Source organism: Tabrizicola piscis, assembly GCF_003940805.1.
GTDB lineage: Bacteria > Pseudomonadota > Alphaproteobacteria > Rhodobacterales > Rhodobacteraceae > Tabrizicola > Tabrizicola piscis.
The window spans coordinates 170,101-396,445 of sequence record NZ_CP034328.1 but is presented as its reverse complement, the minus strand read 5'-3'; the positions used below and the strand labels follow the sequence as shown (position 1 = coordinate 396,445).

Here is a 226,345-nt window from a genome sequence, read left to right as displayed (position 1 = left end):
CACCGCCCGCAGCGCCAGCGCATAATCATAGGTGCGCCCGTCGCCCATGACGCCCACCGTCTTCATCGGCAGGATCGCGGCGAAAGCTTGCCAGATTTCATCGTAAAGACCGTGTTTCCTGATCTGGTCGATATAGACCGCATCGGCGCGGCGCAGGATGTCCAGCTTTTCGGTCGTGATCTCACCCGGGCAGCGGATCGCAAGGCCGGGGCCGGGGAACGGGTGACGGCCGATGAAGCTGTCGGGTAGCCCCAATTCGCGGCCCAAGGCGCGGACCTCATCCTTGAAAAGCTCGCGCAGGGGTTCGACAAGCTTGAGGCCCATCTTTTCCGGCAGGCCGCCGACATTGTGGTGGCTCTTGATCGTGACCGAGGGACCGCCACTGAACGAAACGCTTTCGATCACGTCGGGATAAAGCGTGCCTTGCGCCAGAAACTTCGCCCCCCCAACGGCGGTGGCGTGTTTCTGGAACACGTCGATGAACAACCGGCCGATGGTCTTGCGCTTGACCTCGGGGTCGGAAACCCCCTCCAGCGCGCCAAGGAACAGGTCGGATTCGTCGGCGTGGATCAGCGGGATGTTGTAGGTGTCGCGGAACATGCTCAGAACCTGTTCGGCCTCACCCAGCCGCAGCAGGCCGTGATCGACGAAGACGCAAGTCAGCTGGTCCCCGATCGCTTCATGGATCAGCACCGCGGCCACGGACGAATCCACCCCGCCCGACAGGCCGCAGATCACCTTGGCGTCGCCCACCTGCTCGCGGATCTTGCGGATCGCCTCTTCCCGGTAGGCGCCCATCGTCCAGTCGCCCTTGAAGCCGGCCAGACGCACGAAGTTTTCGTAAAGCTGCGCGCCCTTTGGGGTGTGGTGGACCTCAGGGTGGAACTGGACGGCGTAGAAGTGGCGGGTCGGGTCAGCGGTGATGGCAAAGGGCGCGTTGGGCGAGGTACCGTAGACGTTGAACCCCGGCGCGATCTTCGAGACGTGGTCGCCGTGCGACATCCACACCTGTTCCTGCGCCAGCGGTCCGGCCTCGGGCGGGAACCAGCCCGCCAGGAAGGGATGCGTCAGAGCGGTTGGCGTGACGAAAGCCTTGCCGAACTCGGCAGTGCCATGGCCGCCTTCGACATGGCCGCCAAGGCATTGCATCATCACCTGCTGGCCATAGCAGATGCCAAGGATCGGGACGCCCATGTCGAACACGCCCTTGGGCGGCATCGGGGCATTGTCCCAATAGACACTGGCCGGACCACCCGAGAAGATCACCGCCTTGGGGGCAAAGGCCTGAAGGAAGGCGTCATCCACGCGGTTGTAAGGGTGGATTTCGCAATAGACATTCAACTCACGCAGGCGGCGCGCGATCAGCTGCGTCACCTGGCTGCCGAAGTCGATGATGAGAAGACGGTCATGTGCCTGGGTCATGCGCCCGCGTAGCGCGAGGCTTCTTCCCGCGCAAGGGGTGGCAGAGGTCGGAATTGGGGGTTTCACACCCCCAAACCCCCGTGGAGTATTTTCCAAAGAGCAAATGCTGGTCGTTTTCCGGGGTGTCGCGTGTCGCTTTTGGTTCGCAGGCGACGGAAACGGGGCGCGGGGCGCAGCGGTTTGGCGGCATAAGGACGGCAAACCGGATCGGAGGCGGACATGAACGAAGTGGCAGGACGCAGGGCGCGCAGCGGGGGCGGGGCCACTCGCCGGGCCGAACGGACAGCGGTCAGTTTTGAAAGCGCCCGCTTCATCCAGCGCAACATCCCGAACTTCGAGATCCTGAACGAAGAGGCGCTGCAGATCATCGAATGGAACGCGGAAACGGTTCTGGAAGAGATTGGCGTCAACTTCGTCGAGAACCCCGGTGCGCTGGACCTGTGGCGTGCGGCAGGTGCCGATGTGAAGGGCGAGCGGGTGCATATCCCGCGCGGTCTGGCGCGGAAACTCTGCGCGACGGCCCCCTCCAGTTTCACCCAGCATGCCCGCAACCCGGAGCGTAACGTCGAGGTTGGCGGCCGTAATCTGGTGCTTGCCCCGGTCTATGGCCCGCCCTTCGTGCGCGATGCCGAAGGCGGGCGGCGCTATGCGACGCTGGAGGATTTCCAGAACTTCGTGAAGCTGGGCTACATGTCGAAATGGCTGCACCATTCCGGCGGCACGGTCTGCGAGCCGACCGACATCCCGGTGAACAAGCGCCATCTGGACATGCTGCTTGCCCACATGGTCCTGTCGGACAAGCCCTATATGGGGTCGGTCACCGAACCCAGCCGGGCCGAAGATTCGGTGACGATGTCCAAGATCCTGTTCGGCGACGCCTTCGTTGACCAGAACACGGTGATGACCTCCCTCATCAACATCAACTCGCCCCTGACCTTTGACGGCATCATGATGGGCGCGCTTGAGGTTTATGCGAAGGCCAATCAGGCGGCGATCATCAGCCCGTTCATCGTCGGTGGTGCCATGGCGCCTGTCACGGTGGCAGGCACGCTGACGCAGGTTCTGGCCGAGGTGCTGGCGGGCGTGGCCTATTCCCAGCTGGTGCGCCCCGGTGCGCCGGTGATCTTTGGCGCCTTCGTCACCTCGATCGACATGAACTCCGGCGCGCCGACCTTTGGCACACCCGAAGCCGCGCATATCACCTATGGCGCGGGGCAGTTGGCCCGGCGGCTGAACTTGCCCTACCGGTCGGGCGGCAGCTTCTGCGGGTCGAAACTGCCCGACGCGCAGGCGGCTTACGAGACGGCCAACAGCCTGAACATGGCGCTGCTGGCTGGGGTCAACTTCATGCTGCACGCCTGTGGCTGGCTGGAGGGTGGGCTGGTTTCCAGCTATGAGAAGTTCGTGATGGACGCCGACCAGCTTGGCACGCTGCACCATCTGGCGCAGGGCGTGATGATGGACACCAACGGTCAGGCGATGGACGCGCTGCGCGAAGTGGGTCCGGGCGGGCATTTCCTTGGCTGCAGCCACACCCAGTCGAACTTCAAATCGGCGTTCTGGCGGTCGGACCTCTTCGACTACAAGCCCTTCGAGACCTGGGCCGAGGAAGGCGCGCGCGACACGCAGGCACTGGCTGCCGAGCGGGTGAAAAAGCAGCTGGCAGACTACCAGCCGCCCGAGATCGACCCCGGCACCCGCGAGGCGCTTGAGGCTTTCGTTGCCACCCGCAAAGCCGCCGTGCCCGACGCCTTCATCTAAGAACGACTGCAGTCATCACCGGAAAAGGGGCGGGGTTCCGCCCCTTTTGCTTGGCCTAGACAACCCCTTCCCGGCGCAACAGCCTCGCTTCGGCCAGAAGCGCAATCAGCACCTCGATGTGCCGCGCGCAGGAATAGGACATATCGCCCGCGAGCCGCGTCTCCTCCAGCTCTGCTTCCACCGACATCAACGTCGGCACCGTCTCTTCGGGCGACAGGCCGCAGCGGACCAGCCGCCGCAGATCCCGCTCGCGCCGGTAATCGCCAAGGCCAAAGCGGGCTGCCCGCATCAAAAGGCGCGGGCGGCGCAGGTTGGCAAGGACCATGCGAAAATCTGACATTCTGCTCTCCGATTCAGGAGGGCGCATCATGCATCGGGGCAACCCAGCGTTGCGTGATCCGGGATTGCAGCGCGCGGAGGTTACCGAAAAGTTTAGGAATTCCGCGCAATTGTTCAAACCGACCGAGCGTTTAACCAACAGGTAACCAATTCCACCCAAGGTTGTGATTGTCCAAGGCTGGACGAAAACAGACCCGGGGTGGCGACAAGGACGGGACGACTGAATTGCCAGAGCTATCTGCCGCCAGCCTGCCTGACTGGCTTCCAGCTGCCGTGCGCCACTACCTGCATCATATCGACGACGGTACGTCGCTCAGGGCCCTGGCACGGCGCGAGGGGCTCCACCCCTCGACCATCCTGCGTCAGGTGCGCCGGTTCGAAAGTCGTCGCGAAGACCCGCTGATGGATGAAGCGCTGTCGGCCATGTCGCGTCTGTCCCAATCGCGTCTTTCCCAAAGTATCGCCGTCGACCCAGCCCGAAAGGAAGCTCAACCCATGTCCGTACATCCCCGCAGCCCAGCCGCGGCGCCAAAGCTGTGCGATGACCAGTCCCTTGCCAGCGAAGGCCGCCGCGTCTTGCGCCGACTGGCCGAACCCGGCGCCGTGATGGCGATTGCGCCCGAGATGGAAAAGGCCGTCGTCCTGCGCGAGATGCCGGATGGCCGCAACCTGCGCACGGCCGTGCTGGAACGCAGCGTGGCCCAGGCCTTCACGCTCAAGGACTGGATCACCTGCCGCAAGCCGGGACGGGTCTCGACCTACGAAATCACCGCCGCCGGTCGCGCGGCCCTGCGCCGGATGACGGATGAGGAAGACCGCCGCCGTCAGGGCGCGGCCGACGGCGCGGCCTTTGGCGATCAGCACCGGGTCTGGGGCGAACGGGCGGTGATCGACGACGATGGCCCGCGCCGTGTGCGCTACAACATGGCGGAAAGCCCGGTGGGCGTGCTGGGCCGCCGACGCGACCGCGACGGAAAGCCGTTTCTTGAGGCGGACCTTGTGGAAGCGGCGGAACGTCTGCGCGAGGATTTCGAACTGGCACAGATGGGACCCCGCGTCGCCCAGAACTGGGACAGGTTCCTGACCGGGGGCGACCGCGGAAGCTTTCAGCCGGACAGCGGTCTGGGCGAGGGGCCCGGCCGCGCCCGCGCCCGGGTGGCCGCGGCCTTGCGGGACCTTGGGCCGGGACTGGGCGACGTTGCCTTGCGCTGCTGCTGCTTTCTGGAAGGGCTGGAAGTTGCGGAAAAGCGGATGGGCTGGGCGGCGCGGTCGGGAAAGATCGTGCTGCGGATCGCGCTGATGCGGCTTCGGCGCCACTATGATGAGACCTATGGCCGCTCTGGCCCCCTGATCGGCTGATCAGGCCGAAACGCCGCGCAGAACCAGCAGCACCGACATCGCCGCCAGAAACACCGAGCCCAGCCGCCGCAAGACGAACAATGCGCGCGGCTGGCGCAGACCCTGGCCCCGCAAGGCCGCGCCAAGCCCGGCCCAGAGGATCGCCACCGCCACAACCAGTGCGGCGAACAGCGTGACATTTCCGGCCAGCCGATCTGGCGATGGCAAAAGGACCAGCCCGAAGATCAGCGCCTTGGGGTTCAATGCCGTTGTCAGGAACAGCGCCCCCGCGCTGACCGAGGTGTGTGCCGCGACCGCAGGCAATCGCCACAGCCGGACCGCCAGAACCGCGACCCAGACCGCCGCCGCAAGGGCCACAGCCAGCGCCAGACCCGGCCATGCCGCCAGCACGCGCTGCCCGATCAGCGTCAGCGGAACCACTGTCAGCAGATATCCCGCCAGCTCTGCCGGGATCAGCCGCAGGGCCGCTGCCAGCCCACGCTCGGCCCCTGCCAGCAGCATCAGCGAATTGGTCGGCCCCGGCGTCAACAGCAGCGCCAGCACGGCAAGCGTAAGTTCGGTCGTGGTCATCATGGTCCTCTGGATACCTGTCCTCTGCCAGAGGGGCGAGAGGCTGGCCTTGATCCGCGTCAATCTTTCGCAGCCTCCCATGCGCGCTCTGCATGGCCCCAAGGCGGGGGCCCCGGTGGCTGGCGCGTTGCCATTTCGGCAAATCCGGCCTATCTCCTTCAGGTGAACCGGCAAGGGGAATGATCCGTGCGCGACCTCAAGCTTCCTGACGAACGCCACCCTGAAAAGGCGCATCGCCCCGACAATGCGCAGCCGAAAAAGCCGTCCTGGATCCGGGTGAAGGCCCCCACGTCCGAAGGGTACAAGCGCACCCGTGACATCCTGCGCGAGAAAAAGCTGGTGACCGTCTGCGAAGAGGCCGGCTGCCCCAACGTCGGCGAATGCTGGAGCCAGGGCCACGCCACCATGATGATCATGGGCGAGATCTGCACCCGGGGCTGCACCTTCTGCAACGTGGCCACCGGCAAGCCGCAAACCCTGGATGCCTTCGAACCCGGCCGCGTCGCCCATGCCGTGGCCGAACTGGGGTTGAACCATGTCGTCGTCACCTCTGTCGACCGCGATGACCTTGCCGATGGCGGGGCCGACCACTTCGCCCAGACCATCCGCGCCATCCGCCATCGCGCCCCGGGCACGACGATCGAGGTGCTGATCCCCGATTTCCTGCGCTGCGGCCCGGATGCGCTTGAAACCGTGGTTGCCGCCCGGCCCGATGTCTTGAACCACAACCTCGAAACCGTCCCCGGCCTGTACCCCGAGGTGCGCCCCGGCGCGCGCTACTTCCACTCGCTGCGCCTTTTGCAACGGGTGAAGGAACTGGACCCGACGATGTTCACCAAATCCGGGATCATGGTCGGGCTGGGTGAGGACCGTCAGGCGGTGCAGCAGGTCATGGATGACATGCGTGCCGCCGATGTCGATTTCCTGACCATCGGCCAATATCTGCAACCGACACCGAAACACCACCGGGTTGACCGCTTCGTCACGCCCGAAGAATTCCAGGCCTATGAGACGGCTGCCTTCGGGAAAGGGTTCCTGATGGTTTCGGCAACGCCGCTGACACGGTCATCCTACCACGCGGGCGATGACTTCGCCCGGATGCGCGCGGCGCGGCAGGCAGGGCGCGGATAGTCCCAAGTGAGTTTTCGCAGAAAACTCATGCACTGATTTTCTGCGAAAATCAGAACAGCATGCGGACTGGGCCGGTGTTGCAGACGACGATGTACTGGTTTTGCGTGACCAGAAGATGATAGCCGCGACGGCGCACCTCATCGACGAAGCGGTCATGCCCGACCTCATTTCCAACCCAGCCGATGGCCCGGCGCACGACACCTCCATTGGCGGCCTTGGCCGAAAAGACCAGATCGATCCAGGCGTCAGGGTCGGATTGGCGGCGAGTGGGAAAGCAGTTCTGATCCATCGCCGAACTCTGCCCGCACAAGGTTAATCTGCGCTAAACGGGCGAGCTTCGTCCTCACTCCACCCCCGGCACGGCCAGCAGATACTCAGCCACTGCCACACGGTCGGCTTCCGGCAGCCGTGCCATGTTCTCCACCACATGCGCCATGTGGCCGCCCACACTATCAAACTCGGGCGTGAAGCCGGTGGTCAGGTATTGCACGATGTCGGGCACCGTCCAGCCAAGGGCGGTGGGCGTGATGTTGGGGATCCGGCCCTGACCCGACGGGTTGGGCGCGCCCGCCAGCCAGCGCCCGGTATCGAGCCCCCCCAGAAGGTTGCGCGGCGTGTGGCATTCGCCGCAATGCGCCAGCGCCTCGGCGATATAGCGGCCACGGTCGGCGGTCGGTGTCAGATTGCCGGCAAGCGACCAGTCCTCGGACAGAAACAGCAGTTTCCAGACCCCGATGGTTTCCCGGCGCGAGAAGGGAAAGGCCAGTTCATGCGGTTGGCTGGGGGTGGCGTCGGCGGGCAGGGTCTGCAGGAAGGCATGCAGGTCGGCCACATCCTGCAGCCGCATTCGCGCGTAAGACGCATAGGGCAGGGACGGATAGTAATGGGTGCCTTCCGGGCTCACCCCCCGCTGCAGCGCGTTGGCCAGATCAAGCAGCCCCCAGCCGCCAATGCCATGGGTTGGATCCTGGCTGATGTTCGGCGCGACGAAAGTCCCGAAATCCGACGGAAACCGCTGCCCGCCCGCCAGCACCAACTGTGCATCGCCCTTGGCCTCGGCGGCCATGTGGCAGGACGCGCAACCGGCGGCCCAGAACACCATCTCGCCTGCTACGGCGTCCCCGGTCAGGCCCGCCACATCCGCCTCGGACAAGGGCTGCGGTCTTGCCAGCACCCAAAGACCACCCGCCCCGATCAGACCCAATGCCAACAGCCAGCCCAAGAGGCGCATCGCAAAACTCCGCTTTTGTGCATCTGCGGGCCAAGACTAAAGGACCAGGGCAGGCTGTCCAGTCACGGTTTCGCATTCAGGCGGTTCAGCGTCAGTCCCTCAGGCCAGCCAAAGGCCCATTCCAGCCCCACGATCATCAGGCACAGGGCGATGACTGCAAAGACCAGCTTGACATGCCCGGCCGAGGGCGGGTTCTGCGCCCACCGTTTGGCGCGCACCAGCCAGTGCATCACGTTCACGCCGAGGGTCCGGTGAAACGCACCTTCCCGATATAGGGCAGGTTGCGGTTGCGCTGGGCAAAGTCGATGCCATAGCCCACCACGAATTCATCGGGGATTTCAAACCCGGTCCAATCGGCTTTCACGGCGGCTTCCCGCCGCGACGGTTTGTCCAGCAGCGCGCAAACCTTCAGCTGCCGTGGGCCGCGCGCCTTGAGCAGGTGGATCACATGGTGCAGCGTGAACCCGGTATCGACGATATCTTCCACCACCAGCACATCGCGCCCGGCAATCTCGCCCCGCAGGTCTTTCAGGATCCGCACCTCGCGGCTGGAATGCATCGCATCGCCGTAGGAGGAGGCTTCAAGGAAATCCACCTCGACCGGCAGTTCGATCTCACGCACCAGATCGGCGATGAACACGAAGGACCCGCGCAACAGGCCCACGACCACCAGCTTGTCGGTGCCCTTGAAATGCTGGGTGATCTCGCGCGCCAGCGCCTCGACCCGCGCGGCGATGGCCTTGGCGCTGATCATCTGGTCGATGACATAGGAAGGGTCGGCGGGGCGGTCGCTTTGGCTGTCCGTCATGGTGCTTTTCCGGGGTTTGTCGCGCCTTCCTACAGGTCTGCGGTCCCAATGGCGAGGGGAACTCTCTTGTCACACCCGCTTGATCTTGCGGCGCAACCGGGCCACATGTCGGGCAAAACCGCGTGTGCCATGCCCACCCATACCGAAACCAAGCGCCTGCCCTACACCGCCCAGCAGATGTATGATCTGGTGGCCGATGTCGGGTCATATCCGAAATTCCTGCCCTGGAATGCTGCCGCCCGCATCCGCAGCCGCCGTCCGATCCCGAACGGGGGCGAGGTGATGGAGGCGGATCTTGTCATCTCTTTCAAGGTCTTCCGCGAACGGTTCACCAGCCGCGTCACCCTTTGGCCCGAGGCGCGGAAGATCGATACCGAGTATCTGGATGGCCCCTTCCGCCACATGCTTTCCAACTGGGCGTTCCGTGACATCCCGGGCGGCTGCGAGGTTGATTTCCACGTCGACTTCGAATTTCGCAACGCTATCCTGCAGGGGATCATCGGCGTGGTGTTCAACGATGCCATGCTTCGGATCGTCCGCGCCTTCGAACGTCGCGCGGCGGAACTTTACGGCCCGGCACCGCTTTGACGCGACGGAAAAGGGTCACGGGCGCGTGATCAGGCGACCTGCAACTGAAAGGACGAACGATGCGTCTGCTGTCCCTGATCCTGTTCTGGCTGATCTCCAGCCTTCCCCTGGCCGCCGAAACGGTACGTCTGGGCGACCGGTCCTATGAAATTGCCTTGCCCGCCAACCCGCGCGGCGCGCCGATGATCCTTGCACTGCATGGCGGTGGTGGGAACCCCGACCAGTTCGCCTCGGCCTCGGGCCTTGCGCGCGCGGCGGTGGGGCGGGGCTACGCGGTGATCTTTCCCGCCGGCAGCGTGCGCTTTGGTGGCGAGAAGCTGTTGACCTGGAACGGCGGCTATTGCTGCGGCTATGCCGCACGGGCGCGGGTGGACGATCAGGCCTTCCTGAAGGCGGTGATCAAGGACGCGCAAGACCGGTTCGGGCTGGATGGCAGCCGGGTCTACCTGACGGGCATGTCGAACGGGTCGATCATGGTGGAAACCTTCGCCGCCCTGAACCCCGGTCTGGTGCGCGCCGTCGCAGGCGTTGCCGGCACCATGGACACCCGCCGCATCCGCGTGGCGGGGCAGGTCCCGCTTCTGGTCATCCACGGCACCGCCGATGACAACGTGCCCTATGACGGGGGCGTCGGCAACGTCAGCATATCCCGCACCAGTTTCGCCTCGGTGGACTCGGTCGTCGCGGCCTTTCTGGCGCCATGGGGGCGCGGGCTGAAGGTGACCGAACGGCAGATCGACCGGCGGCGGAATGATGGCACCTCGGTCACGGTTACCGACCACATGAAGGGCAGGACGGTTGTCCTGCGGCTGATGACTGTGGTGGGCGGCGGGCATCACTGGCCGGGCGGGCGCAAGGCGCGGATGGACAGCGGCAAGACCGAAGAAATTGACGCCAATACCGAGATCTTGCGGTTCTTCGCGCTGCACCCCTGACGGGTCAGTCCAGCGCCCCGGCCAGCAAGGCCAGCGCATGCGCCGTGGCGGCCTTGCGCACTTTGGCCCGGCCAAGCGCGCCGAAGTCTACCGTTTCGCTCGTGGCAGGCTGCCCGATCCGCGCCAGACCAAAGCAGACCCGCCCCTCAGGCTTGACCCCGGACCCGCCCGGCCCGGCGATCCCGGTGATCGACACGGCCAGCCCTGCCGCTGAGCGTGCCAGCGCGCCCTCGGCCATCTCCAGCGCCACGGGTTCCGACACCGCGCCCTGCGCTGCCAGAGTGGCAGGTGACACCCCCAGCATCTCCTCCTTCGCAGCGTTGGAATAGGTGACAAAGCCCCGGTCGAACACGTCCGACGACCCCGGGATATCGGTCAGTGCCACCGCGACCATGCCCCCGGTGCAGCTTTCCGCCGTGGCAATGCGCAGGCCCCAGTATCGCGCCCGGGCCAGAAGAGTGGCGACATCTGCCCCAACCTTGCCAGTTCCTGCCTTGCCTACCTTAGCCGCTACCTTAGCCATGGCTCCACCACCCCGTGATAAACCCCCGCCAGCGCCATTGACCCGACCCCTGCAAAGAGCCCGGCCCAAAGGTCATCCAGCATGACCCCGGTCGCCCCCCCCATCCGGTCAGCCCGGCCGATGACCCACGGCTTCCAGACATCAAACAGCCGGAACAGCAGGAACGGTGCCACCCAGGCTGGCCAGGCCGCAAAGAGCATATCTTCCACCCCGTGCCGCCAGAGCGGGATGACGGTGAAGGACAGCGCCAGCCATTGCCCGGCAAATTCGTCGATCACCACTTCGGACGGGTCCTGATCCACGCTGGTGCGCAGATAACCCGGCACGGCCCAGAACCCCGCGACTGTTGCCAGAACGAACCCCACCGGCACCAGCCACGCCAGCCCCGCCTGATAGGCCGCCACCGCCAGCCCCACCGCAATGGCCGAGGCCCAGGTGCCACTGGCTGGCCGCAGATGCCCCGCGCCAAGGACTGTGGCGATCGCCCAATTCATGCCCGCACCAGAACGGCCGTGGCCAGCGCGGCAATGCCTTCCTCGCGCCCGGTAAAGCCCAGCCGCTCCGACGTGGTGGCCTTGACCGACACGCGGCCCGCCGCCACCCCCATGATCCGCGCCAGTTCCGCTTGCATGGCAAGGGCATGCGGCCCGATCTTCGGCCGCTCACACACCAGCGTCACGTCGCAATTGCCCAAGTCATAGCCGCGCGACCGGGCCAGCTCGACCGCATGGGCCAGAAAGATATGGCTGGCCGCCCCCTTCCATTGCGGGTCGCTTGGCGGGAAATGGCGGCCAATGTCCCCCTCGGCCAAAGCGCCATAGATCGCATCGGTCAGCGCGTGCATCCCGACATCGGCATCGGAATGGCCCAGCAGCCCGCGCCCATGCGGCACCTTTATCCCGCACAGCCAGACATGATCTCCGTCGCAAAAGGCGTGCACGTCATAGCCGTTGCCCATCCGCACATCCATGGATTGCCCCTTCAGGATCGCCTCGGCCCGGGCGAAATCGCCGGGGTAGGTCAGCTTCAGATTGGTGTCCTCGCCCTCGACGATCGCCACGTCAAGCCCCGCGGCCCGCGCCACTTCCACATCATCCGCCGCCCCGCCGGGATGCGCGCGATGTGCCGCCAGAATGGGCGCAAAGCGAAAGGCCTGCGGCGTCTGCGCCCGGTAAAGCCCCGCGCGGTCCACGGTGCCCGCCACAAGGCCACCCGCACCCCGCCACAGCGCGTCGGTCACCGGCAGGGCAGGGGCCGCCCCGTCATGGGTATCCAGCGCCGCGATCAAGCGGCTGATCAGCGCGCGGGACACCAAGGGCCGCGCGCCGTCATGGATCAACACGCGGCTGACCCCGGCCCCCTCCAGCGCCTGCAGACCTGCCAGAACCGACGCATCGCGTGAGGCGCCCCCGTCAACCAGCCGCCCGCCAAACCCAAGCGCCACAGCCCGCGCCCGGTCCTCTGGGTGGATCACCAGCACCACTGGCAGGTCCGCGAACGCATCAAGCACATGCGCCAGCACCGGCCGCCCGGCCAGCATCTGCCATTGCTTTGGCACCTCGCCGCCCATGCGGCTGCCGCGACCCGCGGCGACGATGACGATGGCTGTATCCATATGCTCCTGCCCTTTGCATCCTGACTAATCCAGCCCGCGCAGCATGACAATCTGGCGCAGAACCGGGCGCAACTGATTAAAAATTGTGCATCGCATGTTTTTCGGTCATTTTCTGGCTTCATCGCCTTGGACCTGCCGTCCCGGGGGCCTACCAGTAACCTGTGCGCACAAGGAATAGGCAGTTGTCCCTCCCTCCCGGCTCTCTTTCACACGGCCTTCTCCCTGGCTCTCTGGCCATCGGCGCCGTCACGATTGGTTCGCCGGTGATCCTTGCCCCGCTTGCCGGGATCACGGACTTGCCGTTTCGCCGGCTGGTCGCCCGGTTCGGCGCGGGGCTGGTGGTCAGCGAAATGGTCGCCAGCGAAGAGGTCGTCCGCGCAAGGCCCGAAGCCCGCGCAAGGGCCGAGCTTGGCTTGGGCGAACAGGCCACCTCGGTTCAGCTGGCCGGACGTGATCCCTACTGGATGGCCGAAGGTGCCCGCTATGTCGAAGGGCAGGGCGCCCGGATCATCGACATCAACATGGGTTGCCCGTCCAAGCGGGTGACGACCGGCCTCTGCGGCTCCGCCCTTTTGCGCGATCTTGACCTTGCGCTGAAGCTGATCGAGGCGGTGGTGGGGGCCGTCAAGGTGCCGGTCACGCTGAAAACCCGGCTGGGCTGGGACGATACCCTGCACAACGCCCCCGACCTTGCCCGGCGTGCCGAAGGCGCGGGCGTACAGATGATCACCATCCACGGCCGCACCCGCTGCCAGTTCTACAAGGGCCACGCCAACTGGGCCGCGATCCGCGCGGTGAAAGAAGCGGTGTCGATCCCCGTCATAGCGAATGGCGACATCACCGACAGCGCCACCGCGCGTGAGGCGTTGCGCCTGTCCGGGGCCGATGGCGTGATGATCGGCAGGGGTGCACAGGGGGCACCCTGGCGGCTGGCCGAGGTGGCGCATGACCTGTGCGGCACACCCGCACCCAAGATCCCGCAGGGCGGGGCGCTGGGGCGGCTGATCCTCGATCACTACGACGACATGCTCACCTTCTACGGGCGCGATCTTGGCCTGCGCATGGCCCGCAAACACCTTGGCTGGTATCTGGAAGAGGCGGGCCTGCCCCACGCCCGCGAAGCGATCCTGACCTCGACCGACCCGGCCGAGGTGATCCAGCTTCTGGAACAGGCCTTTGCCGAACTGGAACTTGCCGCATGACCCCCTACCGGATGCCATACCCGGTGCCGGGCGTCATCTGGGCCTCGCTCCCCTTGCCGGCGCTGCTGATCGACCAGCGCGGCAGCATTCTGGAAGCGAACCCCGCGGCGGAGACCTTTCTCAACACATCCGACAAGGCCCTGCGCGGCCAGCCCGCCTTTGACAGGCTCTCCATCGACGCGCCGATGGAAGAGGCGCTGGCCCGCGCCCGGTCCAACCAGTCGCCCCTGAACATCAACAATGTCGATGTTACCACCGGCGAACGTCCACCCGTCCAATGCACGGTCCACATCGCGCCAATGCATGACAACCCCGATGTCATCATGCTGATCCTCTCCCCGCGTGAGATTGCGGATCGGCTGGGTCGGTCGATGGGCGTCAAATCCGCCGCGCGGTCTGCCATCGGCATGGCCGAAATGCTGGCGCATGAAATCAAGAACCCCCTCGCCGGGATTTCGGGCGCGGCACAGCTTTTGTCGATGAACCTGTCGCCCGAAGATCGGGAAATGACCGACCTCATCGTCGAGGAAACCCGCCGCATCGTGAAACTGCTCGAACAGGTCGAACAGTTCGGCAACATCCGGCCCCCGGACCGCAAGCCCGTGAACATCCACGACGCGCTGGACCGCGCCCGCAAATCGGCGCTGGTGGGCTTCGCCGCCCACATGACCATCGCCGAGGATTACGATCCCTCGCTGCCCCCCACCTTTGCCGACAGTGACCAGTTGATGCAGGTCTTTCTGAACCTGATCAAGAACGCTGCCGAGGCGGGCAGGCCGGGCGGCACGATCCGCCTGCACACCTTCTACGACCTCTCGCTGCGCCTGCGGCGCAAGGACGGGGCCTCGGCCGCGCTGCCACTGCAGATCGAGATCATCGACGATGGCCCCGGCATCAAGCCGGAAATCGCCGCCAGCATCTTCGAGCCCTTCGTCTCGGGCCGCGAAAACGGCACCGGCCTTGGCCTCGCGCTCGTCTCCAAGATCATCTCTGACCACGAAGGCTGGATCTCTGTCGATTCCGTCCCCGGTCGCACCGTATTTCGCGTGTCGCTTCCCATGGCGCCGCGCGACAACAAAAAGGAAGGCAAGTAATGGATGGCACCGTCCTCGTCGCTGATGATGACCGCACGATCCGTACCGTTCTGACGCAGGCTTTGACGCGGGCCGGGTGCAAGGTCCACGCGACCTCCAGCCTGATGACGCTGATGCGCTGGGTGGAAGAAGGGAAGGGCGATCTGGTGATCTCTGACGTCATCATGCCCGATGGCAACGGTCTGGACGCCCTGCCGCGGATCGCCAAGATGCGCCCCGGTCTGCCGGTCATCGTGATTTCCGCCCAGAACACCATCATGACCGCCATTCAGGCGGCTGAAGCCGAAGCCTTCGACTACCTGCCCAAACCCTTTGACCTGCCCGACCTGATGAAGCGGTCCTCCAAGGCGCTTGAACAAAAGCGCCGCACCCCCAAAGTGGTGGTCGCCCCGCGCGATGCGGGCGATGATCTGCCGCTGGTGGGACGCACGCCCGCCATGCAGTCGCTCTACCGGCTGGTGGCGCGGGTGATGAACACCGACCTTCCGGTTCTGATCACAGGCGAATCCGGCACCGGCAAATCGCTGATCGCCCGCGCGATCCATGATTTTTCGGACCGGCGGACCTTGCCCTTTGCGGTGGCCCAGGCCGCTGACCTCCAAGGCGTCGACGGCCCCTCGACCCTGCTTGCCAAGGCGCGCGGCGGGTCCATCGTGTTTGATGAGGTCGCCGATTTCGACGAGGATACCCAAGCCCGCGTCGTCCGCATGCTGGACCTCTTGGGCGACAATGCCCCCCGCATCATGTCCACCAGCCAATCCGACCTCTCCGCCCGCATGGAAGCCGGCCAGTTCCGGCAGGATCTGTACTACCGCCTTGGCGGCGTCAGCCTGCATGTCCCCAGCCTGCGCGAACGGGTGGATGACATCCCGCTGCTGGCCGAACATTTCCTTGCCAAGGGCGAACGTGATCTTGGCGCTGTCCGCCGCCTGTCTGCCGACGCCACCGAACTGGTCCGCGCCTACAGCTGGCCCGGCAACGTGCGCCAGCTGGAAAACACGATCCGCCGCCTGCTTGTCACCGCCTCCGAATCCGAGATTTCGCGGTTGGAGGTTGAACAGGTTCTGGGCAACCAGCCCAGCCCCGAACCCCGCGCGGATGGTGGCGGGGGGGAAAAGCTGTCCGCCTCCGTCGCGCGCCACCTGAAGCGCTACTTCGATCTGCACGGCGGCCAACTGCCCCCCCCGGCGTCTACCAGCGCATCCTGCGCGAGGTGGAACTGCCCCTGATCGAGATTGCGCTGGATGCAACTGCCGGAAATCAGGCGAAATGCGCCGATCTTCTGGGCATCAACCGCAACACGCTGCGCAAGAAGATCACCGACCTCGACATCCGCGTGACCCGTCGCCGTAAATTGATGTAACCCGGCCACGGACCCTGTGTCTTTTGGGTTTCACCCCGGACCACATCAAGATATAGTGGTGCAGGGTGGGAAAACCCCCGGGTTACGGGCAGGATCGGTTGGATCGGGCAGTTCAAAGGGATGTCTGGGCTCGCTTCTCGCGCCTGCGTCGGCAGCGGCGGGTGCAGACGGCGGTTACGCTTGGCCTTGTTTTCCTTGGCCCGCTCTTGGCAGTGGGCACCTTTCTGGCCATGGGGCCGTTCAATCAGGACGCAGCATCGCCCATCCTGCGGCTGATCCTGCTGACCGACCTGATCTACGTCCTTGTCATCGCGGCGCTGGTTCTGGCCCGCGTATCGCGCATGATCGCCGACCGCCGGTCACGATCCGCCGGGTCGCGGCTGCACATGCGGCTGTCGGGCGTCTTCATGCTGATCGCCCTTGTGCCCACCGTCCTTGTGGCCGTCTTCGCCGTCCTGTCCATCAACATCGGGCTTGAGGGCTGGTTTTCCGAACGCGTCCGGTCGGTTGTCGGCTCCTCTCTCGCCGCCGCCCAGGCGTATGAGGCGGTGCAGCGCGACGATCTGGCCGCGGATGTCGCAGCCCTGTCAGGCTTTATCAACACCGCCAAACGGCAGACCGTCTTTCTGCGCGACGACCAACTGCGCCCGGTCCTGTCGCAGGGGCAGGCCGTCATTCAGCGCGGCCTCAAGGAAGCTTACCTTGTCGATGGCGATGGCGAGTTGAAGACGCGCGGCGAACGGTCCTATCTGTTCGGCTTCGAAGCGATCAGCGCCGAACAGCTGCGGTTGGCCCGCGAAGGCAACACCGTCCTGATCCCGGACTGGCCGAACAACGAATTTCGCGCGCTTGTCTACCTTGACGCCTTCCCCGACCGCTATCTTTACGTCACGCGTGAGGTGGACGGCTCGATCCTCTCCCTTCTTGATGAAACGCAGGAAACCGTCCAGCTGTACAACCAGCTGGAAAGCGAACGTGGGCGGCTGCTGTTCAACTTCGGCCTGATCTACCTTGGCTTTGCGCTGATCCTGATCCTTGCTGCCGTCTGGCTTGGCCTGTGGTTCGCTGAACGCCTGTCGCGGCCAGTGGGTCGTCTGGCGGGGGCGGCGGAAAGGGTAGGGGGCGGCGATCTGGATGTGCAGGTCACTGAAGAGGAGGGCGATGACGAAATCGCCTCGCTTGGCCGCCTGTTCAACCAGATGACGCGTCAGTTGAAAGGCCAGCGCGACGCCTTGATGGTCAGCCACAGCCAGACCGAACGCCGCCGCCGCCTGTTCGATTCAGTGCTGTCCAACGTGACGGCGGGTGTCATCGGTCTGGACAGCGACGGCGACATCGACTTTGTGAACCGCGCCGCCGAACGCCTGCTCGACTTTGCCGATGGCCAGTCCGACATCCCGCTTGCCGCTGCCGTGCCAGAGTTTGCCCCCCTGTTCGACCGCGTCCGCGAAGGCGCCGGCACCGCCGTTCAGGAAGAGGTGCGCCTGACCCGCAAAGGCAAGATTGAAAGCCTGCTGGTGCGGATGAGCGTGCGGCGCAGCGAGGACGGCAGTCTTGAGGGCTATGTCGTGGCCTTCGACGACGTGACCGACCTCGTCAGCGCCCAGCGGATGGCCGCATGGGGCGACGTGGCCCGCCGCATTGCGCATGAAATCAAGAACCCCCTCACGCCCATCCAGCTGTCCGCCGAACGGATCAAGCGCAAGTTTTCGTCCCAAGTCCGCGACCACGAAGACTTGGAGCAATACACCGATGTCATCGTCCGCCAGACCAACGACCTGCGCCGGATTGTGGACGAATTTTCCAAATTCGCCCGCATGCCCGAACCCGACCGCCGCGATTGCGACCTTGCCGAACTGCTGCGCGGGGCGGTCCTTTTGCAGGAAAACGGCCAGCCCGACGTGCGCTTTGTCACGTCCATCCTTCCCGGTCCCCTGCCGCTGGAACTTGACGCGACCATGATCGGCCAGGCCTTGACAAACCTGATGAAGAACGCGGGCGAAGCCATTGAAGCCTATCGCGAAAAGTCGGCCCCTGCGGGCTTTGTGCCCGAAATCCGCGTCACGCTGGAAGCCGATGACAGCGAAGCCGTCATCCGCATCATGGACAACGGCACCGGCCTGCCGCCCGATCGCGCCCGCCTGTTCGAACCCTATGTGACCACCCGTGACAAGGGCACCGGCCTTGGCCTGCCCATCGTCAAGAAGATCATCGAGGAACATGGCGGCACGCTCGCCCTTCTCGACGCGCCGGTGTTTGACGGTGCCACCCACCCCGGCGCTTTGGCCGAGATACGCCTGCCGCGTGTCCCCCGCCGCCGACCCAAGAACCAAGCCCCGCAAGCCAAGGCGGGCAAGGAGGTAAAGCATGAGCATTCTGATCGTTGATGATGAACAGGACATCCGTGAACTGGTGGGCGACATCCTGCAGGATGAAGGCTACACCGTCCGGCTTGCCGCGAATTCCGACGACTGCATGGCCGAAATCAACGCGGAACCCCCGTCGCTGATGATCCTCGACATCTGGCTGAAAGACAGTCGGATGGATGGGATCGACATCCTCAAGACGGTCAAGCGCGACAACCCCGATGTGCCGGTCGTCATCATCTCGGGCCATGGCAACATCGAAATCGCCGTCGCCGCGATCAAGCAGGGCGCCTATGACTTCATCGAAAAGCCCTTCAACATCGACCAGTTGATGGTCGTCGTCGCCCGCGCCATGGAAACCTCGCGCCTGCGCCGCGAGAATCAGGAACTCCGCCGCCGTGACGTCGCCTCGGCGGACATGCTGGGCAGCTCAGCCGCCTTCAAGACGTTGAAATCCAACCTCGACAAGGTGACCAAATCCAACGGCCGCGTGATGCTGACGGGCGAACCCGGGTCGGGCAAGGAAATGGCCGCCCGCTACATCCACAGCAACTCCAACCGTGCGTCTGCCCCCTTCATCACCGTCTCCTCCGCCTCGATCGAGCCCGAGCGGATGGAAGAGGTGTTGTTCGGCCGCGAAACCCCTGAACGCGGCGTGGAACCCGGCCTTCTGGAACAGGCCCATGGCGGCGTGGTCTATTTCGACGAAGTCGCCGACATGCCCCTTGGCACCCAAGGCAAAATCCTCCGCGTCCTCACCGAACAGCAATTCACTCGCGCCGGCGGCACCGACAAGGTCCGCGTCGATCTGCGCGTGATCTCCTCAACCTGCCGCGATCTGCGCAGCGAAATCGGTCTTGGCCGGTTCCGTCAGGAACTTTACGACCGCCTCAACGTCGTCCCGATCCCGGTTCCGGCGCTGTCGGAACGCTGCGAAGACATCCCCGACCTTGCCCGCCACTTCATCGGCTGGTTCCACAAGACCCAGGGCCTCCCCGCCCGCAGCTTCACGCCCGAGGCTGAGACGATGCTGCAGACCATGCCCTGGCCCGGCAACATCCGCCAACTCCGCAACATGGTCGAACGCGTGCTGATCCTGGGCGACACGTCCGGCCCGATCGAGGCGCATGAACTGCCCGGCACCGAACCGAAGTCCGAGGCAGAGACCGGCGGTCTGCCCCTCTCCGGTGCCATCGCGGCCCTTCCCCTGCGCGAAGCCCGCGAACTTTTCGAACGGGAATATCTTCTGACCCAGATCAACCGCTTTGGTGGCAATATCAGCCGCACGGCCAGCTTTGTCGGCATGGAACGCTCGGCCCTGCACCGAAAGCTGAAATCCCTTGGTGTGGTCGGCACATCGCGGGGTGGTGCCGGGCGAGGGTTCACCGACTACGACGAATAGCGAAAGCGCCCGGCGTCCGGCCCTCTTGTGGCATGATGCCGGGTAGCCTTGGGGCGGGACCGATTGACCCCCCCCGCCTGATCTGACATGCAGTTCCCCACGGCGGGACGCGGGGAATCTGATGAAGGTCATCATCTGCGGGGCGGGCCAGGTCGGCTGGCAGATCGCGCGCCACCTCTCTGGCGAAAAGAACGATGTCACATTGGTTGACACCAACGCCGACCTTGTGCGCCGGGCGACCGATACGCTGGACGTGCAAGGCGTGGTCGGTTTTGCCAGCCATCCGGACGTGCTGGAAAAGGCCGGCGCGCGCGACGCCGACATGCTGATCGCCGCCACCCATTCGGATGAGGTGAACATGGTCACCTGTCAGGTGGCCCATTCCATCTTCAACATCACCCGCAAGATCGCCCGCATCCGCGCGCAGAACTATCTTGATGCCCTGTATGGGGATCTGACCAACCAGGACCAGCTTGCCATCGACGTGGTGATCTCGCCCGAGCGTGAGGTGGCCGAGGCCGCGCTGCAGCGCCTTGCCGCCCCCGCGACCTTTGACACGGAAAGTTTCATGGGCGGCCACGCGCAGCTTCTGGGCATCCAGCTGTCCGAAGATTGCCCGGTCCTGAACACGCCCCTGCGCCAGCTGAACGAGCTGTTCTCCACCCTCCGCGCCATCGTCGTCGGCATCCGCCGCGAAGGCCGCCTGTTTGCGCCCGAAGCCGGCGACCAGCTGTTTGCCGAGGATCAGATCTACGTCTTCACCCATATCGAGGACGTCAACCGCGCCTTGGAAATCTTTGGCAAGAAGACCAAGAAACAGGAACGCATCGTCATCGTCGGGGGCGGCAACGTCGGGCTTGCCGTGGCCCTTGCGCTGGAAAAGCGGACCGACCGGATCCGCGCCAAGATCATCGAGAAAGACCGCGCCACTGCCGAACATGCCGCCGACTCGCTGGAACGCACGATTGTGCTGAACGGCGATGGCATGGACATCGATCTTCTGATGGAAGCCGCGATCGACCGCGCCGATGCCATCCTTGCCGTGACGGATGACGACAAGACCAACCTGCTGGTGGCGGTCCGGGCCAAGCAGGCGGGCTGTCAGATGACCATCGCCCTGGTGAACGACCCCACGCTTGCGCCCCTGATGGCCCCCCTCGACATCGACGCCTATATCAACCCGCGCGCGACCACCGTGTCGTCGATCCTGCGCCACATCCGCCATGGCCGGGTCCGCGCCGTCTATTCCATCGGCGACGCCGAGGCCGAGATGATCGAGGCGCAGGTCCTGTCCACCTCGCCCCTCTCCGGGCGCCTTGTCCGGGATATCGAGTTTCCCGAAGGCGTCCTTGTCGGCGCGGTGATGAAGGGCGAAAAGGTCCTGAAACCCACGGTGGACCTGCGCATCGAAGCCGGTGACGTCATCGCCCTTTTCGCCATGGCCAGCGACGTGCCCGAGGTTGAACGCCTCTTGCAGGTCTCGATCGACTTTTTCTGATGCTGTCGCGTCTGGCAGAACTGCCGCTTCTGGTCGTGCTCCTTGGGATCACCGGCTGCCTGGCACTTTTGCCCGCGCTGCATGGCGTGGCCACCGACCAGAACGAACTTGCCCGCGCCTTCTTCTACGCCGCGCTTATCCTGCTGATCCTGACCGTGATGCTGGGCATCGCCACCGCCGCCTTCACCCCGCGCGATGCCGCCCGCAGCCACCTTGCCTCGCTCGTCGGGGCCTATCTGCTCTTGCCCGTCGCCATGGTCCTGCCCCTGCGTGAGGCGCTGCCCGACACCAGCCTGATCAACGCCTGGTTCGAGATGACCTCCAGCTTCACCACCACGGGCGCGACCGTGTATCCGGCAGACCGGCTGTCGGATACCGTGCACCTGTGGCGGGCGATCGTCGGCTGGTACGGCGGGTTCTTCGTGCTGCTGGCCGCCTATGCCATCCTTGCCCCCCTGAACCTTGGCGGGTCCGAGGTCGCCTCGGGCCGCGTGCCGGGGCGGGGGGCGCATGGCACGGCCCAGGTCACCCGCACGGCCGAGCCTTCGGAACGCCTGACCCGCTATGCGCTCCGGCTGTTTCCCGTCTTTACCGCCCTGACCCTTCTGCTCTGGCTTGGCCTGCTGCTTGCCGGGGAACCGGCGACGACGGCCCTGATCCATGCCATGGGCACGCTCTCGACCTCGGGCATTTCCGGGCAATCCGGCCTTGCCGGGTCCGGTGCCGGAATCCCGGGCGAGATGCTGATCTTCCTCTTTTTCATCTTCGCGATCACCCGTCGCGCGCTTCCCGGGCCCGGCCCGGCCGCGCAACGCCGCGGCCTGCCCGGCGACCCCGAACTGCGCTTGGCCGCGCTCATTGTCCTCAGCGTGACAGTCATCCTGTTCCTGCGCCACTGGTTCGTCGCCGAGGCGGCCGGACTCGCCGAAGACGCCCCGCGCGCGCTGGCCTCGCTCTGGGGCATCCTGTTCACCGCCGCCTCGTTCCTCACCACCACCGGCTATGTCTCGGCCGAATGGCAAAGTGCTGCGCAATGGTCGGGGATCGGCACGCCCGGTCTGATCCTGCTTGCGCTGGCCATCATCGGTGGCGGCACGGCAACAACCGCAGGCGGGGTCAAGCTGCTCCGGGTCTATGCCCTTCTGCGCCACGGTGAGCGTGAGTTGGAGCGGATCATCCACCCCAACTCCATCGGGCGCGGTGGCGGTGACGCCCGCCGCCTGCGTGAAGAAGGGGCCCAACTGGCCTGGGTCTTCTTCATGCTTTTCGCCTTCACCATCGCCGTCATGACCGCTGTCCTCGCACTGCTTGGCGTTGCTTTCGAACCGGCCCTCGTGCTTGCCATCGCCGCCCTGACCACGACGGGCCAACTGGCTGACTTCGGGGCCAGCCTGCCCATCGCCTATGGCGATCTGACCCCGTCCGTGAAGCTGGCGCTTGGTCTTGCGATGATTGTGGGACGGCTGGAAACACTCGCCCTTCTGGCGCTGATCCTGCCCGCCCGGGGCCGCCGCTGACCCCGGCCGCTGACCCGGACTGCGGCCACTCAACCGCCCGTCGCGTAACAGCCTGATTTTTGCGCTGGAATCTCCCTGAAACCCGCTTCATACTTGGGGCAGGCCGTCTTAGGCGGTGACGACAGGGCTGATAGAAAAACACCGCAGCCGCGACAGTGAAGCTTTAGAAAAACAAGGCAAAAAAGCAATGGCCGCCGACAAGCAAAACCTGCAAGACGCCTTCCTCAATCATGTGCGGAAGGCCAAAGTTCCGGTAACGATCTTCCTGATAAACGGGGTCAAGCTGCAGGGCGTGATCACCTGGTTTGACAACTTCTGCGTGCTGTTGCGCCGTGATGGACAATCGCAGCTGGTCTACAAGCACGCCATTTCAACCATCATGCCGGGCGCACCCATCAGCCTGTACGAAGGGGAAGACTGATCTCCACCGATCCTCAGGACCCGGATGACCTGCTCTCACAAAGGGCAGGGCAACGTCTGCGCGACACCGCCGCGCAGCCGACGCGCACCTATGTCCTGCATCCGGCGCTGAAGTCCGCCAACGCCCGCCGCCTGCCCGAACATGGGCTGGCCGAGGCTGTGGCGCTCGCCGCCGCCTTGCCGGAACTTGACATCCGCGGGGCCGAGGTCGTGCGCCTGTCCCGCACCAGCCCCGCCACGCTGATCGGCTCCGGCAAGGTCGAAGACCTCAAGACCCGCTTCAAGGCGGACGAGATTGAACTGGTGCTGGTCGATGGCACCGTCTCCCCCGTCCAGCAGCGCAATCTGGAAAAGGAGTGGGGCGTCAAACTTCTCGACCGCACCTCGCTGATCCTTGAGATTTTCGCCGACCGCGCCCGCACCCGCGAAGGGGTGTTGCAGGTCGAACTCGCCGCGCTCAGCTATCAGCGCACCCGCCTTGTCCGGGCCTGGACCCACCTTGAACGCCAGCGCGGCGGCTTTGGCTTTGTCGGCGGCCCGGGGGAAACCCAGCTTGAGGCCGACCGCCGCGCCATCGACGATCAGGTCATCCGCCTCAAGCGCCAGCTGGACAAGGTGGTGAAGACCCGCGAACTCCACCGCGCCTCGCGCCGCAAGGTGCCGTTTCCGCTGGTGGCGCTCGTGGGCTATACCAACGCTGGCAAATCCACGCTGTTCAACCGGATGACCGGGGCCGAGGTTCTGGCCAAGGACATGCTTTTCGCCACGCTTGACCCCACGATGCGCGGCATCACCTTGCCCGCGCCGGATGGCGGGGCAGGGCGCAAGATCATCGCCTCCGATACCGTGGGCTTCATTTCCGACCTGCCGACCCAGCTTGTCGCCGCCTTCCGCGCCACGCTGGAAGAGGTGCTTGAGGCGGACCTGATCCTGCATGTCCGCGACATCAGCCACCCCGAAACCGCCGAACAGGCGCAGGACGTGGCCGAAATCCTGACCTCGCTTGGCGTCAAGCCCGCCGTCCCGGTGCTTGAGGTGTGGAACAAGCTGGACCTCGTCGACCCGGCTGCCCGCGCCGCCCTTGCCCTTGGCGCCACGGGGCGTGACCGGGTGTTCCCGGTCTCCGCCCTGACCGGCGAAGGCGTGCCGACCCTGCTGGACGCGATCTCTCTGGTCTTTGACGAAGCCAAGACCGACCAGACCCTGATCCTGCCCTTCGCCGAGGGGCGCAAGCGCGCATGGCTGCATCAGGAAGGTGTCGTTATGGCCGAGGTGGAGGCCGAGGATGGCTATCACCTGACCCTGCGCTGGACCGCCCGCCAGGAAAAACGCTTCCGCGATCTTTGAGCCAGCTTTGAGCCAGCGATTTCTTCAAAGAAATCGCGCCGGAGCCTTCAAAGGCTCCGCTCCGGAATTTTCGAAAATTCCGGTGGCTCACCCCGGTCGTGGCAGCGCCAGATAAACGCTGTCGCACCACTCATCGCGCCATTGCATCGTCCGCGTCGCCCGGCCGGTTTCCACGAACCCCAGCCGCCCCAGCAGCCGAAGCGAGGCCGCATTTCGTGGGTCCGCCTCTGCCGTCAGTTCCGGCACGTCATGCGAGGCGAAAAGATGCGCGATGACCGCCACCATCGCCTCATGCGCCAGACCCTTGCCCCAATGGTCGGGATGCAGCAGGAACCCCACCTCCGGCAGCCGCCAGGCCCCGGCCTTGCCGATCACCCGGCCCTGATGTTCGATCAGGAAATCATCCTCACCCGGCGCCCCCGCAACCATGCCTTCCAGCCATTTCCGGCTTTCGTCCAGCGTCTCATGCTCGGGCGTCGACCAGTAGCGCATCGCCGCTGGCTGCGACAGCATGGCGTGGACATCGTCCAGATCCGTCATCCGGGCACGCCGCAGGGTCAGGCGGGCCGTGGTGATCATTCCGCCGGGCTCAACACCATGACCCCCGCCGCCGCCGCGCGGGCAAGGTCGGGGTCAAGCGACATCGGAATATACTCCCCCCGCCGCCACAACTCGCCCAGATCATCGTAATGGCGGCTCAGCGGATGGCCCGACTGCCCGGTGGCGGAGATGAAGACCGAACTGTCCGGGTCGGCGAAATCATAGACGCCGCGATAGCCGGCCGAATGGACGTTCTGGAACGGCTCGTCGCCCGTGCCGCGCGTCACCCCCCGCATCAGTGTGTCATCGCCGCCGGACGTGGACTGCCGGATGTTCACGAAATGCCGCAGGAACGGCACATCGCCCAGCACCGGATGGTCATGCGTCGCCTCATGCGCGTCGCCCCAGCGCCAGCTTTCGATGTTGTCGCCGTACTTCTCCCGCAACCGCAGCAGCGCCTCGTCCAAGGCGATCCGGGCCACATCGGTGCAGCTCTCCACCGCCGCCGACTGGATCACGTCACACCAGACCCCCGCACCGCCAACGTTGCGATAGACCCTCTCGATGAACACGGGAGAGATATGGGTGAAGCTGTCGGCCATCGCCCCCAGCTCATCGCGGATCAGCCGGTCCATCAGCGCCCGCATCCAGGCCTCGGCGATCAGGGGTTCGGGCAGATGCTCGTTCATCTCGCCGTTCCATTCGGCCAACAGCCCCAGTGCGCGCTGGCGAAAGCGTTCTGGCGTGCCTTCGGCTGCCGCCTCGCCGGTGAACCACAGGTCCGCCCCGATCAACGGCAGCAGGGCCCGCGCCGTCGGGTTCACCGTGTCCAGCTGCGCTTCGATGAAGCTTTCGCGCGTATGCACCTCACGCGCCTGCATCAGCGCCAGCCAGCGCTGGATGCGCTGGGTGTCGCCCCAGTCAAAGCTGACATGTTCCGGGAAGGGCCGGTTCACCGTCTTGTTGTTGGTATTGCCCAACAGGCCCGAGGTCGGATTGACGAAGCGCGGGTTCACCTCATAGGGCAGCACCCCGCGAAAGCCCGCCGCCGGGTCGGCCCCAAGGACGGGCAGCCGCCCTTGCGACGGATGGGCCGGATCCCGCGCCGGCATCGCGCCCACCACCTGCATGGCGATCCCGTCCAGATCCGCCAGCATCAGGTTCTGCGCCGGTGCCACCACCAGCCGCCCCGCCTCCAGTGCCGCAGGAATATCCCCCGCCCGCATCAGCCGCAGTGCCGCCGTCATCGACGTGTCCGCCCCGCTCAAAGCCGTCCAGCTGACCGCCGCGACATGGCCCGGCGGGGTGATCGAGGCCAGTTCGTAATGCGTCCCCGGCAGGATCGGCCCGTTGCGCGACCAGCGCAGGTTCAGCGTGACCGGGGCCGCATCCTTGACCGTGATGATCGACTGACGGCTTTCAAACGCCGCCCAGCCGTCGGGTGTCCGGTATTCCCCCGAATTCTCGGGGTTCAACTCTTCGATCAGCACGTCCTGATCATCGACATAGGCAGTGGTCAGCGCCCAGCCCAGCCGTTCCGACCGCCCGACCAGCACCGCAGGCACCCCCGGGATCGTCCCGCCGATGACGCCACCCGACTGCAACTCCAGCCGCGCAAGATACCAGATCGTCGGCGCCGTCAGGCCCAAATGCGGGTCGTTGGCCAAAAGGCTGCCCCCCGCCGCCGACCGCCCCGGCCGGGCGGCCCAGGAATTCGACGCTCCGGTCAGCCCCAGACCGGCCACCGGCGACAGCGGGCCAAGCGCAAAGTCCAAAGGCTGCGCTGAGGGGCTCACCCCCGGCACAAGGCTTGCATAGTCCGGCAGCGCCGCCACACCTTGCCCGGGATCATCCGGCAGGATGTCGGCCAGCCGCTCGGGCGACAGCAATAGCGACGTGCGCGCCCGCAGGACCTCGGTCTGCAGGGATCCGGTCAACTGGAGCGCCATCAGCTTCAGGATGGCGATCGAATCCGCCGGGGCCCAGGCCGCGATCTCGCTGGAAAACAGGAAGAACTCCGGCGCCCCACGCCCGCGCGCCCCGGCGTTGATCTGGTTGATCCAGGCGTTCACACCCGCCGAGTACGCCTTCAGCGCCGCCAGCGTCTCGGCGTCCTGCACCTCGACCGATTGCAGCGCCAATCCGTACAGGTCCAGCCGGCGCATCAGCTCGTCCACCTTCACCGTGGCCGGGCCAAAAGATTCCGACAGCCGCCCCTGCACCGTCCGGCGCAGCATCGTCATCTGCCACAGCCGGTCCTGCGCATGGGCAAATCCCAGCGCGAAATACACATCCGCATCCGTTGCGCCAAAGATGTGCGGCACATTGTCATTGTTGCGCACAATCTCGACCGGGGCCGAGATTCCCTGCACCGTGAAATCTTCGGAATAGTCGATCAGCGACCGGGTCAGGATGTAATAGGCCAGCAAAAGCACCAGCAGACCCAGCACAAGGGCACCGGTCACAAGACGGATCAGCCAGCGAAAAGCAGTCAGCATCGGGGCCCAGTTCTTGACGTCCGCAAGGTGATGGGTTCCTAGTCGATCAAGCCCGGAAGGGCAATGAGCGGGGAGTCGAAGATGGCAAAAGTCGCGTTTCTGGGTCTGGGCGTCATGGGCTTTCCCATGGCCGGGCATCTTGCTGCCAAAGGGCATGACGTCACGGTTTACAACCGCAGCCCGGCCAAGGCCGCGGCCTGGGTCGCCAAGCACAAGGGCAAGTCGGCGGCCACCCCGCGTGAGGCGGCCAAGGGCGCTGAATTCGTGATGGCCTGCGTCGGCAATGACGACGACCTGCGCGCGGTCTGCACTGGCCCCGATGGCGCCTTCGCCGGAATGACGCCGGGGTCGGTCTTTGTCGATCACACCACGGTGTCGGCAAAGATCACCCGCAAGCTTGCGGCGCAGGCCGCGACCACGGGCGTGGCTTTCGTCGACGCTCCGGTCTCTGGCGGTCAGGCGGGGGCCGAGAATGGCCAACTTTCCATCATGTGCGGCGGCGACCCTGCCGATTATGCGCGGGCGGAAGCCGTGATGGCGTCCTACGCCCGCATCTGCCGCCTGATCGGCGACAGCGGGGCAGGGCAACTGGCCAAGATGATGAACCAGATTTGCATCGCAGGCCTTATGCAGGGCCTGTCCGAGGCGCTGGCTTTCGGCCAGAAGGCCGGCCTTGACGGCGAAAAGGTGGTCGAGGTCATCTCTCAAGGCGCTGCCGGATCGTGGCAGATGGCCAACCGTCACAAGACGATGCTGGCCCACACCTTCGACTTCGGCTTCGCGGTGGACTGGATGCGCAAGGACCTTGGCATCTGCCTTGATACGGCAGACGAAATCGGCGCCAGCCTGCCCGTCACCGCCCTCGTGGACCAGTTCTACAAGGACGTGCAGCTGATGGGCGGGGGCAGGGGCGACACCTCCAGCCTGATCCGGCGGTTGAAGTAAGGCCGACTCCGCTTGATCCATCATCCGGTCCGCCGATGCCCCACTTCGGCCTCATGTCGATGGTCCAAGTTTCCGTGACACACCGCCTAGTCGGAGCACCCCATTGAGCCTGATCGAAGACCTGCACCGCGCCCGAACCGAAGAAGACGTCAAAGACGCCTACATCAAGGCGCTGGGGCTTAAGGCCGTATTCAAGGGTTTGGTCGACATCCAAACCCCCGAAATCTGGTTCGAAGCGAAAGAGACACCCACCCCACCGCTTCTGATGTTCGCGCAGTTGCTGACCTATGTCCGCGCCGCGCGCAAGCGGGGCGAGCCGATCCCCGGCTTTCTCTGCGTGATCGACCGCGAAAAGGCGGCCTTGATGCCGACCGAACACGCCTTGCCGCTGCTGAACGACCCAACCATCGTCTGGCCCAAATCAGGCTCTGCAGCCGACAAGGCGCTTGCAGCCCAGATCGCCCCGATCATCGAGACACATTTCATCCATTATCAGATTGATGGGTATGAGGCGGAATTCATCAAGGCCGTTAAAGACGCCGTGCGCGAAGGCCGCATCATCCGCACCCCCATCACGCCCGACAACCTGCGCCAGGTGTTCGACAAATGGGTGGCGATGGTTGGCGTCGAACTTGGCGTGAAGCGTGAGGCGGATTATGCCGTGCTGTTCTTTGCCGACATCATGCATGACGGGCACACAGCGACGATGGCCAACCTTCCCGCGCGCCTTTTGTTCAACGGCAACGACCCCGTTTTCATTATGGGGGCCGACCAATACGACCTTGCAAGTGCGCGCGGCTACCGCAACTTCTGGAACATCTACCACCGCCCGCCCGAACAGAAGCATCGGCACTATCTTCTGGAACGGCGCGACAGCCTGTTGCCGATGGACGATCAGAAGTTCAAGGGCGCGTTCTATACGCCTTTGCACATCGTCGACAAAGCCTACGACCAGTTGGCAGCGACGCTGGGCGCGGACTGGCAGCAGAGATACATCGTCTGGGATATGTGCGCTGGCGTCGGCAATCTGGAAGCCAAGCACAGCAACCTGCGCAATGTCTTCATGTCCACCTTGGATCGAGAGGACGTGACGATCATGCGCAGCAACCCGGCCTTCGCGGGGGCCGAGATTTTTCAGTATGATTACTTGAATGACGATGTGGATGATTTCGGGCAGATCGACTATGCGCTTTCTGGCAAAGTGCCGCAGTCGCTGCGGCAGGCGATTGCAGATGCGAAAGAGGGCAAGAAGGGCGCGAAGCCGATCTTGGTGCTGATCAACCCGCCGTATGCGGAAAGTGGATCAGGTATCGGCAAGGGAGACGAAAACAAGATCGGTGTCGAGAAAACGCGTATCAATGGATGGATGCGCGAAATGAATTTAGGTTACGCTAGCAAAGAGCTATTTACGCAGTTTCTGGTTCGTATTCGGCATGAGTTGCCAACTTCGACACTTGCCATGTTCAGTACCTTGAAATACATAAATGCTCCTAATTTTGAGGCGTTCCGAAGTTTATGGAGGGCGAAGTATCTGGACGGTTTTGTTGTCGAAAACAAGGCTTTCGATAGTCTCAAAGGTAGTTTTCCGATAGGCTTTTTGATTTGGGATCAGAGATTTCAGCTTTCGATCACCGAAATTCAGACGACGGTCCTTGATCGCAAGGGCTCGCTTGTCGGTGAGAAATCCTACGTGGTGCGACCGAACTCGAAGCTACTTAATGTCTGGATGGCTAAAACGAGCGCAAAGGGTGGCCCAGCGTTACCGTTATCGAACGCTCTGACCGTCGCAAGCAATCCACGGCCAAAAAGACAATACGCCGGGGCAGTGGGATATCTCTACGCTAGCAACAACGATATGCAGCACGCGGGACAAGAGACTTTGATCTCCTCCTCAATCTTCACTGGTGGTAATGGCGGTGGAATTTGGCTGACCGACGCAAACCTCTGGCAGGCAGCGATTGTCTTTGCCGTAAGAATGCTCACGGTGCATACATGGGTAAATCACAACGACCAATTCCTGCAACCCTCTCAGCCACTCTCGGAGGAGTTCAAATCTGATTGCTTGGTCTGGATGCTATTTTCTGGAAAGAACCTCACCGCTGGGGCGGACGGGCTGCGCTGGAATGATCGGGACTGGTCGCTGACCAATCATTTCATCCCCTTTGCCGAAGCCGAAGTTGGCGCAAAGGCGCGGTTCGAAAGCGATTTCATGGTGCGTTACATGGCCGGCATGGCATTCTCACCCGAAGCCCGCGCCGTGCTCGATCAAGGGCGCAAGCTTTTCCAACGCTTTCACGCGACCAGCTTCCCCAACAAGATCCGGCAGGACTACAAGCTCAACCGCGCCGATGCAGGCTGGTATCAGGTGCGCAAGGCGCTGGAAGCCCACAGCGATATCGTCACCGATTTCGCACCCTTCCGTGAGGCTTATGCCAATCTTGGTCAGAAGCTGCGGCCGATGGTATTCGAACTGGGCTTCCTGCCCGAATAGCTGCCGCACCAAACGCTTAACGCCACCCTAACGGAAAACGACAAGCCTTTGATAAACTTGTCGTTTCCGAAATGTCCCTGCCCGGGACACCCCGCCTTTACGGGATGATCCGGGTATACTTGACCCCACCCAGCGTCGCCCCCGCGATCAGCCCCTGCTGGCCAAAGACCAGCGCGATCACCGGGTCAAGCTCTGTCGTCTCCTTGCCGATGCTGGCACCCTGATCCGGGGTCGCATAGCGGATCTCCCCGCTGGCAGCCCAGCCACTGGACCGGCGGAACTCCTCCAACGCCTCGGGGGTCATGAAGAACAGGGCATGGGCATATTGCTGCGCGCCGATCTGGAACCCGATGGTGCCCTTGGTGGCGGAATAATAGTCCACCGTCACCCCTTGGATCCGCAAGGCCCCGCGCCCGTAGGACCCGCCGATCCCGAACCCGGCCTCGGTGATCAGGGGCATGTAAAGCACCCCCGACGCGCGGCTGGCCAGGTCTTGCGTGCCGGGGTAGCGCTGGAACAGGAAGTTCTGCGTCGCCTCGACCCGCGCGTCGATCTGCGCCGCCCCGTTCGACCCGATCCCGTTGTTGCAGGCCCCCAGCGCAAGCGCCGCCGCCCCCAGAACCAGCCCACGCCGTGTCATATCGGTATTGAACATCTCACTGCCCCTTTCATGCCTCGCGGGATCTATGGCCCCTTGCGATTTTTGTACCTTCATATGCCCGCTTTGTCATGTCTTTCCCGCCAGATCGGCGGCGGGACGCTCAGACTTGACGGCCTACCCGGTCAACGTCCGATAAAGCGCAAAGTCCTCGGCCGCGACCTCCTGCAGCAGGGCTTCGGTCGCGGGCGACAGGTCCGTCGCCCCCTTGGGTGACACGTTCAGCAAAGGCAGGATCACCTCGCAATCCAGCCGGTCCTCAAGGAAGGCGACAAAGCGGTCGATCTCCTCATACCGGAACAGCCGGTCCACCCCGACCCCCTGCCTTGGCCGCAAGAACCGGGCCTGGCTGCCCACATCGGCAAAGGGCGGCCGCGGGTCGCTGCACCAGGCGCGCACGAAGTCGTCAAAGCTCATCGCCGCGGTGGACCTGTCCGGATCCGTCTCCTCACGCTGGCGGAAGCGGTACCATGACCCCAGCCAGTCACGCGGTTCGCGCATTAGGGCGACAAGAGTGAAGCTGTCCTTCGAAGCGGCCTCAAGGTAGGGGCCGACAAAGCGCCGGTAGCGATGGACCGTAGTGTGCTTGAGCAGCGGCGGCCGCTGGATCGACACCGCCGCCAACGATTCGAGCGCGGCGGCAATCGCCGTCGATCCTGTCTTGGGCGTGGCCAGGAACGCCAGTCTTTGATCCCAGAACACCAGCATTCCTGCCCCTTTTCCTGCATCGCGCCGGATTGCACCGGCGTCGCGACTTTTCATCCTTGGTCGTAAACTATCCCTTAACCAAATCGCGCAAAAGCTGGGATTGTCAGAATCTGGTTGAAATGTTCCTGCTTTGGTCCCATAAGAACCGGAACACTTGGGGAACATTGGTCAGGATTGCCGCCTGCGGGTGGCTATGAAATAAGGAACGACAATATGGCGGTGGCAAACCTGCTCGACCTCAACGGGAAGCGTGACATGGACAAGGCGAAGGCTCTGGAAAGCGCGCTGGCGCAAATTGAACGTCAGTTCGGCAAGGGCTCGATCATGCGGCTGGGCGCCGACAGCCCGGCGATGGATATTGAGGCGACCTCGACCGGGTCGCTCGGTCTCGACATCGCGCTGGGGATCGGTGGCCTGCCCAAAGGCCGGATCATCGAAATTTACGGGCCGGAATCTTCAGGCAAGACCACGCTGACCCTGCATGTCGTTGCAGAAGAACAAAAAAAGGGCGGCGTCTGCGCCTTTGTTGACGCCGAACATGCGCTTGATCCGCAATATGCCAAGAAGCTGGGCGTGAACCTGGATGAACTTCTGATCTCGCAGCCCGACACCGGCGAACAGGCGTTGGAGATTGTCGATACGCTGGTCCGTTCTGGTGCTGTCAGCCTTGTGGTTGTCGACTCGGTCGCCGCGCTGGTGCCGAAATCGGAAATCGAAGGCGACATGGGCGACATGCAGATGGGCTCGCAGGCCCGGCTGATGAGCCAGGCGATGCGCAAGCTGACCGCCAGCATCGGGCGCAGCAACTGCATGGTGATCTTCATCAACCAGATCCGCATGAAGATCGGCGTGATGTTCGGGTCTCCCGAAACAACGACCGGCGGCAATGCGCTCAAGTTCTACGCCTCGGTGCGCCTCGACATTCGCCGCATCGGCTCGATCAAGGAGCGTGAAGATGTGGTCGGCAACACGACCCGCGTGAAGGTGGTCAAGAACAAGGTGGCCCCGCCCTTCAAGCAGGTGGAATTCGACATCATGTATGGCGAAGGCATTTCCAAGACGGGTGAGCTGGTGGACCTTGGGGTCAAGGCCGGTGTGGTTGAAAAATCCGGCTCCTGGTATTCCTACGGCGATGAGCGGATCGGTCAGGGGCGTGAGAATGCCAAGCAGTTCCTGAAGCAGAACCCCGCCGTCGCGATGGAGATTGAAGACAAGATTCGCGGCGCGAACGGGCTGGACTTCAACGTTGCCGGTGGCGGCGAAGAAGCCGACGTCGTGGATATGTAACCACAGACGCCAACAGCAAAGCCAAGGGCCGGAAGCACAGCTTCCGGCCTTTTTCGTCAGGGGAACACCCGCGTGGTGGACAGCCCCCGCGCGGGGGCTAAACGGTGGCGAAACCGCTGTTTTGCCTTCCGGAAGGGCCCGTCATGGCGTCACTGAACGACATCCGCTCCACCTACCTTGAGTTCTTTCGCCGCAACGGTCACAGGGTGGTCGACAGCTCTCCGCTTGTCCCGCGCAACGACCCGACGCTGATGTTCGCGAATTCGGGCATGGTGCAGTTCAAGAACCTGTTCACCGGGGTCGAAACCCGCGACTACAAGCGCGCGACGACGGCACAGAAATGCGTGCGTGCCGGCGGCAAGCACAACGATCTGGACAATGTCGGCTACACCGCCCGGCATCATACCTTCTTTGAAATGCTGGGGAATTTCAGTTTCGGCGATTACTTCAAGGATCAGGCCATCGCTTTTGCATGGGAGCTTTTGACCAAGGACTTCGGCCTGAACCCCGACAAGCTTCTGGTCACCGTCTACCATACCGATGATGAAGCGGCGGGCATCTGGAAGAAGGTCGCCGGTCTGCCCGACAGCCGGATCATCCGCATCGCGACGGATGACAACTTCTGGCGGATGGGCCCGACCGGCCCCTGCGGCCCCTGCACCGAGATTTTCTACGACCATGGCGACCATATCTGGGGCGGCCCGCCCGGCAGTGCCCAGGAAGACGGCGACCGGTTCATCGAGATCTGGAACAACGTCTTCATGCAGAACGAACAGTTCGCCGACGGGCGGCTTGTGCCGCTGGAGATGCAGTCGATCGACACCGGCATGGGGCTGGAGCGGATTGGCGCGCTGCTGCAGGGCAAGCACGACAACTACGACACTGACCTGATGCGCAGCCTGATTGAGGCTTCGGCCCACGCCACCAGCGCAGATCCCGACGGTCCGGGCAAGATCCACCACCGGGTGATCGCGGACCACCTGCGGTCGACCTCGTTCCTGATCGCCGATGGCGTGATGCCGTCAAACGAAGGCCGGGGCTATGTCCTGCGGCGGATCATGCGCCGGGCGATGCGGCATGCCCATATGCTGGGCGCGCATGACCCGGTGATGCACCGCCTTGTGCCCGCACTGGTACGCGGCATGGGGGCGGCTTACCCCGAGCTTGGTCGGGCGCAATCGCTGATCGAGGAAACCCTGCGGCTGGAGGAAACGCGGTTCAAGCAGACCCTCGACCGGGGGCTGAAACTGCTGGACGACGAACTCGCCCGCCTGCCCGAAGGCGGTGCCTTGCCGGGGGCTGCGGCGTTCAAGCTCTATGACACCTACGGCTTCCCGCTGGACCTGACGCAGGACGCCCTGCGCGAAAAGGGGCGTGAGGTGGACGTGGCGGGCTTCGACCATGCCATGCAGGAGCAAAAGCAGAAGGCCCGCGCCGCCTGGGTCGGCACCGGGGCTGCGGGCGATGCGCGGATCTGGTTTGACCTTGCCGAAGAACATGGCGCGACCGAATTCCTGGGCTATGACACCGAAACGGCCGAGGGTGTGGTTGCGGCCCTGGTTCGGGATGGGGCAGCGGTTGGCGCGGCGGCTACGGGTGAGACTGTGCAGATCGTGGTCAACCAGACCCCGTTCTACGCCGAAAGCGGCGGGCAGGTGGGGGACTCCGGCCTGATCCGCACGGCGACGGGCCTTGCCGAAGTGACGGATGTCAAAAAGGCCGCTGGCGTTTTCATTCACGTTGCCAAGGTGTTGGAGGGTGATCTTCTCAAAGGTCAACCCGCCAAGCTGGAGGTCAGCCACAGCCGCCGGTCGCAGATTCGCGCCAACCATTCGGCCACCCACCTTCTGCATGAGGCGCTGCGGCGGACGCTTGGTGATCATGTAGCACAACGCGGCTCGCTGAACGCCGCTGACCGCTTGCGGTTCGATTTCAGCCATTCGGCGGCAATCTCGGCGCCGGACCTGCAGACGATCGAGGCCGAGGTGAACGCCTTCATCCGCCAGAACGCCCCGGTCGAGACGCGGATCATGACCCCCGACGATGCCCGCGCCATCGGCGCGCAGGCGCTGTTTGGCGAGAAGTATGGCGATGAAGTGCGCGTCGTGTCGATGGGCGTGCTGGACGGGTCGGGCAAGGGCGCGGACGGCAAGACCTACAGCCTGGAGCTTTGCGGCGGCACCCATGTCGCCCGCACCGGTGATATCGGGGCGATGGTTCTTCTGGGCGACTCAGCCTCCAGCGCCGGGGTTCGGCGGATCGAGGCGCTGACGGGTCAGGCCGCGCTCGACCACCTGCGCCAGCAGGACGCGCGGCTGAACGACATCGCGACGATCATCAAGGCCCCGCCATCGGAACTGGCCGACCGCATCCGCGCGCTGTTTGACGAACGGAAAGCGCTCGCGAATGAGGTTGCACAACTGCGCCGCGAGGTTGCGATGGGTGGCAGTGCCGCTGGCCCGGAAGCCAAGGAAATCAATGGCATCCGCTTCATTGCTCAGGTGCTTTCCGGCGTGTCGGGCAAGGACCTGCCGGCGCTGATTGATGAGCTGAAGGCCCGGCTCGGCTCTGGCGCGGTGCTGCTGATTGCCGACACCGGGGCCAAGCCGGCGGTGGCCGCTGGCGTCACTGCTGACCTGACCGCGAAGCTTTCCGCCGTCACCCTTGTCAAGGCTGCGGCTGAGGCGATGGGCGGCAAGGGCGGGGGCGGGCGACCTGACCTTGCCCAAGCGGGTGGCGCGGATATCGCGCTGGCCGATGCAGCGATCAAGGCGGCTGAAGCCGCGATGGGGGGCTGAACCATGCCAACTGCACTCTGGATTGCCCATGTGCATGTGACCGATGCCGAGGCCTATGGCCGCTATGCCAAGGAGGCCGGTCCCGCCATCGCGGCCCATGGTGGCGTATTTCTGGCCCGGGGTGGGCGCTATGTCCAACTGGAAGGCAACGACCGCGCCCGCAATGTGGTGGCGCGCTTTCCCAGCTTGGAAAAGGCGGTGGAGTGCTACAATTCCCCCGCCTATCAGGCTGCCCTTGCCCATGCAAAGGGCGCCAGCCTGCGCGATTTGATGGTGGTTGAGGAAATCGAGTAAGGTTTTCCATAGAATGACCGGAATTTGTCTGCCAAGCGCGCGGTTCTTTGTTACAATAAAAGAAAAAGCAGGTTTGAGCAGATGAAACTTACGACCGATGGGGCACGCTGATGTGCCGCTGGGCCGCCTATACCGGGGCGCCGATCTTCCTTGAGGAGATCATCAGCCGTCCGGGTCACAGCTTGATCCACCAAAGCCATTGCGCGACGCAGTGCCATACGGCGATCAACGCCGATGGTTTCGGCATTGCATGGTATGGCGCGAAGTCGGAACCGGGTCTGTTCCGCGATGTTCTGCCCGCGTGGTCCGACCCGAACCTGCGCAGCCTGACGGCGCAGGTCCAGTCGCACCTGTTCCTTGCCCATGTCCGAGCGTCAACCGGAACTGCCACCAGCCGCAACAACTGCCATCCCTTCACCCATGGCCGGTGGAGCTTTATGCACAACGGTCAGGTCGGCGGCTATGACGCCTTCCGCCGCGACGCTGACATGATGATCCCCGAAACGCTTTATCCCCACCGCAAGGGCGCCACGGATAGTGAGGCACTGTTTCTGGTGGCCTTGGCCGAGGGGCTGGACGATGATCCGCGCGGCGCGTTGGAACGTGCGGCGGCCCGGTTCATCAGTCTTGCGCGCGCCAAGGGGCAGGGGCCGCATCTGCGGCTGACGGCGGCCCTGTCGGATGGCCAGCGGCTATACGCTGTGCGCTATGCGACCGACGATGCCGCGCCATCGCTTTACCACCGGTGGTCCGATACGCGCGGTGGCCGCGCCGTGGTGTCCGAACCGTTGGAGGCTGGGGAAGGCGGTTGGGACGAAGTTCCGCCCTACAGCTTCTGCACGTTCGAGGGGTCTGAGGTGCGGGTCGAGGATTTCTTGCCCTGCAGGCTGGCTGCCGCCGCCTGAACTTTTCGTCAGGCCCTTGTCAGACGCGCCGCCCGCCTCACATCGCCGGGCATGCGGTTCCTGATCCTTTGCCTTGCCATGGTCTTCTCCGACCCCGCCCTTGCGGCCGACCCGCTTGACGCGGCTCGTGCGCCCGGTGCGGTGCTTTTGATGCGCCACGCCACAGCGCCCGGAACCGGGGATCCGTCAGGCATGCGCCTTGGGGATTGCAGCACGCAGCGCAACCTTTCGGATGCGGGGCGTGATGAGGCGCGGGCCATCGGGGCACGGCTGCGGGACGCCGGGATCAGCTTTGGCCAGATCCTTGCCTCGGAATGGTGCCGCACGACGGAAACGGCAAATTTGTTGGGCCTTGGGCCCGTCACGCCGTTTCCACCCGCCAATTCCTTCTTTGGCAATCGGGCCACGGCTGACCAACAGACGGCCCAGGTTCTGGACCATCTTGCCGCTCTGCCGGAAGGGGACCGGGTGCTGATCGTGACCCATCAGGTCAACATAACCGCCCTGACCGGCATCACCCCCCGGTCGGGCGAGATTGTCGTGGCCCGACGCGGCGCATCGGGCCTGGAAGTGCTCGGCCGGCTGCCCCCTTGAAGGGGGTGCCGGTCAGTCTTTCCGCGACTGACGCTTGCGTTCGTTCGGGTCCAGCAGGCGCTTGCGCAGACGGATGATCTTGGGCGTGACCTCGACGAGTTCATCGTCGTCGATATAGGCAATCGCCTCTTCCAGCGACATCTTGATATGCGGGGTCAGGCGGACCGCCTCATCCGTGCCGCTGGCGCGGACGTTGGTCAGCTTCTTGCCCTTCAGCGGGTTGACCTCAAGGTCATTCTCGCGGCTGTGTTCGCCGATCAGCATACCGACATAGACCTGTTCCTGCGGGCCGATGAACATGCGGCCGCGTTCTTCCAGGTTCCAGAGCGCGTAGGCGACGGACACCCCCGCCTCGGTCGAGATCAGCACACCCTGACGGCGGCCCTGGATCGGGCCCTTGTGCGGCACCCAGCCGTGGAAGATGCGGTTGAGGACACCCGTGCCGCGCGTGTCGGTCAGGAACTGGCCCTGATAGCCGATCAGCCCGCGTGAGGGCACATGCGCGATGATCCGGGTCTTGCCGACGCCTGCAGGCTTCATCTCGACCAGCTCGCCCTTGCGCTCGCCGGTCAGCTTGTCGATCACGGCACCGGAATAGTCATCATCGACGTCGATGGTGACTTCTTCGATCGGTTCGTTCCGGACACCGTCGATGTCCTGAAAGATCACCCGGGGGCGCGAGATCGACAGTTCGAACCCTTCGCGGCGCATGTTCTCGATCAACACGCCCATCTGCAGTTCGCCGCGACCGGAAACTTCGAACGCCTCACCGCCGGGGGTGTCGGCGATCTTGATGGCGACGTTGACCTCGGCCTCTTTCATCAGGCGGTCACGGATGACGCGGGACTGGACCTTGCTGCCGTCACGGCCCGCAAGGGGCGAGTCGTTGATGCCGAAAGTCACGGTGATTGTCGGCGGGTCGATGGGCTGCGAGGGGAGGGCGGTGTCCACCTCCATCGCGCAAAGGGTATCGGCGACGGTGGCCTTGGTCATCCCGGCGAGGGTCACGATGTCGCCAGCGGTGGCTTCGTCGATGGTGGTCTGGGTCAGGCCACGGAAGGCAAGGATCTTGGTCACACGGAACTGCTCCAGCCGGTCGCCGGTGCGTGACAGGGACTTCAGCGTGGTGCCGGTGGTGATGCGGCCGGATTCGACGCGGCCGGTCAGGATACGGCCAAGGTAAGGGTCGGCGGACAGGGTGGTGGCCAGCATCGAGAAGGGTTCATCCACCCGGCTCAGCACCTTCGGGGCGGGGACGTGGGCGACGATCAGGTCGAACAGGGCGGACAGGTCCTTGCGCGGGCCGTCCAGTTCCTTGTCGGCCCAACCGGAGCGGCCCGAGGCGTAGACGTGTGGGAAGTCCAGCTGGTCGTCATCGGCACCAAGGTTGGCGAAAAGGTCGAAGACCTCATTCAAGGCGCGGTCGGGTTCGGCGTCGGGCTTGTCCACCTTGTTCAGCACCACGATGGGGCGGAGGCCGAGAGCCAGCGCTTTGGCCAGCACGAATTTCGTCTGCGGCATCGGGCCTTCGGCGGCGTCGACCAGCAGGCAGACGCCGTCGACCATCGACAGGATCCGCTCCACCTCGCCGCCAAAGTCGGCGTGGCCGGGGGTGTCGACGATGTTGATCCGCGCGCCGTGCCATTCGACGGAGGTACACTTGGCAAGGATCGTGATCCCGCGTTCGCGTTCGATGTCGTTGCTGTCCATCGCCCGTTCGGAAACGGCCTCGTTGGCGCGGAAGGCGCCGCTTTGCTTCAGAAGCTCGTCCACGAGGGTGGTTTTGCCGTGGTCGACGTGTGCGATGATCGCGATGTTGCGCAGTTCCATTGGGTCCAGTCCGATAGGGTTGGCGCGGCCTTACAGGGTTTTCGGCCCCATGGCCAGAGGGGAGGGTGTCCCGGGCAGGGACAGTTGAGGGGGCCAAGCAATTTCAACGGCTTGGCCAAGCGCAGTCATGAATTCTTAACGATTGCCCCGGTCTCAGGCGGCGACATAGCGGTCGCGGCGGTGGTTGATGGCCACCACAAGGTTCACCACCAGTGCGCCGAGGAAGCTGATGATGACCAGTCGCGCCTCGATCACCGCGAAGGCCGCGGCAAACAGGACCGCGTCAAATCCAAGCTGCACCCAGCCCGCGCGCCAGCCCAGACGGTCTTGCAGCATGAGCGCCACGATGCCGATGCCCCCAAGGCTTGCCCCATGCCGAAACAGCGCCAGCAGCGCCGAGCCGGACAGAAAGCCGAACAGCACCGCGCCAACCCATGGGTTCAGCGTGGCAAAGCTGACTTGCGTTGGCAGCCAGAGGCTGAGCGCGGACAAGAGCGCCACGGCGACGAAGGTCTTGGCGGTGAAGACCGGCCCCATGCGCAGATAGGCCAAGACATAGAAGGGCAGGTTGATGGCAAAGAACACTGGTCCAAAGCCCCAACCGGTCGCGTAGGACACCAGCACCGCAAGGCCTGCGGTCTGGCCAGTGACAAGGCCCAGATGGGTCAGGATGACGATGCCGAAGGCGGCCATGGTCGCGCCATAGGCGACGCCTTGGGCGTCTTCGATCAGGCTGTGCTTTTCGGGGTTGGTCATGGACTGCAAGCCTGTGCCCTAGACGGCGACATACCGGTCGCGTCGGTGGTTTACGGCAAGGAACAGGGAAAACACGGCAGCCCCAAGGAAGCTGTAAAGGAGTGTTTCCAGCGGGACGATGAAGGCGGCCAGACCGAAGATCACCGCGTCGGACAGAAGCTGCGCGGTCCCGGCGCGAAAGCCGGTTTTGTCCTGCACCTCAATCCAGAGGACGGAGAGGCCGCCGAAGCTGCCGCCATGGCGGATGGCGGCAAGGGCGGCGATGCCGAACAAGAGGCCGAACAGCACGGCGGCAAAGCCGGGTTCGATCCGGCCAAGGTCTACCCAGCGGGGCAAGAGCGCCACCATGATCGACAGCGCCGCCGTGGTGGCCAGCGTCTTCAACGCAAAGCGCGCGCCAAGGCGGCGCCAGGCTAGGCCAAGGAAGGGCAGGGTGACGGCAAAGTAGACGGCGGCGAAGGGCAGGCCGGTGACATGGGCCAGCAGAACGGCGATTCCGGTGGTCTGACCGGTGACAAAGCCCATGTGCGTCAGAAGATGCATGCCGAACGCAGCCATGGTGACACCAAAGGCAATGCCTTGCGCGTCTTCCAGAGGACTGTGGCGGTTTGGGTCGGTCATGCTGGGGCTGTGACAGAGTCGGGGTATTAAGTCAATAGTACTGACCTTTAATCTATGGAATATCTTCCAGCGTGGCCAGAGGTCTGAGGCATCCTTGGGTTGATTGTAAAATCATCCTCAAATTGTTTCGAAATGTAGAACCCTAAAGTTTCCGAAATTAAAGTTCTCCGTTTCCAAATGGGACGCAATAAAATTGCGCAACAATTGAAACTTTCACCCACAGGTTTTCGTAACTCTGCCGTGGGTTGCAGAAAGCTGACCCATGATTGCGGGTTTGGTAACCCCGGCAAACCGCCGGCTGGACCGATGCAAACAGGACCCGCGATGCAACGGAAGGTATGCGCAGGAGATTGCCATGTTTCTTGAGAAAATCGGTCATGACACGCAATCACGGTCCGGGGTCCTGTCCCGGAGCGCACGGGGCGCATCCGGCCTTGGCCTGATGCTGCTTCTGTCCTTGCCGGTCTCGGCAGGGTCTTTGGGGATCGGTGCGGATATTGGCGGGATCAGCGCCGATGTCGGCGTCGGCCGCGGTGGCATCGGTGCCAGCGTCGGGATCGGCGGGTCTGGCGGCAGTGGCGGTTCGCGGGGCGGCATCAGTGCCGATGTCGGGATCGGCGGCGGTGGTATCAGCGCGAGCGTCGGCATTGGTGGAACCGGTGGCGGCACGACACCCGGCGATGTTGATCCGGATGGCGATACCCCCGACGATGTCGGCATGGATGACGATACGTCCGACATCGGCGGTCTGGTGGCGTCAACCTCGGGCACGCTGTCGCCTGCGGTGGGGCCCAAGGGCCGGATGCCCTGCGCCAAGGATGGCAATGTGTCGGCCTTCAACGGCTTTGTCGTCCGCGACCGGAATGGCAGCGCGATTGGCTGGGTGAATGATGCCACGATGTCGAACGATCAGAAGATTGACACGCTGCGCATCCAGTCGACCGGCAAGGCCTGCTATCGGCTGACCGGCGGCAACTTCACCGTGCGCAATGGCGAGCTTTGGGCCAACGTCAACGCCGCGTCCTTCAAGTAAGCCAGACGGATGGGGGAATTGACAGGTTTCGTGGGCCCGGTCTGCCAGACCGGGCCCCGATCACAGGCTTAGCCCTTGAGGGCCTTGTTCAGGTATTCGTCCACTTTTTCCAGATAGCCCATCGTGGTCAGCCACTTCTGATCCGGCCCGACCAGCAGGGCCAAGTCCTTGGTCATCCAGCCGTCTTCAACGGTGTCGACGGTGACCTTTTCCAGCGTGGTGGCAAAGCGCATCAGCGCGTCATTTCCGTCCAGCGTGGCGCGGTGTTTCAGGCCCCCGGTCCAGGCGTAGATCGACGCGACCGAGTTGGTCGAGGTCTGTTCGCCCTTCTGGTGCTGGCGGAAGTGGCGGGTGACGGTGCCATGGGCGGCCTCGGCCTCGACCACCTTGCCATCGGGGGTCATCAGGATCGAGGTCATCAGGCCAAGCGAGCCAAACCCTTGGGCCACCGTGTCGGACTGCACATCGCCGTCATAGTTCTTGCAGGCCCAGACATAGCCACCCGACCATTTCATCGCGGAGGCGACCATGTCGTCGATCAGGCGGTGTTCGTAATGGATGCCAAGGGCCTTGAAGCGGTCTTCGAATTCCTCGGCATAGACCTTGGCGAAGATGTCCTTGAAGCGGCCGTCATAGACCTTGAGGATGGTGTTCTTGGTGGAAAGATAGACCGGCCAGCGCTTCATCAGCCCGTAGTTCAGCGACGAGCGGGCGAAGTCGTAGATGCTGTCGTCAAGGTTATACATGCCCATGTAGACACCGGCGGAGGGGGCGGAGTAGACGTCACGTTCGATCACCGTGCCGTCTTCGCCGACGAATTTCATCGTGAGCTTGCCGGCGGTGGGGAAGTGAAAGTCGGTCGCGCGGTACTGGTCGCCAAAGGCGTGGCGGCCAACGACGATGGGTTTGGTCCAGCCGGGGACAAGGCGGGGGACGTTGCGGCAGATGATCGGCTCGCGGAAGATCACGCCGCCAAGGATGTTGCGGATCGTGCCGTTGGGCGATTTCCACATCTGTTTCAGGCCGAATTCCTCGACCCGCTGCTCATCGGGGGTGATGGTCGCGCATTTGACGCCGACGCCGTGTTTCTGGATGGCATGGGCCGCGTCGATGGTGATCTGGTCGTTGGTACGGTCCCGCTCCTCGATCCCGAGGTCGTAATACTGCAGGTCGATGTCGAGATAGGGCAGGATCAGCTTTTTCTTGATGAAATCCCAGATGATCCGGGTCATCTCATCGCCGTCGAGTTCGACGACGGGGTTGGCTACCTTGATCTTGGACATGGGAGACTCCGCTGAGGGGGGATTCGGCTGCGGCGGCTATAGCGCAAAGGGAGCGGCTTGGGAAGATCGGTATGCGATTGTATACCGTTTGTGCCGCAACCAAGGACGGCTGGCTAGTCTTTCGAGTATTCGATGATATTGAATTCTGGAAGTGTGCCGATCCCGTTGCCGCCTGAGGGCAGAATATAACCCACCACAGTAAGCGGTCCTCCAATCTGTTTTTCGATCTGAACGATTACAACGGTCTCAGTTGTGCCGTCCTCGTTCTTGAGGGTGGCAAGCGCTGGCAAGCCCGGGTTGGTGACGACTTCGGATTGGCCCGCGCCAGTTGCAAACACGGCCACGCAGTCGTTCAAATCGCCCTGTGTGGCTACCCGTTCTTCAATTGCAGGGATTGATCGCCAATTATCGATGTCGAAAGGAATATAGCATGGTTCCACTTCAGCTTTCCTTTCCCTTTAGAAACCAAGGTTTTGCCTTCCCCTGCACCCACTCCCACAACCCTGGCGCGCCCCTCGCGATCTTCGACCCGACGCGGGCCTCCAGCTGTTCGTAGGTGACGTTGTAGGTCGCCCACGTCCCGCCGCCTGACCTCAGGTTGGCCATGACGGGCTGCACCCGGTCAAGCGCCTTGGCGAAGCGGGCGTCGGGGGACTCTGCCGCCTCGAACTCTTCCCAGAGGGCACGGAGAGGGGGGCCGAGGTCGGGGGGCAGGAGGCCGAAGATGCGGTCGGCGGCTTTGGCTTCGGCGGTGGTCGTCTCGACGCTGGCGTGGGCAAGGCCATTTGCGGAGTGGATCGGCACGTCGCCTACGTCGATTTCCACGAGGTCGTGGATCAGGAGCATGCGGATGACCCGGTTGATGTCCACGCCCGGCCCGGCCTGATCGGCCAGCACGAGGGCATAGAGCGCAAGGTGCCAGCTGTGTTCGCCGGAGTTTTCGGGGCGGGAGCCATCCACCAGAGTTGTTGCGCGCAGGACGGATTTCAGGCGATCCGCCTCATTCAGGAAGGCGAACTGGGCTTCAAGACGGTCGTTTGCCGATTGGGCCATCAATGGCCCATGCCACCCATGTCGACCGGGGCCACGGGTTCTTCCTCGATCAGCCCGCGCTTGGCGGCGAGGGCTTTTTCGAGAAACTCACGCCCGCGGCGTTCGGCAAGGCGGACCCGGACCGAGGTGATGAACGCCTCTTGAAAGGTGGGCGAGGCGGCCATCAGGACGCGGCTGACCTTTTCATAGAACCGGTCGTCATCCAGTTCCGTTTCTGCGGCGAGCACGTCCTCGGCCAGTTGGTCGGCAAGTTCCTGAATCACGGACATCTTAGCGCGTAACCTCTGTCATCCTCCGCCGGACATAGTCCGACACGGTCTGGATCATGGGGTTCATGTGGGCCTCTTCATCCTTGAAGAAGTGATCCGCCCCCTCGATCTCGGTATGGGTGATGGTGATGCCCTTTTGTTCGTGCAGCTTGTTCACCAGCGCCTTGGTGTCCTTTGGCGGGGCGACCTTGTCGGCGGTGCCGTTGATGATCAGGCCCGACGAAGGGCAGGGGGCAAGAAAGCTGAAATCGTAAAGGTTCGCGGGCGGAGCGACCGAGATGAAGCCGGTAATCTCGGGCCGGCGCATCAGGAGTTGCATCCCGATCCACGCCCCGAAGGAAAAGCCCGCGACCCAGCAATGCTTGGCGTTCTGGTTCATCGCCTGCAGGTAATCCAGCGCCGAGGCGGCATCGGACAATTCGCCAATGCCCTGATCATATTCACCCTGGCTGCGGCCCACGCCGCGGAAGTTGAAGCGTAGCACGGTGAAGCCAAGGTTGTAGAAGGCGTAGTGCAGATTATACACCACCTTGTTGTTCATCGTGCCGCCATAGGCCGGGTGCGGGTGCAGCACGATGGCGATCGGCGCGTCACGTTCCTTTTGCGGATGGTAGCGGCCTTCAAGGCGTCCATCGGGACCAGCAAAGATAACCTCGGGCATCGGCCTCATCTCTTGTGGGAGCGAGCGGTTTCTTGACGCTTTCGCTCGACTAAAATAGAACCATTCTAAAGACGGCGACTGCCGCCCTTTACCGGGTCGGTCTGAGGTAATGCCCGCAGGGCGCGGCGTCAATCGGATTGCGCCACGCAGCGTGTTGCCTGTCGCGCGGTAAAGCAGGCATCACGGGGGAATGTAGCGATGAAACTTTCGACCAAGGGACGCTACGCGATGGTGGCGCTGGCCGATCTCGCGCTTGCCGAAGCGAAGTCGGGGGCGGAGGAACATGTCTCGCTGGCCGCGATTTCCAAGCGGCAGGACATCAGCCTGCCCTATCTGGAGCAGTTGTTCGTCAAGCTGCGCCGCGCCGGTCTGGTCGAGGCGGTGCGGGGCCCGGGGGGCGGCTACCGGCTTGCGCGGACGCCGGACCAGATCCGCATCAGCGAGGTGATGGAAGCGGTGGACGAGACGGTGGACGCGCTGCACACCGGGGCGGGCGTCAGCGGCGGCGTGTCGGGCAGCCGGGCGCAAAGCCTGACCAACCGGCTGTGGGAAAGCCTGTCGGCGAATGTCTATGTGTTCCTGCATCAGGTGCGGTTGTCGGATGTGGTGAAGAACGACCTGACGCCCTGCCCAGCGGTGCCGCATCTGTTCCGGGTGGTGGATGAAGAATGAGGCGCTTGCGCTTGGGGCTGGCGCCGGGGGGGTTCACACCCCCCCGGACCCCCCGTGGGATATTTGGGCCAATATGAAAGGGCTTTGGAGTGAGCCGGCTTTATCTGGATTGGAACGCGACCACGCCGCTGCGGGCTGAGGCGAAGGCGGCCATGCTTGCGGCGATGGAGGTGGTGGGCAATCCGTCCTCGGTGCATGCCGAGGGGCGGGCGGCCAAGGCGATGATGGAGCGCGCGCGGGCGCAGGTGGCGGCGGCGCTGGGGGCGGAAGGGGCGGATGTCGTCTTCACCAGTGGTGCGACAGAGGCGGCAGCGCTGGCCTGTGCGGGGCGCGGTCTGGACTGTGCGGCGGTGGAGCATGAGGCGGTGAGCGCCTGGTGTTCGGGGGATCTGCGGGTGGATTCCGCGGGTCGGGTCATGGTGCAGGATCCTGCACGGACGGCGCTGCAGCTGGCAAACTCCGAGACCGGTGTGATGCAGGAGCTGCCGGCGGGGCTTGCGGTCAGTGATCTGACGCAGGCCTTTGGCAAGGTGGCGTTCGCGTTCAACTGGTTGGGCTGTGAGATGGGGCTGGTTTCGGCGCACAAGCTGGGCGGACCGAAGGGGATTGGCGCGCTGGTGGTGAAGCAGGGCGTGGAGGTGCCACCCCAGCTGCGCGGTGGGGGGCAGGAGATGGGGCGCCGGGCCGGGACGGAAAACCTGATCGGCATCGCCGGATTTGCCGCAGCGGCCGAGGCTGCTGCGCGGGATCTGGCCAATGGCGTCTGGGATGAAGTGGCTGAAATTAGAAATATTCTAGAATTGGAGTTGTCCGCCGGGGCAAATGAAACTATTTCGGTCGGGAATGGTGTCGCGCGCTTGCCGAACACGCTTTGCCTGATCGCGCCCGGCTGGAAGGGCGAGACGCAGGTGATGGCGATGGACCTTGCCGGGTTCGCGGTTTCGGCGGGGTCGGCCTGCTCCAGCGGCAAGGTGCGCGCCAGTCGCGTGCTGCTGGCGATGGGGCTGGATGAGGCGCTGGCGGGGCAGGCTATCCGGGTGTCGATTGGCCCGGGCGTGACGAAGGATGACGTGGGGCGGTTCGCCAAGGCTTGGACCGCCGCCTATGCAAGGGCCCGCTCTCGGGCCGCGTGATGGAAGGATACGGGCGATGACAGCCATGCTGAAAACTGCCGAGGCCACCGAGGTGCGTGACGGAGTTGACCGCGAGACGGTGGAAACCGTCAATGCGATGGCGGGCAAATACAAGCACGGCTGGGAAACCGAGATCGAGATGGACTATGCCCCCAAGGGCTTGTCCGAAGAGATCGTCCGGCTGATCTCGTCCAAGAACGAAGAACCGGAATGGCTGCTGGAGTGGCGGCTGCAGGCCTATCGTCGCTGGGTGCAGATGGAAGAGCCGACCTGGGCGATGGTCCATTACCCGAAGATCGATTATCAGGACCAGTATTACTACGCCAAACCCAAAAGCATGGCCGTCAAGCCGAAGTCGCTGGACGAGGTGGACCCGAAGCTGCTGGCGACCTATGCCAAGCTGGGAATTCCGCTGAAGGAACAAATGCTTCTGGCCGGTGTTGAAGGTGACGCCGAACCCCGCCGCGTGGCGGTGGATGCGGTGTTTGACAGCGTCTCGGTGGGCACGACCTTCAAGGCGGAACTGGCCAAGGCCGGGGTGATCTTCTGTTCGATCTCGGAAGCGGTGCGGGAATATCCTGACCTTGTGCGCAAGTATCTGGGCAGTGTCGTGCCGCAGTCGGACAACTTCTTTGCCACGCTGAATTCGGCGGTATATTCCGATGGTTCGTTCGTCTATATCCCCAAGGGCGTGCGCTGCCCGATGGAGCTTTCGACCTATTTCCGGATCAATGCCGAGAATACGGGCCAGTTCGAACGCACGCTGATCATCGCCGATGAAGGGTCTTACGTCAGCTATCTGGAGGGCTGCACCGCGCCGAAGCGGGATACGCATCAGCTGCACGCGGCGGTCGTTGAACTGGTGATCCTTAAGGATGCCGAGATCAAGTATTCCACCGTCCAGAACTGGTATCCGGGCGATGAGGAAGGCCGGGGCGGCATTTACAACTTCGTGACCAAGCGCGCCGATTGCCGGGGCGACCGGGCCAAGGTGATGTGGACGCAAGTGGAAACCGGGTCGGCGATCACCTGGAAATATCCGTCCTGCATCCTGCGCGGGGATGATTCACAGGGTGAGTTCTATTCAATCGCCATCGCCAACAACGCCCAGCAGGCCGACACCGGCACCAAGATGATCCACCTTGGCAAGCGCACCAAGTCGCGCATCGTGTCGAAGGGGATTTCGGCGGGCAGGGCGCAGAACACCTACCGCGGCCTCGTCTCCATGCACCCGAAGGCCAAGGACAGCCGCAACTATACCCAGTGCGACAGCTTGCTGATCGGGGACAAGTGCGGCGCGCATACGGTGCCGTATATCGAGGTGCGCAACAACTCGTCCCGCGTGGAACATGAGGCGACGACGTCGAAGGTTGATGATGACCAACTGTTCTACTGCCGGTCGCGCGGGATGGATGAGGAAGAGGCCGTGGCGCTGGTGGTGAACGGCTTCTGCAAGGAAGTGCTGCAAGCCCTGCCAATGGAATTCGCCATGGAGGCGCAAAGCCTGGTCGCGATCAGCCTTGAGGGGTCGGTGGGATGAGTGTCCTGCGTGGAGGGATTCGATGAAGTTCCACCAGTTGTTCCGAAATCAATCAGAACCAAATGGCCGGTCGAGCATTGTGGAGGGGTTTGCGTACAGGCTTGAAGTTATCGGTCTCGGGATTGTCGCGTTAATCGCTTCGTCGTTCCTGTATCGCTTGCTTTCTTGGTTTGGCGTGCCAGATCGGGCCGGTTTTTCGGTGGCGTTGGTCTTCGGAGTAACAACGTTCTGGCTGATTTCGATGTTTTGGATGTGGGCGGCGATGGAAGGCGAAAACCGGCGCAAAGCCGCGAGGGACAGGGATGTGAAAGGTTCGGCGAAATGACTATCTCCACTACTCTAGGTCTCGAAACCCAGCGGATTGTCGGTTTCCAAGCGATTGTGACGGGTGATGGCCTTGCCCCGGGCGGGAATGGGTTCGGCAAAGATGATCTGCAAAGCCCGCCGATGGATTTCGCCATGGAGGCGCAAAGCCTGGTCGCGATCTCGCTGGAAGGAAGCGTGGGGTGAGTGAGCCGGTCTCTGTCCTGCTGGACGGGCTTGGCTTGTCCAGACGGACCCGTATTGTCGATGTCGGGGCCAATCCGCTGAGCGAGGCGCCCTATGCCGGGCTTTTGCGCATGGGCGGTTGCGACGTGGTTGGCTTTGAGCCGCAACCTGCGGCCTTTGCCAAGCTGGCCGAGATCAAGTCGGACCATGAGACCTACCTGCCATTCGCCGTGGGCGACGGGACGCGCAAAGAGCTTAAGGTCTATCGCACCTCGGGTTTCACATCGGTGTATGAACCCCATGTGCCGGGCATGACCTATCTTGGCGGGGCCAATTGGGCCGAGATCACAGAGCGTATCTCGATGGATACCGTGGCGCTGGATGACGCGGAGGGGGTCGGGGAATTCGACCTGCTGAAGATCGACATCCAGGGTGGCGAGGTTGATGTCTTCAAGGGCGCCGAAAGGGCCTTGCAGCAGGCGATGGTGGTGATCGTCGAACTGCGTTACTTCCGCCTTTACGAAGGCGAGCCGATGCTGGGCGGTGTCGATGACGAATTGCGCCGGCAGGGGTTCTATCTGCACAAGTTTCTGTTCAACAAATCGGTCTCACTGACCAATTCGCAAGCAGGTCGACTTCGCAATCGTCGGATGCGGGACCAGTTGATTGATGGCGATGGCGTCTACCTGCGGGACATGGGTTTGCTTGCAAGCTACAGCGATGCGCAGGTGAAGCATCTGTGCGTCACGGCTTCGGCGGTGTTCGGCAGTCACACGCTGGTGCTGCACTGCCTGGATGATCTGGTCCGGCGCGGGGTTGCCGCAGCGGATATGCCGTCGCGCTATGTCGATGCCTTGCCCACAGACTTGCGCTGGTCGTAGGGGGCAGGGGTATGACCGACGCCACGCCAGACATGACTTACGAGCTGACCTTTCCGCCCGAGGTCGCCGCTTTTGTTGCGCGCCACTATGCGACGGCGCGGATGATCGTGGAGTACGGCAGCGGCGGGTCCACAGAGCTGGCGGCAAGGGCGGGCGTCCGGGTGGTCACTGTCGAAAGTGACAAGGCCTGGGCCGACCAGTTGACCACGCATCTGGCTGGTATTTCGGCGCGCGCAACCGTGCACTACGTCGACATTGGGCCGACAAAGGGTTGGGGGCGCCCAAGCACGTGGCAAGGGGCCGGGCGCTATCATCGTTATGCCCTTTCGGTCTGGGACCGGCCTGATCTGGGCGAGCCTGATCTTGTGTTGATCGACGGGCGGTTTCGGGCGGCCTGTCTTGTGGCGGTGATGCTGCGGGCGAAGCGGCCGACCACGGTCCTGTTCGACGACTACACCCCGCGCGCCTATTACCATGCGGTCGAAAGGCTTGCGCAGAGAGAAGAAACCATCGGGCGGATGGCGCGGTTTACCGTGACCCCCGGCCCGATCCCGCCAGACATGCTGACCCAGGTCATCGGTTGGTTCGCCGACCCGCGCTGACCCCGGACAGCCCCCAATTCAGGAAGAAGAACATGCTTGATATCAAGAACCTGCACGTCAAACTTGAAGAAGAGGACAAGGTGATCCTGCGCGGGGTCAACCTGTCCATCGGTCCGGGCGAAGTGCATGCGATCATGGGGCCCAATGGGTCTGGCAAGTCGACGCTGTCCTATGTGCTTGCCGGACGTGAGGGCTACACCGTCACCGAAGGCTCGGCCACGCTGGAGGGCGAGGAGCTGCTGGAGATGGAGCCCGAGGCGCGGGCGGCGGCGGGGCTGTTCCTTGCGTTCCAGTATCCGGTGGAAATCCCCGGCGTGGGCAACATGACCTTCCTGCGCACGGCGGTGAATGCGCAGAAGAAATCGCGCGGCGAGCCGGAGTTGAGCGCGGCAGAGTTCCTCAAGCTGGTGCGCGAAAAGGCCAAGGCGCTGAAGATCGACGCTGACATGCTGAAGCGGCCCGTCAACGTGGGCTTTTCCGGCGGCGAGAAAAAGCGCAACGAGATCCTGCAGATGGCGATGCTGGAACCCAAGATGTGCATCCTGGACGAGACCGACAGCGGTCTGGACGTGGATGCGATGAAGCTGGTGGCCGACGGGGTGAACGCGCTGCGCGATGCCGGGCGGTCCTTCCTTGTCATCACGCATTACCAGCGGCTGTTGGACCATATCAAACCGGACGTCGTGCATATCATGGCTGCAGGCCAGATCATCCGCACTGGCGGCCCGGAACTGGCGCTGGAGGTCGAGGCCAATGGCTATGCCGATATTCTGTCCGAGGTGAACTGATGGCGCTGGCGAAGGTCAAGGAGGACGCGCTGGTTGCCCGTCTGGCAGGGCTTCAGCCCAAAGCCGGCGCGGGGTGGCTGGCTGCTGCCCAAAACGATGCGCTGGCCCGCCTGACGGCGATGGGCCTGCCGCAGCGGCGCGATGAATACTGGCGCTACACCGATCCGGCGAGCCTGAACGCCCCGAACGCGCCCGTGGCCGCCCGGTTCAACCCCGGCGATGAAGCGCCGGTGTTCGAAGCCATCGACCGACTGAAGATCGTCTTTACCGATGGGGTGTTCGACCCCGTCGCCTCGGACGATCTGGCGCTTGCCGGTGTCGAGATCGAGCGGCTGGAGACGGCAGGGCAGGCGCATATCCACTGGGCGCAGGGGCTTTACGGCGTACTGGAAGCGCGGGGTCAAACCCCGGTCGCCCGGCCCTTTGCGGCGCTGGGGTCTGCGCATGCCACGGATGGTGTCCTGATCCGAGTGACGGGCAAGGCCGCCCGCCCCGTTGCGCTGATTTATCACCATGACTCAGAGGCTTCCGATGCAATCCTGCACCATTGCGTGAAGGTTGAACCGGGTGCGAGCCTGACGCTGCTGGAAAGCGGCCCCGGGGCGGCACGCCTGACCAAGGTGCTGGAGGTGGACGTGGGCGAAGGGGCTGCCTTCCACCACATCCGGGTGCAGGGCCGCGACCATGAACGCCGCGCGGCGACGCATGTCTTCGCGCAGGTCCAGGCGCGGGCGTTGTTCAAGTCCTTCACGCTGACCGCGAATGGTCGGCTGACCCGGAACGAGGCGGTGATTGACCTTGTTGGCCCCAATGCCAGCGCGCATCTGGCCGGGGCCGCCGTCGGGGATGGGGATTTCCATCACGACGACACGGTCTTTGTCACCCATACCGCCGCGGATTGCGAAAGCCGGCAGGTGTTCAAGAAAGTGCTGATGAACGGCGCGACTGGCGTCTTTCAGGGCAAGATCCTGGTCAAGCCCGGGGCGCAGAAGACGGATGGCTATCAGATCAGCCAAAGCCTGCTGCTGGACGAGGACAGCCAGTTCCTTGCCAAGCCTGAGCTTGAGATCTACGCCGATGACGTGAAGTGCAGCCACGGCTCCACCTCGGGTGCGATTGATGAAACGGCGCTGTTCTACCTGCAATCGCGTGGCGTGCCGCGCGCGTCGGCGCAGGCGCTGCTGGTTCTCGCCTTCCTTGCCCAGACCATCGAGGAAATCGCCGATGAGGCGATTGCCGAGGATATCCGCACCCGGCTTGAGGGCTGGCTGGCCCGTCACGCGTCCAAGGGGGGCAAATGACCGTCACCACGGATCTGGTGGACACCTGGCGGTCGCCGCGCGCGGCCGTGCGCCGCCATCTGGCGCGCGGCGTGTCGGAGCCGTTTGCCTTCACGCTTCTCCTTGTGTTCCTGATCCTGGCCTTCGTCGGCCAATGGCCCGCCGCCGCGCGTGAGGCGTTTCTGGCCAACGAGCCTTCGGCAGCGCCGCGCATTCTTGGCCGGGGGCTGGCGGTACTGGCGACGATCCCGCTGTGGTATGGTCTGGCCGCCCTGAGCCGCGTTGTTGCGCGCGCCTTTGGTGGCAAAGGCACATGGTACGGCGCGCGGATCGCGCTGTTCTGGGGGCTGGCGACGATCAGCCCCTTGATGCTGCTGCAGGGGTTGGTGCAGGGCATGATCGGCCCCGGCCCGGCGCTTTGGCTGGTCAACACTGTGGTAGGGCTGGGCTTTCTGTGGCTTTGGCTGACCATGCTGCATGAGGTGGAACGCGGATGACCGGTTTGGGCGAACAGATCGTGGCCCTTGCGCGCCTGTCGCTGCAAGACCCGCGCGCCGGGGTGCGCAGCCTGCTGGCGCTTGGCGTGCCCTTGCCCGCCCGGACCATCGGCCTGTTGCTGATGGCGGTGGCCTCGGCATTCCTGATGCATCTGGGCTATCTAGTGCTGCCGCCGACCGACGATCCGCTGGCGCTGTTCATGATGGAAAGCCCGCTGCGCGCGGCGGCGGTGCAATGGCTGGTTCTGGCCGGGTCTGTGCTGCTGATCTTTCGCATCGGCCGCGCGTGGTCGGGCAAGGGCAGCCTGCCCGATACGCTTTTGGTGGTGGTCTGGTTGCAGGTCATCATGCTGGGGGTGCAGGTGGCGCAGCTTGTGGTGTTCCTCATCGCCCCTTTGCTGGCCGGGTTGGTGAGTATTGGCGGTCTGGTCCTGTTCTTCTGGCTGCTGACCAGCTTCATCGCCGAGCTGCATGGCTTTGCGTCCCGCGGGAAGGTGCTGGCGGGTATTCTGGTGGCCAGTTTCGGGGTGGCTATGGTGCTGGTCCTGATGCTGTCCCTGATCTTGGGGCCGGAGGCCCTTGGCAATGTATGATGTCGCGAAAGTGCGCGCCGATTTCCCGATCCTGTCACGGCAGGTGAACGGCAAGCCGCTGGTCTATCTGGACAACGGCGCATCGGCGCAAAAGCCGCAAGTGGTGATTGATGCGGTGACGCAGGCCTATTCGATGGAATATGCCAATGTTCACAGGGGGTTGCACTACCTTTCCAACCTTGCGACCGAAAAGTATGAGGGCGTGCGTGGCACCATCGCCCGCTTTCTGAATGCCGCGTCGGAGGACGAGATCGTCTTCACCTCGGGCACGACCGAGGCGATCAATCTGGTGTCCTATGGCTGGGCCGCCCCGCGCCTGCAGGCGGGCGACGAAATCGTGCTGTCGGTGATGGAGCATCACGCCAACATCGTCCCCTGGCACTTCCTGCGCGAACGGCAGGGCGTGGTGCTGAAATGGGTCGAGGTGGACGCAAACGGCGATCTGGACCCGCAGGCGGTGATCGATGCCATCGGCCCGCGGACGAAGCTTGTGGCCGTGACCCATATGTCGAATGTGCTGGGCACCGTGGTCGATGTGGCCGCGATTGCGCGTGGGGCGCATGACAAGGGCGTGCCGGTGCTGGTGGACGGGTCACAGGCGGCAGTCCACATGCCGGTTGATGTGCAGTCGCTGGGGTGCGATTTCTACGCCATCACCGGGCACAAGCTGTACGGCCCCTCGGGGTCTGGCGGGATCTACATCAAGGCCGAACGGCAAGCCGAGATGCGCCCCTTCCTTGGCGGTGGCGACATGATCCGCGACGTGACGCGCGATACGGTCACTTGGAACGACCCGCCGATGAAGTTCGAGGCGGGGACACCAGGTATCGTCCAGCAGATCGGCCTTGGGGTGGCGCTGGAATACATGATGGGCCTTGGTATGGCCAACATCGCTGCGCATGAGCACAGCTTGCGGGACTATGCCCGCGATCGGCTGACCGGCCTCAACTGGCTGAACCTGCAGGGCAAGTCCGCCACCAAGGGCGCGATCTTTTCCTTCACACTGGACGGCGCGGCCCATGCCCACGATATTTCTACCATCCTCGACAAGCGCGGAATCGCCGTGCGCGCTGGCACCCACTGCGCCATGCCGCTGATGGAGCATCTGGGCGTCACAGCCTCGTGCCGCGCGTCTTTCGGCCTCTACAACACGGTCGAGGAGGTGGACAAACTGGTCTCGGCGCTGGAGCTTGCCCGCGATCTGTTCAACGACGGCTGAGGCTGGATGACGTCGCGCACTGCGCGGGCGACAATCGTGTCCTTTGCCGTTGAAACCCCTCCGGCATTAGGCTAAGGACGCGCTCAGGCACCCGTAGCTCAGCTGGATAGAGCGCTGCCCTCCGAAGGCAGAGGTCACACGTTCGAATCGTGTCGGGTGCGCCAATTCCCATTGGCGAACCAGCATCACACAACGATTTCAGGCTCTTGGCCCCCCTTTGGTCCACATTGGGGTCCACGGGAGGTCAACACGCAGGATGTTGCGCGTTGACTGAAGTCTCTCAAAAGAGCGTCGCTGGGGACGGTGGGAGGAACCGCTGCCGTGCGACAATTCTTCTGCCTTGGGCACTTGTCTACTTGCAAATAGTTCTCATTTACATTCCACTGTCCACAGCACGAGGTTTTCCATGCCCCTGACCCGCCGTCTGCTTTTGCTGTCCACCGTCCTAAGCCTGACCCCCCTGACTGCCTTGGCCGAGGATCGCCTGAAGGTTGTCACGACCTTCACCGTCATCGCCGACATGGCCCGCAATGTCGCGGGCGAGGGGGTCGATGTCGTGTCCATCACCAAACCCGGGGCCGAAATCCATGGCTATGAACCCACCCCGCAGGACATTGTCGCCGCGTCAGATGCCGATCTGATTTTGTGGAACGGTCTTGGGCTGGAGGTCTGGTTCGAACAATTCCTGACCAACATGGGCGATGTGCCTGCGGCCACGCTGACCGACGGGATCACGCCAATCCCGATCAGCAGTGGCGATTATGAGGGCAAGCCGAACCCGCATGCGTGGATGAGCCTGGATAACGCGCTGATCTACACCGACAACATCGCAGCGGCGCTGACTGCGGCCGATCCGGCCAATGCGGCGACCTTTGCCGCGAATGCCGCCACCTACAAGGACCAGCTCAAGGCCGCCATCGGCCCCCTGCGCGACCAGATCGCCGTCCTGCCGGAAGACGGGCGCTGGCTGGTCAGTTGCGAAGGGGCGTTCAGCTATCTTGCCCGCGATCTGGGGCTGAAGGAGCTGTACCTCTGGCCGATCAACGCGGATGCCCAAGGCACTCCGCGCCAGGTGCAGGCGGTGATCGATGGGGTGCGTGAACAAGCCATTCCGGCGGTGTTCTGCGAAAGCACCGTGTCTTCGGACCCGGCTGAGCAGGTGGCGCGCGAAACCGGGGCGATGTTTGGCGGTGTCCTCTACGTTGACAGCCTGAGCGCTGAAGACGGGCCGGTGCCGACCTATCTTGACCTGCTCAGAGTGACGACCGAAACCATTGCCCGGGGCCTTGCCCCCGCGGCGAACTGAAGAGGGCGCGATGCGCGACGCAACGGCGGATGCGGTGGCAGGGGACGGCATACTGGCCGAAGGGGTGACAGTCACCTACCGCACCGGCGTGACGGCGCTGCGTGACGCCAGTTTTGCCATCCCCAAAGGCACGATCACCGCTTTGGTGGGCGTGAACGGGGCGGGAAAATCCACGCTGTTCAAGGCGATCATGGGGTTTTTGCCCTTGGCCCATGGCCGCATCCGCCTGCTGGGCATGCCCGTGCGCGATGCCTTGCGCCAGAACCTTGTGGCCTACGTTCCTCAGGCCGAGGAGGTGGACTGGTCCTTCCCCGTCCTCGTCGAAGATGTGGTGATGATGGGCCGCTTTGGCCACATGGGCTTTCTGCGCCGCCCGTCGGCCAATGACCGCGCCAAGGTCGATCAGGCCCTGGCGCGGCTTGGCCTGACCGACTTGCGCCACCGCCAGATCGGGGAATTGTCGGGCGGTCAGAAAAAACGCGTCTTTCTGGCCCGCGCACTGGCGCAGGAAGGCAAGATCATCCTTTTGGACGAACCTTTCACCGGCGTCGATGTGACGACCGAGGAACAGATCATCACGCTTCTCCGCACCCTGCGGGATGAGGGGCATGTGATGCTGGTGTCGACCCACAACCTCGGCTCGGTGCCCGAGTTCTGTGACCGCACGATACTGGTCAAGGGCACCGTGCTGGCGCATGGCCCGACCGAGACGATCTTCACCCGCGACAATCTGGAGCGGACCTTTGGTGGGGTCTTGCGCCACTTCACCCTTGGCGGCACCGACTTGCACGATGACGAAGACGCGCGCGAAGTGCGGATCATCACCGATGACGAACGGCCCTTCGTCCAATACGGCCGGAAGGGCGACAAGTGATGCGATCCGCACCCGTTTCCGGCGCCCACCACCCCCATCGCCTTTCCACAAGGGGGAGGGGGGGCGCCCTTGACTGTCAGCCGCGTGCCATGCCCTCGATCATTGGGCGCCTCCCTCCCCCATTTGTGGGGCAGGGCTGGGGTAGGGGGGCGCCGAAACGGATGGCCATCCGCCATGCTTGAGCCCTTCGCCTACGGCTACATGACCAACGCCATGTGGGTGTCGGCCCTCGTCGGTGGGGTCTGCGGGTTCCTGTCGGCTTACCTGATGCTGAAAGGCTGGTCGCTGATCGGCGACGCGCTTTCGCATTCGGTCGTGCCGGGGGTGGCGGGGGCCTATATCCTAGGGCTGCCCTTCGCGCTGGGGGCCTTTCTGTCGGGGGGACTTGCGGCGGGGGCGATGTTGTTCCTGTCGTCCCGGTCCGGCCTCAAGACCGATACGGTCATCGGGCTGATCTTCACCGCCTTCTTCGGTCTAGGCCTGTTCCTGATCTCGATCTTTCCGACCTCGGTCAGTCTGCAGTCGATCACCATGGGCAATATCCTTGCCATCTCGCCCGGGGATACGCTGCAACTGCTGCTGATCGGTGGCATCTCGGCTGCAGTTCTCTTGGTCTTGTGGAAGGACCTGATGGTCACCTTCTTCGATGAGGCGCATGCCCGCACCATCGGCCTGCGCCCGGATTTGTTGAAGGCGATCTTCTTCACCCTGCTTTCCGCCTCGACCGTGGCCGCGATGCAGACCGTGGGGGCCTTCCTTGTCGTCGCCATGGTGGTGACCCCCGGTGCCACTGCCTATCTGCTGACCGACCGTTTCCCCCGCCTCCTGGCCCTGTCTGCCGCCATCGGGGCCGGGTCCGGCTTTGTCGGTGCCTATCTCAGCTATTTCCTGGATGGCGCGACCGGGGGGGTCATCGTCCTGCTTCAGTCGCTTGCCTTCACGCTGGCGTTCCTCTTTGCCCCAAAGCACGGCATCTTCGCGACCCGCCGCCGGGGGAGGGAGGTGTGATGGACACGCTTCTCCTCCCCTTTCAGTTTCCCTTCATGCAGAAGGCGTTCTGGATCGTCCTGATCGTCGCGCCGCCCTGTGCGCTTCTGTCCTGCTTTCTGGTGCTGAAAGGCTGGGCGCTGATGGGTGATGCCGTCAGCCATGCGGTCTTGCCCGGCATTGTCATTGCCCATCTGGCGGGCTTGCCGCTTTTGCTGGGGGCATTTGCGGCGGGCCTTGGATCCTCGCTCCTGACCGGGTTTCTGGCCGCCAATAGCCGGGTCAAGCGTGACACGGTGATGGGCGTGGTGTTTTCGGCCATGTTCGCGCTTGGCATCGTCCTGAACACCGCCTTCCCGTCCGAGCTTCACCTTGACCACATCCTTTTTGGCAACATGCTGGGGGTGGGGCAGGGTGACCTGATCACCGCCGCCGCCATCGCCCTTCCCGTCACAGCGGTTCTGGCGCTGAAATGGCGGGACCTGATGCTGCACGCCTTTGACCCGGCGCAGGCGCAGGTGTCGGGTCTGCGGGTGGGGGCGCTGCACTACGGCCTTTTGACGATCCTGTCGCTGACCATTGTCGCGACGCTGACCTCGGTCGGTCTGATCCTTGCCATCGGCCTTCTGATCGCGCCTGGGGCCATCGCGTTCCTGTTGGCCCGCAGCTTCGGGGTCATGCTGATCGTGGCGACCGGCGTCACCTTGGTTGCGATGCTGTCCGGGGTCTGGATCAGCTTCTACCTTGATAGCGCACCGGCCCCGACCATCATTCTGGTGCTGACCGGCATCTTCCTTGCCGCCCTGCTGCGCCGCAATCTGGTGGCCCGGCCGGGGTGATCGGCCTTTACGCCAGCCCCGTGTCCCCCTAACCATGGCAGGGCTTTTCGTCAGGGCCGCTTCGGTGCAGGCACTGTCCCCAACCGCAAGAGACCCCGATGCCAGGCCCAAATGCCGCGATCTGGTTTGTCGCCGACGGCTATGACCCTGCAAAGGGGTTGAACGGCCGCCGCGTCGCCGGGATGAGCTTTCTGCGCGGGTTCTTTGCGCATGCAGAGGTTGATGAATTCGTCAGTCTTGCCCATGCCACCGCCGATCACCGCGCCTTTGCCGACATGGCCAAGGCCAGCGGGGTCAGCCAACCCTTGCGTGCCGTGCGGTTGGACGCGCCTTCGCGCCTGCACCCGGTCGAAGTGGTCTCGTACCCCGCACCGCCGCCGCCGCAAGAATTCTGGCGCCGTGCTCCGCATGGGGCTGCGGCATGGGCCTTGTGCGGGATCACCCACACCACGGCCACCCAAGCGGTGATGCAAACAGTCTTCGACATGCGCAGCGCCCCGCAGATGCCGTGGGACGCAGTCATCTGCACTTCCCGCGCGGTGCAGCAGTCGCTGACGCGGTTGATGGAACTGGCCGAGGATCATTTGGCCACCCGCTTTCCCGGAGCGATCCTTCCCGCCCGGCCCCTGCTGCCGATGATCCCGCTGGGGGTGCAGTGTGACGACTTCCGCCCCGATCCTGCCGCCGGTGCTGCCTTGCGCCTCCGGCTTGTTATGGGGCCAGAGGACATCGCGGTGTCCTGCATTGCCCGGCTGACCCCGGATGAAAAGTTCGATCCCCTGCCGTTGTTTCTGGCGCTTGAGGCTGCCGCCCCCGCCCTTGCCGCCCGGGGCGGACGCTTTCACCTGATCCTTTGCGGCGTGTTCCGGGACCCGTCGTGGAGCCCGGCTTTCGCGACTGCCGCGCAGGCGCTGATGCCTTCGGTGGGCTATCACCTGCTTGACGGCGGGCTGGCCGCCGAACGCAAGGCCGCGCTGTCCGGCAGCGACATTTTCGTCTTTCCGATCGACAATCTGCAGGAAACCTTCGGCCTTGCGCCCATCGAGGCGATGGCAGCGGGCCTGCCCGTGATCGTTTCGGACTGGGATGGGATGAAAGATACCGTCCCGCCCGAAACCGGTATCCGCATCCCCACCGAAATGCCGCGTGAGGGGGAGGCGACCTATATCAGCCTGCGCCACCTTGGCGGCACCGACAGCTATCTGCAGTACCTGTCCCAGATGTCGGCGTTGACCCGGATCGACGTGCCCGCCCTGACCCGCGCGCTGGTGACACTGGCGAGCGATGCGGAACTTCGCGCCCGTATGGGGGCGGCCGGTCAGGCGCGTGTGCGGGCGCTTTATGACTGGTCGGTGGTCATCCCGCAGATGCAGGCGCTTTGGGGGGAACAGGCGGCGATGCTGGCCCATGCCCGCGCCAACGCCAGACCGGCCAAGGCGAACCCCGCCCGCCTGCCCACCGGCCCTGCGCCCGATGTGATGTTCGAAGCCTACCCCAGCCAGCCTGCGCCGGATCGGGCGACCCGTCGCCTGCGCGCGGTCGACACCGGTCCGCGGCCGGACGTGGCGACCACCTTTGCGCTGCGCCGCTATGATGCCTTCAACCGGTTGATCGACGATCCCGCCCGCCTGCAAGCCATCCTTGCCGCCCATGCCGCTGCCGGCCCGGGCGGCGCGACCCTGGCCGAGGTTGCAGCCCAGACCGGCCTTCATCCCCACACCATTGCGCGGGCCACGCTGTGGCTGGCCAAATATCACTTTCTGGAGGACATCCCATGACCCGATCCATCCTGATCACCGGTGCCGGCGCCGGCATCGGCCGCGCCACCGCCCGCGTCTTTCTGAACGCAGGGTGGGAGGTCACCCTGCTGGGTCGCCGTGCCGAGGCGCTAAAGGAAACCGCAGGCGGCCACGCCGCGCGCATCATCGCCTGCGACGTGGGCGATCCTGCCGGGGTCGAAGCGGCTTTTGCCCAGCTTTCCCGCCTGGATGTGCTGTTCAACAACGCCGGCATCTCGGCCCCTGCCGCGCCCATCGACGAAATCCCCGTCGATCAGTGGCTTGAGGTCAGCCGCACCAATATCACCGGCATGTTCCTTTGCGCCCGCGCCGCCTTTGGCCTGATGCGCCGCCAGACCCCGCGCGGCGGGCGCATCATCAACAACGGCTCGATTTCCGCCCATGCGCCGCGCCCGGGTTCGGCGCCTTACACCATGTCGAAGCATGCCGTGACCGGCCTGACCCGCACGCTGGCGCTGGACGGCCGCGCCTTTGACATCGCCTGCGCCCAGATCGACATTGGCAATGCCCTGACCGACATGGCCGCCCGCTTTCAGCAGGGCGTGCCGCAAGCCGATGGCAGCATCCGCGCCGAGCCGGTGATGGACGTCGATCACGTCGCGCAGATGGTGCTGCACATGGCCAACCTGCCGCTGGAGGTCAACACGCCCTTCGTCACCATCATGGCGCGCGACATGCCCTTTCTGGGCCGTGGCTAGATGTCAGATCTCGCAATACATGTCATGCAGCAGCCTGACCAGCCGCAGCACCTTGGGGTCCTGGATCGAATAGAAGATCGCCTTCCCCTCGCGCCGGGTGTGGACCAACCCTTCAAGCCGCAGTCGCGCCAGTTGCTGGCTGACCGCCGCCTGCCGCAGGTCAAGCATGCGTTCCAGTTCCGTCACCGACCGCTCACCCTCGGCCAGATGGCACAGGATCAGCAACCTTCCCTCATGGCTGACCGCCTTGAGAAAGGCCGATGCATCGGCGCTGTGCTGTGACATAAGTCTGGAAAGTGATGCGTGGGAATCTACGATTTCGACGGAACCCAAGCCCAATTGATCAAGCGACATGATCACACCCCATACAACTACAGATTGTATTTACACTAACATGTCTTTTTTGGTCTGGCGAGAGGGGCCTTGCTCAAAACCCGCCAAAAAGGCAAGGATTTGCCTAACAGAATATGTCCTTCCGGGCACCCTTTGCCGCCCGGAATGCAACCCTCTGGACCCCTTTGCAAAAGGACTGCCACCGCAATGACCCGCCCGCTTGCCTTTACCGCCGCCGGCCAATTCTGGCGCGGCAATCTGCACACCCATTCCACCCGATCGGACGGCGTCCTTCCCCCGGAGGAGGTCTGCCGTCGCTATCGTGCCGAAGGCTATGACTTCCTCGCCCTGACCGATCATTTCATCGGGTCCTACGGCTATCCCATCGTTGACACCGTGCCCTTCCGCACCAACAGCTTCACCACCATCCTTGGCGCCGAGCTTCACTCGGGCGCGATGGCGAATGGTGAGCTTTGGCATATCCTTGCCGTCGGTCTTCCGCCGGATTTCACCCCCCCGGACAGCCCCGATTTCCTTCCGAAGCCCGGGCAGGAAACCGGGCCCGAAATTGCCGCCCGCGCCGTGGCCGCCGGGGCCTTTGTGGCCGTGGCGCATCCGCAATGGTCGGGCCTGACGCTCGCCGATGCCCGCAGCATCACCGCCGCCCACGCGGTTGAGGTCTATAACCACGGCTGCGCCACCGGATGCGACCGCCCGGACGGCTTTGCCATCGCCGACCTCTTGCTGACCGAGGGGCGCAAGCTGTCGCTGATCGCCACTGACGATGCGCATTTTTCCGAGCCGGACCATTTCGGCGGCTGGGTCATGGTCAAGGCGCTGGAAAACACCCCCGAAGCCTTGCTTGCGGCGCTGAAGGCGGGGGCGTTCTATTCCTCGCAAGGGCCGCTGCTGCACGATGTGCGGCTGGAGGGCGACCATGTGGTGATCGAAAGCTCGGCCGTCGTTTCCGCCATGGCGATGGGGCATGGCACCGGGGCCAAGGCGGTGCATGGCCACAGCATGACCCGCGCCGAAGTGCCACTGGCACGGCTGAACGGCTCCCCTTGGGTCAGAGTCGCGGTCGTTGACGCTGCGGGCAAGCGGGCCTGGTCGAACCCGATCTGGCGCGACTGAGGGTCGTCCATCGGGCCAAAGCATAGGGGAAGCCGATGATCACAGAGATCGAGGATTTCTTTACCCATGGCTGCGGTCGATGCGACCGCTTTGCCACCCCCGATTGCTCGACCCGCCAATGGGCCTCGGGCCTGGCCGGGCTTCGGCGGATCTGCCTTGCTGCCGAGCTGCAGGAAACCGTGAAATGGGGCCATCCCTGTTACATGCACGCAGGCCGCAATGTCGCGATCATCGGGGCCTTTCGGGGGGATTTCCGGCTGACCTTTTTTGACGCGGCCCTGCTGAAGGACCCCGGGCGCGTTCTGGAAAAGCAGGGCCCGAACACCCGCCACGCCGATTGCCTGCGGTTCACTGACAACGCCGGGCCTGCCCATATGGAAAGCACAATCGCCGCTTATCTGGCCGAGGCGATGGCCAATGCCGCCGCCGGCCTGCGCCCGCCCAAGGCCGACGAAGACCTTGAGCTGCCGGATGAGCTTGTCACCGCCCTTGATGCCGACCCGGACCTGGCCGAGGCGTTCCACGCCCTGACCCCCGGTCGGCAGAAAAGCTATGTGATCCTGCTGTCAGGTGCCAAGACCAGCGCCACCCGCTTTGCCCGCATCGAAAAGGCCCGCCCGCGCATCCTTGCTGGGAAAGGTGCGATGGAACGGTAGCGCGGTCAGTTCCCCAGAATCCCCGGCAGGCGCAGCCCGTGATCCTTGGCGCATTGGATCGCGGTGTCATAGCCTGCATCCGCATGACGCCAGACACCCGAGGCGGGGTCATTCCACAACACCCGCTCCAGCCGCTTTGCCGCTTCGGGTGTGCCATCGGCGACGATCACCACCCCGGCGTGCTGGCTGAAGCCCATGCCGACCCCGCCGCCATGATGCAGTGAAACCCAGGTCGCCCCGCTGGCCGTATTGACCAGCGCATTCAGCAGCGGCCAGTCGGACACGGCGTCGGACCCGTCCTTCATCGCCTCGGTTTCCCGGTTGGGCGAGGCAACGGAGCCGGAGTCAAGGTGGTCGCGCCCGATGACGATGGGGGCCTTCAGCTCTCCCGATGCTACCATGTCATTGAACATCAGCCCCGCCCGGTGCCGGTCGCCCAGCCCGATCCAGCAGATGCGGGCGGGCAGGCCCTGAAACGCGATCCGTTCCCCGGCCATGTCCAGCCAGCGGTGCAAATGGGCATTGTCGGGGAACAGCCGCTTCATCGCGGCGTCGGTCTTGCGGATATCCTCGGGGTCGCCCGACAGGGCCACCCAGCGGAACGGGCCGATGCCCTTGCAGAAGAGGGGGCGAATGTAGGCGGGCACGAAACCGGGGAAGGCGAAGGCGTTTTCCAACCCTTCCTCTTTCGCGACCTGCCGGATGTTGTTGCCATAGTCCAGCGTCGGGACGCCCGCGTTCCAGAAGCCCACCATCGCCTCGACATGCGCGCGCATGGAGTGGCGGGCTTCGGTTTCCACCTCGGCTGGGTTGGTCTCTTGCTTGGCGCGCCAGTCGGCGACGGACCAGCCGAGTGGGCAGTAGCCGTGCAGGGGGTCATGGGCGCTGGTCTGGTCGGTCACGATGTCGGGGCGCGGGCCCCCTGCCTTCATCCGGCGCAGAAGTTCGGGGAACACCTCGGCCGCATTGCCCAGCAGGCCGACCGACTTTGCCTCGCCCTTCGCGGTCCAGTCGGCGATCATGGCAAGGGCTTCGTCCAGCGTCCGGGCCTTGGCGTCGACATAACGGGTGCGCAGGCGGAAATCGATGCGGGTCTCGTCCACCTCCACCGCCAGACAGCAGGCACCGGCCATGACAGCGGCAAGTGGCTGCGCCCCACCCATGCCGCCAAGCCCGCCGGTGAGAATCCACTTGCCGGTCAGCGACCCGCCGTAATGCTGGCGCCCGGCTTCGGCAAAGGTTTCATAGGTGCCCTGCACAATGCCTTGGGTTCCAATGTAAATCCAGGACCCGGCGGTCATCTGGCCGTACATCATCAACCCCTTGCGGTCGAGTTCGTTGAAATGCGCCCAAGTCGCCCAATGCGGCACAAGGTTGGAGTTCGCGATCAGCACGCGCGGGGCATCGGCATGGGTGCGGATGATGGCGATGGGCTTGCCGGACTGGACGACCAGCGTCTCGTCGCCCTCAAGGTCCTGCAGGCCCGCGACGATGCGGTCGAAATCCTCCCACGTCCGGGCGGCGCGACCGATGCCGCCATAAACCACCAGCTCGTGCGGGTTTTCGGCCACGTCGGGGTGCAGGTTGTTCATCAGCATCCGCATGGCGGCTTCAGTCTGCCAGCTTTTGCAGGTCTTTTCGGTGCCGGTCGGCGGATAGACATCGCGCAGGTTGTGGCGGGGGTTCGTCATGGCTGGCTCCATCGCTGGTGGAGACCCCGGGGGCGCTTCGCCCCCCACGAGCCTCATGTTTCTTGAACCTGTGGCGAACCCTTCGGCTCACCCAGAGGATATTTTTCAGACAGAAAATGGGGTTAGATCGGGGAGCGCGATACCCGTAGCACAGGAGAGGGTGCCTTTGGCTACAAGAGTGGCGGCGCGGGCAAGATCGGGGGCGAGGTAGCGGTCATCGGCAAGGGCAGGGACGGCGTCGCGGAAGGCCGCGAGGGCGGCTTGCAGCGGGGCGGAGGTTTTCAGGGGCGCGCGGAATTCAACGCCTTGCGCTGCACACATCGCCTCGACACCAAGGATGACGTTCAGGTTCCGGACCATGGGTTGCAGCCGCCGCGCGCCATGGGCTGCCATGCTGACATGGTCTTCCTGATTGGCGCTGGTGGGGGTGCTGTCGATCACGGTGGGATGGGCGAGGTGCTTGTTTTCGCTCATCAAGGCGGCGGTCGTAACCTCGGCGATCATCAGGCCGGAGTTCAGGCCGGGCTTGGGCGTCAGGAACGCGGGCAGATCGAAGCTGAGCGTCGGGTCCACCATCAACGCCACCCGGCGCTGCGCGATTGCGCCGATCTCGGCCACGGCCATCGCGATCATGTCGGCGGCAAAGCCCACCGGTTCGGCATGGAAGTTGCCGCCCGAAACGATCTGGCCATCCGACAACACCAGCGGGTTGTCGGTCGCGGCATTCGCCTCGATCTCCAGCGTGCGGGCGGCCATGCGCAGGACGTCCATCGCAGCACCGGTGACCTGCGGCTGACAGCGGATGCAATAGGGGTCCTGCACGCGGGTATCGCCCTCGCGGTGGCTGTCGCGGATTTCGCTTCCAGCCAGCAGCGCGCGCATCGCGGCGGCGGCGTCAATCTGGCCGGGATGGCCACGAAGCGCGTGAATTTCCGCCTCCAGCGGCGCGGTCGAGCCCATGATTGCGTCGGTGGAGAGGGAGGAGATGACCAGCGCCTCGCGTGCCGCGGTCCAAGTCTGGAACAGCCCAGCCAGCGCATAGGCCGTGGAAAACTGCGTGCCGTTGATCAGGGCAAGACCTTCCTTCGCACCAAGCGTGATCGGGGAAAGGCCTTTCATCGCAAGCGCTTCCGCGCCGGGCTTTACCTTGCCATCCACCATCGCCTCGCCATGGCCGATCATCACGGCGGTCATATGTGCCAGGGGGGCAAGGTCCCCCGAGGCCCCGACCGAGCCTTGATCCGGGATGACCGGCGTCACCCCCTGTGCCAGCATGCCTTCGATCAGGGCGACCACCTCGGGGCGCACGCCCGAGGCGCCGCGGCCAAGCGACAGGAGTTTCAGGACCATCATCAGGCGCGCCACGTCAACCGGCATCGGCTCACCCACGCCGCAGCAATGGCTAAGGATCAGGTTTTTCTGCAAGGTTTCCGTATCTTCCGGGTCGATCTTCACGCTGGCCAGCTTGCCGAACCCGGTGTTCACCCCATAGACCGCCGCCGAACCCTTTGCCGCCGCCGCGATGTGGCTGGCAGCGCGGGCGATGCCGGGGTGGGCGCTGGCATCCAGCCGGGCGGTCAGGCCCTGTCGGTAGATCCGTTCCAGTTGCGCAAGGGTGACATGGCCGGGCAGCAAGGTTTCAGGCGTCAAGTCGGCCTCCGAAGATGCGTTGGTGAAGCGGCGTTGCGCCGATCCGGTAGCCAAGTTCCGCCGGGTGGTCGGCGTCCCAGATGCACAGGTCGGCGCGCAGCCCTGGCGCGATGCGGCCCCGGTCGGCCAGCCCAAGCGCGCGGGCGGCATGGACGGTGGTGCCCAAAAGCGCCTCTTCCGGCGTCAGGCGGAACAGGGTGCAGGCCATGTTCATCGCAAGGGGAAGCGAGGCCATGGGCGACGACCCGGGGTTCAGGTCGGTTGCCACCGCCATTGGCACGCCCGCCGCGCGCAGGGCAGCGACCGGGGGGGCTTGCGTTTCGCGCAGGGTGTAGAAGGCCCCCGGCAGGATCACGGCAACGGTGCCCGCAGCGGCCATCGCGGCGATGCCTTGGGGCGACAGATACTCCAGATGATCAGCCGAAAGTGCGCCGTGGCTTGCGGCAAAGGCGGCACCTTGCTGATCGGTCAACTGCTCGGCATGCAGCTTGACGGGCAGGCCAAGGGCGCGGGCCTCGGCAAAAAGGGGGCGCAGGTCGTCCACCGAAAAGGCAATCGTTTCGCAGAAGGCATCCACGGCATCAACCAGACCTTCCGCATGGGCGGCGCGCAGCGAGGGCAGGGCGATCTCAGCGATGTAAGCCGTTGCGCGGCCTTTGTAGTCTGGCGGGATGGCATGGGCCGCAAGATGGGTGGTCTGCACAGACACCGGGCGGCAATCGCCGATCCGACGCGCGGCGCGCAGCATCTTCAGCTCGTCCTTTATCGTCAGGCCATAGCCGGACTTCACCTCAACCGTCGTGGCACCCGAGGCGATCATCTGGTCAATGCGGCGCAGGGCGCTTGCCAGCAGGTCATCTTCGGATGCGGAGCGGGTGGCGGTGACGGTCGAAAGGATGCCGCCCCCGGCGCGGGCAACCTCCTCATAGCTGGCACCGTTCAGGCGCAGCTCAAACTCGGCCGCGCGGTGTCCGGCGTGGACGGCATGGCTGTGGCAGTCGATCAGGCCGGGGGTCACCAGACGGCCACCGCAGTGCAGCGCATCTGTGACGGCATAGGCGCGGGGCAGGTCTGCCATCGGTCCGGCCCAGGCAATACGGTCCCCGTCCAGCGCCACGGCGGCATGGGGGATCAGCCCGTATCCGTCGATCATGGTGGCGAGGGTCGCATGGGTCAGCAGCATCCGGACGGCCTTGCGTTATGCTTGATTGATTGGCTAATATGTCTAGACATAATCTCTGTCAAGCGAGTCGCCATGATCCTGCACGCCAAGACCGCGCTTTTGCCTGATGGCTGGGCAAAGGATGTTCGCATCCGGATTGAGGGCGGGCGGATCGCCGCGGTTGAAACGGGTGTCGCTGTCCCGGATGGTGCCTATGGTTGCCTGCTTCCAGCGCCGGTCAACCTGCATTCGCACACCTTTCAGCGGGCGATGGCCGGGATGACCGAAGGCCGGACGGCGGGGCAGGACAGTTTCTGGACCTGGCGCGCGCTGATGTACCGCTTCCTTGAACGCCTCTCGCCCGAGGATATTGAAGCGATCGCCGCGCAGGCCATGGTGGAAATGGCCGAGGCGGGCTTTGCCACGGTCTGCGAGTTTCACTACCTGCACCACCCCGCCGGGGGCGGCACCTATGCCGATCCGGCCGAGATGTCGGCGCGGGTCGCGGCGGCAGCGGCCACGGTGGGGCTGGGCCTGACGCATCTGCCGGTGATCTATGAACAGGGCGGGGTTGATGGCCGGGCGCTGTCTGGGGGGCAGTTGCGCTTTAGCTCATCGCCGGAAACTTATGCGAAAGTGTTGGGCGGGGCGGAACGCGCCTTGGCCGCTATGCCTGATGCCGTGCTGGGCGTGGCCCCCCACAGCTTGCGCGCCGTCAGCCGTGACAGGCTGGCGCAGGTGGCCGGAATGCGGCCGGGCGGGCCGGTCCATATTCACATCGCCGAACAACTGGCCGAAGTCGCCGAAGTGCAGGGCGCATGGGGCGCGCGCCCGGTGGATTGGGCGGTGGCGAACCTGCCGCTTGACCGGCGCTGGTGCATGATCCACGCGACGCAGATGACACCGGGGGAAACGGCAGCGCTGGCGCGTACCGGGGCTGTTGCGGGCCTCTGCCCGATCACCGAGGCCAATCTGGGGGACGGGATTTTCGATGGCCCGGGCTGGCTGGCTGCGGCGGGCAGCTTTGGGGTGGGGACGGACAGCAATATCCGCATCTCATTGCCTGAGGAACTGCGCCTGCTGGAATATTCCCAGCGCCTGCAGCACAAGGGCCGAGCGGTGATTGCCGATGCCGGGCGATCTACCGGGCGGCTCCTGTGGGATGGCGCTGCTGCAGGTGGGGCGCAGGCGGCAGGGCGCGACAGCGGGGCCATCGCGCCGGGCCTGTGGGCGGACCTTCTGGCGCTGGATACGCGCGACCTGCGGCTGGACGGCTTTGCTGGCGACAGCCTGCTGGATGCCTTCCTGTTCGCTGGGTGCGATGGTCTGGTCACTGACCTGTGGTCGGCAGGCCGCCACATCGTCGCGGACGGGCGCCACCCTGCCCGCGATGCGGTGGCGGCGCGGTTCCGCAACACCATGCGCCGCCTGCGTGAGGCGCTGTAGATGCAGGGCTGGGAAGCCATCCGGGCCGAGGTTCTACGCCGCATCCGTGCGCGCGAATGGCCTCCCGGTGGGTTGATCCCGGGAGAGGAGGCCCTGTCGGAAGAATTCGGCGTCGCCCGCGCTACGGTCAATCGGGCGCTGACCGCCTTGGCCGAAGCCGGGGTGATCGAGCGGAAAAAGCGCGCCGGAACCCGGGTGGCGGAACTGCCGGTGCGCCGTGCGCGGCTGGACATTCCGGTGATCCGGCTGGACGTGCTGGCGCGCGGGCTGGCCTACCGGTTTGACCTTCTGGCCGACCGGATGGCCCCGGCCCCGGTGCCGGTGACCGCCCGGCTTGGACTGCCGGAAGGCGCTCCCATGCGCTATCTTGAAACGCTGCATCTGGCGGGGGGGCGGCCTTATGTTCTGGAAAGCCGCTGGCTCAACCCTGCCGTCCTGCCAGAGCCCGCGCCGGATTTCGCGCGGGAAAGCGTCAATGAATGGCTGGTCATGCATGTCAGCCTCGTGTCGGGCGACATTGCCTTCACTGCCGAACCCGCCTCTGCGCGAGAGGCCGAGGTGCTGGGTGTCGCACCGGGCACAGCGCTTCTGGTGGCCGAGCGCACGACACAAGGGACCGACGCGCCGGTCACCTTTGTCCGCCTGGCCCACGCTCCGGGACACAGGGTGCAGATGGCGTTCTAAGGGCAGGCCCGCGCGGTCAGTCCGGGAAATGCCGCCCGACCAGCTGCGTCAGCTTGCGGTGCAGCACTTGTGTCCGGTGCCGGATGTGCAGGGCCGCGTAGACCGGCTGGCGCAGGAGAGGGGCGTCCTCCACCGCCATGAACCTGCCGCCCGCGATCAACTCGGCCGCGGTCTTTTCCAGCACATAGCCCGACCCGCCCATGCCCATCAGCAAGGACACGACCGACCCGGACTGCCCGACCGACACGGCCGCCGTGGCCAAATCAGGCGTCAGCTGGCGGTGCATCTCTTCGAAGGCGGGCGAGAAATGGGCGAAGATGAACCGGTCAGGAGTGACTTCGGCCAGCCGGGCCGTCTCGGTCGAGACCATGCAATAGGTCACGTCACCGACCGAGTTGAAATGCAGGTCGGGGTGGGGCTTCGGGCTGAACATCACCGCGAAGTCAAGAATGCCGGTCAAAAGGTCGGCACACATCTGGTTGGAGTAATCCGGCTCGATATAGAAGGCGGTTTCGGGCAGGGCGGCGCGGAATTCGGCCACCCAGTCGCCCAGATAGACGGCGGCGAGGTCATTCTGGATGCCAAGCCGCAAAAGCTGTGCCGCCCCCTGCGGGATCTGGATTCGCCGCTTGGCCTCGTTCCACTCATGCCGCAGGGCGCGGGCATGGGGTTCGAACCGCTTGCCTTCGGGGGTAAGGTCGGTGCCGGCGCGGGACCGATCAAACAGGCGCGCCCCCACCGCCTGCTCCAGCGCCGAGACGCGGGCCGACACGGTTGACTGGGTGATCCTCAGCCGTTCTGCCGTACGGTGAAAGCTGCGGGTTTCGGCAAGGTCGAGGAACGTGTCGAGAAGGTCGATCTGCATCGTTGTGCCTTTGGCTGGCCGCCGGGGGTTTTCCACCCCCGGACCCTAGGAGGATGTTTTGGCAGAAAGAAAGACGTGATCGGGTTTGTCGATCAATACCCCGCCTCTGGCCGAATTGAAAGCGCGCGCGCGGCAGAGGATAGTGGGGCGGAAATCTGGGGGGCAGTCATGGCGGAATTTGCGTCGGCGCGGGTGGTTATCATCGGTGGCGGAGCGGTCGGCGCCTCGGCCCTTTATCATCTGGCCAAGGCCGGGTGGACGGACTGCCTGCTTTTGGAAAAGAACGAGCTGACGGCGGGGTCAACCTGGCATGCGGCGGGGAACGTCCCGACCTTTTCCGCAAGCTGGTCGATCATGAACATGCAGCGCTATTCGGCGGGCCTGTACCGCGGCTTGGGCGATGCGGTGGGCTATCCGATGAACTACCATGTGACCGGATCCGTCCGGCTGGGCCATTCGAAGGAGCGGCTGCAGGAGTTCAAGCGGGTTGTCGGCATGGGGCGCCATCAGGGTATGACGCTGGACATCCTGACGCCGGACGAGATCACGTCGCGCTATCCCTTCCTCGAAACGCATGACCTGACGGGCGCCCTGTACGACCCCTACGACGGCGACATTGACCCCGCGCAGCTGACCCAGGCGCTTGCCACCGGCGCGCGCAAGTTGGGCGCGCGTGTCGAACGGTTCTGCCCGGTGACGGCGGCTCGCTGGACGGGGACGGAATGGATCCTGTCCACCCCCAAGGGCGAGGTGCGCGCCGAATACGTCGTGAACGCAGGCGGCTACTACGCCGCCGAAGTGGGCCGGATGTTCGGCCGCCGGGTGCCGATGATGGTGATGAGCCATCAATACATGCTGTTCGACACGATCCCGGAACTTGAAGCCTGGACGAAAGAGGTCGGCCACAAGCTGCCCCTCCTCCGCGACGTGGACAGCTCCTACTACCTCCGGCAAGAAAAGATGGGCTTCAACCTTGGCCCGTACGAGAACCCCTGCCGGGCGCATTGGGCGACGCCGGATGACCCGATGCCGGAAGATTTCAGTTTTCAGCTGTTCCCTGACGATCTGGAGCGGCTGGACTTCCAGATCAACGACGCGATGGCGCGGGTGCCCCTGCTGGCGCAGGCCAACCTGACCAAGGTCATCAACGGCCCCATCCCCTATACCCCCGACGGCAACCCTCTGATCGGCCCGATGCCGGGCGTGCCGAACGCGTTCGAGGCCTGCGTCTTCACCTTCGGCATCTGCCAGGCGGGCGGGGCGGGCAAGGTGCTGGCCGAATGGGTGACCGAGGGCGGCACCGAATGGGACATGTGGTCCTGCGACCCGCGCCGCTTCACCGGGTGGGAGGATCACGACTACCTCGTCGCCAAGGGGAAAGAGGTCTACGGCCATGAATACGGGATGCATTTCCCGATGGCGCGCTGGCCCGCAGCCCCTGACCGCAGGCTTTCCCCGGTGCACGACCGGTTGAAGGCCCTGGGCGCGCAGATGGGGGCCTACAACGGCTGGGAGCGGGCCGACTGGTTCGCAGCCCCCGGCGACGATACCAGTTGGGAGTCGACGCAGACCTGGGGCAGGGCGGGACCGTGGGAACCCCGCATCCGCGCCGAATGCGAAGCGGTGCGCGATGGTGTCGGCGTGCTTGACCTGCCGGGCTTCACCCGCCTGCGGCTGGTCGGCCCCGGCGCGCGGGCGCATCTAGCCTCCCTTACGGCATCCAGACTGCCGCAACCGGGGCGGATCGGCCTGATCTACTTCGCGGATGCGCGGGGTCGGATCGTGACCGAGATGACCTGCCTGCCCTACAGCGATGACGATGTGGGGGTTATCACCGCCGCCGTGGCGCAAAGCCACGATGCCGACCTGCTGCGCAAGGGCCTGCCCGAAGGTGTGGTGCTGGAAGACTGGACCGACAAGATCCACTGCTTCATCGTCACCGGCCCCAAGGCGCGCGACCTTCTGGCGGGGATTGCCGAGGCGGACCTGTCGCTGCCATGGCTCTCGGTGCAGTTCTTCGCCAAGGTGGCGGGCAAGGATGTGGCCCTCGTCCGTGTGTCGTTCGCCGGAGAGCTTGGCTGGGAAATCCACTGCGACCGGGCCGATGCTCCGGCGATCTATGAGGCCGTGCTGGCGGCGGGGGCCGTGCCTTTCGGCATGAAGGCGTTGAATGCGCTGCGGATCGAAAAGGGCTACCGCGCCTGGAAGGGCGATCTGTCCACCGACTATTCGCTGCTGGAAGGCGGGCTGGACCGCTTTATCGACTGGAACCACGACTTCCCCGGCAAGGCAGCACTTCTGGCCGAAAAGCAGCGCGGCGTGACGAAGCGGTTCGTCGCGCTGCAGGTCGATGCGGGTGAGGCGGACGCCCCCTACATGTCGAACCTCTGGCACGAGGGCAAGGTTGTGGGCGAGACCACGTCAGGCGCCTGGGGCTACCGGGTCGGGGCGTCGCTGGCGCTGGGGATGCTGCGCGCCGATCTTGCCGTGGCCGGAACCGCAGTCGAGGTCGAGATTTTCGGCGAACGCCACCGGGCAATCGTCTTGCCGGATGGGCTGGCCTGGGATGCCAAGAACGAGCGCATCCGCGCGTGACATCTAGTGGACCGGGGGTTTCACACCCCCGGACCCCCGTGGGATATTTGGTGAAGAGAAAGACCTGAGGAATGACTGAGATTCCAACCAAGGCGCGGGCGGTGGTGATCGGGGGCGGGGTCTCGGGCTGTTCGGTGGCCTATCATCTGGCCAAGGCGGGCTGGACGGATGTTGTCCTGCTGGAGCGGCGCAAGCTGACGAGCGGCACGACATGGCACGCGGCGGGGTTGATCGGGCAGTTGCGGGGCAGTGCCAACATGACCCGGCTGGCGAAGTATTCCGCCGATCTTTACCGCGGGCTGGAGGCGGAAACCGGGGTTGCGACGGGGATGAAGCAGGTCGGCTCCATCTCGGTCGCGCTGACCCGGGAACGGCATGAGGAACTGCTGCGGCAAGCCACCGTCGCGCGGATCTTCGACGTCGAGGTACATGAGATTTCGCCGGGTGAGGCGAAGGCGCGATACCCCCACCTGAACATCGACGGCGTGGTGGGGGCAGTGGCTTTGCCCTTGGACGGTCAATGCGACCCGGCCAACATCGCCATGGCGCTGGCCAAGGGCGCGCGGATGCGGGGCGCGAAGATTTTCGAAGGTGCTACGGTGACCAAGGTCACCACCATGGCAGGGCGCGTCACCGGGGTGGATTATGAGATGGCGGGGGAACCCGGCCATATCGCCGCTGATGTGGTCATCAACTGCGGTGGCATGTGGGGCCGTGACCTTGCCGCGCAGAATGGTGTCAGCCTGCCGCTGCATGCTTGCGAACACTTCTATCTGGTCACCGAACCCGTTGCCGGGATCGACCCGAACTTGCCCGTCCTCCGCGTGCCGGACGAGTGCGCCTATTACAAGCAGGACGCGGGCAAGATGATGCTGGGGGCCTTTGAACCCGTGGCCAAGCCCTGGGGCATGGATGGCATCCGCAAGGATTTCGAATTCGACACCCTGCCCGAGGATTGGGATCACTTCATGCCCATCCTTGAGATGGCGACAAACCGCATGCCGCTGTTTGAAACCGCGGGCATTCACACCTTCTTCAACGGCCCGGAATCCTTCACCCCCGACGACCGCTACTATCTGGGCGAGGCGCCCGAGGTGAAAGGCTACTGGATCGCCGCCGGCTACAACTCGGTCGGGATCGTCAGTTCGGGCGGCGCGGGGCAGGCGCTGGCGCATTGGATCACCGAAGGCGAAGCCCCCTTCGACCTGTGGGAAGTCGACATTCGCCGCGCACAGCCTTTCCAGAAGAACCGCCGCTATCTGAAGGAACGGGTGACCGAAACCCTTGGCCTCCTTTACGCCGACCATTTCCCCTATCGCCAAATGGCCACGGCGCGGGGCGTTCGCCGCTCACCGATCCACGACCACCTGAAGGCGCGTGGCGCGGTCTTTGGCGAGGTTGCTGGCTGGGAACGCGCCAACTGGTTCGCCAACCCCGGGCAGGACGCGGAATATCGCTATTCCTGGAAGCGGCAGAACTGGTTTGACAACCAGCGCGCCGAACATATGGCCGTTCGGGAAGCCGCTGGCCTCTTCGACATGACCAGCTTCGGCAAGATCCGGGTTGAGGGGCGCGATGCCTGTGCCTTCCTCAACCGCATCGCCTCGGCGCAGATGGACGTGCCGGTGGGGCGGATCGTCTATACGATGTTCCTGAATGATCGCGGGGGGATAGAGGCTGATCTTACCATCACCCGCCTGTCGGAAACCGCCTATCTGGCCGTGGTCCCCGGCGCGACCTTCCAGCGCAACCTGGCCTGGATGCGCGCGCATGTCGGCGATGATTTCGCCGTTGTCACCGATGTGACCGCCGCCGAATCCGTGCTGTGCCTGATGGGCCCCGGGTCGCGTGACATCCTTGCAAAGGTTTCGCCGAATGACTTCAGCAATGCCGCCCATCCCTTTGGAACAGCGCGGGAAATCGAGATCGGCATGGGCCTTGCCCGCGCGCACAGGGTGACCTATGTGGGCGAACTCGGTTGGGAGCTTTACGTCAGCGCCGACCAGACCGCCCATGTGTTTGAAGCGCTGATGGAGGCGCAGCCGGACCTGAAGCTCTGCGGCCTGCATACGCTCGATTCCTGCCGGATCGAAAAGGCCTACCGCCACTGGGGCCATGACATCACCGATGAAGATCATGTGCTGGAGGCGGGGCTTGGCTTCACGGTCTCGCGGAAGAAGCCCGGCTTCATCGGCCGCGATGCCGTGCTGCGGAAGGAAGACGCGGGGCTTGACCGCAAGCTGCTGCAGTTCCGCCTGACCGACCCCGAACCGCTGCTGTTTCACAACGAAGCCGTTGTTCAGGATGGCAAGATCGTCGGCCCCGTCACCTCGGGCAATTATGGGCATTTCCTTGGTGGGGCGGTTGGGATGGGCTATGTCCCGGCGAAGGGCCGGTCTGACGCGGACATCCTTGGCGCGACCTATGAAATCGAGGTGGCGGGTCAGCGGCACGCGGCCATCGTCAGCCTTGCCCCGATGTATGATCCGGCTTCTGAACGGGTGCGCGCATGACGCTGGCGAAGCGCCATCAAGCCTTCCATGACCTGCACCAGCAGGGCTGTTTCGTGATCCCCAACCCTTGGGATCGCGGCTCTGCCCGGATGATGGCGGCACTGGGGGCCAAGGCGCTTGCCACCTCCTCGGCGGCCCACGCTTTCACCCTCGGCCGCGCCGACATGGGCGGGATCACGCGGGATGAGGCGCTGGCCCATGCCGCCGACCTGATCTCTGCCACGCCGCTGCCGGTGTCCGGCGATTTCGAGAACGGCTTTGGTGACAGCCCGGAGGACGTGGCCGAAACCGTCCGGCTTGCGGCAGAGGTCGGCCTGTCCGGCATCTCGGTCGAAGACACGCAGATGGTTGCGGGCACCCCCGCCTATCCCTTCGACCTCGCCATCGAACGGATCCGCGCCGGGGCCTCCGCTGCCCGTGCGCTGAACCGCCCCTTCATCTTCTGCGCGCGTGCGGATGGCGTGATGAACGGCGCCTATGATCTGGCCGAAGGCATCCGCCGCCTGCAGGCGTTCGAGGCGGCGGGGGCTGATCTCCTTTACCTTCCCGTACCGCCGGGCCGTGCCGAACTGGCGCGGGTGCTGGCCTCGGTGACGAAGCCGGTCAACGCGCTGGCCGCAGGGCCGCTGAAAACGCTGACCGTCGCCGACCTTGCCGCGATGGGCGTCCGCCGGATTTCGACCGGCAGCCAGATTGCACGCGCGACCCATGCGGTGATCCGCGACAGCGTGACCGCCATGCTGGGGCAGGGCAGCTTTGCCGGGCTGGCCGCCACCGCCCCGGGCGATGAGATTGACGCGCTTCTTGCACAGGGCGCAGACCTGGAAGGATACGACACATGACCGAACCTGCCATCGAGCCAGTCCCGGAGCCGATTCCGCCCCCGATGCCCGAAATCGGCGATCTGTGCGAACCTGCACGCGCGCGCCGCTCGGGTGGGCGTCAGGCGCGGGTTGCCATGCGGGCAGCCCCCCTGTCGGACGACATGCGCCCAGTGCGGCCCGGCTTGCCCGGCGGCCAGTACAAGCCCCTGTCCGACGCAAGCGTGCAGCAGATCCATTCCGCCGCGCTGGACGCGCTGGAACAGATCGGCCTGTCCCAGGCCCCGCCCTCGGGCGTGAAACTGCTGACCGAAGCAGGCGCTATCCTCGGCGATGACGGCCGCATCCGGTTTCCCCGCGCGCTGGTCGAGGATATGCTGAACATCGCCGCGCGCGACATCACCTTGCACGCCCGCGACCCACGCCACGATCTGCATCTGACCGGAACCAACGTCCACTACGGCACGGCGGGCGCGGCGGTGCATATCGTTGACCCGGTGACCAACGAATACCGCGAGTCGACCGCGCAAGACCTGTATGACGCGGCCCGCCTCGTCGATAACCTCGACAACATCCATTTCTACCAGCGCACGATGGTCTGCCGCGACGTGGTGGATAACCGGGAAATGGACCTCAACACCCTGTACGGCTGCCTTGCGGGGACCACGAAACATGTCGGCACCAGCTTTTCCGACCCCTCCCACGTCGCTGACTGCTTTGAAATGCTGCACATGGTGGCGGGGGGCGAGGAACACTGGCTGAAGCGCCCCTTTGTCAGCAATTCCAACTGCTTCGTCGTCCCGCCGATGAAATTCGCGGAAGAATCCTGCATCACGATGGAGGATTGCATCCGCCGTGGCATGCCGATGCTGCTCCTTAGCGCCGGGCAGGCCGGGGCCACCGCGCCCGCGCCCATTGCCCTGACCATCGTGCAGGCCGTGGCGGAATGCCTTGCCGGCGTCGTCTACGTCAACGCGATCAAGCCCGGTGCGCCCGCGATCTTCGGCACCTGGCCCTTCGTGTCCGACCTGCGCACTGGCGCCATGTCCGGCGGGTCAGCCGAACAGGCGCTGCTGACCGCAGGCTGCGCCCAGATGCACCGCTTCTACGGCCTGCCCGGCGGGGCCGCGTCCGGCATCAGCGACAGCAAACTTCCCGACATGCAGGCCGGATGGGAGCAGGGGATCACCAACGCCCTTGCCGGCCTTGCGGGCCTGAACATGTGCTATGAGGCGGTCGGCATGCATGCCTCGCTCCTTGGCTTCTGCCTTGAATCACTGGTGCTGGGCGACGACCTGCTTGGCCAGACCATGCGCCTTGTCCGGGGGATCGACGTCACCCCCGACAGCACCAGTATTCAGGCGATGAAAGAGGTCTGCCTTGGCGGACCGGGCCATTACCTTGGGTCGGACCAGACCCTGAAACTGATGCAGACCGAATATATCTACCCCAACGTCGGCAACCGGATGTCGCCCAAGGAATGGAACGAGGCTGGCAAACCCCTGTTGCTTGACACCGCGATTGCCCGCAAGAATGCAATCCTCGCCAAGGCCGGGTGCCGCGTTGATCCTGAAATCGACGCCGCCATCCGCTCCCGCTTCAACATCTACTTCAAGTGAGGCCGCAATGATCCCCGCCAACATGCTGAAATTCTACATCAATGGCCAATGGGTCGACCCGATTTCAACCAGCCGTATGGGCGTTGAAAATCCGGCGACCGAAGAGATCGTCTGCGAAGTCGCCATGGGCAGCGCGGAAGATGCCGATCGGGCGATTCTTGCGGCCCGCGCTGCCTTTGACGGCTGGACCTATACGCCGGTCAAGGACCGCATCGCCCTGATGAAGCGGGTGCTGGAGGTCTATAACGAGCGTTACGAAGACTTTGCCCAAGCCATGTCCACCGAAATGGGCGCGCCGATCACCTGGGCGCGTGAGGCGCAGGCCTGGGCAGGCCAAGTCCATATGGAGGCCACGATCAAGGCGGCCGAGGAAATGGTCTGGGAATATAACCGTGGCTCCACGCGGATCATCTACGAAGGGATCGGCGTCTGCTCGCTGATCACGCCGTGGAACTGGCCGATGAACCAGATCGCCTGCAAGGTCGCGCCCGCGCTGGTCGCCGGCTGCACGATGGTCCTGAAGCCTTCGGAAATTGCGCCCCTCTCCGGCACCCTCTTCGCGCAGGTCTGCCATGATGCTGGCGTGCCGCCGGGCGTCTTCAACCTTGTCCATGGTGCGGGCCCCGAGGTCGGCGCGCGCATGTCCACCCACCCCGAGGTGGACATGGTGTCCTTCACCGGCTCCACCCGCGCGGGCACCCAGATCGCCGCAGTGGCCGCCGCGACCGCCAAGCGCGTGGCGCAGGAAATGGGCGGCAAGTCCCCCAACATCATCCTGCCCGGCGCCAACATTGCCGAGGCTGTGGCCGCAGGCGTGACGGCTGTCATGTCCAACACCGGCCAGTCCTGCGACGCGCCGACCCGGATGCTCGTCCACCGCTCGCAACAGGCCGAGGCGCTTGCCGTGGCGAAAGAGGCCGCCGAGGCGATCCAGATCGGCGATCCGCGCGATGAGGCCACGGTGATGGGCCCGCTGATCTCCAAGCTGCAGTTCGACAAGGTCCAGCGCCTGATTCAGGCGGGCATTGACGAAGGCGCCACCCTTGTCACTGGCGGCACCGGGCGTCCGGCGGGCCTGAACCGTGGCTGGTTCACCCGCCCGACTGTGTTTGGCGATGTGAACAACAGCATGACCATCTCCAAGGAAGAAATCTTCGGCCCGGTTCTGGCGATCCAGCCCTATGACAGCATCGAAGACGCCATCACCCAGGCCAATGACACGATCTACGGCCTTGCGGCCTACATCGCTGGTCCGGTGGAGGATGCCAAACCCGTCGCCCGCCGTCTGCGCGCCGGGACGGTGAACCTGAACTACCCCGATTGGGACACCTCCGCCCCCTTCGGTGGCTACAAGCAATCCGGCAATGGCCGGGAATATGCCGATTGGGGCATTCACGACTTCTGCGAAGTGAAGGGCATCGTCGGCTACGGCGAAGCCTGACCAAAGCGGGGCGGGCCGCAACCCGCCCCATTCCAATGGGGACATCATGCATTACGGATATATCGGCCTTGGCAACCTTGGGGCCGCCTGTGCTGGCTGCCTGCTGAAAGCGGGGTTCAAGGTCACGGTCTATGACCTGAACGCCGCCCTTGCCGCGCCCTTGGTGGCAGCTGGCGCCACCCTAGCCACCAGCGCCGAAGGGGTCGCCGCTTCGGCCGATCATGTCATCACCTGCCTGCCCTCTCCCGCCGTGTCAGAGAAAGTGCTGCGCCACATCCTGCCGCACATGAAAAAGGGCGCAAGCTGGGTCGAGATGTCCACCCTCGGTCGCGACGAGGTGCTGCGCTTGGCCGCCGTCGCCGCCGAAGGCGGGGTGCGGATGATGGAACTGCCCGTCACCGGCGGGGTGCATCTGGCCCATCAGGGCAAGATCACCATGCTGGCCGGGGGGGATGCCGACCTGTTCGACCTGCACCACGGCGCGATGCAGGCGATGGGTGACAAGATCTTCCACATGGGGCCATTGGGATCATCCTCGATCATCAAGGTCATCACCAACATGCTGGCCTTCATCCACCTGAAAGCCACGTCCGAGGCGCTGATGCTGGCCAAGCGTGGCGGCCTTGACCTTGGGCAGGCTTGGCATGCGATTGCCGCCTCCTCTGGCAACAGCTTCGTGCATGAAACCGAAGGCGCGCTGATCCTGAACGGGTCCTACGACATCGCCTTCAACATCGACCTTGCCCTGAAGGACCTTGGCTTTGCCCTTGGCTTCGGGAAGGAATTCGGCGTCCCGCTTGATCTGGCCAGCATGACCAACCAGACCTACATCGCCGCCAAGGCCGCCTATGGCGGTGAGGCGCAGTCGCCGATGATCGCCAAGCTTCTGGAGGACCTCCTTCACACCGACCTGCGGGCCGAGGGCTTCCCGGCGCGGCTTGAGTGAGTGTCCCGGGCCGGGACACCTTTCCCCGGCCTTGAAAATCAATACCTTGCTGCAGTCGTTTACTTTCTGGAAAGGATTCGCCGCATGGGACCCAGCGACGAGATTGCCCGCCGTGTGGCGCAGCTTTTGCACCACCGCAAACCGGCGCTGCAGCAGGGCGATCCGGTGGTGCCGCCGATCGTCGCCTCGGCCACGCATCACCTGCCGCATGTGCAGGCGGGCGGACAGTTCTACGGTCGCAACGGCAACCCGACCTGGGACGCGGTTGAGGCGCAGCTGTCCTTGCTGGAGGATGCCGAGGCGGTCAGCTTCCCCTCGGGCATGGCGGCCATCGCCGCCGCACTTTTCGCCACGCTGAAAGCGGGCGACCGGCTGGTGATCCCTTCGGACGGCTATTATGTGACGCGGGTGCTGTCGGATGGCTTTCTGAAGCCCCTTGGCATCGAGGTGCTGGCGATTCCGACCGCCGACTATGCCACGCAAGACTTTACCGGTGCTGCGGTGGTCTACCTTGAAACGCCCTCCAACCCGGGCCTTGACGTGGTGGACATCGCCGCCGTCGCGGGCAGGGCGCACAAGGCGGGGGCGAGGGTCATCGCCGACAACACCACGATGACGCCGCTGCTGCAGCGCCCGCTGGACCTTGGCTGCGATCTGGTGGTGGCCGCCGACACCAAGGCCCCGGCCGGCCATTCCGACGTGCTGTTCGGCCATGTCGCGGGACGGGATGCCACCCTGATGGCGCGGGTGCGGGGCTGGCGGCGCATGGCGGGTGCAATCCCCGGCCCGTTCGAGGCCTTTCTGACCCACCGCGGGATCGAGACGCTGGAACTGCGGCTGGAGCGGATGTGTGCCTCGGCTTCCGTGATTGCCGAACGGCTGGCGGCGCATCCGGCGGTCACGGGGCTGCGCTATCCGGGTCTGGCCGGTGATCCTTCGCACTGGGCCGTGGGCGGGCAGATGGCCAACGGGGGCTTCCTGATCGGCTTTCAGTTGGCCGATGCCGGGGTGGCCGAAGGGTTCCTGTCACGCTGCCCGTTGATCGAGCAGTCGACCAGCTTTGGCGGCACCCATAGCGCGGGCGAACGCCGCGCCCGCTGGGGCGATGCGGTGCCCGAAGGCTTTATCCGGCTGTCGGTGGGGGTAGAGCCGGTTGCGGTGCTGTGGGATGCAATCAACGCGGCACTGGCCGGATAGGGCACCAAATCTTTTCGAAAAGATTTGCAAAATCCTTTGAAGGATTTTGGTCCCGACCCCTACAGAAGGCCCAGAATCCGCGCCGCTTCGGTTTGCACATCAGCCAGCTTCGTGCGGTCCTCACCCGGGAAGAAGCGCGCCCGGGTGGCGGTGGGCAGGCCTACGGGCGTGGCGATCACAACCCGGGGACCGTGCTTCGCCGTCTCGGCCTGCCAGCTTTGCGCAAGGGCGGTCTGCGCGGCCTTCGTCGCGCCATAGGCGCCGAAGAAGGGTTTTCCGGCGCGCGGATCGTCCAGGAACAGCGCGGTTCCCTCACCAGCGCGGAGCAGGGGTTCCACCATGGGGATCAGCATGCCAGTCGCGCGGACGTTCGTGGCGATGGATTTTTCCCAATCCTTCTGGTCAAGCGAGCCAGCCGGCGACAGTGGGGCTGCATGCACCGCGGCATGGACCCAAAGTGCCAGACCACCCCAGCGGTCATGGATCGAGCGGCACAGGTGGCGCATCGCGTCGTCATTCGTCACGTCCATCGGCGCAAGGGTCAGCCCGCCTGCGCCCGGCAGGCCCGCGCGCTTGACCCGGTCGTCGAGGTCTTCCAGCCCGCCCACCGTACGGGCCACGGCCACCACATGCCAGCCGCGCAAGGCCAGCTGTTCGGCCATGGCTGCACCAAGGCCGCGCGAGGCGCCGGTGACGAGGGCGATCTTCTGGGTCATGCTTTGGTCCTTGCGGAAGTGTCGAAGCCTCCGGCGGGGATATTTGGGCCAGAATGAAAGGGCAAGGGGTCAGCGCTTGCCGTAGCCTGCGGCAAGTTCGGCCTGACGGGTGGCGATGATCTGGGAAAGGAGCGCATCGGGTAGTGGGCGGTCAGGTGTGAAGAGGACGCCGGACTTTGAGGTCTTGAACGGCGCGCAGTCGATCAGCGGGATGACAGTGCCGGAATGGGGGTAAAGGCCAAGGTGGCGCGCGAAGGCGGCGTAGCCCACAACCATCTTGCCCTTCGGCCCGGGCTGGCGGAAGCCGGGCATGGCGTAGGACATGACTTCATGGTGGTCGGGGAGGAGGATTTGCAACCGCGCGCGCAGGTCGGAAAGGGCGGCGCGCTGGTCGTCGGGCAGGGCGGAAAGGTAGGCGTCGACCTCAGCGGTCATTCCGCCGCCTTCATCTCGAACCCCTCTTCGATCTTGTCGGAGGGGGCGACGGGGTAATCGCCCGAGAAGCACGCGTCGCAGAAGCGGGGGCTGGCGGCATCGCGACCGGCGGCTTCGCCCGCGGCGCGGTAGAGGCCGTCGAGGGAGACGAACTTGAGGCTGTCGACACCGATCCAGTCGCGCATCTCGTCCTCCGACATGGTCGCGGCGAGGAGTTTGGAGCGTTCGGGCGTGTCGACGCCGTAAAAGCAGGGCCAGGCGGTGGGGGGTGAGGCGATGCGGAAGTGCACCTCGGCCGCCCCGGCCTCAAGGATCATGTCCTTGATCTTGCGGCTGGTGGTGCCGCGCACGACCGAGTCGTCGACCAGGATCACCCGCTTGCCCTTGATGAGCGCGCGGTTGACGTTCAGCTTCAGCCGCACGCCCATGTTGCGGATATGGTCGGTGGGTTCGATGAAGGTCCGGCCCATGTACTGGTTGCGGATGATGCCCATGCCGAAGGGGATGCCGGATTCATGGGCATAGCCGATGGCCGCCGGGGTGCCCGAGTCGGGTACGGGGCAGACGAGGTCGGCGTCCACCGGCGCCTCGCGCGCAAGTTCGACGCCGATCTGACGCCGGGTTTCATAGACCGAACGACCGCCGATGATGCTGTCAGGACGGCTGAAATACACGTTCTCGAAGATGCAGAACCGCGACTTGGCCGGGGTGAAGGGGCGGGTCGATTCGACCTTGTTGCCTTCGATCACCACCATCTCGCCCGGTTCGATCTCGCGCACGAAATCGGCACCGATGATGTCCAGCGCGCAGGTTTCCGATGACAGCGCCCAGCCGTGGTCGGAGATGCGACCCAGGACCAGCGGGCGGACCCCCAGCGGGTCGCGCACGCCGATCAGCTTGGTCCGGGTCATGGCGACGACGCTGAAGGCGCCTTCCACCCGGCGCAGCGCATCCTTGATGCGTTCGGCCAGCGACTTCTGGATTGAGCGTGCCATCAGGTGGATGATGCATTCGCTGTCCGAGGAGGACTGGAAGATGCTGCCGCGTTCGATCAGCTCGCGGCGTAGGGCGATGGCGTTGGTGATGTTGCCGTTATGGGCGATGGCACAGCCGCCCATCGAAAACTCGCCAAAGAAGGGCTGCACGTCGCGGATTGCGGTCGCGCCCTTGGACCCGGCGGTGGAGTAGCGGACATGGCCGATGGCAAGCTGCCCCGGCAGGGTGTCCATCACGTCGGCCTTGGTGAAGTTGTCGCGGACATAGCCGAAGCGGCGGGCCGAGTTGAAACCGTGATCGGGGTGGTAGCTGACGATCCCGCCCGCCTCTTGTCCCCGGTGCTGCAGGGCGTGCAGGCCAAGCGCCACGAAGTTCGATGCATCCACAACGCCGGTGACGCCGAAGATGCCACACTCCTCCTTCAGTTTGTCGTCGTCGAAGGGGTGGGAATAGAACGGGGCCATGCGTCAGAATCCTTCACAGCGCGTTGCCGGTGGTTTACGGCAGGCAAGCGGGGCTGTCACGCCCCAAACGCCGAAAGGCTGCGGCAGATCAGCCGTTGGTCGCAGGCGCGGCCGGGGCAGGGTCCGGAGCGGTGGTCGGAGCCGCCTCTGGCACGACCGGGGCACCGCCCGTGGCACAGACATTCGTCAGGTCATTATACCGGTCAACGATCCAGCCGGGCGCGTCGGAAGGGATGTTTTCGTCGATATTGGCCTGGAAATTCGCAAAGACCAGCGCGGTGCGCGAATTGTCGACCATCGGGATCGCCTGGTCGGACAGGACGCGGTCGTAGACGATGAAGGCGATGGCGATCAGCAGGACACCCCGCGCCGCGCCGAAGAGAAAGCCAAGCGCCTGGTCGATCCCGCCAATCGCGGACCGTTGCACGGCGCCAGAAAACAGCGGGGTGAACAGCGCCGCGACAATCAGGCCGACCACGAAGACACCGGCAAAGGCGGCCACGACCGAAAGTTCACAGCTGTCGGACAGGAATTCGCCCACCACCGGCAGTTCCTTGACCAAGGGCTGGACCCCGGGGGCGAAGTAATAGGCCGCGATGGCCGCGCCGACCCAGCCCAGGATCGCCATCAACTCCCGCACGAGTCCGCGAGAGAAGGCAAGGATCGAGGATACAAGGATGATGATCGCCGCACCACCATCAACCGCGGTCAGGTTTTCCATCGCTTACGTCCCCAATCCCATTCTTGCCAAGGCTTATCCCGCCCCGAACATTTCACCCACAAAAGCCGTCAGGTCCGGCATCTGCCGCACTGCCAGCCCTGTCGCCCCTTCGATCTTCGAATGGGACGGCACCGTCGCTTGTGAGAAACCAAGTTTCGACGCTTCTTTCAACCTGTTTTCCGTCTGACCCACCGGACGAAGTGCACCGGAGAGACTGATTTCCCCGAAAAGCACCATGTCTGGCGGAATTGCCACATCTTCGCGCGCCGAAAGAAGCGCCCCGGCCACGGCCAGATCCGATGCCGGCTCGCTGACCCGCAAGCCCCCGGCGACGTTAAGAAAAACGTCAAGACCGGTGAAGGGAATGCCACAGCGCGCCTCTAGCACGGCAAGGATGGTCGAGACCCGGCCACTGTCCAGCCCCACGACCGTACGGCGCGGACTGGCAAGGGTGGAGGGGGCGACAAGCGCCTGAATTTCCGTCAGGACCGGCCTTGTGCCCTCGATTCCGGCAAAGACGGCGGAGCCGGGCGCGGGCTGGTCGCGGTTGGCCAGAAACAGGGCCGAAGGGTTGGGGACCTGCGCCAGACCGCCGCCTGTCATCTCGAACACGCCGATCTCATCCGCCGGGCCGAAGCGGTTCTTGACCGCGCGGAGGATGCGGAACTGGTGGCCACGCTCCCCTTCGAAGTAAAGCACGGTGTCGACCATATGCTCCACCACGCGGGGGCCTGCGATCTGGCCGTCCTTGGTGACATGGCCCACAAGGATCACCGCCACGCCGCGCCGTTTGGCAAAGGTCACCAGCTCATGCGCCGAGGCGCGGACTTGGCTGACCGATCCCGGCGCCGCCTCGATGCTGTCCAGCCACATGGTCTGGATCGAATCGATGATGGCAAGCTGGGGCCGTTCGGCATCAAGCGTGGTCAGGATATCGCGTAGGTTGGTTTCGGCCCCGAGCATCACTGAGGCGTCGGTCAGGTTCAGCCGCTGCGCGCGCATCCGGACTTGGGCTGCAGCCTCTTCGCCCGAGATATAAAGGCATTTCAGACCCTTGCGGGCGAAACTTGCAGCGGCTTGCAGCAAGAGCGTGGACTTGCCGATGCCGGGGTCACCCCCAACAAGGATGGCTGACGCCGGAACAAGACCGCCGCCAAGCACGCGGTCCAGCTCATCAATCCCGGAGGACGCGCGGGGGGGGGGGGGCTCTTCCGTGGCAAGGTCGGACAGCGGGATCGTGCGCCCTTTGGCCCCCAGCGACTTTGGCCCGGTGGACAGCGGCGCCTCTTCGACGATGGTGTTCCAGCCGCCGCAAGCCTCGCATTTACCGGCCCATTTGCGATAGCTTGCCCCGCAGACGGAGCAGGTGAAACTGTTCGACGCTTTGCTCATGCCGCTTTAGTGCCTGCAAAGCGGGCCTTCTTCAAGGCTGGCCAGCGTCCGGCTTGGACCGCCACGAGATCAGGATCGATGCAAGGATACAGCCGGTGAACAGGTAAAGGCCCCAGCCGGTCTCGATCGTGACCATGCCGACGCCTTTTACCAGCACGATGTAGATCGAGATCAGAAAGACATCCGCCATCGCCAGCTTGCCCAGCAGGTTGAGCGCGGGAAGGGTCTTGGGGCTGAGCAGGTTCCAGTGGAGAAGTGCCAAGCCGATGGTCTTGGCATAGGGTGCAAAGATCGCAAGGAAGGTGACCAGCAGCGCCAGTGCCGGGTCCGTATCCCACAGGGACTGAAGCCCGGTGATCACGCTGATTTCGTCCATCCCGAAGATCGGCAGCAGCGCCGCACGCAAGAGCGGCGCGAACCAGGCGATGGGGAACAGGATCAGAAGGGCGAGGTTCAGGTATCGCAACGTCGGTCCCCTGTCTGGCTGCGGGACTGGAGGGTTTCACACCCTCCAGACCTCCCGTGGGATATTTGGCGAAGAGAAAGACAATTTAAGTTAAATGCTAGCGGACGGCTTCGATCGGCCCATGCGCGCGGCCGTGGATGAATTGCTGGACGTAAGGGTCTGGCGTTGCGTCCAATTCCGCCACCGGGCCTGTCCAGCGGATCACCCCGCCGTGCAGCATGGCGACGTTGTCGGCAATCGCGCGGACCGACGTCATGTCATGCGTGATCGTCATTGCGGTGGCGCCCATCTCGACCACGATCTCGCGGATGAGTTCGTTGATGACGCCGGCCATGATCGGGTCCAGCCCGGTGGTGGGTTCGTCGAAGAAGATGATCTCAGGCTCTGCCGCGATGGCGCGGGCCAGGCCCACGCGCTTTTGCATGCCGCCGGAAAGTTCGGCGGGGAAAAGGTCGGCGACCTCGGGCTTCAGGCCCACGCGGCGGAGTTTTTCGATGGCAATCTGGCGCGCCTGGTGCTTTGGCAGGGCATGACCGCCCCGCATCAGGCGGAAGGCGACGTTTTCCCACACGCGCAGCGAATCGAACAGCGCGCCGCCTTGGAACAGCATGCCGAAGCGGGCGAGGAAGGCTTCACGGTCGGCTTTCGTCACATCCTGACCGTCCAGCGTGATGCTGCCGCTGTCGGGGCGCACAAGGCCAAGGACGCATTTGAGGAGCACCGACTTGCCCGTCCCCGACCCGCCGATGATCACCATCGACTTGCCCGAGGCGATGGTCAGGTTCACCCCCTGCAGCACGCGGTTGGCCCCGAAGGCCTTGTGGACGTCTGTCAGGGTGATCATGAGGTGAAGAACACTTCCGTCAGGACATAGTTCGCCGCAAGGATCAGGATCGAGGCGGAGACGACGGCGGATTTCGTCGCCCGGCCCACGCCCTGCGCGCCCCGGGCGGAGTTCATGCCGTGGTAGCAGCCCATCAGCGCCACGATGAAGCCGAAGACCGCGCCCTTGACCAGCCCGGAGCCCACGTCCCAGGGTTCCAGAAAGTCGACCGTGTTCTTGATATAGGCGGCAGAGTTGAAGTCCAGCCGGGTGATGCCCACCAGCCAGCCGCCCATGATGCCGATGGCATCGCCGGTGGCGACCAGCACCGGCATGGCCAGGGTTGCGGCCAGCACTCGGGGAACGGCAAGGTATTTCAGCGGGTTGGTGGACAGGGTCACCAGCGCGTCGATCTGTTCTGTAACTTTCATCGTGCCGATCTCGGCCGCGATGGAGGAGGCCACCCGCGCCGCGACCATCAGCCCGCCCAGCACTGGCCCAAGTTCCCGCGTCATGCCGATGGCGACGATGGAGGGCACCACCGCCTCGGCGTTGAAGCGCGACCCGCCGGCGTAGATCTGCAAGGCCAGCGCGCCGCCAGTGAAGATGGCGGTCAGGCCGACGACGGGAAGCGAGAACCAGCCGATCTGCAGGAGCGACGTGCCAAATTCACGAAAGTAGAACGGCGGGCGCAGGATGTGGCCAAGGATTGCCCCGGCGAACAGGGCCACGCGGCCGACGGCAGCAACGGCTTCCAGCACCGGGCGACCGATGGCGCCAAGGGCAGCGGTCGTCATGCGGGGTTCTCCTGATAGCGGCGGAGGTAGCGGGGGCCAAGTCCGGTCAGGATCTCATAGCCGATGGTGCCACCCGCCTCGGCCAGGGCATCAACGGTCTGGTGCGGGCCGAGGATATCAAGGCTGCGCGGCACCTCGGTCAGGTGGGTGATGTCGACAGTGATCAGGTCCATCGACACCCGGCCGACGAGGGGGCAGGGCGTATCACCGTCCCAAAGCGTGGCGATGTTGGACAGCGTGCGGGGAAGGCCATCGGCATAGCCCGCAGCGACCGTGGCGATCACGGCGGGCGTCTCTGCCTCCCATGTGCAGCCATAGCCGACCGCCTCACCCGGCGCGACCTCGCGCGTCTGGATCACGGGCAGGGACAGGGTGACCACGGGCTGTGCAGCCTCGAACGGCAGGCCGCCGAACAGGCCGACACCGGGACGCGTCAGGTCAAAGTGATAGCGCGGCCCCAGAAGGATGCCGCCCGTCGCCGACAGGCTGCGCGGCAGGCCGGTGCCTTCGGTCATTTCCAGAAAGGCGGCAAGCTGCGCCTCATTCAGCGGATGGTCGGGGTCATCGGCGCAGGCCAGATGGCTCATCAGCAGTTCGGGGCCGGCTTCGACCAGAATTGGCGCCACGGCCTGCCATTCCAGCATCTCGACGCCCAGCCGGTTCATGCCGGTGTCAAGCTGCACGCCGAAGGCATGGCCGGGCAGCGCCTCAAGGTGGCGGGTGATCTGCTCCAGACTATTGAGCATCGGCGTCAGATCAAGGTCATGGATCATCTCGGTATCGCCGGACATATGGCCGGACAGGACCGAGATTTGCGGCCCTTCGCCCAGCGCCTGACGCAAGGCGGCACCTTCCTCGGCATAGGCGACAAAGAACCGCCGCGCCCCGGCCAGCGCCAAGGCGCGGGCCACCCGGGTGATCCCCAGCCCATAGGCATCGGCCTTGACCACGGCGGCGGTCTGCACGTCGGGTCCGGTCAGCCGGTCAAGCCTGCGCCAGTTCGCGGCGATGGCATCAAGGTCGATGGTCAGGGTTGCAGTAGTCATCCGGCTGTTTTGACCGCAGCGCGCCCGTGGTCAAGGGAAAACCTGCCGATGCGCGGGACTTGACACCCAGCCACTTGCCCCCCCAGCCACTTGTCCCCGACGGCACTTGCCCCCGGCGCTGCTTCCCGTCAAGGATGCGCCAGCGCAGGGGGCAAGCGATTTGGCCAGCGATCCCGACGACGATGCCAACCTGTACCTGACCCTGCTGTGCTGGGCAGGTCTTGCCCTTGCCACGCTGGAGGCCTTCGTCCAGCCCTTGCCCGTGGGCCTTGGGGCAGGCGCGATGGCGGTGGCCTATCTGGCCGGTGGGGTGCCAGCCGCGCGAAGTGCCTTGGCCGAGCTATGGCAGGACCGCCGTCTGGACATTGATCTATTGATGGTGATCGCCGCCCTTGCCGCCGCTGCCGTCGGCGCGGCGCTGGAAGGGGCGGTGCTTTTGGCGCTGTTCTCGCTGTCGCAGACGTTGGAGCATCGCGCGATGGGCAAGGCGCGCCGCGCGGTTGAGGCGCTGATGCAGCTGCGCCCCGAAACCGCGCTGCGTGAAGGCCCCGGCGGAGTGGAAGAGGTTGCGGTTGCCACCCTTGTTCCGGGCGACCGTGTGATCTTGCGCCCGGGCGCGCGGGTTCCGGTCGATGGTCGGGTGGTCAGCGGGGCAGGGCATCTGGACGAAAGCACGGTCACCGGCGAATCCGCCCCCGTCCGCAAGGAGCCCGGCGCGCCGGTACATGAAGCGACGGTGAACCTTGACGGCATCCTGACGGTCGAGGTCACGCGCAGCCTGGCGCAAAGCACCGTGGCCCAGATGATCCGCCTCGTGACCGAGGCGCAGGCGATGAAGGCCCCGTCCGAACGGTTCTCGGACTGGTTCGGACAGCGCTACACCATCGCCGTTCTGGCCGGGTCGATCCTCGCCTTCCTTGGCTTCTGGTTCTGGGGCCGCCCGCTGGACGAGGCGCTTTACCGCGCCGCCACGCTTCTGGTCGCGGCAAGCCCCTGTGCTGTCGTCATCTCGGTCCCGGCGGCGATCCTGTCGGCGCTGTCAGCGGCGGCGCGGGGTGGGGTGCTGTTCAAGGGTGGTGCGGCGCTGGAAGGGCTGGCCGAAGTGCGGGTGTTTGCCTTCGACAAGACTGGCACCCTGACCACCGGTCAGGCTGGGGTGACCGGGATCGTCGCCCTCGACGGCGACGAGGCGGCCTTTCTTGCCCTGCTTGCCGGGCTTGAGGCACAGTCCGAACACCCCATCGCAGGTGCCATCCGCCGCGCCGTGTCGGATCGGGGGATCACGCCAGAACCGATGACGGGGGTGCAGTCCTTCCCCAGCGAAGGCATCACCGGCCAGGACGGGCAGGGCACGCTTTGGGCGGGCAATGCCCGGATGCTGGAACGGATGGGCGCTACCTTGCCCGAGGCCCTGGCGGCCATGGCGGACGGGGCGGAAACGCTGGTGCTGCTTGGCCGTGGCGCTCAGGTCCTTGGCGCAGTGACCGTGGCGGATGAGCCGCGCGCCACGGCTGCGGAAGCGCTGGAGGCGTTGCGCGCCAGCGGCACCGGGCTTTTGATGATGACGGGTGACCGGCAGCCGGTGGCCAGCCGGATCGGCGCGCGGCTGGGCCTTTTGCCGGAGGAGATTCACGCGGGCCTGTTGCCCGGTGACAAGGTCCAGCTGGTGGACGCGGCAACCGCCCGCGGCAAGGTCGCCTTTGTCGGTGACGGGGTGAACGACGCCGCAGCACTGGCGCGCGCCGATGTGGGCGTGGCGATGGGCGTGGCTGGCAGCGAAGTGGCACTGCAGGCCGCCGATGTGGCCCTGATGGCCGAGGATCTGCGCAAGCTGGCCGCCGCCCGCAAGCTTGCCCGGCGCACAGCGCGGGTGATCCGGCAGAACCTGACCCTGGCACTAGGGGCCATGGTGGTGCTGGTGACCGGCAGCCTGTTCTTTGACCTGCCACTGCCCTTGGCCGTCATCGGCCATGAAGGCGGCACGCTGCTTGTCGTCCTGAACGGACTGCGGTTGCTGGCCGACCCGATCCGGTCGCGCTAACCCTGTAGCGCACGGTCCAGATGGACATAGCCGCCGTCCACGAACAGCCACTGCCCGGTGGTATGGCTGGCCCGGTCTGACAACAGGAACACTGTGGTCGCGGCGATCTCGTCCGCCGTGGTCATCCGGGCGCCAAGCGGAATGCGCGCGGTGATCAGCGCCTCTTGCGCCATGGGGTCGGGGAAGGTGTCCAGCCAGCTGCGATACATCGGCGTCATCACCTCGGCCGGGATCACCGCATTGACCCGCACCCCATGCGGCGCCAGGGCCGCCGCCCATTCCCGGGTCAGCCCCAGTTGCGCCGCCTTGGCCGCGACATAGGCCGAGGTTGACCCCTGACCCGTCACTGCCGTCTTGGAGGAGATGTTGACGATCGCCCCTTTTGACGCCTTCAGATCGTCCAGCAGCAGATGCACCAGCGTGTAGTAGTGCAAAAGGTTCTGGTCGAGCGAAGCGCGAAACGCCTCCGGCCCCGCCTCCAGCCCGACCCCGTCATTGGTGCCGGCGTTGTTCACCAGCCCGTCGATCCGGCCAAAGCGCGCCCTGACCTCGGCCACCGCGCGTCGGCAGTCCTCATCGCGGGCGAGGTCGGCAAGGACCACTCCCGCCTTCGGCTGGCGTGCGTGGAGTTCGGCCAGGAACCCATCCCCGGGCGCGCGCCGCGCAAGGATCACCGGCACAGCGCCTTCCCCGGCCAGGGCAAGGCTGATCGCCCCGCCGATCCCGGCCCCGCCACCGGTCACGATCACCACTTTGTCACGCAGGCCCAGTTCCATTTCGCACTCCCCAGGATTTTCGCCAGACTGCCCCGTCGCGTGAGTTTTCGAAAGGGGGTGCCGCCAAAAGGGGTGCCGCCTCGGGGGGCATCGAGCCCCCGCTCGGCGGCGCTGCCGGGGATGCGCGACGGCGGGCTCCGCGAGGTGCAGGCGTCGGACGCCTCCGGCGGGAGTATTTGAAAAAGAGCAAAACCAATTGCTCTTTGCCAAATACTCCCCGGGGGTTTGGGGGCAGGATGCCCCCATGAACCCGAGCCGGTTGCGCGCTTTTGCGCGCAGAGGCGAGACAGGAAACCTGCCGCCCTTCGCGGCTCCGCTTTGCAACCGCGGGTCTAGAACCCGGCGTCGGGGCTGCCGGAGCCTTGCCAGGGTTTGGCCAGGTTGCCAAAGCGGGTGAAGCGGCCTTCGAACGACAGTTCCACCGTGCCAATCGGGCCGTGGCGCTGCTTGCCGATGATCACCTCGGCCTTGCCATGCGCGTTTTCCGCCTTCTTGAACCATTCGGCATGGGCCGGGCTGCCCGCCTCGGGTTCCATCCGTGACAGGTAATATTCTTCGCGGTAGACGAACATCACCACGTCCGCGTCCTGCTCGATCGACCCCGATTCCCGCAGATCGCTCAGCTGCGGGCGCTTGTCATCGCGGCTTTCCACGGCCCGGCTCAGCTGTGACAGTGCGACCACCGGGATGTCCAGCTCCTTGGCGATGGCCTTCAGGCCTTGCGTGATTTCCGACACTTCCTGCACGCGGTTTTCCTTGGAGGAGCCCTTCAGAAGCTGCAGATAGTCGATGATCAGCAGGTCCAGCCCATGCGTCCGCTTCAACCGCCGCGCCCGCGCCGCGACTTGGGAAATCGGCAGGGCAGGGGTGTCGTCGATGTACAAGGGGCAGGCCTCCAGCGCCTTTGCGGCATCGACGAAGCGGCGGAACTCCACCTCTTGCATGTCGCCCCGGCGGATCTGTTCCGACGGCACTTCCGACGCTTCGGACAGGATCCGCGCGGCCAGCTGTTCTGCGCTCATCTCCAGGCTGAAGAAGCCGACGATCCCGCCTTCGACCGCGCCGTCACGCCCGTCGGGCAAGCGACCGCGCTTGTAGGATTTGGCGATGTTGAAGGCGATGTTCGTGGCCAGCGACGTCTTGCCCATCGATGGACGCCCCGCAAGGATCAGCAGGTCAGATGGGTGCAGCCCCCCCAGCTTGCGGTCCAGGTCGATCAGCCCGGTCGAGATGCCCGCCAGCCCACCGCCACGCTGATAGGCGGCGTTGGCGTTGTTCACCGCCTCGACCGCGGCCTTGAGAAAGCTTTGGAACCCGCGTTCCGCCACACCCTGTTCACCCAGCGTGTAAAGCCGCTGTTCGGCGTCGATGATCTGGTCCTTCGGTTCATTCGTGACCTCGACCTTGGCCGCCTGTGCCACGATATCGCGGCCCAGCTGGATCAGTTCGCGCCGCACGGCAAGGTCATAGATCATCTGCGCGTAATCCCGCGCCGCATAGGCCGAGATCGCAGCCCCCGCCAGCCGCACCAGATAGGCCGGCCCGCCAAGCTCTTTCAGCCCGGCGTCATCGTCCAGAAAGGCCTTCAGCGTCACGGGTGAGGCGAGGGCGTTCTTCTGGATGCGCGCGGCGGCGATCTCGTAGATGCGCTGGTGCACGGGGTCATAGAAATGCGGCGCCTTCACCAGCGAGGAGATGCGGTCATAGACGTCATTGTTGGTCAGGATCGCGCCCAGAAGCTGCTGCTCGGCCTCGATGTTATGGGGCAGGGTTTCCGCCTCGGGGGCGGTGGCGCTGGCCGGGACCATCGGTCGTAGGGCGGTGATTTCGGTCATGGTCTGCCTCCTGCATCGTGGCCTTCTGTGCCTGATCGCGGACCATCCGGCCATGCTGGACAAGTCGGTGGATAAGGCTGGGCCGAGTCGGGGTTTTGCCCCCCGACAGGTGGGTAGGCTACCACATCTGGCGTCGGCCAACAAACCCGCCGCAAATGGGACGATTCGGTCGCCGGGTTATCCCCAATTCCCCCACAGCTTTGCGCACCGCTATTTCAAACCTGCCCACAATAAGGGGGGCCCGACGGACGGCCGGGCCATCCGGCAAGGCCAGGCGTTGGCGGTCAGGCCGGTTTGCGCGCCTCTTGCCAGGCGCGGGGGGCGGACAGGAAAGCCTCCACTTCCGTCAGGGTCGCTTCGTCAAAGCTGCCCTGGACGCGCGCCTCGGCCAGCACGTCCCACCAGGTGCAAAGGTGGTGGAGTGCGACGCCGTGATCGGCCAGCCGTTGCGTGGTTTCCGGGAAGATGCCGTAGTAGAAGATAACCGCCGTATGGCCACAGCTGGCCCCCGTGTCGCGGATCGCATCGACGAAGGACAGCTTCGATCCGCCATCGGTCGTCAGATCCTCGACCAGAAGCACCCGCTGGCCCTCTGTCATCGCGCCTTCGATCCGGGCGTTGCGGCCATAGCCCTTGGGCTTCTTGCGCACATAGGTCATCGGCAGGGCCATGCGTTCGGCCACAAGGGCGGCAAAGGGGATGCCCGCCGTTTCGCCACCCGCGATGTTGTCAAACGCCTCCAGCCCCGCGTCGCGCATCACGGTGACGGTCAGGAAGTCCATCAGCACCGATCGGATGCGCGGGTAGCTGATCAGCTTGCGGCAGTCGATATAGGTGGGCGAGGGCAAACCACTTGCCAGCGTGAACGGTGTCTCGGCGTTGAAATGCACCGCCTTGATTTCCAAAAGCGCACGGGCGGTCAGGCGGGCGATTTCCTCGCGGGGCGGGAAGTTTGAGGGGATCATGCGCGTTCCTTTCGGGCGGCTCTTCGTTCGGCTTCGTCTCCTCCTCGCGGGTGCCTTCCGAGGAGTGACGAAGTCATCGAGGAGGGGGTCAGGGGAGGACGTGCCAAAGCACGGGGAAACCGGGGTTGAAGACCGTGACGGGGCCAGCGTCTGAGGCAATCTTCTCAGGCCAGATGCAAGGCTCCGCGCGCTTGACCAGCCGCAGCGTGCCGTCATTCACCGGCAGCCGGTAGAAGGCCGGCCCGTGGCGTGAGGCAAAGCCCTCCAGCCGGTCCAGCGCGCCCTCTTCCTCAAACACATGCGCCAGCAGCGCCATCGTGTTGGTTGCGGTAAAGCAGCCCGCACAGCCGCAGGCATGTTCCTTCAGCGCATCGACATGCGGGGCCGAGTCGGTGCCAAGGAAATAGCGCGGTGAGCCCGAGGTTGCCGCCTTGCGCAGAGCCAGCCGGTGCTTTTCGCGCTTGGCCACCGGCAGGCAGTAGTAATGCGGCCGGATCCCGCCCGCCAGGATGTGGTTGCGGTTCAGGATCAGGTGATGCGTGGTGATCGTCGCGGCCAGCCCGTCGCCCGCTTCGGCGGCATAGGCCACGCCTTCTTCGGTGGTGATATGTTCCATCACGACGCGCAGTTCCGGCAGGCGGCGGCGCAGGGGGGCCAGCACCGTGTCGATGAACACCGCCTCGCGGTCGAAGATGTCCACCTGGGCATCGGTCACTTCGCCATGCGTGCACAAAGGCAGGCCGATGTCGGCCATCTTCTCCAGCACCGGCATCACGCGGGTCAGGTCACGCACGCCGGATTGCGAATTGGTCGTCGCCCCCGCCGGATAGAGCTTGACCGCCTTGACCAGCCCCGAAGCCGCGGCTGCCGCCACATCGGCCGGGTCGGTGCCTTCGGTCAGGTAAAGCGTCATCAGCGGCTGGAACGTGGCTCCCTCGGGCAGGGCGGCCAGAATCCGGTCGCGGTAGGCGGCGGCGTCCTTTGCCGTCACCACCGGTGGAACCAGATTTGGCATGATGATCGCGCGGGCAAAATGCCGGGTGGTTTCCGGCAAGACGGCGCGCAGCATCGCCCCGTCGCGCAGATGCAGGTGCCAGTCGTCGGGGCGTTGGATCACGATCTCTTGCATAAGCGCGGGGTAACGCAATCCAGACCCCATTGCCAGACCCTTGCCGTGCTAAACCGCCCGGATGCGCCAGCACTGGACCCGATTGATGCACTACCCCACCGCCGTTCTGTCCTTGGCCCTGTCGACCCTGCCTGCCTTGGCCGACGGGCCGCCATCGGCCTGCACAACCCAACGCGACATGGTCGAGATGGTGGCCTGTGCCACCCACCACCTCGCCATGGCCGAGCGTCAGCTTGGCGAGGCGCTGACCGACCTGCGCAGCCGTTTTCCGCAAACCGCCACGCAACTCGATCACGCGCAAGCGGCCTGGGCCAGCTACCGCGACGCGACCTGCTACTTCGTCGCCGATCCGTCCGACTATGGACGCGGCACCGAAGCGATCCTGATTGAGCTTGCCTGCAAACGCAGCGAAACCTTGCGCCGCGCGGCCGACCTGCGCCAGATGTTCACCGACTGACGCCTGAAAGGACCTTCCATGCTTCGTGTTCTGCTTGCCACTGCCAGCCTAACCCTCGTCGCCCTGCCTGCAGCGGCCCAAACGCCGGACTGCGCCAACGCCATGGCGCAACGCGACCTGAACATCTGCGCCGAACAGGACTGGCAAGCGGCGGATGCCGATCTCAACCGCGCCTACCAGCAGGTCATGGCCGAGATGAAGGCAATGGACACTGCCCTGCCGCCGGAATTGCAGGGGGCCGAAACCGCGCTGCGCAGCGCCCAACGGGCCTGGATCACCTACCGCGATGCCAATTGCACCGCTGCCGGCTTTCCCATGCGCGGCGGGTCGGCCGAACCGCTTCTGGTCTATGGTTGCCTGCGGCAGATGACCCTTGACCGGACCGAAGAGCTTCTGGCCCTCGTCGCCTACTAGGCCCCCGTCGACGCCCCGGCGTTCAGCCCTCGCCCGTCAACTCTGCCAGCCGCCGTACAAAGCGCGGCGCGTTCAGCCGTGACGTCACCGACCGGCAGATCTTGATCTCGCGCATCCGGTGCCCGCTCAACCGGGCCGAGGCAAGGATTGACCGCAGATAGCTGCCATTCGACCGCCGCCCGCGCCACAGCCAGGCAAAATACGAGGCCGAGAATTTGCCATCCATCGCCGCCTCAAGGATCCGGTCCAGCACGCGCATTTCGCGCAGGGTGTCCTCCGTCCCCTCGCCGGTATAGCGGGCGAAGAGGGGCGTCACCCAAGGCCGCTGGAACAGCGCTGCATGCATTGCATCCGGCCGGTGCAAGGGATCATGGATCAGCCACACGCGTGAGGCGCTTTCGGTCATGTCCGGCGCATAGCCATAGCGGCTGCGGAAATTGATCCGCCGGGCGATCTTGTGGCGTTCGTCCCAGCCGGCCAGCGCCGGGTCCAGCGTGGCGCGGGGGGCCACCAGCACCAGCTCGGCCCCGGGCGCGGTGATCGAGAACGCGGCCGCGGCATAGCCCGCGGGGCCCGCGCCATAAAAGATCACCCGGTCGAAGTCTTCCAGAAACCCGTCATCGGCCAGCCGGTCGAAATAGCGAAACACCGCAGGGTCGCGCCACCAGGTCTCGCCCTCTGCCAGAATGGTCAGCAGCGACCAGCCCCGCGCCTTGGCCAGTGCGAAATGTTCCGGCAGGTTGTCTTCGCGTTCCCGCAAGGTCGCGGCGTCTTCGAAGGTGACCAAGAGGATGGGCCGTTCTTCCGCAAAAAAGGCCCAGTGCCTGTCACCCAAGGCAAGAAAATCGCCGTCGCCTTCGGCGATGGCCAACATGGCAGTCTGCCAGTCAGGATGCGCGTCCGAATCGTCCACAGCCACCCTTATCTCACGCCGTTGCCGTTCCTTAACACATGCGAATGTGGGATAAAAATCCAAGGTCGACAAGGTCTTGCAGCCTGCTATCCGCCGCACAATCCCCGGGAGAGTCGGGAAACTGTTTCCGTCTCCTGTCGGTCTGCAACCACAGCGGTTGTGCCGGGCGGGCCGATCAACCCTCGGTCAATCCGGGCGCCAGAAAGGGCCGCCAGATGCTTGCCGCCTCAGATGCAGACAGGGCACGGGTCGGGGGGGTCATCAAGAGCCGCCCATACAGCGCGCGCCAGCTTTCCTCGGCCATCAGCTGGCGAAAGCGGACCTGCCGCCAGACCACCGCCCTGTCATGCAGCACGCCCAGCACCGGATCGGCCCGCAATGCGGCCAAGGCTTGGGAGCTGTCCAGCCGCTGGATCGACAGATCCTCGACATCGCAGAAGTTGCGGTCCACCCAATAGGCCATGTCGAAGGTCGATGCCTCGCGATTGGCACGGCCCCGGTCGGCCTTGACCAGATAGCCCTGCATCGACCCCAGCGCGTAGTGGTTCAACTGGACCAGCCCATAGGCATCGCGCCCCACATCAACGAACAATCGCGCGCTGTGATAGGCCGGGGGCAGGCGCTTGCCCGATCCGTCGAACCAGCGCTGCCCGGCCAGCCGGTCCCGGTCCGGGTTGCGGGGGCGGTGGACGCCCAGCTTGCCGTAGGTCCCGTCATTGCGAAACAGCGTCTTGAACAGCACCGCCCGCCACGGCCAGTGCAACACGGCGGGTGCGGCGCGAGTGAAGGTTTCCGTCACCCGCCGGTCCTCGATCGCAACCACCCCGCCATTGCCGAACAGCCGCCACGTCAGCGGAATGGCCGTCGCCTCCGGCAACGCCGCCAGCAGCGCCGGGATCGTCCGGTCGCCGACATGGATGTTCACGAACTCATCGATATCAATCGGCAGCACCCAATCCGCCCCGGTGACCAAAGGGTGCCGGTCGGCCTGCTTCAAGGCCGCCCATTGCGGGCCTTGCGGGTAGGGTCCGGGGTTCGGCAGATGGGTCAGCCAGCCCAGCGCCTGCAGCCGGTCCAGCATCGCCTCGGTGCCATCATCGCAATCGTTGGAAAAGACCAGAAAGTCCGTCACGCCACAGGACCGATGATGCGCAAGCCATTCCAGAAGGAACGCGCCCTCGTTCTTCACTGTCAGAACGGCGGTGATCTTCATCGCGTCCTGACCTTCATCCCATCCGGACTTTCATTCTGGCCCAAATATCCCCGCCGGAGGCTGCAACGCCCGCAAACGGCGCGCCGGTCAGGCGGTTAGCACGACCGGCGCAAACACCCTATCAGAAAAACGCCTGCAACCCGGTGATCGCCCGGCCAAGGATCAGCGCGTGCACATCATGCGTGCCCTCATAGGTGTTCACCGTCTCAAGGTTCACCATATGGCGCATGATCTGGAAATCTTCCTGAATGCCGTTGCCGCCATGCATGTCCCGCGCCCAGCGCGCGCAATCCAGCGCCTTGCCGCAGTTGTTGCGCTTGACGATCGAGATCATCTCCGGCGCGGCATTGGCATCGTCCAACAGCCGCCCGACCCGCAGCGATCCCTGCAGCCCCAGCCCGATCTCGGTCAGCATGTTGGCCAGCTTCAGCTGGAACAGCTGGGTCTGCGCAATCGGCTTGCCGAACTGCTTGCGGTCCAGCCCGTATTGCCGCGCGGCATGCAGACAGAACTCTGCCGCGCCCATCACGCCCCAGCTGATGCCATAGCGCGCCCGGTTGAGGCAGCCGAACGGGCCCTTCAGCCCCTCGACAAAGGGCAGAAGCGCGTCATCGCCCACTTCCACATCCTTCATCACGATCTCGCCCGTGACACTGGCCCGCAAGGACAGCTTGCCCCCCACCTTGGGAGCGGACAGACCCTTCATCCCCTTCTCCAGGATGAATCCCTTGATCCGCCCGCCATGCGCCTCGGACTTGGCCCAGACCACGAAGACATCGGCAATCGGCGCGTTGGAAATCCACATCTTCGCGCCGTTCAGCACAAAGCCGTTGGCCGTCTTCTTGGCCGTGGTCTTCATCCCGCCGGGGTCAGACCCCGCATCAGGCTCAGTCAAGCCGAAACAGCCGATCCATTCGCCCGTCGCCAGCTTTGGCAGGAACTTCTGCCGCTGCGCTTCGGTGCCATAGGCATAGATCGGGTACATCACCAGACTGGACTGCACGCTCATCATGCTGCGATAGCCGCTGTCGACCCGCTCCACTTCCCGGGCGACAAGGCCATAAGCCACATAGGACGCGCCAAGCCCGCCGTATTCTTCGGGCACCGTCACGCCCAGAAGGCCCATCTCGCCCATCTCGCGGAAGATGCCGGGGTCGGTCGTCTCCTCACGATAGGCCGCCACCACGCGCGGCTGCAGTTTTTCCTGCGCATAGGCCCGGGCGGCATCGCGCAGCATCCGTTCCTCTTCGGTCAACTGGTCGTCCAGCCGGAACGGGTCTTCCCAGTCGAACCGGCCAAGATCCGGGGCGTCCTTCGATTTCAGCTTCGGTTGCGCGGTCGGGGCATCAAGCATGGCAAACCTCCATCATTGCCCGCATCCTTGCACGAAACGCCCCCGCGCGCTATCGAAAGCCCTGCGCGACTTCATGAGGGGAACTCATAATGCTGCCCCGCCGCTACCTGCCCGCCATCCCGGCCCTGACCGCGCTTGAGGCGGTTGATCGCCTTGGCACCGCCTCTGCCGCAGCCGAGGAACTTAGCCTCACCCAAGGCGCGATCAGCCGCGCGCTTCAGGGGCTTGAGGCGCAGCTTGGCGTCAGCCTGATCCTGCGCGAACGCCAGCGCCTGCGGCTGACCCCAGCAGGGCGCGACTATGCGGCAGAGGTGCGAAAGGCCCTGCATCTTCTGGCCTCCGCCTCCCTCACCTTGCGCGCCAACCCGACCGGCGGCAGCCTGAACCTTGCCATCCTGCCCGCCTTCGGGATGCATTGGCTTGCCCCCCGCCTGCCGCGCTTTACCGAGGCCCATCCCGAGGTCACCCTGAACCTCTCCACCCGACTGCGCCCCTTTGACTTTGCCGGGTCCGGCTTTGACGCCGCCATCCATTATGGCCGGCAGGACTGGCCGGGGGTCGCCGCCCTCAAACTCATGGATGAGGATGTGCTGGCCGTCGCCTCACCCAGCCTTGTGCCCGGGCCCCTTGCGCAAGCCGCAGACATCCTGACCCTGCCGCTGCTCCAGATGGAAAGCCGCACCGGGGATTGGGGCCGCTGGCTGGCGCATCACGGGGTGACGGGACAGCGGCCACCCGGCATGCTCTTTGACCAGTTCGCCACCATGGCCCAAGGCGCGGTGCACGGGCTTGGCCTTGCCCTCTTGCCCACCTTCCTCATCACCCGTGAACTGGCGGAAGGTCGGCTTGTCCCGGTCTTTGGCGGCCCCATCCCCGCCCTTGGCAGCTACTACCTCGTCTGGCCCAAGGACCACCCACCCCGTGCGCCGCTGCTGTCGTTCCGCGACTGGCTGGCCGGTCAAGCGCACCCCCAGACGCACCCCGAGACGCACCCTTGACCGCAGGCCCCCCCGCAGGTCAGCATGGTCGGGCAGGAGGACCCCCTTGACCGCCATTCCCCAAAGTATCGACGCCGTGGAAACGCTGCTGGCCGGGCAGGGCTATGTCGCCTCCCGCGCGCTTGCGACCGTTGTCTTCCTGTCCCTCAAACTCGGCCGACCGCTGTTTCTGGAAGGCGAGGCTGGCGTCGGCAAGACCGAGATTGCCAAGACCCTCGCCACCGCCCTTGGCCGCCGCCTGATCCGCCTGCAATGCTACGAAGGGCTGGACGCATCCTCTGCCGTTGCCGAATGGAACTTCGCTGCCCAGATGATCGCCATCCGCACGGCCGAGGCGACCGGGGCAGGCGACCGCGACGCCCTCAAGACCGAGCTTTTCACCGAAGACTACCTGATCGAACGCCCGCTGCTGGCCGCCATGCGCCCGCAACCCGGCGGCGCGCCCGTCCTGCTCATCGACGAGCTTGACCGCACGGATGAACCGTTCGAGGCGTTTCTGCTCGAAGCCCTCTCTGACTTTCAGGTCACCATCCCCGAGTTTGGCACGATCAAGGCCCCAGAACCCCCCATCGTCATCCTCACCTCCAACCGCACCCGTGAAGTGCATGACGCCCTGAAACGCCGCTGCCTTTACCACTGGGTCGACTACCCCGCCTTCGACCGCGAACTCGCCATCCTGAACGCCCGCGTCCCCGAAGCCCAGGCCACCCTCAGCCGCGAGGTCGTGGCCTTCGTCCAGGCGCTCCGCCGTGAGGACCTGTTCAAACGCCCCGGCGTGGCTGAAACCATCGACTGGGCCAAGTGCCTCCTTGCCCTCGACGTCGTGCAACTCTCGCCCGAAGTCATCGCCGACACCCTTGGCGCCATCCTGAAATACCAGGACGACATCCAGAAACTGCAGGGCCTCGAAACCACCCGCCTCCTTGACCAGGTCCGCCGCGAAGTCGCCGCATGACCTTTCATTCTGGCCCAAATATCCCACGGGGAGCGCGAGGGGTGTGAAACCCCTCGCTCCGACGATGGCCACCTACGCCCCCCTCGACATCCCCGAAGACGGCAAACTCGCCCACAACATCACCCATTTCGCCCGCGCCCTGCGCAAGGCGGGCTTGCCCATCGGCCCCGGTCGCATCATCGACACCATCCGCGCCGTCGAAGCCGCGGGCTTCACGCGGCGTGAGGATTTCTACCACACCCTGCACGCCTGCCTTGTCAGCCGCCCCGAACACGCCCGCACCTTCGCCGAGGTGTTTCGCCTGTTCTGGCGCGACCCGCAATTCCTTGAACACATGATGTCGCTCCTCATCCCGCAGGTGAAGGGCGTGCAGGACGACCGCCCCGCCGCCCCCGCCGAACGCCGCGCCGCCGAGGCGTTGCTGGACGGTGCCCTTCCCCCGCCGCCGCCTGCGGATCAGGCGCAAGGCGAAGAGATCACCATCGACGCCACCGCCACCCAATCCGCCGAAGAACGCCTCCGCACGCTCGACTTCGAACTGATGTCCACGGCGGAAATGGCCGAAGCCAAGCGCATGCTCGCCCGGCTGTCCCTTCCCGTGAAACCCCTTGTCACCCGGCGCAGCCGCGCCGCAACCCAAGGTGCCGCCATCGACTTGCGCCGCACCCTGCGCCAAAGTCTGCGGCACGGCGGCGAAATCACGTCGCTCGCCCGCAAGGCCCCGGTGACGCGCTGGCCGAACCTGATTGTCCTGTGTGACATCTCCGGTTCCATGGCCGACTACAGCCGCATGGTGCTGCACTTCGTCCACGCCGTTGCCAACCGCAAGGGGCAGGGCTGGGCCAAGGTCCATGCCTTCACCTTCGGCACGCGCCTGACCAACATCACGCGCCACCTTGCCCGCCGGGATGTCGACGCCGCGCTAAGTGCTGCCGGCGCGCAGGCGCAGGACTGGTCCGGCGGCACCCGGATCGGCCCCTCGATCCGCGCCTTCAACCGCGATTGGTCGCGCCGCGTGCTAGGGCAGGGCGCTGTCGTCCTCCTGATCACCGATGGCCTTGACCGCGACGACAGCGGCCTGCTCGCGACTGAGATTGAGCGTCTGCACCTCTCCTGCCGCCGCCTGATCTGGCTGAACCCGCTCTTGCGCTGGACGGGCTTTGCCCCCAAGGCGCAGGGCATCCGCGCCATGCTGCCGCATGTCGACAGTTTCCGCGCCGGCCACAGCATCGCCTCGCTCGAAGCCCTTGGCGCGGCCATCTCTGACCCCGGCGACAGTGGCGACAAGGCCCGGCTGCTTGCCCTTCTGCGCGACTAGGCGGCGCTTTGCCGACCGCTATCGTCTGGCAGTGCCGTGATATCGCATATCAAGCAGAAGCTGGGTCATCTGCTTGTATCGGGTCCCAAGGGAACCGGATCGAGTCGTCCGGGTTTCCCCTTCGACCATCATCATGAGGAATGGTATGAGAAAGCTTCTGATCTCCACGACAGCCCTGTCCGTTGCGCTGTCCCCCGTGGCCACGTTCCCGGCTTATGCCCAGACGCTGGCTGAAGACGGGTCCGTGGTCGGTGCCGATGGTTCGGTGCTTTGCATGCCGACGGCAGATGCCGCCTGTGACCTTGACGCCATCATTCAGGCCCAGCAAGCCGCCGAAGCCGCGGTAGCGGCCGAAGCTGCCGCCGCCGAGGCTGCAGCCGCCGCGCAGGCTGCTGAAGCCGCCGCGCAAGCCGAAGCCGAAGCCGCCGCGCAAGCTGCCGCCGAAGCAGAAGCCGCCGCTGCTGCTCAGGCCGAGGCTGACGCTCAGGCCGCCGCCGCTGCTGAAGCCGCAGCCGCCGCCGAAGCGGAAGCTGCCGCGCAAGCCGCCGCCGAGGCGGAAGCTGCCGCCCAGGCCGAAGCTGATGCTGCCGCCCAAGCCGCCGCTGATGCAGATGCCGCCGCCCAGGCCGAAGCTGCAGCAGCTGCCCAAGCCGCCGCCGATGCCGAAGCCGCGTCGCAGGCTCAGGACGCTGCTGCCGCTCAGGCCGCTGCAGAGGCTGAAGCCGCCGCACAAGCCTCGGTCGAGGCTGAAGCCACCTCGCAGGCAGCCGATGAGGCTGGCGTCGAAGCCGCAGTCGAAGCCGACGCCGCCGCCGAGCCAGAGGCAGAAGTTGCCGCCGATCCGGTGATCGAACCGGTCCAAGAAACAGATGCAGAGGCCGCTGTTGAGGCCGACGCGACCGCTGAGACGGACGCCGATGCTGCCGCGCAAGCCGAAGCGGATAAGGCTGCCGCCGATCTGGAAGCAGCCCTGCAGGCTGAAGCCGACGCAGCAGCCCAAGCCGAAGCTGACGCTGCGGCGCAAGCGGAAGCCGATGCAGCAGCCCAAGCCGAAGCTGATGCTGCGGCCCAAGCCGAAGCTGACGCAGCCGCGCAGGCCGAAGCCGATCCGGTCCTTGAAACCGAAGCGGAAGCCGAAGCCGAAGCTGCAGCCGAGGCGGAAACCGCTGCCGAACCCACCGAAGAAGCCGTTGCCGAACCGACTGACGAAACCGCTGCCGAACCGACCGACGAAGCCGTCGCCGACGTGCCAGCGGACGCCACAGTCAACCCCGACACGGGCGAAGTCATCGATCCTGCGGCCGCAGCCGCAGCCTTGGCTGAAGCCGAGGCAGAGCTTGCCATCTCGGACACCGGTGAAATCGTCGACCCTGCCGCCGGTCTGCGCACCGCCGAACCGGACGCAGTCGAGGCTGAACCCATCGACGCGCCCGTCGTGTCCGAAGCCGAGGTCGAAAGCCTGACCGAGCTTCTGACCAGCGATCCGACCGCCATCAACCCGGAATCCCTGGCCGCTGCCGCCACGGTTGCTGCCACTGATCCGAACGCCGAACCCGCCGCCGATGGCACGGTCGCGCCGCCGGTCAACCCGGACGACCTGATCGGCTCCGTGACCGAAACCGTCACCGAAGACTCGGTTCGGACGTCGAGCGAAGAATTCGCCGCAGCACCCCGCCGCCGCGATGACGGCCGCAGAAGTGGCCTGTCCGATCTTGAAAAGGCCGGTCTTCTGGTTCTCGGTGCCCTCGCCGTCGGTGCGATCATCAAGAACAACAACGAAGCCCAGGAAGACCGCCGCGTCGTATCAAACACGGGCGACCGCGTTGTCGTGCTGAACCCCGACGGCACCTATCAGGTGCTCAAGGACGACGATACGGTGATCCGCCGCCCCGGCTCCACCGTGCGGACCGAAACCTTCCGCGATGGCTCGACCCGTACGATCGTTGAACGGCAGGATGGCACCCAAGTGGTGACGATCCGCGATGCCACCGGCCGCGTGCTGCGCCGCGCGACCTATGACGACCTTGGCCGCGAACTTGTGCTGATCGACGATCTGCAGCGCGAAGAAGTGGTCATCGTGCGTGACCTGCCGACCCCCCGGTCGCGGATCGTGATCTCGTCCAAGGACGATGACACCGCCCTGAAGCGCGAGCTTGCCGCCCTTGAGGCAGACCGCGCAGGTCGCAAGTTCTCGCTCCGCCAGATCCGCGAGATCCCGCAAGTGCGTGCCCTTGCGGCGGTGATCGACACCGACAACGTGACCTTCGCCAGCGGATCGGCCGCCATCCCGGCCTCCGAAGCCCGCGACCTGGCCGACCTTGGCCGCGTCATGCAGGACCTGCTGGAGGAGAACCCGGGTGAAGTGTTCCTCGTCGAAGGCCACACCGATGCGACCGGCAAGGCCGCGATGAACCTTGCGCTGTCGGACCGGCGTGCGGAATCGGTGGCGCTGGCGCTGACGGAATACTTCGACATCCCGCCGGAAAACATGGTGGTCCAAGGCTATGGCGAGACCGAACTTCTGGTCGACACCCAAGCCAACGAACCCCTGAACCGCCGCGTCGAAGTGCGGGTCATCACCCCGCTGATGCGGACGGCTGTCGTGCAGTAACCCGCACGTCAGCTACAGTCACAAGGCCGCCGGTCCCCCCGGCGGCCTTCGTCATTTCAGTGGCAAACCGCCGCCCCGGGACGCATACTTGGCGCATAAGGAGTCCCCGATGACCCGCGCCACGCATGACCAGATCCCCGAAGCCGCCCTTGCCTGGCACCGCGCCGGCGCGGGTGCAGCCCTTGCCACTGTGGTGGAAACCTGGGGCTCTGCCCCGCGCCCCGCCGGAAGCCAGCTTGCCATCTCCGGCACGGGCGACATGGTCGGCTCCGTCTCGGGCGGCTGCGTCGAAGGCGCCGTCGTGACCGAGGCGCTGGAGGCGCTGACCGACCGCACCCCCCGCCTTCTGACCTTCGGCGTCAGCGATGAGACGGCCTTCGCCGCTGGCCTTGCCTGTGGCGGCACGATCCGCATCCTTGTCGAACCCGTCGGCGATGGGGCCACTGCGCTCCCCGAGCCGATCCTGGCCGATCTCGTCACCGCCCGCGCCGCCGCCCGTGCCGCCGCCCTGGTCACCACGCTTGCCACCTGGACCCGCCAGCTTGTCACCCCCGGTCAGGACGCGGCCGTGGACGCCCGCCTGAAATCCGACCGCTCAGGAATGGAGGAGGACGGCCGCTTCATCGCCGTCCACAACCCGCCCCTGCGCCTGATCGTTGTCGGCGCGGTCCATATCGCCCAGCCCCTGCTGACCATCGCCCGCGAATGTGGCTATGCCTGCACCCTGATCGACCCCCGCGCCGCGTTCGGGTCCAGCGAGCGCTTTCCGGGCGAGACACTGCTGGACGACTGGCCGGATGAGGCGCTGGCAAGCCTTGCCCCTGACGCCCGCACCGCCATCGTGACGCTGACCCATGACCCCAAACTTGACGACCCCGCCATTCACGCAGCCCTGAAATCACCGGCCTTCTACCTTGGCTGCCTTGGGTCAAAGAAAACCCACGCCAAACGGCTGGACCGGCTGACAGCGGCGGGCTTCACGCCCGAGGAGAACGCCCGAATTCACGCCCCCGTCGGTCTGGACATCGGGGCGAAGTCGCCTGCGGAAATCGCGGTCAGCATCATGGCCCAGATCACCCAGACCCTGCGTGCCTGATGCAGTTCGGCCCGGTTCCCCTGCACATGGCCCAAGGCGCGATCCTGGCGCATTCCGTCGCGCTGGCCGATGGTCGGCTGCGCAAGGGGTGCATCCTTGGCCCTGCCGATCTTGCCCGCCTGCAGGCCGCCGGGCTGACCACCGTGACGGTCGCCCGGCTTGACCCCGGGGATGTGCCCGAAGATGGCGCGGCCACTCGCCTGGCCACGGCCCTGGTGCCCGACCCGGCAGGGGCGGGTCTGGCCCTGTCGCAGGCCCATACTGGGCGCGTGAACCTGAATGCCGCCTATCCGGGCATCCTGGCCTTTGACCCAGCCGCCATCCATGCGCTGAACCGCGTCCACCCCGCCATCACTCTGGCCACGCTGCCGCCCCTGGCCCGCGTGGCCCCGGGGCAGTTGTCGGCCACCGTCAAGATCATTGCTTATGCGGTCCCCGAAGCGGCATTGGAAAAGGCCTGCAATCTGGCCCGCAACGCGCTTCGCGTACTCCCAGTCAGGCATCGCACCGCCAGCCTGATCCTGACGCAGGTCCCGGACCTTGCCCCCAAACTTGCCGCCAAGGGCCGCCGCGCGGTTGAGGCCCGGTTGACCGCCCTCGGGATCACCCTTGCCGACTGTGTCACCGTCCCGCACCAGACCGCTGCCGTCGCCAGCGCCCTTGCCGCCGCCCGGGGCGAAATGCTGCTGATCCTGACCGGATCGGCCACATCAGACCTGCACGACACGGCACCCGAGGCGGTGCGCGCGGCAGGCGGCACTGTGCTGCGCTTTGGCATGCCGGTTGATCCCGGCAACCTCTTGTTTCTGGGAAACCTTGGCGAACGGCCCGTCATCGGCCTGCCGGGATGCGCCCGAAGCCCGGCGCTGAACGGGGCTGACTGGGTGCTGGAACGGCTGGCCTGCGGCATACAGCTTGGCGATGATGACATCGCCGAAATGGGGGTAGGGGGCCTCTTGAAAGAAATCCCGATCCGCGGTCGCCTGCGCGAAACCGGCCCGGAATAGATCGTACCCGCAAATGAAAACGGGGGCACAAAGGCCCCCGAAACCACAGCGCAGAAAGACAGGCCTATTTCGGGCCGATCATCATCACCATCTGGCGGCCTTCCAGCCGGGGGAAGGATTCGATCTTTCCAAGCTCGGCCACGTCAGCCTCAACCCGCTTGAGCAGTTCCAGACCAAGATCCTGGTGCGCCATTTCGCGCCCGCGAAACCGCAGCGTGACCTTGACCTTGTCGCCTTCCTCCAGAAACTTGACCACGGACCGCATCTTGACGTCGTAATCATGGGTATCCGTTCCGGGGCGGAACTTGATTTCCTTGATCTCGATGATCTTCTGCTTCTTCCGCGCCTCGGCCTCGCGCTTCTGGGTCTCATACTTGAACTTGCCGAAGTCCATGATCTTGCAGACCGGCGGCACCGCAGTGGGCGAGATTTCGACCAGGTCAAGCCCGGCTTCTTCGGCCATCTGCATGGCACGGGCGGGGGTCACGACCCCGACGTTTTCGCCATCGGCGCCGATCAGGCGGATCTCGGTGCCGCGGATGCGGTCATTGATCCGGGGGCCGGTTTCGCGTTGCGGCGGGGCATTGTGGGGGCGGCGGGCTATGGTGTGCGTCCTTTGGTTGTTGCATCCTGCCCGTGCAATCTAGCCCTCCGGGCCGTCTGCCGCAAGCCCAAGTCCTGGGGTCTATTGGGGTTTGCGCGCTCTGCGACGACGTCTTTCAACCGGCGATTTAACGCGCGAAAGCCGCTCTGGCCTTTTCAAGTGGGGTACAAACTGCCATATGACCGCCATCCGGGTCCATGTTCCGGTCAATGGAGTTTTTGATATGAACAGAACTGTAATCATCGGCGCACTCGTCGTCCTCCTGGCTGGTGGGGGCTATTACCAGTTCGTCTACAAGCCGCAGCAGGAAGCTGCGATGATCGAGGAAGCCGCGAAGAAGGCCGAAGAGGCTGCCGCCGCCGCTGCCGCCGAAGCCGCCGCCGCTGAGGCTGCCGCTGCCGAAGCCGCTGCCGCGGAAGCCGCCGCTGCTGAAGCCGCCGCCGCCGAAGCTGCTGCCGCCGCGACCGAAGCTGTCACCGAAGGCGCCGCCGCCGCGACCGAGGCTGTGACCGAAGGTGCTGCCGCCGCCACCGAAGCCGTGACCGATGCCGCTGCGGCCCTTGACCCTGCGAACTTCAACGCAGACTCCGTCACCGCCCTGATCGACGGCTCGTCGCTGGACGAAGCGACCAAGACCACGCTCAAGACCGCTGTCGAAGCCGCCCGCGCGAACCCCGCGCTGGTCGCCGACACCGTCGCACAGGTCAAGACCGCGCTTGGCATGTAAGCCCGGCTCTCTTGGACCATGACAAAGGCCGCCGGATCGCTCCGGCGGCCTTTTGCATATGCTGCGTTCGGGCGGGGCAGAGTCTTAAGGCTTTATGAACAGAATTCGTAAGCCATTGACATCATGGGCCTCCCGACACTGTCCCTGCCCGGGACAGGCTCAGATCCCGTCGCCGACGAAGGCCTTTTCCACCACAAACTCCTGCGGTTCAGAATTCGCACCCTCGCGCAGCCCGAACCCTTCAAGGATCGCCTTGACGTCCACGTTGAAGGCCAGCGACCCGCAGACCATCGCCCGATCCTCGGCCGGGTTCATCGGCGGCAGGCCCAGATCGGCAAAGACCTTGCCGGAGGAAAGGTTGTCCGTCACCCGCCCCATATGATGAAACGGCTCACGCGTGGTGGTGGGGTAGTAGATCAGCTTGTCGGCCACCAACTCGCCGATCAGCGGATCATCCTTCAGGCCTTCCACCAGCCGCTTGCCATACTCCAGCTCCGCCACCTCGCGGCAGGTGTGCATCATGATGACCTGATCGTATTTCTCATAGGTCTCAGGTTCCCGCATCAGGCTGGCGAAAGGGGCGAGGCCGGTGCCCGTCGCCAGAAACCACAGCCGCTTGCCGGGCAAAAGGGCATCATGCACCAGCGTCCCCACCGGCTTCGACCGTAGGATGATCTCATCCCCGACCTGGATATGCTGCAGCTTCGAGGTCAGCGGCCCATCCGGCACCTTGATCGAGTAGAACTCCAGCTCGTCATCCCAGGCGGGCGAGGCGATGGAATAGGCGCGCAGCAAGGGTTTGCCGTTGTCGCCCATCAGGCCGATCATCACAAACTCCCCCGACCGGAACCGCAAGGACTGCGGCCGGGTCACGCGGAAGGAAAACAGCCGGTCCGTCCAGTGCTGCACCGCGGTGACAGTCTGGGCATCGGGCAAATGCAGCTTTGCGGCGGGGATAGGGCTTGCTTCGGTCATCAGGATCGCTTCGGTCATGGGGGTGAGGTCGGCCTAAGTCAGCCGTCCGTTCTTAGCCTTGATTGAGGTCAAACGAAAGTCAGGCGCGCAGGCGGGCCTGATAGTGGTGCTGGCGCCAGTCACTTGCGCGGAACTGCCACTGGTCGGCGGGTTGGCGGGCGGCGATATCGTCTGGAATTTCCGCCCCGTCAAACCCCACCCGGCGCAGCATGGCGTATTGGTCGGCGATCACCGGGCCAAGCGCCAGAAGCTGGCCGGTATAGCCAAGCTCACGCAGGCGGCGGGCGATGGTGAAGGCGCGGCCGTCGTTGAAGGCGGGGAAGGCGACGCGGATCAGCGTCAGCTCATCCAGCCGCCCCACCAGCGCATGGGGGTCGTCGGTGTTGGACAGGTCCACAGCCGTCTGGTCGGTCAGATCGGCCAGCGCCACAATCTCGCGCTGGGTGGCGGGGGCAAAGCCCGCGTCGGTGACGATGACGGTCATGCCGCGTTCTCCTTGGGTAGTTTCACGGCCTTGCCGTCGATGAAGTGGATACCACATTCGGTCTTTTGTGTTCCACGCCAACGGCCTGCGCGCGGGTCTTCACCTGGTTTCACCGCAGACGTGCAAGGCGCGCAACCGATGGAAGGAAAACCCTTCGCCACCAGAGGATGCCGGGGCAGGCGGTTTTCAACCATGTATTCCTCAAGGTCTTCCCGCCCCCAATGGGCCAGCGGGTTGACCTTGATGCGGAAGTCGCCTTCGTTCTCGAAAAAGTCGATGGTGCCCCGGTCAGCGTTCTGAAAGCGTTTGCGGCCGGTGATCCAGCCGTCGAACTTGGACAGCGCCCGCTCCAGCGGTTCGACCTTGCGGACGTTGCAGCAGCTGTCGGTGTTGAACTGGTGCAGCGTGCCGTCCGGATCTTCGAAATTCACCCGGGCCGGGTTGGCGCGGATCGTGCGGATGTCGCAGAGCGCAAGCTTTTCGGCCAGTTCACGCTGGTAGTCGAGGGTTTCCTGAAACAGCATCTTGGTGTCGACGAACAACACCGGGGTTTCCGGGGCGATCACGCTGACAAGGTGCAAAAGCACAACCGATTCCGCGCCGAAGGAACTGACCAGCGCCACACGGCCAAGGTCATCATCCTTCAACGCATGTTCCAGCACGGCGGTGGCGGAGTGGTGCTTGTAGCGCGCGTTCAGCGCCGCCACACGCTCTGCCACCGGGCCAGAGTGCAGATCACGCGGCATCTTGCGCGCCTTCAGTCTCGTAGAGTGCCACCTTGAACGGGTCCATCCCCACGCGGCGGAAGGCTTGCAGGAAGGTCTCGGACGGCTCCAGCCGCAGGGCAAGATAGGCCCGCAGGATGCGTTCGATGGCCGGGACAATCTCGGTATAGGCAAAGCCGGGGCCGGTCTTGTCACCAATCACCGCGGTTTCCGTGCCGTCGCCGCCAAGGGTGATCTGGTAGTTTTCCACCCCCGCCCGGTCCAGCCCCAGAATCCCGATATGGCCCACATGGTGATGCCCGCAAGCGTTGATGCAGCCCGAGATCTTGATCTTCAGGGGGCCAATCTCATGCTCCAGCTTCAACGCCTCAAAATGCGTGGCCAGTTCCTGCGCGACGGGGATCGACCGGGCCGTCGCCAGCGCGCAGTAATCCATGCCGGGGCAGGCGATGATGTCGGACAAGAGGCCCACGTTGGCCGTTGCCAGCCCGGCCTGCATCAGCGCCGCATGCAGGGTCGGGAGGTCAGACTTGTGGACATGCGGCAGGATGACGTTCTGTTCATGGCTGATCCGCAGGTCGCTGTGCCCGTACTTCTCGGCCAGGTCAGCCATCAGCCGCATCTGGGCACTGGTCGCATCGCCGGGGGTTTCGCCATGCGCCTTGAGGCTGATCGTGACGATGGCATATTGCGCGTTGCGATGGGCGGTCAGGTTGGTGTCAGCCCAGGCGCGGAACACAGGGTCGGCGCTGTGGAAGGCGTCGTAGGCGTCGGTCGGCGCATTGCGGAAGGCGGGGGGCGCAAACGCCTCACGGATGTCGGCTAGCAGTTTCTGGTCGTTGCCGCCAAAGAGCGGGCGAAGCTCGGCGAAGCGGGCTTCGATCATCCGGGTGATCTCTTCGGCCCCGGTCTCATGCACGGTGATCTTGATCCGCGCCTTGTACTTGTTGTCGCGGCGGCCAAGCGTGTTGTAGACGGAAAGCACCGCCTCGACATACGGCAGCAGGTCGGCTTCCGGCAGAAACTCCCGCACCGTCACACCGATCATCGGGGTCCGGCCAAGGCCGCCACCGACCATCACTTCAAAGCCCGGCTGACCAGCAGCATTGCGGACCATCCGCAGGCCGATGTCATGGGCGCGCGTCACGGCGCGGTCATTCGGGCTGCCGGTGATGGCGATCTTGAACTTGCGCGGCAGGAACTGAAACTCCGGGTGGTCGGTGGACCACTGGCGGAGCAGTTCCGCGTAAGGCCGAGGGTCGGCGATTTCATCGGCGGCGGCTCCGGCGAAATGGTCGGCGGTCACGTTCCGCACGCAGTTGCCCGAGGTCTGGATGGCGTGCATCTCCACATCCGCGAGAGCCTGCAGGATCGCGGGCACGTCGGGCAGTTTCGGCCAGTTGAACTGGATGTTCTGCCGGGTGGTGAAGTGGCCATAGCCCTTGTCCCAAGTGTCGGCGATATGGGCAAGCTGGCGCATCTGGCCGGGGTTCAGCGAGCCGTAAGGGATCGCCACCCGCAGCATGTAGGCATGCAGCTGCAGATAAAGGCCGTTCATCAGCCGCAGGGGACGGAACTCTTCCTCCGTCAGGCTGCCGTCAAGGCGGCGTTCGACCTGCTGGGTGAACTGGGCGACGCGGGCGCGCACGAAAGCTTCGTCGAAGTCGGAATAGGAATACATCGCGGGCTCTTTCAAGAGAGTCGGGCTGAAGCCCGACCTACACCAGATCGGCTTGCTTGCCGTGGGGATAGTTCGACGGGCCGCGGGTGCGGAACGCCTCGCGGAAATGGGTCGGCTCCGGGCCATGCGCCCCGGCTTTCGCATCGGCGAGATAGGCCCCGACCACAAGCAGTTTCTGGGCCGAGGCATGGAGGAGCCGCATCTGGGCGTGGGCTTCATCCTCGATCAGCTCGGCCTCGTGGTGGTGGGGTGACCAGCGGTCATCGGCGGTCAGATAGACCACATCGCCTTCGCGCAGCAGGTTTGCGGTGACGACCTTCGGGGTGAAACGGCGGCTCATGCGTGGGCTTCCTTGCGGAGGGACAGGGCGGCGGCGGCTTTGCGTGGGGCGAGGCCGAACAGGATGACGGCGGGGCCCGCGACCCTTGCCACGGCGTCAGGCAGGGTTGCAAGGGTGGCCGGCAGGATCCGTTCATCATCGCGGCTGACGTTTTCCACCACGGTCACGGCAGTGTCGGGGGCCGCGCCATGCATCATCAGCCGGCCTTGGATATAGCGGGCGGATTTCTTGCCCATGTAGATGGCGGCCACCTCGCCCTTGCGGGCCAGACCGCGCCAGTCCTGATCGGCAAAGCCGGCCATGTCATGCCCGGTAATGATCCGCAGGCTGGCGTTGCGGCCCCGGCGGGTCAGCGATTGCCCGATGCGCGCAGCGGCCACTGTGGCCGAGGTCAGACCGGGGAGAATGGTGAAGCCGATTCCGGCCGCCTCCAAAGCCTCGATCTCTTCATCCAGCCGCCCGAAGATGCCACAGTCGCCGCCCTTCAGACGGACAACCCGCGCGCCGGTCAGGGCCTCGGCCACAAGGGTGGCGTTGATTGTGGCTTGCGGGGTCGACGGGCCGAACCCTTCTTTGCCGACATCGATCCGCCGGGCAGGGGGCGGAATCAGGTCCAGCACCTCGGGCCCGACCAGACGGTCATGGATCACCACGTCGGCCTGCGTGATCGCACGCAAGGCGCCCAAGGTCAGATGATCAGCCGAACCGGGACCGGCACCGACGAAAAGGACAGGATGGGAAGGAAGGCTGAACATGACCGGACCCCGAAATTCTTGACCCAGTATAGAAGATTTTCCCGGATTTCCGCCAGACGCCCTTGCAGATAAGGACGTTTGTTCCGATACTGCGCGCTGGTGGAACAGGGTTCCGGCTTGACGGGGTGAAGGCGAATGGCGGCCCAATTGGACGATCTGGACCGGAAAATCCTGTCCGAACTGCAAACCGACGCCGAACAGTCCCTGGACGAGATTGCGCGCAAGGTCGGCTCGTCAAAGACCCCGGTGTGGAACCGCATCCGCCGCATGCGCGAACAGGGCGTGATCACCCGAACGACCGCGATCCTCGACCCCGAGGCTTTGGGGCTTGAGGCCTGCTTCTTCGTCCTGATCCGCACGTCGGAGCATGAGGCGGACTGGCAGCGCAAGTTCCTGAAGGCCCTGAAGGAGCGTCCCGAGGTGCTGGAAGCGCACCGGTTGGCGGGGGATATCGATTACATCCTGAAAGTGCGCGTCAAGAATGCCCGGGCCTATGACACCTTCTATCAGGCGCTGATTTCCGAAGTGCGGATCTACAACGTGACGGCACTCCTGAGCATGGAAGAGATCAAATCGACCACCGTCCTGCCGCTTTGACCGCCGGCCATCGACTCGCGCGCGTACCGCGCATTCCTTTTGTCTCGCCTCTGGGGCGCGCGGGCGCGCCCCAACCGGCTCGGGTAAACGCCTCCGGCGGGAGTATTTGGCAAAGAGCAAATGATCCTGCTCTTTGCCAAATACTCTGGGGAGTTTGAGGGGCTAGCCCCTCATGCGCTGAGGAGGAGCGGCACGCGACGACGAGGGGTCGTGTGCGGCGCGTTTCGCGCCGCTCAATCAGATCCGGTGGTGACGAGAAGTTCTTTCAGGCCATGAAAATGGTAGACGTCGCCATACTGCGGCGGGGCGGCCAGCTGTAAGCTTGGATGCCGCGCAAACAGGATCGGCAGGGCGATCTGCAGCTCAAGCCGTGCCAAGGGGGCGCCGACGCAGAAATGCAGCCCCGCGCCGAAGCTGACGTTTGGCCGGGTGGGTCGCCCGGGCAGGAACTGCGCGGGCCGGTCCCATGCCCCCGGATCGCGGTTCGCTGCGGCCAGCAGCAGCCCGACCCGATCACCACGCTGGAAGGTCTGGCCCATCACCTCGACCTCGGCGTAGCAATACCGCGTGAACATGTGCAGCGCCGGGTCAAAGCGCAGGATCTCTTCCACCGTGCCCGCCACTGCATCGGGACCAAGGGCCGAGGCCTGGGTCCGGGTCTCCAGCAGCGTCTTCACGCCATTGCCGATCGTGTGCACCGTTGCCTCATGCCCTGCGTTCAGCAGCAGGATGCAGGTCGAGATCAGCTCGTCGGTGGACAGGGCGTCGCCGTCCATCTCGGCGGCGATCAACTGGGTGATCAGGTCATCGGCCGGCTGCGCCCGCCGCTCCTCGACATAGGAGCGGAGGAAGGCCACGAAGGCTTCGGTGGCGGCAATGGCCCGGTCTTCCATGTCGCGGGTCCGGCCGGCCATATACATGCCGACCATGGCGTTGGACCAGCGCAGCAGGTCAGGCGCCATGTCCTCGGGCACCCCCAGAAGCCGGGCGATGATGCGCACGGGCAAGGGCTGGGCAAAGGCCTGCAGCAGGTCGCACCGTCCTGGTGGCAGCGCATCGGCCAACTCGGTTGCAAGCGCCGTGATGTCGGGCCCAAGCCCGGCAATCCGGCGTGAGGTGAAGGCCCGCAGCACCAGATTGCGCAGCCTTGTGTGGCGCGGCGGCTCCAGTTCCAGCATGGAATGGGCTTCGACGGCGTAGAAGGGCGCAAGATGCGCGGGAATCGGCAATGGATCCACAGGCTCGCGGCCAAAGCGACGGTCGCGGAAGATGGCATTCACGGCGGCCGCATTGCCGGTACAGACCAGATCATAGTCCTGCCAGTGAAAGAACGGGCCACCGGAACGCGCGCGTTCGTAGAACGGGTAGGGGTTCTGGACGAAGCCCGGGTCCTTGGGCGATTGCTGCAGCTTCTGCATGGCCTACCTTTGCCGTCCGATCAGTCCCTGCGCCACCAAGGCGCCGGTCACCACGATCACCGCGCCAAAGGTCTGGGCCCAATTCCACGGCCCGCCAAGGGTGAACACCATCAGCATGACATAGAACGGCACGGCGTTCATGTGCATGGAGGCAGCGCCAATGCCGATCCGCCCGACCGAGATGATCCACAAAAGCTGGCTGATCGCCATCGACCCGATGCCGAAGATCGCAAGACCCGTGAACTCGGGTATGCCGATGGCCTGCCAGTCGGGCCACTGGTCGCGCAAGACCCCATCCCCAAGCGCTGCCAGCAGGGCCACCACGGCGCATCCGGTCACCGTGATGGCGCTGCGGCCAAGCGGGGACAGGTCTGGCAGGGCGCGTACCGTCTCGCGGCTGCCCCACGTGTAGCACAGGACCGAGGCGAGCGCCGCCAGCACGCCCACGCCGAAATCGACGCTGCCCTCGCTGCCGCTGACGGCGATCAGGCCGCCGGCCACCGACAGAAGCAGCCCCAAGGCCAGCGCCCGGGTAAAGGGGCGTTTGTCGGCCAGACATTCCAGCAGGATCCCGGCCACCGGCATCACGGCGGTCACGATGGCGACGGTGACCGGGTCATTGAACTGCAGCGCGATGATCACGAAGAACGAGGCCAGCCCCAGGGTGACGAAACCCACCCAGGCCCCCATCGCCCAGTCGGCCCCAAGCACTGCACCGCGCCCCTCCAGCAGCCACCAGATCGGCAGCAGGACCGCCGCCGCCAGCGTGGCCCGCCCGGCGGTCAATGCAACAGGCGGCATGTGGGGAATGATCAGGTCCGCCGCAGGCAGCCCCGCCGCCCAGATCACCATCGAGGCGAGGCAGAACAGATTGGCCGTCAGCAGCGACCGCCGCGCGGTGGGGGTAAGGACTGTCATTGGGCCACGCTAGGCAAGCGGTGGATCGCAGGCTGATCCGCCAGCGACCCCGTGATGTCGTCAGGCAGACAGGGCCGCCACGATGGCCCCGAAATCGGCGGCCTTCAGGCTGGCCCCGCCGACAAGCGCGCCGTCCACATGCGGCACGGCAAAGATCTCGGCCGCGTTGGACGGCTTGACCGACCCGCCGTAGAGGAGGCGCACCCCGTCAGCCTCGGCCCCAATCCGCCCGCGCAGCCGGTCGCGCAGGAAGGCGTGGACCTCGGCAATCTCGGCCAGGGTGGGGGTGCGGCCGGTGCCGATAGCCCAGACCGGCTCGTAAGCGACCACCAGCGTCCGGGCGTTGGCCCCCGCAGGGAGCGACCCGTCCAACTGTCCGCCAATCACCGCCAGCGTCTGCCCGGCGTCACGTTCCGCCTCGGTCTCGCCGATGCAGACCACCGCCACCAGCCCGGCAGCAATCGCGGCTTCGGCCTTGGCGCGCACAAGGGCGTCGGTTTCGCCATGATCGGCGCGGCGTTCGGAATGGCCAACGATCACATGGCTGGCGCCTGCGTCCTTCAGCATGTCGGCCGAGATGTCGCCCGTATGCGCGCCGCTGGCCTTCGGGTGGCAATCCTGCCCGCCGACCAGAAGGGCACTGCCGTGCGCCGCCTCTGCCATCCGCGCCACCAGCGTGGCGGGTGGGCAGAGCAGCATCTCACAGCCCGGGGCAGGGTGCGCGGCGATCAGCGCCCGCACCTCGTCCAGCGCGGCAGCGGTCCCGTTCATCTTCCAGTTTCCGGCGGCGAGCTTTTTCATCGGGCGTCTCCAAGGGTTCCGCGCAAGATGCCTAGCGCCTCGCCTGTCAAAGGAAAAGCCCCGGGGCTTTCTATTCGCCAAATATCCTCAGGGGGTGAGCCGGAACGGCGAGGGGGCGGAACGCCCCCTTACAGCCTTGCCGCGGCGCATCTTGCGCCGGGGCGAGAGAAAGGGTTTGCGGCAACGCCGCGCCGCTCAACTGCCGGGTCAAGCGGCAGGAGCATCCTTGAACTTGATTGATTCCCCGCAGCCGCAAGCCTCGGCCACGTTCGGATTGCGGAACTTGAAGCCCGCTTCCAGCAGCCCGGCTTCATAGTCGATCTCGGTGCCGATCAGGAACATCTGCGCCATCGGCGCGATCATGACGCGCGCGCCGTCCTGTTCCACCACCTCGTCCAGCGGATTGACCGAAGACACGTAGTCCATCGTGTATTCCATCCCCGCGCAGCCGCCCTTCTTGACGCCAATGCGCAAGCCCGACGACCCCTGACGTTCCATCAGGCGGGCGATCTGCCGTGTGGCGGCGGGGGTAAGGGTAACGGCGGCCTTGCCGGGAATGCCGAACATTTGCGGTCCTTTCGGTTGGCTTCAAGGTAATCCTGACCCGGACACCGTTCAAGCCCTGGCGTTTCGCCCTGCTTTGGCCTGCGCCTACATGAAGCCCAGTTCAAGCTTGGCTTCATCCGACATCATGTCCATGCCCCAGGGCGGGTCAAAGGTCATGTGGACATCAACCTGCTTCACCCCGGGCAGGGGTTCCACCGCATCTGCCACCCAACCCGGCATTTCACCGGCGACGGGGCAGCCCGGGGCGGTCAGGGTCATGGTGATGTCAACCTGGCTCTCCTCCCCGATCTCGATCGTGTAGACCAGCCCGAGGTCGAAGATGTTGACCGGGATTTCCGGGTCGAACACCGACCGGCACGCCTCAACGATTTGGGGGTAAAGCGGATGGTCGGTGGTTGAGGGCTTGATCAGCGCTGTGCCCTCGATCTGGTCCTGCATCGCACATGTCCTGACGTCGCATGGGTTGTTGACCGATTATATAGGGAATTCCCGGCCAACGTCCAGTGCCGCCAGATCGGGGCGGCCGCAGCGCGGCGGCCCCGGGCTCCGGCCGGTGTCAGAACGGAATCTCGTCATCCATGTCGGACCGCCCGCCGCCACCTGAGCTGCCGCCCGACCCGCCGCCGGACCCACCACGACCGCCCTGCGACCCGCCGCCAAAGCCGCCACCCTGACTGCTGTCATCATAGCCACCCCGATCGTCATAGCCACCGCCGCCGCCACCGCCCGACCCGCCGTCACGACCACCCAGCAGCGTGAGTTCCCCCCGAAACTGGCGCAAGACCACTTCGGTCGTGTAGCGGTCGGCGCCGGACTGGTCCTGCCATTTGCGGGTTTCAAGCTGGCCCTCGATATAGACGGTTGAGCCTTTCTTCAGATACTGTTCGGCGATCTTGCCCAAAGCTTCGTTGTAGATCGCGACCGAGTGCCACTCGGTACGCTCCTTGCGTTCTCCGGACTGTTTGTCGCGCCAGGTCTCGGACGTCGCAATCCGCAGGTTCACCACTTTGCCGCCATTTCCAAAGCTGCGCACCTCGGGGTCACGGCCGAGGTTGCCCACGATGATGACCTTGTTGACCGACCCCGCCATGCGATTCTCCCTGATTGCATCTTTGCCGCAGCTTCGCCGCCGCTTGGTTAACAAACCTATACCTAGACCCGGCCCCAAGGCCAAGTGCCGCTGCTTAGCTCCAGCCGCGCCGGGCTTTCGGCGAGAATCTGCCAGCAACCCGCCGCAGGGTGCGGAAATCCCGCCGGTTCGTGACTGGAAAACTGCCAGAATGCCAGTATAGTCACGCGGTCGGGGTCAGCAGGGGTGCCAAGGGTGCCGGGTTTCACATGCAAAAGCGCGCAGGAATTTGGCGCAGGGCTTTTTCTGGCCTTGGCGGTCAGCGGCGCTGCCACTGCCGAAGGGCTGAAGCTGACAGGTTCGACCAAATCCCGCACGGCGCTTTTTGAATCCCAGTCCCGGCTCATCGACGACAAGCTTTCCAAGCAATACAGCGGTTCGGTCAAGCTTACGCCCAAGTACAAGGAAGGTGAGGCCGCGGCCGAAGCGACGCCCGCCTATCGTGGCAGCTACCGTGGCGAATATCTTGAGGTGGCCAAGGCCGCCGCCCGCAAACATGGCGTGCCGGAAGACCTGTTCCTGCGGCTGGTGCAACAGGAAAGCGGCTGGAACGCCGTGGCGGTCAGCCACAAGGGGGCCAAGGGGCTTGCCCAGCTGATGCCCGACACGGCCGAGATTCTTGGCGTCGACATCAATGACCCCAAGGCCAATCTGGACGGCGGCGCGCGCTATCTGCGGATGATGTATGACAAGTTCGGCAGCTGGAAGCTGGCCCTTGCCGCCTACAACGCCGGACCCGGAGCCGTCGAAGAACACGACGGCATCCCTCCCTATGCCGAGACGGAAAACTACGTCCTGGCAATTCTGGGCTAGGCCGGCCTGGCGCCCTTGCCCGCACCGCAGGCAAGGGTCATTCCGCCGCGACCTTGATCACCGGTTCCATCTGCGCAAGCTGCTCGGTCGTGAGGTGGCATTTGATCTGATGCCCCCCGTCCAGCGTCTTTACAGGTGGCATTTCGCGGTCGCACAGACCAGCCGGGCTGACCTGGGATTTCCAGCGGCACCGCGTCTGGAACGGGCATCCGGGCGGCGGGTTCACGGCCGAAGGGATGTCACCCTCCAGCACGATCCGCTTGCGCACCACCTTGGTATCGGCAATCGGCACGGCGGACAAAAGCGCCTCGGTATAGGGGTGGTATGGCGGCTGGAAGACCTGATCGGTCGTGCCCATCTCGACCACATGGCCAAGGTACATCACCATCACCCGGTCCGACAGGTAGCGGACGATGGACAGGTCATGGCTGATAAACAGAAGCGTCGTGCGGTTCTCGCGCTGGATGTCCATCAGCAGGTCGGTCACAGCGGCCTGCACCGACACGTCCAGCGCTGACACCGGCTCATCCGCCACCACGACCTTCGCCCCACCGGCAAAGGCGCGGGCGATGCCGACGCGCTGCTTCTGCCCGCCCGACAATTGGCGCGGCATCCGGTCGGCAAAGGCGCGGGGCAGCTTCACCAGATCCAGAAGCTCCAGCATCCGGTCCTGACGGTCCTGATCCGATTTGCCGTAGCGGAAGATCTCTAGCGCGCGGATGATCTGGCGCCCCACGTTCATCGACGGATTCAGCGTGTCGAAGGGGTTCTGGAACACCATCTGCACCGAGGACACTGTATCCGTGTTGCGCTTCTGGATCGGGGTCGACTGCACGTTTTCGTCAAACAGCATGATGGAGCCCGAGGTCGCCGTCTCCAGCCCCATCAAGACCTTGGCGAAGGTCGACTTGCCGCAGCCGGATTCGCCGACGATGGCCAGTGTTTCCCCCTCACGCGCTTCGAAGCTGAGGCTTTCGTTCGCCTTGACCACCTTCATGGTGCCGCCGCCAAACGCGCCCGAGGACACGTCGTAGTATTTCTTCAGGTCCTCCATCTTCAGGACGACCTCGCCAATCGGGGCTTTCGCCTTGACCGCGCGTTTGGCGGGCGGGGCGTCCCAGTCGATCTCGCTCCACCGCAGGCAGCGCGTGGCGTGGCGGTCGCCACCGGGGACCGGGTCCATCGGGATCTCGGTCGCATCGCAGCGACCCTTCTGGAAATAGTCACAGCGCGGGCCGAAGTTGCAACCGGGCGGCCGTTCATGGGGCAGGGGGAAGTTGCCGGGAATGGAAATCAGCGGCCGCGCGTTCTTGTCAGCGCCGGGAAGCGGGATGGAACGGAACAGCGCCTGCGTATAGGGGTGGCGCATGACGTCGAAGACTTCGGTGACGGCCCCGGTTTCCACCGCCTCGCCGGAATACATCACGCAGATGCGGTCGCAGACATCCATCACCAGCCCAAGGTTGTGGCTGATGAACAGCATGGAGGTGCCGTATTTCTCGCCCAGGTCCTTGACCAGATCGACGATCCCCGCCTCCACCGTCACGTCCAGCGCAGTGGTGGGTTCGTCCAGGATCAGGAGCGCGGGCTTCGCCATCAGCGCCATGGCGATGACGATGCGTTGCTGCTGGCCGCCCGAAAGCTGGTGCGGATAGGCGTTGATGATCCGGTCGGGGTCGGGCAGGCGGACGTCAGCCACGATCTGGCGGGCCAGTTTCCACGCCTCATCCTTCGACATGCCGGAATGAATCATCGGCACTTCGGCCAGCTGCGCGCCGATCTTCATCGCCGGGTTCAGCGAGGCCATCGGTTCCTGATAGATCATCGCGATCTCGGACCCGCGGATATGGCGCAATTCCTCATCGCCCATATGCGTCAGGTCGCGGCCCTTGAACTTGATTGTGCCCGCAACGATCTTGCCGTTCTTCCCAAGGTCGCGCATCACGGCCAGCGCCACGGTTGACTTGCCGCAGCCGGATTCGCCGACCAGCCCCATCGCCTCACCCGCCATGACGGTGCAGGAGAAATCCATCACCGCCGGGATTTCGCGCAAGCGGGTGAAGAAGCTGATCGAGAGGTTCTCGATTTCGAGGATCGGTTTGGACGGGTCCCAAGCGGTGCTGGAGTCAGCCATGGTGGTCTCCTTTGGCGGGCGGCGGAGCGGGGGTTTCATACCCCGCGGCCTCCGGTTCTTGAACCGGTGGCGAACCGGAGTCCGCCCCCGTGGGATATTTGGTCAAACGTGAAAGACATCAGTCCCTCAAGCTTTCTTCGCGCAGGCCATCGGCCAGAAGGTTGAGGCCAAGGACCAGGCTCATCAGAGCAAGCGCTGGGACTACAGCTGCATGGGGGAACAGGTTCAGGGTCTTGCGGCCATCGTCGATGGTGGAGCCCCAGTCCGGGCTGTCAGGCGCCACACCAAGGCCGAAGAAGCCCAGCGTGCCGAGGAGGATGGTGGTGTAGCCGATGCGCAGGCAGAAATCGACGATCAGCGGCCCGCGTGCGTTGGGCAGGATTTCCCACAGCATGATGTACCACGGGCCTTCGCCGCGCGTCTGGCCCGCCGCCACATAGTCCCGCGCTTTCAGGTCCATCACGATGCCGCGCACGATGCGGAACACGGTGGGCGAGTTCACGAAGACGACCGACACGAAGACGTTCAACAGGTTCGGCTCCATCGACCAGACGCCGAGGGGGTCCATGTTGAACGCGAGGCCAGAGTAGGCCCAGAGGCCGATCACCAGCACCGCGCCGACATAGAGGTTGCGCTTCTTCGGATCGGTGAAGAAGCGGGCGTTGAAGAGGATGGTCAGGAAGATGATCGGGAACAGGAACAGGATCGCGGCAAGGATCACCGGGATGCCGGTCAGCCGGATTTCCGGCGTGACGAGCAGGTAGAACAGCAGGATCACCGGGAAGGCCAGCACGAGGTTGGCGATGAACGACAGCGTGGTATCGAGCCGCCCGCCGAAGTAGCCCGCTGGCACGCCAAGCGTGATGCCGACCATGAAGGCGAAGGCCGTGGCCGCCGGGGCGATCGACAGGACCGACCGCGCGCCCATCACCATGCGGCTGAAGACATCGCGCGCCAGATGGTCACCGCCGAACAGGAACCAGGCGTAATCCGCCTCGCCAGCGCCAGCCAGCGGCGTGCCAAGCGGCTTGTTCTTCATCCCCGAAAACTGCGCCAAGGGGTCGAAGGTGATGATCTGATCGGCAAACAGCGCCGTGAAGACCCAGAACATCACGATGCCAAAGCCGATCATGCCCACCGGGCTGTCGAAGAGCTTGCCGTAAAGCCCCAGCCGCCGCTTGAAGGTGATCGACACGGCGTAGGTCACCACCAGTGCGATCCAGACCGGCACGAATTGCACCGCGACCTTGCCGAAGATGGTGCCCCAGGAAAGTACGTCGTCCATGGCGGCCCCTTACGAGATGCGGATGCGCGGGTTCAGGAACACATAGCCAATGTCCGAGATAAGCTGGGTTACCAGCACCACGAACACCGCCACGACCGAACAGCCGAGCAGGAGGTTGATGTCATTGTTGCCCGCGGCCTGAACCAGCGTCCAACCGAAGCCCTTGTAGTTGAACAGCGTCTCCACGATCACGACGCCGTTCAATAGCCAGGGAAACTGCAGCATGATCACGGTAAAAGGCGCGATCAGTGCGTTGCGCAAGGCATGGCGCATCACGACCTGATTGAAGGACACGCCCTTCAGCCGCGCCGTGCGGATGTATTGCGCGGTCATCACCTCGGTCATGCTGGCCCGTGTCATCCGGGCGATGTAGCCGATCCCGTAGAGCGCGATGGTCAGGACCGGCAGCGTAAAGCTCCAGAAGGTGATGCGGTCGGGCGAGGCGGCGCCCTGAAACAGGGTCCGCCCGTCGATCCAGCCCCATTCCGCCAGCATCGGCGACAGGCCGGTGACGGGTGAGGCAAACAGCGCCACCAGAATGACCCCCGACACATATTCCGGCGTTGCGGTCGAGGCGATGGAGAAGGTCGACAGCACGCGGTCGGTCCGGCTGCCCTCACGCATCCCGGCGACGACGCCGATGATCAGCGCGCTTGGCACCATCACGATCATCACCCACATCATCAGCCAGCCGGTCGCGGCCAGCTTGTCGGTCAGCGATGGCAGCACATCCTTGCGGAAGAAGGTGGAATAGCCCCAGTCGCCCTGCAGGATGCCGCAATACCGCGGGGCATCCGCCGGGTCCTGACGCACTTCGATGCAGCGGCCGCGCGTCACGCCCTTTTCGTCGGTGTAGGTCCAGCCCGGCACCAGACCCAGCCATTCGCCATAACGCGAAAAGACCGATCCGCTATGCCCGTTCTGTTCGATCCAGGCGAGGACGGATTCGTCGCTCATCCGGACGGAACCCTCTTGTCGGGCCAGTTTTTCAAGGTTGGGCTGCAGGTTGGTCAGGAAGAAGACCACGAAGGTCAGCACGAATGCCGTAAGCACCATGATGCCCAGGCGGCGTGCGATGAAAATCAGCATTGCTGTGGCCTTTGCTCCCAACGGGCGATCAGGCCGTCCCTTGCGGGCGGCGGCGGCTGGCGGGGGTGGCAGGAAAGATCCGGGCGCGCATCACCTGCGCGCCCGGTCAGGTCGATCAGGCGGTGATCGACCACTTGTAGTGGTGATGCTCGAACGACGGGTGCATCTCGACGTTCACCCCTTCCTTCGCGTGCCGGAACAGCGACCGCGAGAACGGGTTGATGATGTAGCCTTCGTCCTGCAGGATTTTCTCCAGCGTCACCATCACTTCACGCCGGGCATCGGCGTCGGCCAGGGCCAGCGCTGCCGCCATCGCCGCGTCAAACTCGGCGTTGGCCATGCCCGTCTCGTTCCACGAACCGGTCGAGGTGTAAGCCAGCGACATGTTCTGCACCGCCAGCGGGCGGTGGTTCCAGGTGGTGGAGGAGAAGGGATACTTCTGCCAGTCGTTCCAGAAGGTCGACCCCGGCATGACCGTGTGCTTGATGTTCATGCCCGCGTCTTTCAGCTGCGCCTGAATGGCGGCAGTGGTCGACGCTTCCCAGCCATCGTCAAGCGAGATCAGCTCGAACTCGGCATCCTTCAGGCCAGCCGCTTCCAGCGCCGGGACCAGACCCGCCGCGTTGATCGTCTGGGGCGGCAGTTCGGCATATTCCGGGTGGATCGGGAAGGCGTGGTGGTTTTCGCCGGTCCGGCCCAGATTGTTGTAGCCAAGCTCCAGCACGACCGCCGGATCGACGGCCAGCTGCACGGCCTGACGCACGGCCTTTTCCTTGTAAAGCTCGCTTGTGGCCGAGTTCATCCGCGCGACGATGGTCGATGCGGTGACAACCTCCAGCTTCTGCCAGCCCAGAGTGTCAAGCTGGTCGATGAAGTCGCCGGTGGTCTCATAGTTGCAGTCGATCTCGTCCGAAGCGGCAAGGTTCACCATGGTCGACGGGTCGGTGCCGAAGTCGATGTAGTGAATCTCATCCAAGGGCGCAGTGCCACCCCACCAGGTGTGGTTCGGCGCGCGCACCAGCACGGCCTTCTGGCCGACCGACACTTCCTGCGGAACGTAAGGTCCGGTACCGATCGGGTTGACCGACGGATCTTCGCCGTCCTGGAAGCTGGAGTGGACAACAGCCGCCGGATAGTCGGCCAGGTTCGGGACCACAGCCACGTCCGAGGCGGACAGGTTCAGCTGCACGGTCATGTCGTCGACCTTGACGACGGCACCTTCGCGCAGGGTCTTGGTCGCTTCGTCCACCAGACCGGGGAAGCGGCTGGCCATCGCGTTGCCTTCGACATTGCCGTCAGCCCAGCGGGCGAAGTTGCGCACCACGTCATCGGCGGTGAACGCGTCGCCATTGTTCCAGGTCACGCCGGGGCGAACCTTCAGCGTGTACTGGGTGGCGTCGGCATTGGCTTCCCAGCTTTCCAGGAGGCGGCCTTCGAAAGTGCCGTCGGCGTTGTACTGGATGAGATACTCCAGCCAGCCGCGGTAGACGTTGGCGATATGCGGCCAGTCGGCCAGCCGCGGGTCCTTGGTGCCCTTCACTTCCATGCCGCAGCGGACGATGCCGCCGGTGGCATGGGCTTCGGCTTTCACCGGCGACTGCAGGCCGATCAGGCCATAGGCCGCGGCGGCAGACACGCCAAGCGCAGTGGTGCGCGTCAGAAACTCACGGCGGCTGATCTTGCCGGCCGAAAAGTCATCGACGTGCATCGAGGCTGCCGGGTGCAATGCGGCAGCGCGGTTCGTTTCAGTCATTGTCGTCTCCCTGTCAGGCATTTTGTTAAGACTTTTTGTTCTTGGTTTTGGCAGCGCCGACCCCAAGGTCGAACAAGGGGCGGCACTGCCGCAACCTCTATCAGACCTTCGCGCCAAAAGCGCGCCCCCGGGGCCCATTGCGCAACTTTTTTGCCCCGACGTCAACGGTTGCTTTCGTCACATGGTCGCGCATTTGCGACATTGACTGGTCGAAAACGTACGGATTGAGGTCGAATTTGGCCCGTCAGATCGCACGGCGGAAGGCCGATGGCGACTTGCCCGTAAGGTGCTGGAAGGCGCGGGTGAAATACGCGGGCGAATTGAAGCCCAATTGTTCAGCAATTCGCCCGACCGGAATGCGAGTCTCGGTCAAAAGCTTGCGCGCTTCGAAGATGCGGCGATCCTGCAGCAGGGCGCTCGCCGGGCGGCCGCAGGCGGCGTTGCAGCAGCGCGTCAGGTGGGTCGGGGTCACCCCCAAGGCGGCGGCGAAATCCGCCACACCCATGCCGCTGCGGAAGTTCCGCTCCAGCAGCGCGGTGTAGCGCGCGACCAGCCGCCGCGTGGCATCGGGGCGCGCGACATCGGGTTCTGCCTTGCGCGCCTGCCGTTCCAGCCACACTCCCAGAAGCCCGACGTAATGCCGGGTGGCCCGCTCATGGGCCGGGGTGTCGCTTTCAATCTCGCGCTGGATGGCATCCAGCAGGATGTTCACCTCTTGCTGGGCGTGAACTTCGCGGATGCGCAGATGCAGCGGGGTCTTTGGCAGGACGATATCCGTATCGCGCCCGAAGAACACCGCCGTGCCGAAAACTTGCGGCCCGGCTTCGAACCCATGCATCACGCCCGCAGGGATGAAGATGGCGTTATGGGCGGTGTAGCCGCGTGTGACACCGGAAATGGTGATCCGACCCTGACCCTTGGTGAACCAAAGGAGGCAGGGCTCCGAAATCGACCGCATCGCTTCAACCCGCCAGCGGCCACCCGCCGCAAGACGCGGAATGGCAACAAGCCGGGACGGTGAAGGCGGCGTGGCAACGGTCATGGCAGCGGATGATCCGGGATATGCGGGCAACGCCCAAAGTAAAGCAGGCACGGCAGCGCAACCCAAGCAAAATCGGCACTGAGGCCCGGAAGTTACCCCCCGATGTTGCAATTTTCTGTGCATAAGTCTGTGGACAGGCCGAAATCCGCACGAACTTCGCCCGCCAAGCCCCCGTCAGGGCAAGGAAAGCTGCCGCCAGCCCGCCATGTTCGATCTGAACCAGGTGCGCTGACGCTTTGCATATTGTCGGCTGGCCAGCGTGGCGGCGGCAATGGCCGCCTCAAGGCTGATTTCCCCCTTGAGGTAGGTAATCAGCTCGGGCCCGCCAATGGCGCGCGACGATGGGCGCGCAGGGTCCCAGTCGGCAAGGTTGTCCCGCGCTTCTTCCAGCGCCCCGTCGGCGATCATGGCGGCAAATCGGCGGTCGATGCGATCGTTCAACCAGCCGGTTTCCGGTGCAAGGACAACGGCTTCCGCATGCTCCACCGGCAAAAGCGGCGCAGGCGTCTCCTCCTGCCACGAGGCCAGTCCCCGCCCGGTCGTGCGCATCACCTCCCAGGCCCGCTGGACGCGGGCACCGTTCAGCGGATCGATCCGCGCCACGGTTGCGGCATCAAGCTCGGCCAACAGCGCCCGGCGCCCTTCGGCCTGCATCCGGGCATCCGCCTCCGCGCGTATGGGCGGCGGGGTTGCGGGGATGTCGGCAAGCCCACGGGTCAAGGCATTGAAATTCAGCCCCGTTCCCCCCACGATCACCACCGGGCGGTCCAAAAGCGGCGCCACCTCGCGCAGCCAGTGGCCAACCGAATAGGGTTCGTGCCGCCCGACATGCCCGTAAAGCGCATGGGGCAGCGCCGCCTCATCCGCGACGGTGGGCCGGGCCGTCAGGACCCGCCAGTTGTCATAGACCTGCAACGCGTCGGCATTGACGATCAGCCGTCCATCCCGCGCTGCAATCTCCATCGCAAGGCCAGACTTGCCGCTGGCCGTCGGTCCCGCAATCAGCACGGCCCTGTCGCGGGAAATCGCGCCCAGTTTCATCTTTGTCCAAATATCCCGGGGGTGCGGGGGCTTGCCCCCGCTCCAGCCGATGTCACAGGTTGAACCTTCCGCCGTTTTGCGACATTTTGCGTCACAGTCCAATGACAAAACGATATGCAGGGGGTGCCATGTCCAAAACAGCCACCGACACGGGGGCGGCAGTCACCTACAGCCGCGTGATGCTCAAGATCTCGGGCGAGGCGCTGATGGGGGATCAGGGCTTTGGCCTGCATCCGCCCACCGTCGCCCGCATCGCGCAAGAGGTGAAATCCGTCCGCGACCTTGGGGTCGAGATCTGCATGGTGATTGGCGGCGGCAATATTTTCCGGGGCTTGCAAGGCAGCGCCCAGGGGATGGAACGCACCACCGCCGATTACATGGGCATGCTTGCCACCGTGATGAACGCCCTCGCGATGCAGTCCGCGCTCGAGGAGATCGGCGTGTTCACCCGGGTCATCAGCGCCATTCCGATGGATCAGGTTTGTGAACCCTACATCCGCCGCCGCGCCGTCCGGCATCTTGAAAAAAAGCGGGTTTGCATCTTCGCTGCCGGCACGGGAAACCCGTATTTCACCACCGACACCGCAGCCACCCTGCGCGCGTCCGAGATGGCCTGTCAGGCGATCTTCAAGGGCACCAAGGTCGATGGCGTCTATGACAAGGACCCCAAGAAGCACGCCGATGCAAAGCGTTATACGAACGTGACCTATGATGAGGTGCTGGAAAAGCACCTCGGGGTGATGGACGCCACCGCCATCGCGCTGGCCCGCGACAATGACCTGCCGATCATCGTCTTCTCGCTGGACGAACCCGGCGGCTTTCGGGGGATTCTGGCGGGTGAGGGGACCTATACAAGGGTGCAGGGCTGACCCCGGCCCCACGCCAATCATGCGCCAAAGCCGCCTACGCACTGCGAATCGGGGCGATTTCCTGCCCCAGACCGGCCAATCGGGGTTCAAAGGCCTGCGGCTTTGGCCTATACCCCCGACCCGCGCCTCTGCTATAGAGCCGAAAACCGCAACCCTGACGGGATGACCCATCCCCCGGGGGCGGGCTGAAGTGAAGGAACCGTTGTCCATGGCAAATGACGAGCTTGAAATCGACACCGACGACCTGCAGCGCCGGATGGATGGCGCGATGAACGCGCTCAAGACCGAATTCGCCTCGCTTCGCACTGGCCGCGCCTCGGCGTCGATCGTCGAGCCGATCCAGGTCGAAGCCTATGGCCAGATGACCCCGATCAACCAGCTTGGCACGGTGAACGTCCCCGAACCCCGGATGGTGGTGATCAACGTCTGGGACAAGGCGATGATCTCGAAGGTGGAAAAGGCGATCCGCGAAAGCGGCATCGGCATCAACCCGGTCACCGATGGCCCCCTGATCCGCCTGCCGATCCCCGAACTGAACGAAGAGCGCCGCAAGCAGCTCAGCAAGGTCGCCGCGACCTATGCCGAAAACGCCAAGGTCGCGATCCGCAACGTCCGGCGTGACGGGATGGACCAGATCAAGAAGGCCAAGTCCGCCGGGATGAGCGAAGACGACCAGAAGATGTGGTCCGAGGAAGTGCAGGATCTGACCGACAAGGCAATTGCCGCCGTTGACCGGGTGCTGGAAGCCAAGCAGCAGGAAATCATGCAGGTCTGACCGGGAGGTCTGGCAGGAGGGGCGGCCGAAGTGTCGAAAGACTTGCAGATCGGGACGGCTCTGCGGCCGGTCAATCATCTGGCGATCATCATGGATGGCAATGGCCGCTGGGCCACCAACCGCGGCTGGCCGCGCCTTGTGGGCCACCGACGCGGTGCCGAACGGGTCCGCGAAATCGTCAAGGCCGCGCCTGATCTTGGGATCAAGTGGCTGACGCTATACGCGTTCTCGACCGAAAACTGGAAACGCTCCACCGAGGAAGTCCTTGGCCTCATGGCCATCTTCGCCCGCTATATCGAGCGTGAGGCGGATCGGCTGGCCAAGGCGGGCGTCCGGATGCGCTTCATCGGCGAACGCGGGCGGCTGGACCCCAAGTTGCAGCGCCTGATGGCCGGGATCGAGGCGCGCACCGCCGGGTGTGACCGGCTGAACCTGACTGTGGCGGTCAATTACGGCGGCCGGGATGAGATTTTCCGCGCCGCCCGCCGCGTGGCCGACGAAGTGGCGGCAGGCCTTCTGGACCCCGCCCATCTGACCGAAGCGGCCTTCGCCGAACGGCTGGACACCGGCGGTCTGCCCGACCCTGACCTTGTCATCCGCACCAGCGGAGAGACTCGGACGTCGAATTTCCTGCCGTGGCAGGCGGCCTATGCCGAATATGAATTCACCGGCACGCTCTGGCCCGATTTCACCCCGGATGAGCTTGCGGGCATCATCCAGCGCTTCTCCAACCGCGAACGGCGGTTCGGCGGGGTTGGAGTATGACCGTCGACGACCCGGTGCCGGACACCGATGCAACCGCCAAGGCGGCGGAGCAAGCGGCAGAGCAAGCAGAGCAAGCGGTCGAACAGGCGGAACAGGCTGCGGCAGACCCCACGGTCACGACCATCCCGCCGGGCCGTCCGGTTGGCCGGTGGGCGGACCTGCGCAAACGGGTCGTGTCGGCCGTGGTGCTGATCGCGGTTGGCGGGGCGGAAATCTGGCTGGGTGGGCCGTCCTTTGCGCTGCTGGTGGTGCTTTTGACCGGCGCGATGGTCTGGGAACTGACCAGGATCACTGCGCCCGGCCATGAGAATACGCCCCTCGGGCTGGCCGCTCTGGCCTGCGTCAGCCTTGGTGTCACGCTGGTCTTTCCCGATCCGGTCACCGCGGCCTTCCTGCTGGCACCCGCCCTTGCCATCGCCCTGACTGACCGGCGCGACCGCAGGCTTACCAGCCTTTATTCGGTCGCCATCATGGTCGCGGGCTATGGCCTGATCGACCTGCGCATGACGGCGGGTACCCCGGTGATCCTGTGGCTGGTGCTGATCGTCGTCGCGTCGGACGTGCTGGGCTATTTCGTCGGCCGTGTGGTTGGCGGGCCGAAGTTCTGGCCCGCCGTCAGCCCCAAAAAGACGTGGAGCGGCACTTTGGCCGGCTGGGTCGGGGCGGCGGTAGTAGGGGGCGCGTTCGTCCTTGCCGGCTATGGCACGATCTGGCTGGTGCCGCTGTCGGTGCTGATCGGCTTTGCCGGGCAGATGGGCGATGTCTGGGAAAGCTGGATCAAGCGGCGCTGCGGGGTCAAGGATGCCTCGACCCTGATCCCCGGGCATGGCGGTGTGCTGGACCGGTTTGATGCGCTGATCGGGGCGATTGTCGTCTTGATCCTGCTGGGCCTGATCCTTGATCTGCCGTTGCCCATGGCGGTGGCGGGCTGATGCGCAGCATCTCGATTTTCGGGGCCACGGGGTCGGTCGGCGAACAGACGGTGGACCTGATCCAGCGCGCGGGCGGGGCAGGGGCCTTTCGCGTGGTCGCCCTGACCGGGGGCCGCAACCTTGCCCGACTGGCCGACATGGCGCGCAGCCTGCATGCGGAACTTGCCGTCTGCGCCGACCCTGCCGATCTGCCCGCCTTGCGTGACCTTCTGGCCGACACCACCACCGAAACCGCCGCGGGGCCTGAGGCAATCGCCGAGGCCGCCGACCGCCCCGCCGATTGGGTGATGAGCGCGATCGTCGGTGCCGCAGGCCTTGTCCCCGGCTTTCGCGCCCTGCGGCACGGGCGGACGCTGGCGCTTGCCAACAAGGAAAGCCTCGTCACCGCCGGGCCGCTTCTCTTGGCCGAGGCTGCCAAGCACAAAGCCACCATCCTGCCGGTGGACAGCGAACACTCCGCCATCTTCCAGGCCCTGACCGGCGAAGACATCACCTGCGTCGAACGCATCATCCTGACAGCCTCAGGCGGTGCGTTGCGCGACTGGCCGCTGGAGGCACTGGCGAAAGCCACGGTGAAAGAGGCGCTGGCCCATCCGAACTGGGCCATGGGCCAGCGGATCACCATCGATTCGGCCAGCATGTTCAACAAGGCGCTCGAGGTGATCGAGACGCGCGAATTCTTCGGTGTGACGCCGGATCAGGTCGAGGTCATCATCCACCCCGAATCGCTGATCCATTCCATGGTCGGTTTTCATGACGGGGCGATCATGGCGCATCTCGGCGCGCCCGACATGCGCCATCCCATCGGCTATGCGCTGAACTGGCCCGCGCGCGATGCCTTGCCGGTGGCGCGGCTGGACCTTGCCCAGGTCTCCACCCTGACCTTCCGCGCGCCCGATCTGGCCCGCTACCCGGCGCTACGCCTTGCGCGCGAGGTGATGGCCCGCCGTGGCCTTGCCGGGGCCGCCTTCAACGCGGCCAAGGAAATCGCGCTGGACCATTTCCTTGCCGGCGGCATCGGCTTCATGGACATGGCGGGGGTCGTCGAAGACACGCTGACGGCGCTTGATCCGGAAATGGGCGCATCAAATCTGCCTGAAGCCCTTGAGGATGTGCTGGGAATGGACCATCTGGCACGGGTAAGGGCGGGCGAAATCGCACGCGCAAGGGCAGGGGGCCGCTGACGGCATGGAAATCTTCGCAGCCATTGGTGGCACTGCCTGGACGGTGTTCTTCTTCATCGTCGCCCTGTCGATCATCGTTTTCGTCCACGAATACGGCCATTACATCGTCGGCCGCTGGTCCGGCATCCATGCCGAAGTGTTCTCCGTCGGCTTCGGCCCCGTGCTGTGGAGCCGCCTCGACAAGCGCGGCACCCGCTGGCAAATCGCCGCGATCCCCTTCGGCGGCTACGTCAAGTTCCTGGGCGATGCCGATGCAACGTCAGTCCAGCACGGCGACGTCTCGGGCCTGTCGGCCGAAGAACGCCGCCACACGATGACCGGCGCCCCCCTCTGGGCGCGGTCGGCCACGGTGGCCGCGGGGCCGGTCGCGAATTTCATCCTGACCTTCGTGCTGCTGGCGGGCATCCTCTTGGTGCTTGGCATCCCGCGCGAAGAACCCACCGTCGGCACCATGCGCGACTTTCCCCACGAAGGCCCGACCCTGCTGGAAGGCGACGTGATCCTTGCCATCCAGGGCCAGCCCACCCCCGACCGCGAGACGTTTGGCACCGTGGTCAGCGACCTGCCCAACCAGCGCACCATGTCCTATACCGTGCGCCGCGGCACGGATGAGCTTGTGGTGGAAGGCCCGCACCCCTTTGCTCCGGTGGTGGGTGAGGTCATCATCCGCTCCGCCGCTATGGACGCGGGCCTGCAGTCCGGCGACGTGATCCTGCGCGCGGCAGGGCAGGATGTCACCGCCTTCAGCCAGCTTCCCGAAATCGTCGCCGCCAGCAAGGGCGACCCCGTCCCGCTGACCATCTGGCGCGATGGCGAGGCGTTTGACCTGACCCTCACCCCCCGCATCCGCACCGTCGAGGATGAGACGGGCACTTTCGTCGAACGCTACCAGATCGGCATCGTCGCTGGCCTCGCCTTCGAACCCGCGACCCGCGCCACCGGCCCGGTTGAGACCATCACCCTTGCCGCCGGGCAGATGTGGCGCATGGCGACGGGCACGCTGAACGGCCTTGGCCTGATGATCAGCGGTGCGATCAGCACCTGCAACCTCACGGGCGCGATCGGCATGGCCGAAACCATGGGCGACGCTGCGCGCAACGGCGCGGAAAGCTTCATAGGCATGATGGCGGTGCTGTCGCTGGGGATTGGCATCCTGAACCTCTTCCCGATTCCGGTGCTCGATGGCGGCCATCTGGTGTTCCACGCCTATGAGGCGGTGACGCGCCGCCCCCCGTCGGACCGCGCCCTTCGGGTGATGATGACCGTGGGATTGTCGCTGGTCATCGGCCTGATGGTCTTTGCGCTCAGCCGCGATCTGATCTGCGTCTGATTGTGCAAGGTGGGCAAAGCCAGACCTGCGGCTTCGCGCCCAGAACCACAAGATGTGGGAAAGTTATCCACAAGGACCGCAGGCTTTTGACAAAGCTTGGCTTTCCCGGTAGTCAACCTGAAACGGCACAGATCGACGAGGACAGAAGATGCAAGGGACCTTCCGCATGACCAAAGGACGGTCTTCCACGGCTGCCGCACGGGCACGATTGCTGGCTACAGCGGTTTTCCTCGGTGCCGCAACGGTTTCAGCGCCGTTCCTGACCCCGGCCTTCGCGCAGAGCTTTTCTTTTTCGAACGTCGTTGTCGAAGGCAACGTCCGAGTCGACCCCGCAACAATCCTGTCCTACGCCGGAATCAGTCGCGGTGAAGAGGTTTCCGCCGCCGCCCTGAACGACGCGTATCAGCGCATCGCCAACTCCGGTCTGTTCGAAACGGTGGAGGTTGTGCCGCAGGGGTCCACCCTGATCATCCGGGTCGCGGAATTCCCGATCGTCAATATCATCAACTTCGAAGGCAACCGCCGCCTCAAGGACGAAGAACTGGCCGCGTTGGTCCAGTCGCAGGCCCGTCGGGTCTATTCGCCCAGCACCGCCGAATCCGACGCAGCGGCCATTGCCGAACTGTACCGCGTTCAGGGCCGGATGGCCGCAACCGTCACCCCCAAGATCATCCGTCGGACTGACAACCGTGTCGACCTTGTCTTTGAGGTGACCGAAGGCCGCGTTGTTGAAATCGAGCGTCTGTCGTTTGTCGGCAACCGCGCCTTCAGCGATCGCCGTCTGCGTCAGGTGCTGGAAACGAAACAGGCCGGCTTCCTGCGCACCTTCATCCGGCGCGACACTTTCGTTGCCGAACGTCTGGAACTCGACAAGAAAGTGCTGACGGATTTCTATCTGTCGCGCGGCTATATCGACTTTCAGGTGCTTGACGCCGGGGCCGAGGTCAGCCGCGAGCGGGACGCGACATTCGTCACCTTCACCGTGCGCGAAGGCCTGCCCTACAGCATTGGCAACGTGACAACGGTTTCGGAAATCGAAGGCGTTGATGCGGCCGAATTTGCCGATGTCCAGCGCATCCGCACTGGTCAGACCTACACGCCGCTTCTGATCGACAACAACATTACCCGGATGGAAAATCTGGCCCTGAAGAAGGGCCTGAACTTCGTCCGCATCGAACCGCGCATCACCCGCAATGATCGCGGCCAGATGGTCAACGTCGAATTTGCCATCGTCCGGGGCGAACGCGTGTTCGTCGAACGGATCGACATTGAAGGCAACGCCACCACGCTGGATCAGGTGATCCGCCGCCAGTTCCGCACGGTCGAAGGCGATCCCTTCAACCCGCGCGAAATCCGCCAGTCGGCCGAACGCATCCGCGCGCTTGGCTTCTTCTCGGACGCGCAAGTCAACGCCGAGCCGGGGTCGGGCCCGGATCAGGTCGTCGTGAACGTCGATGTCGAGGAACAGCCGACCGGGTCGCTCAGCTTTGGTCTGACCTATTCGGTGAACAGTGGCACCGGTGTGAACGTCGCCTTTTCCGAAGCGAACTTCCTTGGGCGCGGGCAGCGACTGGGGCTGTCGCTCAACGTCGGGACCGACAACCAGAATTCGTCGTTCAACTTTACCGAACCGGCCTTGCTGGGCCGCGATCTCAGCTTTTCGGTCGGGGCCTACTACCGGACCTCGGACAACCAGAATGCGTCCTATGATACCCGCAATATCGGGTTCACCACGGGGATCGGCTTCCCCTTGGGCGAGCTGTCCAATCTGGACCTCCGCTTCCGGCTGTCGGAAGACAAGATTTCAAACTACGACGGTGACTCGCCGATCCTGATCGCCGAATCCGATCGTGGGGCGCTGCGCACCGTTTCGCTTGGCTACAACTATGAATACGATACCCGGGTGTCCGGGCTGAACCCCAACGGCGGGATCCTGCTGCGCTTTGGCCAGGATTTCGCAGGGCTGGGCGGCGATACCGAATATATCGAAACCACGGCTCTGGCCTTGGCCGAAACCCGCATCCTCAACGAGGAAGTCACCCTCCGCGCCGTTTTCGAAGGTGGGGCGATCACGTCGCTGGGCGGCAATATCAGCCGGGTGACCGAACGCTACTTCGGCAACAGCAAGATTCGCGGCTTCGAAGCCAACGGGATCGGTCCGCGTGATCTTGGGGCGGCCGATCAGGACGCGCTTGGCGGGAACATGTTCGCCGTCGCCCGGTTCGAGGCGGATTTCCCGCTTGGCCTGCCAGAAGAATACGGGATCACCGGCGGGGCCTTCCTTGACATCGGCTCGGTCTGGAGCCTCGACAACACTGCCGGCATCGGCACTGTGGATGACAGCTTCATTCCGCGTGCCACCGTCGGGTTCTCGGTCTTCTGGACAACGCCGATCGGGCCGTTGCGGTTCAACTTCAGCCACGCGCTGAAGAAGGAAGATTACGACAAGGAACAATCGTTCGACCTGACCATCTCGACGCAGTTCTGACATGGGCGTCGGCGGGTGTCTGCGGCGCCTAGTCCGTGGGTCAATGCCCCTGGTCGGCGTGCTGTGCCTGCTGACCGGGTTTGCACTGGCCCAGGACACGCCTGACGCTGAGGCGCAGCCCTTGCCAGACACGCAGCCAGTGCCAGAGGCGCGCACCGTGGTCGGGACAATGGTGCTGACCATAGAGCAGGACCGTTTCTTCACCGAATCGGCCTTTGGCAAAGCCAGCCTTGCCCGGGAACGCGAAGCCTCCCAGGCACTCGACGTTGAGAACAAGCAGATCGAGGCTGCCCTGATCGCCGAAGAACAGGACCTGACCACCCGTCGCGAAACGCTGCCCGCCGATGAATTCGCAGCCCTCGCCAGTGCCTTTGATGCCAAGGTCGAACGCATCCGCGACGAACAGGACGCGAAGGTGCGGGATCTTTCGCGGGCGCGAGACGCGGACCGTCAGGCCTTCCTGCGCGCCGCTGTACCCGTGCTGGGTGACCTGATGGGTGAAAAGGGCGCCGTGGCCATTCTGGAAAAATCCAGCGTCATCCTGTCGCTGACCGCCATCGACGTCACCGACGAAGCCATCGCGCGGGTCGATGCCGTGCTGCCTTTGGGCACCACACCTCCCCCTGCGCCCTGAACGCGCCCGCGCCAACTTGTCACCCGCTGGCCGAGTTGGTAGCAAAAGCCAAGGGAACGCGCCGCCGTTCCACCAGCTTATGAGGTATGACCATGGATGCAGCCGCCCAGCCAGCCGCCACAACGGCACCCACGACGGCCGATCTTGACCTGATCCAGCGGATCATCCCGCATCGCTACCCGTTTCTCTTGATCGACAAGGTGCGCGACATCGTGCTGAACGAAGGCTGCGTCGGCATCAAATGCATCACCCTGAACGAACCGCAGTTCCAGGGCCACTTCCCTGGCATGCCGATCTTTCCCGGCGTCATGATCATCGAGGCCATGGCCCAGACCTCCGGCATCCTCGTCGGCCTCTCCATGGACCTCGTCGACAAGAACGCCAAGGTGTTCTTCATGGGCGTCGATGGCGTCAAGTTCCGCCGCAAGGTCGTGCCCGGCGATGTGCTGGAGCTGCACGTCAAAGCCCTCCGCGGCGGCGGACGGGTCTGGAAATTCGAAGGCCGCGCCATGGTCGAGGGCGAACTGGCCTGCGAGGCGACCTTCATGGCGATGTTTGACGTTCCCAAGGCATGACCGCCCCCCGCATCCACCCCTCGGCCGTCGTCGACCCCGCCGCCACCATTGGCGAAGGCTGCGACATCGGCCCCTTCTGCCTGATCGGCCCCGAAGTCACCCTGCACGCCCGCGTCACCGTGAAATCCCACGCCGTCATCACCGGCTGGACCGAGGTGGGTGAAGACACGACGATCTTCCCCTTCGCCACCGTGGGTGAGGTTCCGCAAGACCTGAAATACGCCGGTGAACACACCCGTCTGGTTATCGGCAAACGCTGCCGCATCCGCGAGGGGGCCACGCTCAACACCGGCACCGAAGGTGGTGGCGGCATCACCCGCGTCGGTGATGACGTCCTGATCATGACCGGCGCCCATGTCGGGCATGATTCCCAGATTGGTGACCGGGTGATCCTTGTGAACCACGTCGCCATCGCCGGGCATTGCGTGCTGGGCGATGACGTCATTGTCGGCGGCCTTTCTGGCGTCCACCAATGGGTGCGCATCGGGCAGGGGGCCATCATCGGCGCGGTGACCATGGTCACCAACGATGTCATCCCCTACGGCCTCGTCCAGGCCCCGAGGGGTGAGCTTGACGGCCTGAACCTCGTCGGTCTCAAACGCCGTGGCGTCGACCGCGCCGGGATCACCGCCCTGCGCGCCGCCTTCCAGACCCTTGCGCAGGAAGACGGCAGCTTTCAGGACCGCGCCCGCAAACTGGCCGAGGAAAGCGACAACCCCCTCGTGCGCGAGATTGCCGATTTCATCCTGACCAAATCCGACCGTAGCTTCCTGACCCCGAAGGGCGGCCGGTGACCGTCGCCCTGATCGCTGGTCGGGGTGGTCTTCCCCTTGCCCTGACGCAGGCCATGTCCCCGCAGCCCCTTGTCGCCGCGATGGAAGGCTTCACCCCCGAAGGCCTTGCCGTTGATCTCCCGTTCCGGGTCGAACGTCTGATGCCCTTCCTGCACAGCCTGCAAGACCGTGGCGTGACGACCGTGGTCTTTGCCGGTGCCGTCACCCGCCCAAGGCTTGATCCGGCCCTTCTTGACCCTGCCACCGCCGCCATGCTTCCCCGGCTGATGCAGGCCATGGCCGCTGGCGACGACGCCACCCTGCGCGCCGTGATCGACATCTTCACCGAAAGCGGTTTTGCCGTCGCCGGTGTGGCGGATGTGGCCCCGTCACTGCTTCCCGCCGCTGGCCTGCTTGCAGGCACGCTGACTGACCGCGATCAGGCCGACGCCACCCGCGCCGCTGCCATCGTCGCCGCCCTCGGCGCAGTGGATGTGGGGCAGGGGGCAGTCGTCGCCCAAGGCCTTTGTCTGGCGGTTGAGGCGCTGCCCGGCACCGACGCCATGCTTGCCGCTGTCGCCGCCTTGCCCCCACAGCTCCGCCCCGATCCGGCGCGGGGCCGGGGTCTGTTCTACAAGGCCAGCAAGCCCGGGCAAGACCGGCGCATCGACCTGCCCACCCTCGGCCCCGATACCCTCCGCGCCGTGGCCGCTGCGGGCCTTGGCGGGGTCGCCTTCGAAGCGGGCGGGGTGATCTGCCTCAACCTGCCTGACATGCAGCGCCTTGCCGCGGACCTTGGCCTGTTCCTCTGGGCGCGCGGCTGATGCCTGCCGCCTTGTCCATTTTCTGTCTGCCCAAATATCCTCGGGGGGTAGGGCGCGCAGCGCCAAGGGGGGCAGACGGCCCCCCTTTCCCCGGCCACCGCATGAGGCTGCGGTGAAGATCTTCCTCATCGCGGGCGAACCCTCGGGTGACCGTCTGGGGGCGGCCCTGATGGCCGGTCTGAAGGACCTCACCCCCGGGATCACGTTCGACGGTATTGGCGGCCCCTTGATGCAGGCCGAAGGGCTGGAAAGCCTGTTCCCGATGGAAGAGCTGTCCATCATGGGCATCGCCGAGGTGCTGCCGAAGTATTTCCCGCTCAAGCGTCGGATTGCGCAGGCCGCCGAAGCCGCTCTGGCCTCAGGTGCTGCCGCCATGGTGACCATCGACAGCCCTGATTTCTGCCTGCGCGTGGCGAAGATCGTCAAGGCATCCCGGCCCGGCTTTCGCACCATCCACTATGTCGCCCCCTCGGTCTGGGCCTGGCGTCCCGGGCGCGCGGCGAAAATGGCGCGGGTCATTGACCACGTTCTCGCCCTCCTGCCGTTCGAGCCGCCCTATATGACCGCCGCCGGCATGACCTGCGATTTTGTGGGTCATCCGGTCGTGTCCGAACCGGTGGCCACAACAGCGCAGGCCGCCGCCTTCCGGCAGGCGCATGGCATCCGTCCCGACGCGCAGCTGATCGCTGCTCTTCCCGGGTCGCGCCGGTCGGAAATCACGCGCCTTGCCCGGCCCTTTGGCGAATCGCTGGCGGCCTTGGTGCCGCAGACCCGCGACCTGCGCGTCGTCGTGCCGACGCCTGCCCATCTTGAAGGCCATTTGCGCAGCCTGATCGCCGACTGGCCAGGCCAGCCGGTCATTCTGCCCGCCCCCGATGTGGCGACCCGGACCGCGGCCTTTGCCGCGGCGGATGTGGCGCTTGCCGCCTCGGGAACCGTGTCGTTGGAGCTTGCCGCCCAGATGTGCCCCATGGTCATCGCCTATGACATGGCACCGCTGACCCTGTGGCTGATGCGCCGCGCCGCGCTGATCGACACGGTGACGCTGGTCAATCTGGTGTCAGAGACTCGCGTCGTGCCCGAATTCATCGGCCCCGACTGCCGCGCCAGCGCCATCGCGCCGCGCCTGCTGGACCTGCTGGGCAAGGACAGCACCAGCCAGGACGCCGCCATGGCCCTGACGATGGACCGCCTTGGCCGTGGCGGGGAAGCCCCCGGCCTGCGCGCCGCGCGGTCGGTGCTCGCAGCCCTGCCGCGCTAGGGATTGCCGAAACTTCTGTACGACGGGCAGGCCCATCGCCTCTGTCATGGTGAACCATTCCTGAAAGGGGTGAGGCAAGCCCTTGATTTCACTGGATCGAAGGCCTGTCCCTGCCCGGGACAGGGCTCTACCCCTTCCAGATCCACCCGCCCCCGAACACCCGCCCTCCCTCGGGCGCGTAGAAGACACAAGCCTGCCCGGCGCTGACCCCATCCTCTGGCGCGATCAGCTCCACCTCAGCCGTGGTCGGCCCCGTCGGCCGGACAATCGCCCCCCGGGGTGGCCGGGTAGACCGGACCTTGACGTCCAGATGCCACGTCTCCTGCGAGGTGAAGGGCGCATCCCCCAGCCAGTTGATCTCTTTCAGCGGCACGATCCGGGTGGACAGCGCCTCTTTCGGCCCGACGATGACCCTGCGCAGCACCGGGTCCAGCTTCACCACATAAAGCGGCTCTTCCAACCCGCCGATCCCAAGGCCCTTCCGCTGCCCCACCGTGTAGTGGATCACCCCACGGTGCCCGCCCAGCACGCGGCCATCCAGATCCACAATCTCCCCCGGATCCGCCGCCCCGGGCCGCAGCTTCTCGATCACCGCCGCATAGTTGCCGTTCGGCACAAAGCAGATGTCCTGACTGTCCGGCTTGTCCGCCACCGGCAGCCCATACTTCGCCGCCAGCGCCCGGGTCTCGGCTTTCGAGGCCAGATGCCCAAGCGGAAACCGCAGATAGTCCAGCTGCTCCGGCGTGGTCGAGAACAGAAAGTAGCTCTGGTCCCGCGCAGGATCGGCGGCCTGATGCAATTCGGCCCCAAGCACGCCCATCTTGCGCTGGATATAGTGGCCCGTGGCCATGCAGTCCGCCTCAAGGTCCTTGGCGGTGGCCAAGAGGTCCTTGAACTTCACCCGTTCATTGCAGCGGATGCAGGGGACCGGGGTCGCACCCGCAAGGTAGGCGTCGGCGAATTCCTCGATCACGGCTTCGCGGAAGGTGTTTTCGTAGTCGAGGACATAGTGCGGAAACCCCATGGTTTCCGCCACACGCCGCGCATCGTGAATGTCGCGCCCCGCACAGCAGGCGCCCTTCTTGGCCAGTGCCGCCCCATGATCGTAAAGCTGCAGCGTCACGCCGACGACATCATAGCCCTCCTCGGCCAATTGGGCGGCCACAACACTGCTGTCGACGCCGCCGGACATGGCAACGACCACCCGCGTCTGGGACGGGGGCTTGGGCAGGCCAAGTGAGTTCAGCGGCAGGTCGCGCGGCATGGGTGCTGTCCAGATGTCTGAGATACCGGGCAATATATGAAAATGCGGTGCACTCTCAATCCCCTGTTTCAGGATTGATTAAGCCTGATACGCCAGATTACCGCAAAATGAATGGGGAAAGGCTGATGTTCCTGAAACGTGTCGAAGGACCAAGGCAGGTCACCTTGCCAGATGGCACCATCCTGTCGCGGGCCGATCTGCCGGCGCCGGACACGCGGCGCTGGGTCGCAAGCCGCAAGGCCGTGGTGGTCAAGGCCGTGATCTACGGTCTGATCACACAATCCGACGCGCTGGAACGCTACGCGCTGTCGGAAGAAGAATTTGCCCTGTGGCGGGCGGCAGTCGAACGCCATGGCGACAAGGGTCTGAAAGTCACCGCCATTCAAAAATTGCGACAACTTTAGATTGTTTCGTACTCCCGCTCAGGCAAAGTAACCGTCGGTTAACCATTGCCACCCAATGTCGTTAACGATGTGGGCAATGGAGCGGAGAATCCGAAAAATGCGCATCCTGCTTGTTGAAGACGACCCTACCACCTCGCGCAGCATTGAATTGATGCTGACCCACGCGAATCTCAACGTTTATTGCACCGATATGGGCGAAGACGGTGTCGATCTGGCGAAACTGTATGACTACGACCTGATTCTGCTGGACCTGAATCTTCCGGACATGAGCGGGCATGACGTGCTGCGCCAGATCCGCCAGGCCCGTGTGGAAACGCCGATCCTGATTCTGTCGGGTTCTGACGATACTGAAAGCAAGCTCAAGGGCTTCGGGTTCGGCGCGGATGACTATCTGACCAAACCTTTCCACCGCGAAGAGCTTGTGGCGCGTATCCACGCGATCATCCGGCGGTCCAAGGGCCATAGCCAGTCGGTGATCAAGACCGGGCGTGTCGCCGTCAATCTGGATGCAAAGACAGTCGATGTCGACGGCAAGACCGTGCATCTGACTGGCAAGGAATATCAGATGCTGGAATTGCTATCTTTGCGTAAGGGGACGACGCTGACGAAAGAAATGTTCCTGAATCATCTTTACGGCGGCATGGATGAACCGGAACTGAAGATCATTGACGTTTTCATCTGCAAACTGCGCAAGAAACTGGGCGAAGCGACGGGCGGCGCGAATTACATCGAAACCGTCTGGGGGCGGGGCTATGTGTTGCGCGATCCGGTGGGGACCACAGCGCCAAAGCTGGCTGCAAGCGCCTGACTTGTCCTGAACCCGCCGCACCCCTAAGGATTGGGCAAGGCGAAGGGGGTTGGGATGAGCGAGAACGTCGAACGTCCGGTCGCAGACATGACCGAGGCAGAGGCCGTCGCCGAATGGGCGGAACTGGCAGGCAAGGTGCTTGACGCCAACGTTGCGTATCACCGTGACGATGCGCCCACACTGACGGATGCGGCCTATGACCGCATGAAGCGCCGTCTGGCCGAGCTTGAGGCCGCCTTCCCGGCGATTGATCGGGCGGCGCAGATGAAAAGCCCGACGGCCATGGTCGGGGCGCCAGTGGCTGACGGGTTTCGCAAGGTCACTCATGCGGTGCCGATGCTCAGCCTGGAAAACGCCTTTGAGGAAGGCGAGGTCGTCGAATTCACCGACCGCATCCGCCGCTTTCTGGGCCATGCCGGGGCCATCAGCTTTACGGCCGAGCCGAAGATTGACGGGCTTTCCCTGTCGCTGCGCTATGAGAAGGGCGCTCTGGTCCAAGCTGCCACGCGCGGCGACGGCGAGGTGGGCGAGAACGTGACGGACAACGCCCGCACGATTGGCGATATCCCCCAGACCCTGATCGGCGCGCCGGATCTGCTTGAGGTGCGCGGCGAGGTTTACATGTCGCATGCCGATTTTCTGGCCTTGAACCAACGGCAGGCGGCTGATGGCGAGAAGGTCTTCGCCAACCCGCGCAATGCCGCGGCCGGGTCCTTGCGGCAGTTGGATGCCGGGATCACCGCCAAGCGGCCGCTGCGGTTTTTTGCCTATGCCTGGGGCGCGCTTTCGGCCCCGCTGGCCCCAACTCAGTTTGGCGCGATCCAGCGCTTCACCGAGTTGGGGTTCGCAACCAACCCGCTGACCGTTCTGTGCGACGGTCCCGAGGCGATGCTGGATCACTATCGCCGGGTCGAGGCGCAGCGGGCGACGCTGGGCTATGACATTGACGGGGTGGTCTACAAGGTTGACGACCTCGCCCTGCAGGCCCGGCTTGGGTTCCGCTCAACGACCCCCCGTTGGGCCATCGCGCACAAGTTTCCCGCGGAACTCGCCTGGACCGAGCTTTTGGGGATCGACATTCAGGTCGGCCGGACTGGGGCGCTGTCGCCCGTCGCGCGCCTCCGGCCGGTGACCGTGGGCGGTGTGGTCGTCAGCAACGCGACGCTGCACAATGAGGACTACATTGCCGGGCGGGATTCCAAGGGGAACCCGATCCGCGACGGCAAGGATATTCGGCTGGGCGACTGGGTGCAGGTCTACCGCGCCGGGGACGTGATCCCCAAAGTCGCAGACGTGGATCTGGCGCGTCGCAAGGACGGCGCGCAACCCTATGTTTTCCCGCAGATTTGCCCCGAATGCGGCAGCCCCGCCCATCGCGAGGTTGGCGATTCCGTCCGGCGCTGCACCGGCGGGCTGATCTGCCCGGCCCAAGCGGTGGAGCGGTTGAAGCATTTCGTCAGCCGCGGGGCCTTCGACATCGAAGGTCTCGGCTCCAAACAGGTGGAGATGTTCTTCCGTGACAGCCTTCTGCCGGTAAAAGCCCCCGCCGATATCTTCACGCTTGCCGCAAGAGACGCCGTCAACCCCTTGCAGAAGCTGAAGAATCGGGATGGCTTTGGGGACGTCTCCGCCGCCAAGCTCTTTGCGGCCATCGAAGCAAAGCGCGTCATCCCATTGGATCGGCTGATCTTTTCCCTGGGCATCAGGCATGTGGGCGAAGTGGCGGCAGGCTTGTTGGCCCGGCACTACGGCACTTGGCCGGCGTTTGAGGCTGCCATCACCCACGCCACCCCCGGCAGCGCGGATTGGGCGGAACTGACGGCGATTGACGGGGTGGGGACGGTGCTGGCGCAAAGTCTGGTCGATGCCTTCCAGAACCCCGCTGAACGCGCCGCGATGGATGCGCTTGTCGCCGAACTTGACGTGCAACCCGTGGCCCGGCGCGGCGCGGTCGACAGTCCGGTTGCAGGCAAGACCGTCGTCTTCACCGGCAGTCTGGAAAAGATGACCCGCGCGGAAGCGAAAGCCCGGGCCGAGGCTTTGGGCGCGAAGGTTGCCGGATCGGTCAGCGCAAAGACTGATCTGGTGATCGCGGGCCCCGGTGCAGGGTCAAAGGCCAAGGACGCCGAACGGCTGGGGGTGGAGATCATCGACGAAGACGCCTGGCTGCGGCTGATCGGCGGATGACCCGGCCCGAGGCCCTTTTCCCGCTGTTCGCGGAGTTGGAGACACTGCCCGGTGTCGGGCCAAAGGCTGCGCAAGCCTTTGAAATGCTGGGCGTGGCCCGGCCAAAGGACCTGCTTTACCTCTTGCCGCACTCGGGCGTGGACCGGACCCGCCGCGCCTCGGTCCGCGATGTGACCCCGCCGACAACCCTGACGGTGGAGGTGGAGGTTGGCGCCCATCTGGCGCCGCGGCTGAAGGGCAAGCCCTACCGTGTGATGGTCAAGGATGAGCGGCTGGAATTCATGCTGGTCTTCTTCCACGCCCGGGCCGATTTTCTGCAAAGATTGCTGCCGACCGGACAGCGCCGCCTGATCTCGGGCAAGGTCGAACTTTTCGACGGCATCGCCCAGATGGTCCACCCTGACCATGTGCTGCGGCCGGAGGAAGCGGGGGAGTTGCCGACCTATGAACCCGTCTACCCGCTGACGGCCGGTCTGACGCAAAAGGTCGTCGCCAAGGCCGTGGCCGCCGCGTTGACCCGGGTCCCGCCGCTTGGTGAATGGATTGATCCCGCCCTAAAGGCGCGTGAGGGCTGGCCGGATTGGCCCGCCGCCCTGACGGCAGCCCACGCGCCCGACACAGCGGCGGCGCTTGCGGCCACCCATCCGGTCCGGACGCGCCTCGCTTATGACGAGCTTTTTGCCCATCAGGTGACCCTTGCGCTGGCCCGCGCCTCGATCCGCCGGGCCAAGGGGGTTGCGACGGTTGGGGATGGCTCGCTTCGCGCCAAGGTGCTGGCGGGTCTGCCCTACGCGCCAACTGCCGCCCAGACCCGCGCGATTGCCGAGATTGCGGCGGACATGGCCGCGCCGCTGCGCATGAACCGGCTTTTGCAGGGCGACGTTGGGTCAGGCAAAACCCTTGTCGCCTTCCAGGCTCTTCTGGTCGCGGTTGAGTCGGGAGGGCAGGGCGTGATGATGGCCCCGACCGAAATCCTTGCCCGCCAGCATTTTGAGGGTTTGGCCCCGCTCGCCCGCGCGGCAGGGGTCAGGCTGGAACTGCTGACGGGTCGTGATCGGGGGGCGGACCGGGCGATGAAACTGGAAGATCTGGCGATGGGGCGCATTCCGATTTTGGTCGGCACCCATGCGGTCTTTCAGAAGGATGTCACCTTCAAGGACCTGCGCCTTGCCGTGGTGGATGAACAGCACCGCTTTGGCGTCGTCCAGCGGATGGAACTGGGCGCCAAGGGCGAAGCGGTGGATGTGCTGGTGATGACCGCAACACCGATCCCCCGCAGCCTTGCGCTGGCCACGCATGGCGACATGGATGTGTCCGTGCTGGATGAAAAACCGGCCGGTCGCAAACCGATCCGCACGGCGATGGTGTCGGACGAACGGCTGGATGAGGTCGTCGATCACCTGCGTAAGGCGGTGGCAGAGGGGCGGCAGGCCTATTGGGTCTGCCCCTTGGTCGAGGAATCCGAAGTGGTGGACTACGCCAGCGCCGAGGAACGCTTTCGCACCTTACGCGCCGAGTTGGGGGATCGGGTCGGGCTGGTCCACGGCCAGATGCCGCCAGCCGACAAGGACGCCGCAATGGCCCGCTTTGTGGCGGGTGAGACGTCCGTGCTGGTGGCGACAACGGTGATCGAAGTCGGGGTGAACGTGCCCAACGCCTCCATCATGGTGATCGAGCGGGCGGAAACCTTTGGCCTTGCGCAGCTCCACCAGTTGCGCGGCCGGGTTGGCAGGGGCGATGCAGCCTCGACCTGTCTGATGCTCTATCAGGCGCCCTTGAACGAAACCGGCCGCCGCCGCTTGACCACGATCCGCGACACGGAGGACGGGTTTCGCATCGCGGAAGAAGACCTCGCGATGCGCGGGGCCGGGGATGTGATCGGCACCGCGCAATCCGGGCTGCCCCGGTTCCGTGTGGCTGATCTGGAACGTCAGGCGGCGCTGATGGCGCTGGCCCAGTCCGACGCACGCAAGCTTCTGCTCGATGACCCCAGCCTGACCAGCGCGCGCGGCCGATCCGTGCGGGCTCTGCTTTGGCTGCTGGATCAGGACCGGGCGATCCGACTGATCACTGTGGGATAAGGGGGAACCCGTCCGGCCCCCTGCGTGTTGACCCCTGAGCAGGTGGGGCGATGCAGTGTGGATGTCCCGCTTTGTTCTCATTTGTTCTTAAAAAGTTCTTTACAACCGTTGCCGGACATGAGAACAATCAAGCAACAAGTAGGGAGAACGCCATGAAAGCCGCCGTAAAGACCCTTCTGACCCACACCCCGCGTGGCGCGGTTGAAGATACCGTCGGCCTTCTCGCGCTGTTTGTTCTGCTGTTCGCCGTGCTCTCTGTGCCCGGCCTTGCCTGAGGTTTCTGCCCCGCGCTCTGTCCCCCAAGGGTGATCGGCCTTCCCCCCATGCCCGTCATGGTTTGCCGGTTCCAGATGCGCTACTGCCGCCGCCATCCCCGGGATGCGCGGCGGTTTTTTTTATGCTGTGGCTGTAGCCATCGCTTCACACACCGCTTCGATCGCCAGCAGGATCGAGGCATGGCGGTTCTTGTAGTCGCGGGCTGGCAGCAGCACCTCGAAACCGTCGAAAGGGGCGGCGGGGACGGGGCCGGACTCTTTCAGCATCGCCCGAAGCTGGTTCTGTGCGGCCTGAAGTTCGGGCAGGGTGCGGCCGATGACCGCCGCGCCGACGACCGCCGCCGCGGCCTGGCCAAGCGCGCAGGCTTTCACGTCCTGCGCAAACTCGGCAACGCGGCCGTCCTTGGCGACCACATCCACCGTCACGGTCGAGCCGCAGAGCGGTGAGCGTTTGCGCACCGTGGCCTGGGGTGCGGCAAGCCGCCCGTGATGCGGGATGTCTGCCGCAAGCGCGAGGATGCGGTTGGAGTAGAGCTGGAGAAGGTCGCTGTCGCTCATGGAAACTCCCTGCCTGACCCTGTATGTAGTCTGCTGCGCCCGGCCTGCCAAGGAGTGACACGATGCCGTTTGATCCCGAAAGCCTGAGGTTTGACGACAAGGGATTGATCCCTTGCGTGGCGCAGGACCATGTCTCGGGTGAGGTGCTGATGGTCGCGTGGATGAACGCGGCCTCGGTCGCGGCCACCTTGGAGACCGGGAAGGTCACCTACTGGTCGCGGTCGCGGCAGGCGTTCTGGGTCAAGGGAGAGACGTCGGGCCACCATCAGCGGCTGGTGGAGTTGCGGGTCGATTGCGACCGGGATTGCCTGCTGGCACTGGTCGAGCAGGAGGGGCCGGCCTGTCACACCGGGCGGCGGTCGTGTTTCTATACGGCGGTCCGGGAGGGTGAGGAAGTCGAGATCATCGCGGTGTCCCTGCCCGGGACAAATCCCTAAGCCATTGACTTGAAAGGATAGCCAGAACAGCGTTAAGCCGTTGGTAACCCTACCATCCGGCGGATGTCGGCGGGGGTCGCACCTTCGGACCGGTACTTCGCAATGGCGCGGGCGTCGTCGCGTTTGGCAAGGCGCTTGCCTTGGTCGTCGCGGATCAGGCGGTGGTGGTGGTAGATCGGCGTGGGCAGGCCGAAGAGGTGCTGCAGGAGAACGTGGATCTTTGTCGCTTCGGTCAGGTCCGCGCCCCGGATGACATGGGTGATACCCTGCGCGGCATCGTCAAGGACGACTGAAAGATGGTAGGACGTGCCCATGTCGCGCCGGGCAATGACGATGTCGCCAACGCTCTTGGTCATGTCTTCGGGGGTGAACTCAATGCGGCCAGCCCTGCCTTCGGGACCGATTCCAGTTTCCTGATAGGTTGCGTAGGAGTGCCAGCCCCCCTGCGCACTGTCGATGCGGTGGATGAAGGCGTCGCTGCGATGCGCCGCGATAGCCATATTCAGACGGAAGGTATCGGTCTGGGGGCGTGGATGCGTCTCGGGGAAGGTCCGTTCGAACCACATACGGTCACGGCAGGTTCCGGGATAGATCAGCCCGTCCGGACCGCTTGGCAGCGCCACGCCTTCCTGCGGCGCTGACAGAGCTGCTGCGATATCGCTGCGTGTACAAATGCAGGGGTAGATCAGGCCCATATCCCACAGCATATCAAGGGCTTGGGAGTAAGTTGGCAACCTGTCCGACTGACGCATCGGGTCGGCGTCCCACCAGACCCCTAACCAGTTAAGATCGTCGATCACCTGGAGCTCCCACTCCGGCTTGGAGCGCTGGCGGTCGATATCTTCGATCCGGAGTAGGAACTTGCCGCCCTCGGCGCGGGCCATGTCATGCGCAAGGATTGCGGAATAGGCGTGGCCAAGATGCAAAGGCCCGGTGGGGCTGGGGGCGAAGCGGGTTACGAACATGAGACCCCGTCCCGGGTCTGACCCGGGACCCCCATCTGGGAGTGGCGCGCGGCTGGACCACGAGGCCCCGGCGCGGGGGCCGGGGCGGGAAGGCGTCTGGCGGGGTGCCCCCCACCCCCATCCCCTCCCCACAAGGGGGAGGGGAGGCGCTTGTCATGCGGCGCGGGAGTCAGGCCTCCAGCCATGCCTGAAACGCTTGCTTGGCGCGGTCGGTATAGGCCTTGTAGCGCACGGTGCGGCCGCGACGGCCACCCTTGGCGTCAATCGGGGGAAAGAGGCCGAAGTTGACGTTCATCGGCTGAAACGTCTTCGCCTCAGCCCCGCCGGTGATGTGGGTCACAAGGGCACCCATCGCGGTTTCGGGTGGCGGCGGGGGGAGAGCGCGGCCTTGAATTTCGGCAGCGGCCATGCGGCCCGCCAGCAGGCCCATGGCGGCACTTTCGACATAGCCTTCGACCCCGGTGATCTGACCGGCAAAGCGGATATGCGGGTGCGACTTGAGGCGCATCTGCGCATCGAGCAGCGTGGGCGAATTGATGAAGGTGTTGCGGTGGATGCCGCCAAGCCGGGCAAAGCTGGCATCCTGCAGCCCGGGAATCATTTTCAGAACAGCGGTTTGCGCGCCATACTTCATCTTGGTCTGAAAGCCGACGATGTTGTAGAGCGTGCCCAGCTTGTTGTCGCGGCGAAGCTGCACGACGGCATAGGGCTTGACGTCCGGTCGGTGCGCATTGGTCAGGCCGACCGGCTTCATCGGGCCATGGCGCAGCGTTTCGCGGCCGCGTTCGGCCATCACTTCGATCGGCAGGCAGCCGTCGAAATAGCCGGCGGTTTCGCCTTCGTGAAACTCGGTCTTTTCGGCGGCGAGGAGGGCGTCGATGAAAGCCTCATACTCGTCCTTGGTCATCGGGCAGTTGATGTAGGCCTTTTGTTCATCCTCCGTCTCGCCCTTGTCGTAGCGGCTTTGCAGCCAGGCGGTGTCCATGTCGATGCTGTCGGCATAGACGATGGGGGCGATGGCGTCGAAGAAGGCCAGCGCCTCGGCCCCGGTGGCGGATTTGATCGACTGAGCAAGGCCGGGGCTGGTCAGCGGACCCGTGGCGATGATCCAGTGGCCGGTGGAGGGAAGTTCGGTAACCTCTTCATAAGAGGCAGAAATCAGCGGATGGGCCTTCAGCTTTTCCGTGACGGCCGCAGCGAAGGGGTCACGATCCACGGCCAGCGCGCCGCCAGCGGGCAGGCGGTGTTTTTCCGCCATCTGCATCACCAGACCGCCGGCGGTACGCATTTCCCAATGCAGCAGGCCGACGGCGTTCTGTTCGTGGTCGTCCGAGCGGAACGAGTTGGAGCAGACCATTTCGGCGAAATCGCCAGTGCGGTGGGCGAAGGTGCCCACCTTGGGGCGCATTTCGTGGATGGTGACGGGGATGCCCGCGTTGGCCGCGGCCCAGGCGGATTCGGAGCCCGCCATGCCGCCGCCGATGATGTGAAGTGTGTCCATGGGGGGATGTAGCTTTGTGGGGCCGGTGGCGCAAGGAGGGGCGCTGCCCCTCGCGCGTGCCGCGCTCACCCCGGGATATTTGGGGACAGAAAATGGGCTTCGCGGTGGGCTTTGGTGAAGGCGGCGGGGTCGTCGGTGGGGTGGCCGAGGGCGGCGGCCTTGAGGAAGAAGCCGGGCGCGGGAAGCTGGTCGGGCGAGAGGCGCTGGCGGAGGAGGGCGGCGCGGAACGGGCGGTTCGCGGCGGCGTCCTGTTCCATCAGTGCCTCAAGCTGGGCCGTCAGGTCGGCCATGCGTAGGCTGAGGTCTTTGGCAAGCGCGCCGTAGGTTGTGGTTTCGCCCGCCGCCGCAAGGGCGGCGAGCGCGTCCTCAAGCCTCGTCATTGCCGGGTTCGGGGCCTTGCTCCGCCACGCGGGCGACCGAGACCACGTCTTCGTCACTGGCGACATTGAACACTTTGACGCCGCCGGCTGACCGTGACCGGAAGCTGATCTGGTCGACCGGCACGCGGATCGACTGGCCGGTGGAGGTGGCGAGCATGATCTGGTCGGCGAGGGTGACCGGGAAGGAGGCGATGATGCGGCCACCGCGCGGGCCGGGGGAGATGGCCTTGACGCCCATGCCGCCGCGGCCCCTTACGGGGTAGTCGTGGCTGGAGGAGAGCTTGCCCGAGCCGCCCTTGGTGACGGTCAGGATCAGGTCTTCGGCCGCTGACATCTCGGCATAGCGTTCGGGGCTAAGCTGGCCTGCGGGAACGGTTTCTTCCTCATCATCCGCCTCATCTTCCGTGACACCGGCCATCAGGCGGCGCTGTTTGAGGTAGGCTTCGCGTTCGGCCGGGTCGGCTTCGAAATGGCGGATGATCGACATGCTGACGACATGGTCGCCTTCGGCCAGCCGGATGCCGCGCACGCCGGTGGAGCCGCGCGATTTGAAGACGCGGATTTCGGTGGTGGAGAAGCGGATGGCGCGGCCGGCTTCGGTGACCAGCATCACATCGTCCTGATCGTCGGCGATGGCGGCGTTCACGAGGGAGACGCCTTCGGGCAGTTTCATCGCGATCTTGCCGTTGCGCATGACGTTGGTGAAGTCGGAGAGGTCGTTTTGGCGGACGTCGCCGTCGGAGGTGGCGAAGACGATCTGGAGGGTTTCCCACTCCTCCTCAGGCACGTCGACGGGCATGAGGGCGGCGATGGTGATGCCGGCGGTGATCGGCAGGATGTTGACCATCGCTTTGCCCTTGGCGGTGCGGCCGGCGAGGGGGAGGCGCCAGGTCTTCAGCTTGTAGACCATGCCGTCGGTGGTGAAAAAGAGGAGCCAAGTGTGTGTATTGGCGACAAAAAGGGTCGTCACCACATCGTCTTCCTTGGTCTGCATCGAGGCCAGACCCTTGCCGCCCCGGTTCTGGGACCGGAACTCCGCCAGAGGGGTGCGCTTGATGTAGCCGCCCGACGTGATGGTGACGACCATATCCTCACGCTCGATCAGGTCTTCGTCCTCCATGTCGCCGGCCCAGTCGACAATCTCGGTGCGGCGGGGGACAGCGAAGAGGGTCTTCATCTCGGTCAATTCGTCCGAGATGATCGCCATGATCCGGTCACGGGAGCCCAGAATTTCAAGGTAATCCTTGATCTTGGCGGCGAGTTCTTCCAGCTCGTCGGTGACTTCCTTGACGCCCAAGGCGGTCAGGCGTTGGAGGCGCAGATCGAGGATCGCGCGGGCCTGGATTTCCGACAGGTTATAGGTACCGTCGTCGTTGATCGTGTGGCTGGGGTCGTCGATCAGCTTGATATACTGAGCAATATCATGCGCGGGCCACCGCCGGGTCATCAGCTTTTCGCGTGCTTCAGCCGCGTCGGCAGAGGCGCGGATGGTGCGGACGACCTCATCGACGTTGGACACGGCGACGGCGAGGCCGCAGAGGACGTGGCTGCGCTCGCGGGCCTTGCGGAGTTCAAAGGCGGTGCGGCGGGCAACAACTTCCTCACGGAAGGTGATGAAATGATGCAGGAAATCGCGCAGGGTCAGCTGTTCCGGCCGCCCGCCATTCAGGGCCAGCATGTTGCAGCCAAACGAAACCTGCATGGCGGAAAAACGGAAAAGCTGGTTCAGCACGACATCGGGGGTCGCGTCGCGCTTGAGTTCGATCACCACGCGGACGCCGATCCGGTCGGATTCGTCGGCGATGTTGGAGATGCCTTCGACACGCTTGTCACGGACCAGTTCGGCGATCTTTTCGATCATCGTGGCCTTGTTGACCTGATAGGGCACCTCGTCGATGACGATGGCGAAGCGGTCCTTGCGGATTTCCTCGATATGGGTTTTCGCGCGGATGATGACCGACCCGCGCCCTTCAAGATACGCCTTGCGCGCGCCGGAGCGGCCGAGGATCAACCCGCCGGTCGGAAAGTCTGGCGCGGGGATGATGTCCATCAGCGCTTCCATGCTGATGTCGGGGTTTTCGATCATGGCAAGCGTGCCGTCGATCACTTCGCCAAGGTTATGCGGCGGGATGTTGGTGGCCATGCCGACGGCGATGCCGCCCGCGCCGTTGACCAGCATGTTGGGAAAGCGGGCGGGCAGGACGGTGGGTTCCTGATCCTTGCCGTCATAGTTGTCCTGAAAATCGACCGTTTCCTTGTCGATATCGGCCAGAAGATAGGCGGCGGGCTTGTCCATCCGCACTTCGGTGTAGCGCATGGCGGCAGCGTTATCGCCGTCCATGCTGCCGAAGTTGCCTTGGCCATCCAGCAGCTTCAGCGACATGCTGAACGGCTGGGCCATCCGCACCAGAGCGTCGTAGATCGCCCTGTCGCCGTGGGGGTGGTATTTCCCCATCGTGTCGCCCACCGGGCGGGCCGATTTGCGGTAGGACTTGTCATGCGTGTTGCCGGATTCGTGCATCGCAAACAGGATGCGGCGGTGAACGGGTTTCAACCCGTCGCGCAGGTCAGGAATCGCCCGGGAAACGATCACGCTCATCGCGTAATCGAGGTAGGCGGTCTTCATCTCGGTCGAGATGTCGATCTGCGGGCCGTGATGCACCGCGCGTTCGGGCGTTTCTTCCGTCTTATCAGTGTCTTCCGGGATATCCGCCACTGCGCTGTCCGCCTTCGATCAGGTATCAATATATAGCTGGCAGAAGGATACACCATTCAAGCTATGGGGTGCAATGGCGGTCAGGATGAAGTCGCGGCTTTCAGGGAGTGAGCCGCATGAACTTACTACGTTCTGGATTCAGCAATTAGCCCTGCGTCAGAAAGAAGGCGCTTCAATGTTATCACTATCTCAGAATCTCTTGAAATTGGCTTCACAATGTCTGTGTGCGTTGCTCCAAGAATTGGAATTGCATTGGGGTCATCAACTGTTGCCGATGAAACAGGAACTACCATATCAGCCGTGCCATATATTGAGCGTATGTGACCCTCAACTCCAAGATTTTTCGACTTCCAGAAATCCCAAGAAGAGTTGAGTTGCACGAGTTCAGCAGAAGTCGGAGAAAGCTCCCTCAATTGCTCTGATGACAGGCCGGGTATAAGCTTCGTCGCAGTAGCTAGAGCAGTCCCAGTGTGCGGCGATGCGACGAACGTTACTTGTTTAATTGCGCTATCGATCGGTTTTGACTTAATCATTTGACTTGTAATGAATTTCCGGACCACGATTCCTCCCATGCTGTGCGCGATGATCGCAAATTTAGTATTCTGCAGTGTGAAATGGTTCCTGATCCAGTTATCAAGGTTCTCTGATACAAAGTGAACTGCTGGCGAGTGCTGCAAGGCACTGGTCGGAAACTCGTATACCGCGCTCTTGAGATTAGTTTCCTCTTCAAGAAATTTGGGCAACTTTCCAAAAGAGGAAGCGGCACCATTCCAGCCGTGCACAAAGAGAATGTAGCGGTCAGTTGGACGCGCCTCTCGGGGCATTGATACTGTGAGTCTAGTCACAGCCTTTTCACTCTTCTCAATGCTATACTGATCAACCAAATCAAGAAAAACCTGTATCTCAGGCTTCAAATCTCCTGCTTTGTGCACTTTGACGGCTTCGCTCAAAATTGCGAGTATTTTCTTCGCAGTCTCAGTATCAAAATCTGCCTCAAATATAACGCAGCCAGGTCGAAATGTTGGAGTTCGAATATCGCCAGATTGTAGTCCAAATGCTGTCGAGAAATCTCCCAGAAATCTTGCTTGGTAAGCATCGTCAAATTCTTTGAAACTCAAATTCAACTTTAGACGTAATCTCATGTTGATCTCTTCACAAATTCACAATGTATTGCGCAGTTGCAGATATCCATTGCTTCCACCGGACTGTCGCTCACTACCTAAGTATGCTGAACCTCCTCTTGAGTAAAGTCCTGGCAGGTCGATGTGCACCTCTTAAGTGAAATCTATTCTTGGAGGTTCACGCTGAGTCGTCTCTTGGGCGATCTTCGGTTGCTATGCGGGCCCTTCAGCTACTTGTGACTTCATGAAAATTTACTACATTGAAAAGGTAGCGCAGAGAGAGAGTTGAAGGATGACGCCAAAGTCCAGTTCTGGGGTGGGGAGAGTGACTGAGCTGCTGTTGGGCGGCTACGGGCTGACCACGGCAGAGCTTTTCTATAGGATGCCGGATTATCGCAATGTTCTCAACAGCTTCATCTGGCAGGAATATGATCTTGCCCCGGACTACCCGGAACTATTCAAATTCATCGAGTTCTGGCAGGACACGATCGAAGGGCCACTGCATTCCGTGCGCTTCACCCACCGCAAGCTGATTGCGCCCGGTGAGTGGCGTAATGTGGTGGGGGAGTTCCGAATTCACTAACCTGCCGCGCGCAGGATCATGCCGTAAAGATCGCGGGGGTCGTCGGGGTCGGCGATCATGTCCAGATTGTCGTAAAGCCCGGTCGCCTTTGACTTGGCGAGGATATAGCGCAGGGCGGCGAAATCCTCGATCGCGAAGCCGACGCTGTCGAACAGGGTGACTTCGGCGGCGCTGGTGCGACCTTGGGTGGCGCCGGTGATGACCTGCCACAGTTCGGTGACCGGGTGGTCGGGGTCAAGCTGCTGAATTTCGCCTTCCACGCGGGTCTGGGCGGGGTATTCGACGAAGATCTTCGACCGCAGCAGGATGTCGCGGTGGAGTTCCGTCTTGCCGGGGCAATCGCCGCCGACGCCGTTGATATGGACGCCCGCGCCCAGCATGTTGTCGGTCAGGATGGTGGCGTTGGTCTTGTCGGCGGTGACGGTGGTGATGATCTGCGCGCCAAGGATCGCCTCTTCCGGGGTGGCGCATTGCACGACGTTTAGGCCGGAGCCGGCAAGGTTGCGGGCGCATTTGGCGGTGGCGGCGGGGTCGATGTCGTAAAGGCGCACTTCGGTCAGCCCGCAGATCGCCTTGAAGGCGAGGGCCTGAAACTCGGCCTGCGCGCCGTTGCCGATCAGGGCCATGGTGGTTGCCCCCTTGGGCGCAAGGTGTTTTGCGGCCATGGCTGAGGTCGCGGCGGTGCGGAGCGCGGTGAGGATGGTCATTTCGGAGAGCAGGACGGGGTAGCCGGTGGCGACATCGGCCAGCAGACCGAAGGCAGTCACGGTCTGGAGGCCCTGCTTCATGTTCGCCGGGTGGCCGTTGACGTATTTGAAACCGTAGGTGACGCCGTCCGAGGTGGGCATCAGTTCGATCACGCCAACATCGGAATGGGAGGCGATGCGGGGGGTCTTGTCGAACAGGGGCCAGCGGCGGAAATCGGCCTCGATCTCGGCGGCGAGGTCGATGAGGACGCGTTCGATGCCAAGATGCAGGACCAGTTGCATCATCTTGTCGACGGAGACGAAGGGGACAAGGTTCAGCATCATTTGCTCCGCGTGGGGCGGTCAAAGACCTTCTTGCCCATGAGCGAGCCGACCAGATCAACCATCAGCCGGGCGGTCATGCCGCGGTCGTCAAGGAAGGGGTTCAGCTCGACCAGATCGAGGGAGGTCACAAGGCCGCTTTCGTGCAGAAGCTCCATCACCAGATGCGCCTCACGGAACGTGGTGCCGCCGGGGACGGTGGTGCCGACGGCGGGGGCGATGGAGGGGTCAAGGAAATCGACATCGAGCGAGACGTGGAGCATTCCGCCCTCGGCGCGCACAAGATCAAGGAATTCGCGCAACGGGGCGACAAGGCCGCGTTCGTCGATCACCCGCATGTCGTTGACCTGGATGTCGTGAAGCAGCATCGCCGCCTGTTCGGCCGGATCGACGGAGCGGATGCCGAACATGCAGATCCGGTGGGCGGGGACCGGGGCCGGGAAGGGGGGGAAGGCGTCAAACCCCTCACGCCCGGCGATATAGGCGAGGGGGGTGCCGTGCAGGTTGCCCGAGGTGGTGGTCATCGGCGTGTGGAAGTCGGAGTGGGCGTCAAGCCAGAGCAGGAACAGCGGGCGGCCCTGACGATGGGCAAAGGCGGCGGCTGCGGCGGCGGAACCGAGGGCAAGCGAATGGTCGCCGCCCATGATTATCGGAAAGCCACCCTGCGAGAGGGCATCGTCGACCTTGTCCATCAGCGCCACGGTCCAGCCGACGGTTTCGGCAAGGGAATGGACTGCCGGGTTCGGACAGGCGACGGCAAGAAGCGGCGGCAGGGTCAGATCGCCCCAATCCTCGACACCGTGGCCTTCGGAGGAGACTTCGCGCGCGATCCCGGCGACGCGGTAGGCGGCCGGGCCCATCAGGCAGCCGGGGCGTTTCTGGCCGGTGTCGATGGGCGCGCCGATCAGGATTGTCTTGGGCATGGGGTCCTCGCTGGGTTTGACCGGGTGTAACGGGGCTGACCTGCCAGTGGCAACGCACAAAAGGCCGGTTCCGGAAGGGTATGCCCGGCAGATTGCCCAATGGCGCGGCGGAAGGGCGCAGGGTATTTCTTATGGCGGCCGAGACGCCTAGTATGACATGGAAACGGGAGTAGGCCATGATCATCGAACTTGGGCATTTCGCGCTGATCCTGGCGCTGATGGTGGCGCTGGTGCAATCGACCCTGCCGCTGTGGGGCGCGCATCGGGGCGACGCCCGGCTGATGGCGCTGGCCGAGCCTGCGGCGATGATCCAGCTGGTGCTGGTGGCGGCGTCCTTCGGGGTGTTGACCTGGGCCTTTGTCGCGTCGGACTTTTCGCTGGCCGTGGTCGTGTCGAACTCGCACACGGAGAAGCCGCTTCTCTACAAGATCTCGGGCGTCTGGGGGAACCATGAGGGATCCTTGCTGCTGTGGGTGCTGATTTTGGCGGTCTATGGCGCGGCGGTGGCGGTCTGGGGCGGCAACCTGCCGATGCGGTTGAAGGCGCGGGTGCTGTCGGTGCAGGGCATGATCGGCGTGGCCTTCCTGTTGTTCATGCTGCTGACGTCAAACCCGTTCTGGCGGCTGGCGGCACCGCCGCTTGACGGGCAAGACCTGAACCCCTTGCTGCAAGACCCCGGTTTGGCCTTCCACCCGCCGTTCCTGTATCTTGGCTATGTCGGCCTGAGCATGGCGTTCAGCTTTGCCGTCGCCGCCCTGATCGAAGGCCGGGTCGATGCCGCTTGGGGCCGCTGGGTGCGGCCGTGGACGCTGGCGGCTTGGGTCTTCCTGACCATCGGCATCGCACTGGGGTCGTGGTGGGCCTATTACGAGCTTGGCTGGGGCGGGTTCTGGTTCTGGGACCCGGTGGAAAACGCAAGCTTCATGCCATGGCTGCTGGCGGCGGCGCTGCTGCACAGCGCCATCGTGGTGGAAAAACGCGAAAGCCTGAAGGCCTGGACGATCCTGCTGGCGATCATGGCCTTCGGGTTCAGCCTGATCGGCACGTTCATCGTACGGTCGGGGGTCATCACATCCGTCCATGCCTTTGCGAATGACCCGGAACGGGGGGTGTTCATCCTGATGATCCTTGGTGTGTTCACCGGGGGGGCGCTGGTCCTGTTTGCCCTGCGCGCCGGGGTGATGGAGGCGAAGGGTATCTTCGCCGTCGTCAGCCGCGAAAGCGCGCTCGTGGCCAACAACATCCTGCTGGCGGTGTCGGCCTTTGTGGTGTTCATCGGCACGATCTGGCCCCTGATCGCCGAGCTTTTGCTGGGCCGGACGCTGAGCGTGGGTGAGCCGTTCTTCAACGCAGCCTTCACCCCCTTTGTCGTGGGCCTAGCGCTGATCCTGCCGCCGGGGGCGATGTTGGCCTGGAAGCGGGGCACCATCGCGCGGTCGTTCCGCGCGCTGGTCCCGGCCTTGCTGCTGGCGCTGTCGCTGGGGGCGCTGGCCTTTGCGATGCAGACCAACCAGACGGCGCTGGGGCCGATTGGTCTGGCGCTTGGGGCTTGGGTGCTGTTCGGCGCCATGACCGACATCTGGGCCCGCACTGGGCGCGAGGGGATTGGCGCGCGGTTTGCCCGCCTTGCCCGGCTGCCCCGGGCCGACTGGGGCAAGGCGGTGGCACATGGGGGCCTTGGGATCACGATCTTTGCGGTGTCGGCCATGCTGGCCTGGAAGATCGAGGATATCCGCGTGGTGCAGGTTGGCGAAAGCTTCCCTTTGGGCACCTATGAAGTGCGGCTGGACGATGTGCGCGACGTGGAAGGGCCGAACTACCTGTCCACCATGGCGTTCATGACGGTCATGCGTGACGGTGTCGTGGTGGCCGAGCTTACCCCGGAAAAGCGGGTCTATCCGGTCGCCGGCATGCCAACGACCGAGGCCGGGATCGACTATGGCTTCCTGCGCGACGTCTATCTGGTGCTGGGTGATCGGCAGCAATCTGGCGGTTGGGCGGTGCGCAGCTACATCGAACCCTTTGCCAACTGGCTGTGGGGGGGCTGCATCCTGATGGCGCTTGGCGGCCTCCTCAGCCTGAGCGACCGGCGCTACCGCGTGGCGGCAGGTGCGCGCAAGGCGCCGGTCGTGGCCGGGGTGCCCGCGGAATGAGAGCGTTCGTGCTTGCGCTGATGCTGGTGGCGACACCGGCGCTGGCGGTGCAGCCGGATGAGATTCTGGCGGACCCCGCGTTGGAGGCCCGCGCGCGGGAGATCAGCCGCGACATCCGCTGCCCGGTTTGCCAGGGCGAGTCGATCGACGATTCCAGCGCGCCGATCAGCCGCGATCTGCGGATCATCATCCGGGAGCGTCTGGTGGCGGGCGATAGCGACCGTGAGGTGGTGGACTATATCGTTGCCCGCTATGGCGAATTCGTGCTGTTCAACCCGCGGGCCGAAGGGTCGAACCTGATCCTTTGGCTGGCGGGGCCCGCGTTGTTTCTGGCGGGTTTGGCGATCGCCGTCGCGGCGCAGCGGCGCCGGGTGGCACCAGAAACCCGCCTGACCGAGGCTGACGAGGCGCGGCTGCGCGAAATCCTGAAGGAGTGACGCCGCGTTCGGCTTTGGCCGGGGCGCGATAACCCGCTAGCCTTGCCGCAACAGCGGGAGGGGTGTCGATGGACTGGATCACGGTGGCGGCTGAGGGCGGGGTGACGACGATCACGCTGAACCGGCCCGAGGTGATGAATGCGCTGAACCGCGGTCTGCGGGGCGAACTGACCCAGGCGCTGCGTGCGGGTCATGCGGGCCGGGTGATCGTGCTGACCGGGGCAGGGCGGGCGTTCTGTTCGGGTCAGGATCTGGGCGATGCGCAAAGCCTTGGGGCGGTGGATTTCGAAGCAGTGCTGCGCGACGAATATGTGCCGATGATCCGGGCGATCACCGAGGCTCCGGTCCCCGTCATCGCGGCGGTGAACGGCGTGGCAGCAGGGGCGGGGGCCAATCTGGCGCTGGCCTGTGATCTGGTGATTGCGGCCGAAAGCGCCAGTTTCATCCAGGCCTTCGCGCGGATCGGGCTGATCCCGGATGCGGGCGGCACCAGTTTCCTGCCGCGCCGGGTGGGGATGCAGCGGGCGATGGGGGCAGCCCTGCTGGCCGAACCAGTCAGCGCGCGGACGGCTGAGGCCTGGGGGATGATCTGGGAAGCCGTGCCGGACGACCGCTTTGCCGATGTCGTGGCGGCACGGGCGGCCCAGCTGGCGGCGGGGCCGACTGGGGCCTATGCCGCGCTGAAACAGGCGCTGCGCGGGGCGTTCGATCAGGATCTTGAAACCCAGCTGGCGCTGGAAGCGCGACTGCAGGGCACCTGCGGCGCAAGCGCCGACTTTCAGGAGGGGGTGGCGGCGTTTCTGGAAAAGCGCCGCCCCAAGTTCACTGGAACGTAAGGGACACGGGCCGTCTGACCCGCGCTAGGCCGCTGAAGTTACCCCGCGTGATAAGGCCGCAACCCCGGTCCGGGCAATCTCAAGCAGTCCCAGCGGGCGCATCAGATCGGCGAAGGCGTCGATCTTTTCGGGCGTGCCGGTCATTTCGAACACGAAGCTTTCCAGCGTCGAGTCCACTACGTTTGCCCGAAAAATCTCGGCCAGCTGCAGCGCCTCGACCCGGGCGGCGCCTTTGCCGGCGACCTTGAACAGCGCAAGTTCACGCTGGACGCACGGACCCTCGGCGGTCAGGTCATGCACGTCATAGACCGGGACCATCCGGCGCAGTTGTGCCTCGATCTGGTCGATCACGGCGGGCGTGCCGCGGGTGACGATGGTGATGCGGCTGCGGTGCCCAGTGTGGTCAACCTCGGCCACTGTCAGGCTGTCGATGTTGTAACCGCGCCCCGAGAACAGGCCGATCACGCGCGCCAGGACCCCGGGTTCGTTCTCGACGATCACGGCGAGGGTGTGACTTTCCTCGACCTCGGTATGGCTGTCGCGCAGGTCATAGGCCGAGTGGCTCGATGAGCCTTTCTTGATGTTCAGTGCTGACATGTGTTCTTCCCAAGTGTCCCCAGTTTGCTGATTGGATTAGCGGCGCAGGGGGTTCCATAAGCTCATTTCGGCGGGCTGTTGTTGTTCCTAAGGCATGGCGAGGGTCCGCCGAGGCAGGATCTCGCGCAGACAAAGGCCAAGGCAGATGATCAGGAGGGGCGGAAGGTAGGCCGCGCCAAGCCATCTTTGATCCACAAGATCGGCGAAAGTGTTCAAGGCTTGCAAGCTGCCGCCAAGCCAAAGCGGGGCGAGAACAGCCAGATCGAACGGGCGGACTTTGAAGATGCCGCTGCGCAGAAGAAAAAGTGCAGCACAGGCCAGAAGCGCCCCCTCGTAATACCACAGATAGGGTGCCGACAGCGGGATGGCCATCAGCAACGCCGCTGCCTTGACATCAAAGCTGGCGCGCTCTGACCGCCAGAGCAGGAAGACCGCGGCAGCACAGGCGATGCTGATGGCCCACTGGATGTTCAGGGCCAGAGGCGGAGCCATCCCGAAGAATGTCAACGTGTAGACCGGGCTGATCATCAGGATGATCTGATCAAGCGAGCCGACCACCCGTTCACTGTGCTCTGCCAAGCCCGCCCGCAGAAGCGACCAGTATTCGACGCCGTATACAAGGGTCGGCACGCCATGCAGCACGATGGTGGTCATAATCGCTGCAAAGATCGTGCGCCAAGCGCCCATCGCCAGCAACGCAAAGGGAATCATCACCCCAAGCTGGGGTTTCAGTGTCAGGCAGCCGATGAAGATGCCGGCCAGCACCCAGCGCGAGTCGCGCAGTGCGGCAAGGGCTGCAACCAGCCCGGCCGTCCAGAACAGGCTGTTCTGCCCCAGCATGAGGGTGGGATAATGGGCTGGCGCCAGCGCAACCATCAGCCAGAGTGGCGTGATCCCCGCAACGAATGGCCGGACTGCCAGTGCGATCAACGCCATCGACAGGATGGTCCACAGCAGAAAGGCCGGCATGAAGGAGACCGCGCCGAAGGGCGTGACAAAGACCAGAAAGCCGGGCGGATAAAGCCAGGGCATGTAAGCGTCAACATGGAGGCCATGCACAGCACTGAGCCGCGCAAGGTCGTGGGCGGCAAGCGGCTCGCCGGAGACGGCAAGTTTGCCCGCAGCCCAGAACACCCGGAAATCCACGCTCATCGCCAGAACGTCGGGGTTGGAGGTCAGGATATAGGCCACCACGAGAATGAGGCTTACAAAGGCGCCCGCGCAGATTGCGGTGATGCCACCTGCGTAAAATCCCGTCCGGCTTGAGAAAGGCTGCAGCCGGGCGTCGGCGGCAAGGCGTGTTTGCGTGTCCTGCATCGACTACGCCCCCCAAACCGGTGTGCGGCGGACAGCAAGGTAACGCGACAGGCATAGCGCCAGGCACAGAAGCATGACTGGCGTCGTGACCAGTGCCCAAGGGAATTGCTTGTCCGCGAGGCCCAGAAAAATTCCCATCGATTGCCAGCCGGCACCAAACCACAGTACCGCCAGCAAAAGCCATTGCGATGACGTTCGACCCAGAATTCCCGCACGCACAAGGAACAGTCCGACAAGGGCCATGATCGCAGCTTCGTTGTACCAAGTGACCGGTGCTGCAAGAAAGCTGGCGATCAGAAGGCTCGCAGCCTTTGTGTCAAAGCAGAGCTGCCGCGAGCGCCAGATCAGAAAAACGCAAAAAGCCGCCGCCACGGTCACGACTGCCTGGCCCACGAAAGCGGTTTCCGGATCAAGACCCAGTCGCACAAACATTGCGAACGGACTGGCCGCCAGAATGAGTGTCGGCATCGTGGCGGTGATGTAGTCGCTGTATTCCCCCATGCGCCGGAGGAACAAGGACCAATAGTCCAACCCGGTCCAGATGGTGGGAACTGCCGCAACGATCAAGGCAGTCACGCTTGCGGACAGAACGGTCCACCACAGACCAGCGGCGAGCAAAGCCACCGGGATCAGCAGGCCGTATTGCGGCTTGAGTGTCAGCAGGCCGATGAACACCCCGGCCAGCACCCAGCGATCTGTCCGCAGGGCCGCAAGGGCCGCAACCAGACCGGCAAGCCAGAGCAGGCCGTTCTGTCCCTGAACCAGTATGGGCAAATAGGCGGGGGCAAGGCTGAAGGCCAGCCATGCGACCTTGCTTCCAGCCACAAAGGGACGGATGGCCAAGGCCATGAGGGCAACGGACAACAGCGAAAGGATTGCGAAACCTGTCGTAAAGCCTAAGGCACCAAGTGGGGCGATCAGGAACAGGAACCCTGGCGGGTAGAGCCATGGCATCCAGTATTCGGGATCAACACCGTGGACGGCGGTCAGGCGATCCGTGTCGAAAACGCCCAGAAAGTCACCGTCGAGGGCCATTTGGCCTGCAGCCCAGAACACGCGAAAATCATTGCTCATCGCCCGAGGACCGTCCCCCGAGGTGACGATGGCGCTGACGACAAGGACCAAGAGCGTGCAAAGCAGAGTCAGACCACAGCCGACATACACCACCAGAGCGGCGCGGCTGCTTCCAAGCAGGCGAAGACGCGCGTCTGCCAGGTCCAACTCCCCTTGATCCTGCATCAATTACACCAACACCGCGCCCTTCGATCCGATCACGCCTTGGGTATCGGCATCGCCAAGCAGCATCTCGTTGTGCGGTTTGCCGGACGGGATCATCGGGAAGCAGTTTTCGTGCTTTTCCACCAGGCAGTCAAAGATCACCGGGCCGTCATAGCGCAGCATTTCCATGATCGCGTCGTCCAGATCGGCGGGGCGGTCAACCTTGATGCCCTTGCAGCCGAAAGCCTCGGCCAGCTTGACGAAATCGGGGAGGGATTCCGACCATGATGAGGAGTACCGCTCGCCGTGCAGCAGTTCCTGCCACTGGCGGACCATGCCAAGGCGTTCGTTGTTCAGGATGAACTGCTTGACCGGCGCGCGGAATTGCACGGCGGTGCCCATTTCCTGCATGTTCATCAGCCACGACGCCTCACCGGCGACGTTGATGACCAAGGCTTCGGGGTGGGCGATCTGCACGCCGATGGAGGCGGGCAAGCCGTAGCCCATGGTGCCAAGGCCACCGGAGGTCATCCAGCGGTTCGGGCCTTCAAAGCCAAGGAACTGCGCGGCCCACATCTGGTGCTGGCCGACTTCGGTCGTGATGTAGCGGTCCATCCCCTTGGTCAGCGCCTCAAGCCGCTCCAGCGCGTATTGCGGCTTGATCGTGGTGGTGGAGGGTTTGTAGGTCAGGCACTTCACCGCGCGCCACTGGTCGATCTGCTGCCACCACTTGGCAAGGCCCGCCTTGTTGGTGCGGCTGCCGCGCGCGCGCCACTGGCGCAGCACCTCCTCCAGCACCTTTGCGATGTCGCCGACGATTGGCACATCGACGCGAATGACCTTGTTGATCGACGAGGGGTCGATGTCGATATGGGCTTTCTTGGACCCCGGGCTGAAATCCTTGATCCGCCCGGTGATCCGGTCATCGAACCGGGCGCCGATGTTGATCATGACGTCGCAGCCGTGCATCGCAAGGTTGGCCTCGTACAGGCCATGCATCCCCAGCATCCCGACCCAGTTCTTGCCCGAGGCGGGGTAGGACCCCAGGCCCATCAGTGTGGAGGTGACGGGGAAATCCGTCTCGGCCGCCAGCGCGCGCAGAAGCTGGCTGGCCTGCGGGCCCGAGTTGATGACGCCGCCCCCGGTATAAAGGATCGGGCGTTCGGCGCTTTCGATCAGATCGACCAGCCGGGCGATCTGGGCGGGGTCGCCTTCGGTGCGGGGCTGGTAATGGCTGATCTTGATCTTGTCGGCGGGCGTGTAGTCGGCGGTGGCGAACTGCACGTCCTTCGGGATGTCGATCAGCACCGGGCCGGGCCGCCCGCTCATCGCGACGTGGAAGGCCTGGTGGATGGTTTCCGACAGCTTCGCCGTGTCCTTCACCAGCCAGTTCATCTTGGTGCAGGGGCGGGTGATGCCGACAGTGTCAGCCTCCTGGAAGCCATCGGTGCCGATCATGAAGGTCGGAACCTGACCGGTCAGCACGACCAGCGGGATCGAATCCATCAGCGCATCGACCAGACCGGTGACGGCATTGGTCGCCCCGGGGCCAGAGGTCACAAGCACAACACCGGGCTTGCCGGTTGACCGGGCATAGCCTTCGGCCATGTGGACGGCGCCTTGTTCGTGGCGGACAAGGATGTGGCGAATGTCGTTCTGCTGAAAGATTTCGTCATAGATCGGAAGCACGGCACCGCCGGGATAGCCGAACACGACCTCAACCCCCTGATCCTTGAGGGCCTGGATCACCATCCGCGCACCGGTCATCTGCTTCGACATTTCCATCTCTCCTTCAGCGCAACAAAAAGCCCCCGGAAGTTTCCTTCGGGGGCGCATGGGAACCTGTATGGTCAACCGTTACCGGCCCATGCGCGTCCTTCCTACGATGACAAGAATTCTGGCCATTGGCCTATCCCCTGCATGTTCGGTTGGAACAGTAGGGGCCGATATGCCGGGCGTCAACGGGATTTGCAATCCGAAAATGTCGCAATCGACCGGCATTCTTGAACTATTGTTGCGACAGGCTGTCGCGCTGCGCAACTTTCGCAAGAAAAGGCCCGGCGCAGGGAAAGCGCCGGGCCGGGTCGATGCCTTTGCGGGAAGACTCAGGCCATGAAGTAGATGTAGCCGCCATAGGCCACCAGCAGAAGCGCGCCGGCCACGCGGGGCAGACCGTTCAGCAGGAAGGCGAGCACGGTCAGACCCACCGCAACAGCAGCCGCCACCGGCATGTCGATCGCCGCAAAGCGCGGATCGGCCGGGATCGGCGCCACAAGGGCGGTGATGCCAAGGATGCCGAAGATGTTGAACACGTTCGACCCGACGATATTGCCCACGGCAATCTCGGTCTGTTTGCGGTAGGCCGCGATGACGCTGGTTGCCAGTTCCGGCAGCGAGGTGCCAACTGCAACGATGGTCAGTCCGATCACCGCCTGCGAGATGCCGAAGGCGGTGGCAATCTCGACCGCGCTGTTGACCAGAAACCGCGCGCCGATCACCAGGATGACCAGCCCGCCGATGGTATAGGCCCAGGCCTTGAGCTGGTTTTCCTCGGGCTGGTTCGGCTCGGGATCGATCTTGCCGAAGAAGAACGTGCTGCCGAGAAAGACGAGCAGACCCGCGAACAGGATCGCGCCATAGGTCCGGGTGATCTCTGTGCCCAGAAGCATGGCCCAGAGGATTGCCGTTGCGGCCAGCATGAAGGCAAGGTCGCGCCACATCCGCCGCGCAGGGATTACCAGGGGTGCGATAAGCGCCGAAATGCCAAGGATCAGCAGGATGTTGGCGATGTTGGAGCCGACGACATTGCCGATGGCAATTTCGGGCTTGCCTTCCCAAGCGGCTTGCAAGGACACCAGAAGTTCGGGCGCCGAGGTGCCGAAGCCGACGATGGTCAGGCCGATGACCATGGGCGACAGGTGGAAGTGCCGCGCGACGGCTGACGCGCCGCGGACCAGTGCCTCGCCGCCGAAAAACAGCATGGCAAGGCCGAGAGTGAACAGAAGATAGGTCAAGATGGCTCCCCGATTTGGTTTGGGGGGAGGTTTGTCTGCAGCGCCTCGATTGCAAGGGGCAGGGGGCGGATTTTGCTGCTGCTTTGAACGATGCTGTTACGGTGGGGTCAAGCTGTGGCCGGTTGGTAACACACCGCGTTCAGTTTGTTGCCGTCGGGGTCGCGCACATAGGCGGCATAGAAATTCGGGCCGTACTGCGGGCGCAGGCCGGGCGGTCCTTCGTCGGCCCCGCCATGGGCAAGGGCGGCAGCGTAAAACGCGTCCACCGCCGCGCGGTCGGGAGCAAGGAAAGACACCATGGTACCGTTGCCCACGGTGGCGGGCTGGCCGTCAAACGGCTGGGTCACCCAAAGATGCGGGCCGGGATCGTCCAGCCCCCAGGCGGCGGAGCGATCTTCGGGGTCATAGTCTTCGACCCGCTGATGACCAAGCGGGGTAAGGACGGCATCAAAGAACCGCATCGCGCGCGCAAGATCGTTCGTTCCAAGCGAGACATAGCTGAACATGCAGTCGTCCGATCTGTCTTGAGGTTCGGGGCAATGATTCGCTCAACCTGTGTCTGCGAAAGCTTGGGAGGTTGGCAAGTGTTTGCGATGGTTTGTCAGGGCAGCCTCTGGCAGGCCGTGATAGCGTAAACAGGCGAGCTGTGGGGGATGACTTGACGTTTTGGTAAGGTAACTTGACCAGAATGCAGCGGATAGATGCAGTTTTGGGTTCTCATCTTGAAGAACCTTGGCTAGGGTTCCCATCTGATATGTGCCTAGCGCGGGTCGCGACGAATCCGGGGGGCCAATAGTGGAGGAGTACTGCATGGATCGACGTTCATTCTTGACCAAGGCGTCCGTTGGCGGCGTGGCCGCTGCCGGTGCGGCGACACTGGCCGCCCCGGCCATCGCGCAGGAAGCGCCGACAGTGACCTGGCGGGTCACCTCGTCCTTCCCGAAATCGCTCGACACCATCTATGGTGCGGCCGAAACGATGTCGAAATACGTGTCAGAAGCGACGGACGGCAAGTTCACGCTGCAGATTTTCCCGGCGGGCGAACTGGTCCCTGGTCTGGAAGCCGCCGATGCCGTTTCCGCCGGCACGGTCGAAGCCTGCCATACCGCCAGCTACTACTACTGGGGCAAGGACCCGACCTATGCGCTGGGGACCACGGTGCCCTTCGGCCTGAACTACCGCCAGATGAATGCCTGGCTGTATTACGGCGGCGGCATCGACCTGATGAACGAATTCTTCAACACCCAGAACCTGCACTACCTGCCCTGCGGCAACACGGGCGTGCAGATGGGCGGCTGGTACCGGAAAGAGATCAACTCTCTGGCCGACATGCAGGGCCTGAAGATGCGGATCGGGGGCTTTGCGGGCAAGGTCATCGAAAAGCTGGGAGTCGTACCGCAGCAGATTGCCGGCGGGGATATCTATCCGTCGCTGGAAAAGGGCACCATCGACGCGGCCGAATGGGTCGGGCCGTATGACGATGAAAAGCTGGGCTTCCAGAAGGTCGCGCCCTTCTACTACTACCCCGGCTGGTGGGAAGGCGGGCCGACGCTGTCGACCATGGTCAACCTTGCCAAGTGGAACGAGCTGACGCCGGCCTACAAGGCAATCCTGTCGTCGGCCTGTGAGGCGTCAAACTCCAACATGATGGCGTCTTATGACCACAAGAACCCGACGGCGCTGAAGTCGCTGGTGGCGAACGGGGCGCAGCTGCGGCCATTCCCGCAGGACGTGCTGACAGCCGCCTATGAGGCCGCGCAGGAGGTCTATGCCGAGATCAGCGCCACCAACGCGCCGTTCAAGAAGATCCACGACAGCCAGACCGCCTTCAAGCGCGACGCCTATCTGTGGGCCCAGATCGCCGAGTACAACTATGACGTCTTCATGATGACCCAGCAGCAGGCTGGCAAGCTCTGATCCCGTTAGACCTGAACTGAGACGGCCCCGGGGGAAACCCCGGGGCCTTTTTCATGTCCCGGGCAGGGACGAGGGTTCAGGCCCTTTGATTTCAAGGGCTTGCGCGCATTACTTCAGAAAGTCTTAACCTGTGCCGCACAGAAAAAGGGCCGACCCCGGATGGGATCGGCCCTTGTTTCGTGCGGCCTTGGCGGGCCGGTCAGGGGTTGATGACCGGTGCGCCAAGCTGGGGGGCGCCGGGCAGGGCGGGCAGGCCACCGGGGGCGGGGGCCGGGGCGACTGCGCCACCCCCTTCCGCCGGGGCGCCGAAGTTGGGCACACCAAGCGTCGGAGCGCCAAGCGTGCTGCCGACACCCGTGCCCCCGGGCGGGGCGAGCGGGGCAAAGCCGGGTACGGTGATCTCGATCGTCGAGGGGTCAACCACCGGGCCTTTGTAATGCATCACGATCTGCGGGAAGAAGACCACGATGAAGATCATCGAGACCTGGATGATGATGAAGGGGATCGCGCCCTTGTAGATCTCACCGGTCTTGATCCCGTCCATCTTCTTGCCGGTGACCTTGTCCAGATAGGGCACCTTCGCCGCGACCGAGCGCAGGTAGAACAGGGCAAAGCCGAAGGGTGGTGTCAGGAACGAGGTCTGCAGGTTCACCCCGATGATGACGCCCAGCCAGATCAGGTCGATCCCCAGGGTCTGCGCCGGGGCGATCAGCAGCGGGATCAGCACGAAGGCGATCTCGAAGAAGTCGAGGAAGAAGCCGAGGATGAAGATGATGACGTTGATGACCAGAAGGAAGCCAAGCTGGCCGCCGGGAACACCGGTCAGCAGTTCTTCGACCCAGACATGCCCGTTCACGCCGTAGAAGGTGAGCGAGAACATCCGCGCGCCGATCAGCACGAACATGACGAAGGCCGACAGCCGGGTCGCGGCAAGCAGCGCCGACTGCAGGACCGGGAACTTGAAGCGCCCCTTGGCCCAGGCGAGGATCATGGCCCCCAAGGCCCCCATCGCGCCGCCCTCGGTCGGGGTGGCAAGGCCGATGAAGATGGTGCCAAGCACAAGGAAGATCAGCGCCAGCGGCGGGATCAGCACCATGATGACCTGCTGCGCCAGGCGCGACAGCAGGTTGATGCCCAGATAACGATCCGCCAGCGCGTAGAAGTAAACGACAAGCACGCCGATGGTGGCACCGAGCACGTCGGCATTGTTGCCCCAGTCTTCATAGGCCCAGATGTGCGTGGCATAGCCAATGCCCACACCCACAGCCAGCGCCAGCAACAACGAGGTAACCCCGCCGCCCAGCGTCCGCGCTTCGGGCGGAAGGGCGGGCACGCGGTGCGGCTGGAAGATCGCGATCATGCAGATGTAGCCCATATACATGCCGGTAAGGATCAGGCCGGGGATCATCGCGCCGCGGTACATGTCACCGACCGACCGGCCAAGCTGGTCAGCCAGAATGATCAGCACCAGCGACGGCGGGATGATCTGGGCAAGCGTGCCAGAGGCCGCGATGACCCCGGTTGCCGTCTGCCGGTCATAGCCATAGCGCAGCATGATCGGCAGCGAGATCAGGCCCATTGCGATGACGCTTGCCGCGACAACGCCGGTGGTCGCGGCGAGAAGCGCGCCGACAAGGATGACGGCGAAGGCCAGGCCACCGCGAATCGGCCCGAAAAGCTGACCGATCGTGTCCAAGAGATCCTCGGCCATGCCGCTTCGTTCAAGGATGATGCCCATGAAGGTGAAGAAGGGAATGGCAAGCAAAGTCTCGTTCGACAGGATGCCCCATAACCGCTGGGGCATGGTGCCGAGGAGCGGCCAGTCGAGTGTGATCTCGCCGTTGGAATAGGGGGCAAGCCAGACGCCGATGACGAAGAAGATCAGCCCGTTCGCCGCCAGTGAAAACGCGACCGGGTAGCCGATGAGCAGAAAGATCACCAAGCTTGCGAAGATGATCGGAGCCATGTTGTGGGCAAGAACCTCGATCATTTCTGCACCTCGGTCTTGCGGTTCAGGGCTTCGGCGGCGGCGACTTCGGCGGCCAGTTCCTCAACCTCTTTCAAGGCTTGGTCCTGGGCGGATTGGAAGGGATGGGGATCTTCGATCAGGTCTTGCATGACGGCGATCTTCTTGACGATTTCGGCAAGGCCTTGAAACACCAGCATTATGAAGCCGATCAGCAGCATCGCCCGGGCCGGCCAGATGATCAGGCCGCCTGCGTTGGTGGAAATCTGGCCGGAGTAAAAGGCCTGCACCGTATAGGGCCAAAGCAGCCAGGCCATCAGCACGACGAAGGGCAAGAGGAAGAAGATATGGCCCAGAAGGTCGATCCAGTGCTGGGTCTTGCGGCTGCGGCTGGCGTAGAAGACGTCGATCCGGATGTGTTCGTTCTGTTGCAGCGTGTAGGCGGCGGCCCCCATGAAGGCGGCCCCGAAGAGGTACCACTGCAGTTCCAGCCATGAGTTCGACGACAGGTTGAACAGTTTGCGGCTGATGGCATTGCCGGCACTGACAAGGACGGCAAGGAGCACCAACCAGATCACCGCCTTGCCAATGAAAGCGTTGACGCGGTCGATGCCCCGCGACAGGGCAAGCAATGCCTGCATCCGGTGTTCCCCTCCCCTGGGTGGTCCGCCGTTGGCCGGGTGACCGTTTCAACTGGTAAATTTATTTGGCCAATTACAGCAAGTCATGCCTGCCGGTCAACCCTGTCATGCGTTGGTCGCAGGATGCCCCGAAGGGTCTTGGCACGCAAGTCCGGGTTGCGCCTTGTGGCGTTGCGTCAGGCAGAAACCGGGCCGATCAGGTCCCAGCGGTTGCCGAAAGGGTCACGCCAGACGGCAACGGTGCCGTAGGGTTCATGCCGGGGTGCTTCTTCAAAAACGACGCCTGCGGCAGTGAAGGCGGCATGGTCGCGGGCGAAGTCATCGGTCTGCAGGAACAGGAAAACCCGGCCCCCGGTCTGGTTGCCGATGGCGGCGGTCTGGCGGTCGCCCTCGGCCTTGGCGAGCACCAGCCGCGCCCCACCGCCCGGGGGTTCGACCGTGACCCAGCGCTTGGGGCCTTGGGGGATGTCCTCGGTCAGCCGGAAGCCCAGCTTGCCGACGTAGAAGGCGATTGCGCTGTCATAGTCGGGCACGACCAGAGCAAGGGCCGAGATGTGGGGGGCCAAGGTTATGCCACGGCTCAGGCGCCGGTCCAGGGTTCCTGCGGGCGGCGGGATGTGCCCTGGCCATCGCCACGGGTGTCGGGAAGGTTGATGCGCGCGACCTGTTCGGCGATGGGATCCACGGACAGCGGGTGCAGTTCGGCGCGGTGGCTGGCGGGGTCGCCCATCGGACGCCATTCGCCGGCCTTGTAGATCTCCAGCGCGGAGAACCCGGCCTTGTAGCCCATCTTGCGGCTGCCGGGGACCCAGTAGCCAAGGTAGACGTAAGGCAGGCCGGCGTCCCGGGCGATGGCGATGTGGTCAAGGATGACATGGGTGCCAAGGCTGAGGTCGGCGAGGTCGGGGTCGTAGAAGCTGTAGACCATGGAAAGGCCGTCGTCGAAGACATCGGTCAGGCAGACGGCGGCGAGGGGGCGGCCACGTTCATCCTCGGCTGGGGGGCGGGTGTATTCGATGACGCGCGATTTGATCGGCGTCTCTTCGATCATCGCGGCGAATTCGAAGATGTCCATGTCAGCCATCCCGCCATCGGCGTGGCGGCGGTCGAGGTAGCGGCGGAAGAGGGTGAACTGATCTTCGGTCGCCCAGGGGCTGGTGGCGTTGCGGCGCAGCGTGCTGGCCCGTTTCAGGATGCGGCGCTGCGAGCGGGAGGGGACGAAGTCGGCCACCCGGATGCGCGCGGACAGGCAGGCGGAGCATTCGGCGCAAGAGGGGCGGTAAAGCACGTTCTGGCTGCGGCGGAAGCCCTGCTTGGACAGGGTGTCATTCAGCTTTTGCGCATGTTCGCCCTGCAGCGCCGTGAACAGCTTTCGCTCCATCCGGCCCGGGAGATAGGGGCAGGGCTGGGGGGCCGTGACATAGAACTGGGGGGCGAGGGGAAGGGTATGGCGCATCGGGACCGGCACAGAACAAGGTGACGAAAGCCTAGCAAGCCTGCAGCGTTCCGCCAAGCGCTGTCTCGTTTTTGTAACAGAACCCCCTTGCGAGGTGAAAGGCGGCCCACCCCGCAGCGTGCGGGATGGGCCTTGCGGATCAGTATTCGCCGGGGCGGGCTTCACCCGCAGGCTTGGCGGCAGTGTCGCCTTTGGCGGAAGGAGATGTATCCTCGGCCCCATCTTCACCAGTCTCCCGGGAAGCGGTGCTGCGGGCGCGGTCTTCCATGAAGGCGTCAAACTCTGACTTGTCCTTCGAGGTCCGCAAGCGCTGCAGGAAGGCTTCAAAAGCCGCCTGTTCCTCTTCCAGACGGCGCAGCGCCTCGGCCTTGTAGCTGTCGAAGGCATGGTTGCCGGTGGCAGAACCAACGCGATCTGCGTGGCGGGTCCAGCTTTGGTCATTACGGTGGCGGCTTTGGCCGCAAGAGCGTGCGAACATCTGTTTTCCCCAGATCATGTAGGCAAGAAGTGCAAGGCCGATGGGCCAGAACAGAACGAAGGCAAGGACCATCGCGGCGATCCAGCCCTTGCGGCCGTACTGGTCGAGCCAGGCCTCGGCGCGGCGGAGGGTGGTGCGGAACCCGCCGGTCCGGGCGGTTTCGGAGTAGGTGTGCATGGGCGCGTCTCCTGGTGGTGTGATGTAAATGATCTTCACATGATGCAAGATGCGATGTCAGGGCCTGTCCTTCAAGGGGTAATGTAAAAGTATTTTACATGGGGGCGTTCCGTCAACGGCGGCTGCAAAGCGGAGCGGCGTTCCGCCGCAAGACTTTTGTCTCGCCCGCTGCACCAAGGTGCAGCAGGCTTGGCCACACGCCTCCGGCGGGAGTATTTGGAAAAGAGCAATTTGGGGGTTGGCAGGCAGATGGTTGACCGGTCGTGTCTGCGCGGCGCAAGGTTTGTGGCATGAGCCTTGCCCGCCGCATCACCCGCCAGCCGATCGCCTTCGACCCTGCTGCCGCGGCAGACCTGCGGTCTTGTCTGCCTGACCTTGGGCCGGAAGTGAGCGGGCTTTTGGCTGCCACGGCAGGGTGCAGCCCCTATCTGCGTGGCCTGATACTGCGCGAGGCGGGCTGGCTGGAGGAAGCGGTGGCCGACCCCGAGGCGGCGCTGGAGGCGGTGCTGGCCGGGCCCGGGGCTGCTACGTCCGAGACCTTGCCGGGGGCCCTGCGGCAGGCCAAGCGGCGGGTGGCGCTGCTTGCGGCGCTTTGCGACCTTGGCGGTGTCTGGCCCTTGGAGGTGGTGACCGGAGCCTTGACGCGGTTGGCCGACCGGGCGGTGCATCTGGCCTTGACGGTTGAGGTTGGCGAGGCGATCCGCCGGGGCAAGCTGCCGGGCGCCACGCCGGAGGATGCGGCGACGGCAGGGGGCATGGTGGCGCTGGCCATGGGCAAGATGGGGGCGGGGGAGCTGAACTATTCCTCGGACATCGACCTGATCTGCCTGTTTGACGAGACCCGCTATGAGGGTGTCGAACAGGAGGCGCGGGCGGTCTTCATCAAGGTTGCCCGGCGGCTGACGGCGATCTTGTCGGATGTGACGGATGGCTATGTCTTTCGCACCGATCTGCGTCTGCGCCCCGATGCCAGCGTGACCCCGGTCTGCCTGTCGATGGCCGCGGCCGAGGCCTATTACGAGGCGGAAGGCCGCACATGGGAGCGGGCGGCCTATATCAAGGCGCGGCCCTGTGGGGGGGATCTGGCGGCGGGGGAGCGGTTCTTGCGGACCCTGACCCCCTTTGTCTGGCGCAAGCATCTGGATTTCGTGGCGATCCAGGACGCGCATGACATGCGCCTGCGGATCCGCGATCACCGTGGCCTGCATGGGCCGATCACCATCGAAGGTCACAACATGAAGCTGGGGGCGGGTGGCATCCGCGAGATCGAGTTCTTCACCCAGACCCGTCAGCTGATTGCCGGGGGACGGGACCCGGACTTGCGCGACCGGACCACTGTCGGCGGACTGGCGGCGCTTGCCGGGAAGGGCTGGGTGCCGCCCGAGGTTGCCGAGGAGCTGACCGACCTCTACCGCGCCCACCGCGAGGTGGAGCATCGGTTGCAGATGGTGAATGACGCGCAAACCCACCTGATGCCGCCAACGCCTGAGGGCGTGGCCCGCATCGCCGCTTTTTGCGGGCAGAACGAAGCCAGCTTTCGCCGCGATCTTCTGGACCGGCTGCAGCGTACCGACCGGCTGACTGAAGGGTTCTTTGCGCCGGGCGAGGCGGAGGCGGGGCCGGAGCTGACGGAAACCGCGCGGGCGATCACGCGGGGCTGGGAAAGCTATCCTGCGCTGCGGTCAGACCGGGCGCGGGCGATCTTTCGACGGTTGCGCCCCCGGCTGTTGCACGAGTTGGACCGCGCCGCCCATCCGGACGAAGCGCTGGTTGCCCTGGACGGGTTTCTGGCGGGCCTGCCATCGGGTGTGCAGATCTTCGCGCTGTTCGAGGCCAATCCGCAGCTGGTGGCATTGATCATCGACATCGCCGGGTCAGCGCCCGGGCTGGCGCGCTATCTGTCGCGCAACGCGGCGGTGCTGGACGGGGTGATCGGCGGCAGCTTCTGGGGCCTGTGGCCGGGGGTGGCTGGCTTGCGCGCGGAACTTGCGGCACGGCTGGGTCTGGCTGCGGATTACGAGGCGCGGCTGGACATGGCCCGGCGCTGGATGAAGGAATGGCATTTCCGGGTGGGCGTGCACCATCTGCGCGGGCTGATCGACGGGTTCGAGGCGGCCAAGCAATATGCCGATCTGGCCGAGGCGGTGGTGTCGGAGCTTTGGGCGCTGGTCACTGCCGATTTCGCCCGCAAGCATGGGGCGATGCCGGGGCGCGGGGCGGTTGTGGTCGGCATGGGCTCGATCGGGGCGGCGCGGTTGAATGCGGGGTCGGATCTGGACCTGATCGTCATCTATGACGCGGATGGGGTGGAAACCTCGGACGGGCCGCGGCCCCTTGCGACCCGGCCCTATTACGCGCGGCTGACGCAGGCCTTGGTCACCGCCTTGACGGCGCAGATGCCGGAGGGCCGGCTTTACGAGGTCGACATGCGGCTGCGCCCCTCGGGTCGGCAGGGGCCGGTGGCGACCAGCTTGCACAGCTTCACCACCTATCAGGAGACCGAGGCCTGGACCTGGGAGCACCTTGCGCTGACGCGGGCGCGGGTGCTGGCGGGAGACGGCGCGCTTGGGGCCGAGGTGGAGGGGTTCCGCCGGACGCTGCTGGCCGCCAAGGGGACGGGCGCCAAGGTCCGTGGCGATGTGGCGGCCATGCGGGCGCGTCTGCAGGCGGCCAAACCGGCGCAGGGGGTCTGGGACGCACGGAATGGCGCGGGCCGGTTGATGGATATCGAGCTTGCGGCGCAGACGCTGGCGCTGCTGACGGGCAGTGCGGCGCGAGGTGTGGAACGCCAGATAGGGGCGGGGCTTGGCCGCCATATGCCGCAATCGGACGCGCAGGCGCTGCTTGCCGCCTACAGGCTGCTGTGGCGGTTGCATGCGGCCTCACGCCTTTTGACCGAGGGCGCGCTGGAGATGGATGGCATCGGAGAAGGCGGGCGGGCGTTTGTCCTGCACGAGACGGGGGCTGCGACCGTTGACGCGCTGGCAGCCGAGGTTGCGGCGGCAGTGGTTGCAGCGGCAGAGGCGATTGACCGGCTGGTCGGCACGGATGAGGCCGCCGGAGTTTCCGGGGGCAAGGATGGGGAGACGGGCGATGAACCTGACTGAGGCCGACCCGAAGGGTCTGGTGCGGGAAAGCTACCGGATCGACGGGATCAGTGCTGCGGAATGCCGGTCGATCTTCGTCGACTGGGCGTTGTCGCTGCCTGCGGGGCTGTCGGTCCCCGACGCGGCGCGGGCGTTGATCGCCGCCTATGGGCAGGGGGGCCAGCGCATCCGATGACAGCGGTTCTGGCCGAGGCGCTGACATTGCCCGACCAACCCCGTCGCCGGGGGGGACGGGCCGCCCGGCAGGGCATCAACGGCTGAGCGTCGCTGCCTCGCGGGCAAGACGGGTGATCTCGGCCCAGTCGCCGCGCGCCATCGCGTCCTTTGGCGCGACCCAGCTGCCGCCGACGCAAAGGATGTTTTTCAGCGCCAGATAGTCCGGCGCAAGCTTCAGGCTGATCCCGCCCGTCGGGCAGAAACTGACCTGCGGGATGGGTGATCCGATCGACTTGAGGTACGCCGCCCCCCCGGCCTGTTCGGCGGGGAAGAACTTCTGGACCGTGTAGCCCTTTTCCAGCAGCGCCATGATCTCGGACGCCGTCGCCGCGCCGGGCAGCAGGGGCAGGCCCGCATCCTCACAGGCGGCGATCAGCCGGTCGGTCGCGCCCGGGCTGACGCCGAATTTGGCACCTGCCGCCTTGGCGGCCTTCACATCGGCGGGTGTCAGGAGCGTGCCGGCCCCGACCACCCCACCCGGCACCTCGGCCATGGCCCGAATGGCGTCGAGCGCTGCGGGGGTGCGCAAGGTCACCTCAAGCGCGGGCAGGCCACCGGCGACCAGAGCCTCGGCCAAGGGGCGGGCATGGGCGAGATCGTCGATCACAAGGACCGGGACCACGGGGGCAAGGCGGCAGATTTCGGCGGCCTGGCGGGATTGTTCGGCGGGGGTCATGGGTCAGGCTCCTTCAAGGCCCCGGCGGCGGGGATGCGGATGGGTCGGAGCCTCCGGCGGGGATATTTGGGCCAGAATGAAAACGCAAGAGAGGGGAGGGGCTGACCCCCCACCTCGGGCCCGATTGCGCGGGGGGAGGCAGGGGGCCTTTCACACTGGACGGTCATCGGCGTCCCCGCCTGTACCGTACTTCCAGTCTGCTCTCCAAGCCTTTCATTCTGGTTAAAATATCCCCGCCGGAGGCGCAGGTTGATCGAAGGGCGTTCCGGTCTAAAGGACCAGCGCCGCCCCGGTATCGGCAGAGCCTACGTTGCGGCGGAAGGCGGCGAAAAGCTCGCGTCCGATCCCGTGTTCGTTGGCCGAAAGGTCGGCGGTCACTGGCACCCGGCTGTCGAAATCGGGGACAAGGGCGGTCAGCGTGCCTGCGTCGGCGTCAAGCCGGACAAGGTCGCCGTCGCGGAGGCGGGCGAGGGGGCCACCACAGGCGGCCTCGGGGGCGACATGGATCGCGGCCGGGACCTTGCCCGATGCGCCCGACATCCTGCCATCGGTGACAAGCGCCACGCGAAGGCCCCGGTCTTGCAGGATGCTGAGCGTGGGCGTCAGCGAGTGGAGTTCCGGCATCCCGTTGGCTTGCGGGCCCTGAAAGCGGACGACGACGATGGTGTCCGTCGTGAACTCCCCCGCCTTGAAGGCGGCCTTCACGGCATCCTGGGTGTTGAAGATGCGGGCGGGGGCTTCGATCACATGGCGGTCAGCTGCGACGGCAGAGATCTTGATGACCCCGCGCCCGAGGTTGCCTGCCAGTTGCCTCAGGCCACCTTGCGGGGCGAACGGGTCGGCGGCGGGGCGCACGATCTTTTCGTTGAGACTCGCCTTCGGACCATCGCGCCAGGTCAGGCGGCCGTTGTCCAGAACGGGTTCTTGCCGGTAGAGCGCCAGCCCGTCCCCGGCGATGGTCTTGGCGTCGGGGTGGAGGAGCCCGGCATCCAGCAGCTGGCTGATCAGGAACTGCAGGCCCCCGGCGGCGTGGAAGTGGTTCACGTCGGCCAGACCGTTGGGGTAAACCTTGGCCATCAGCGGCACGGCTTCGCTGAGGTCGGCGAAGTCCTGCAGGTCGAGCAGCACCCCACTGGCGCGTGCCATGGCGGGGAGGTGGAGGACGAGGTTGGTGGACCCGCCCGTGGCCATCAGCCCGACGATGCCGTTGACATAGGCGCGTTCGTCCAGGATTTCGCCCGCCGGGCGGAAGTCATTCCCCAGTGCGGTGATCGCGGCGGCGCGGTGGACGGCGGCGGTGGTCAGCGCCTCCCGCAGGGGGGTGCCGGGGTTGACGAAGCTGGTGCCGGGCAGGTGGAGGCCCATGAACTCCATCAGCATCTGGTTGGTGTTGGCGGTGCCGTAAAAGGTGCAGGTGCCGGGGCCGTGGTAGCTGGCCATCTCGGCGGCCATGAGTTCCTCCCGCGTGGCCTTGCCTTCGGCATAGGCGTTACGGACGCGGGATTTTTCGTCATTAGGGATGCCGGAGGGCATGGGGCCTGCAGGCACGAAGACCGCCGGGATATGGCCAAAGGTGGCGGCGGCCATGATGAGACCCGGCACGATCTTGTCGCAGACGCCGAGGTAGAGGGCGGCGTCAAAGCAGTTGTGGGAAAGCGCGACGCCTGCGGCCAAGGCGATCACGTCGCGGGAAAAGAGCGACAGCTCCATCCCCGGCTGGCCTTGAGTCACACCGTCGCACATGGCTGGCACGCCGCCTGCGACCTGCACCGTCGCGCCCGATGATTTGGCGGCGGCGCGGATGATGTCGGGGTAGCGCTCGAACGGTTGATGGGCGGAGAGCATGTCGTTGTAGGCGGTCACTATGCCGATGTTGGGCACCTTGGCCGCTGCCAGCGCGCCCTTGTCCGATCCCATTGCGGCATAGGCATGGGCCTGATTGCCGCAGCTGAGATGCGCGCGGACCGGTCCTGCCGACACTGCCTTGGCCATCCGGTCCAGATAGGTGCCCCGGCTGGCTTCGGACCTTGCACGGATGCGGGCGGTGACTTGGGCGATGGTGGGGTGCAGCGACATGATCCCTCCGAAAGGTTGCAGGGGGTGTGTAGCAGAGTCTGTTAGCGCTAACAAGCGGCGCCAACGCGCCGGGGCAGCTTCTGGCTTCCGCAAGCGCCGGGAACCCGGTATGGGACGGTCATGGATGATGATAGCCCGAACCCCCGCCAGATGCCAACCGTCCGCCTCAAGCCCAAGGCCGAGGCCCGGGCGATCCGCCATGGTTTTCCATGGGTCTATGCCGATGAGCTGGTGACCGACCGGCGCACGCAATCGCTGGCCCCCGGCGCGCTGGCCGTGCTGGAGGATGGCGAGCGGCGGCCTTTGGGGCTGGTCACGGTCAACACCAAGTCGAAGATCATTGCCCGGATGCTGGACCGTGATCCTGACGCGGTGGTCGATCAGGCGTGGTTCGAGGGGCGTCTGGCGCGCGCGTTGGCACACCGGTCGCGGCTTTACCCGCAGCCGTTCTACCGGCTGGTGCATGCCGAATCCGATGGTCTGCCCGGCGTGGTGATCGACCGCTTTGGCGACGTTGCCGTCGTGCAACCCAATGCCGCCTGGGCCGAGGCGCATCTTGACGCGCTTGTCGCGGCACTGGTGGCGGTGACGGGGGTGACCACGGTCATCAAGAACGGGCAGGGCCGGGTGCGGGGGCTGGAGGGGCTGGCCGAGGAAATGGCGGTTGTTCATGGTGCCGCTCCGGCAGGGCCGGTGCAGGTGCCGATGAACGGGGCGGTCTATATGGCCGACCTGATGGGTGGGCAGAAGACCGGGCTGTTCTTTGACCAGCGCGAAAACCACGCCTTTGCCGCGTGTCTGGCCAAGGGGGCCGCCGTGCTGGACCTGTTTGCCCATGTCGGCGGGTTCGGGCTTGCCGCCCTTGCCGGGGGTGCGGCCCGTGCGTTGGCGGTTGATGCTTCGGCTCCGGCGCTGGCGCTGGCCGAGGCGGGGGCAGGGGCTTCGGGCTTTGGCGACCGGTTCAGCACGCGGCAGGGCGATGCCTTTGACGTGCTGGAAAGCCTTGGCACCGAAGGCGCGCGGTTTGATGTGGTGATCTGCGACCCGCCGGCTTTTGCGCCCGCAAAACCGGCGCTGGAGGCGGGACTGCGCGCCTATGAGCGGATCGCAAGGCTGGCCGCGCCGTTGGTGGCCCCCGGCGGATACCTTGTCTTGTGTTCCTGCAGCCATGCGGCGGACCTGCAGGCGTTTCGCAACGCTTGTGCCCGAGGTATTGGGCGCGGTGGGCGGCGGTCGCAGCTGATCTACACCGGTTTTGCCGGGCCGGACCATCCGGTGTTGCCGCAATTGGCGGAGTCGTCCTACCTCAAGGCTTTGGCGTTCCGGCTGGACGGATGAAGGCTGTCCTTGACGCCTGCGTGCTGTACCCGACGGTCCTGCGCGAGATCCTGCAGGGCGCGGCGGAAGCGGGGCTGTACGAGCCGGTGGTGTCCGACCGCATCTTGCGGGAATGGGTACTTGCCACGGCCAAGCTTGGCCCGGAGGCACCAACGATAGCGGCAGGCGAGGCGGCCAGTTTCCGCGCGGCCTTTCCCAAAGCCGTCACCCGCGAACGGCCCGAGATCGAGGCGCGCTTGCTGTTGCCCGACCCCAATGACGTGCATGTGCTGGCCACGGCCATTGCCAGCGGTGCCGATGCCATCGTGACGTTCAATGCGCAGGACTTTCCGGGCCATGTGCTGGCCAGCGAAGGCATCGCCCGGCGCGACCCGGACGGGTTTCTGTGGGAGCTGCAGTCAGGCAACCCCGACGCGATGGCGCGTGTGGTCGAAGCTGTGCGTGCGAAGGCCGAGGCCATCTCGGGCCAGCCCATTGCCCTGAAGGGGCTTTTGAAGCGGGTGCGGCTTTACCGGCTGGCCAAGGCCATGGCGGATTGACGCGTCAGGAAATCTGCTTGGCGTTCATCCAGCGCGCCTCGTTCGCTTCGATTGCGGCGATGCGTTCGGCGGTTTTAGGGTGGCTCAGCATCCAGGCGGGCACGCCTTCGGCATGGTTCGAGGTCAGCGCCTCAAGTTTGCGAAACAGCGATTTTTGCGGTGCGGTCCCGATCCCGGCCTTGATGAGCAGTGCCGAGGCATAGGCATCCGCCTCGAACTCATCACGCCGCGACAGGCGGGCCATCAGCGCGGTTGCAAGGAAGTTGGCAATCCAGATGCCGATGAAGGGCAGAAAGCGGTTCAGCACGGCGGACAGCATGATGAAAACAGCGTTCTGGCCGGTGAAGTCGATCATCCGGCGGCGCATGTGACCCAGCGCGACATGGCCCAACTCATGCGCGATCACGCTGGCAAGTTCTTCGGCCGACACCTCGCCCCGCGCCTTGCGGTTCAGAAAGCCGCGGGTCAGGAAGATCCGGCCATCGGGGGCGGCAAGGCCGTTGACCGGTTCCACCTCGAACACGTTCACCTTGATCTCGGGCAGGTCCATGGCGGCGGCCATCCGGTCGGCAAGCCGGGTGATCGACGGGTCGGTCAGCGGTTTGGACTGCGCGTCCAGCATCCGCTTGGTGCGCCACATCGAAAACCGCAGCATCAGGACGGCGTAACCGATGGCCAGAAGGAGGGGGATGAACTTGGTCATGCGACGGATATAGTCACGCTTTGACCGCTGGCAAAGCCACTGCGACATCCGTCCGCTGCAAATAGAGTCGGCGCGCCATGGACCGGGCGTTGCACCGCGCCTGCCGGGGTGGATCAGCGCAAGTCCTTGAGCCCCCGCGTCAGCCCGTCCAGTGTCATCGGCACCATCCGGTTCTGAGCTATTTCGCGGATCAGGCGGGTGGATTGGGTGTAGCCCCAATCCGTTTCGGCCACCGGGTTGATCCACAGATAATGCGGCCACTGTGCGAAAATCCGTTGCAGCCAGACCGCCCCCGCCTCGGGGTTCCAGTGTTCGTTGGCACCGCCGGGGTGGGTGATTTCATAGGGGCTCATCGCTGCATCCCCGACGATGATCAGGCGCCAGTCCGGGCCATAAGTGCGGATCACGTCCCACGTCGGGCTTTGCGCATCCCAGCGGCGGCGATTGTCACGCCAGAGGCCCTCATAGGGGCAGTTGTGGAAGTAGAAGACCTCCAGATGCCGGAACTCGGCCTTGGCGGCGGTGAAGAGGTCTTCCATCACCTTGACATGCGGGTCCATCGATCCGCCGATGTCGAGAAGGAGCAGGACTTTCACCGCATTTCTGCGCTCGGGTCGGGTCTGCACGTCCAGCCAGCCCTGCGCCGCCGTGGCGCGGATCGTGCCGTCAAGGTCCAACTCCTCGGCCGCGCCCTCACGCGCCCAGCGGCGCAGGCGGCGCAGGGCGAGTTTCAGGGTGCGGGTGCCGATCTCGGCTTCGCCATCCAGATTGCGGAACTCGCGCCGGTCCCAGACCTTGACGGCGCGGCGGTGGCGGCTTTCGTCCTGGCCGATCCGCACGCCTTCGGGGTTGTAGCCATAGGCGCCGAACGGGCTGGTGCCTGCGGTGCCGATCCATTTCGACCCGCCCTGATGGCGGCCCTTCTGTTCGGCCAGCCGTTCGCGCAGGGTTTTCATCAGCTTGTCAAAGCCGCCAAGCGCCTGGATCGCTTCCCGTTCCTCAGCCGTCAGATGCCGTTCGGCCAGTTTTTCCAGCCATTCCTTCGGCAGATCGAGGGCTTGAAGCACCTGATCTGGGGTGATCGCCTCCAAACCCGCAAAGCTGCGGGCGAAGGCGCGGTCAAAGCGATCGATGTGGCGTTCGTCCTTGACCATCACCGTGCGGGCAAGGTGGTAGAACCCCTCGGGGTCATAGGTGGCAACACCGGCCACCATCGCCTCGAGAAAGGCGAGGAATTCGCGCAGGGAAACCGGTACCCCCTCTTCCCGCAAGGTCTGGAAGAATGGGAGGAACATGCGCCTAGCCCAGCAGCAGCCGGTCGAGGATCAGCGTCAGGAACAGGCCCGCAAGTCCGAAGGCAATGCCGAAACCGGCGGCATATTGGGCGATGTCGGCAGCCTTGCCGCCGCGCTGCCGCGCGGTCAGCGCGCCGCCGATCGCCCCCAGAACCAGACCGCCGATTACGAACATTGTGCCCCCATGTGCCGGGGTCAGTCGCCCCGCCTTAGCCGTTTGCCGCACGGTCGGCCACGGCGGCGATATCGCGCATCCGGGCCTTGACCACGCTGTCAGGCCCGAAGCCATAGCGCGCCCAGCCCTGACTGTCGAGGCGCAGCGCCGCCGCAGCATTGGGGTCACCCAGACGCTCCATCGCCTCGGCCTTGATGAGCATCAGCGTGGCGAGGAGGGCGGCATTTTCGTGGCTTTGGACCACAGGGATGGCGCGGTCGGCCAGACGCATCGCCTCGTTGGACAGGCCACCGGCAAGCGCCATGGCTGCCAGTTGCATGTCGATATGGGCAAGATGGATGTCGCCCCCCGGCAGTCTGGAATAGATCGCGGCGGCCCGGTCAAACTCGGTCAGGGCGCGGGCCGGGTCGCTGCCGGCAGACAGGCGGGCCACGGCGAAATGGCTGAAGGCAAGGCGGCCGTCTTGCCAGCCCTCACTGCGCGCGATGGTCAGCGCCCGTTCGGCCGATTGCAGCCGGGCGTTGACGGCCCCCTTCCGCCCAAGGGCGGTCTCAATCGCCTGCACCCATGCGCCCGGGGTCTGGCTGCCCATCATCCCCGTGCCGCCAAGCAGCGAGGGCAGGCGTGCCGCAACCTCGGCCCGGGTCATGCCGCTGGCAAGCCGGGGGGAATAGGTCGCGCGCAGGATCGTCATGTCAAAGCTGGTCAGGACGGAGTGGAAGTTGTCGTCGTTGAAGACACTGTCCGGCAGGCGGTAAAGATCGTTCAGCGGCCCCAGCGCCTGCGCCAGCTCCTCATGCAGGCAATCGCGGATTTCCTGCGGGCTGGTGTCCGAAGGGATGAAGATCGCTGCCCGAGTGCGCCGGGTCACCTGCGCCCAGTCCACCGCGTCAGACCCGCGCGCGCGCCGGTATTCCGCCAGCGTTGACACGTTGGGCACGACAAAACAGGCCGCCATCGGCGCAAGTCGCCGCAGGGCGGAGCGTTCGGCGAATTCCACCGTGATCGTCGCCGCGCCGTTGGTGGGGCTGATGTCGATCCCGGCCTCGGCCCGCAGGCGGCCAATCAGCGCGCCAAGATCACGCGGCGCGGTCGGCGGCACGGAACCGGTCAGGGCGACCGTCACGGGCCCTTCAAAGCGGCTGAACACGTCAAGCCCGCGGCCGCTTTCCATGGCAAAGGTCAGGTCCATGAAATCCCGCGCCAGCGACGAGCCGCCGCCGCCGCCCGTGGCCAAACCGAACGAACCTGTTCCGAAGCCGACGCCCACCTCGGCCTGAGGTTGGCTTTTCGACACCTGTGCAGGTGGCGCGCAGGACGCGACCACGCAGAAGGCGGCGAAAAGGAACGGCAGGCGCATGGCAGACCTGATGTGGCAGCGCCCCGGCAGATGGAGCTGTGCCAGTGTCTGCCCCGAGGTGTCATTAAGTCAATTCCGCAAAAATTCTGGTTTTTCCGTACACTACCCCTCGCGGTTGAAGTGATTGGCGGGACCAGATTTATCCAGAGGCATCACGGAATGTTACAGAAACCCGCCCGAATCGCTGGCGTTGCGCCGGAAAACGCAGGCTTGCGATGATTCGGGCCTGTGGTGACTGTGGACCAACACGCCGGGCGCATCGGCCCACTGCCAAAGGCTTTCCTGCTATCTCTGGCCACGCGCCATGAAAGCCAGCCGTTCGAACAGTTGCACGTCCTGTTCGTTCTTCAACAGCGCGCCGTGCAACCGGGGCAGGGCGCTTCTTGGGTCCTTGCGCAGGTCCTCAGGCGCCAAATCCTCGGCCAAGAGCAGCCGGAGCCAGTCCAGAACCTCGCTGGTCGAGGGTTTCTTCTTCAGCCCCGGCACTTCGCGCAGTTCGAAGAACTGGGTCAGCGCGGCGGTCAGCAGTGCGTCCTTGATGCCGGGAAAATGCACCCGCACGATGGCGGCCAGCGTTTCGGGATCGGGAAAACGGATGTAGTGAAAGAAACACCGGCGCAGAAAGGCATCCGGCAGGTCCTTTTCGTTGTTCGAGGTGATGATGACGACCGGGCGCAGGTGCGCGCGCACCGTCTCGCCCGTCTCGTAAACGTGAAACTCCATCCGGTCGAGTTCCTGAAGGAGGTCGTTCGGAAATTCGATATCCGCCTTGTCGATCTCGTCGATCAGCAGGACGACACGGTTGTCAGCCTCAAACGCCTGCCAAAGTTTGCCCTTGCGGATGTAGTTGCGCACGTCGTTCACCCGCGCATCGCCAAGCTGGCTGTCGCGCAACCGACCGACGGCGTCATATTCATACAAGCCCTGATGCGCCTTTGTGGTTGATTTCACGTGCCATTCAATCAGGGGCAGATTCAGGGCCTGTGCCACCTGTCGCGCAAGTTCGGTCTTGCCGGTGCCCGGTTCACCGTTGACCAGCAGGGGCCGCTGCAGCGTGACTGCGGCATTGACCGCCACCGTCAGGTCTTCGGTCGCGACATAGCCATCGGTGGTTGCAAATTTCATTGCGCTTTCAACATCCTGTTTGCAGTCCTTTCACAAACCCTACCGAGCCGCAGAAAATGTCGCAACCGCTAGTGACATTGCCACGGCCTTGGGCTAAATGCGCGGCAACAGGAGCGCATCATGACAGAAGCCCACCTGTCGGAGCGATCCGGCGCAAAGGAGAGAGTGTCAATGAAGGCTGAGGTTTTCCTCCCTGACGACTATCGTCCCGCCGAGGACGAACCCTTCATGAATGACCGGCAGCTGGAGTATTTCCGCCGCAAGCTTCTGGTCTGGAAGCAGGAGCTGCTGGACCAGTCGGCCGAAACGATCGACAGCCTGCAGGACTCGGGCCGCAACGTGCCCGACATCGCCGATCGCGCTTCGGAAGAGACCGACCGCGCGCTGGAACTGCGCACCCGGGACCGTCAGCGCAAGCTGGTGGGCAAGATCGACGCCGCGCTGCGCCGGATCGACAATGGCGAGTTTGGCTATTGCGACGTGACCGGTGAGCCGATCAGCCTCAAGCGTCTGGATGCCCGCCCGATCGCCACGATGACGCTGGAAGCGCAGGAAAAGCACGAGCGTCGGGAAAAGGTGCACCGCGAAGACTGACCGCCCGGCGGCATGTGATACTGTTTGCGCCGGGCCTTTGGTCCGGCGTTTTCGTTAGTGGGGGACGCGATGAGCCTGATCGGCCAAAAGGTTACCGTGGTGGGTGCCGGGGTTGCGGGGTTGGCCGTGGCGCGCGCCTTGGCGCTGCGGGGGGCATCCGTCACCGTTCTGGAACAGGCCGACGCGATCCGCGAAGTGGGCGCGGGGCTGCAGATTTCGCCCAACGGCGCGGCGGTGCTGCGGGCTTTGGGGCTGCAAGAGGCGCTTGATGCGGCGTCAATGCGGGCCGAGGCCGTGGCATTGATCGACGGGCCGACCGGCGATGGCGTGGCGCGGCTTGACCTTGCGCGCCTGCGACCGGGGCAGGGCTATCATTTCCTGCACCGGGCCGACCTGATCGCCCTTTTGCTGGCCGCCGCGACCGAGGCTGGGGTGAACCTGCGCCTGCTGTCGCGGATCGAGTCGGTCGATCTGTCCGGCCCAACCCCTGCCGTCCTGCTGGAAGGCGGGGAGCGGCTGGAAAGCCCGCTGCTGATTGGTGCGGATGGTCTCCATTCCCGTTTGCGGACGGCCCTGAATGGTGAGGAAACGCCATTCTTCACCGGGCAAGTGGCGTGGCGCGCGGTGATTCCGGCTGAACCAAACCCACAGCCCGTGGCCGAGGTGCATATGGGCCCGGGACGCCACCTTGTCAGCTATCCCCTGCGCGGCGGGACCTTGCGCAACATCGTGGCGGTCGAAGAACGCCAGAAATGGGCCGAGGAAAGCTGGACCCTGCGGGATGATCCGATGGACCTGCGCCTTGCCTTTGCCGGCTTTTCCCCCCGTGTCCGTGCCTGGCTGGATCAGGTTGAGGATCCGTGGCTCTGGGGTCTGTTCCGCCATCCTGTCGCAGGTATCTGGACCCGCAGCCTGCCGCAGGGCGCGGTCGCGATCCTTGGCGATGCGGCGCATCCGACCTTGCCCTTTCTGGCTCAGGGGGCCTCGATGGCGCTGGAGGATGCCTGGGTTCTGGCCGATGTCCTTGCCAAACATGACACGGTTGCGGCGGCACTGGCCGCTTATCAGACGCTTCGCAAGCCCCGGACGACGCGGATCGTTGCGGCTGCCAATGCCAATGCCCGGGCCTATCACCTGTCCGGCCTGCCGCGCATGATTGGCCATAGCGGGATGCGCCTGTTGGGGCGGGTGTCGCCGGGGACGATGCTGTCCCGGTTCGACTGGCTGTACGGCCACGACGTTACGCTTGCCGGTCCGCAAGGATAGTCGCGCAGGGACCCTGACTGTCAGGCCGCCAGCCGCACCCAGACTGGCACATGGTCCGAAGGCTTGTCACCGCCCCGCACCGCCTTGTCGATGCCGGTCTCTTCCAGCCGGTCGGCGGCTTGCGGCGACAAAAGCAGATGGTCGATCCGGATGCCGTTGTTCCGCTCCCACGCGCCGGCCTGATAGTCCCAGAACGTATAGATCCCGGGCCCCGGCTGACGCGCCCGAATCGCGTCGGTCAGGCCAAGGTTCAGCATCCGACGGAATGCCTCACGGCTTTGCGGCAGGTAAAGCGCATCGGTGACCCAGTTTTCCGGCTTTGCCGCATCCATGGCCTGCGGGATGACGTTGTAGTCGCCAAGGCAGACAAAGGGTTCCTCGCTGGCCAGCAGATCGCGGATACGGCCCTCCATCCGGGTCATCCAGGCGAGCTTGTAGTCATACTTCGGCCCCGGCGCGGGGTTGCCGTTCGGCAGGTAGAGCCCGCACACCCGGACAGGGCGTGGCCCGTCCACCACCGCTTCGATCCAGCGCGCCTGTTCGTCGGTGTCATCGCCCGGCAGGCCCCTGCGCACATCGCTGAGCGCCAGCTTTGACAGGATCGCGACGCCGTTGAAGCCCTTCTGGCCATGCGTTTCCACCTGGTAGCCCAAGCCTTCGAAAACCTCGCGCGGAAAGCCTTCGTCCAGCGACTTGATCTCTTGCAGGCAGACGACATCCGGCTTGGCATTGTCGAGCCAGGCGGGCAAAGCCTCGATCCGGGCCTTGATGCCGTTGATGTTGAAGGTGGCAAGTTTCATAGCAGCCCTCCGGTCGTCCCCGTTCTAGGCCCGCCTGACCCCCGGGTTCAAGCCGTCTGTCGCAAGGGCAGGCTGGCAGCCTTCACCCAAAGTGCATCCAGCCGGTCCAGTTCGCGCGGATCAAAGCGCCCGGATTCTTCCCAGTACCGGCCCGACGGCACGACGTAGCCAAGCGCCGCCTCTGCCGCCAAGGCCTTGTCCGCCGTGTCGGGGCAGAAGGGCTGGGGTCTTGCGAGGCCCGCTGCCGACCGGGACACCCGCGGAAAGATCAGCCGCGACGGCCCGGTGGACAGGTTCACCATCGCGCAGCCCTGCATCGCCGCAAGCACCATCAACCGGGCCGACTTCGCTTCCAGCGACCGCAGCGAGATGTCCTTGCGCAGCGGGTCAGGCGCACCGGTGCCGTAGAAATGGGTCTGTCCGGTTGCCGCATAATGCATGTCGCAGCCGAAGGCGGCGATCACGGTGGGCCGTAGCGTTCCCAGCGCCCAATAGCCTGCAGTGAACGCCATTGTGGCGCCTGCGTAAACAAAACCCCCGAAGGCGTTCTGGACGGGCACAAAGTCATCTTCCGTGACCATGGTTTGGCCCGGCCCGGCGACCGGCCGCCGGTCTTTGGGGAAATCCCACGGGAACACCGCTGCATCCCAATCCGTCCGGACCCGCCAGGCGTTGTTGATCGCGACCACCTTGTGGAACGGCGCACGCGGCCAACTTGCCGCCTCTGCCGCCATGGGGGCCGATCCCAGCATCAGAACAACAGTCATCCGGCACCCTCCGCACTCTGATGCCGGAGTTAGCGCGGGCCGACCCGCAGACCACGGAAAAATGATCGTCAGATCGAAAAAGACGTGCCGCAGCCGCAGCTTGATGTCGCATTCGGGTTCTGCACCACGAAACGCGCGCCGATCAGCTCATCGGTGAAGTCGATCACGGCATTGGCCAGAAAGGGCAGGCTGACACTGTCCACCAGCACTTTCTGCCCATCCTTTTCCAGCACCAGATCATCCGCCGCTGCATCATCCAGCCGGATGTCATACTGAAACCCCGAACAGCCGCCGCCATCGACGGCGACCCGCAGGGATTTCACTTCGCCCGTCAGTTCGGCGATTTCGGCCAGCCTTGCAAAGGCCCGGTCGGTCACTTTCGGCGGCAGTGTGAGTTCCATGGCTGTTCCGGTATCCTTCCGCGCACCTGACGAATATAGGTCAATCCTCTGCCCCGAACAAGCGAGGCCCTGATGCTGGAACCCTACGCCTGCCAACCCGATGCCTCGCGCGGGCGGCTTTGGCCCGAACGGCTGTCCTCGTTCCGGTCGCCCTATCAGCGCGACCGCGACCGGATCATCCATTCCAGCGCGTTTCGCCGTCTGAAACACAAGACGCAAGTCTTTGTGGAACATGAGGGCGACTATTACCGCACCCGCCTGACCCACACGATCGAGGTGGCCCAGGTCGCCCGCACGATCGCCGGGGTGCTTGGCCTGAACACCGACCTTGCCGAAGCGGTGGCCTTGGCCCATGACCTTGGCCACACGCCCTTTGGCCATACCGGCGAAGACGCGATGGAACGGCTGATGGCCCCCTATGGCGGCTTTGACCACAACGCCCAGGCGTTGCGGATCGTCACCCGCCTGGAACGCCACTATGCCGATTTCGACGGGTTGAACCTCACATGGGAAACCCTTGAAGGCATTGCCAAACACAACGGCCCCGTGACCGGCCCCAACGCCGATGCCAAACACGCAGGCCCGCTGCCCTATGCCCTGGCCGAAGTGAACGCCCAATGGGACCTTGGGCTTGACACGCATGCCAGCGCCGAGGCGCAAGTGGCCGCCATCGCCGATGACGTGGCCTATTCGCACCATGACCTGCACGACGGGCTGCGGTCGGGTCTGTTCACCGAGGATGACCTGATGGAGCTTCCCGTCACCGGCCCCGCCTTTGACGAGGTAGACAGCCTCTATCCGGGCCTTGAAAAGATGCGCCGCCGGCACGAAGCCCTGCGCCGGGTCTTTGGCCGGATGGTCGAAGACGTGATCGCCGTCGCCCAGAACCGCCTTGCTGCGGCCCAGCCGAAATCGGTCGAGGATATCCGCCACCTCGGCACGACGGTGATCCGCTTTTCCAAACCGCTCTACCAGGACCTGAAGGCGGTGCGCAGCTTCCTGTTTACCCGGATGTATCGCGCCCCCTCGGTGATGGCCGTCCGGGCCGAGGTGACGCAAAAGCTGGATGATCTCTTCCCGCTCTTTCTCAATGACCCGACGCTGCTGCCGCCGGAGTGGCAGGTCGATGTCGCAGCCGCGACGGATGAAACCGAATTGGCCCGCGTGATCGCGGATTACATTGCCGGCATGACCGACCGCTTCGCGATTCAAGAACATCAGCGGTTGTGCGAAACGGCCACCAGCAGCGCCCTGCGCGACGCGTAGCTGCCTCCGGCGGGAGTATTTGGGTAAAGAGCAAATCAAATTGCTCTTTTGCAAATACTCTCAGGGGGTTTGGGGGCAGAATGCCCCCATCGGCCAGGCGTCGGGGCGCTTCAGTCTTTCCGCAGCGCCGCAGCCACCCAGACGCCTGCCAGACCCAGCGACAGGAGGGCGTTCCATCCGGCCATGGAGATGCCGAACATTGCCCATGCAATCGCATCGCAGCGCACGGGTGCTGCCACATCGACGGCGGGGTTCAGCAGATCTGCCGCCGATATCCCGGTGATCGACCCCGCCGTGCAGGAGGCCAGCCCCTCCCACCAAAGCTGTTCGACGCCGACATGAAACAGCCCGATGCCCGCCGTGGCCAGCGCGGCGAGCGCACCCAGCCAGGCCAGCGGGCGCCAGCCGGTCAGCAGGACCACAGCCCCGATCAGGATTGCCGCCGCATGGGGCCAGCGCTGCCACAGGCACAGCTGGCAGGGCGCCAGCCCGCCGATGTACTGGAAGGCAAAGGCCCCGGCCAGAAGGGCGCCAGATCCAAGCGTGGCGATCTGGGTCAGGCTGCGGTGGTTGAACGTCATCTTGGCAGGGCCTTTTCATCGGACAGGGCACGGCGCGGGCCAGGACCAGCCCGCGGGCGCGACCATACGCCGGTCTTTCGGCAGGCGAAAGTCACGCCAGCGCCAGCAGGATTGGTGCTTTCGGCAACGGCCAGTTGCGGTTAACCTGCTGGCCACGGGACGGTGGGCTGCGCAACTGCGGCCCCAGCAGGGAGAAGCACGATGGACTGGAGAGGCCGCCGCGGCAGTTCGAACGTCGAAGACCGCCGTCGTCAGGGCGGCGGCGCTGCCCGTGCCGGCGGGGTTGGCGGGGTGGGGCTGATCGCGGTCCTGCTGATCGGCTGGTTCCTTGGCATTGACGTCAGTCCCCTGTTGCAGGACCAGTCCGCCCCCGGACCAAGCTCGGCCCCGACCGAGCTGACCGCCGAGGACCGCGCCGAGGGCGAGTTCGTGTCGGTCGTCCTTGCCGATACCGAGGAAATCTGGGCCCGGGTCTTTCAGGCCCAGCTTGGCCGCAGCTACCGCCCGGCAACCTTGGTCCTGTTCAAGGAGGGCACCCGGTCCGCCTGCGGTGGCGCGTCCGAGGCGACGGGGCCGTTCTACTGCCCGGCCGACCGCAAGGTCTATCTCGACACCAGTTTCTTCACCACCCTGTCGCGCCGCCTTGGCGCCGGGGGTGACTTTGCCGCCGCCTATGTCGTGGCGCATGAGATTGGACACCATGTCCAGAACGAGCTTGGCATCTTGGGCGAAGCGAACCGCATCCGCCAGCAGGTCAGCCAGGCTGAAAGCAACGAGATTTCGGTGCGGGTGGAACTGCAGGCCGACTGCCTGTCTGGCATCTGGGCGCGCGAAGCGGCCGAAACGCTTGGCGTGGTGGAACAGGGCGACCTTGAAGAGGCGGTGAACGCCGCCCGCCAGATTGGCGATGACACGCTGCAGCGCAACGCAGGCCAGCGCCCGATGCCGCATACCTTCACCCACGGCACCTCGGAACAGCGGTCGCGCTGGTTCATGATCGGGCTGAAATCCGGTCAGATGGCCGATTGTGACACCTTCGCGACCGACCAGTTGTGACAGGACCGATTGACGGCCCGCGCAAGCTTGACTAAACCGTCGCCCGTGGCCCGAGTGGTGGAATGGTAGACGCAGGGGATTCAAAATCCTCCGCCGCAAGGCTTGCGAGTTCGAGTCTCGCCTCGGGCACCACACCCTGTCCTGACATTGCCAGTCAGCGCCGATTCGTCCCACTGCCGCATAGAAGTTGCCAGTTTGTGCCTTTGTGGCGCATCCATCGCAGTTGCGGAAACACTGGCGTCTTGCCGGGCGCAGGGCAGGGGGCTTTTTGCCGTCGGCAGCCGTTCTACCCGCAGTTGCTATCGGGATCAGGCAAAGGTTCGCCAATCTGAATATTTGTGAACAATCCAAAGTAGAAACATGTATTTTATTAGAAGCTTACAGAACCCTCTTGCTGGGTCTGCTGCTTCAGGCCGCCTCCTGTTCCAAGGCCTGCCAGCCCCAAGGCAAACGGCCCTTCGCGCTAAGGGAGAATGGTGCCCGGTCTAACCTGCTATGGTCACTGCTTTTTTCTTTTCAGTGTCGGGCGTTCGCAGGTATCTAGGCAGAGGTGCACGTGTTGTTGTGCATGTGTTCAAGTTATCGGAGACGTCGTCAAAATGCCTGACCAGACAGCAGCCAGATCCGCCCCCCTGTCCCCCGTATCCGGGGCCGCGCCGGTTCCGCGCAGCACGCCCTGCTTCACGCCGGGGACAATGGTAACCACCCAGCGCGGCGAGTGCCCGGTGGAACATCTGGTGGTTGGCGACAAGGTGGTGACCCGCGACAACGGCATCCAGCCGGTGCGCTGGGTCGGCAAGACGCAGATGTTCCTGTATGATTTTCAGGCTGATCCGCATCTGCTGCCGGTCTTCATCCGGCAGGGCGCCTTTGGCAAAGGCCTGCCCGAGCGGGACATGATGGTATCGCCCAACCACCGCGTGCTGGTGGCGAATGAACGCACCACCCTGCGTTTCAGAGAACGTGAAGTGCTGGTCGCGGCCAAGCACCTGACCACGCAAGGCGTGCATACCGTTCAGTCCAGCGGGACGACCTACATCCACTTCATGTGCGACCGGCACGAGATCGTGCTTGCCGACGGTATCTGGACCGAAAGCTTCCAGCCATCGGACAACAGCCTCAAGGGCATCGGCAACGCCCAACGGCTGGAGATCTTCGAGATCTTCCCGGAACTGAAAACCGCTGAGGGCAAGGCCGCCTACGGCCCGGCACGCCGGACACTGACAGCAACAGAAAGCGCCGAAAGCGCTGCTTGACTGTTGCCAAAACAAATAGGATTCGCACAGTACTGTAAAAGTATGACGACAACCCGGCGCAACAGGCAATCTGGGCACGAAGAAAGCCAGATTGTACCCCGATCCTGACCCAAATGGGACAAGGTTATCGGGCAAAGACGCGGGACTGAGGCAGAGGGCAGAAGACAATGGCGACGATCAACGGCGGCACCGGCAACGACTCGTTGACCGGCGACACGACTCTCCCGGGTACGTTCAACGACCTCATTTCAGGCGGTGGCGGGAATGACACCCTTGTCGGATTGACCGCCAACGACACGCTGAATGGCGACGATGGTGATGACCAGCTGTTTGGTGGGACAGGGTCTGACTCGCTTTACGGTGGTCTGGGCAACGATATCCTGGACGGCGGTTTGGGAAACGACCGGCTATACGGTGGCGAAGGAGACGACTACCTGTTCGCAGGTAACTTCTCCACCGGTGACAATGATTTGCTTGACGGCGGATCAGGGAACGACACCGTCGACTTTTCGGGCGGGAACTCTGGTATAAACGTTACGCTGTCGGACGGGAATGCGACCTTCAATCCTTCGGGCAACAACCCCAATACGGATACGCTTGTCGGTATTGAACACATCGTCGGCACCAACTCCGCTGACAGTATCACGGGCGATACTGGCGCGAATTCCCTTTCTGGCGGCGGTGGCAACGACGTCGTCAACGGCGGGGCCGGGGATGACACGATCGCTGGTGGCACCGGCGATGACACTTTGTCTGGTGGCACCGGGGTCGACACGCTGACTTATGCCAATTCGACCACGGCGGTGAATGCAGACCTTGGCGCAAACACTGTGACAGGTGAGGGGACCGACTCGATCTCGGGGTTCGAGAACCTTACGGGTTCGGCACAGTCAGACACCTTGACGGGAACGTCCGGGCAGAACGTCATCCAGGGCGGTGGCGGCGCAGATACGATCAATGCGGGCCTCGGGAACGACACGATTGATGGCGGGACGGGTGACGATGTCATCACTGCCGGGCCCGAATCCTCGGCATCGGTGACCGACCTTGACTTCAACTGGACCCTTGCCGGGTCGGACGAGACAAACCTTGCCGGTGGGGTCACCCAAGATACCGGCGGCATCCAGGTTACGACCAGCTACACATCGGGGGTTGGCGGATCGACCTTCTCGGTCGAAAGCACCGGCAACACGACCGGCGACGAGCGTGACCGCGAAGTCTATGTCGCCAGCGGCGAGACGTTCAATCCGGACTCCAGTGCTGAACTCTATCGCCCGGATCAATCAAGCGGTTCACCCTCCACCGTCTTGCGGTTTGATTTCGATGCGGTGGCCGGTTCCGGCTTCAGCGACGAAGTGCAGAATGTCAGTTTCCGGATTTCGGACATCGACGCATCCGGGTTCCGCGATGTTGTGACGATCCTTGCCTATGATGCAAATGGCAACCTGATCGTACCGGAGATCAGCGAAACCTCAAATTCGCTCAGCGTCTCTGGCGGTACCATCACCGCATCCCCTGGGGTCACAGTCAACCCGAACGAACCTGCTGGTTCGGCGCTGATCACAATTCCTGGCCCGGTGGCCTATTTCACGATCTCCTACGGCAACCTGCTGACAGCGGCGCAGGCGATCCGGGTGTCGGATATCAAGTTCCAGGCCATTCCTGCCGATGATGACTCGGTCCTCGGTGGCGCGGGCAATGACACACTGATCGGCGGCTTCGGCGACGACTTGCTGGATGGCGGGGCCGACAATGACGTGCTTGATGGCGGATTTGGCAACGACACGCTGCTGGGCGGCACTGGCAATGACAGCCTGTCGGGCGGCGCGGGCGATGACACGCTGGACGGCGGTGCGGATGACGACGATCTGTTTGGGGGAAGGGGAAATGACCTTCTTCTGGGTGACAGCGGAGCCGACAGCATCGAAGGCGGCGCTGGCGATGACAACATTCAGGCCGGAAGCGACAACGACTCCGTTCTGGGCGAAGCTGGCAATGATACGATCCTGGGCGAGGGTGGCGACGACCTGATCGACGGCGGTGCCGACAACGACAGCATCGACGGCGGCGACGGCGCTGACGTTCTGCTGGGTGGTGACGGTCAGGACAATATCGAAGGCGGCACCGGGAATGACACGATCACCGGCGGCACTGGCAATGACACCGTCTATGGTGGCACTGGCAACGACACCTTTGTTGTGGGTCTGGCGGATGTAACCACGGTTGCCGGGGGCGATGTCGACACCGTCACGCCCTATGAGGTCATCTACGGCGGCGGCGGTGGCGTGGATGCCGTTGACGACTATGACGTCATCGACCTGTCCGAATACGGCTTTTCGCGCGTGCAGATTGTCCGCGACAGCCTTGATCCGCTGAACGACAATTACGAAAACGGTTTCATTCGCATCCTCGACACCAGTGGCAACGAAATCGGGCGGATCGATTTCTACAACATCGAAGCCATCTTCCCCTGTTTCACACCGGGCACCCTGATCACGACCGACCGTGGCGACATCCCGGTCGAAGCGCTGGTGCCGGGCGATCTGGTGCTGACGCGCGACAACGGCCTGCAGCCGCTGCGCTGGGTCGGGCGGCGGGAGCTGTCGCTGCTTGACCTGATGGCGGACCCGGATCTGCAACCCGTGCGGATCGGACTTGATGCGCTTGACGGCGCGGGGCCTGTTCGGCCCATGCTCGTGTCGCCGCAGCACCGTCTGTTGCTGGAAGGGGCGCGGGCCGAGCTTCTGTTTGGCGAGGCCGAAGTTCTGGTCGCGGCAAAGCACCTTCTGGGTCAGACCGGGGTCAGCCGGGTGCTGCCAACCGATGGGATCAGCTATATCCACATCCTGTTTGACCAGCATGAGATCGTGCAGTCTGACGGTATCTGGACAGAAAGCTTCCAGCCTGCGGAACGGATGCTTTCGGCGATGGAAACCGAGGTGCGTGCCGAAGTGCTGGCACTGTTCCCGGCACTTGCCCAGGTCGATGGTCAGATCACATCGGCGCGGCCATCGTTGAAGGCGCATGAGGCACGGGTGCTGCTGGCGGGGTAACCTGCCAGCCGGTCCCGCCCGACTTCAAGGGTCACGTCCGCCGCTGACGCCGCCACGCCGCCCAGTCCTCTGGCGTGTCAAGGTCGGTTGTTGCATGGGCATTGGGCAAGGGCACAAGGCGCAGCCTGTCAGCATGTCGGGCGAGGATGGAGCGGGCCCCTTCGTCGCCTTCAAGGCTGGCAAGTTCGGCGCGGCACCAGACAGGCAGGCAAACCGGGTGGCCCGGCGTTCCATCACTGGCCGTGCCGCGCAGGATGAGATCGGGGGTGAGCTGCCATTCGGACAGCATCCGCGACAGGTCATCCGCCGTGATCTCGGGCAGGTCGGCAAGCAACAGCAACAGCGGAGCATCAGCCGGGATCGCGGCATGTCCGGCCTTCAGGCTGCTTGCCATGCCGCTTGCCGCGTCGGGCACGATGATCTGACGGACGGGCAGGCCATCCAGCGCAAGGGTTCGGGCAGGCCGGTCGGGCGGCAGGGTCACGGTGACTTTTGCACCCGTGGCAAGCGCCGCTGATGCGATCCGCGCCAGCAGCGGCTGTCCGTCGATCCGTTCCAACAGCTTGTCGCCCCCCCGCATGCGCGAGGACGATCCGGCAGCAAGGATCAGGATCTGCGGTGTCATCGCGGGATGATGCCATGGAAGAAGGGGGGCCGTCTGCCCCCCTTCACCCCCCGAGGATATTTGGGGAAGAGAAAGATCAGCCGCGCATCCGGCCGCCGTCATCCCAAAGCGGGGCGAGGTGGACGGTGGCCGGACGGCGTTCGCCTAGGATTTCAATCTCGCACATCAGGCCGTCTTCCACCCGGTCGGCGGGCAGGAACCCCATGGCGACCGATTTCCCGGTGGTATGGCTGTAGCCGCCGGAGGTGCAGAAGCCCACGACCGCACCATCCAGCCAGATCGGCTCCCACGCCACGACATCGGCATCCTTGGCGTCGACAATGAAGCTGACAAGTTTGCGCTTGGGGCCGCTGGCCTTTTCCGCCATCGCGGCGGCTTTACCGATCCAGTCGGCGGGCTTGTTCCAGCGGATGAAGCGGTCAAGGCCGGTCTCGGCGGGGGTGTAATCCGGGCTGAACTCACGGCCCCAAGAACCGAACCATTTGTCGAGGCGCAGCGACATCATCGCGCGCATCCCGAAGGGGCGCAGGCCAAGGTCGCGGCCGGCTTCGGAAAGGGTGTCCCAGAGGTGGCGGACGGACATGTGGTCGGTGAAGATTTCATAGCCCAGATCAGCAGTATAGCTGACGCGCTGGACGATGCAGTTGGCCATGCCGACGGTCAAGCGCTTCACGTCCATGAACTTGAACGCCTCGGCGCTGACATCAGCACGGGTGACGCGCGACAGAAGCTCGCGCGCGTTTGGCCCGGCGATCTGGAAGCCGGAGCGCGCGTCGGAGATGTTTTCGACCCGCACACCCTCCATGGGATTCTGCTCGAACCAGCGTTCGTGCCAGCCTTGCGCGCCGTAGCTGGCAGTGAGCTGGAATTCGTGGTCGGAGAGGCAGGAGACGGTGAAGTCGCCGATGATCTTGCCCGAATGGGCCAGCATCGGGGTAAGGGACAGGCGGCCCGGCTTCGGGATGTTCCCGGCCATGATCCGGTCCAGCCAGTCCCGCGCGTTGGGACCTGTGATCCGGTATTTGCCGAAGTTCTGCACCTCGTTGATGCCCACGCCTTCGCGGACGGCCATGACTTCCTGCCGCGTCGCCTCCCACGCGTTGGAGCGTTTGAAGGACGGCTCCTCATAGCGCGGCTCGCCCGGCAGGGCGTGGTAGTTCACCACCTCCAGCCCGTATTGCTGGCCCCAGACGGCGTTCATGCCGTCGAAGACCTGATACATCGGGGTAGTGCGGAAGGGGCGGGCGGCGGGGCGTTCTTCGTTCGGGTAGGAGACGGAGAACCGCATCTGGTAGTTCTCGATCACCTTCGGCACGGTGTAGCCGGGGCTCGTCCAGGTGCCAAAGCGCGACACGTCAAAGCCGCGCGGGTCGCGTTCGACCTCACCCTCAATCATCCACTGGGCGAGGGCGAGGCCCATGCCGCCGCCTTGAGAGAAGCCCGCCATGACCGCGCAAGCCGACCAGTAGTTGCGCAGGCCCTGCACCGGGCCGATCAGCGGGTTGCCATCGGGGGCAAAGGTGAAGGGGCCGTGGATCACCCGCTTGACGCCCGCGCGTTGCAGGGCAGGGAAGCGGCGATAGGAAAACTCGATGCTGTCGGCGATCTTGTCGAACTGTTCCTGCAGCAGCTCCTGCCCCCAGGTCCAGGGGGTGCCGTCGATCGACCAGCCTTCACAGGGCTTTTCGTAAAAGCCGATGCAGAAGCCGCGACCTTCCTGCCGCAGATAGCTTTCCCCGCCCGGGTCCATCACATGCGGGAATTCGCGGCCGCCACGGGCGACGATTTCCGGAATGTCATCGGTGACGAGGTATTGGTGCGCCATAGGGAGGAGCGGCAGGTAGACCCCAGCCATCGCGCCGACTTCCCGCGCCCAAAGACCGGCGGCATTCACCAGATGCTCACAGGTGACGGTGCCCTTGTCGGTGACGACTTCCCAGCCGTCCTTCGTTGGATTGGTGGCGATCACCTTGGTGTGCAGCACAATCTCCGCCCCGCCCATCTTGGCCGCTTTCGCGTAGGCGTGTGTGGTGCCATAGGGGTCAAGGTGGCCATCCAGCGGGTCGTAAAGCGCGCCGATGATGCCTTCGAGGTTGACCATCCCGTCGGTCAGCTTGGCGATTTCCTCGGGCCCCAGAATCTCGGTATCCAGCCCCATGTAGCGGTGCTTGGCGCGTTCGGCTTTCAGCTGTTCGAACCGGGCCGTGTTGTCGGCCAAGGTGATCCCGCCGACATGGTGCAGGCCACAGGACATGCCGGTGATCGCCTCAAGCTCCTTGTAAAGCCGGATCGTATAGCCCTGCAGCGCCGCCATGTTGGTGTCGCCGTTCAGGGTGTGAAATCCCCCCGCCGCGTGCCAGGTGGAGCCTGCGGTGAGTTCGGCCCGTTCGATCAGCATGACGTCGGACCAGCCCAGCTTGGTCAGGTGGTAAAGCACCGAACAGCCGACGACACCGCCGCCGATGACGACCACGCGGGAATGGTTTTTCATGGACGACTCCTTTTCTTTCCGGGCAGAGATTGGCCGGGGCAAGGGCAGGGGTCATGCGGTTTTGCGACAAAGAATGTCGCAGGGATCACTTCTCCGGGATCAGGCCCCGCGGGCTGAAGCGCATCACGACCAGCAGGATCACCCCCATCGACAGAAGCCGCATATGTTCGGCGCTGCCGACAAGATGGTTGCGGAACGCGCCCTCCGGCATGCCGGCGGTGATGTAGCCCATGATGTTCGGGCCAATGTTTTCCACCACCAGCCACAGCCAGCCGATCAGCAGGCCGCCAAGGACCGTGCCCCAGTTGTTGCCCGACCCGCCGACGATCACCATGACCCAGACAAGAAAAGTGAAGCGCAGCGGGTTATAGGTGCCCGGCGTCAGCTGCCCATCCATCGAGGTCATCATCGCCCCGGCAAAGCCGATCACGGCGGAGCCAAGGATGAAGACCTGCAGATGGCGCCCGGTGACGTCCTTGCCCATGGCTGCGGCCGACACCTCATTGTCGCGGATGGCGCGCATCATCCGGCCCCAGGGGCTGTTCAGCGCGCGTTCGAAGGCCCAGATGATGATGCCAAGGACGATGCCGAACATGCCTGCGTAAAGCAACTTCACCCCGATGGTCGAGGCTGTCACCGGGTCAAGGCCCCAGCGGCTGACAAAGTCCAGAAAACCCGCCTGCTGCTGCAACTGCACCTCGTAAGGCACCGGCCAAGGGCGGGGGAGGTCGATCAGGTTCTTCACGCCGCGCGCCAGCCAGTCTTCGTTCTTGATGACCGACACGGTGATCTCGGCAATGCCCAGCGTGGCGATGGCAAGATAGTCTGACCGCAGGCCAAGCGCGGTCTTGCCAATGGCCCAGGCGGCTGCTGCGGCCAGCAGGCCACCCACCGGCCAAGCCACCAGCGACGGCAGGCCAAGCCCGCCAAGGTTGCCGGCGAACTGGGGGTTCACCGCCTCGGCAGCGGTGACGTTCGGGTCAAAGACCGCCCGGAACAGGAAGAAGCCGCCAATCAGGATCGCCGCCACGATTAGCGCGCGGGTGCGCCCGGGGGCCAGTCTGCGCCAGGCAAAGACTGCGGCAATTCCAGCCAACGCCCCAAGGACCAGCGCCAGCAGGATCCCCGGCCCCCCGGCCTGCCAGTTGTCCACATTGGGCCGGGCCGAGATCAGCACTACGGCAAGCCCGCCCAGTGCCGTGAACCCCATGGTTCCGACCGAGAACAGCCCGGCATAGCCCCACTGCATGTTGACGCCCAGCGCCGCGATCGTGGTCAACAGCGCCGCGTTCAGGATCGACAGGGACAGGTTCCAGCTTTGCAGGACACCGGTCGCGACATACAGCCCCGCCACCAAGGCAAAGAGGATCAGGTTGCGCGCGTTCATAGCGACTTCCCTTTGAATAGACCGGTGGGCATGAACAGAAGCACGATGATCAGGATCGTGAAGCTGACCGCGAACTTGTAGTCGGTGGACAGAAGCTGCACGAGCGTATCGGGCGCCATGCTTTCCGGGACAAGATAGGTCACGATCTTCTTCCAGGCGTTGGTCACCATCACCTCGGAAAAGGCGATGACAAAGCCGCCCGCAATCGCGCCGAGCGGGTTGCCAAGCCCGCCGACAATGGCGGCGGCGAAGATCGGCAGCAGCAGCTGGAAATAGGTGAAGGGCTTGAACGACTTGTCGAGGCCATAAAGCGTGCCCGCAATCGTGGCGATCCCGGCGGCGATGATCCAGGTGACGGCCACCACCTTGTCAGGGTTGATGCCCGACAAAAGCGCCAGATCCTCATTGTCCGAAAACGCCCGCATCGACTTGCCCGTGCGGGTTTTCTGCAGGAACCAGAACAGCGCCCCCACCACGATGATCGCGGTCACGACCGTCACCAGTTGCGTGGTCTTGATCGCCAAAGGCTCGGCCAGACCGGTCATGGTCTTGAATTCGTTCGGGTTCAGCACAAAGCGCGCGCCGTCGCTGAAGTTCTGTTCATCCACGCCGATGATGAACCGGATCACCCCGTTCATCACGAACATCACGCCAAGCGACACGATCACCACGATGGTGGAGGATGCCTTCTGCCGCCGGTAAAAGCGATAGACCACCCTGTCGGTCGCCAGCACGAAGGCCGCCGTCGCCGCGATCCCGAAGGGCAGGGCAAGGAGCGCGGTCGGCAGCGGGCCGAAGGTCACGCCAAGCGATTGCAGCCACCACGTCATCAGGATGGTGACCATCGCCCCGAAGGCCATGGTGTCGCCATGGGCAAAGTTGGAAAAGCGCAGGATGCCGTAGATCAGCGTCACCCCAAGCGCGCCCAGCGCCAGCTGCGCGCCATAGCTGAGGCCGGGGATGAAGACGAAGTTCAGAAAGGCCACAAGGGCGTTCAGGGCATCCATCACTCGGCCTCCGCCTGGCAGGCACCGCGCATCGAGTTGCCAAATGGCAAGACGCCCGGAACGTCGGTTTCAGCTTTGGCAATCGCAGCCCAATAAAACTGGTTCATGGCCTCATCCCCCCAGAAAGCTGCGGCGGACTTCGGGGTCGGCCATCAGAGCCTTGCCGGTGTCGGTGAAACGGTTGGCGCCCTGCACAAGGACATAGCCCTTGTCGGCAATCTCCAGCGCTTGGCGGGCATTCTGTTCGACCATCAGGATGGAAATCCCGGTGCGCGCGACCTCGATGATCCGGTCGAACAATTCGTCCATCACGATGGGGCTGACGCCGGCGGTCGGTTCATCCAGCATCAGGACGCGGGGCTGGGTCATCAGCGCGCGCCCAACTGCGACTTGCTGGCGCTGGCCGCCGGACAATTCCCCCGCCGCCTGATAGCGCTTGGTTTTCAGGACCGGGAACAGCTCATAGACCTGCTCCAGCGTGCCCTTGATGTCATCGCGGCGCAGGAAGGCGCCCATCTCAAGGTTTTCCTCCACCGTCATCGAGGTGAAGATGTTCTGGGTCTGCGGCACGAAGGCCATGCCCTTGGCCACGCGGGCCTGCGGGGTGAGGGCAGAGATGTCTTCACCATTCAGCCGGACCTGCCCGCCGCGCAGCTTTAGCATCCCGAAGACCGCCTTCATCGCGGTGGACTTGCCCGCGCCATTCGGGCCGACGATGACCGCGATTTCGCCGGGTTCCACGGCGATGGTGCAGGCATGCAGGATATCGACCGCGCCGTAGCCGCCAGTCATCGCCTCGCCAATCAGAAAGGGCTCAGACATGGAAGCCCTCCGCCTTGGCCTTGTTCTTCAGGCCGGTGCCCAGATAGGCCTCGATCACCCGTTCGTCGGACTTCACCTGTTCCACCGTGCCTTCGGCCAGCACATGCCCTTCGGCCATGACGATCACCGGGTCGCACAGGCGGCCGATGAAATCCATGTCATGCTCGATCACGCAAAAGGTATAGCCGCGTTCCTTGTTCAACCGCACGATCGCATCGCCGATGGTGTTGAGAAGGGTGCGGTTCACACCAGCGCCCACTTCGTCCAGAAAGACGATCTTGGCGTCGACCATCATCGTGCGGCCCAGTTCCAGCAGCTTTTTCTGCCCGCCCGAGATCATGCTGGCCTTCTGGTCAGCCAGATGGCCAATCGTCAGAAACTCCAGCACTTCATCGGCTTTCTTGCGGATCTCCGCCTCTTGCCGGGCGACGCGGCCACGGGCGAACCAGCTGTTCCAGATCGTCTCACCCGCCTGATTGGGCGGCACCATCATCAGGTTTTCGCGGACTGTCATCGACCCGAATTCATGCGCGATCTGAAACGTCCGCAGCAGGCCCTTGTGAAACAGCACATGCGGCGGCAGGCCTGTGATATCCTGGCCATCCATCAGCACCCGGCCACTGGTTGGCGGCAGGCGTCCGGCGATCACGTTGAACAGTGTGGTCTTACCGGCCCCGTTGGGCCCGATCAGCCCGGTAATCGACCCCGTCTTGATAGTCAGCGATGCCCCGTCAACGGCGCGAAAGCCCCCGAAATGCCGGTGAAGGTCTTCGACAACGATCATCCATTTCCCCCAAAAGCCCCAGCCCTGCCGCCGAACGTCCCCAGTCGGGCAGGTGCCATAGTGCAACGGCCCGGGGAGATGCCCGGGCCGCTGCGGTCTGTCAACCGGTAAACCGGATCAACGGAACTGGACGGTTTCGTAGACGCCGCTCTTGACCTCGAACTGCTTGTAGCGGCCAGCGCTTTCGCCCGGACCGATCAGCGTCACACCCGAAGCGCCGTCATAGTCGATGGCGGTGCCGGCAGCGATCAGTTCCAGCGCCTTGCCAATCTCGCCCGGCAGGATCTTGGTGCCCGACCCGTCAGCGGGGCCATTGGCGATTTCCAGAATCTTGTCCTTGTAGACCTGCGGATCGGTCGACCCGGCGGCCTGCATCGCAAGGATGATCAGGGCGGCGGCGTCATAGGACTCCATCGTGTAGGGCGAGGTGGCGTCGAACGGAACCGGCGCAGTCTTGCCCATTTCGGTCAGGATCGCGGCGCCAGCCGAATCCGACTGGGCGACCTGGCCGTAGGAGCCGTCAAGAGCCGGGCCAATGGCTGCGGGCAGGGTGTCACCCACCATGCCGCCCGGCAGACCGAAGACCGAGAACGCGCCAGAATCGAGCGAGGCCTGGATGATGCCCTTGCCGCCCTGGTCCAGATAGCCCGCGACGACCAGAAGGTCCCCACCCGCCGAGGCCAGCGCCGCGACTTCGGCCGAATAGTCGGCTTTGCCATCTTCATGCGCCGCGTTGATCGTGATCGTGCCGCCCTTGGCCTGGAAAGCCGAGGCAATCGCTTCGGCCAGACCCTTGCCATAGTCGTTGTTGGTATAGGTCAGCGCGATCGACTTGATGCCCTTTTCCACCAGAATGTCGGCCATGACTTCGCCTTCGCGCGCATCCGACGGTGCGGTGCGGAAGAACAGGCCGTCATCTTCGGCAGAGGTCAGCGCCGGCGAGGTGGCCGAGGGCGAGATCATGACCATCCCGTTCGGACGCGCCACGTTCTGCAGCACAGCGCCGGTGATGCCGGAACAGTCGCCGCCGATCATGCCCTTGATGCCTTCCGCCGTGATCAGGCGTTCGGCCGCTGCCGTGCCAGCCGCGGTGTCGATGGCGCAGGTGCTGTCCGCGCGCACGCCCACGACGGTCGACCCGTCCATGAACTTGCCCGAATCCGACGCCTCTTTCATCGCCAGGTCCGCTGCCGCAGCCATGTGGCCCGTCAGCGATTCAATCGGCCCGGTGAAGCCGATGAAGATGCCCAGCTTGACTTCTTCAGCCGTAGCAGCGCCCGCCAAAGCCGCAGAGGCCACGGTCGCGAGAAGCAGTTTTTTCATTTTTGTCTCCCTAATTGGATCGCAATCCTGCCGAAGACCCTAGAGTCCCAAATTCGAAAAGAAAAGCGGTTTGACGATGGAAAAAGATGCCCTGCAAAAGGCAGATACGCCGCTGTGAGGGATCGTGATTGGCAGGCTGCAGGCATCCTTCCTATCTGACACCAAAAGCACATGAGAGGACGCCATGCCAAAGGTCAGACATCGGTTCGAAGCGGCGCTTGCGGCGCTGTTCATGGGGGCATCTGTTGCAGGGGCGGCCGACGGCATCGAAACCTCGGCCGGGGTCCTGCAGATCACCCCGGTCGCCGAAGGGCTGGAGGAACCCTGGGCCATCAGCTTTCTGCCGGGTGGCGCCTTTCTCGTCACTGAACGCGATGGCGTCCTGAAACACTTCGCAGCCCCCTTGGCCGAACCGCAGCTGGTCTCGGGCTTGCCCGAGATCGAGGTTGAGGGGCAGGGGGGTCTGCTGGACGTGCTGATCCCGCAGGATTTCGACACCACGCGCGAAGTGTGGCTGACCTATGCCAAGGCGCAAGACGGCGGGTCTGGCACGGCGATCGGCAAGGGCACGCTATCGGCGGATGGCACGACGCTGGAAGGCTTCACCGACCTGTTCGAGATGCCGCCGGGGTCATCCGGCGGGCGGCATTTCGGCGCGCGCATGGTCGAGGCGACGGATGGCACGATCTTCCTGACCCTTGGGGATCGCGGCACGGGGCCGGGCGGGTTGCAATCCCAGGATGTTTCGGTGGCCGAGGGCAAGATCATCCACCTCAACCGCGATGGCAGCCCGGCCACGCAGCTTGAAGGCGCGCTGCCGGGCTTGTTCAGCCTTGGCCACCGCAATCCGCAAGGAGCGACACTGGACCTCGACGGCCGCCTGCTGATCGTCGAACACGGCGCGCGCGGCGGGGATGAGCTGAACGCACCCGAAGCGGGCAAGAACTATGGCTGGCCGGTCATCACCTATGGGGTGAACTACAACGGCAGGTCGATCGGCACCGGCACGGCGCAAGACGGGATGGAGCAGCCGTTGCACTACTGGGACCCCTCCATCGCGCCTTCGGGCCTGTTGGTCTATTCCGGCGCGCTGATCCCGGACTGGCGGGGGGATATCCTGTTCGGCTCGCTCAACAGCGATTTCCTTGGGCGGCTTGATCCCGATACCGCCGCCGACACCGGCTATGCCGAGGAACGTCTGTCCACTGCCGAAACAGGCCGTGTCCGCGATGTGGTCGAAGCGCCGGATGGGTCGATCTGGTTCCTGTCGGTCGGCAATGGGGCGGCCTACCGGTTGGCGCCCTAGATCGACAGCCTGACTAGATTGCCAGCCTGATTAGATTGACAGCCGCACGGGCCCCGCCCCCGGCATTCCGTGCGACCCACGCTCCCGGTAGGGGGTGGTGTTGTAATGGCTGCGGTAGCATTTGGAAAAATGCGACGGGCTGGCAAAGCCGCAGGCAAGGGCGACGTTGATCACGCTCATGTCGGTCTGCATCAGCAGGTTGCGCGCCTTTTGCAGCCGCAGTTCCATATAGTACCGCTTGGGCGAGCGGTTGAGATAGCGGCGGAACAGACGCTCCAGCTGGCGGGTGGACATGCCCACCTCCTCGGCCAGATCGGCGGGGGACATCGGGTCTTCGATGTTGCCCTCCATCATCTGGATGACCTGCGACAGCTTCGGATGCCGCACGCCGATCCGCGTTGGAATCGACAGCCGCTGGGTGTCTTGATCCGTGCGAATGGTGGAATAGATCAGCTGGTCAGCCACGGTATTCGCCAGATCCTCGCCATGGTCCTGGGCAATGATCCGCAGCATCAGGTCGATCGACGAGATCCCCCCCGCCGTGGTCCAGCGATTGCCATCCATCACGAAGACCGACTTCGTCAGCTTCACATCCTCGAACTCCTCGGCAAAACCGTCCTGATTTTCCCAATGGATCGTGGCTTTCTTGCCGTCCAGCAGGCCCGCCTTGGCAAGGGTATGCGACCCGGTGCACAGGCCACCAATGGTGATCCCGCGCCGCGCCTCGCGCCGCAGCCAGCCGATCACGCCCTTGGTCGTGGTCTTCTGGATATCGACCCCGCCGCAGACCAGCACGGTATCGTCGCGGTCCATCTCGACAAGGCCAAGGTCCAGTCGGAAGGTAGCTCCGTTCGAACAGGTCTTTTCCACCCCTTCACCGCACAAGGCCCAGCTGTAAAGTTTCTCGCCCGCAACATGGTTGGCCAGCCGCAACGGTTCAATTGCACCGGCGAAGTTCATCATCGTGAATTTGTCCAAGAGCAGGAACACAAAGCGGCGCGGCGCGTCGGCTTTTGCGGTCTGCGTGGCTTTTTGGGGGGCGAGGGCCATGTCTGCGACGTTTCCGTGTCGTTTGCATGCCACCGAAACCGAAATTCTGCCCCGCCGCAAGGGCCGAAGCGTGCGGTTTTCGCCCAATCGCCCTTTGCAAGGCGGAAACGGGGGGCTATACCGCTGGCCGATCTGCCTGACGTCAGGCGCGAGACCCGGAGAATGACAATGACCAAGGGATGGACCAAAGCGGCATGGCGCGCGAAACCGCGGGTGCAGATGCCGGAGTATCCCGATGCAGCCGCTTTGTCGGCGGTCGAGGGGCAGTTGTCCAAGTACCCCCCGCTGGTCTTCGCCGGTGAGGCGCGGCGGCTGAAAAAGCAGCTTGCGCTGGCGGCGGAAGGCAAGGCGTTCCTGCTGCAGGGCGGTGACTGCGCCGAAAGCTTTGCCGAATTCAGCGCCGACAACATCCGCGACACGTTCCGCGTGATGCTGCAGATGGCCGTCGTGCTGACCTATGCTGCCAAGGTTCCGGTCATCAAGGTGGGCCGGATGGCGGGCCAGTTCGCCAAGCCGCGGAGCGCCCCGACCGAGGTGATCGGCGGCGTGGAATACCCGTCCTACCGCGGTGACATCATCAACGGGTTCGAGACGACGGTCGAAGCCCGCACGCCCGACCCACATCGGATGCTGCAGGCCTATACTCAGGCGGCAGCCAGCCTGAACCTGCTCCGCGCCTTCTCCACCGGCGGTTTTGCCGACATCCACCGTGTCCACAGCTGGACCCTGGGCTTTGCCGAACACGACAAGGCCGAACGCTACCGCGAGATGGCGAACCGGATCTCTGACGCGCTGGACTTCATGAACGCCGCCGGGGTGAACTCGGACACCGCGAATGAACTGTCGCGGGTCGATTTCTACACCAGCCACGAAGCCCTGCTGCTGGAATATGAAGAGGCGCTGTGCCGCGTCGACAGCATCACCGGACAGAACGTGGCCGGGTCCGGTCACATGATCTGGATCGGCGACCGCACCCGCCAGCCCGATGGCGCGCATGTCGAATTCGCGCGTGGGGTGCTGAACCCGATCGGCTTGAAATGCGGGCCGACGACCACGGCGGAAGACCTCAAGGTCCTGATGGCCAAGCTGAACCCGGAGAATGAGGCCGGCCGTCTGACCCTGATCGCCCGCTTTGGCGCGGGCAAGGTCGGCGAACACCTGCCGCGCCTGATCCGGACCGTGCAGTCCGAAGGGGCCAATGTCGTCTGGTCCTGCGACCCGATGCATGGCAACACGATCAAGTCCTCCTCGGGCTACAAGACCCGGCCCTTCGATTCTGTGCTGCGCGAGGTGCGGGAGTTCTTCGCGATCCACAAGGCCGAAGGCACCGTCCCCGGCGGCGTGCATTTCGAGATGACAGGTCAGGACGTGACCGAATGCACCGGTGGCCTGCGCGCGGTGTCGGATGAAAACCTTGCCGACCGCTACCACACCGCCTGCGACCCGCGCCTGAACGCCAGCCAGTCGCTGGAACTGGCCTTCCTTGTCGCGGAAGAACTGTCGTCGCAGCGGGAAGCCGCGCGCCGCGTAGCACTTTGATCCCCGCCAAATAGGCGTATGGGGCGGCAGGGGTGACCTTGCCGCCCTTCTTCGTTCAGCCCCCCGTCAGCGCGAGTGGACCAGCGTCAGATGGGGGGTTTTGCGGGCAGGCTGTTCGGGCGCGCTTGGCGGTGCGATGGGCGCAAGCCGTTCCTCCTGCCGCCGCAGGATCGAAAACTTCAGTCCCGGGCCAAGCACCCCTTTGGCATGGCCAAGGCACCCCAGGACCAAGCCCCGGTTCGGCCCATCCGTCAATGGCAGCAAAAGCAGGCGCGCCACGACCCCCGCACCGCCCCGGTTCGCAGCAAGGTCAAGCTCGGCAATGCAGTGCCCTGCCGCCACCGGTTCCAGCGCCACGGCCAAATCGGCCCGGGCCCCGCTGGCGAACAGGCAGGACAACGGCAGACCGCGCAAGTCCATCCCCGCCGCCTCGGTCAATGCCGACCCTGCGATGCGGACCTGCACCAGACCCTTTGCGATCCGTTCGGCAAGGAACACCCGGTCCAGCACCCCGCCCAACCCCCTTGGGTCAAGCTGGGCCCGGTCCGGCAGATCCTTCCCGTTCCGCAGACCCTCCCAATAGGCGCGCACTTGCGATGGCCCGGCGAAGACGGTGGGGGATGCAGGCCGGTGCAACAACCGGCCAAGGTCCATCAGCTTGATATCCATCGTCACACTCCTTCGACCACTTACCCCGGCACTTGCGGCCCACGGACCACCACGCCATGAAGAAAACTTAGCGCGGATCGTGAAGATTCGGACGAAAATCTATTCAAATGGTAAATGCTGCGTCCCGTGGCACAGTGGAGGACCGCATGATCTCGATGACTGGCTTTGCCGCCCGGCGCGGTGCAGGGGCGGGCTATGCCTGGACCTGGGATTTGCGGGCGGTCAACGGCAAGGGCTTCGATCTGCGCCTGCGTCTGCCCGACTGGATCGACGGGCTGGAACTGGCGGTCCGCGCCGAACTGCAAAAGGCCGTCACCCGGGGCAACGTCAACCTGACGCTGAAGGTGGCGCAGGAGGATGCTCGGGACACCTCAGCCTACCGACTTAACACCGCAAACCTGTCCGCCGCTCTTGCAGCCATGGGCGGGGTCGAGGCGGCGGCACTCTCTGCCGGTGTCACCCTGCGCCCGGCCACCGCTGCCGATGTGCTGACCCTGCGCGGGGTTCTTGATGCCCAAGCGCAAGAGATCGACACCACCCCCCTGCGCACCGCCCTGCTGGCCGATCTGCCGGCCCTTCTGGCCGATTTCGCCGCCATGCGCGCCACGGAAGGCGCGGCCCTTGCCACCGTCATCAGCGCGCAGATCGACCGGATCGCCGCCCTGACCCGCGACGCCCAGCACGAGGCCGCCTTGCGCAGCGCAACCCAAGCCGACAGCCTCCGTGACAACCTTGCCCGCATCCTTGCCGCGACCGATGCGGTGGATGAAGGTCGCCTTGCCCAGGAACTCGCCCTCATGGCCGTGAAAACCGATGTGACCGAGGAACTTGACCGCCTTCACGCCCATGTCGCCGCCGCCCGTGCCCATCTGGCCGATCCCGCCCCGATGGGCCGCAAGCTGGATTTCCTGATGCAGGAATTCATGCGCGAGGCGAACACCCTGTGCTCCAAGGCGCAGTCACTGGCATTGACCCGGATCGGACTTGACCTGAAAACCGTGATCGATCAGATGCGCGAGCAAGTGCAGAATGTGGAATAGACGATGATTTCTGGTGCGGTCCGGCGCGGGCTTCTTCTCATCCTCTCCTCGCCATCCGGCGCTGGAAAATCCACGCTCTCCCGCATGTTGATGGCCTGGGACCCGACGATGCGGTTCTCCGTCTCGGCCACCACGCGCAGCCCACGGCCAGGTGAAGAGGATGGGCGCGAATACTACTTCCGCGACCGGCAAACCTTTGAATCCATGGTACAATCGGGTGAGATGCTGGAACATGCCGAAGTGTTCGGAAATCTATACGGCAGCCCCCGTGGCCCGGTTCTGGCGGCGATGGAGGCGGGGACTGACACGGTGTTTGACATCGACTGGCAGGGTGGCCAGCAGATCAAGCAGGCGATGCGGGATGATGTCGTGTCGATCTTCATTCTGCCCCCGTCGATTGCCGAACTTGACCGCCGCTTGCGCAACCGCGCGCAGGACAGCGACGCGGTGATCGCCGGGCGCATGGCAAAAAGCCGCGATGAGATCAGCCATTGGGCGGAATATGACTATGTTCTGGTGAACCAGGATCTGGACCAGACCTTTGATCGTCTGAAGACGATCCTGACAGCTGAACGGCTGCGCCGCGAACGCCAACCGCAGCTTTCCGCCTTCGTCCGCGCTCTGAACGAGGAGTTTGAGGCCCGATGATCTATACGCTTGACGGTATCGCCCCGCAGATCGACCCGTCAGCCTGGGTAGCCCCGGACGCCAACCTGATCGGCCGCGTGGTGCTGGAGGCGGAAGCCTCGGTCTGGTTCTGCGCCACCTTGCGCGGCGACAATGAAGAGATCCGGGTTGGCGCCCGGTCAAACGTGCAGGAAAACTGTGTCCTGCACACCGACATCGGCTATCCGCTGGTGATCGGCGCCAACTGCACAATTGGCCACAAGGCGATGCTGCACGGTTGCACGATCGGCGAGGGAAGCCTGATCGGCATGGGGGCCACTGTGCTGAACGGGGCAAGGATCGGCCGGGGCTGCCTGATCGGGGCCGGGGCGCTGATCACCGAAGGCAAGGACATCCCCGACGGCGCGCTTGTCATGGGCGCGCCCGGCAAGGTGGTGCGGATGCTGGATGCTGCCGGGACGGCCCGCCTGCTTGCCTCGGCGGCAGGCTACCGGGCCAACGCGCGGCGGTTCCGGGATGGGCTGCGACCGCTGTGACCGTGACGTCATTCAACTGCAGGTCTGGCAGGGTGATGACGCTCATCTTCTTCAATCATCTCCAGCGTGATCCCTTGCCGCACGGCATGCGCACGCAGCTCCCGCAGAACGACTTGCTGGTTCGGCAGCTTCGGCGTGACGACGCGCATGAGCCCCCGATAGCCCCGCGCGCCAAGACCCTCCATGATCTCCAGCGCATCGAAATCGTTGCAGAACAGGGGGGCTACCACCAGTTCCAGACCCTCGGGCAAGGGGCCATAGTCAGGCCAAGCATCGTAGGTAATCGACGCAGCCTCCTCCGGGCGGATGCTGCCTTGCGCGAAGGTTGCGGCTGGTATCCCGATCACCAGACATCTCAGCGCGTTAACCATAATGTTCCAGGGGCCTTTTATCTCGAAGGACACCGCGAAAACCGACTGTTCCGGGAACAAGTCGCAGGCGATGCCCTGTCTTCCGGGCAACGGCCGGTTGCGCACAAGATCACATTCACAACCGGGAAGTTACAGCGATTTTCCGGCAGTGCAAGGTCGCGCGGGCCATGGCGGTCGCGAAAAATCAAGGCAGGCAAGGAATTCCATGGCTGACACCGGATCCGATCGATTGCTGCAGGGGCTGCCGATGCCCGCCATGCTGATCCAGGGCGAGGATCGGGTGGTGGCCTGCAACGCGCTTGCCCTGACGCTGCTGGGCGAAGGGATCGTCGGGCGGAACCCCGCCGTCGCCGTGCGCACGCCCGCAGTCCTCGAAGCCATCGGTGCTGCCGCCCGGAGTGGCGGGGTGCATGAGGCCCGGATGGCCGTGCGCCGCGACGGGCAGGAGCAGCTGTTTCAGGTCACCGTCTCGGCCCAGGAGGGCGGGCTGGTGCTCTGCGTCTTCCGCGACATCTCTGAGGCGGAGCAAGCCGGGGCGATGCGGCGGGATTTTGTGGCCAACGTCAGCCACGAACTCCGCACCCCGCTGACAGCTCTGATCGGGTTCATCGAGACCCTCCGCCACGCCGCCCGTGACGACCCGGCCGCGCGGGACCGGTTCCTTGGGATCATGGAGCATGAGGCGGGGCGGATGAACCGGCTTGTCCGCGACCTTCTGCAGCTCTCGCGGGTCGAGGCGGAGGAGAGGGTACGCCCCCGCGACCGGGTGGAGGTGCGGGGGGTGCTGGAGGGGGTGATCTCCTCCCTTCGGGGCGTGGCGGAGCGGGAAGGGTCTTCGGTCGTGTTGACCGGGGCCGGGGCGGTGGTGCCGGGGGATGCGGACCAGCTGACGCAGGTCTTCACCAACCTGATCGAGAACGCGTTGAAATACGGGAACGCGGGGCAGGTGGTGCGGGTGACGCTGACCCCGGAGGAGACGGTGCGGGGGGCTGCGGTGCGGGTGGACGTGGCCGATCAGGGCGAGGGGATCGATCCGGTCCACCTGCCGCGGCTGACGGAGCGGTTCTACCGGGTGGACTCTCACCGCTCCCGCGAGTTGGGGGGGACGGGGCTGGGGCTGGCCATCGTCAAGCACATCGTGAGCCGTCACCGGGGCTGGCTGCGGGTAGACAGCGTGCCGGGCGAGGGGAGCCGGTTCTCGGTGGTGCTGCCGCTGGGGTAGGGGCTGGCCAAGGGACCCAGCCCTGTCCCGGGCAGGGACACGGGGCTGCTGTAGGGATTGCAAGGGGTTGCAGGTCGGCGTTAAGGCTTTGTTAGGGTTTGGGCAGGATGCCGGGACGCGCCCTGATCAAGCACCGCGTTGATCGCAATCCTGCAAGCCAGAAGCCGCAAACCAAGCCAACACAGGACTCGCCAGACAAGGGGCTTGCAGATACGCTTATCTTCATATGCGCGAATCCGTTGGATGCGCGGTTTTGGAAGCGGCCAATGGAGAGTCTGGTGATGGTGAGCCGAGTAGGTCTTGTAAGACATGCAATTGTCCTGGGCTTGGTTTTTGGCAGTTCCTTGACCGCAGCCACCGCGCAAGAGACGGCTGCAACACCCGCAGTTCCAAGCACCTTTGTTGAGACGTTTGACAGTGGCGATCCGAATGCCATGCTGGGCGGGCAGCTTGATCTGGTGGCCAGCGAAGCGACGGACTGGGATCAGTATGTGTCCGACGGGAAATTCGTGGTCGAAAACCGTACCGTTGCGCAAAGCGTCTACTACAATGACGTCTCATGGGTGAAATACCCCGACTCCGGCGCTTTGGAACCGACGGAGAGTTCAGTGATTTCCGCAATCGTGGAATCCCGGAACCGGGGCAGCGGCGGGGCTGGGATCTACTTTGGCAATGGCGTTGCCGGGTCCTATCTGGCGTTTCTGGTCGACGCCGAGGGGCAGTACCACGTCATCAGAAAGCAGAACGGCCGGGTCGAGCGCCTGCACAGCGGGCAATCCGACGCGATCCTTGCCGACAAGCCGAATGAGCTGGCATTGGCCTGGCGGGGGGCAAGCCTTGTGTTCTTCGCCAATGACTCCGAAATCATCAGCGTCCCACACACCTATACGCCCGGCAGAGGGGACGGCGGCCTTGGCCTTGCCGCCTTTGGCATTGGTACGTACCTCTTCGACAGCGTCGAGTTCGCCCGCGCGAATTGATGCGCGGGGGTGATGCGTAGGGCTGACGGTGGTGCGCGGGGAATGCGCAGACTGCCCTTGCTGGGGCGAGGTGGGGGCCGCAAGGGATTTCGCCGTGTCCCGGGCAGGGACAGGGGGGCGGATTTAGGATTTCAAGGGGTTGGGGGTAGGTGCTAGGGGCTTGTTAAGGGAATGGTCAATTAATGTTCAAGGTGTAACATTGACCTGAAAAAAGAAGTCCTCAAATGGTGACACATATGAAAAGCACGGTTGCAGCGGAAGCGTTAGTATTGGCTGACGAAATACTTAAGGATATAGAGCTTTCACGCTGTCCCCTTACCGAAACGTGCTTGAAGGCAGTTCGCTTGGCCAGACTGACTGGCGAAGTTGAAATGTCTCAAATATTCATGCACGAGGCCTCGGGTTATCCATCGACACCAAATGGCATACCGGCTGATACTTTCGATCTATGCCGAAAGGCCGGTAGAGTATTCTTGGATAAAGATTCAGAAAAAGGGGAAGCTCTTGTTGAGCGTGCTAGCACCGCATCGATCGATCAAATACTTTCCTCGATAGAAACGTTTAGAACCAGATTGGAGTTTAGCCGACCACAAGCGGTTAACATTGTCTCTGCGAATCCAAATCAATATGTTAATGCTCCATTCAGGAACATAACACTGGAGAACGGTCTTTCTAGCAGTTTAACGAAGGCTGTCGGCTCTCTTTCTTCTCGAAGAACGTTCATCTATGACTATGCGCTTTCGAAGCACCTGACGTTGAATGTCTCATCAGCGGCCGAGGATATCTTTGAAGAGTATCGCCAGCGCTCAGATGCCCTAATAATCCGTACGATACCGGAAGAACTTAAACGCCTGGAGTCCATCAGCGAGAACCTTAGGTCTGAAAACAAGGAAGATTGGGCAAACGCTGTGCATAGTTGCCGCCGACTTTTGCAGGCTGTTGCCGATGCCGTTTACCCGGCACAGGCGGGAGTAACTGTGAAGAGCAACGGACATGATATAAAGATTGGTCCTGACAATTACATTAACCGGCTCGTTTTATTCTGTGAATCCAAGCAGAACTCCAAGATTTATGAAGCGATTGTTGGCTCCAACCTCAGCTATCTTGGCAATCGGCTCGATTCATTGTTCGCCGCTGCTCAGAAGGGATCGCATGCTGAAGTGTCACGCCCTGAGGCAAATCGGTGTGTCATTCAAACTTATCTTGCTGTGGGTGATATATTAACTTTATTGGATTCAAATTTGAACAGGCCGGATGAGATCAAAATAGCGGTACAGGTTAAGGAATCTCCCGATGAAGTCGTTGATGGATCAAAAGTAGCGAAGTAGGCAATACAGATAGAGCAGCAAGGAATTCGTCGAGAATCAAAAAAAGGTTGTCAGAATTAGAACTACTTGTCCGCCCTCACAACCTCCCCAACCGCTCCGTCAGCAGCCGGTAGAACCCGTCGCGGTCCACTCCCCCCATGAACATCGCGTTGGGCGTGCGGTCTGTCACGCGCCACCAGTCGGCGACGGTCATGCCGAGGGTGAGGGGGCTTGCGGTCTCGATCTCCACGTTGATGTGGCGGCCGTGGAAGAGGGCGGGCTCCAGAAGGTAGGCGATCACGCAGGGGTCGTGCAGGGGGGCGCCCTCACTGCCGTATTTCGCGGTGTCGAAGCGTTCGAAGAAATCAGTCCAGGCGGCGACGGCCTGGCCGACGGGGGTGCCGAGGCTGCGCATCCCCTCCACCCAGGCGCGGGAGGTGAGGGCCTTGTGGGTGACGTCCAGCGGCATCACCACAAGCGGCGCGCCGGATTTGAACACGATATCAGCGGCTTCGGGGTCAACGTAGATGTTGAACTCGGCCGCGGGGGTGATGTTGCCGCCTTCAAAACAGCCGCCGCCCATCAGCACAATCTCGGCCACGCGGGGGATGATGTCGGGGGCGCGGGCGAAGGCGGTGGCGATGTTGGTGAGGGGCCCTAGGGGGCAGAGGGTGATGGTTCCGGCCGGATGGGCGCGGAGGGTTTCGATGATGTGGTCGACGGCGTGCTGGGGGTGGAGCGGCTGGGTCGGGTCGGGGAGGGGGATGCCGTCAAGGCCGGTCTTGCCGTGGACATGTTCGGCGGTGACGAGTTTGCGGGTCAGGGGGGCCGCGCAGCCGGCGTGGACGGGGGTGTGCTTGCCGGCGAGTTCGACGATCTGGCGGGCGTTCCGTTCGGTCAGGTGCAGGGGCACGTTGCCGGCGACGGCGGTGAGGGAGAGCACCTCAAGCTCAGGGCTGGCGAGGGCGAGGAGGATGGCGACGGCGTCGTCCTGGCCGGGGTCGGTGTCGATGATGATCTTGCGGGGCATTGCGGACTCCTTTGCGCGGAAGGTGGCGCGGACGGGGGGGATTTGTCCAGAGGACGGTTCGGGGTAGGATGGGGGAAACACGGGAGGGTGCGATGGAGATACTGGTCGGGACGACGAAGGGTCTGTTCGTGCTGGACGGGGGGCGGGTGGCGGGGCCGTATTGCGAGGGGTGGCCGATCAACCACGCAGTGGGGCGCGGGGGGGATATCTGGGCGGCTGGTGGCGGGAAGTGGGAAGGGGCCGGGGTCTGGCGGCGGGTAGGCGGGGACTGGGCCTTGTCGCAGGGGCCGTTTCCGGGGGCGGAGCAGCTGTGGTCGGTCTGTCTGGACGGCGGGCGGGTGCTGGCGGGGTCAAAGCCGGCCTATCTGTTTGAGAGCCTGGATGGCGGTGCGTCGTGGCAGCGGCTGGATGCACTGACCGATCAGCCGGGGGCGGACCAGTGGCAGCCGGGGGCGGCGGGGCTGACGCTGCACACGATCCTGTGCGACGGGCGCGGGGGCGTGTGGGTCGGCATCTCGGCCGCCGGGGTGTTTGAAAGCCGGGACGGGGGCAAGTCCTGGGCGATGCGGAACCGCAGGGGCAACCGCGCGGGACCGGCCGGAGCGCTGGCGCGGGTCTGGGAGGGCGAGGAGTTCCGGCGCGAGGATGAGATCTTCAGCTGCGTCCACAATCTGGCGTTCGGGGCGGCAGAGGGGCTGATTTACATGCAGAACCATCAGGGCGTCTACCGGTCCCGCGATGCGGGGGCGGTGTGGGAGGAGGTGACCGAGGGGTTGCCGTCGACCTTCGGGTTTCCGGTTGCGGCGCATCCGTCGAAGCCGGGGACGTTCTGGGTGTTTCCGCTGAATGGGGATTCTCTGGGGCGCTATCCGGTGGATGGCAGGGCGCTGGTCTGGAAAACCACGGATGGCGGCGAGAGTTGGGCGGGGAAGGGCAAGGGGCTGCCGGAACGGGACTGCTTTTTCACTGTGCTGCGGCAGGGGATGGCGGCCTCGGCCGACGGGGTGGCGTTCGGGACGAATTCGGGGTCGGTCTTCCTGTCCGGGGATGAGGGCGAGAGTTGGGAGGAGATCGCGCGGCATCTGCCGACCGTGCTGTCGGTGGAGTTCATGCGGTGAGATGAGCTTGCGCGGCTGAGGTGGCAGCGTTCTGGAGTCCGGTCGGTGGCTGGAGCGCTCGCCCACATCAGTCCGCTTGAATGATGGGCCGTGTTCAAACAGGCCCCAAATGGCCGTTCTGCAATCGGCGATGCCCCCCGAAAACCACGAACCCCGACCTGCGGGCCGGGGTTCGGGTCGTCAGACGGGGAGCAACCGTCGATCAGCCGTCGAAGTTCACCGTTTCCATGATCTTGACGGCGGCAGCCCGTGCAGCGGCGATGTCGGCGAGGGAGGTGGGGTCGGGCGTGTAGTCACCCCAGCCGGCCACGAGGGCCGAGCGTTCGACGCCGGGCTTTACCGGATATTCGTGGTTGGTTTCGGCATAGATCTTCTGGGCGGCATCCGAGGACAGCCATTCCATGAATTTCAGCGCGTTTTCCTTGTTCGGGGCGGATTTGGTCATGGCCACGCCCGAGATGTTGAGGTGGGTGCCGCCATTTTCAAATGTCGGGAAGACGATGTTGACGCTTTCCGCCGCAGGAACCTGTTCTGGGTCTGCCAGCATCTGGCCCATGTAATAGGTGTTGCCGAGGGCGATGTCACATTCGCCGGCAGCGATGGCCTTGACCTGATCGCGGTCGCCGCCATCGGGTTTGCGGGCGAGGTTGGCCTTCAAGCCTTCGGCCCAGGCGGTGGCGGCCTCTTCCCCGTGATGGACGATGACGGCACCGAGGAGGGCGACGTTATAGTCGTGCAGGCCCGAACGGGTGCAGATGCGGCCGCGCCACTTTTCCGAGGCGAGGTCTTCGTAGGTCGTCACTTCGCCCGGGGCCACGCGGTCCTTGGAGGCATAGACGATGCGGGCGCGTGAGGTGAGGCCGAACCAGTGGTCAGCCGGATCGCGCAGCGCTTCCGGGATGTTGGCTTCCAGCACATCGGACTGGACGGGTTGGGTCACGTCGGCGTCCACGATCTGCATCAGGCGGGCGATGTCGACGGTCAGCACCAGATCGGCGGGGGAGCGGTCACCTTCGGCCTGCAGGCGTTCGGCCATGCCCTTGTCGACAAAGGCCACGTTGACCGCGATGCCGGTTTCCGCTGTGAAGGCATCGACGAGGGGCTGGATCAGCTCGGGCTGGCGGTGGGAGTAGACATTGATTTCCTGCGCCAGCAGCGGCGTCGTGCAGGCAAGAAGGGCGAGGGTCGAGAGGCGCAGCATGGCTGACTCCTTTTGTCGGGTTTATGGGGCGCTTAAACCCGAGTGTTTTACTTTGGTCAAGAGGCCGAGCGATTTTGTCGGCAATTTGCCACAGGGCTTCCGTTGCCGAAGTCTTTGGGGTGCCCCCCCACCCCATCCCTCCCCCACGAGGGGGGAGGGAGGTGCAGGGTGGTCCGGTGTCGGTCATTTGGTCAGCCCTTGGCGGCCTTCTCCTCGGCCTTGGCGCGGTTCCAGAGGTGGTCCATCTCCTCCAGATCGCTGTCGGCAGGGGTCTTGCCGGTTTCGGCCAGCCAATCCTCGATCCGGGCAAAGCGGCGGGTGAATTTCTGGCTGGCGGCGCGCAGGGCGGCTTCAGGATCGACTTTCAGGTGACGGGCAAGGTTGGCCATGACGAAGAGCAGGTCGCCCACCTCCTCGGTCAGTTCGGTGTGGGACAAGGTGTCGCGGGCCTCGACCACCTCGCGCGCTTCTTCGGTGAGTTTGTCGAGGACTTCGCCGGTCGTCGGCCAGTCAAAGCCGACACGGGCGGCCCGATTCTGCAGCTTGACCGCGCGGGTGAGCGCAGGCAGCGCGAGGGCGATGCCATCGAGGGTGCGGGCGGCCCCCCGTTCGCGGGCCTTCTGCGCCTCCCAGTCGCGGGTTTGCTGGTCGGCGGTCTTGTCGCGCGACTCGGTGCCGAACACATGCGGGTGGCGGGCGACCATCTTGTCAGAAATGGCAGCGACGACATCGGCAAACGTGAAATGCCCAGCCTCGGCGGCCATTTGCGCGTGGTAGACGGTCTGGAACAACAGGTCGCCAAGTTCGAGGCGCAGGTCGTCCCAGTCCTGCCGGTTGATCGCGTCGGCCACCTCATAGGCTTCCTCAAGCGTATAGGGGGCGATGGTGGCGAAGGTTTGCTGGATATCCCAGGGGCAGCCTGTGGCGGGGTCGCGCAAGCGGGCCATGATGGAGAGCAGACGGTCGATGCCGTCATCGCGGAGGGGGGTGTTGTCGTTGGTCATGCGGCCCCGGCTGGTTTGGGATGGCGCACCCTAGCGGCCAAGGCGGGGCGATGGCCAGCCCCGGGCGCGGGCAATCGTTTCGGCGATTGCGGGCGGCGGCGTTTTGCGGTCTGATCAAATTTCATGCACAAGTTTGCGACAGAGGATGAAAGCCATGCCCGTTCTGAACCGAATTGCCTCATACGCCGAGGAGATGAAGGGCTGGCGGCGGCATCTGCACATGCACCCGGAGCTGGCGTTTGACTGCCATGAGACGGCGGCCTTCATCGCGGACCGGCTGCGCGAGATCGGGGTGGACGAGATCCACACGGGCATTGCCAAGACCGGGATCGTGGCGCTGATCAAGGGGCAGGGCGACGGTCCGACCATCGGCCTGCGCGCCGATATGGACGCGCTGCCGATCGAGGAGATGACCGGGGCGCCGCATGCCAGCACGGTGAAGGGCAAGATGCATGCCTGCGGACATGACGGGCATGTCACGATGCTGCTGGGGGCGGCGAAATATCTGGCGGAGACGCGGAATTTTGCGGGCACCGTGGCGCTGATCTTCCAGCCGGCGGAGGAGGATGGCGGTGGCGGTCAGGTCATGGTGCAGGAGGGGATCATGGACCGGTTCGGCATCGGGCAGGTCTACGGCATCCACAATGCGCCGAACGTGGCGTTTGGGCATTTCACCACGACTCCCGGGCCCTTGATGGCATCGGTCGATACGGCTTTTGTCTATATCACCGGCAAGGGCGGGCATGGGGCCACGCCGCATGAATGTGTCGACCCGGTGGTCGCGGTGGTGGGCATGGTGCAGGCGATCCAGACCATCATCCCGCGCAACGTCTATGCGCTGGAAGAGGCGGTGATTTCGGTCACGCAGATCCACACGGGCACGGCCAGCAACATCATTCCGGAGGAGGCGATGTTCTGCGCCACGATCCGCTGCTTCAAGCCGGATGTGCGGGCGCTGCTGAAAAAGCGGTTTCACGAGATCGTGGAGGGCCATGCCACAGCCTATGGCGTGACGGCGCGGGTGGATTATGACTGGGGCTATCCGGCCACGATCAACCATGAGGATGAAACGGATTTCGCCGCCGCTGTCGCGCGCGATGTGGTGGGGCCGGACGCGGTGGATGCCCGCGCCAACCGCGAGATGGGGTCGGAGGATTTTTCCTATATGCTGGAGGCGCGACCGGGCGCATATTTGTTCCTGGGCACCGGGCCCGGGGCGGGGCTTCATCATGCAGCCTATGATTTCAATGACGAGGCAGCCCCGGTCGGGGCGAGTTTCTTTGCAAGGCTGGTTGAGCGGGCACAACCCGTGGGGTGATTTCAGCGGGGTTTATCATGCGGTTATGGGGCGTTCTTCTGGTGGTTATGGCCGGCCCGGCGGCGGCGGATGAGTATCTGACCTTTCAATCGCCGACCGGCAACATCCATTGCGGGCTGTATCAGTGGGATGGGCAGGCGTCGGTACGCTGCGATCTGATGAATCTGGTGCCGACGTACACCCGCGCTCCGGTCGGGTGTGAGCTTGACTGGGGCAGCGCGTTCGGGCTGGACAAGCGGGGCAAGGGCTATCTGGCCTGCGTTGGCGATGCGGTCGCGGACCCGGACAACCCGGTGCTTGGCTATGGCGAGGCGGTGTCGCTGGGCGGCATTTCCTGCGTCTCGGCGGAGACGGGAATGACCTGTTCGAACGCCGAAGGCCATGGGTTCCAGATCGCCCGGGCGAAGCAGCGCTTGTACTGAATTGGCTCTGGCGGGGTTTGTCTCTGGATCGGAGACGAATCGTTTTCAATCTCAACGCCCAGCCGATTTCGCGGGTAATCTACACGTTGCCACCACATCTTGCCTGACCCCAACCTGTAGCGGCACCCCATTGGGTGAAGTCGGGGTGGAAACGGATTGTCAAACTGCTAACTTTGCATGGGTAAAGTTGGAGTAACCAATGCCGTCAGTGCTTGCCTTGAACACACCCTCGCCCGCAGACCTGTGGGCGATGGACCGGGAGCATGCTTTGCATCCCTGGACCCAGTTCGGCACGTTCGAGCGGGAGGGTGCGCTGGTCATCTCCAAGGGCGAAGGCTGCTGGCTTTGGGATGCCGACGGTCGCCGTTACTTTGACTCGGTCGGTGGGCTTTGGTGCACCAACATCGGCCTTGGTCGGCGCGAGATGGCGCTGGCGATGGCGGATCAGGCCGAACGGCTGGCGTTTTCCAACACCTTCGTGGACATGACCAACGAACCGTCGGCCCGGCTGGCGGCGAAGCTGGCCGAACTGACACCGGGCGATCTGAACCGCGTGCACTTCACCACGGGCGGATCGACAGCGGTGGACAGCGCCGCGCGGATGGTGGGCTTTTACCAGCACGCGATGGGCCGCCCGAAGAAGCAGGGCATTGTGGCGCGGGATCATTCCTACCACGGGTCGACCTACCTGTCGCAATCCATCGGCAAGCGTCCGGGCGACCGGGTGGAGGAGTTTCGCTACAAGACCGACGGGATCTGGCACTTGTCGGTGCCGAACCCCTATCGCCGCCCGGCCAAGATGACCGAGGCGGCCTTTTGCGACTGGTTGATCGCCGAGTTCGAGGCGCTGATCGCCAAGGTGGGCGCCGACCGGATCGGCGGTTTCATCGCCGAGCCGATTCAGGCCAGCGGCGGGGTGATCGTCCCGCCAGAGGGTTATCTGAAGCGGATGTGGGAGGTGTGCCAACGCCACGACATCCTGTTCATCGCCGACGAGGTGGTGACCTCCTTCGGGCGGCTGGGCCACTGGTTCGCCTCATGGGATGAATTCGGCGTGCAGCCTGACATCATCTGCACCGCCAAGGGGCTGACCTCGGGCTATGTGCCGATGGGGGCGGTGCTGTTTTCCGACCGGATCTGGGACGTGATGGCCGAGGGCGGGGCGCGCTGGTTCAGCAGTGGCTATA

The 226,345-nt window shown here is 64.5% G+C and carries 212 protein-coding genes, 2 tRNA genes and 3 pseudogenes (2 of these 217 running past the window's edge); 111 read left to right on the top strand and 106 right to left on the bottom strand.

Annotation, left to right across the window (positions count from 1 at the left end):
* Positions 1-1,422, bottom strand: the 5' portion of a protein-coding gene (gene guaA, locus EI545_RS01855) for a glutamine-hydrolyzing GMP synthase (RefSeq protein ID WP_125323884.1). 153 nt of this gene lie to the left of the window's left edge; only the first 1,422 of its 1,575 coding nucleotides appear in the window; the start codon lies at positions 1,420-1,422; the stop codon falls past the left edge of the window.
* Positions 1,423-1,641: 219 nt separating this feature from the next.
* Between guaA and EI545_RS01850 the strand changes: the two genes are divergently transcribed.
* Positions 1,642-3,183 (top strand): trimethylamine methyltransferase family protein, encoded by a 1,542-nt coding sequence (locus tag EI545_RS01850; protein WP_125323883.1) that lies wholly within the window; start codon positions 1,642-1,644, stop codon positions 3,181-3,183.
* A 55-nt stretch (positions 3,184-3,238) separates the two neighbouring features.
* On the opposite strand, the gene EI545_RS01845 is transcribed toward EI545_RS01850, so the two are convergent.
* Positions 3,239-3,523: a DUF6477 family protein gene (locus tag EI545_RS01845; protein ID WP_125323882.1), complete on the bottom strand. Its 285-nt coding sequence runs from the start codon at positions 3,521-3,523 to the stop codon at positions 3,239-3,241.
* A gap of 224 nt (positions 3,524-3,747) precedes the next feature.
* Between EI545_RS01845 and EI545_RS01840 the strand changes: the two genes are divergently transcribed.
* Positions 3,748-4,881, top strand: coding sequence for a DUF6456 domain-containing protein (locus EI545_RS01840; protein ID WP_125323881.1), 1,134 nt, complete (start codon positions 3,748-3,750; stop codon positions 4,879-4,881).
* Here EI545_RS01840 and EI545_RS01835 read toward each other — a convergent pair whose 3' ends face one another.
* A complete protein-coding gene (locus EI545_RS01835) occupies positions 4,882-5,454 on the bottom strand; it encodes a hypothetical protein (protein WP_125323880.1) in 573 nt (190 codons plus the stop codon).
* A gap of 183 nt (positions 5,455-5,637) precedes the next feature.
* On the opposite strand from EI545_RS01835, the gene lipA reads away from it, so the two are divergent.
* A complete protein-coding gene (lipA, locus tag EI545_RS01830) occupies positions 5,638-6,582 on the top strand; it encodes a lipoyl synthase (RefSeq protein ID WP_125323879.1) in 945 nt (314 codons plus the stop codon).
* A 49-nt stretch (positions 6,583-6,631) separates the two neighbouring features.
* Here lipA and EI545_RS01825 read toward each other — a convergent pair whose 3' ends face one another.
* From EI545_RS01825 to hpt, 4 genes are all read right to left on the bottom strand, one after another.
* A complete protein-coding gene (locus tag EI545_RS01825) occupies positions 6,632-6,871 on the bottom strand; it encodes an N-(5'-phosphoribosyl)anthranilate isomerase (protein WP_125323878.1) in 240 nt (79 codons plus the stop codon).
* Between the two features lie 54 nt (positions 6,872-6,925).
* Positions 6,926-7,813: a c-type cytochrome gene (locus tag EI545_RS01820; protein ID WP_125323877.1), complete on the bottom strand. Its 888-nt coding sequence runs from the start codon at positions 7,811-7,813 to the stop codon at positions 6,926-6,928.
* Between the two features lie 62 nt (positions 7,814-7,875).
* Positions 7,876-8,052: a hypothetical protein gene (locus EI545_RS21270; protein WP_164517182.1), complete on the bottom strand. Its 177-nt coding sequence runs from the start codon at positions 8,050-8,052 to the stop codon at positions 7,876-7,878.
* Positions 8,049-8,621: a hypoxanthine phosphoribosyltransferase gene (gene hpt, locus EI545_RS01815; protein ID WP_125323876.1), complete on the bottom strand. Its 573-nt coding sequence runs from the start codon at positions 8,619-8,621 to the stop codon at positions 8,049-8,051. The genes EI545_RS21270 and hpt overlap by 4 nt, the downstream gene beginning before the upstream one ends.
* Positions 8,622-8,750: 129 nt before the next feature.
* Between hpt and EI545_RS01810 the strand changes: the two genes are divergently transcribed.
* Entirely contained in the window at positions 8,751-9,209 is a 459-nt protein-coding gene (locus EI545_RS01810) for a type II toxin-antitoxin system RatA family toxin (RefSeq protein WP_125327190.1), read from the top strand.
* A gap of 59 nt (positions 9,210-9,268) precedes the next feature.
* Positions 9,269-10,144, top strand: coding sequence for a CE1 family esterase (locus EI545_RS01805; protein ID WP_125323875.1), 876 nt, complete (start codon positions 9,269-9,271; stop codon positions 10,142-10,144).
* A gap of 4 nt (positions 10,145-10,148) precedes the next feature.
* Here EI545_RS01805 and EI545_RS01800 read toward each other — a convergent pair whose 3' ends face one another.
* From EI545_RS01800 to EI545_RS01790, 3 genes are read right to left on the bottom strand one after another with little or no spacing between them, the layout of a single operon-like run.
* Complete coding sequence (locus tag EI545_RS01800; protein ID WP_125323874.1) at positions 10,149-10,667, bottom strand: CinA family protein; 519 nt, start codon at positions 10,665-10,667, stop codon at positions 10,149-10,151.
* Positions 10,655-11,161, bottom strand: a complete 507-nt coding sequence (locus EI545_RS01795; protein WP_125323873.1) for a phosphatidylglycerophosphatase A family protein — start codon at positions 11,159-11,161, stop codon at positions 10,655-10,657. The genes EI545_RS01800 and EI545_RS01795 overlap by 13 nt, the downstream gene beginning before the upstream one ends.
* Positions 11,158-12,282 (bottom strand): bifunctional 2-C-methyl-D-erythritol 4-phosphate cytidylyltransferase/2-C-methyl-D-erythritol 2,4-cyclodiphosphate synthase, encoded by a 1,125-nt coding sequence (locus tag EI545_RS01790; RefSeq protein WP_125323872.1) that lies wholly within the window; start codon positions 12,280-12,282, stop codon positions 11,158-11,160. Before EI545_RS01790 ends, EI545_RS01795 begins: the two co-directional genes overlap by 4 nt.
* A 263-nt stretch (positions 12,283-12,545) precedes the next feature.
* Here EI545_RS01790 and dusB point away from each other — a divergent pair, with 263 nt between their 5' ends.
* The 9 genes and pseudogenes from dusB (at position 12,546) to hflX (ending at position 24,491) form a co-directional block, all read left to right on the top strand.
* Positions 12,546-13,484, top strand: a complete 939-nt coding sequence (gene dusB, locus EI545_RS01785) for a tRNA dihydrouridine synthase DusB (protein ID WP_342776558.1) — start codon at positions 12,546-12,548, stop codon at positions 13,482-13,484.
* Positions 13,481-14,578, top strand: a complete 1,098-nt coding sequence (locus EI545_RS01780) for a two-component system sensor histidine kinase NtrB (protein ID WP_125323871.1) — start codon at positions 13,481-13,483, stop codon at positions 14,576-14,578. Before dusB ends, EI545_RS01780 begins: the two co-directional genes overlap by 4 nt.
* A pseudogene (locus EI545_RS01775) lies at positions 14,578-15,941 on the top strand (response regulator). The gene EI545_RS01780 and the pseudogene EI545_RS01775 overlap by 1 nt, the downstream one beginning before the upstream one ends.
* A 98-nt stretch (positions 15,942-16,039) precedes the next feature.
* On the top strand, positions 16,040-18,328 hold the full coding sequence (locus tag EI545_RS01770; RefSeq protein WP_125323870.1) for a sensor histidine kinase NtrY-like: 2,289 nt from the start codon (positions 16,040-16,042) through the stop codon (positions 18,326-18,328).
* On the top strand, positions 18,309-19,709 hold the full coding sequence (gene ntrX, locus EI545_RS01765; protein ID WP_125323869.1) for a nitrogen assimilation response regulator NtrX: 1,401 nt from the start codon (positions 18,309-18,311) through the stop codon (positions 19,707-19,709). Before EI545_RS01770 ends, ntrX begins: the two co-directional genes overlap by 20 nt.
* Positions 19,710-19,830: 121 nt before the next feature.
* The gene (gene trkA / locus EI545_RS01760) at positions 19,831-21,207 is read left to right on the top strand and encodes a Trk system potassium transporter TrkA (RefSeq protein WP_125323868.1); all 1,377 of its coding nucleotides are present in this window, start codon (positions 19,831-19,833) and stop codon (positions 21,205-21,207) included.
* Entirely contained in the window at positions 21,207-22,724 is a 1,518-nt protein-coding gene (locus EI545_RS01755) for a TrkH family potassium uptake protein (RefSeq protein ID WP_174258169.1), read from the top strand. The genes trkA and EI545_RS01755 overlap by 1 nt, the downstream gene beginning before the upstream one ends.
* 187 nt (positions 22,725-22,911) lie before the next feature.
* The gene (hfq, locus tag EI545_RS01750; RefSeq protein ID WP_008028786.1) at positions 22,912-23,145 is read left to right on the top strand and encodes an RNA chaperone Hfq; all 234 of its coding nucleotides are present in this window, start codon (positions 22,912-22,914) and stop codon (positions 23,143-23,145) included.
* A gap of 29 nt (positions 23,146-23,174) precedes the next feature.
* Entirely contained in the window at positions 23,175-24,491 is a 1,317-nt protein-coding gene (gene hflX / locus EI545_RS01745; RefSeq protein WP_484421914.1) for a GTPase HflX, read from the top strand.
* Positions 24,492-24,578: 87 nt separating this feature from the next.
* On the opposite strand, the gene EI545_RS01740 is transcribed toward hflX, so the two are convergent.
* Together EI545_RS01740 and EI545_RS01735 are read right to left on the bottom strand one after the other, a co-directional pair.
* Positions 24,579-25,070: a GNAT family N-acetyltransferase gene (locus tag EI545_RS01740; RefSeq protein ID WP_125323866.1), complete on the bottom strand. Its 492-nt coding sequence runs from the start codon at positions 25,068-25,070 to the stop codon at positions 24,579-24,581.
* The gene (locus EI545_RS01735) at positions 25,067-27,529 is read right to left on the bottom strand and encodes a penicillin acylase family protein (protein WP_125323865.1); all 2,463 of its coding nucleotides are present in this window, start codon (positions 27,527-27,529) and stop codon (positions 25,067-25,069) included. The genes EI545_RS01740 and EI545_RS01735 overlap by 4 nt, the downstream gene beginning before the upstream one ends.
* Positions 27,530-27,610: 81 nt before the next feature.
* Here EI545_RS01735 and EI545_RS01730 point away from each other — a divergent pair, with 81 nt between their 5' ends.
* Both EI545_RS01730 and EI545_RS01725 read left to right on the top strand, forming a co-directional pair.
* Positions 27,611-28,474 carry an NAD(P)-dependent oxidoreductase gene (locus EI545_RS01730; protein ID WP_125323864.1) on the top strand — a complete coding sequence of 288 codons (864 nt, stop codon included), beginning with the start codon at positions 27,611-27,613 and terminating at the stop codon, positions 28,472-28,474.
* Between the two features lie 103 nt (positions 28,475-28,577).
* Positions 28,578-30,965 (top strand): hypothetical protein, encoded by a 2,388-nt coding sequence (locus EI545_RS01725; protein ID WP_125323863.1) that lies wholly within the window; start codon positions 28,578-28,580, stop codon positions 30,963-30,965.
* A 97-nt stretch (positions 30,966-31,062) separates the two neighbouring features.
* On the opposite strand, the gene EI545_RS01720 is transcribed toward EI545_RS01725, so the two are convergent.
* Entirely contained in the window at positions 31,063-31,620 is a 558-nt protein-coding gene (locus EI545_RS01720) for a lipid-binding SYLF domain-containing protein (RefSeq protein WP_125323862.1), read from the bottom strand.
* Positions 31,621-31,740: 120 nt separating this feature from the next.
* On the bottom strand, positions 31,741-32,331 hold the full coding sequence (locus EI545_RS01715; protein WP_125323861.1) for a hypothetical protein: 591 nt from the start codon (positions 32,329-32,331) through the stop codon (positions 31,741-31,743).
* A gap of 213 nt (positions 32,332-32,544) precedes the next feature.
* Between EI545_RS01715 and recA the strand changes: the two genes are divergently transcribed.
* The 5 genes from recA to EI545_RS01690 all read left to right on the top strand — a co-directional run bounded on the left by recA (position 32,545) and on the right by EI545_RS01690 (position 38,209).
* Positions 32,545-33,618: a recombinase RecA gene (gene recA / locus EI545_RS01710; RefSeq protein ID WP_125323860.1), complete on the top strand. Its 1,074-nt coding sequence runs from the start codon at positions 32,545-32,547 to the stop codon at positions 33,616-33,618.
* Between the two features lie 143 nt (positions 33,619-33,761).
* Positions 33,762-36,416 carry an alanine--tRNA ligase gene (gene alaS, locus EI545_RS01705; protein WP_125323859.1) on the top strand — a complete coding sequence of 885 codons (2,655 nt, stop codon included), beginning with the start codon at positions 33,762-33,764 and terminating at the stop codon, positions 36,414-36,416.
* Between the two features lie 3 nt (positions 36,417-36,419).
* Positions 36,420-36,710 (top strand): DUF1330 domain-containing protein, encoded by a 291-nt coding sequence (locus tag EI545_RS01700; RefSeq protein ID WP_125323858.1) that lies wholly within the window; start codon positions 36,420-36,422, stop codon positions 36,708-36,710.
* 110 nt (positions 36,711-36,820) lie between these two features.
* A complete protein-coding gene (locus EI545_RS01695; protein ID WP_125323857.1) occupies positions 36,821-37,615 on the top strand; it encodes a class II glutamine amidotransferase in 795 nt (264 codons plus the stop codon).
* Positions 37,616-37,666: 51 nt separating this feature from the next.
* Entirely contained in the window at positions 37,667-38,209 is a 543-nt protein-coding gene (locus EI545_RS01690; protein ID WP_125323856.1) for a histidine phosphatase family protein, read from the top strand.
* Between the two features lie 12 nt (positions 38,210-38,221).
* Here EI545_RS01690 and typA read toward each other — a convergent pair whose 3' ends face one another.
* From typA to EI545_RS01675, 3 genes are all read right to left on the bottom strand, one after another.
* Positions 38,222-40,039 (bottom strand): translational GTPase TypA, encoded by a 1,818-nt coding sequence (typA, locus tag EI545_RS01685; RefSeq protein ID WP_125323855.1) that lies wholly within the window; start codon positions 40,037-40,039, stop codon positions 38,222-38,224.
* 153 nt (positions 40,040-40,192) lie between these two features.
* Entirely contained in the window at positions 40,193-40,795 is a 603-nt protein-coding gene (locus EI545_RS01680) for a YitT family protein (protein WP_125323854.1), read from the bottom strand.
* Between the two features lie 18 nt (positions 40,796-40,813).
* Positions 40,814-41,416: a YitT family protein gene (locus tag EI545_RS01675; protein ID WP_125323853.1), complete on the bottom strand. Its 603-nt coding sequence runs from the start codon at positions 41,414-41,416 to the stop codon at positions 40,814-40,816.
* A 355-nt stretch (positions 41,417-41,771) separates the two neighbouring features.
* On the opposite strand from EI545_RS01675, the gene EI545_RS01670 reads away from it, so the two are divergent.
* Positions 41,772-42,449, top strand: a complete 678-nt coding sequence (locus EI545_RS01670; RefSeq protein WP_125323852.1) for a hypothetical protein — start codon at positions 41,772-41,774, stop codon at positions 42,447-42,449.
* A 68-nt stretch (positions 42,450-42,517) separates the two neighbouring features.
* On the opposite strand, the gene EI545_RS01665 is transcribed toward EI545_RS01670, so the two are convergent.
* From EI545_RS01665 to EI545_RS01645, 5 genes are all read right to left on the bottom strand, one after another.
* Complete coding sequence (locus tag EI545_RS01665) at positions 42,518-43,732, bottom strand: NADP-dependent isocitrate dehydrogenase (protein WP_125323851.1); 1,215 nt, start codon at positions 43,730-43,732, stop codon at positions 42,518-42,520.
* Between the two features lie 113 nt (positions 43,733-43,845).
* Positions 43,846-44,172: a hypothetical protein gene (locus tag EI545_RS01660; protein ID WP_125323850.1), complete on the bottom strand. Its 327-nt coding sequence runs from the start codon at positions 44,170-44,172 to the stop codon at positions 43,846-43,848.
* 1 nt (position 44,173) lies between these two features.
* Positions 44,174-44,785 carry an HD domain-containing protein gene (locus EI545_RS01655; protein ID WP_125323849.1) on the bottom strand — a complete coding sequence of 204 codons (612 nt, stop codon included), beginning with the start codon at positions 44,783-44,785 and terminating at the stop codon, positions 44,174-44,176.
* Positions 44,785-45,054 (bottom strand): hypothetical protein, encoded by a 270-nt coding sequence (locus EI545_RS01650; RefSeq protein ID WP_125323848.1) that lies wholly within the window; start codon positions 45,052-45,054, stop codon positions 44,785-44,787. The genes EI545_RS01655 and EI545_RS01650 overlap by 1 nt, the downstream gene beginning before the upstream one ends.
* 1 nt (position 45,055) lies before the next feature.
* Positions 45,056-45,715: an alpha/beta hydrolase gene (locus tag EI545_RS01645; RefSeq protein ID WP_125323847.1), complete on the bottom strand. Its 660-nt coding sequence runs from the start codon at positions 45,713-45,715 to the stop codon at positions 45,056-45,058.
* Between the two features lie 198 nt (positions 45,716-45,913).
* Between EI545_RS01645 and iscR the strand changes: the two genes are divergently transcribed.
* The 19 genes and pseudogenes from iscR to EI545_RS01550 all read left to right on the top strand — a co-directional run bounded on the left by iscR (position 45,914) and on the right by EI545_RS01550 (position 61,912).
* The gene (gene iscR / locus EI545_RS01640; protein ID WP_125323846.1) at positions 45,914-46,387 is read left to right on the top strand and encodes a Fe-S cluster assembly transcriptional regulator IscR; all 474 of its coding nucleotides are present in this window, start codon (positions 45,914-45,916) and stop codon (positions 46,385-46,387) included.
* A gap of 89 nt (positions 46,388-46,476) precedes the next feature.
* Entirely contained in the window at positions 46,477-47,520 is a 1,044-nt protein-coding gene (locus EI545_RS01635) for a cysteine desulfurase family protein (protein WP_125323845.1), read from the top strand.
* A gap of 25 nt (positions 47,521-47,545) precedes the next feature.
* Complete coding sequence (gene sufB, locus EI545_RS01630) at positions 47,546-49,060, top strand: Fe-S cluster assembly protein SufB (protein ID WP_425471656.1); 1,515 nt, start codon at positions 47,546-47,548, stop codon at positions 49,058-49,060.
* A 22-nt stretch (positions 49,061-49,082) separates the two neighbouring features.
* Complete coding sequence (locus EI545_RS01625; protein WP_125323843.1) at positions 49,083-49,385, top strand: hypothetical protein; 303 nt, start codon at positions 49,083-49,085, stop codon at positions 49,383-49,385.
* Between the two features lie 86 nt (positions 49,386-49,471).
* Positions 49,472-49,570, top strand: a pseudogene (locus tag EI545_RS21800) (SufD family Fe-S cluster assembly protein); the annotation flags it as partial.
* Positions 49,567-50,430, top strand: a complete 864-nt coding sequence (locus EI545_RS01615; RefSeq protein WP_125323842.1) for an FkbM family methyltransferase — start codon at positions 49,567-49,569, stop codon at positions 50,428-50,430. The pseudogene EI545_RS21800 and the gene EI545_RS01615, both read left to right, overlap by 4 nt.
* An 11-nt stretch (positions 50,431-50,441) precedes the next feature.
* Positions 50,442-51,032 (top strand): hypothetical protein, encoded by a 591-nt coding sequence (locus tag EI545_RS01610; RefSeq protein ID WP_245990235.1) that lies wholly within the window; start codon positions 50,442-50,444, stop codon positions 51,030-51,032.
* Positions 51,033-51,064: 32 nt separating this feature from the next.
* Positions 51,065-51,820, top strand: a complete 756-nt coding sequence (gene sufC / locus EI545_RS01605; RefSeq protein ID WP_125323841.1) for a Fe-S cluster assembly ATPase SufC — start codon at positions 51,065-51,067, stop codon at positions 51,818-51,820.
* The gene (gene sufD / locus EI545_RS01600) at positions 51,820-53,121 is read left to right on the top strand and encodes a Fe-S cluster assembly protein SufD (protein ID WP_125323840.1); all 1,302 of its coding nucleotides are present in this window, start codon (positions 51,820-51,822) and stop codon (positions 53,119-53,121) included. The genes sufC and sufD overlap by 1 nt, the downstream gene beginning before the upstream one ends.
* A complete protein-coding gene (locus EI545_RS01595) occupies positions 53,118-53,597 on the top strand; it encodes a YIP1 family protein (protein WP_125323839.1) in 480 nt (159 codons plus the stop codon). Before sufD ends, EI545_RS01595 begins: the two co-directional genes overlap by 4 nt.
* Positions 53,594-54,190 (top strand): YIP1 family protein, encoded by a 597-nt coding sequence (locus EI545_RS01590; RefSeq protein WP_125323838.1) that lies wholly within the window; start codon positions 53,594-53,596, stop codon positions 54,188-54,190. The genes EI545_RS01595 and EI545_RS01590 overlap by 4 nt, the downstream gene beginning before the upstream one ends.
* Complete coding sequence (locus tag EI545_RS01585; RefSeq protein WP_125323837.1) at positions 54,183-55,409, top strand: cysteine desulfurase; 1,227 nt, start codon at positions 54,183-54,185, stop codon at positions 55,407-55,409. The genes EI545_RS01590 and EI545_RS01585 overlap by 8 nt, the downstream gene beginning before the upstream one ends.
* An 87-nt stretch (positions 55,410-55,496) precedes the next feature.
* Positions 55,497-55,573: transfer RNA gene (locus tag EI545_RS01580), tRNA-Arg, on the top strand.
* A gap of 242 nt (positions 55,574-55,815) precedes the next feature.
* Positions 55,816-56,715, top strand: a complete 900-nt coding sequence (locus EI545_RS01575) for a metal ABC transporter substrate-binding protein (protein WP_125323836.1) — start codon at positions 55,816-55,818, stop codon at positions 56,713-56,715.
* A gap of 10 nt (positions 56,716-56,725) precedes the next feature.
* Positions 56,726-57,589, top strand: a complete 864-nt coding sequence (locus EI545_RS01570) for a manganese/iron ABC transporter ATP-binding protein (RefSeq protein WP_125323835.1) — start codon at positions 56,726-56,728, stop codon at positions 57,587-57,589.
* A gap of 174 nt (positions 57,590-57,763) precedes the next feature.
* The gene (locus tag EI545_RS01565) at positions 57,764-58,597 is read left to right on the top strand and encodes a metal ABC transporter permease (protein ID WP_125323834.1); all 834 of its coding nucleotides are present in this window, start codon (positions 57,764-57,766) and stop codon (positions 58,595-58,597) included.
* On the top strand, positions 58,594-59,415 hold the full coding sequence (locus EI545_RS01560) for a metal ABC transporter permease (RefSeq protein WP_281275736.1): 822 nt from the start codon (positions 58,594-58,596) through the stop codon (positions 59,413-59,415). Before EI545_RS01565 ends, EI545_RS01560 begins: the two co-directional genes overlap by 4 nt.
* 98 nt (positions 59,416-59,513) lie before the next feature.
* Positions 59,514-61,193, top strand: coding sequence for a glycosyltransferase family 4 protein (locus EI545_RS01555; protein ID WP_125323832.1), 1,680 nt, complete (start codon positions 59,514-59,516; stop codon positions 61,191-61,193).
* The gene (locus EI545_RS01550) at positions 61,190-61,912 is read left to right on the top strand and encodes an SDR family oxidoreductase (RefSeq protein ID WP_125323831.1); all 723 of its coding nucleotides are present in this window, start codon (positions 61,190-61,192) and stop codon (positions 61,910-61,912) included. The genes EI545_RS01555 and EI545_RS01550 overlap by 4 nt, the downstream gene beginning before the upstream one ends.
* Before the next feature lie 3 nt (positions 61,913-61,915).
* Here EI545_RS01550 and EI545_RS01545 read toward each other — a convergent pair whose 3' ends face one another.
* Positions 61,916-62,197, bottom strand: coding sequence for an ArsR/SmtB family transcription factor (locus EI545_RS01545; protein ID WP_125323830.1), 282 nt, complete (start codon positions 62,195-62,197; stop codon positions 61,916-61,918).
* Positions 62,198-62,452: 255 nt separating this feature from the next.
* On the opposite strand from EI545_RS01545, the gene EI545_RS01540 reads away from it, so the two are divergent.
* Positions 62,453-63,379 (top strand): PHP domain-containing protein, encoded by a 927-nt coding sequence (locus EI545_RS01540; RefSeq protein ID WP_125323829.1) that lies wholly within the window; start codon positions 62,453-62,455, stop codon positions 63,377-63,379.
* A gap of 35 nt (positions 63,380-63,414) precedes the next feature.
* A complete protein-coding gene (locus EI545_RS01535; protein WP_125323828.1) occupies positions 63,415-64,035 on the top strand; it encodes a YdeI/OmpD-associated family protein in 621 nt (206 codons plus the stop codon).
* Between the two features lie 5 nt (positions 64,036-64,040).
* Here EI545_RS01535 and hutU read toward each other — a convergent pair whose 3' ends face one another.
* The 3 genes from hutU to hutI all read right to left on the bottom strand — a co-directional run bounded on the left by hutU (position 64,041) and on the right by hutI (position 68,559).
* Complete coding sequence (hutU, locus tag EI545_RS01530; protein WP_125323827.1) at positions 64,041-65,726, bottom strand: urocanate hydratase; 1,686 nt, start codon at positions 65,724-65,726, stop codon at positions 64,041-64,043.
* A gap of 105 nt (positions 65,727-65,831) precedes the next feature.
* Complete coding sequence (gene hutH, locus EI545_RS01525) at positions 65,832-67,376, bottom strand: histidine ammonia-lyase (RefSeq protein WP_125323826.1); 1,545 nt, start codon at positions 67,374-67,376, stop codon at positions 65,832-65,834.
* Positions 67,366-68,559 (bottom strand): imidazolonepropionase, encoded by a 1,194-nt coding sequence (gene hutI, locus EI545_RS01520; RefSeq protein ID WP_125323825.1) that lies wholly within the window; start codon positions 68,557-68,559, stop codon positions 67,366-67,368. Before hutI ends, hutH begins: the two co-directional genes overlap by 11 nt.
* Before the next feature lie 72 nt (positions 68,560-68,631).
* Between hutI and EI545_RS01515 the strand changes: the two genes are divergently transcribed.
* On the top strand, positions 68,632-69,984 hold the full coding sequence (locus tag EI545_RS01515; protein WP_125323824.1) for a formimidoylglutamate deiminase: 1,353 nt from the start codon (positions 68,632-68,634) through the stop codon (positions 69,982-69,984).
* Positions 69,985-70,668 (top strand): histidine utilization transcriptional repressor HutC, encoded by a 684-nt coding sequence (locus tag EI545_RS01510; protein ID WP_125323823.1) that lies wholly within the window; start codon positions 69,985-69,987, stop codon positions 70,666-70,668.
* 16 nt (positions 70,669-70,684) lie between these two features.
* Here EI545_RS01510 and EI545_RS01505 read toward each other — a convergent pair whose 3' ends face one another.
* Positions 70,685-71,533 (bottom strand): LysR family transcriptional regulator, encoded by an 849-nt coding sequence (locus EI545_RS01505; RefSeq protein WP_125323822.1) that lies wholly within the window; start codon positions 71,531-71,533, stop codon positions 70,685-70,687.
* Between the two features lie 168 nt (positions 71,534-71,701).
* Between EI545_RS01505 and EI545_RS01500 the strand changes: the two genes are divergently transcribed.
* The 7 genes from EI545_RS01500 (at position 71,702) to EI545_RS01470 (ending at position 82,665) form a co-directional block, all read left to right on the top strand.
* Positions 71,702-74,128, top strand: a complete 2,427-nt coding sequence (locus EI545_RS01500; RefSeq protein ID WP_125327186.1) for a GcvT family protein — start codon at positions 71,702-71,704, stop codon at positions 74,126-74,128.
* A gap of 71 nt (positions 74,129-74,199) precedes the next feature.
* Positions 74,200-76,641: a GcvT family protein gene (locus EI545_RS01495; protein ID WP_125323821.1), complete on the top strand. Its 2,442-nt coding sequence runs from the start codon at positions 74,200-74,202 to the stop codon at positions 76,639-76,641.
* Complete coding sequence (locus tag EI545_RS01490; RefSeq protein ID WP_125323820.1) at positions 76,638-77,483, top strand: isocitrate lyase/PEP mutase family protein; 846 nt, start codon at positions 76,638-76,640, stop codon at positions 77,481-77,483. Before EI545_RS01495 ends, EI545_RS01490 begins: the two co-directional genes overlap by 4 nt.
* A 44-nt stretch (positions 77,484-77,527) precedes the next feature.
* Positions 77,528-79,081 carry a trimethylamine methyltransferase family protein gene (locus EI545_RS01485; protein ID WP_125327185.1) on the top strand — a complete coding sequence of 518 codons (1,554 nt, stop codon included), beginning with the start codon at positions 77,528-77,530 and terminating at the stop codon, positions 79,079-79,081.
* Between the two features lie 7 nt (positions 79,082-79,088).
* Positions 79,089-80,522 carry an aldehyde dehydrogenase family protein gene (locus EI545_RS01480; RefSeq protein ID WP_125323819.1) on the top strand — a complete coding sequence of 478 codons (1,434 nt, stop codon included), beginning with the start codon at positions 79,089-79,091 and terminating at the stop codon, positions 80,520-80,522.
* A 46-nt stretch (positions 80,523-80,568) separates the two neighbouring features.
* A complete protein-coding gene (locus tag EI545_RS01475; RefSeq protein ID WP_125323818.1) occupies positions 80,569-81,468 on the top strand; it encodes an NAD(P)-dependent oxidoreductase in 900 nt (299 codons plus the stop codon).
* 84 nt (positions 81,469-81,552) lie between these two features.
* Positions 81,553-82,665: a cystathionine gamma-lyase gene (locus tag EI545_RS01470; RefSeq protein WP_125323817.1), complete on the top strand. Its 1,113-nt coding sequence runs from the start codon at positions 81,553-81,555 to the stop codon at positions 82,663-82,665.
* Positions 82,666-82,724: 59 nt separating this feature from the next.
* Here EI545_RS01470 and EI545_RS01465 read toward each other — a convergent pair whose 3' ends face one another.
* The 9 genes from EI545_RS01465 to alr form a co-directional block, all read right to left on the bottom strand.
* Positions 82,725-83,381, bottom strand: a complete 657-nt coding sequence (locus EI545_RS01465; RefSeq protein ID WP_125323816.1) for an SDR family NAD(P)-dependent oxidoreductase — start codon at positions 83,379-83,381, stop codon at positions 82,725-82,727.
* A 69-nt stretch (positions 83,382-83,450) separates the two neighbouring features.
* Positions 83,451-83,816: an iron chaperone gene (locus tag EI545_RS01460; RefSeq protein ID WP_125323815.1), complete on the bottom strand. Its 366-nt coding sequence runs from the start codon at positions 83,814-83,816 to the stop codon at positions 83,451-83,453.
* A complete protein-coding gene (gene purF / locus EI545_RS01455) occupies positions 83,813-85,276 on the bottom strand; it encodes an amidophosphoribosyltransferase (protein ID WP_125323814.1) in 1,464 nt (487 codons plus the stop codon). The genes EI545_RS01460 and purF overlap by 4 nt, the downstream gene beginning before the upstream one ends.
* A gap of 88 nt (positions 85,277-85,364) precedes the next feature.
* Positions 85,365-85,997: a CvpA family protein gene (locus EI545_RS01450; RefSeq protein WP_125323813.1), complete on the bottom strand. Its 633-nt coding sequence runs from the start codon at positions 85,995-85,997 to the stop codon at positions 85,365-85,367.
* 33 nt (positions 85,998-86,030) lie between these two features.
* Positions 86,031-87,389 (bottom strand): DNA repair protein RadA, encoded by a 1,359-nt coding sequence (gene radA, locus EI545_RS01445; protein WP_125323812.1) that lies wholly within the window; start codon positions 87,387-87,389, stop codon positions 86,031-86,033.
* A gap of 31 nt (positions 87,390-87,420) precedes the next feature.
* Positions 87,421-87,855 (bottom strand): paraquat-inducible protein A, encoded by a 435-nt coding sequence (locus EI545_RS01440; RefSeq protein WP_125323811.1) that lies wholly within the window; start codon positions 87,853-87,855, stop codon positions 87,421-87,423.
* A gap of 97 nt (positions 87,856-87,952) precedes the next feature.
* A complete protein-coding gene (locus EI545_RS01435) occupies positions 87,953-88,699 on the bottom strand; it encodes an ABC transporter ATP-binding protein (protein WP_125323810.1) in 747 nt (248 codons plus the stop codon).
* Positions 88,696-89,475, bottom strand: coding sequence for an MlaE family ABC transporter permease (locus EI545_RS01430; protein ID WP_125323809.1), 780 nt, complete (start codon positions 89,473-89,475; stop codon positions 88,696-88,698). The genes EI545_RS01435 and EI545_RS01430 overlap by 4 nt, the downstream gene beginning before the upstream one ends.
* Positions 89,472-90,521 carry an alanine racemase gene (gene alr, locus EI545_RS01425; protein ID WP_125323808.1) on the bottom strand — a complete coding sequence of 350 codons (1,050 nt, stop codon included), beginning with the start codon at positions 90,519-90,521 and terminating at the stop codon, positions 89,472-89,474. Before alr ends, EI545_RS01430 begins: the two co-directional genes overlap by 4 nt.
* Before the next feature lie 160 nt (positions 90,522-90,681).
* Between alr and EI545_RS01420 the strand changes: the two genes are divergently transcribed.
* Positions 90,682-92,562: a heavy metal translocating P-type ATPase gene (locus EI545_RS01420; RefSeq protein WP_245990234.1), complete on the top strand. Its 1,881-nt coding sequence runs from the start codon at positions 90,682-90,684 to the stop codon at positions 92,560-92,562.
* Here EI545_RS01420 and EI545_RS01415 read toward each other — a convergent pair.
* The 4 genes from EI545_RS01415 to pyrC all read right to left on the bottom strand — a co-directional run bounded on the left by EI545_RS01415 (position 92,559) and on the right by pyrC (position 97,267).
* The gene (locus tag EI545_RS01415; protein ID WP_125323807.1) at positions 92,559-93,338 is read right to left on the bottom strand and encodes an L-fucose dehydrogenase; all 780 of its coding nucleotides are present in this window, start codon (positions 93,336-93,338) and stop codon (positions 92,559-92,561) included. The two genes, EI545_RS01420 and EI545_RS01415, sit on opposite strands and share 4 nt — an antisense overlap.
* Positions 93,339-93,670: 332 nt before the next feature.
* Positions 93,671-95,173 carry a replicative DNA helicase gene (locus tag EI545_RS01410; protein ID WP_125323806.1) on the bottom strand — a complete coding sequence of 501 codons (1,503 nt, stop codon included), beginning with the start codon at positions 95,171-95,173 and terminating at the stop codon, positions 93,671-93,673.
* Positions 95,174-95,457: 284 nt separating this feature from the next.
* Complete coding sequence (locus tag EI545_RS01405) at positions 95,458-96,138, bottom strand: orotate phosphoribosyltransferase (protein WP_125323805.1); 681 nt, start codon at positions 96,136-96,138, stop codon at positions 95,458-95,460.
* An 88-nt stretch (positions 96,139-96,226) separates the two neighbouring features.
* Positions 96,227-97,267 (bottom strand): dihydroorotase, encoded by a 1,041-nt coding sequence (gene pyrC / locus EI545_RS01400; protein ID WP_164517181.1) that lies wholly within the window; start codon positions 97,265-97,267, stop codon positions 96,227-96,229.
* Between the two features lie 61 nt (positions 97,268-97,328).
* Between pyrC and EI545_RS01395 the strand changes: the two genes are divergently transcribed.
* Both EI545_RS01395 and EI545_RS01390 read left to right on the top strand, forming a co-directional pair.
* The gene (locus EI545_RS01395) at positions 97,329-97,724 is read left to right on the top strand and encodes a lysozyme inhibitor LprI family protein (protein WP_125323803.1); all 396 of its coding nucleotides are present in this window, start codon (positions 97,329-97,331) and stop codon (positions 97,722-97,724) included.
* Positions 97,725-97,742: 18 nt separating this feature from the next.
* Positions 97,743-98,138: a lysozyme inhibitor LprI family protein gene (locus EI545_RS01390; RefSeq protein ID WP_125323802.1), complete on the top strand. Its 396-nt coding sequence runs from the start codon at positions 97,743-97,745 to the stop codon at positions 98,136-98,138.
* 22 nt (positions 98,139-98,160) lie between these two features.
* On the opposite strand, the gene EI545_RS01385 is transcribed toward EI545_RS01390, so the two are convergent.
* From EI545_RS01385 to EI545_RS01375, 3 genes are all read right to left on the bottom strand, one after another.
* Positions 98,161-99,057: a phosphoadenosine phosphosulfate reductase gene (locus tag EI545_RS01385; RefSeq protein WP_125323801.1), complete on the bottom strand. Its 897-nt coding sequence runs from the start codon at positions 99,055-99,057 to the stop codon at positions 98,161-98,163.
* Positions 99,058-99,226: 169 nt separating this feature from the next.
* Positions 99,227-100,264 (bottom strand): glycosyltransferase family 2 protein, encoded by a 1,038-nt coding sequence (locus EI545_RS01380; protein WP_125323800.1) that lies wholly within the window; start codon positions 100,262-100,264, stop codon positions 99,227-99,229.
* A gap of 121 nt (positions 100,265-100,385) precedes the next feature.
* Positions 100,386-101,618 carry an acyl-CoA dehydrogenase gene (locus EI545_RS01375; protein ID WP_125323799.1) on the bottom strand — a complete coding sequence of 411 codons (1,233 nt, stop codon included), beginning with the start codon at positions 101,616-101,618 and terminating at the stop codon, positions 100,386-100,388.
* 89 nt (positions 101,619-101,707) lie between these two features.
* Here EI545_RS01375 and EI545_RS01370 point away from each other — a divergent pair, with 89 nt between their 5' ends.
* The 6 genes from EI545_RS01370 (at position 101,708) to EI545_RS01340 (ending at position 109,603) form a co-directional block, all read left to right on the top strand.
* Positions 101,708-102,616 carry a LysR substrate-binding domain-containing protein gene (locus EI545_RS01370; RefSeq protein WP_342776556.1) on the top strand — a complete coding sequence of 303 codons (909 nt, stop codon included), beginning with the start codon at positions 101,708-101,710 and terminating at the stop codon, positions 102,614-102,616.
* A gap of 46 nt (positions 102,617-102,662) precedes the next feature.
* Complete coding sequence (locus EI545_RS01365; protein ID WP_125323797.1) at positions 102,663-103,571, top strand: AAA family ATPase; 909 nt, start codon at positions 102,663-102,665, stop codon at positions 103,569-103,571.
* A gap of 64 nt (positions 103,572-103,635) precedes the next feature.
* Positions 103,636-104,889, top strand: coding sequence for a vWA domain-containing protein (locus EI545_RS01360; RefSeq protein WP_125327183.1), 1,254 nt, complete (start codon positions 103,636-103,638; stop codon positions 104,887-104,889).
* A 145-nt stretch (positions 104,890-105,034) separates the two neighbouring features.
* Positions 105,035-107,500: an OmpA family protein gene (locus EI545_RS01350; protein ID WP_164517180.1), complete on the top strand. Its 2,466-nt coding sequence runs from the start codon at positions 105,035-105,037 to the stop codon at positions 107,498-107,500.
* Positions 107,501-107,609: 109 nt separating this feature from the next.
* A complete protein-coding gene (locus EI545_RS01345) occupies positions 107,610-108,596 on the top strand; it encodes an XdhC family protein (RefSeq protein ID WP_125323795.1) in 987 nt (328 codons plus the stop codon).
* On the top strand, positions 108,596-109,603 hold the full coding sequence (locus EI545_RS01340) for a molybdopterin-binding protein (RefSeq protein WP_125323794.1): 1,008 nt from the start codon (positions 108,596-108,598) through the stop codon (positions 109,601-109,603). The genes EI545_RS01345 and EI545_RS01340 overlap by 1 nt, the downstream gene beginning before the upstream one ends.
* A 64-nt stretch (positions 109,604-109,667) precedes the next feature.
* Here the strand turns inward: EI545_RS01340 and infC are convergent, their stop codons facing one another.
* Positions 109,668-110,120 carry a translation initiation factor IF-3 gene (gene infC / locus EI545_RS01335; RefSeq protein WP_245990389.1) on the bottom strand — a complete coding sequence of 151 codons (453 nt, stop codon included), beginning with the start codon at positions 110,118-110,120 and terminating at the stop codon, positions 109,668-109,670.
* A gap of 310 nt (positions 110,121-110,430) precedes the next feature.
* Here infC and EI545_RS01330 point away from each other — a divergent pair, with 310 nt between their 5' ends.
* The gene (locus EI545_RS01330) at positions 110,431-110,934 is read left to right on the top strand and encodes a hypothetical protein (RefSeq protein ID WP_125323792.1); all 504 of its coding nucleotides are present in this window, start codon (positions 110,431-110,433) and stop codon (positions 110,932-110,934) included.
* Positions 110,935-111,093: 159 nt separating this feature from the next.
* On the opposite strand, the gene EI545_RS01325 is transcribed toward EI545_RS01330, so the two are convergent.
* The 6 genes from EI545_RS01325 to cobA form a co-directional block, all read right to left on the bottom strand.
* Positions 111,094-111,927 carry a ferredoxin--NADP reductase gene (locus tag EI545_RS01325; RefSeq protein WP_125323791.1) on the bottom strand — a complete coding sequence of 278 codons (834 nt, stop codon included), beginning with the start codon at positions 111,925-111,927 and terminating at the stop codon, positions 111,094-111,096.
* 61 nt (positions 111,928-111,988) lie between these two features.
* Positions 111,989-112,393 carry a DUF934 domain-containing protein gene (locus EI545_RS01320; RefSeq protein ID WP_125323790.1) on the bottom strand — a complete coding sequence of 135 codons (405 nt, stop codon included), beginning with the start codon at positions 112,391-112,393 and terminating at the stop codon, positions 111,989-111,991.
* A complete protein-coding gene (locus tag EI545_RS01315) occupies positions 112,390-113,139 on the bottom strand; it encodes a phosphoadenylyl-sulfate reductase (RefSeq protein WP_125323789.1) in 750 nt (249 codons plus the stop codon). The genes EI545_RS01320 and EI545_RS01315 overlap by 4 nt, the downstream gene beginning before the upstream one ends.
* Positions 113,129-114,799 (bottom strand): nitrite/sulfite reductase, encoded by a 1,671-nt coding sequence (locus EI545_RS01310; RefSeq protein ID WP_125323788.1) that lies wholly within the window; start codon positions 114,797-114,799, stop codon positions 113,129-113,131. Before EI545_RS01310 ends, EI545_RS01315 begins: the two co-directional genes overlap by 11 nt.
* A gap of 37 nt (positions 114,800-114,836) precedes the next feature.
* Entirely contained in the window at positions 114,837-115,139 is a 303-nt protein-coding gene (locus tag EI545_RS01305; RefSeq protein WP_125323787.1) for a DUF2849 domain-containing protein, read from the bottom strand.
* The gene (cobA, locus tag EI545_RS01300) at positions 115,136-115,894 is read right to left on the bottom strand and encodes a uroporphyrinogen-III C-methyltransferase (RefSeq protein ID WP_125323786.1); all 759 of its coding nucleotides are present in this window, start codon (positions 115,892-115,894) and stop codon (positions 115,136-115,138) included. The genes EI545_RS01305 and cobA overlap by 4 nt, the downstream gene beginning before the upstream one ends.
* Before the next feature lie 135 nt (positions 115,895-116,029).
* On the opposite strand from cobA, the gene EI545_RS01295 reads away from it, so the two are divergent.
* A complete protein-coding gene (locus EI545_RS01295; RefSeq protein ID WP_125323785.1) occupies positions 116,030-116,491 on the top strand; it encodes an Lrp/AsnC family transcriptional regulator in 462 nt (153 codons plus the stop codon).
* A gap of 233 nt (positions 116,492-116,724) precedes the next feature.
* Here EI545_RS01295 and EI545_RS01290 read toward each other — a convergent pair whose 3' ends face one another.
* The 6 genes from EI545_RS01290 to ssb form a co-directional block, all read right to left on the bottom strand.
* On the bottom strand, positions 116,725-117,909 hold the full coding sequence (locus EI545_RS01290; protein ID WP_125323784.1) for a cytochrome P450: 1,185 nt from the start codon (positions 117,907-117,909) through the stop codon (positions 116,725-116,727).
* 3 nt (positions 117,910-117,912) lie between these two features.
* Complete coding sequence (locus EI545_RS01285; protein ID WP_125323783.1) at positions 117,913-118,827, bottom strand: DMT family transporter; 915 nt, start codon at positions 118,825-118,827, stop codon at positions 117,913-117,915.
* A gap of 60 nt (positions 118,828-118,887) precedes the next feature.
* Positions 118,888-119,628, bottom strand: a complete 741-nt coding sequence (gene tpiA, locus EI545_RS01280; RefSeq protein WP_125323782.1) for a triose-phosphate isomerase — start codon at positions 119,626-119,628, stop codon at positions 118,888-118,890.
* Between the two features lie 207 nt (positions 119,629-119,835).
* Complete coding sequence (locus EI545_RS01275) at positions 119,836-120,195, bottom strand: HesB/IscA family protein (RefSeq protein WP_125323781.1); 360 nt, start codon at positions 120,193-120,195, stop codon at positions 119,836-119,838.
* 84 nt (positions 120,196-120,279) lie between these two features.
* Positions 120,280-120,633, bottom strand: coding sequence for an SUF system Fe-S cluster assembly protein (locus EI545_RS01270; protein ID WP_125323780.1), 354 nt, complete (start codon positions 120,631-120,633; stop codon positions 120,280-120,282).
* A 118-nt stretch (positions 120,634-120,751) separates the two neighbouring features.
* Entirely contained in the window at positions 120,752-121,285 is a 534-nt protein-coding gene (gene ssb / locus EI545_RS01265) for a single-stranded DNA-binding protein (RefSeq protein ID WP_125323779.1), read from the bottom strand.
* Between the two features lie 234 nt (positions 121,286-121,519).
* Between ssb and EI545_RS01260 the strand changes: the two genes are divergently transcribed.
* Complete coding sequence (locus EI545_RS01260; protein WP_174258168.1) at positions 121,520-122,137, top strand: lytic transglycosylase domain-containing protein; 618 nt, start codon at positions 121,520-121,522, stop codon at positions 122,135-122,137.
* A gap of 37 nt (positions 122,138-122,174) precedes the next feature.
* Here EI545_RS01260 and EI545_RS01255 read toward each other — a convergent pair whose 3' ends face one another.
* From EI545_RS01255 to miaA, 6 genes are all read right to left on the bottom strand, one after another.
* Positions 122,175-124,271 carry a dipeptide ABC transporter ATP-binding protein gene (locus tag EI545_RS01255; protein ID WP_125323778.1) on the bottom strand — a complete coding sequence of 699 codons (2,097 nt, stop codon included), beginning with the start codon at positions 124,269-124,271 and terminating at the stop codon, positions 122,175-122,177.
* A 118-nt stretch (positions 124,272-124,389) separates the two neighbouring features.
* The gene (locus EI545_RS01250) at positions 124,390-125,556 is read right to left on the bottom strand and encodes an ABC transporter permease (RefSeq protein WP_125323777.1); all 1,167 of its coding nucleotides are present in this window, start codon (positions 125,554-125,556) and stop codon (positions 124,390-124,392) included.
* Positions 125,557-125,565: 9 nt separating this feature from the next.
* Positions 125,566-126,645 (bottom strand): ABC transporter permease, encoded by a 1,080-nt coding sequence (locus EI545_RS01245; RefSeq protein WP_125323776.1) that lies wholly within the window; start codon positions 126,643-126,645, stop codon positions 125,566-125,568.
* A 115-nt stretch (positions 126,646-126,760) separates the two neighbouring features.
* Positions 126,761-128,398 (bottom strand): ABC transporter substrate-binding protein, encoded by a 1,638-nt coding sequence (locus EI545_RS01240; RefSeq protein ID WP_125323775.1) that lies wholly within the window; start codon positions 128,396-128,398, stop codon positions 126,761-126,763.
* Between the two features lie 244 nt (positions 128,399-128,642).
* Positions 128,643-129,440 carry an AraC family transcriptional regulator gene (locus tag EI545_RS01235; protein ID WP_125323774.1) on the bottom strand — a complete coding sequence of 266 codons (798 nt, stop codon included), beginning with the start codon at positions 129,438-129,440 and terminating at the stop codon, positions 128,643-128,645.
* Between the two features lie 174 nt (positions 129,441-129,614).
* Positions 129,615-130,481, bottom strand: coding sequence for a tRNA (adenosine(37)-N6)-dimethylallyltransferase MiaA (gene miaA, locus EI545_RS01230; RefSeq protein ID WP_125323773.1), 867 nt, complete (start codon positions 130,479-130,481; stop codon positions 129,615-129,617).
* 128 nt (positions 130,482-130,609) lie between these two features.
* Between miaA and pyrH the strand changes: the two genes are divergently transcribed.
* The 12 genes from pyrH to lpxB all read left to right on the top strand — a co-directional run bounded on the left by pyrH (position 130,610) and on the right by lpxB (position 142,891).
* Positions 130,610-131,350, top strand: a complete 741-nt coding sequence (gene pyrH, locus EI545_RS01225) for a UMP kinase (protein WP_125323772.1) — start codon at positions 130,610-130,612, stop codon at positions 131,348-131,350.
* Positions 131,351-131,558: 208 nt separating this feature from the next.
* Positions 131,559-132,125 (top strand): ribosome recycling factor, encoded by a 567-nt coding sequence (gene frr, locus EI545_RS01220; RefSeq protein WP_125323771.1) that lies wholly within the window; start codon positions 131,559-131,561, stop codon positions 132,123-132,125.
* Positions 132,126-132,215: 90 nt separating this feature from the next.
* Complete coding sequence (gene uppS, locus EI545_RS01215; protein WP_125327181.1) at positions 132,216-132,890, top strand: polyprenyl diphosphate synthase; 675 nt, start codon at positions 132,216-132,218, stop codon at positions 132,888-132,890.
* Positions 132,887-133,822 carry a phosphatidate cytidylyltransferase gene (locus EI545_RS01210; protein WP_125323770.1) on the top strand — a complete coding sequence of 312 codons (936 nt, stop codon included), beginning with the start codon at positions 132,887-132,889 and terminating at the stop codon, positions 133,820-133,822. The genes uppS and EI545_RS01210 overlap by 4 nt, the downstream gene beginning before the upstream one ends.
* Positions 133,822-135,006 carry a 1-deoxy-D-xylulose-5-phosphate reductoisomerase gene (gene dxr, locus EI545_RS01205; RefSeq protein ID WP_125323769.1) on the top strand — a complete coding sequence of 395 codons (1,185 nt, stop codon included), beginning with the start codon at positions 133,822-133,824 and terminating at the stop codon, positions 135,004-135,006. Before EI545_RS01210 ends, dxr begins: the two co-directional genes overlap by 1 nt.
* A gap of 4 nt (positions 135,007-135,010) precedes the next feature.
* Complete coding sequence (gene rseP / locus EI545_RS01200; protein WP_125323768.1) at positions 135,011-136,336, top strand: RIP metalloprotease RseP; 1,326 nt, start codon at positions 135,011-135,013, stop codon at positions 136,334-136,336.
* A gap of 166 nt (positions 136,337-136,502) precedes the next feature.
* Positions 136,503-138,824 (top strand): outer membrane protein assembly factor BamA, encoded by a 2,322-nt coding sequence (gene bamA, locus EI545_RS01195; protein WP_125323767.1) that lies wholly within the window; start codon positions 136,503-136,505, stop codon positions 138,822-138,824.
* Positions 138,825-138,867: 43 nt separating this feature from the next.
* A complete protein-coding gene (locus EI545_RS01190) occupies positions 138,868-139,458 on the top strand; it encodes an OmpH/Skp family outer membrane protein (RefSeq protein ID WP_164517177.1) in 591 nt (196 codons plus the stop codon).
* Positions 139,459-139,550: 92 nt separating this feature from the next.
* Positions 139,551-140,033, top strand: coding sequence for a 3-hydroxyacyl-ACP dehydratase FabZ (gene fabZ / locus EI545_RS01185; RefSeq protein WP_125323765.1), 483 nt, complete (start codon positions 139,551-139,553; stop codon positions 140,031-140,033).
* Positions 140,030-140,827 carry an acyl-ACP--UDP-N-acetylglucosamine O-acyltransferase gene (lpxA, locus tag EI545_RS01180; RefSeq protein WP_125323764.1) on the top strand — a complete coding sequence of 266 codons (798 nt, stop codon included), beginning with the start codon at positions 140,030-140,032 and terminating at the stop codon, positions 140,825-140,827. The genes fabZ and lpxA overlap by 4 nt, the downstream gene beginning before the upstream one ends.
* A 53-nt stretch (positions 140,828-140,880) precedes the next feature.
* Positions 140,881-141,630, top strand: a complete 750-nt coding sequence (locus tag EI545_RS01175; RefSeq protein WP_125327180.1) for an LpxI family protein — start codon at positions 140,881-140,883, stop codon at positions 141,628-141,630.
* A gap of 112 nt (positions 141,631-141,742) precedes the next feature.
* Entirely contained in the window at positions 141,743-142,891 is a 1,149-nt protein-coding gene (lpxB, locus tag EI545_RS01170; RefSeq protein ID WP_125323763.1) for a lipid-A-disaccharide synthase, read from the top strand.
* Positions 142,892-143,018: 127 nt separating this feature from the next.
* On the opposite strand, the gene mnmA is transcribed toward lpxB, so the two are convergent.
* Positions 143,019-144,155: a tRNA 2-thiouridine(34) synthase MnmA gene (gene mnmA / locus EI545_RS01165; protein ID WP_125323762.1), complete on the bottom strand. Its 1,137-nt coding sequence runs from the start codon at positions 144,153-144,155 to the stop codon at positions 143,019-143,021.
* 125 nt (positions 144,156-144,280) lie between these two features.
* Here mnmA and sciP point away from each other — a divergent pair, with 125 nt between their 5' ends.
* From sciP to EI545_RS21725, 5 genes are all read left to right on the top strand, one after another.
* A complete protein-coding gene (sciP, locus tag EI545_RS01160) occupies positions 144,281-144,559 on the top strand; it encodes a CtrA inhibitor SciP (RefSeq protein WP_125323761.1) in 279 nt (92 codons plus the stop codon).
* 97 nt (positions 144,560-144,656) lie between these two features.
* Positions 144,657-145,367 carry a response regulator transcription factor CtrA gene (gene ctrA / locus EI545_RS01155; protein ID WP_125327179.1) on the top strand — a complete coding sequence of 237 codons (711 nt, stop codon included), beginning with the start codon at positions 144,657-144,659 and terminating at the stop codon, positions 145,365-145,367.
* A gap of 54 nt (positions 145,368-145,421) precedes the next feature.
* Positions 145,422-147,554: an NAD-dependent DNA ligase LigA gene (ligA, locus tag EI545_RS01150; protein WP_125323760.1), complete on the top strand. Its 2,133-nt coding sequence runs from the start codon at positions 145,422-145,424 to the stop codon at positions 147,552-147,554.
* Positions 147,551-149,635, top strand: a complete 2,085-nt coding sequence (gene recG / locus EI545_RS01145; protein WP_125323759.1) for an ATP-dependent DNA helicase RecG — start codon at positions 147,551-147,553, stop codon at positions 149,633-149,635. Before ligA ends, recG begins: the two co-directional genes overlap by 4 nt.
* A 152-nt stretch (positions 149,636-149,787) precedes the next feature.
* Positions 149,788-149,910, top strand: a complete 123-nt coding sequence (locus EI545_RS21725; RefSeq protein WP_281275735.1) for a hypothetical protein — start codon at positions 149,788-149,790, stop codon at positions 149,908-149,910.
* Positions 149,911-150,030: 120 nt separating this feature from the next.
* Here the strand turns inward: EI545_RS21725 and EI545_RS01140 are convergent, their stop codons facing one another.
* Positions 150,031-150,468: an iron-sulfur cluster assembly scaffold protein gene (locus EI545_RS01140; RefSeq protein ID WP_125323758.1), complete on the bottom strand. Its 438-nt coding sequence runs from the start codon at positions 150,466-150,468 to the stop codon at positions 150,031-150,033.
* Positions 150,469-150,530: 62 nt separating this feature from the next.
* On the opposite strand from EI545_RS01140, the gene hisI reads away from it, so the two are divergent.
* Positions 150,531-150,905: a phosphoribosyl-AMP cyclohydrolase gene (gene hisI, locus EI545_RS01135; RefSeq protein ID WP_125323757.1), complete on the top strand. Its 375-nt coding sequence runs from the start codon at positions 150,531-150,533 to the stop codon at positions 150,903-150,905.
* 32 nt (positions 150,906-150,937) lie between these two features.
* On the opposite strand, the gene gluQRS is transcribed toward hisI, so the two are convergent.
* The 5 genes from gluQRS to EI545_RS01110 all read right to left on the bottom strand — a co-directional run bounded on the left by gluQRS (position 150,938) and on the right by EI545_RS01110 (position 157,609).
* Positions 150,938-151,870, bottom strand: a complete 933-nt coding sequence (gene gluQRS / locus EI545_RS01130) for a tRNA glutamyl-Q(34) synthetase GluQRS (RefSeq protein ID WP_125323756.1) — start codon at positions 151,868-151,870, stop codon at positions 150,938-150,940.
* Between the two features lie 169 nt (positions 151,871-152,039).
* Complete coding sequence (trmFO, locus tag EI545_RS01125) at positions 152,040-153,371, bottom strand: methylenetetrahydrofolate--tRNA-(uracil(54)-C(5))-methyltransferase (FADH(2)-oxidizing) TrmFO (RefSeq protein WP_125323755.1); 1,332 nt, start codon at positions 153,369-153,371, stop codon at positions 152,040-152,042.
* Between the two features lie 65 nt (positions 153,372-153,436).
* A complete protein-coding gene (locus EI545_RS01120) occupies positions 153,437-153,751 on the bottom strand; it encodes a hypothetical protein (protein WP_125323754.1) in 315 nt (104 codons plus the stop codon).
* The gene (gene gyrA / locus EI545_RS01115) at positions 153,738-156,467 is read right to left on the bottom strand and encodes a DNA gyrase subunit A (protein ID WP_125323753.1); all 2,730 of its coding nucleotides are present in this window, start codon (positions 156,465-156,467) and stop codon (positions 153,738-153,740) included. Before gyrA ends, EI545_RS01120 begins: the two co-directional genes overlap by 14 nt.
* A 125-nt stretch (positions 156,468-156,592) precedes the next feature.
* Entirely contained in the window at positions 156,593-157,609 is a 1,017-nt protein-coding gene (locus tag EI545_RS01110) for an esterase/lipase family protein (protein WP_125323752.1), read from the bottom strand.
* A gap of 271 nt (positions 157,610-157,880) precedes the next feature.
* On the opposite strand from EI545_RS01110, the gene EI545_RS01105 reads away from it, so the two are divergent.
* Complete coding sequence (locus EI545_RS01105; RefSeq protein WP_125323751.1) at positions 157,881-158,171, top strand: usg protein; 291 nt, start codon at positions 157,881-157,883, stop codon at positions 158,169-158,171.
* On the opposite strand, the gene EI545_RS01100 is transcribed toward EI545_RS01105, so the two are convergent.
* On the bottom strand, positions 158,168-159,202 hold the full coding sequence (locus tag EI545_RS01100; protein ID WP_125323750.1) for an ornithine cyclodeaminase: 1,035 nt from the start codon (positions 159,200-159,202) through the stop codon (positions 158,168-158,170). The genes EI545_RS01105 and EI545_RS01100 overlap by 4 nt on opposite strands.
* Positions 159,199-160,122, bottom strand: coding sequence for an arginase (gene rocF, locus EI545_RS01095; RefSeq protein WP_125323749.1), 924 nt, complete (start codon positions 160,120-160,122; stop codon positions 159,199-159,201). The genes EI545_RS01100 and rocF overlap by 4 nt, the downstream gene beginning before the upstream one ends.
* A 176-nt stretch (positions 160,123-160,298) precedes the next feature.
* Here rocF and EI545_RS01090 point away from each other — a divergent pair, with 176 nt between their 5' ends.
* The 3 genes from EI545_RS01090 (at position 160,299) to EI545_RS01080 (ending at position 163,548) form a co-directional block, all read left to right on the top strand.
* On the top strand, positions 160,299-162,275 hold the full coding sequence (locus tag EI545_RS01090; RefSeq protein ID WP_125323748.1) for a heme lyase CcmF/NrfE family subunit: 1,977 nt from the start codon (positions 160,299-160,301) through the stop codon (positions 162,273-162,275).
* Positions 162,272-162,712, top strand: a complete 441-nt coding sequence (locus tag EI545_RS01085; protein WP_125323747.1) for a cytochrome c-type biogenesis protein — start codon at positions 162,272-162,274, stop codon at positions 162,710-162,712. The genes EI545_RS01090 and EI545_RS01085 overlap by 4 nt, the downstream gene beginning before the upstream one ends.
* 68 nt (positions 162,713-162,780) lie before the next feature.
* A complete protein-coding gene (locus EI545_RS01080; RefSeq protein WP_125323746.1) occupies positions 162,781-163,548 on the top strand; it encodes an enoyl-CoA hydratase-related protein in 768 nt (255 codons plus the stop codon).
* Positions 163,549-163,572: 24 nt separating this feature from the next.
* On the opposite strand, the gene ilvN is transcribed toward EI545_RS01080, so the two are convergent.
* From ilvN to EI545_RS01060, 4 genes are all read right to left on the bottom strand, one after another.
* Positions 163,573-164,145 carry an acetolactate synthase small subunit gene (ilvN, locus tag EI545_RS01075; protein WP_125323745.1) on the bottom strand — a complete coding sequence of 191 codons (573 nt, stop codon included), beginning with the start codon at positions 164,143-164,145 and terminating at the stop codon, positions 163,573-163,575.
* Positions 164,146-164,232: 87 nt separating this feature from the next.
* Positions 164,233-165,462, bottom strand: a complete 1,230-nt coding sequence (locus EI545_RS01070) for a glycosyltransferase family 87 protein (protein WP_125323744.1) — start codon at positions 165,460-165,462, stop codon at positions 164,233-164,235.
* Positions 165,463-165,465: 3 nt separating this feature from the next.
* Positions 165,466-166,683 carry a glycosyltransferase family 87 protein gene (locus EI545_RS01065; RefSeq protein WP_164517175.1) on the bottom strand — a complete coding sequence of 406 codons (1,218 nt, stop codon included), beginning with the start codon at positions 166,681-166,683 and terminating at the stop codon, positions 165,466-165,468.
* Between the two features lie 21 nt (positions 166,684-166,704).
* Complete coding sequence (locus EI545_RS01060; RefSeq protein WP_125323742.1) at positions 166,705-168,459, bottom strand: acetolactate synthase 3 large subunit; 1,755 nt, start codon at positions 168,457-168,459, stop codon at positions 166,705-166,707.
* Between the two features lie 169 nt (positions 168,460-168,628).
* Here EI545_RS01060 and EI545_RS21265 point away from each other — a divergent pair, with 169 nt between their 5' ends.
* Positions 168,629-168,796, top strand: coding sequence for a hypothetical protein (locus EI545_RS21265; RefSeq protein ID WP_164517174.1), 168 nt, complete (start codon positions 168,629-168,631; stop codon positions 168,794-168,796).
* Here the strand turns inward: EI545_RS21265 and EI545_RS01055 are convergent.
* Positions 168,786-169,694, bottom strand: a complete 909-nt coding sequence (locus EI545_RS01055; RefSeq protein WP_125323741.1) for a calcium/sodium antiporter — start codon at positions 169,692-169,694, stop codon at positions 168,786-168,788. The genes EI545_RS21265 and EI545_RS01055 overlap by 11 nt on opposite strands.
* Before the next feature lie 107 nt (positions 169,695-169,801).
* Positions 169,802-170,200 (bottom strand): VOC family protein, encoded by a 399-nt coding sequence (locus EI545_RS01050; RefSeq protein WP_125323740.1) that lies wholly within the window; start codon positions 170,198-170,200, stop codon positions 169,802-169,804.
* Positions 170,201-170,504: 304 nt separating this feature from the next.
* On the opposite strand from EI545_RS01050, the gene EI545_RS01045 reads away from it, so the two are divergent.
* On the top strand, positions 170,505-171,611 hold the full coding sequence (locus EI545_RS01045; protein WP_125323739.1) for a TRAP transporter substrate-binding protein: 1,107 nt from the start codon (positions 170,505-170,507) through the stop codon (positions 171,609-171,611).
* Positions 171,612-171,810: 199 nt separating this feature from the next.
* On the opposite strand, the gene EI545_RS01040 is transcribed toward EI545_RS01045, so the two are convergent.
* The 5 genes from EI545_RS01040 to EI545_RS01020 form a co-directional block, all read right to left on the bottom strand.
* Positions 171,811-173,601, bottom strand: a complete 1,791-nt coding sequence (locus tag EI545_RS01040; protein ID WP_125323738.1) for a TRAP transporter large permease — start codon at positions 173,599-173,601, stop codon at positions 171,811-171,813.
* Positions 173,598-174,218 (bottom strand): TRAP transporter small permease subunit, encoded by a 621-nt coding sequence (locus EI545_RS01035; RefSeq protein WP_125323737.1) that lies wholly within the window; start codon positions 174,216-174,218, stop codon positions 173,598-173,600. Before EI545_RS01035 ends, EI545_RS01040 begins: the two co-directional genes overlap by 4 nt.
* A gap of 176 nt (positions 174,219-174,394) precedes the next feature.
* Positions 174,395-174,784 carry a VOC family protein gene (locus EI545_RS01030; RefSeq protein ID WP_174258165.1) on the bottom strand — a complete coding sequence of 130 codons (390 nt, stop codon included), beginning with the start codon at positions 174,782-174,784 and terminating at the stop codon, positions 174,395-174,397.
* A gap of 14 nt (positions 174,785-174,798) precedes the next feature.
* On the bottom strand, positions 174,799-175,674 hold the full coding sequence (locus EI545_RS01025) for an arginyltransferase (protein ID WP_125323735.1): 876 nt from the start codon (positions 175,672-175,674) through the stop codon (positions 174,799-174,801).
* 139 nt (positions 175,675-175,813) lie between these two features.
* Complete coding sequence (locus EI545_RS01020; RefSeq protein ID WP_125323734.1) at positions 175,814-176,329, bottom strand: DUF2852 domain-containing protein; 516 nt, start codon at positions 176,327-176,329, stop codon at positions 175,814-175,816.
* 290 nt (positions 176,330-176,619) lie between these two features.
* Between EI545_RS01020 and EI545_RS01015 the strand changes: the two genes are divergently transcribed.
* Together EI545_RS01015 and EI545_RS01010 are read left to right on the top strand one after the other, a co-directional pair.
* Positions 176,620-179,436 carry a [protein-PII] uridylyltransferase family protein gene (locus EI545_RS01015; RefSeq protein WP_125323733.1) on the top strand — a complete coding sequence of 939 codons (2,817 nt, stop codon included), beginning with the start codon at positions 176,620-176,622 and terminating at the stop codon, positions 179,434-179,436.
* Positions 179,423-179,697, top strand: a pseudogene (locus tag EI545_RS01010) (hypothetical protein). The gene EI545_RS01015 and the pseudogene EI545_RS01010 overlap by 14 nt, the downstream one beginning before the upstream one ends.
* Here EI545_RS01010 and eda read toward each other — a convergent pair.
* Together eda and edd are read right to left on the bottom strand one after the other, a co-directional pair.
* Complete coding sequence (eda, locus tag EI545_RS01005; RefSeq protein WP_125323732.1) at positions 179,687-180,328, bottom strand: bifunctional 4-hydroxy-2-oxoglutarate aldolase/2-dehydro-3-deoxy-phosphogluconate aldolase; 642 nt, start codon at positions 180,326-180,328, stop codon at positions 179,687-179,689. The pseudogene EI545_RS01010 and the gene eda overlap by 11 nt on opposite strands.
* A 270-nt stretch (positions 180,329-180,598) precedes the next feature.
* Positions 180,599-182,404: a phosphogluconate dehydratase gene (edd, locus tag EI545_RS01000; RefSeq protein ID WP_125323731.1), complete on the bottom strand. Its 1,806-nt coding sequence runs from the start codon at positions 182,402-182,404 to the stop codon at positions 180,599-180,601.
* A 120-nt stretch (positions 182,405-182,524) separates the two neighbouring features.
* Between edd and EI545_RS00995 the strand changes: the two genes are divergently transcribed.
* Complete coding sequence (locus EI545_RS00995; protein ID WP_164517173.1) at positions 182,525-183,742, top strand: RSP_2647 family RNA methyltransferase; 1,218 nt, start codon at positions 182,525-182,527, stop codon at positions 183,740-183,742.
* The gene (locus tag EI545_RS00990) at positions 183,739-184,281 is read left to right on the top strand and encodes an RSP_2648 family PIN domain-containing protein (RefSeq protein ID WP_125323730.1); all 543 of its coding nucleotides are present in this window, start codon (positions 183,739-183,741) and stop codon (positions 184,279-184,281) included. The genes EI545_RS00995 and EI545_RS00990 overlap by 4 nt, the downstream gene beginning before the upstream one ends.
* Positions 184,282-184,285: 4 nt before the next feature.
* Here EI545_RS00990 and EI545_RS00985 read toward each other — a convergent pair whose 3' ends face one another.
* The 5 genes from EI545_RS00985 to EI545_RS00970 form a co-directional block, all read right to left on the bottom strand.
* Positions 184,286-184,984, bottom strand: a complete 699-nt coding sequence (locus EI545_RS00985; protein WP_125323729.1) for a M48 family metallopeptidase — start codon at positions 184,982-184,984, stop codon at positions 184,286-184,288.
* Positions 184,985-185,097: 113 nt separating this feature from the next.
* Positions 185,098-186,279 (bottom strand): vWA domain-containing protein, encoded by a 1,182-nt coding sequence (locus EI545_RS00980; RefSeq protein WP_125323728.1) that lies wholly within the window; start codon positions 186,277-186,279, stop codon positions 185,098-185,100.
* 4 nt (positions 186,280-186,283) lie between these two features.
* The gene (locus EI545_RS21260; protein ID WP_164517172.1) at positions 186,284-186,454 is read right to left on the bottom strand and encodes a hypothetical protein; all 171 of its coding nucleotides are present in this window, start codon (positions 186,452-186,454) and stop codon (positions 186,284-186,286) included.
* Between the two features lie 34 nt (positions 186,455-186,488).
* The gene (locus tag EI545_RS00975) at positions 186,489-187,814 is read right to left on the bottom strand and encodes a DUF2927 domain-containing protein (RefSeq protein WP_125323727.1); all 1,326 of its coding nucleotides are present in this window, start codon (positions 187,812-187,814) and stop codon (positions 186,489-186,491) included.
* A 285-nt stretch (positions 187,815-188,099) separates the two neighbouring features.
* Complete coding sequence (locus EI545_RS00970) at positions 188,100-188,939, bottom strand: AAA family ATPase (protein ID WP_125323726.1); 840 nt, start codon at positions 188,937-188,939, stop codon at positions 188,100-188,102.
* A 171-nt stretch (positions 188,940-189,110) separates the two neighbouring features.
* Here EI545_RS00970 and dksA point away from each other — a divergent pair, with 171 nt between their 5' ends.
* A complete protein-coding gene (gene dksA / locus EI545_RS00965) occupies positions 189,111-189,533 on the top strand; it encodes an RNA polymerase-binding protein DksA (protein ID WP_125327177.1) in 423 nt (140 codons plus the stop codon).
* 69 nt (positions 189,534-189,602) lie between these two features.
* Entirely contained in the window at positions 189,603-190,799 is a 1,197-nt protein-coding gene (locus tag EI545_RS00960; protein WP_125323725.1) for an FAD-dependent oxidoreductase, read from the top strand.
* A 20-nt stretch (positions 190,800-190,819) separates the two neighbouring features.
* On the opposite strand, the gene xth is transcribed toward EI545_RS00960, so the two are convergent.
* The 3 genes from xth to EI545_RS00945 all read right to left on the bottom strand — a co-directional run bounded on the left by xth (position 190,820) and on the right by EI545_RS00945 (position 192,767).
* Positions 190,820-191,599, bottom strand: a complete 780-nt coding sequence (gene xth, locus EI545_RS00955; RefSeq protein ID WP_125323724.1) for an exodeoxyribonuclease III — start codon at positions 191,597-191,599, stop codon at positions 190,820-190,822.
* Between the two features lie 47 nt (positions 191,600-191,646).
* On the bottom strand, positions 191,647-192,366 hold the full coding sequence (locus EI545_RS00950) for a hypothetical protein (RefSeq protein WP_125323723.1): 720 nt from the start codon (positions 192,364-192,366) through the stop codon (positions 191,647-191,649).
* 68 nt (positions 192,367-192,434) lie between these two features.
* Entirely contained in the window at positions 192,435-192,767 is a 333-nt protein-coding gene (locus EI545_RS00945) for a HesB/IscA family protein (RefSeq protein WP_125323722.1), read from the bottom strand.
* A 72-nt stretch (positions 192,768-192,839) separates the two neighbouring features.
* On the opposite strand from EI545_RS00945, the gene EI545_RS00940 reads away from it, so the two are divergent.
* A complete protein-coding gene (locus tag EI545_RS00940) occupies positions 192,840-194,033 on the top strand; it encodes a deoxyguanosinetriphosphate triphosphohydrolase (protein WP_125323721.1) in 1,194 nt (397 codons plus the stop codon).
* Between the two features lie 110 nt (positions 194,034-194,143).
* Here the strand turns inward: EI545_RS00940 and EI545_RS00935 are convergent, their stop codons facing one another.
* Positions 194,144-194,614, bottom strand: coding sequence for a disulfide bond formation protein B (locus tag EI545_RS00935; RefSeq protein WP_125323720.1), 471 nt, complete (start codon positions 194,612-194,614; stop codon positions 194,144-194,146).
* 201 nt (positions 194,615-194,815) lie between these two features.
* Between EI545_RS00935 and ypfJ the strand changes: the two genes are divergently transcribed.
* From ypfJ to EI545_RS00915, 4 genes are all read left to right on the top strand, one after another.
* On the top strand, positions 194,816-195,670 hold the full coding sequence (ypfJ, locus tag EI545_RS00930) for a KPN_02809 family neutral zinc metallopeptidase (protein ID WP_125323719.1): 855 nt from the start codon (positions 194,816-194,818) through the stop codon (positions 195,668-195,670).
* Between the two features lie 48 nt (positions 195,671-195,718).
* Positions 195,719-195,802: transfer RNA gene (locus EI545_RS00925), tRNA-Leu, on the top strand.
* 563 nt (positions 195,803-196,365) lie between these two features.
* The gene (locus EI545_RS00920) at positions 196,366-196,926 is read left to right on the top strand and encodes a Hint domain-containing protein (protein WP_342776555.1); all 561 of its coding nucleotides are present in this window, start codon (positions 196,366-196,368) and stop codon (positions 196,924-196,926) included.
* Positions 196,927-197,093: 167 nt separating this feature from the next.
* Positions 197,094-199,979 carry a Hint domain-containing protein gene (locus EI545_RS00915; protein WP_125323717.1) on the top strand — a complete coding sequence of 962 codons (2,886 nt, stop codon included), beginning with the start codon at positions 197,094-197,096 and terminating at the stop codon, positions 199,977-199,979.
* Positions 199,980-200,010: 31 nt separating this feature from the next.
* On the opposite strand, the gene EI545_RS00910 is transcribed toward EI545_RS00915, so the two are convergent.
* From EI545_RS00910 to EI545_RS00880, 7 genes are all read right to left on the bottom strand, one after another.
* A complete protein-coding gene (locus EI545_RS00910) occupies positions 200,011-200,604 on the bottom strand; it encodes a nucleotidyltransferase family protein (protein ID WP_125323716.1) in 594 nt (197 codons plus the stop codon).
* Between the two features lie 76 nt (positions 200,605-200,680).
* Positions 200,681-203,095 (bottom strand): GcvT family protein, encoded by a 2,415-nt coding sequence (locus tag EI545_RS00905; protein WP_125323715.1) that lies wholly within the window; start codon positions 203,093-203,095, stop codon positions 200,681-200,683.
* Positions 203,096-203,180: 85 nt separating this feature from the next.
* A complete protein-coding gene (locus tag EI545_RS00900) occupies positions 203,181-204,482 on the bottom strand; it encodes a branched-chain amino acid ABC transporter permease (RefSeq protein WP_125323714.1) in 1,302 nt (433 codons plus the stop codon).
* Entirely contained in the window at positions 204,479-205,489 is a 1,011-nt protein-coding gene (locus tag EI545_RS00895; RefSeq protein ID WP_125323713.1) for a branched-chain amino acid ABC transporter permease, read from the bottom strand. The genes EI545_RS00900 and EI545_RS00895 overlap by 4 nt, the downstream gene beginning before the upstream one ends.
* Positions 205,490-205,600: 111 nt before the next feature.
* A complete protein-coding gene (locus EI545_RS00890) occupies positions 205,601-206,311 on the bottom strand; it encodes an ABC transporter ATP-binding protein (protein WP_125323712.1) in 711 nt (236 codons plus the stop codon).
* The gene (locus EI545_RS00885) at positions 206,304-207,095 is read right to left on the bottom strand and encodes an ABC transporter ATP-binding protein (protein ID WP_125323711.1); all 792 of its coding nucleotides are present in this window, start codon (positions 207,093-207,095) and stop codon (positions 206,304-206,306) included. Before EI545_RS00885 ends, EI545_RS00890 begins: the two co-directional genes overlap by 8 nt.
* A 117-nt stretch (positions 207,096-207,212) precedes the next feature.
* Positions 207,213-208,418, bottom strand: a complete 1,206-nt coding sequence (locus EI545_RS00880; protein WP_125323710.1) for an ABC transporter substrate-binding protein — start codon at positions 208,416-208,418, stop codon at positions 207,213-207,215.
* A 184-nt stretch (positions 208,419-208,602) separates the two neighbouring features.
* Here EI545_RS00880 and EI545_RS00875 point away from each other — a divergent pair, with 184 nt between their 5' ends.
* The gene (locus EI545_RS00875) at positions 208,603-209,724 is read left to right on the top strand and encodes a PQQ-dependent sugar dehydrogenase (RefSeq protein WP_125323709.1); all 1,122 of its coding nucleotides are present in this window, start codon (positions 208,603-208,605) and stop codon (positions 209,722-209,724) included.
* Between the two features lie 30 nt (positions 209,725-209,754).
* Here the strand turns inward: EI545_RS00875 and EI545_RS00870 are convergent, their stop codons facing one another.
* Positions 209,755-210,774: a GlxA family transcriptional regulator gene (locus EI545_RS00870; RefSeq protein ID WP_125323708.1), complete on the bottom strand. Its 1,020-nt coding sequence runs from the start codon at positions 210,772-210,774 to the stop codon at positions 209,755-209,757.
* Between the two features lie 168 nt (positions 210,775-210,942).
* On the opposite strand from EI545_RS00870, the gene EI545_RS00865 reads away from it, so the two are divergent.
* Entirely contained in the window at positions 210,943-212,313 is a 1,371-nt protein-coding gene (locus EI545_RS00865; RefSeq protein WP_125323707.1) for a class II 3-deoxy-7-phosphoheptulonate synthase, read from the top strand.
* A 66-nt stretch (positions 212,314-212,379) separates the two neighbouring features.
* Here EI545_RS00865 and EI545_RS00860 read toward each other — a convergent pair whose 3' ends face one another.
* Entirely contained in the window at positions 212,380-212,982 is a 603-nt protein-coding gene (locus EI545_RS00860; protein ID WP_125323706.1) for a PAS domain-containing protein, read from the bottom strand.
* A gap of 155 nt (positions 212,983-213,137) precedes the next feature.
* Here EI545_RS00860 and EI545_RS00855 point away from each other — a divergent pair, with 155 nt between their 5' ends.
* Genes EI545_RS00855 through EI545_RS00845 form a run of 3 tightly spaced genes read left to right on the top strand, consistent with a single transcriptional unit; the run spans position 213,138 to position 215,185 of the window.
* Positions 213,138-214,022 (top strand): YicC/YloC family endoribonuclease, encoded by an 885-nt coding sequence (locus tag EI545_RS00855; protein WP_125327176.1) that lies wholly within the window; start codon positions 213,138-213,140, stop codon positions 214,020-214,022.
* Positions 214,023-214,025: 3 nt separating this feature from the next.
* Positions 214,026-214,670: a guanylate kinase gene (gene gmk, locus EI545_RS00850; protein ID WP_125323705.1), complete on the top strand. Its 645-nt coding sequence runs from the start codon at positions 214,026-214,028 to the stop codon at positions 214,668-214,670.
* Positions 214,667-215,185, top strand: a complete 519-nt coding sequence (locus tag EI545_RS00845; RefSeq protein ID WP_125323704.1) for a gamma carbonic anhydrase family protein — start codon at positions 214,667-214,669, stop codon at positions 215,183-215,185. Before gmk ends, EI545_RS00845 begins: the two co-directional genes overlap by 4 nt.
* 8 nt (positions 215,186-215,193) lie before the next feature.
* Here the strand turns inward: EI545_RS00845 and EI545_RS00840 are convergent, their stop codons facing one another.
* The gene (locus EI545_RS00840) at positions 215,194-215,532 is read right to left on the bottom strand and encodes a hypothetical protein (RefSeq protein ID WP_125323703.1); all 339 of its coding nucleotides are present in this window, start codon (positions 215,530-215,532) and stop codon (positions 215,194-215,196) included.
* Between the two features lie 229 nt (positions 215,533-215,761).
* Between EI545_RS00840 and EI545_RS00835 the strand changes: the two genes are divergently transcribed.
* The 3 genes from EI545_RS00835 (at position 215,762) to EI545_RS21255 (ending at position 219,086) form a co-directional block, all read left to right on the top strand.
* A complete protein-coding gene (locus EI545_RS00835) occupies positions 215,762-216,778 on the top strand; it encodes a sensor histidine kinase (RefSeq protein WP_125323702.1) in 1,017 nt (338 codons plus the stop codon).
* A 344-nt stretch (positions 216,779-217,122) separates the two neighbouring features.
* Entirely contained in the window at positions 217,123-217,758 is a 636-nt protein-coding gene (locus EI545_RS00830; protein ID WP_125323701.1) for a hypothetical protein, read from the top strand.
* Between the two features lie 224 nt (positions 217,759-217,982).
* The gene (locus tag EI545_RS21255) at positions 217,983-219,086 is read left to right on the top strand and encodes an AbiTii domain-containing protein (protein ID WP_164517171.1); all 1,104 of its coding nucleotides are present in this window, start codon (positions 217,983-217,985) and stop codon (positions 219,084-219,086) included.
* A 76-nt stretch (positions 219,087-219,162) separates the two neighbouring features.
* Here the strand turns inward: EI545_RS21255 and EI545_RS00820 are convergent, their stop codons facing one another.
* On the bottom strand, positions 219,163-220,095 hold the full coding sequence (locus tag EI545_RS00820) for a nucleoside hydrolase (RefSeq protein ID WP_125323700.1): 933 nt from the start codon (positions 220,093-220,095) through the stop codon (positions 219,163-219,165).
* Positions 220,096-220,187: 92 nt separating this feature from the next.
* Here EI545_RS00820 and EI545_RS00815 point away from each other — a divergent pair, with 92 nt between their 5' ends.
* The gene (locus EI545_RS00815; protein WP_216842472.1) at positions 220,188-221,213 is read left to right on the top strand and encodes a beta propeller repeat protein; all 1,026 of its coding nucleotides are present in this window, start codon (positions 220,188-220,190) and stop codon (positions 221,211-221,213) included.
* Between the two features lie 202 nt (positions 221,214-221,415).
* Here the strand turns inward: EI545_RS00815 and EI545_RS00810 are convergent, their stop codons facing one another.
* Positions 221,416-222,414, bottom strand: coding sequence for a Fe(3+) ABC transporter substrate-binding protein (locus EI545_RS00810; protein ID WP_125323698.1), 999 nt, complete (start codon positions 222,412-222,414; stop codon positions 221,416-221,418).
* A 191-nt stretch (positions 222,415-222,605) separates the two neighbouring features.
* On the bottom strand, positions 222,606-223,418 hold the full coding sequence (mazG, locus tag EI545_RS00805; RefSeq protein ID WP_125323697.1) for a nucleoside triphosphate pyrophosphohydrolase: 813 nt from the start codon (positions 223,416-223,418) through the stop codon (positions 222,606-222,608).
* A gap of 154 nt (positions 223,419-223,572) precedes the next feature.
* Between mazG and EI545_RS00800 the strand changes: the two genes are divergently transcribed.
* From EI545_RS00800 to EI545_RS00790, 3 genes are all read left to right on the top strand, one after another.
* The gene (locus EI545_RS00800; protein WP_125323696.1) at positions 223,573-224,736 is read left to right on the top strand and encodes a M20 aminoacylase family protein; all 1,164 of its coding nucleotides are present in this window, start codon (positions 223,573-223,575) and stop codon (positions 224,734-224,736) included.
* 17 nt (positions 224,737-224,753) lie between these two features.
* Positions 224,754-225,158 carry a DUF6636 domain-containing protein gene (locus EI545_RS00795; RefSeq protein WP_125323695.1) on the top strand — a complete coding sequence of 135 codons (405 nt, stop codon included), beginning with the start codon at positions 224,754-224,756 and terminating at the stop codon, positions 225,156-225,158.
* A gap of 199 nt (positions 225,159-225,357) precedes the next feature.
* A protein-coding gene (locus EI545_RS00790) for an aminotransferase (RefSeq protein WP_125323694.1) crosses the window boundary here: on the top strand, positions 225,358-226,345 show its 5' portion. 419 nt of this gene lie beyond the right edge of the window; 988 of the gene's 1,407 nt are visible here — the first part of the coding sequence; its start codon is at positions 225,358-225,360; the stop codon falls past the right edge of the window.

What these genes read in the sequence shown, in the direction of transcription:
- pyrC (WP_164517181.1), bottom strand. Translation starts at nt 97,267, where the DNA reads ATGCAAGAGATCGTGATCCAACGCCCCGACGACTGGCACCTGCATCTG.
- cobA (WP_125323786.1), bottom strand. Translation starts at nt 115,894, where the DNA reads ATGTTCAGCCTTCCTTCCCATCCTGTCCTTTTCGTCGGTGCCGGTCCC.
- EI545_RS01350 (WP_164517180.1), top strand. Translation starts at nt 105,035, where the DNA reads ATGAGAAAGCTTCTGATCTCCACGACAGCCCTGTCCGTTGCGCTGTCC.
- recG (WP_125323759.1), top strand. Translation starts at nt 147,551, where the DNA reads ATGACCCGGCCCGAGGCCCTTTTCCCGCTGTTCGCGGAGTTGGAGACA.
- EI545_RS01460 (WP_125323815.1), bottom strand. Translation starts at nt 83,816, where the DNA reads ATGACCGCTGAGGTCGACGCCTACCTTTCCGCCCTGCCCGACGACCAG.
- hisI (WP_125323757.1), top strand. Translation starts at nt 150,531, where the DNA reads ATGCCGTTTGATCCCGAAAGCCTGAGGTTTGACGACAAGGGATTGATC.
- EI545_RS21265 (WP_164517174.1), top strand. Translation starts at nt 168,629, where the DNA reads ATGCCGGGCGTCAACGGGATTTGCAATCCGAAAATGTCGCAATCGACC.
- miaA (WP_125323773.1), bottom strand. Translation starts at nt 130,481, where the DNA reads ATGAAACTGGGCGCGATTTCCCGCGACAGGGCCGTGCTGATTGCGGGA.
- EI545_RS00980 (WP_125323728.1), bottom strand. Translation starts at nt 186,279, where the DNA reads ATGTTCCTCCCATTCTTCCAGACCTTGCGGGAAGAGGGGGTACCGGTT.
- EI545_RS01430 (WP_125323809.1), bottom strand. Translation starts at nt 89,475, where the DNA reads ATGACGACCGCTGCCCTTGGCGCCATCGGTCGCCCGGTGCTGGAAGCC.
- EI545_RS01680 (WP_125323854.1), bottom strand. Translation starts at nt 40,795, where the DNA reads ATGACCAACCCCGAAAAGCACAGCCTGATCGAAGACGCCCAAGGCGTC.
- EI545_RS21255 (WP_164517171.1), top strand. Translation starts at nt 217,983, where the DNA reads ATGGTGACACATATGAAAAGCACGGTTGCAGCGGAAGCGTTAGTATTG.
- EI545_RS00845 (WP_125323704.1), top strand. Translation starts at nt 214,667, where the DNA reads ATGATCTATACGCTTGACGGTATCGCCCCGCAGATCGACCCGTCAGCC.
- EI545_RS01730 (WP_125323864.1), top strand. Translation starts at nt 27,611, where the DNA reads ATGGCAAAAGTCGCGTTTCTGGGTCTGGGCGTCATGGGCTTTCCCATG.
- EI545_RS01845 (WP_125323882.1), bottom strand. Translation starts at nt 3,523, where the DNA reads ATGTCAGATTTTCGCATGGTCCTTGCCAACCTGCGCCGCCCGCGCCTT.
- EI545_RS01550 (WP_125323831.1), top strand. Translation starts at nt 61,190, where the DNA reads ATGACCCGATCCATCCTGATCACCGGTGCCGGCGCCGGCATCGGCCGC.
- dksA (WP_125327177.1), top strand. Translation starts at nt 189,111, where the DNA reads ATGAAGGCTGAGGTTTTCCTCCCTGACGACTATCGTCCCGCCGAGGAC.
- EI545_RS01510 (WP_125323823.1), top strand. Translation starts at nt 69,985, where the DNA reads ATGCAGGGCTGGGAAGCCATCCGGGCCGAGGTTCTACGCCGCATCCGT.
- EI545_RS00885 (WP_125323711.1), bottom strand. Translation starts at nt 207,095, where the DNA reads ATGATCGTTGTCGAAGACCTTCACCGGCATTTCGGGGGCTTTCGCGCC.
- EI545_RS01825 (WP_125323878.1), bottom strand. Translation starts at nt 6,871, where the DNA reads ATGGATCAGAACTGCTTTCCCACTCGCCGCCAATCCGACCCTGACGCC.
- EI545_RS01475 (WP_125323818.1), top strand. Translation starts at nt 80,569, where the DNA reads ATGCATTACGGATATATCGGCCTTGGCAACCTTGGGGCCGCCTGTGCT.
- EI545_RS01100 (WP_125323750.1), bottom strand. Translation starts at nt 159,202, where the DNA reads ATGATGCTGAACCTTGTCCCCTTCGTCTCCGTCGACAAGATGATGCAA.
- EI545_RS00815 (WP_216842472.1), top strand. Translation starts at nt 220,188, where the DNA reads ATGGAGATACTGGTCGGGACGACGAAGGGTCTGTTCGTGCTGGACGGG.
- ligA (WP_125323760.1), top strand. Translation starts at nt 145,422, where the DNA reads ATGAGCGAGAACGTCGAACGTCCGGTCGCAGACATGACCGAGGCAGAG.
- EI545_RS00995 (WP_164517173.1), top strand. Translation starts at nt 182,525, where the DNA reads ATGGATGATGATAGCCCGAACCCCCGCCAGATGCCAACCGTCCGCCTC.
- EI545_RS00810 (WP_125323698.1), bottom strand. Translation starts at nt 222,414, where the DNA reads ATGCTGCGCCTCTCGACCCTCGCCCTTCTTGCCTGCACGACGCCGCTG.
- edd (WP_125323731.1), bottom strand. Translation starts at nt 182,404, where the DNA reads ATGTCGCTGCACCCCACCATCGCCCAAGTCACCGCCCGCATCCGTGCA.
- EI545_RS01040 (WP_125323738.1), bottom strand. Translation starts at nt 173,601, where the DNA reads ATGATCGAGGTTCTTGCCCACAACATGGCTCCGATCATCTTCGCAAGC.
- EI545_RS01555 (WP_125323832.1), top strand. Translation starts at nt 59,514, where the DNA reads ATGCCAGGCCCAAATGCCGCGATCTGGTTTGTCGCCGACGGCTATGAC.
- tpiA (WP_125323782.1), bottom strand. Translation starts at nt 119,628, where the DNA reads ATGAAAAAGCTCGCCGCCGGAAACTGGAAGATGAACGGGACCGCTGCC.
- EI545_RS00855 (WP_125327176.1), top strand. Translation starts at nt 213,138, where the DNA reads ATGACTGGCTTTGCCGCCCGGCGCGGTGCAGGGGCGGGCTATGCCTGG.
- gluQRS (WP_125323756.1), bottom strand. Translation starts at nt 151,870, where the DNA reads ATGTTCGTAACCCGCTTCGCCCCCAGCCCCACCGGGCCTTTGCATCTT.
- EI545_RS01505 (WP_125323822.1), bottom strand. Translation starts at nt 71,533, where the DNA reads ATGCAGATCGACCTTCTCGACACGTTCCTCGACCTTGCCGAAACCCGC.
- EI545_RS01370 (WP_342776556.1), top strand. Translation starts at nt 101,708, where the DNA reads ATGCTGCCCCGCCGCTACCTGCCCGCCATCCCGGCCCTGACCGCGCTT.
- EI545_RS00870 (WP_125323708.1), bottom strand. Translation starts at nt 210,774, where the DNA reads ATGGCCCTCGCCCCCCAAAAAGCCACGCAGACCGCAAAAGCCGACGCG.
- sufD (WP_125323840.1), top strand. Translation starts at nt 51,820, where the DNA reads ATGGCGCTGGCGAAGGTCAAGGAGGACGCGCTGGTTGCCCGTCTGGCA.
- EI545_RS01380 (WP_125323800.1), bottom strand. Translation starts at nt 100,264, where the DNA reads ATGAAGATCACCGCCGTTCTGACAGTGAAGAACGAGGGCGCGTTCCTT.
- recA (WP_125323860.1), top strand. Translation starts at nt 32,545, where the DNA reads ATGGCGGTGGCAAACCTGCTCGACCTCAACGGGAAGCGTGACATGGAC.
- EI545_RS00895 (WP_125323713.1), bottom strand. Translation starts at nt 205,489, where the DNA reads ATGGATGCCCTGAACGCCCTTGTGGCCTTTCTGAACTTCGTCTTCATC.
- EI545_RS01050 (WP_125323740.1), bottom strand. Translation starts at nt 170,200, where the DNA reads ATGTTCAGCTATGTCTCGCTTGGAACGAACGATCTTGCGCGCGCGATG.
- EI545_RS01595 (WP_125323839.1), top strand. Translation starts at nt 53,118, where the DNA reads ATGACCGTCACCACGGATCTGGTGGACACCTGGCGGTCGCCGCGCGCG.
- EI545_RS01255 (WP_125323778.1), bottom strand. Translation starts at nt 124,271, where the DNA reads ATGGCTGACTCCAGCACCGCTTGGGACCCGTCCAAACCGATCCTCGAA.
- EI545_RS01315 (WP_125323789.1), bottom strand. Translation starts at nt 113,139, where the DNA reads ATGCCGCGTGATCTGCACTCTGGCCCGGTGGCAGAGCGTGTGGCGGCG.
- EI545_RS01835 (WP_125323880.1), bottom strand. Translation starts at nt 5,454, where the DNA reads ATGATGACCACGACCGAACTTACGCTTGCCGTGCTGGCGCTGCTGTTG.
- EI545_RS01535 (WP_125323828.1), top strand. Translation starts at nt 63,415, where the DNA reads ATGATCACAGAGATCGAGGATTTCTTTACCCATGGCTGCGGTCGATGC.
- EI545_RS01190 (WP_164517177.1), top strand. Translation starts at nt 138,868, where the DNA reads ATGCCCCTGGTCGGCGTGCTGTGCCTGCTGACCGGGTTTGCACTGGCC.
- EI545_RS00865 (WP_125323707.1), top strand. Translation starts at nt 210,943, where the DNA reads ATGACCAAGGGATGGACCAAAGCGGCATGGCGCGCGAAACCGCGGGTG.
- EI545_RS01035 (WP_125323737.1), bottom strand. Translation starts at nt 174,218, where the DNA reads ATGCAGGCATTGCTTGCCCTGTCGCGGGGCATCGACCGCGTCAACGCT.
- EI545_RS01650 (WP_125323848.1), bottom strand. Translation starts at nt 45,054, where the DNA reads ATGTCCGTGATTCAGGAACTTGCCGACCAACTGGCCGAGGACGTGCTC.
- EI545_RS00950 (WP_125323723.1), bottom strand. Translation starts at nt 192,366, where the DNA reads ATGACTGTTGTTCTGATGCTGGGATCGGCCCCCATGGCGGCAGAGGCG.
- EI545_RS01820 (WP_125323877.1), bottom strand. Translation starts at nt 7,813, where the DNA reads ATGCGCCTCTTGGGCTGGCTGTTGGCATTGGGTCTGATCGGGGCGGGT.
- EI545_RS01120 (WP_125323754.1), bottom strand. Translation starts at nt 153,751, where the DNA reads ATGACGAGGCTTGAGGACGCGCTCGCCGCCCTTGCGGCGGCGGGCGAA.
- EI545_RS01590 (WP_125323838.1), top strand. Translation starts at nt 53,594, where the DNA reads ATGACCGGTTTGGGCGAACAGATCGTGGCCCTTGCGCGCCTGTCGCTG.
- EI545_RS01645 (WP_125323847.1), bottom strand. Translation starts at nt 45,715, where the DNA reads ATGCCCGAGGTTATCTTTGCTGGTCCCGATGGACGCCTTGAAGGCCGC.
- mazG (WP_125323697.1), bottom strand. Translation starts at nt 223,418, where the DNA reads ATGACCAACGACAACACCCCCCTCCGCGATGACGGCATCGACCGTCTG.
- rseP (WP_125323768.1), top strand. Translation starts at nt 135,011, where the DNA reads ATGGAAATCTTCGCAGCCATTGGTGGCACTGCCTGGACGGTGTTCTTC.
- EI545_RS00935 (WP_125323720.1), bottom strand. Translation starts at nt 194,614, where the DNA reads ATGACGTTCAACCACCGCAGCCTGACCCAGATCGCCACGCTTGGATCT.
- EI545_RS01735 (WP_125323865.1), bottom strand. Translation starts at nt 27,529, where the DNA reads ATGCTGACTGCTTTTCGCTGGCTGATCCGTCTTGTGACCGGTGCCCTT.
- EI545_RS01470 (WP_125323817.1), top strand. Translation starts at nt 81,553, where the DNA reads ATGGGACCCAGCGACGAGATTGCCCGCCGTGTGGCGCAGCTTTTGCAC.
- hutI (WP_125323825.1), bottom strand. Translation starts at nt 68,559, where the DNA reads ATGCTGCTGACCCATGCGACCCTCGCCACCATGATCGACGGATACGGG.
- EI545_RS01290 (WP_125323784.1), bottom strand. Translation starts at nt 117,909, where the DNA reads ATGCAGAAGCTGCAGCAATCGCCCAAGGACCCGGGCTTCGTCCAGAAC.
- xth (WP_125323724.1), bottom strand. Translation starts at nt 191,599, where the DNA reads ATGAAACTTGCCACCTTCAACATCAACGGCATCAAGGCCCGGATCGAG.
- ypfJ (WP_125323719.1), top strand. Translation starts at nt 194,816, where the DNA reads ATGGACTGGAGAGGCCGCCGCGGCAGTTCGAACGTCGAAGACCGCCGT.
- EI545_RS01585 (WP_125323837.1), top strand. Translation starts at nt 54,183, where the DNA reads ATGTATGATGTCGCGAAAGTGCGCGCCGATTTCCCGATCCTGTCACGG.
- EI545_RS00880 (WP_125323710.1), bottom strand. Translation starts at nt 208,418, where the DNA reads ATGAAAAAACTGCTTCTCGCGACCGTGGCCTCTGCGGCTTTGGCGGGC.
- EI545_RS00920 (WP_342776555.1), top strand. Translation starts at nt 196,366, where the DNA reads ATGGTAACCACCCAGCGCGGCGAGTGCCCGGTGGAACATCTGGTGGTT.
- EI545_RS01655 (WP_125323849.1), bottom strand. Translation starts at nt 44,785, where the DNA reads ATGGCCCAATCGGCAAACGACCGTCTTGAAGCCCAGTTCGCCTTCCTG.
- EI545_RS01020 (WP_125323734.1), bottom strand. Translation starts at nt 176,329, where the DNA reads ATGCACACCTACTCCGAAACCGCCCGGACCGGCGGGTTCCGCACCACC.
- EI545_RS01450 (WP_125323813.1), bottom strand. Translation starts at nt 85,997, where the DNA reads ATGGAAAACCTGACCGCGGTTGATGGTGGTGCGGCGATCATCATCCTT.
- EI545_RS01625 (WP_125323843.1), top strand. Translation starts at nt 49,083, where the DNA reads ATGAAGTTCCACCAGTTGTTCCGAAATCAATCAGAACCAAATGGCCGG.
- iscR (WP_125323846.1), top strand. Translation starts at nt 45,914, where the DNA reads ATGAAACTTTCGACCAAGGGACGCTACGCGATGGTGGCGCTGGCCGAT.
- EI545_RS01810 (WP_125327190.1), top strand. Translation starts at nt 8,751, where the DNA reads ATGCCCACCCATACCGAAACCAAGCGCCTGCCCTACACCGCCCAGCAG.
- uppS (WP_125327181.1), top strand. Translation starts at nt 132,216, where the DNA reads ATGGATGGCAATGGCCGCTGGGCCACCAACCGCGGCTGGCCGCGCCTT.
- EI545_RS01435 (WP_125323810.1), bottom strand. Translation starts at nt 88,699, where the DNA reads ATGATCACCCTGACAGACGTCCACAAGGCCTTCGGGGCCAACCGCGTG.
- EI545_RS01500 (WP_125327186.1), top strand. Translation starts at nt 71,702, where the DNA reads ATGGCGGAATTTGCGTCGGCGCGGGTGGTTATCATCGGTGGCGGAGCG.
- EI545_RS01790 (WP_125323872.1), bottom strand. Translation starts at nt 12,282, where the DNA reads ATGGATACAGCCATCGTCATCGTCGCCGCGGGTCGCGGCAGCCGCATG.
- EI545_RS00835 (WP_125323702.1), top strand. Translation starts at nt 215,762, where the DNA reads ATGGCTGACACCGGATCCGATCGATTGCTGCAGGGGCTGCCGATGCCC.
- EI545_RS01140 (WP_125323758.1), bottom strand. Translation starts at nt 150,468, where the DNA reads ATGAGCGACAGCGACCTTCTCCAGCTCTACTCCAACCGCATCCTCGCG.
- EI545_RS00945 (WP_125323722.1), bottom strand. Translation starts at nt 192,767, where the DNA reads ATGGAACTCACACTGCCGCCGAAAGTGACCGACCGGGCCTTTGCAAGG.
- EI545_RS01060 (WP_125323742.1), bottom strand. Translation starts at nt 168,459, where the DNA reads ATGTCGAAGCAGATGACCGGTGCGCGGATGGTGATCCAGGCCCTCAAG.
- EI545_RS01675 (WP_125323853.1), bottom strand. Translation starts at nt 41,416, where the DNA reads ATGACCGACCCAAACCGCCACAGTCCTCTGGAAGACGCGCAAGGCATT.
- EI545_RS01345 (WP_125323795.1), top strand. Translation starts at nt 107,610, where the DNA reads ATGACCCGCGCCACGCATGACCAGATCCCCGAAGCCGCCCTTGCCTGG.
- dxr (WP_125323769.1), top strand. Translation starts at nt 133,822, where the DNA reads ATGCGCAGCATCTCGATTTTCGGGGCCACGGGGTCGGTCGGCGAACAG.
- rocF (WP_125323749.1), bottom strand. Translation starts at nt 160,122, where the DNA reads ATGCCCAAGACAATCCTGATCGGCGCGCCCATCGACACCGGCCAGAAA.
- ctrA (WP_125327179.1), top strand. Translation starts at nt 144,657, where the DNA reads ATGCGCATCCTGCTTGTTGAAGACGACCCTACCACCTCGCGCAGCATT.
- EI545_RS01780 (WP_125323871.1), top strand. Translation starts at nt 13,481, where the DNA reads ATGACCCCCTACCGGATGCCATACCCGGTGCCGGGCGTCATCTGGGCC.
- EI545_RS01015 (WP_125323733.1), top strand. Translation starts at nt 176,620, where the DNA reads ATGAGCCTTGCCCGCCGCATCACCCGCCAGCCGATCGCCTTCGACCCT.
- EI545_RS01565 (WP_125323834.1), top strand. Translation starts at nt 57,764, where the DNA reads ATGCTTGAGCCCTTCGCCTACGGCTACATGACCAACGCCATGTGGGTG.
- EI545_RS01090 (WP_125323748.1), top strand. Translation starts at nt 160,299, where the DNA reads ATGATCATCGAACTTGGGCATTTCGCGCTGATCCTGGCGCTGATGGTG.
- sufB (WP_425471656.1), top strand. Translation starts at nt 47,546, where the DNA reads ATGCTGAAAACTGCCGAGGCCACCGAGGTGCGTGACGGAGTTGACCGC.
- gmk (WP_125323705.1), top strand. Translation starts at nt 214,026, where the DNA reads ATGATTTCTGGTGCGGTCCGGCGCGGGCTTCTTCTCATCCTCTCCTCG.
- EI545_RS01720 (WP_125323862.1), bottom strand. Translation starts at nt 31,620, where the DNA reads ATGTTCAATACCGATATGACACGGCGTGGGCTGGTTCTGGGGGCGGCG.
- EI545_RS01480 (WP_125323819.1), top strand. Translation starts at nt 79,089, where the DNA reads ATGATCCCCGCCAACATGCTGAAATTCTACATCAATGGCCAATGGGTC.
- EI545_RS01305 (WP_125323787.1), bottom strand. Translation starts at nt 115,139, where the DNA reads ATGAGCCGCCGTTTCACCCCGAAGGTCGTCACCGCAAACCTGCTGCGC.
- EI545_RS01325 (WP_125323791.1), bottom strand. Translation starts at nt 111,927, where the DNA reads ATGACCGAAGCGATCCTGATGACCGAAGCAAGCCCTATCCCCGCCGCA.
- EI545_RS00910 (WP_125323716.1), bottom strand. Translation starts at nt 200,604, where the DNA reads ATGACACCGCAGATCCTGATCCTTGCTGCCGGATCGTCCTCGCGCATG.
- EI545_RS01285 (WP_125323783.1), bottom strand. Translation starts at nt 118,827, where the DNA reads ATGACAGTCCTTACCCCCACCGCGCGGCGGTCGCTGCTGACGGCCAAT.
- EI545_RS01245 (WP_125323776.1), bottom strand. Translation starts at nt 126,645, where the DNA reads ATGCTGATTTTCATCGCACGCCGCCTGGGCATCATGGTGCTTACGGCA.
- EI545_RS01080 (WP_125323746.1), top strand. Translation starts at nt 162,781, where the DNA reads ATGGACTGGATCACGGTGGCGGCTGAGGGCGGGGTGACGACGATCACG.
- EI545_RS01270 (WP_125323780.1), bottom strand. Translation starts at nt 120,633, where the DNA reads ATGCAGGACCAGATCGAGGGCACAGCGCTGATCAAGCCCTCAACCACC.
- EI545_RS01110 (WP_125323752.1), bottom strand. Translation starts at nt 157,609, where the DNA reads ATGAGATTACGTCTAAAGTTGAATTTGAGTTTCAAAGAATTTGACGAT.
- EI545_RS01210 (WP_125323770.1), top strand. Translation starts at nt 132,887, where the DNA reads ATGACCGTCGACGACCCGGTGCCGGACACCGATGCAACCGCCAAGGCG.
- EI545_RS01545 (WP_125323830.1), bottom strand. Translation starts at nt 62,197, where the DNA reads ATGTCACAGCACAGCGCCGATGCATCGGCCTTTCTCAAGGCGGTCAGC.
- EI545_RS01490 (WP_125323820.1), top strand. Translation starts at nt 76,638, where the DNA reads ATGACGCTGGCGAAGCGCCATCAAGCCTTCCATGACCTGCACCAGCAG.
- ssb (WP_125323779.1), bottom strand. Translation starts at nt 121,285, where the DNA reads ATGGCGGGGTCGGTCAACAAGGTCATCATCGTGGGCAACCTCGGCCGT.
- EI545_RS00860 (WP_125323706.1), bottom strand. Translation starts at nt 212,982, where the DNA reads ATGGATATCAAGCTGATGGACCTTGGCCGGTTGTTGCACCGGCCTGCA.
- EI545_RS01495 (WP_125323821.1), top strand. Translation starts at nt 74,200, where the DNA reads ATGACTGAGATTCCAACCAAGGCGCGGGCGGTGGTGATCGGGGGCGGG.
- fabZ (WP_125323765.1), top strand. Translation starts at nt 139,551, where the DNA reads ATGGATGCAGCCGCCCAGCCAGCCGCCACAACGGCACCCACGACGGCC.
- EI545_RS01310 (WP_125323788.1), bottom strand. Translation starts at nt 114,799, where the DNA reads ATGTATTCCTATTCCGACTTCGACGAAGCTTTCGTGCGCGCCCGCGTC.
- EI545_RS01805 (WP_125323875.1), top strand. Translation starts at nt 9,269, where the DNA reads ATGCGTCTGCTGTCCCTGATCCTGTTCTGGCTGATCTCCAGCCTTCCC.
- EI545_RS01700 (WP_125323858.1), top strand. Translation starts at nt 36,420, where the DNA reads ATGCCAACTGCACTCTGGATTGCCCATGTGCATGTGACCGATGCCGAG.
- EI545_RS00820 (WP_125323700.1), bottom strand. Translation starts at nt 220,095, where the DNA reads ATGCCCCGCAAGATCATCATCGACACCGACCCCGGCCAGGACGACGCC.
- EI545_RS01360 (WP_125327183.1), top strand. Translation starts at nt 103,636, where the DNA reads ATGGCCACCTACGCCCCCCTCGACATCCCCGAAGACGGCAAACTCGCC.
- EI545_RS01465 (WP_125323816.1), bottom strand. Translation starts at nt 83,381, where the DNA reads ATGACCCAGAAGATCGCCCTCGTCACCGGCGCCTCGCGCGGCCTTGGT.
- alr (WP_125323808.1), bottom strand. Translation starts at nt 90,521, where the DNA reads ATGACTACTGCAACCCTGACCATCGACCTTGATGCCATCGCCGCGAAC.
- EI545_RS21260 (WP_164517172.1), bottom strand. Translation starts at nt 186,454, where the DNA reads ATGTTCGTAATCGGCGGTCTGGTTCTGGGGGCGATCGGCGGCGCGCTG.
- EI545_RS01740 (WP_125323866.1), bottom strand. Translation starts at nt 25,070, where the DNA reads ATGATCACCACGGCCCGCCTGACCCTGCGGCGTGCCCGGATGACGGAT.
- EI545_RS01175 (WP_125327180.1), top strand. Translation starts at nt 140,881, where the DNA reads ATGTCCCCGCAGCCCCTTGTCGCCGCGATGGAAGGCTTCACCCCCGAA.
- EI545_RS01390 (WP_125323802.1), top strand. Translation starts at nt 97,743, where the DNA reads ATGCTTCGTGTTCTGCTTGCCACTGCCAGCCTAACCCTCGTCGCCCTG.
- EI545_RS01540 (WP_125323829.1), top strand. Translation starts at nt 62,453, where the DNA reads ATGACCCGCCCGCTTGCCTTTACCGCCGCCGGCCAATTCTGGCGCGGC.
- EI545_RS00795 (WP_125323695.1), top strand. Translation starts at nt 224,754, where the DNA reads ATGCGGTTATGGGGCGTTCTTCTGGTGGTTATGGCCGGCCCGGCGGCG.
- EI545_RS00985 (WP_125323729.1), bottom strand. Translation starts at nt 184,984, where the DNA reads ATGACCAAGTTCATCCCCCTCCTTCTGGCCATCGGTTACGCCGTCCTG.
- EI545_RS01320 (WP_125323790.1), bottom strand. Translation starts at nt 112,393, where the DNA reads ATGACCGTCATCGTCACCGACGCGGGCTTTGCCCCCGCCACCCAGCGC.
- EI545_RS01800 (WP_125323874.1), bottom strand. Translation starts at nt 10,667, where the DNA reads ATGGCTAAGGTAGCGGCTAAGGTAGGCAAGGCAGGAACTGGCAAGGTT.
- EI545_RS01415 (WP_125323807.1), bottom strand. Translation starts at nt 93,338, where the DNA reads ATGGAACTGGGCCTGCGTGACAAAGTGGTGATCGTGACCGGTGGCGGG.
- EI545_RS01665 (WP_125323851.1), bottom strand. Translation starts at nt 43,732, where the DNA reads ATGTCCAAGATCAAGGTAGCCAACCCCGTCGTCGAACTCGACGGCGAT.
- EI545_RS01275 (WP_125323781.1), bottom strand. Translation starts at nt 120,195, where the DNA reads ATGTTCGGCATTCCCGGCAAGGCCGCCGTTACCCTTACCCCCGCCGCC.
- EI545_RS00970 (WP_125323726.1), bottom strand. Translation starts at nt 188,939, where the DNA reads ATGAAATTTGCAACCACCGATGGCTATGTCGCGACCGAAGACCTGACG.
- EI545_RS01025 (WP_125323735.1), bottom strand. Translation starts at nt 175,674, where the DNA reads ATGCGCCATACCCTTCCCCTCGCCCCCCAGTTCTATGTCACGGCCCCC.
- purF (WP_125323814.1), bottom strand. Translation starts at nt 85,276, where the DNA reads ATGGCCCCGTTCTATTCCCACCCCTTCGACGACGACAAACTGAAGGAG.
- EI545_RS01250 (WP_125323777.1), bottom strand. Translation starts at nt 125,556, where the DNA reads ATGGACGACGTACTTTCCTGGGGCACCATCTTCGGCAAGGTCGCGGTG.
- EI545_RS01375 (WP_125323799.1), bottom strand. Translation starts at nt 101,618, where the DNA reads ATGCTTGATGCCCCGACCGCGCAACCGAAGCTGAAATCGAAGGACGCC.
- EI545_RS00800 (WP_125323696.1), top strand. Translation starts at nt 223,573, where the DNA reads ATGCCCGTTCTGAACCGAATTGCCTCATACGCCGAGGAGATGAAGGGC.
- EI545_RS01515 (WP_125323824.1), top strand. Translation starts at nt 68,632, where the DNA reads ATGATCCTGCACGCCAAGACCGCGCTTTTGCCTGATGGCTGGGCAAAG.
- EI545_RS01410 (WP_125323806.1), bottom strand. Translation starts at nt 95,173, where the DNA reads ATGACCGAAATCACCGCCCTACGACCGATGGTCCCGGCCAGCGCCACC.
- EI545_RS01715 (WP_125323861.1), bottom strand. Translation starts at nt 32,331, where the DNA reads ATGCTGGTGTTCTGGGATCAAAGACTGGCGTTCCTGGCCACGCCCAAG.
- EI545_RS01085 (WP_125323747.1), top strand. Translation starts at nt 162,272, where the DNA reads ATGAGAGCGTTCGTGCTTGCGCTGATGCTGGTGGCGACACCGGCGCTG.
- hfq (WP_008028786.1), top strand. Translation starts at nt 22,912, where the DNA reads ATGGCCGCCGACAAGCAAAACCTGCAAGACGCCTTCCTCAATCATGTG.
- trmFO (WP_125323755.1), bottom strand. Translation starts at nt 153,371, where the DNA reads ATGGACACACTTCACATCATCGGCGGCGGCATGGCGGGCTCCGAATCC.
- EI545_RS01690 (WP_125323856.1), top strand. Translation starts at nt 37,667, where the DNA reads ATGCGGTTCCTGATCCTTTGCCTTGCCATGGTCTTCTCCGACCCCGCC.
- typA (WP_125323855.1), bottom strand. Translation starts at nt 40,039, where the DNA reads ATGGAACTGCGCAACATCGCGATCATCGCACACGTCGACCACGGCAAA.
- EI545_RS01610 (WP_245990235.1), top strand. Translation starts at nt 50,442, where the DNA reads ATGACCGACGCCACGCCAGACATGACTTACGAGCTGACCTTTCCGCCC.
- EI545_RS00890 (WP_125323712.1), bottom strand. Translation starts at nt 206,311, where the DNA reads ATGTCTGAGCCCTTTCTGATTGGCGAGGCGATGACTGGCGGCTACGGC.
- EI545_RS00960 (WP_125323725.1), top strand. Translation starts at nt 189,603, where the DNA reads ATGAGCCTGATCGGCCAAAAGGTTACCGTGGTGGGTGCCGGGGTTGCG.
- radA (WP_125323812.1), bottom strand. Translation starts at nt 87,389, where the DNA reads ATGAGCAAAGCGTCGAACAGTTTCACCTGCTCCGTCTGCGGGGCAAGC.
- EI545_RS21725 (WP_281275735.1), top strand. Translation starts at nt 149,788, where the DNA reads ATGAAAGCCGCCGTAAAGACCCTTCTGACCCACACCCCGCGTGGCGCG.
- frr (WP_125323771.1), top strand. Translation starts at nt 131,559, where the DNA reads ATGGCAAATGACGAGCTTGAAATCGACACCGACGACCTGCAGCGCCGG.
- EI545_RS00900 (WP_125323714.1), bottom strand. Translation starts at nt 204,482, where the DNA reads ATGAACGCGCGCAACCTGATCCTCTTTGCCTTGGTGGCGGGGCTGTAT.
- EI545_RS01340 (WP_125323794.1), top strand. Translation starts at nt 108,596, where the DNA reads ATGCAGTTCGGCCCGGTTCCCCTGCACATGGCCCAAGGCGCGATCCTG.
- lpxA (WP_125323764.1), top strand. Translation starts at nt 140,030, where the DNA reads ATGACCGCCCCCCGCATCCACCCCTCGGCCGTCGTCGACCCCGCCGCC.
- sufC (WP_125323841.1), top strand. Translation starts at nt 51,065, where the DNA reads ATGCTTGATATCAAGAACCTGCACGTCAAACTTGAAGAAGAGGACAAG.
- EI545_RS00905 (WP_125323715.1), bottom strand. Translation starts at nt 203,095, where the DNA reads ATGAAAAACCATTCCCGCGTGGTCGTCATCGGCGGCGGTGTCGTCGGC.
- EI545_RS01695 (WP_125323857.1), top strand. Translation starts at nt 36,821, where the DNA reads ATGTGCCGCTGGGCCGCCTATACCGGGGCGCCGATCTTCCTTGAGGAG.
- EI545_RS01295 (WP_125323785.1), top strand. Translation starts at nt 116,030, where the DNA reads ATGGCGGCCCAATTGGACGATCTGGACCGGAAAATCCTGTCCGAACTG.
- EI545_RS01240 (WP_125323775.1), bottom strand. Translation starts at nt 128,398, where the DNA reads ATGACTGAAACGAACCGCGCTGCCGCATTGCACCCGGCAGCCTCGATG.
- ntrX (WP_125323869.1), top strand. Translation starts at nt 18,309, where the DNA reads ATGAGCATTCTGATCGTTGATGATGAACAGGACATCCGTGAACTGGTG.
- eda (WP_125323732.1), bottom strand. Translation starts at nt 180,328, where the DNA reads ATGACCCCCGCCGAACAATCCCGCCAGGCCGCCGAAATCTGCCGCCTT.
- mnmA (WP_125323762.1), bottom strand. Translation starts at nt 144,155, where the DNA reads ATGCCGCGCGACCTGCCGCTGAACTCACTTGGCCTGCCCAAGCCCCCG.
- trkA (WP_125323868.1), top strand. Translation starts at nt 19,831, where the DNA reads ATGAAGGTCATCATCTGCGGGGCGGGCCAGGTCGGCTGGCAGATCGCG.
- EI545_RS01045 (WP_125323739.1), top strand. Translation starts at nt 170,505, where the DNA reads ATGGATCGACGTTCATTCTTGACCAAGGCGTCCGTTGGCGGCGTGGCC.
- sciP (WP_125323761.1), top strand. Translation starts at nt 144,281, where the DNA reads ATGTTCCTGAAACGTGTCGAAGGACCAAGGCAGGTCACCTTGCCAGAT.
- pyrH (WP_125323772.1), top strand. Translation starts at nt 130,610, where the DNA reads ATGTCCAAAACAGCCACCGACACGGGGGCGGCAGTCACCTACAGCCGC.
- EI545_RS01670 (WP_125323852.1), top strand. Translation starts at nt 41,772, where the DNA reads ATGTTTCTTGAGAAAATCGGTCATGACACGCAATCACGGTCCGGGGTC.
- EI545_RS01575 (WP_125323836.1), top strand. Translation starts at nt 55,816, where the DNA reads ATGCCCCTGACCCGCCGTCTGCTTTTGCTGTCCACCGTCCTAAGCCTG.
- bamA (WP_125323767.1), top strand. Translation starts at nt 136,503, where the DNA reads ATGACCAAAGGACGGTCTTCCACGGCTGCCGCACGGGCACGATTGCTG.
- EI545_RS01330 (WP_125323792.1), top strand. Translation starts at nt 110,431, where the DNA reads ATGAACAGAACTGTAATCATCGGCGCACTCGTCGTCCTCCTGGCTGGT.
- EI545_RS01235 (WP_125323774.1), bottom strand. Translation starts at nt 129,440, where the DNA reads ATGACCGTTGCCACGCCGCCTTCACCGTCCCGGCTTGTTGCCATTCCG.
- EI545_RS01570 (WP_125323835.1), top strand. Translation starts at nt 56,726, where the DNA reads ATGCGCGACGCAACGGCGGATGCGGTGGCAGGGGACGGCATACTGGCC.
- EI545_RS00990 (WP_125323730.1), top strand. Translation starts at nt 183,739, where the DNA reads ATGAAGGCTGTCCTTGACGCCTGCGTGCTGTACCCGACGGTCCTGCGC.
- hpt (WP_125323876.1), bottom strand. Translation starts at nt 8,621, where the DNA reads ATGACGGACAGCCAAAGCGACCGCCCCGCCGACCCTTCCTATGTCATC.
- hutU (WP_125323827.1), bottom strand. Translation starts at nt 65,726, where the DNA reads ATGACGAACCCCCGCCACAACCTGCGCGATGTCTATCCGCCGACCGGC.
- EI545_RS01850 (WP_125323883.1), top strand. Translation starts at nt 1,642, where the DNA reads ATGAACGAAGTGGCAGGACGCAGGGCGCGCAGCGGGGGCGGGGCCACT.
- EI545_RS01755 (WP_174258169.1), top strand. Translation starts at nt 21,207, where the DNA reads ATGCTGTCGCGTCTGGCAGAACTGCCGCTTCTGGTCGTGCTCCTTGGG.
- ilvN (WP_125323745.1), bottom strand. Translation starts at nt 164,145, where the DNA reads ATGTCAGCACTGAACATCAAGAAAGGCTCATCGAGCCACTCGGCCTAT.
- EI545_RS01395 (WP_125323803.1), top strand. Translation starts at nt 97,329, where the DNA reads ATGCGCCAGCACTGGACCCGATTGATGCACTACCCCACCGCCGTTCTG.
- EI545_RS01795 (WP_125323873.1), bottom strand. Translation starts at nt 11,161, where the DNA reads ATGAATTGGGCGATCGCCACAGTCCTTGGCGCGGGGCATCTGCGGCCA.
- alaS (WP_125323859.1), top strand. Translation starts at nt 33,762, where the DNA reads ATGGCGTCACTGAACGACATCCGCTCCACCTACCTTGAGTTCTTTCGC.
- EI545_RS01105 (WP_125323751.1), top strand. Translation starts at nt 157,881, where the DNA reads ATGACGCCAAAGTCCAGTTCTGGGGTGGGGAGAGTGACTGAGCTGCTG.
- EI545_RS00915 (WP_125323717.1), top strand. Translation starts at nt 197,094, where the DNA reads ATGGCGACGATCAACGGCGGCACCGGCAACGACTCGTTGACCGGCGAC.
- EI545_RS00975 (WP_125323727.1), bottom strand. Translation starts at nt 187,814, where the DNA reads ATGCGCCTGCCGTTCCTTTTCGCCGCCTTCTGCGTGGTCGCGTCCTGC.
- EI545_RS00875 (WP_125323709.1), top strand. Translation starts at nt 208,603, where the DNA reads ATGCCAAAGGTCAGACATCGGTTCGAAGCGGCGCTTGCGGCGCTGTTC.
- EI545_RS01405 (WP_125323805.1), bottom strand. Translation starts at nt 96,138, where the DNA reads ATGATCCCCTCAAACTTCCCGCCCCGCGAGGAAATCGCCCGCCTGACC.
- EI545_RS01485 (WP_125327185.1), top strand. Translation starts at nt 77,528, where the DNA reads ATGCCCGAAATCGGCGATCTGTGCGAACCTGCACGCGCGCGCCGCTCG.
- EI545_RS00940 (WP_125323721.1), top strand. Translation starts at nt 192,840, where the DNA reads ATGCTGGAACCCTACGCCTGCCAACCCGATGCCTCGCGCGGGCGGCTT.
- EI545_RS01070 (WP_125323744.1), bottom strand. Translation starts at nt 165,462, where the DNA reads ATGCAGGACACGCAAACACGCCTTGCCGCCGACGCCCGGCTGCAGCCT.